Origin of the sequence: Microbacterium sp. Leaf151, from assembly GCF_001424225.1 — a bacterium.
Taxonomy (GTDB): domain Bacteria; phylum Actinomycetota; class Actinomycetes; order Actinomycetales; family Microbacteriaceae; genus Microbacterium.
Genome location: NZ_LMOR01000002.1, coordinates 56,688 through 285,257 on the forward strand (window position 1 = coordinate 56,688; position 228,570 = coordinate 285,257).

The 228,570-nt window shown below is 69.6% G+C and carries 209 protein-coding genes, 5 tRNA genes, 1 other RNA gene and 2 riboswitches (2 of these 217 running past the window's edge); of the genes, 125 read left to right on the forward strand and 90 right to left on the reverse strand.

Going from position 1 to position 228,570, the window contains the following annotated elements:
* On the forward strand, positions 1-25 hold the end of the coding sequence (locus ASF76_RS04350; RefSeq protein WP_055953594.1) for an ABC transporter ATP-binding protein. The gene continues 1,919 nt to the left of window position 1, outside the view; only the last 25 of its 1,944 coding nucleotides appear in the window; its start codon lies off the left edge, out of view; the stop codon is at positions 23-25.
* 159 nt (positions 26-184) lie between these two features.
* Here ASF76_RS04350 and ASF76_RS04355 read toward each other — a convergent pair whose 3' ends face one another.
* From ASF76_RS04355 to ASF76_RS04380, 6 genes are read right to left on the reverse strand one after another with little or no spacing between them, the layout of a single operon-like run.
* Positions 185-1,081, reverse strand: a complete 897-nt coding sequence (locus ASF76_RS04355; protein WP_055953597.1) for a glycosyltransferase family 2 protein — start codon at positions 1,079-1,081, stop codon at positions 185-187.
* Entirely contained in the window at positions 1,078-2,208 is a 1,131-nt protein-coding gene (locus ASF76_RS04360; RefSeq protein ID WP_082484863.1) for a cysteine desulfurase family protein, read from the reverse strand. The genes ASF76_RS04355 and ASF76_RS04360 overlap by 4 nt, the downstream gene beginning before the upstream one ends.
* Positions 2,205-3,062: a carboxylating nicotinate-nucleotide diphosphorylase gene (gene nadC, locus ASF76_RS04365; protein WP_055953600.1), complete on the reverse strand. Its 858-nt coding sequence runs from the start codon at positions 3,060-3,062 to the stop codon at positions 2,205-2,207. The genes ASF76_RS04360 and nadC overlap by 4 nt, the downstream gene beginning before the upstream one ends.
* Positions 3,056-4,690: an L-aspartate oxidase gene (gene nadB, locus ASF76_RS04370; RefSeq protein WP_082484864.1), complete on the reverse strand. Its 1,635-nt coding sequence runs from the start codon at positions 4,688-4,690 to the stop codon at positions 3,056-3,058. The genes nadC and nadB overlap by 7 nt, the downstream gene beginning before the upstream one ends.
* On the reverse strand, positions 4,687-6,018 hold the full coding sequence (nadA, locus tag ASF76_RS04375) for a quinolinate synthase NadA (protein ID WP_055953603.1): 1,332 nt from the start codon (positions 6,016-6,018) through the stop codon (positions 4,687-4,689). The genes nadB and nadA overlap by 4 nt, the downstream gene beginning before the upstream one ends.
* Before the next feature lie 11 nt (positions 6,019-6,029).
* The gene (locus tag ASF76_RS04380; RefSeq protein ID WP_055955282.1) at positions 6,030-6,755 is read right to left on the reverse strand and encodes an NUDIX hydrolase; all 726 of its coding nucleotides are present in this window, start codon (positions 6,753-6,755) and stop codon (positions 6,030-6,032) included.
* A 527-nt stretch (positions 6,756-7,282) separates the two neighbouring features.
* Between ASF76_RS04380 and ASF76_RS04385 the strand changes: the two genes are divergently transcribed.
* From ASF76_RS04385 to ASF76_RS04420, 8 genes are all read left to right on the forward strand, one after another.
* Positions 7,283-8,458: a MarP family serine protease gene (locus ASF76_RS04385; RefSeq protein ID WP_055953606.1), complete on the forward strand. Its 1,176-nt coding sequence runs from the start codon at positions 7,283-7,285 to the stop codon at positions 8,456-8,458.
* 236 nt (positions 8,459-8,694) lie between these two features.
* A complete protein-coding gene (locus tag ASF76_RS04390; RefSeq protein ID WP_055953609.1) occupies positions 8,695-9,033 on the forward strand; it encodes a hypothetical protein in 339 nt (112 codons plus the stop codon).
* The gene (locus tag ASF76_RS04395; RefSeq protein WP_055953612.1) at positions 9,030-10,757 is read left to right on the forward strand and encodes a hypothetical protein; all 1,728 of its coding nucleotides are present in this window, start codon (positions 9,030-9,032) and stop codon (positions 10,755-10,757) included. Before ASF76_RS04390 ends, ASF76_RS04395 begins: the two co-directional genes overlap by 4 nt.
* A gap of 14 nt (positions 10,758-10,771) precedes the next feature.
* The gene (locus tag ASF76_RS04400) at positions 10,772-11,248 is read left to right on the forward strand and encodes a hypothetical protein (protein ID WP_156459145.1); all 477 of its coding nucleotides are present in this window, start codon (positions 10,772-10,774) and stop codon (positions 11,246-11,248) included.
* Positions 11,249-11,338: 90 nt separating this feature from the next.
* A riboswitch (glycine riboswitch) is annotated at positions 11,339-11,433 on the forward strand.
* Positions 11,434-11,546, forward strand: a riboswitch (glycine riboswitch). It begins immediately after the preceding riboswitch.
* 48 nt (positions 11,547-11,594) lie between these two features.
* The gene (locus tag ASF76_RS04405; protein ID WP_055953618.1) at positions 11,595-12,782 is read left to right on the forward strand and encodes an aminomethyltransferase family protein; all 1,188 of its coding nucleotides are present in this window, start codon (positions 11,595-11,597) and stop codon (positions 12,780-12,782) included.
* The gene (gcvH, locus tag ASF76_RS04410; protein WP_055953621.1) at positions 12,779-13,153 is read left to right on the forward strand and encodes a glycine cleavage system protein GcvH; all 375 of its coding nucleotides are present in this window, start codon (positions 12,779-12,781) and stop codon (positions 13,151-13,153) included. Before ASF76_RS04405 ends, gcvH begins: the two co-directional genes overlap by 4 nt.
* A 107-nt stretch (positions 13,154-13,260) precedes the next feature.
* On the forward strand, positions 13,261-16,047 hold the full coding sequence (gcvP, locus tag ASF76_RS04415; protein ID WP_055955286.1) for an aminomethyl-transferring glycine dehydrogenase: 2,787 nt from the start codon (positions 13,261-13,263) through the stop codon (positions 16,045-16,047).
* Positions 16,048-16,195: 148 nt separating this feature from the next.
* Positions 16,196-17,929, forward strand: a complete 1,734-nt coding sequence (locus ASF76_RS04420) for an ABC transporter substrate-binding protein (protein ID WP_162240803.1) — start codon at positions 16,196-16,198, stop codon at positions 17,927-17,929.
* A 17-nt stretch (positions 17,930-17,946) separates the two neighbouring features.
* On the opposite strand, the gene ASF76_RS04425 is transcribed toward ASF76_RS04420, so the two are convergent.
* Positions 17,947-18,816 carry a CPBP family intramembrane glutamic endopeptidase gene (locus tag ASF76_RS04425; RefSeq protein ID WP_156459146.1) on the reverse strand — a complete coding sequence of 290 codons (870 nt, stop codon included), beginning with the start codon at positions 18,814-18,816 and terminating at the stop codon, positions 17,947-17,949.
* A gap of 258 nt (positions 18,817-19,074) precedes the next feature.
* On the opposite strand from ASF76_RS04425, the gene ASF76_RS04430 reads away from it, so the two are divergent.
* From ASF76_RS04430 to ASF76_RS04440, 3 genes are all read left to right on the forward strand, one after another.
* On the forward strand, positions 19,075-20,868 hold the full coding sequence (locus ASF76_RS04430; protein ID WP_055953627.1) for an ABC transporter family substrate-binding protein: 1,794 nt from the start codon (positions 19,075-19,077) through the stop codon (positions 20,866-20,868).
* 150 nt (positions 20,869-21,018) lie between these two features.
* On the forward strand, positions 21,019-22,563 hold the full coding sequence (locus ASF76_RS04435) for an ABC transporter permease (RefSeq protein WP_055953630.1): 1,545 nt from the start codon (positions 21,019-21,021) through the stop codon (positions 22,561-22,563).
* Between the two features lie 31 nt (positions 22,564-22,594).
* Positions 22,595-23,644 carry an ABC transporter permease gene (locus ASF76_RS04440; protein ID WP_055953633.1) on the forward strand — a complete coding sequence of 350 codons (1,050 nt, stop codon included), beginning with the start codon at positions 22,595-22,597 and terminating at the stop codon, positions 23,642-23,644.
* 20 nt (positions 23,645-23,664) lie between these two features.
* Here ASF76_RS04440 and ASF76_RS04445 read toward each other — a convergent pair whose 3' ends face one another.
* On the reverse strand, positions 23,665-24,267 hold the full coding sequence (locus ASF76_RS04445) for a PH domain-containing protein (protein ID WP_055953637.1): 603 nt from the start codon (positions 24,265-24,267) through the stop codon (positions 23,665-23,667).
* Positions 24,268-24,329: 62 nt separating this feature from the next.
* Between ASF76_RS04445 and ASF76_RS04450 the strand changes: the two genes are divergently transcribed.
* Both ASF76_RS04450 and typA read left to right on the forward strand, forming a co-directional pair.
* A complete protein-coding gene (locus tag ASF76_RS04450) occupies positions 24,330-26,084 on the forward strand; it encodes a dipeptide ABC transporter ATP-binding protein (protein ID WP_055953640.1) in 1,755 nt (584 codons plus the stop codon).
* Positions 26,085-26,328: 244 nt separating this feature from the next.
* Positions 26,329-28,239: a translational GTPase TypA gene (typA, locus tag ASF76_RS04455; RefSeq protein ID WP_055953643.1), complete on the forward strand. Its 1,911-nt coding sequence runs from the start codon at positions 26,329-26,331 to the stop codon at positions 28,237-28,239.
* 133 nt (positions 28,240-28,372) lie between these two features.
* Here typA and ASF76_RS04460 read toward each other — a convergent pair whose 3' ends face one another.
* Together ASF76_RS04460 and ASF76_RS04465 are read right to left on the reverse strand one after the other, a co-directional pair.
* Positions 28,373-28,741: a DUF2200 domain-containing protein gene (locus tag ASF76_RS04460; RefSeq protein WP_055953646.1), complete on the reverse strand. Its 369-nt coding sequence runs from the start codon at positions 28,739-28,741 to the stop codon at positions 28,373-28,375.
* Positions 28,742-28,893: 152 nt separating this feature from the next.
* A complete protein-coding gene (locus ASF76_RS04465; protein ID WP_055953648.1) occupies positions 28,894-29,445 on the reverse strand; it encodes a helix-turn-helix domain-containing protein in 552 nt (183 codons plus the stop codon).
* 65 nt (positions 29,446-29,510) lie between these two features.
* Between ASF76_RS04465 and ASF76_RS04470 the strand changes: the two genes are divergently transcribed.
* The 7 genes from ASF76_RS04470 to ddaH all read left to right on the forward strand — a co-directional run bounded on the left by ASF76_RS04470 (position 29,511) and on the right by ddaH (position 35,123).
* The gene (locus ASF76_RS04470; protein WP_055955293.1) at positions 29,511-30,239 is read left to right on the forward strand and encodes an AzlC family ABC transporter permease; all 729 of its coding nucleotides are present in this window, start codon (positions 29,511-29,513) and stop codon (positions 30,237-30,239) included.
* Positions 30,236-30,550 (forward strand): AzlD domain-containing protein, encoded by a 315-nt coding sequence (locus ASF76_RS04475; protein WP_055953652.1) that lies wholly within the window; start codon positions 30,236-30,238, stop codon positions 30,548-30,550. Before ASF76_RS04470 ends, ASF76_RS04475 begins: the two co-directional genes overlap by 4 nt.
* 91 nt (positions 30,551-30,641) lie before the next feature.
* Complete coding sequence (locus ASF76_RS04480; protein ID WP_055953655.1) at positions 30,642-31,040, forward strand: hypothetical protein; 399 nt, start codon at positions 30,642-30,644, stop codon at positions 31,038-31,040.
* Positions 31,041-31,092: 52 nt separating this feature from the next.
* Positions 31,093-31,413 carry a ferredoxin gene (fdxA, locus tag ASF76_RS04485; protein WP_055953658.1) on the forward strand — a complete coding sequence of 107 codons (321 nt, stop codon included), beginning with the start codon at positions 31,093-31,095 and terminating at the stop codon, positions 31,411-31,413.
* Positions 31,414-31,416: 3 nt separating this feature from the next.
* The gene (dapC, locus tag ASF76_RS04490) at positions 31,417-32,520 is read left to right on the forward strand and encodes a succinyldiaminopimelate transaminase (RefSeq protein WP_055953662.1); all 1,104 of its coding nucleotides are present in this window, start codon (positions 31,417-31,419) and stop codon (positions 32,518-32,520) included.
* Between the two features lie 273 nt (positions 32,521-32,793).
* Entirely contained in the window at positions 32,794-34,092 is a 1,299-nt protein-coding gene (locus ASF76_RS04495; protein WP_082484867.1) for a citrate synthase, read from the forward strand.
* A gap of 269 nt (positions 34,093-34,361) precedes the next feature.
* Entirely contained in the window at positions 34,362-35,123 is a 762-nt protein-coding gene (gene ddaH / locus ASF76_RS04500) for a dimethylargininase (protein ID WP_055953665.1), read from the forward strand.
* Positions 35,124-35,223: 100 nt separating this feature from the next.
* Here ddaH and dapD read toward each other — a convergent pair whose 3' ends face one another.
* Entirely contained in the window at positions 35,224-36,144 is a 921-nt protein-coding gene (gene dapD / locus ASF76_RS04505) for a 2,3,4,5-tetrahydropyridine-2,6-dicarboxylate N-succinyltransferase (RefSeq protein ID WP_055953668.1), read from the reverse strand.
* 44 nt (positions 36,145-36,188) lie between these two features.
* Here dapD and dapE point away from each other — a divergent pair, with 44 nt between their 5' ends.
* The 3 genes from dapE to ASF76_RS16625 all read left to right on the forward strand — a co-directional run bounded on the left by dapE (position 36,189) and on the right by ASF76_RS16625 (position 38,743).
* The gene (gene dapE / locus ASF76_RS04510; RefSeq protein WP_055953671.1) at positions 36,189-37,265 is read left to right on the forward strand and encodes a succinyl-diaminopimelate desuccinylase; all 1,077 of its coding nucleotides are present in this window, start codon (positions 36,189-36,191) and stop codon (positions 37,263-37,265) included.
* Positions 37,262-38,482, forward strand: coding sequence for a hypothetical protein (locus tag ASF76_RS04515; protein WP_156459147.1), 1,221 nt, complete (start codon positions 37,262-37,264; stop codon positions 38,480-38,482). The genes dapE and ASF76_RS04515 overlap by 4 nt, the downstream gene beginning before the upstream one ends.
* A 90-nt stretch (positions 38,483-38,572) precedes the next feature.
* Complete coding sequence (locus tag ASF76_RS16625) at positions 38,573-38,743, forward strand: DUF3117 domain-containing protein (RefSeq protein ID WP_074615842.1); 171 nt, start codon at positions 38,573-38,575, stop codon at positions 38,741-38,743.
* 221 nt (positions 38,744-38,964) lie between these two features.
* On the opposite strand, the gene ASF76_RS04520 is transcribed toward ASF76_RS16625, so the two are convergent.
* Entirely contained in the window at positions 38,965-39,603 is a 639-nt protein-coding gene (locus ASF76_RS04520) for an O-methyltransferase (RefSeq protein WP_055953676.1), read from the reverse strand.
* A gap of 71 nt (positions 39,604-39,674) precedes the next feature.
* On the opposite strand from ASF76_RS04520, the gene ASF76_RS04525 reads away from it, so the two are divergent.
* Positions 39,675-40,046 carry a hypothetical protein gene (locus ASF76_RS04525; protein ID WP_055953679.1) on the forward strand — a complete coding sequence of 124 codons (372 nt, stop codon included), beginning with the start codon at positions 39,675-39,677 and terminating at the stop codon, positions 40,044-40,046.
* Positions 40,047-40,078: 32 nt separating this feature from the next.
* Here the strand turns inward: ASF76_RS04525 and ASF76_RS04530 are convergent, their stop codons facing one another.
* The 3 genes from ASF76_RS04530 to ASF76_RS04540 are packed head-to-tail and all read right to left on the reverse strand — an operon-like array spanning position 40,079 to position 43,070.
* Positions 40,079-41,227: an Mrp/NBP35 family ATP-binding protein gene (locus ASF76_RS04530; protein ID WP_055953682.1), complete on the reverse strand. Its 1,149-nt coding sequence runs from the start codon at positions 41,225-41,227 to the stop codon at positions 40,079-40,081.
* Positions 41,224-41,751: a DUF1003 domain-containing protein gene (locus tag ASF76_RS04535; protein ID WP_055953686.1), complete on the reverse strand. Its 528-nt coding sequence runs from the start codon at positions 41,749-41,751 to the stop codon at positions 41,224-41,226. Before ASF76_RS04535 ends, ASF76_RS04530 begins: the two co-directional genes overlap by 4 nt.
* Complete coding sequence (locus ASF76_RS04540; RefSeq protein ID WP_055953689.1) at positions 41,751-43,070, reverse strand: magnesium transporter; 1,320 nt, start codon at positions 43,068-43,070, stop codon at positions 41,751-41,753. Before ASF76_RS04540 ends, ASF76_RS04535 begins: the two co-directional genes overlap by 1 nt.
* Before the next feature lie 71 nt (positions 43,071-43,141).
* Here ASF76_RS04540 and ASF76_RS04545 point away from each other — a divergent pair, with 71 nt between their 5' ends.
* Positions 43,142-43,957 carry a general stress protein gene (locus tag ASF76_RS04545; protein WP_235561235.1) on the forward strand — a complete coding sequence of 272 codons (816 nt, stop codon included), beginning with the start codon at positions 43,142-43,144 and terminating at the stop codon, positions 43,955-43,957.
* A complete protein-coding gene (locus ASF76_RS04550; RefSeq protein ID WP_235561236.1) occupies positions 43,954-44,625 on the forward strand; it encodes an alpha/beta hydrolase family protein in 672 nt (223 codons plus the stop codon). Before ASF76_RS04545 ends, ASF76_RS04550 begins: the two co-directional genes overlap by 4 nt.
* 9 nt (positions 44,626-44,634) lie before the next feature.
* On the opposite strand, the gene ASF76_RS04555 is transcribed toward ASF76_RS04550, so the two are convergent.
* The 6 genes from ASF76_RS04555 to ASF76_RS04580 all read right to left on the reverse strand — a co-directional run bounded on the left by ASF76_RS04555 (position 44,635) and on the right by ASF76_RS04580 (position 51,588).
* Entirely contained in the window at positions 44,635-45,081 is a 447-nt protein-coding gene (locus ASF76_RS04555) for a hypothetical protein (protein WP_055953692.1), read from the reverse strand.
* 59 nt (positions 45,082-45,140) lie between these two features.
* Positions 45,141-46,847: a hypothetical protein gene (locus ASF76_RS04560; protein WP_055953696.1), complete on the reverse strand. Its 1,707-nt coding sequence runs from the start codon at positions 46,845-46,847 to the stop codon at positions 45,141-45,143.
* Positions 46,844-47,191: a hypothetical protein gene (locus tag ASF76_RS04565; protein WP_055953699.1), complete on the reverse strand. Its 348-nt coding sequence runs from the start codon at positions 47,189-47,191 to the stop codon at positions 46,844-46,846. Before ASF76_RS04565 ends, ASF76_RS04560 begins: the two co-directional genes overlap by 4 nt.
* A gap of 96 nt (positions 47,192-47,287) precedes the next feature.
* A complete protein-coding gene (locus ASF76_RS04570; protein WP_055955304.1) occupies positions 47,288-49,069 on the reverse strand; it encodes a gamma-glutamyltransferase family protein in 1,782 nt (593 codons plus the stop codon).
* Positions 49,066-50,502: an aminopeptidase P family protein gene (locus ASF76_RS04575; RefSeq protein WP_055953701.1), complete on the reverse strand. Its 1,437-nt coding sequence runs from the start codon at positions 50,500-50,502 to the stop codon at positions 49,066-49,068. The genes ASF76_RS04570 and ASF76_RS04575 overlap by 4 nt, the downstream gene beginning before the upstream one ends.
* Before the next feature lie 54 nt (positions 50,503-50,556).
* Positions 50,557-51,588 (reverse strand): endonuclease/exonuclease/phosphatase family protein, encoded by a 1,032-nt coding sequence (locus ASF76_RS04580; protein WP_055953704.1) that lies wholly within the window; start codon positions 51,586-51,588, stop codon positions 50,557-50,559.
* A gap of 118 nt (positions 51,589-51,706) precedes the next feature.
* Between ASF76_RS04580 and ASF76_RS04585 the strand changes: the two genes are divergently transcribed.
* Positions 51,707-52,567: a PHP domain-containing protein gene (locus tag ASF76_RS04585; RefSeq protein ID WP_055953707.1), complete on the forward strand. Its 861-nt coding sequence runs from the start codon at positions 51,707-51,709 to the stop codon at positions 52,565-52,567.
* A 324-nt stretch (positions 52,568-52,891) separates the two neighbouring features.
* On the opposite strand, the gene ASF76_RS04590 is transcribed toward ASF76_RS04585, so the two are convergent.
* Positions 52,892-54,340: a DEAD/DEAH box helicase gene (locus ASF76_RS04590; RefSeq protein ID WP_055953710.1), complete on the reverse strand. Its 1,449-nt coding sequence runs from the start codon at positions 54,338-54,340 to the stop codon at positions 52,892-52,894.
* Positions 54,341-54,486: 146 nt separating this feature from the next.
* Here ASF76_RS04590 and ASF76_RS04595 point away from each other — a divergent pair, with 146 nt between their 5' ends.
* Complete coding sequence (locus tag ASF76_RS04595; RefSeq protein WP_055953713.1) at positions 54,487-55,203, forward strand: ferritin-like fold-containing protein; 717 nt, start codon at positions 54,487-54,489, stop codon at positions 55,201-55,203.
* A gap of 51 nt (positions 55,204-55,254) precedes the next feature.
* Here the strand turns inward: ASF76_RS04595 and ASF76_RS04600 are convergent, their stop codons facing one another.
* Both ASF76_RS04600 and ASF76_RS04605 read right to left on the reverse strand, forming a co-directional pair.
* Positions 55,255-55,542 carry a hypothetical protein gene (locus tag ASF76_RS04600; RefSeq protein WP_055953716.1) on the reverse strand — a complete coding sequence of 96 codons (288 nt, stop codon included), beginning with the start codon at positions 55,540-55,542 and terminating at the stop codon, positions 55,255-55,257.
* A 10-nt stretch (positions 55,543-55,552) separates the two neighbouring features.
* Positions 55,553-55,777, reverse strand: a complete 225-nt coding sequence (locus ASF76_RS04605; RefSeq protein WP_055953718.1) for a DUF3107 domain-containing protein — start codon at positions 55,775-55,777, stop codon at positions 55,553-55,555.
* A gap of 212 nt (positions 55,778-55,989) precedes the next feature.
* On the opposite strand from ASF76_RS04605, the gene ASF76_RS04610 reads away from it, so the two are divergent.
* Positions 55,990-59,136, forward strand: a complete 3,147-nt coding sequence (locus ASF76_RS04610) for an ATP-dependent helicase (RefSeq protein WP_055953720.1) — start codon at positions 55,990-55,992, stop codon at positions 59,134-59,136.
* Positions 59,133-62,420, forward strand: a complete 3,288-nt coding sequence (locus tag ASF76_RS04615; RefSeq protein ID WP_055953723.1) for an ATP-dependent DNA helicase — start codon at positions 59,133-59,135, stop codon at positions 62,418-62,420. The genes ASF76_RS04610 and ASF76_RS04615 overlap by 4 nt, the downstream gene beginning before the upstream one ends.
* A gap of 97 nt (positions 62,421-62,517) precedes the next feature.
* Here the strand turns inward: ASF76_RS04615 and ASF76_RS04620 are convergent, their stop codons facing one another.
* Entirely contained in the window at positions 62,518-63,948 is a 1,431-nt protein-coding gene (locus ASF76_RS04620; protein ID WP_055953726.1) for a phosphotransferase, read from the reverse strand.
* 108 nt (positions 63,949-64,056) lie between these two features.
* On the opposite strand from ASF76_RS04620, the gene nudC reads away from it, so the two are divergent.
* The 3 genes from nudC to ASF76_RS04635 all read left to right on the forward strand — a co-directional run bounded on the left by nudC (position 64,057) and on the right by ASF76_RS04635 (position 67,506).
* Positions 64,057-65,016 (forward strand): NAD(+) diphosphatase, encoded by a 960-nt coding sequence (gene nudC / locus ASF76_RS04625; protein ID WP_055953729.1) that lies wholly within the window; start codon positions 64,057-64,059, stop codon positions 65,014-65,016.
* Entirely contained in the window at positions 65,013-66,764 is a 1,752-nt protein-coding gene (locus ASF76_RS04630; protein ID WP_055953732.1) for an ATP-dependent helicase, read from the forward strand. The genes nudC and ASF76_RS04630 overlap by 4 nt, the downstream gene beginning before the upstream one ends.
* Before the next feature lie 205 nt (positions 66,765-66,969).
* Positions 66,970-67,506 (forward strand): hypothetical protein, encoded by a 537-nt coding sequence (locus ASF76_RS04635; RefSeq protein WP_156459148.1) that lies wholly within the window; start codon positions 66,970-66,972, stop codon positions 67,504-67,506.
* A gap of 169 nt (positions 67,507-67,675) precedes the next feature.
* Here the strand turns inward: ASF76_RS04635 and ASF76_RS04640 are convergent, their stop codons facing one another.
* Positions 67,676-69,130 (reverse strand): zinc-dependent metalloprotease, encoded by a 1,455-nt coding sequence (locus ASF76_RS04640; RefSeq protein WP_055953739.1) that lies wholly within the window; start codon positions 69,128-69,130, stop codon positions 67,676-67,678.
* Between the two features lie 128 nt (positions 69,131-69,258).
* Here ASF76_RS04640 and ASF76_RS04645 point away from each other — a divergent pair, with 128 nt between their 5' ends.
* Both ASF76_RS04645 and ASF76_RS04650 read left to right on the forward strand, forming a co-directional pair.
* On the forward strand, positions 69,259-70,386 hold the full coding sequence (locus tag ASF76_RS04645; RefSeq protein ID WP_055953742.1) for a YlbL family protein: 1,128 nt from the start codon (positions 69,259-69,261) through the stop codon (positions 70,384-70,386).
* 43 nt (positions 70,387-70,429) lie between these two features.
* The gene (locus ASF76_RS04650) at positions 70,430-73,378 is read left to right on the forward strand and encodes a UPF0182 family membrane protein (RefSeq protein WP_055953745.1); all 2,949 of its coding nucleotides are present in this window, start codon (positions 70,430-70,432) and stop codon (positions 73,376-73,378) included.
* Positions 73,379-73,725: 347 nt separating this feature from the next.
* Here ASF76_RS04650 and ASF76_RS04655 read toward each other — a convergent pair whose 3' ends face one another.
* The 7 genes from ASF76_RS04655 to idi are packed head-to-tail and all read right to left on the reverse strand — an operon-like array spanning position 73,726 to position 79,319.
* Entirely contained in the window at positions 73,726-74,616 is an 891-nt protein-coding gene (locus tag ASF76_RS04655) for a prenyltransferase (protein ID WP_200936079.1), read from the reverse strand.
* Positions 74,613-74,930, reverse strand: a complete 318-nt coding sequence (locus ASF76_RS04660) for a lycopene cyclase domain-containing protein (RefSeq protein WP_055953748.1) — start codon at positions 74,928-74,930, stop codon at positions 74,613-74,615. The genes ASF76_RS04655 and ASF76_RS04660 overlap by 4 nt, the downstream gene beginning before the upstream one ends.
* Positions 74,927-75,280 carry a lycopene cyclase domain-containing protein gene (locus tag ASF76_RS04665; RefSeq protein ID WP_055953751.1) on the reverse strand — a complete coding sequence of 118 codons (354 nt, stop codon included), beginning with the start codon at positions 75,278-75,280 and terminating at the stop codon, positions 74,927-74,929. The genes ASF76_RS04660 and ASF76_RS04665 overlap by 4 nt, the downstream gene beginning before the upstream one ends.
* A gap of 1 nt (position 75,281) precedes the next feature.
* On the reverse strand, positions 75,282-76,838 hold the full coding sequence (gene crtI, locus ASF76_RS04670; RefSeq protein WP_055953754.1) for a phytoene desaturase family protein: 1,557 nt from the start codon (positions 76,836-76,838) through the stop codon (positions 75,282-75,284).
* Positions 76,835-77,704 (reverse strand): phytoene/squalene synthase family protein, encoded by an 870-nt coding sequence (locus ASF76_RS04675; RefSeq protein ID WP_055953757.1) that lies wholly within the window; start codon positions 77,702-77,704, stop codon positions 76,835-76,837. Before ASF76_RS04675 ends, crtI begins: the two co-directional genes overlap by 4 nt.
* On the reverse strand, positions 77,701-78,771 hold the full coding sequence (locus tag ASF76_RS04680) for a polyprenyl synthetase family protein (RefSeq protein ID WP_235561237.1): 1,071 nt from the start codon (positions 78,769-78,771) through the stop codon (positions 77,701-77,703). The genes ASF76_RS04675 and ASF76_RS04680 overlap by 4 nt, the downstream gene beginning before the upstream one ends.
* Positions 78,768-79,319: an isopentenyl-diphosphate Delta-isomerase gene (gene idi, locus ASF76_RS04685; protein ID WP_055953760.1), complete on the reverse strand. Its 552-nt coding sequence runs from the start codon at positions 79,317-79,319 to the stop codon at positions 78,768-78,770. The genes ASF76_RS04680 and idi overlap by 4 nt, the downstream gene beginning before the upstream one ends.
* Before the next feature lie 63 nt (positions 79,320-79,382).
* On the opposite strand from idi, the gene ASF76_RS04690 reads away from it, so the two are divergent.
* Positions 79,383-79,862, forward strand: coding sequence for a MarR family winged helix-turn-helix transcriptional regulator (locus tag ASF76_RS04690; protein ID WP_308220489.1), 480 nt, complete (start codon positions 79,383-79,385; stop codon positions 79,860-79,862).
* 21 nt (positions 79,863-79,883) lie between these two features.
* Here the strand turns inward: ASF76_RS04690 and ASF76_RS04695 are convergent, their stop codons facing one another.
* The 8 genes from ASF76_RS04695 to ASF76_RS04730 all read right to left on the reverse strand — a co-directional run bounded on the left by ASF76_RS04695 (position 79,884) and on the right by ASF76_RS04730 (position 87,767).
* Positions 79,884-80,540 carry a formylglycine-generating enzyme family protein gene (locus tag ASF76_RS04695; RefSeq protein WP_055953763.1) on the reverse strand — a complete coding sequence of 219 codons (657 nt, stop codon included), beginning with the start codon at positions 80,538-80,540 and terminating at the stop codon, positions 79,884-79,886.
* 132 nt (positions 80,541-80,672) lie between these two features.
* Positions 80,673-80,924 (reverse strand): hypothetical protein, encoded by a 252-nt coding sequence (locus ASF76_RS04700; RefSeq protein WP_055953766.1) that lies wholly within the window; start codon positions 80,922-80,924, stop codon positions 80,673-80,675.
* Positions 80,925-81,151: 227 nt separating this feature from the next.
* Positions 81,152-82,069 carry an SMP-30/gluconolactonase/LRE family protein gene (locus tag ASF76_RS04705; RefSeq protein ID WP_055953769.1) on the reverse strand — a complete coding sequence of 306 codons (918 nt, stop codon included), beginning with the start codon at positions 82,067-82,069 and terminating at the stop codon, positions 81,152-81,154.
* Between the two features lie 49 nt (positions 82,070-82,118).
* Positions 82,119-82,607 carry a hypothetical protein gene (locus ASF76_RS04710; protein WP_055953772.1) on the reverse strand — a complete coding sequence of 163 codons (489 nt, stop codon included), beginning with the start codon at positions 82,605-82,607 and terminating at the stop codon, positions 82,119-82,121.
* A 120-nt stretch (positions 82,608-82,727) separates the two neighbouring features.
* The gene (locus tag ASF76_RS04715) at positions 82,728-83,309 is read right to left on the reverse strand and encodes a hypothetical protein (RefSeq protein ID WP_055953775.1); all 582 of its coding nucleotides are present in this window, start codon (positions 83,307-83,309) and stop codon (positions 82,728-82,730) included.
* Positions 83,310-83,518: 209 nt separating this feature from the next.
* Positions 83,519-85,027, reverse strand: a complete 1,509-nt coding sequence (locus ASF76_RS04720) for a DUF4012 domain-containing protein (RefSeq protein ID WP_235561238.1) — start codon at positions 85,025-85,027, stop codon at positions 83,519-83,521.
* A gap of 388 nt (positions 85,028-85,415) precedes the next feature.
* Positions 85,416-86,942: a polysaccharide biosynthesis tyrosine autokinase gene (locus ASF76_RS04725; protein ID WP_082484869.1), complete on the reverse strand. Its 1,527-nt coding sequence runs from the start codon at positions 86,940-86,942 to the stop codon at positions 85,416-85,418.
* A 225-nt stretch (positions 86,943-87,167) separates the two neighbouring features.
* The gene (locus ASF76_RS04730) at positions 87,168-87,767 is read right to left on the reverse strand and encodes an arsenate reductase/protein-tyrosine-phosphatase family protein (RefSeq protein ID WP_055955317.1); all 600 of its coding nucleotides are present in this window, start codon (positions 87,765-87,767) and stop codon (positions 87,168-87,170) included.
* Positions 87,768-88,263: 496 nt separating this feature from the next.
* Between ASF76_RS04730 and ASF76_RS17190 the strand changes: the two genes are divergently transcribed.
* Positions 88,264-88,671, forward strand: coding sequence for a CPBP family intramembrane glutamic endopeptidase (locus tag ASF76_RS17190; RefSeq protein WP_162240804.1), 408 nt, complete (start codon positions 88,264-88,266; stop codon positions 88,669-88,671).
* A 311-nt stretch (positions 88,672-88,982) separates the two neighbouring features.
* Here ASF76_RS17190 and ASF76_RS04740 read toward each other — a convergent pair whose 3' ends face one another.
* The 6 genes from ASF76_RS04740 to ASF76_RS04765 form a co-directional block, all read right to left on the reverse strand.
* Positions 88,983-90,332 (reverse strand): O-antigen ligase family protein, encoded by a 1,350-nt coding sequence (locus ASF76_RS04740; protein WP_162240805.1) that lies wholly within the window; start codon positions 90,330-90,332, stop codon positions 88,983-88,985.
* Between the two features lie 42 nt (positions 90,333-90,374).
* A complete protein-coding gene (locus ASF76_RS04745) occupies positions 90,375-91,484 on the reverse strand; it encodes an acyltransferase family protein (RefSeq protein ID WP_082484871.1) in 1,110 nt (369 codons plus the stop codon).
* A 163-nt stretch (positions 91,485-91,647) separates the two neighbouring features.
* Complete coding sequence (locus tag ASF76_RS04750) at positions 91,648-92,835, reverse strand: lipopolysaccharide biosynthesis protein (RefSeq protein ID WP_055953786.1); 1,188 nt, start codon at positions 92,833-92,835, stop codon at positions 91,648-91,650.
* Between the two features lie 10 nt (positions 92,836-92,845).
* Positions 92,846-93,613, reverse strand: a complete 768-nt coding sequence (locus tag ASF76_RS04755; RefSeq protein WP_162240806.1) for a glycosyltransferase — start codon at positions 93,611-93,613, stop codon at positions 92,846-92,848.
* Positions 93,614-93,989: 376 nt separating this feature from the next.
* Positions 93,990-94,820: a glycosyltransferase family 2 protein gene (locus ASF76_RS04760; protein WP_055953790.1), complete on the reverse strand. Its 831-nt coding sequence runs from the start codon at positions 94,818-94,820 to the stop codon at positions 93,990-93,992.
* Complete coding sequence (locus ASF76_RS04765) at positions 94,817-95,383, reverse strand: acetyltransferase (protein ID WP_055953793.1); 567 nt, start codon at positions 95,381-95,383, stop codon at positions 94,817-94,819. Before ASF76_RS04765 ends, ASF76_RS04760 begins: the two co-directional genes overlap by 4 nt.
* Positions 95,384-95,438: 55 nt before the next feature.
* Between ASF76_RS04765 and ASF76_RS04770 the strand changes: the two genes are divergently transcribed.
* The 5 genes from ASF76_RS04770 (at position 95,439) to ASF76_RS04790 (ending at position 99,720) form a co-directional block, all read left to right on the forward strand.
* Complete coding sequence (locus ASF76_RS04770; RefSeq protein ID WP_055953796.1) at positions 95,439-96,695, forward strand: glycosyltransferase; 1,257 nt, start codon at positions 95,439-95,441, stop codon at positions 96,693-96,695.
* A 30-nt stretch (positions 96,696-96,725) separates the two neighbouring features.
* Positions 96,726-97,775, forward strand: a complete 1,050-nt coding sequence (gene gmd / locus ASF76_RS04775; RefSeq protein ID WP_055953800.1) for a GDP-mannose 4,6-dehydratase — start codon at positions 96,726-96,728, stop codon at positions 97,773-97,775.
* Positions 97,776-97,792: 17 nt separating this feature from the next.
* A complete protein-coding gene (locus ASF76_RS04780) occupies positions 97,793-98,755 on the forward strand; it encodes a GDP-L-fucose synthase family protein (protein WP_235561253.1) in 963 nt (320 codons plus the stop codon).
* Positions 98,755-99,045, forward strand: coding sequence for a Dabb family protein (locus ASF76_RS04785; RefSeq protein ID WP_055953806.1), 291 nt, complete (start codon positions 98,755-98,757; stop codon positions 99,043-99,045). The genes ASF76_RS04780 and ASF76_RS04785 overlap by 1 nt, the downstream gene beginning before the upstream one ends.
* Before the next feature lie 462 nt (positions 99,046-99,507).
* Positions 99,508-99,720, forward strand: a complete 213-nt coding sequence (locus ASF76_RS04790; protein WP_055953809.1) for a hypothetical protein — start codon at positions 99,508-99,510, stop codon at positions 99,718-99,720.
* 107 nt (positions 99,721-99,827) lie between these two features.
* Here ASF76_RS04790 and ASF76_RS04795 read toward each other — a convergent pair.
* Positions 99,828-99,901 (reverse strand) — tRNA-Met (locus ASF76_RS04795).
* A gap of 83 nt (positions 99,902-99,984) precedes the next feature.
* On the opposite strand from ASF76_RS04795, the gene ASF76_RS04800 reads away from it, so the two are divergent.
* A complete protein-coding gene (locus tag ASF76_RS04800; protein WP_055953812.1) occupies positions 99,985-100,482 on the forward strand; it encodes a DUF6328 family protein in 498 nt (165 codons plus the stop codon).
* Entirely contained in the window at positions 100,479-101,285 is an 807-nt protein-coding gene (locus ASF76_RS04805; RefSeq protein ID WP_055953814.1) for a carbon-nitrogen hydrolase family protein, read from the forward strand. Before ASF76_RS04800 ends, ASF76_RS04805 begins: the two co-directional genes overlap by 4 nt.
* 97 nt (positions 101,286-101,382) lie before the next feature.
* On the opposite strand, the gene ASF76_RS04810 is transcribed toward ASF76_RS04805, so the two are convergent.
* Positions 101,383-101,736: a Pepco domain-containing protein gene (locus ASF76_RS04810; RefSeq protein ID WP_055953817.1), complete on the reverse strand. Its 354-nt coding sequence runs from the start codon at positions 101,734-101,736 to the stop codon at positions 101,383-101,385.
* A gap of 17 nt (positions 101,737-101,753) precedes the next feature.
* A complete protein-coding gene (locus tag ASF76_RS04815; protein WP_055953820.1) occupies positions 101,754-102,959 on the reverse strand; it encodes an aminotransferase class I/II-fold pyridoxal phosphate-dependent enzyme in 1,206 nt (401 codons plus the stop codon).
* 148 nt (positions 102,960-103,107) lie between these two features.
* Here ASF76_RS04815 and ASF76_RS04820 point away from each other — a divergent pair, with 148 nt between their 5' ends.
* The gene (locus ASF76_RS04820; RefSeq protein ID WP_055953823.1) at positions 103,108-104,652 is read left to right on the forward strand and encodes a S1C family serine protease; all 1,545 of its coding nucleotides are present in this window, start codon (positions 103,108-103,110) and stop codon (positions 104,650-104,652) included.
* Between the two features lie 198 nt (positions 104,653-104,850).
* Here the strand turns inward: ASF76_RS04820 and ASF76_RS04825 are convergent, their stop codons facing one another.
* The 3 genes from ASF76_RS04825 to ASF76_RS17425 form a co-directional block, all read right to left on the reverse strand.
* Positions 104,851-106,191, reverse strand: coding sequence for a maltokinase N-terminal cap-like domain-containing protein (locus tag ASF76_RS04825; RefSeq protein ID WP_055953826.1), 1,341 nt, complete (start codon positions 106,189-106,191; stop codon positions 104,851-104,853).
* 71 nt (positions 106,192-106,262) lie between these two features.
* Positions 106,263-107,201 carry a hypothetical protein gene (locus ASF76_RS04830; RefSeq protein ID WP_055953829.1) on the reverse strand — a complete coding sequence of 313 codons (939 nt, stop codon included), beginning with the start codon at positions 107,199-107,201 and terminating at the stop codon, positions 106,263-106,265.
* A gap of 290 nt (positions 107,202-107,491) precedes the next feature.
* On the reverse strand, positions 107,492-108,136 hold the full coding sequence (locus ASF76_RS17425) for a hypothetical protein (RefSeq protein WP_235561239.1): 645 nt from the start codon (positions 108,134-108,136) through the stop codon (positions 107,492-107,494).
* 52 nt (positions 108,137-108,188) lie between these two features.
* Here ASF76_RS17425 and ASF76_RS16630 point away from each other — a divergent pair, with 52 nt between their 5' ends.
* The 3 genes from ASF76_RS16630 to ASF76_RS04850 are packed head-to-tail and all read left to right on the forward strand — an operon-like array spanning position 108,189 to position 111,492.
* Positions 108,189-109,637 carry an ATP-binding cassette domain-containing protein gene (locus tag ASF76_RS16630; protein ID WP_235561240.1) on the forward strand — a complete coding sequence of 483 codons (1,449 nt, stop codon included), beginning with the start codon at positions 108,189-108,191 and terminating at the stop codon, positions 109,635-109,637.
* Positions 109,638-109,648: 11 nt separating this feature from the next.
* On the forward strand, positions 109,649-111,175 hold the full coding sequence (locus ASF76_RS04845; RefSeq protein ID WP_082484912.1) for a hypothetical protein: 1,527 nt from the start codon (positions 109,649-109,651) through the stop codon (positions 111,173-111,175).
* A gap of 50 nt (positions 111,176-111,225) precedes the next feature.
* Positions 111,226-111,492: a DUF3039 domain-containing protein gene (locus ASF76_RS04850; RefSeq protein WP_055953839.1), complete on the forward strand. Its 267-nt coding sequence runs from the start codon at positions 111,226-111,228 to the stop codon at positions 111,490-111,492.
* A gap of 3 nt (positions 111,493-111,495) precedes the next feature.
* Here ASF76_RS04850 and ASF76_RS04855 read toward each other — a convergent pair whose 3' ends face one another.
* Both ASF76_RS04855 and ASF76_RS04860 read right to left on the reverse strand, forming a co-directional pair.
* Entirely contained in the window at positions 111,496-111,996 is a 501-nt protein-coding gene (locus ASF76_RS04855) for a hypothetical protein (protein ID WP_156459150.1), read from the reverse strand.
* Positions 111,997-112,197: 201 nt separating this feature from the next.
* On the reverse strand, positions 112,198-113,523 hold the full coding sequence (locus tag ASF76_RS04860) for a nicotinate phosphoribosyltransferase (RefSeq protein ID WP_055953845.1): 1,326 nt from the start codon (positions 113,521-113,523) through the stop codon (positions 112,198-112,200).
* Positions 113,524-113,740: 217 nt separating this feature from the next.
* Here ASF76_RS04860 and murI point away from each other — a divergent pair, with 217 nt between their 5' ends.
* From murI to ASF76_RS04880, 4 genes are read left to right on the forward strand one after another with little or no spacing between them, the layout of a single operon-like run.
* Positions 113,741-114,559 carry a glutamate racemase gene (murI, locus tag ASF76_RS04865; protein WP_055953848.1) on the forward strand — a complete coding sequence of 273 codons (819 nt, stop codon included), beginning with the start codon at positions 113,741-113,743 and terminating at the stop codon, positions 114,557-114,559.
* A 37-nt stretch (positions 114,560-114,596) separates the two neighbouring features.
* Positions 114,597-115,322, forward strand: coding sequence for a ribonuclease PH (rph, locus tag ASF76_RS04870; protein ID WP_055953852.1), 726 nt, complete (start codon positions 114,597-114,599; stop codon positions 115,320-115,322).
* A 1-nt stretch (position 115,323) separates the two neighbouring features.
* A complete protein-coding gene (rdgB, locus tag ASF76_RS04875; protein ID WP_055953855.1) occupies positions 115,324-115,920 on the forward strand; it encodes an RdgB/HAM1 family non-canonical purine NTP pyrophosphatase in 597 nt (198 codons plus the stop codon).
* 17 nt (positions 115,921-115,937) lie between these two features.
* The gene (locus ASF76_RS04880; RefSeq protein ID WP_055953859.1) at positions 115,938-116,756 is read left to right on the forward strand and encodes a glycosyltransferase; all 819 of its coding nucleotides are present in this window, start codon (positions 115,938-115,940) and stop codon (positions 116,754-116,756) included.
* Between the two features lie 86 nt (positions 116,757-116,842).
* On the opposite strand, the gene ASF76_RS04885 is transcribed toward ASF76_RS04880, so the two are convergent.
* Positions 116,843-118,282 carry an amino acid permease gene (locus tag ASF76_RS04885; protein WP_055953862.1) on the reverse strand — a complete coding sequence of 480 codons (1,440 nt, stop codon included), beginning with the start codon at positions 118,280-118,282 and terminating at the stop codon, positions 116,843-116,845.
* Positions 118,283-118,477: 195 nt separating this feature from the next.
* Here ASF76_RS04885 and ASF76_RS04890 point away from each other — a divergent pair, with 195 nt between their 5' ends.
* Positions 118,478-119,395, forward strand: a complete 918-nt coding sequence (locus ASF76_RS04890) for a cation diffusion facilitator family transporter (RefSeq protein ID WP_055953866.1) — start codon at positions 118,478-118,480, stop codon at positions 119,393-119,395.
* Between the two features lie 56 nt (positions 119,396-119,451).
* On the opposite strand, the gene ASF76_RS04895 is transcribed toward ASF76_RS04890, so the two are convergent.
* Both ASF76_RS04895 and ASF76_RS04900 read right to left on the reverse strand, forming a co-directional pair.
* Positions 119,452-121,935: an ATP-dependent DNA ligase gene (locus ASF76_RS04895; RefSeq protein ID WP_055953869.1), complete on the reverse strand. Its 2,484-nt coding sequence runs from the start codon at positions 121,933-121,935 to the stop codon at positions 119,452-119,454.
* 133 nt (positions 121,936-122,068) lie between these two features.
* Positions 122,069-122,536 carry a deaminase gene (locus tag ASF76_RS04900; protein ID WP_055953872.1) on the reverse strand — a complete coding sequence of 156 codons (468 nt, stop codon included), beginning with the start codon at positions 122,534-122,536 and terminating at the stop codon, positions 122,069-122,071.
* A gap of 183 nt (positions 122,537-122,719) precedes the next feature.
* Here ASF76_RS04900 and ku point away from each other — a divergent pair, with 183 nt between their 5' ends.
* Positions 122,720-123,574 carry a non-homologous end joining protein Ku gene (gene ku, locus ASF76_RS04905; RefSeq protein WP_055953875.1) on the forward strand — a complete coding sequence of 285 codons (855 nt, stop codon included), beginning with the start codon at positions 122,720-122,722 and terminating at the stop codon, positions 123,572-123,574.
* A gap of 3 nt (positions 123,575-123,577) precedes the next feature.
* Here ku and ASF76_RS04910 read toward each other — a convergent pair whose 3' ends face one another.
* From ASF76_RS04910 to ASF76_RS04920, 3 genes are all read right to left on the reverse strand, one after another.
* Positions 123,578-124,342 (reverse strand): DedA family protein, encoded by a 765-nt coding sequence (locus ASF76_RS04910; RefSeq protein WP_055953878.1) that lies wholly within the window; start codon positions 124,340-124,342, stop codon positions 123,578-123,580.
* Between the two features lie 48 nt (positions 124,343-124,390).
* Positions 124,391-124,472, reverse strand: a tRNA-Leu gene (locus ASF76_RS04915).
* A gap of 51 nt (positions 124,473-124,523) precedes the next feature.
* The gene (locus ASF76_RS04920; RefSeq protein WP_055953881.1) at positions 124,524-126,134 is read right to left on the reverse strand and encodes an amidohydrolase; all 1,611 of its coding nucleotides are present in this window, start codon (positions 126,132-126,134) and stop codon (positions 124,524-124,526) included.
* A gap of 72 nt (positions 126,135-126,206) precedes the next feature.
* Between ASF76_RS04920 and ASF76_RS04925 the strand changes: the two genes are divergently transcribed.
* Entirely contained in the window at positions 126,207-127,229 is a 1,023-nt protein-coding gene (locus ASF76_RS04925) for an NADPH:quinone reductase (RefSeq protein WP_055953884.1), read from the forward strand.
* Positions 127,230-127,407: 178 nt separating this feature from the next.
* Here the strand turns inward: ASF76_RS04925 and ASF76_RS04930 are convergent, their stop codons facing one another.
* Both ASF76_RS04930 and ASF76_RS04935 read right to left on the reverse strand, forming a co-directional pair.
* Positions 127,408-128,994, reverse strand: a complete 1,587-nt coding sequence (locus ASF76_RS04930; protein WP_055953888.1) for a M28 family peptidase — start codon at positions 128,992-128,994, stop codon at positions 127,408-127,410.
* A gap of 90 nt (positions 128,995-129,084) precedes the next feature.
* Positions 129,085-130,320 carry an MFS transporter gene (locus tag ASF76_RS04935; protein WP_055955325.1) on the reverse strand — a complete coding sequence of 412 codons (1,236 nt, stop codon included), beginning with the start codon at positions 130,318-130,320 and terminating at the stop codon, positions 129,085-129,087.
* A 71-nt stretch (positions 130,321-130,391) separates the two neighbouring features.
* On the opposite strand from ASF76_RS04935, the gene prfB reads away from it, so the two are divergent.
* The 4 genes from prfB (at position 130,392) to smpB (ending at position 134,113) form a co-directional block, all read left to right on the forward strand.
* Complete coding sequence (gene prfB / locus ASF76_RS04940; protein ID WP_055953891.1) at positions 130,392-131,501, forward strand: peptide chain release factor 2; 1,110 nt, start codon at positions 130,392-130,394, stop codon at positions 131,499-131,501.
* A gap of 120 nt (positions 131,502-131,621) precedes the next feature.
* Positions 131,622-132,668 carry a cell division ATP-binding protein FtsE gene (gene ftsE / locus ASF76_RS04945; RefSeq protein WP_055953893.1) on the forward strand — a complete coding sequence of 349 codons (1,047 nt, stop codon included), beginning with the start codon at positions 131,622-131,624 and terminating at the stop codon, positions 132,666-132,668.
* Positions 132,665-133,582 (forward strand): permease-like cell division protein FtsX, encoded by a 918-nt coding sequence (gene ftsX, locus ASF76_RS04950; RefSeq protein ID WP_055953897.1) that lies wholly within the window; start codon positions 132,665-132,667, stop codon positions 133,580-133,582. The genes ftsE and ftsX overlap by 4 nt, the downstream gene beginning before the upstream one ends.
* Before the next feature lie 54 nt (positions 133,583-133,636).
* Positions 133,637-134,113: an SsrA-binding protein SmpB gene (smpB, locus tag ASF76_RS04955; protein ID WP_055953901.1), complete on the forward strand. Its 477-nt coding sequence runs from the start codon at positions 133,637-133,639 to the stop codon at positions 134,111-134,113.
* Positions 134,114-134,168: 55 nt separating this feature from the next.
* On the opposite strand, the gene ASF76_RS04960 is transcribed toward smpB, so the two are convergent.
* Positions 134,169-134,825 carry an SIMPL domain-containing protein gene (locus tag ASF76_RS04960; RefSeq protein ID WP_055953904.1) on the reverse strand — a complete coding sequence of 219 codons (657 nt, stop codon included), beginning with the start codon at positions 134,823-134,825 and terminating at the stop codon, positions 134,169-134,171.
* A 149-nt stretch (positions 134,826-134,974) separates the two neighbouring features.
* Here ASF76_RS04960 and ssrA point away from each other — a divergent pair.
* Positions 134,975-135,345, forward strand: a transfer-messenger RNA (tmRNA) gene (gene ssrA / locus ASF76_RS16635).
* A 91-nt stretch (positions 135,346-135,436) separates the two neighbouring features.
* On the opposite strand, the gene ASF76_RS04965 is transcribed toward ssrA, so the two are convergent.
* On the reverse strand, positions 135,437-135,976 hold the full coding sequence (locus ASF76_RS04965; protein WP_055953907.1) for a YaeQ family protein: 540 nt from the start codon (positions 135,974-135,976) through the stop codon (positions 135,437-135,439).
* A gap of 85 nt (positions 135,977-136,061) precedes the next feature.
* On the opposite strand from ASF76_RS04965, the gene ASF76_RS04970 reads away from it, so the two are divergent.
* Positions 136,062-136,328 (forward strand): hypothetical protein, encoded by a 267-nt coding sequence (locus ASF76_RS04970; RefSeq protein ID WP_055953910.1) that lies wholly within the window; start codon positions 136,062-136,064, stop codon positions 136,326-136,328.
* Between the two features lie 25 nt (positions 136,329-136,353).
* On the opposite strand, the gene ASF76_RS04975 is transcribed toward ASF76_RS04970, so the two are convergent.
* Positions 136,354-136,926, reverse strand: coding sequence for a hypothetical protein (locus ASF76_RS04975; RefSeq protein ID WP_055953913.1), 573 nt, complete (start codon positions 136,924-136,926; stop codon positions 136,354-136,356).
* Positions 136,923-137,729: an inositol monophosphatase family protein gene (locus ASF76_RS04980; RefSeq protein WP_055955328.1), complete on the reverse strand. Its 807-nt coding sequence runs from the start codon at positions 137,727-137,729 to the stop codon at positions 136,923-136,925. Before ASF76_RS04980 ends, ASF76_RS04975 begins: the two co-directional genes overlap by 4 nt.
* 113 nt (positions 137,730-137,842) lie before the next feature.
* Between ASF76_RS04980 and ASF76_RS04985 the strand changes: the two genes are divergently transcribed.
* Both ASF76_RS04985 and ASF76_RS04990 read left to right on the forward strand, forming a co-directional pair.
* Positions 137,843-137,915: transfer RNA gene (locus tag ASF76_RS04985), tRNA-Lys, on the forward strand.
* Between the two features lie 800 nt (positions 137,916-138,715).
* Positions 138,716-140,467 (forward strand): DUF4082 domain-containing protein, encoded by a 1,752-nt coding sequence (locus ASF76_RS04990; protein ID WP_055953916.1) that lies wholly within the window; start codon positions 138,716-138,718, stop codon positions 140,465-140,467.
* Between the two features lie 88 nt (positions 140,468-140,555).
* On the opposite strand, the gene ASF76_RS04995 is transcribed toward ASF76_RS04990, so the two are convergent.
* Genes ASF76_RS04995 through ASF76_RS05005 form a run of 3 tightly spaced genes read right to left on the reverse strand, consistent with a single transcriptional unit; the run spans position 140,556 to position 143,093 of the window.
* Positions 140,556-141,785: an MFS transporter gene (locus ASF76_RS04995; RefSeq protein ID WP_055953919.1), complete on the reverse strand. Its 1,230-nt coding sequence runs from the start codon at positions 141,783-141,785 to the stop codon at positions 140,556-140,558.
* Positions 141,782-142,243, reverse strand: a complete 462-nt coding sequence (locus ASF76_RS05000; RefSeq protein WP_055953922.1) for a MarR family winged helix-turn-helix transcriptional regulator — start codon at positions 142,241-142,243, stop codon at positions 141,782-141,784. Before ASF76_RS05000 ends, ASF76_RS04995 begins: the two co-directional genes overlap by 4 nt.
* 49 nt (positions 142,244-142,292) lie before the next feature.
* The gene (locus ASF76_RS05005; protein WP_055953925.1) at positions 142,293-143,093 is read right to left on the reverse strand and encodes an IclR family transcriptional regulator; all 801 of its coding nucleotides are present in this window, start codon (positions 143,091-143,093) and stop codon (positions 142,293-142,295) included.
* Between the two features lie 103 nt (positions 143,094-143,196).
* Here ASF76_RS05005 and ASF76_RS05010 point away from each other — a divergent pair, with 103 nt between their 5' ends.
* Genes ASF76_RS05010 through ASF76_RS05020 form a run of 3 tightly spaced genes read left to right on the forward strand, consistent with a single transcriptional unit; the run spans position 143,197 to position 145,869 of the window.
* Entirely contained in the window at positions 143,197-144,027 is an 831-nt protein-coding gene (locus ASF76_RS05010; RefSeq protein ID WP_055953928.1) for a CoA transferase subunit A, read from the forward strand.
* 1 nt (position 144,028) lies between these two features.
* A complete protein-coding gene (locus ASF76_RS05015; RefSeq protein WP_200936081.1) occupies positions 144,029-144,685 on the forward strand; it encodes a CoA transferase subunit B in 657 nt (218 codons plus the stop codon).
* The gene (locus ASF76_RS05020; RefSeq protein WP_055953931.1) at positions 144,682-145,869 is read left to right on the forward strand and encodes an acetyl-CoA C-acetyltransferase; all 1,188 of its coding nucleotides are present in this window, start codon (positions 144,682-144,684) and stop codon (positions 145,867-145,869) included. The genes ASF76_RS05015 and ASF76_RS05020 overlap by 4 nt, the downstream gene beginning before the upstream one ends.
* 71 nt (positions 145,870-145,940) lie before the next feature.
* Here ASF76_RS05020 and ASF76_RS05025 read toward each other — a convergent pair whose 3' ends face one another.
* Positions 145,941-146,195, reverse strand: coding sequence for a hypothetical protein (locus tag ASF76_RS05025; protein WP_055953934.1), 255 nt, complete (start codon positions 146,193-146,195; stop codon positions 145,941-145,943).
* Between the two features lie 201 nt (positions 146,196-146,396).
* Between ASF76_RS05025 and ASF76_RS05030 the strand changes: the two genes are divergently transcribed.
* The 9 genes from ASF76_RS05030 (at position 146,397) to serA (ending at position 156,896) form a co-directional block, all read left to right on the forward strand.
* Positions 146,397-147,860: an alpha,alpha-trehalose-phosphate synthase (UDP-forming) gene (locus tag ASF76_RS05030; RefSeq protein ID WP_055953937.1), complete on the forward strand. Its 1,464-nt coding sequence runs from the start codon at positions 146,397-146,399 to the stop codon at positions 147,858-147,860.
* Complete coding sequence (otsB, locus tag ASF76_RS05035; protein WP_055953940.1) at positions 147,857-148,636, forward strand: trehalose-phosphatase; 780 nt, start codon at positions 147,857-147,859, stop codon at positions 148,634-148,636. Before ASF76_RS05030 ends, otsB begins: the two co-directional genes overlap by 4 nt.
* A 124-nt stretch (positions 148,637-148,760) precedes the next feature.
* Positions 148,761-150,479, forward strand: coding sequence for a dihydroxy-acid dehydratase (gene ilvD, locus ASF76_RS05040; protein WP_055953943.1), 1,719 nt, complete (start codon positions 148,761-148,763; stop codon positions 150,477-150,479).
* Positions 150,480-150,523: 44 nt separating this feature from the next.
* Complete coding sequence (locus tag ASF76_RS05045; RefSeq protein WP_055953946.1) at positions 150,524-152,332, forward strand: acetolactate synthase large subunit; 1,809 nt, start codon at positions 150,524-150,526, stop codon at positions 152,330-152,332.
* A 1-nt stretch (position 152,333) separates the two neighbouring features.
* On the forward strand, positions 152,334-152,843 hold the full coding sequence (gene ilvN, locus ASF76_RS05050; RefSeq protein ID WP_055953948.1) for an acetolactate synthase small subunit: 510 nt from the start codon (positions 152,334-152,336) through the stop codon (positions 152,841-152,843).
* A 111-nt stretch (positions 152,844-152,954) separates the two neighbouring features.
* Entirely contained in the window at positions 152,955-153,980 is a 1,026-nt protein-coding gene (ilvC, locus tag ASF76_RS05055; RefSeq protein WP_055953951.1) for a ketol-acid reductoisomerase, read from the forward strand.
* A gap of 146 nt (positions 153,981-154,126) precedes the next feature.
* Positions 154,127-154,696, forward strand: coding sequence for a hypothetical protein (locus ASF76_RS05060; protein WP_055953954.1), 570 nt, complete (start codon positions 154,127-154,129; stop codon positions 154,694-154,696).
* Positions 154,693-155,031 (forward strand): hypothetical protein, encoded by a 339-nt coding sequence (locus ASF76_RS05065; RefSeq protein ID WP_055953957.1) that lies wholly within the window; start codon positions 154,693-154,695, stop codon positions 155,029-155,031. The genes ASF76_RS05060 and ASF76_RS05065 overlap by 4 nt, the downstream gene beginning before the upstream one ends.
* Before the next feature lie 260 nt (positions 155,032-155,291).
* Entirely contained in the window at positions 155,292-156,896 is a 1,605-nt protein-coding gene (gene serA / locus ASF76_RS05070; protein ID WP_055953960.1) for a phosphoglycerate dehydrogenase, read from the forward strand.
* Positions 156,897-157,203: 307 nt separating this feature from the next.
* Here serA and ASF76_RS05075 read toward each other — a convergent pair whose 3' ends face one another.
* The gene (locus ASF76_RS05075; RefSeq protein WP_055953963.1) at positions 157,204-157,746 is read right to left on the reverse strand and encodes a TetR/AcrR family transcriptional regulator; all 543 of its coding nucleotides are present in this window, start codon (positions 157,744-157,746) and stop codon (positions 157,204-157,206) included.
* A gap of 79 nt (positions 157,747-157,825) precedes the next feature.
* On the opposite strand from ASF76_RS05075, the gene ASF76_RS05080 reads away from it, so the two are divergent.
* The 5 genes from ASF76_RS05080 to ASF76_RS05100 all read left to right on the forward strand — a co-directional run bounded on the left by ASF76_RS05080 (position 157,826) and on the right by ASF76_RS05100 (position 163,985).
* A complete protein-coding gene (locus ASF76_RS05080; protein ID WP_055953966.1) occupies positions 157,826-159,364 on the forward strand; it encodes an MFS transporter in 1,539 nt (512 codons plus the stop codon).
* Positions 159,365-159,388: 24 nt separating this feature from the next.
* Positions 159,389-160,438: a 3-isopropylmalate dehydrogenase gene (locus tag ASF76_RS05085; RefSeq protein WP_055953970.1), complete on the forward strand. Its 1,050-nt coding sequence runs from the start codon at positions 159,389-159,391 to the stop codon at positions 160,436-160,438.
* Between the two features lie 55 nt (positions 160,439-160,493).
* A complete protein-coding gene (locus ASF76_RS05090; protein ID WP_055953973.1) occupies positions 160,494-161,600 on the forward strand; it encodes a branched-chain amino acid aminotransferase in 1,107 nt (368 codons plus the stop codon).
* A gap of 383 nt (positions 161,601-161,983) precedes the next feature.
* On the forward strand, positions 161,984-162,751 hold the full coding sequence (locus ASF76_RS05095; protein WP_055953976.1) for a fumarylacetoacetate hydrolase family protein: 768 nt from the start codon (positions 161,984-161,986) through the stop codon (positions 162,749-162,751).
* Positions 162,744-163,985 carry an MFS transporter gene (locus ASF76_RS05100; protein ID WP_055953979.1) on the forward strand — a complete coding sequence of 414 codons (1,242 nt, stop codon included), beginning with the start codon at positions 162,744-162,746 and terminating at the stop codon, positions 163,983-163,985. Before ASF76_RS05095 ends, ASF76_RS05100 begins: the two co-directional genes overlap by 8 nt.
* An 88-nt stretch (positions 163,986-164,073) precedes the next feature.
* Here ASF76_RS05100 and ASF76_RS05105 read toward each other — a convergent pair whose 3' ends face one another.
* A complete protein-coding gene (locus ASF76_RS05105) occupies positions 164,074-165,279 on the reverse strand; it encodes an aminotransferase class V-fold PLP-dependent enzyme (protein ID WP_082484879.1) in 1,206 nt (401 codons plus the stop codon).
* An 80-nt stretch (positions 165,280-165,359) separates the two neighbouring features.
* On the opposite strand from ASF76_RS05105, the gene ASF76_RS05110 reads away from it, so the two are divergent.
* The 4 genes from ASF76_RS05110 (at position 165,360) to ASF76_RS05125 (ending at position 169,269) form a co-directional block, all read left to right on the forward strand.
* Complete coding sequence (locus ASF76_RS05110; protein WP_055953982.1) at positions 165,360-166,316, forward strand: LysR family transcriptional regulator; 957 nt, start codon at positions 165,360-165,362, stop codon at positions 166,314-166,316.
* 10 nt (positions 166,317-166,326) lie between these two features.
* On the forward strand, positions 166,327-167,835 hold the full coding sequence (gene gltX, locus ASF76_RS05115; protein WP_055953987.1) for a glutamate--tRNA ligase: 1,509 nt from the start codon (positions 166,327-166,329) through the stop codon (positions 167,833-167,835).
* Between the two features lie 460 nt (positions 167,836-168,295).
* Positions 168,296-168,367 (forward strand) — tRNA-Gln (locus ASF76_RS05120).
* Positions 168,368-168,582: 215 nt separating this feature from the next.
* A complete protein-coding gene (locus tag ASF76_RS05125; RefSeq protein WP_055953991.1) occupies positions 168,583-169,269 on the forward strand; it encodes a hypothetical protein in 687 nt (228 codons plus the stop codon).
* A 145-nt stretch (positions 169,270-169,414) separates the two neighbouring features.
* On the opposite strand, the gene ASF76_RS05130 is transcribed toward ASF76_RS05125, so the two are convergent.
* A complete protein-coding gene (locus ASF76_RS05130; protein WP_055953994.1) occupies positions 169,415-170,758 on the reverse strand; it encodes an APC family permease in 1,344 nt (447 codons plus the stop codon).
* Positions 170,759-170,889: 131 nt separating this feature from the next.
* A complete protein-coding gene (locus tag ASF76_RS17010; RefSeq protein ID WP_156459152.1) occupies positions 170,890-172,776 on the reverse strand; it encodes a hypothetical protein in 1,887 nt (628 codons plus the stop codon).
* A gap of 351 nt (positions 172,777-173,127) precedes the next feature.
* Between ASF76_RS17010 and ASF76_RS05140 the strand changes: the two genes are divergently transcribed.
* From ASF76_RS05140 to ASF76_RS05165, 6 genes are all read left to right on the forward strand, one after another.
* Complete coding sequence (locus tag ASF76_RS05140; RefSeq protein WP_055954001.1) at positions 173,128-173,337, forward strand: hypothetical protein; 210 nt, start codon at positions 173,128-173,130, stop codon at positions 173,335-173,337.
* 78 nt (positions 173,338-173,415) lie between these two features.
* A complete protein-coding gene (locus ASF76_RS05145; protein WP_055954004.1) occupies positions 173,416-173,835 on the forward strand; it encodes a hypothetical protein in 420 nt (139 codons plus the stop codon).
* Positions 173,836-174,328: 493 nt separating this feature from the next.
* Positions 174,329-175,111, forward strand: coding sequence for a DeoR/GlpR family DNA-binding transcription regulator (locus ASF76_RS05150; RefSeq protein ID WP_055955335.1), 783 nt, complete (start codon positions 174,329-174,331; stop codon positions 175,109-175,111).
* A complete protein-coding gene (locus ASF76_RS05155; RefSeq protein ID WP_055954007.1) occupies positions 175,108-176,073 on the forward strand; it encodes a 1-phosphofructokinase family hexose kinase in 966 nt (321 codons plus the stop codon). Before ASF76_RS05150 ends, ASF76_RS05155 begins: the two co-directional genes overlap by 4 nt.
* A gap of 18 nt (positions 176,074-176,091) precedes the next feature.
* Entirely contained in the window at positions 176,092-178,137 is a 2,046-nt protein-coding gene (locus ASF76_RS05160; protein WP_055954011.1) for a PTS fructose transporter subunit IIABC, read from the forward strand.
* Positions 178,138-178,165: 28 nt separating this feature from the next.
* Entirely contained in the window at positions 178,166-178,435 is a 270-nt protein-coding gene (locus tag ASF76_RS05165; RefSeq protein WP_055954014.1) for an HPr family phosphocarrier protein, read from the forward strand.
* A 151-nt stretch (positions 178,436-178,586) separates the two neighbouring features.
* On the opposite strand, the gene ASF76_RS05170 is transcribed toward ASF76_RS05165, so the two are convergent.
* Complete coding sequence (locus ASF76_RS05170) at positions 178,587-179,225, reverse strand: MBL fold metallo-hydrolase (RefSeq protein WP_055954017.1); 639 nt, start codon at positions 179,223-179,225, stop codon at positions 178,587-178,589.
* Between the two features lie 186 nt (positions 179,226-179,411).
* On the opposite strand from ASF76_RS05170, the gene ASF76_RS05175 reads away from it, so the two are divergent.
* A tRNA-Glu gene (locus tag ASF76_RS05175) sits at positions 179,412-179,487 on the forward strand.
* Between the two features lie 212 nt (positions 179,488-179,699).
* On the opposite strand, the gene ASF76_RS05180 is transcribed toward ASF76_RS05175, so the two are convergent.
* From ASF76_RS05180 to ASF76_RS05190, 3 genes are all read right to left on the reverse strand, one after another.
* A complete protein-coding gene (locus ASF76_RS05180) occupies positions 179,700-183,512 on the reverse strand; it encodes an RICIN domain-containing protein (RefSeq protein WP_055954019.1) in 3,813 nt (1,270 codons plus the stop codon).
* Positions 183,513-183,720: 208 nt separating this feature from the next.
* Complete coding sequence (locus ASF76_RS05185) at positions 183,721-184,779, reverse strand: DUF4349 domain-containing protein (protein WP_055954023.1); 1,059 nt, start codon at positions 184,777-184,779, stop codon at positions 183,721-183,723.
* Positions 184,776-185,330, reverse strand: coding sequence for an RNA polymerase sigma factor (locus ASF76_RS05190; RefSeq protein ID WP_055954026.1), 555 nt, complete (start codon positions 185,328-185,330; stop codon positions 184,776-184,778). The genes ASF76_RS05185 and ASF76_RS05190 overlap by 4 nt, the downstream gene beginning before the upstream one ends.
* A gap of 239 nt (positions 185,331-185,569) precedes the next feature.
* Here ASF76_RS05190 and ASF76_RS05195 point away from each other — a divergent pair, with 239 nt between their 5' ends.
* On the forward strand, positions 185,570-186,634 hold the full coding sequence (locus ASF76_RS05195) for a TerC family protein (protein ID WP_055954029.1): 1,065 nt from the start codon (positions 185,570-185,572) through the stop codon (positions 186,632-186,634).
* Between the two features lie 176 nt (positions 186,635-186,810).
* Here the strand turns inward: ASF76_RS05195 and ASF76_RS05200 are convergent, their stop codons facing one another.
* Both ASF76_RS05200 and ASF76_RS05205 read right to left on the reverse strand, forming a co-directional pair.
* On the reverse strand, positions 186,811-188,124 hold the full coding sequence (locus ASF76_RS05200) for an LLM class flavin-dependent oxidoreductase (RefSeq protein ID WP_055954032.1): 1,314 nt from the start codon (positions 188,122-188,124) through the stop codon (positions 186,811-186,813).
* Positions 188,121-189,431 (reverse strand): O-acetylhomoserine aminocarboxypropyltransferase/cysteine synthase family protein, encoded by a 1,311-nt coding sequence (locus ASF76_RS05205; RefSeq protein WP_055954035.1) that lies wholly within the window; start codon positions 189,429-189,431, stop codon positions 188,121-188,123. Before ASF76_RS05205 ends, ASF76_RS05200 begins: the two co-directional genes overlap by 4 nt.
* Before the next feature lie 228 nt (positions 189,432-189,659).
* On the opposite strand from ASF76_RS05205, the gene leuC reads away from it, so the two are divergent.
* The 6 genes from leuC to ASF76_RS05235 all read left to right on the forward strand — a co-directional run bounded on the left by leuC (position 189,660) and on the right by ASF76_RS05235 (position 196,057).
* Positions 189,660-191,159, forward strand: coding sequence for a 3-isopropylmalate dehydratase large subunit (leuC, locus tag ASF76_RS05210; RefSeq protein ID WP_055954039.1), 1,500 nt, complete (start codon positions 189,660-189,662; stop codon positions 191,157-191,159).
* A gap of 1 nt (position 191,160) precedes the next feature.
* Positions 191,161-191,757, forward strand: coding sequence for a 3-isopropylmalate dehydratase small subunit (gene leuD / locus ASF76_RS05215; RefSeq protein ID WP_055954042.1), 597 nt, complete (start codon positions 191,161-191,163; stop codon positions 191,755-191,757).
* A 63-nt stretch (positions 191,758-191,820) separates the two neighbouring features.
* Entirely contained in the window at positions 191,821-193,194 is a 1,374-nt protein-coding gene (murA, locus tag ASF76_RS05220) for a UDP-N-acetylglucosamine 1-carboxyvinyltransferase (RefSeq protein ID WP_055954044.1), read from the forward strand.
* On the forward strand, positions 193,191-193,940 hold the full coding sequence (locus ASF76_RS05225) for a lysophospholipid acyltransferase family protein (protein ID WP_055954047.1): 750 nt from the start codon (positions 193,191-193,193) through the stop codon (positions 193,938-193,940). Before murA ends, ASF76_RS05225 begins: the two co-directional genes overlap by 4 nt.
* The gene (locus tag ASF76_RS05230; protein ID WP_055954050.1) at positions 193,930-195,072 is read left to right on the forward strand and encodes an NAD(P)H-dependent glycerol-3-phosphate dehydrogenase; all 1,143 of its coding nucleotides are present in this window, start codon (positions 193,930-193,932) and stop codon (positions 195,070-195,072) included. The genes ASF76_RS05225 and ASF76_RS05230 overlap by 11 nt, the downstream gene beginning before the upstream one ends.
* Positions 194,972-196,057 carry a D-alanine--D-alanine ligase family protein gene (locus tag ASF76_RS05235; protein WP_082484882.1) on the forward strand — a complete coding sequence of 362 codons (1,086 nt, stop codon included), beginning with the start codon at positions 194,972-194,974 and terminating at the stop codon, positions 196,055-196,057. Before ASF76_RS05230 ends, ASF76_RS05235 begins: the two co-directional genes overlap by 101 nt.
* Before the next feature lie 221 nt (positions 196,058-196,278).
* On the opposite strand, the gene ASF76_RS05240 is transcribed toward ASF76_RS05235, so the two are convergent.
* Entirely contained in the window at positions 196,279-196,782 is a 504-nt protein-coding gene (locus tag ASF76_RS05240) for a DUF3515 family protein (protein WP_055954057.1), read from the reverse strand.
* Between the two features lie 25 nt (positions 196,783-196,807).
* On the opposite strand from ASF76_RS05240, the gene thiL reads away from it, so the two are divergent.
* Positions 196,808-197,812, forward strand: coding sequence for a thiamine-phosphate kinase (thiL, locus tag ASF76_RS05245; RefSeq protein WP_055954061.1), 1,005 nt, complete (start codon positions 196,808-196,810; stop codon positions 197,810-197,812).
* A gap of 28 nt (positions 197,813-197,840) precedes the next feature.
* Here the strand turns inward: thiL and rsmD are convergent, their stop codons facing one another.
* Entirely contained in the window at positions 197,841-198,404 is a 564-nt protein-coding gene (gene rsmD, locus ASF76_RS05250; protein WP_055954065.1) for a 16S rRNA (guanine(966)-N(2))-methyltransferase RsmD, read from the reverse strand.
* 221 nt (positions 198,405-198,625) lie between these two features.
* Here rsmD and ASF76_RS05255 point away from each other — a divergent pair, with 221 nt between their 5' ends.
* The 6 genes from ASF76_RS05255 (at position 198,626) to mutM (ending at position 203,895) form a co-directional block, all read left to right on the forward strand.
* Positions 198,626-200,812, forward strand: a complete 2,187-nt coding sequence (locus ASF76_RS05255) for an ATP-dependent DNA helicase RecG (protein WP_055954068.1) — start codon at positions 198,626-198,628, stop codon at positions 200,810-200,812.
* A gap of 41 nt (positions 200,813-200,853) precedes the next feature.
* Entirely contained in the window at positions 200,854-201,351 is a 498-nt protein-coding gene (coaD, locus tag ASF76_RS05260; protein WP_055954072.1) for a pantetheine-phosphate adenylyltransferase, read from the forward strand.
* Positions 201,352-201,602: 251 nt separating this feature from the next.
* On the forward strand, positions 201,603-202,097 hold the full coding sequence (locus ASF76_RS05265; protein WP_055954074.1) for a YceD family protein: 495 nt from the start codon (positions 201,603-201,605) through the stop codon (positions 202,095-202,097).
* 2 nt (positions 202,098-202,099) lie between these two features.
* The gene (gene rpmF, locus ASF76_RS05270; RefSeq protein WP_019179169.1) at positions 202,100-202,309 is read left to right on the forward strand and encodes a 50S ribosomal protein L32; all 210 of its coding nucleotides are present in this window, start codon (positions 202,100-202,102) and stop codon (positions 202,307-202,309) included.
* Between the two features lie 10 nt (positions 202,310-202,319).
* The gene (gene rnc, locus ASF76_RS05275) at positions 202,320-203,012 is read left to right on the forward strand and encodes a ribonuclease III (RefSeq protein WP_055954077.1); all 693 of its coding nucleotides are present in this window, start codon (positions 202,320-202,322) and stop codon (positions 203,010-203,012) included.
* Entirely contained in the window at positions 203,005-203,895 is an 891-nt protein-coding gene (gene mutM, locus ASF76_RS05280) for a bifunctional DNA-formamidopyrimidine glycosylase/DNA-(apurinic or apyrimidinic site) lyase (protein WP_055954080.1), read from the forward strand. Before rnc ends, mutM begins: the two co-directional genes overlap by 8 nt.
* A 96-nt stretch (positions 203,896-203,991) precedes the next feature.
* On the opposite strand, the gene ASF76_RS05285 is transcribed toward mutM, so the two are convergent.
* Both ASF76_RS05285 and ASF76_RS05290 read right to left on the reverse strand, forming a co-directional pair.
* The gene (locus tag ASF76_RS05285) at positions 203,992-205,074 is read right to left on the reverse strand and encodes a GNAT family N-acetyltransferase (RefSeq protein WP_055954083.1); all 1,083 of its coding nucleotides are present in this window, start codon (positions 205,072-205,074) and stop codon (positions 203,992-203,994) included.
* Positions 205,075-205,142: 68 nt separating this feature from the next.
* Positions 205,143-205,424: a hypothetical protein gene (locus ASF76_RS05290; RefSeq protein WP_055954086.1), complete on the reverse strand. Its 282-nt coding sequence runs from the start codon at positions 205,422-205,424 to the stop codon at positions 205,143-205,145.
* Positions 205,425-205,857: 433 nt separating this feature from the next.
* On the opposite strand from ASF76_RS05290, the gene smc reads away from it, so the two are divergent.
* From smc to ASF76_RS05305, 3 genes are all read left to right on the forward strand, one after another.
* Positions 205,858-209,403 carry a chromosome segregation protein SMC gene (smc, locus tag ASF76_RS05295; RefSeq protein WP_055954089.1) on the forward strand — a complete coding sequence of 1,182 codons (3,546 nt, stop codon included), beginning with the start codon at positions 205,858-205,860 and terminating at the stop codon, positions 209,401-209,403.
* 4 nt (positions 209,404-209,407) lie between these two features.
* Positions 209,408-210,280 carry a signal recognition particle-docking protein FtsY gene (gene ftsY / locus ASF76_RS05300; RefSeq protein WP_055954091.1) on the forward strand — a complete coding sequence of 291 codons (873 nt, stop codon included), beginning with the start codon at positions 209,408-209,410 and terminating at the stop codon, positions 210,278-210,280.
* Positions 210,281-210,404: 124 nt separating this feature from the next.
* Entirely contained in the window at positions 210,405-210,905 is a 501-nt protein-coding gene (locus tag ASF76_RS05305; RefSeq protein WP_055954095.1) for a DUF2004 domain-containing protein, read from the forward strand.
* Between the two features lie 95 nt (positions 210,906-211,000).
* Here ASF76_RS05305 and lipA read toward each other — a convergent pair whose 3' ends face one another.
* Both lipA and lipB read right to left on the reverse strand, forming a co-directional pair.
* Positions 211,001-212,035 carry a lipoyl synthase gene (gene lipA / locus ASF76_RS05310; protein ID WP_200936082.1) on the reverse strand — a complete coding sequence of 345 codons (1,035 nt, stop codon included), beginning with the start codon at positions 212,033-212,035 and terminating at the stop codon, positions 211,001-211,003.
* Entirely contained in the window at positions 212,032-212,670 is a 639-nt protein-coding gene (lipB, locus tag ASF76_RS05315) for a lipoyl(octanoyl) transferase LipB (RefSeq protein WP_055954097.1), read from the reverse strand. The genes lipA and lipB overlap by 4 nt, the downstream gene beginning before the upstream one ends.
* 64 nt (positions 212,671-212,734) lie before the next feature.
* Here lipB and ASF76_RS05320 point away from each other — a divergent pair, with 64 nt between their 5' ends.
* Positions 212,735-213,283, forward strand: a complete 549-nt coding sequence (locus ASF76_RS05320; RefSeq protein ID WP_055954100.1) for a TetR/AcrR family transcriptional regulator — start codon at positions 212,735-212,737, stop codon at positions 213,281-213,283.
* Between the two features lie 205 nt (positions 213,284-213,488).
* Entirely contained in the window at positions 213,489-215,033 is a 1,545-nt protein-coding gene (gene ffh / locus ASF76_RS05325; protein WP_055954103.1) for a signal recognition particle protein, read from the forward strand.
* 22 nt (positions 215,034-215,055) lie between these two features.
* Here ffh and ASF76_RS05330 read toward each other — a convergent pair whose 3' ends face one another.
* Complete coding sequence (locus ASF76_RS05330; RefSeq protein WP_055954107.1) at positions 215,056-215,790, reverse strand: SGNH/GDSL hydrolase family protein; 735 nt, start codon at positions 215,788-215,790, stop codon at positions 215,056-215,058.
* A 48-nt stretch (positions 215,791-215,838) separates the two neighbouring features.
* Positions 215,839-217,002: a glutamate--cysteine ligase gene (locus tag ASF76_RS05335; protein ID WP_055954110.1), complete on the reverse strand. Its 1,164-nt coding sequence runs from the start codon at positions 217,000-217,002 to the stop codon at positions 215,839-215,841.
* Between the two features lie 233 nt (positions 217,003-217,235).
* Here ASF76_RS05335 and rpsP point away from each other — a divergent pair, with 233 nt between their 5' ends.
* From rpsP to trmD, 4 genes are read left to right on the forward strand one after another with little or no spacing between them, the layout of a single operon-like run.
* Positions 217,236-217,652: a 30S ribosomal protein S16 gene (gene rpsP / locus ASF76_RS05340; RefSeq protein WP_055954113.1), complete on the forward strand. Its 417-nt coding sequence runs from the start codon at positions 217,236-217,238 to the stop codon at positions 217,650-217,652.
* 5 nt (positions 217,653-217,657) lie between these two features.
* Positions 217,658-217,888 (forward strand): RNA-binding protein, encoded by a 231-nt coding sequence (locus ASF76_RS05345; RefSeq protein WP_055954116.1) that lies wholly within the window; start codon positions 217,658-217,660, stop codon positions 217,886-217,888.
* Positions 217,888-218,550: a ribosome maturation factor RimM gene (gene rimM, locus ASF76_RS05350; RefSeq protein ID WP_055954119.1), complete on the forward strand. Its 663-nt coding sequence runs from the start codon at positions 217,888-217,890 to the stop codon at positions 218,548-218,550. The genes ASF76_RS05345 and rimM overlap by 1 nt, the downstream gene beginning before the upstream one ends.
* A 1-nt stretch (position 218,551) precedes the next feature.
* Entirely contained in the window at positions 218,552-219,241 is a 690-nt protein-coding gene (trmD, locus tag ASF76_RS05355; RefSeq protein ID WP_055954122.1) for a tRNA (guanosine(37)-N1)-methyltransferase TrmD, read from the forward strand.
* 204 nt (positions 219,242-219,445) lie between these two features.
* On the opposite strand, the gene map is transcribed toward trmD, so the two are convergent.
* The gene (gene map / locus ASF76_RS05360) at positions 219,446-220,228 is read right to left on the reverse strand and encodes a type I methionyl aminopeptidase (protein ID WP_055954125.1); all 783 of its coding nucleotides are present in this window, start codon (positions 220,226-220,228) and stop codon (positions 219,446-219,448) included.
* Positions 220,229-220,343: 115 nt separating this feature from the next.
* On the opposite strand from map, the gene ASF76_RS05365 reads away from it, so the two are divergent.
* From ASF76_RS05365 to ASF76_RS05410, 10 genes are all read left to right on the forward strand, one after another.
* Positions 220,344-220,835, forward strand: coding sequence for a hypothetical protein (locus ASF76_RS05365; RefSeq protein ID WP_055954127.1), 492 nt, complete (start codon positions 220,344-220,346; stop codon positions 220,833-220,835).
* A gap of 174 nt (positions 220,836-221,009) precedes the next feature.
* Positions 221,010-221,357, forward strand: a complete 348-nt coding sequence (gene rplS / locus ASF76_RS05370) for a 50S ribosomal protein L19 (RefSeq protein ID WP_055955342.1) — start codon at positions 221,010-221,012, stop codon at positions 221,355-221,357.
* Positions 221,358-221,501: 144 nt separating this feature from the next.
* Positions 221,502-222,251 (forward strand): signal peptidase I, encoded by a 750-nt coding sequence (gene lepB, locus ASF76_RS05375; protein ID WP_055955347.1) that lies wholly within the window; start codon positions 221,502-221,504, stop codon positions 222,249-222,251.
* Positions 222,248-222,901 carry a ribonuclease HII gene (locus tag ASF76_RS05380; RefSeq protein ID WP_055954130.1) on the forward strand — a complete coding sequence of 218 codons (654 nt, stop codon included), beginning with the start codon at positions 222,248-222,250 and terminating at the stop codon, positions 222,899-222,901. Before lepB ends, ASF76_RS05380 begins: the two co-directional genes overlap by 4 nt.
* A 169-nt stretch (positions 222,902-223,070) precedes the next feature.
* A complete protein-coding gene (locus tag ASF76_RS05385; protein WP_055954133.1) occupies positions 223,071-223,391 on the forward strand; it encodes a DUF2469 family protein in 321 nt (106 codons plus the stop codon).
* Positions 223,392-223,482: 91 nt separating this feature from the next.
* The gene (locus ASF76_RS05390) at positions 223,483-223,845 is read left to right on the forward strand and encodes a YraN family protein (protein WP_055954136.1); all 363 of its coding nucleotides are present in this window, start codon (positions 223,483-223,485) and stop codon (positions 223,843-223,845) included.
* Positions 223,842-225,365, forward strand: coding sequence for a YifB family Mg chelatase-like AAA ATPase (locus ASF76_RS05395; protein ID WP_055954139.1), 1,524 nt, complete (start codon positions 223,842-223,844; stop codon positions 225,363-225,365). Before ASF76_RS05390 ends, ASF76_RS05395 begins: the two co-directional genes overlap by 4 nt.
* Positions 225,362-226,537, forward strand: a complete 1,176-nt coding sequence (dprA, locus tag ASF76_RS05400) for a DNA-processing protein DprA (RefSeq protein ID WP_055954143.1) — start codon at positions 225,362-225,364, stop codon at positions 226,535-226,537. Before ASF76_RS05395 ends, dprA begins: the two co-directional genes overlap by 4 nt.
* A 97-nt stretch (positions 226,538-226,634) precedes the next feature.
* Positions 226,635-227,600, forward strand: a complete 966-nt coding sequence (locus ASF76_RS05405) for a tyrosine recombinase XerC (RefSeq protein ID WP_055954145.1) — start codon at positions 226,635-226,637, stop codon at positions 227,598-227,600.
* Positions 227,601-227,989: 389 nt separating this feature from the next.
* Positions 227,990-228,570, forward strand: the 5' portion of a protein-coding gene (locus ASF76_RS05410; RefSeq protein ID WP_156459153.1) for a DUF3060 domain-containing protein. The gene runs 7 nt beyond the window's last position; 581 of the gene's 588 nt are visible here — the first part of the coding sequence; its start codon is at positions 227,990-227,992; its stop codon lies off the right edge, out of view.

A 228,570-nucleotide genomic window follows, 5' to 3' on the forward strand; every position in this document is an offset into this window, starting at 1 on the left:
CCGCGCCGATGAGCCGCCGGCCTAGCGCCCGACTGGCACGGGCACGAGGCTGAGTCGGGCTCGGTCGCCTCGCTTGCGCCGGCAGCATCCTGGCGCAGAGCGACGACACCGAGCCCGTGGAGGGTCTGGGCGTGCGGATGACAGTGGCTCCGATGGGCTCTCCCGCCTCGCCTGCCGGGCCGGCTCAGGCCGGCAGCGTCTCCACGAACGCCTCCAGCGCCACCCGGTACGCCGGGTCGGCGTGCGTCTCGCCGATGCGCAGCAGCGGGGGAAGGTCGAGCGTACGGATGAGCGACGCGCGTTCCCGCACCGCCGCGTCGGCCCCGGCTGCCCGGAGCAGGGCGATGCCCTCGCCGAGTGCGTCGAGGTAATCGCGCAGCACGTCGAGCTCGCCGAGGCGCTGGGTGATCGAGCCGCCGTCACGGCGCTGCCGCCACTCGACGACCACATCGGGCATCACGTCGAACGTCTCGGCGAGCGTGTACATGCGCTGCGCGAGCACCTGATCCTCGTAGTAGCGCCCCTCGGGGAAACGCAGGTCGTGCGTGCGCCAGAAGGCCGTGCGGCTGACCTTCGACCACGCGACGATGTTCCCGGATGCCGCGGGATGGGCCGCGAGGGTCGTCCCCTCCCGCGTCGGGTCGGTGGCCGCGGCGACCCACGGCTGCACGTCGCCGGCCGTGTAGCCGTGGCCCTCGGCATCCGGTCGCAGACGAACGTATGCGCCCACGACGAAGTCGCTGCCCGTGCGTTCGAGGGTGTCGGTGAGGCGCGTCAGCGCGTCGGGCCGCATCCGGTCGTCAGCGTCGAGGAATGCCGTGTACGGGGTGTCGACGAGGGTGAGTCCGGTGTTGCGTGCGGCGCCGAGGCCGCGCTGCCGGTCGTGTCGCACGAAACGGAACCGCGGGTCGGTGGCGGCGGCGTCGGCGAAGATGCGGGTCGTGTCGTCGGTGGAGGCATCGTCGACCAGGACGGCGGTCCAGTGATCGTGGCTCTGCGCGCGCAGGGAGTCGAGCGCCTCCGCGGCGTACGCGGCGACGTCGAAGCCGGGAACGATGACGGTGACGGCGCGGGAGCTCACCCGCGCGATCCTATGGCCGAAACAGCATCGGCGACCGCATCGGCCACCGCTTCCAAGGATATCGTGAGCGCGTGCGGCAGAGTGAAGCGCACGGCGGTCCGTGCGTCGTCGTGTGCAACGCCGAGCGCCGTGAGCACGTGCGAGGCCTCGTCGCTGCCGGCGGCGCACGCGGATCCGCTGGAGGAGACGATCCCGCGGCGCTCGAGCTCGAGCAGCACCGTCTCGCCGTTGGTGCCCGGGAAGACGAAACTCGCCGTACCCGGCAACCGCCGGGTGGGGTGTCCGGTCAGCCGGGCGCCGGGAACGAGGGCGAGCACCCGGGCGATGAAGGCGTCGCGGAGAGCCGACAGCCTCGCGACCTCGTCGAGACGCTCCGCCTCCGCGAGTTCGAGCGCTCGGGCGATGGCCACCGCTCCGGCGACGTCGGGAGTGCCCGAGCGGCGCCCGCGCTCCTGTCCGCCGCCGTGCAGGAGCGGTTCGAACGGCAGCCGGCCCCGGACAGCCAGGATGCCGGTGCCCTTGGGGGCCGCGATCTTGTGACCGGCCACGGTCACGGCATCCGCTCCGAGCCCGGCGAGGGGCAGCCACCCGGCGGCTTGGACGGCGTCGAGGTGCAGCGGCACGCCGCGGGCGTGGGCGACGGCCGTGAGGGCGGCGGCATCCTGGATCGTGCCGACCTCGTTGTTGGCGTAACCGATGCTGACCAACGCCGTATCATCGCGGAGCGCTGCGTCCAGGACCTCGGGCGTGAGGATGCCCGTCGCGTCGACCGGCGCGTGGGTGACCTCGACCCCGTGCAGGCGCGCGAGGTAATCGGCCGAGGCGAGCACCGATTCGTGCTCGATCGCGGTCGTGACGAGGTGTCGGCGCCCGGATCCCAGAACGAGGCCCTTGATCGCGGCGTTGTTCGACTCGGTGCCGCCGGAGGTGAACATGACATCGCCGGCGCGCATGCCGAGCACGGCGGCGACGCGGCGGCGGGCATCGTCGAGCGCGGATGCCGCGGCCCCGCCCACCTCGTGCTGGCTCGACGGGTTGCCGAAGAACCGCGTGAGGTAGGGAGCCATCGCCTCGAGCACCTCCGGGCGCACGGGGGTGGTCGCGGCGTTGTCGAGGTAGAGCGTCACGCCGTCTCGATGCGGATGTCCAGACCCAGATCCAGAGACGGAGCCGAGTGGGTGAGGGCGCCGACCGAGATGACGTCGACCCCGGTCTCGGCGATCGCGCGCACGGTTTCGAGGGTCACTCCGCCCGAGGCTTCGATCTGGGCGGCTCCGGCGATGCGGGCAACCCCCACCCGCAGGTCGTCGAGCGAGAAGTTGTCGAGCATGATCGTGCCCACGCCCGCGGCGAGCACCGCGTCGATCTGGTCGAGACGATCCACCTCCACCTCGACGTGCGTGGTGTGCGGGAGCCGGGCGATCGCGCTCTCGAGAGCCTGTGTCACCGACATCCCGTTCGCCGTCAGCACGGCGAGGTGGTTGTCTTTCGCCATCACGGCGTCCGAGAGCGAGAAGCGATGGTTGTGGCCGCCGCCGTCGCGTACCGCCTGACGCTCGATCGCACGCAGGCCCGGAGTGGTCTTGCGGGTGTCGACGATGCGGGCGCCCGTGTGCGCGACCTCGGCCACGTACCGGCTGGTCAGCGTCGCGATCCCCGACATGCGCTGCACGAAGTTCAAACCGATCCGCTCGGCGGTCAGCACCGCTCGCGCGGGACCGGTGACCACCGCGAGCGTGTCGCCCGACGAGAAGTGCTGCCCGTCGGCGGTCCGCTGCTCGACCACGACGGATGAGTCCGTGAGCGTGAAGGCCGCAGCGAACACGGCGGCGCCGGAGAAGACCCCGTCGACGCGCGCGACGAGTGCCGCCCGCGCGGTCGCATCGGCGGGGATGAGCGTGTCGCTGGTGAGGTCGCCCCAGGGTGCATCTTCTTCGAGGGCGGCCGAGACGACGCGATCGATGGCGGTACGGGTCAGCATGCGAGGACCTCCTGGGTGAAGGGAGCGGATGCCGCGTCGTCGCGCGCGGCGGCGGAGGAGCGGGCGGGGTGGGGCGTCGCGACGACCGCGCCGGTCGCACCCACGGCGCGGGCTGCCTCCCTCATCGTCGTGTCACCCGTGGCGAGGAGGACCGGGATCCCGGCATCCGGGGCATCCGACCGGTAGTGCGCCCCGACCGATCCGGTGCGCGCCCGGGCGGCGGCGACGACGTGGCGGGCGACGAGGAGCAGATTGGCGTCTTCGACCGACCGCGGAGAGGGGTCGGCGCTCCACGCGGCGAGGATGCCGGCCGCACGTTCCAGACCGGCGGCGGCGCGGACGAGGCCGGCCTCTGCCCACATCACCCGCTGCAGCTCGGTGCGCGAGAAGGGCGGGGCACCCGCGGACGGGCGCGGCTTCGGCGGCGGCCCGGCGGCTTCGGGCCCCGCTGGCGGAGGAGCCGGCCACTCGAGGCCCCGAGCCACGGCATCCCCCGCGCGTGCACCGAAAACGGCCCCCTCGAGCAGCGAATTGGATGCCAGGCGGTTCGCACCGTGCACGCCGGTGCGGGCCGTCTCGCCCACCGCGTACAGCCCTGGTACCGTCGTGCGCCCGTCGAGGTCGGTCACGATTCCGCCCATCAGGTAGTGCGCCGCGGGGGTCACCGGTATCGGATCCACGGCCCAGTCCAGACCGCGCTCGCGCACGGCGGCGTCGATCGTGGGGAAGCGCTGCGCGAGATGCTCGGCTCCCAGCGCCGTGGCATCCAGACGCACCGGACGGCCGTTCTGGGCGGCCATCGCCCGGGCGTTTGCGCGGGCGACGACATCGCGCGGCGCGAGCTCGCCGTCGGGGTGGGCGTCGAAGCAGAAGCGGCGTCCGGCATCGTCGATGAGGGTCGCGCCCTCCCCGCGCACGGCCTCGGAGACGAGGAAGGGCGCGCCCGCGGCGAGGGCGGTGGGGTGGAACTGCACGAACTCGAGGTCGGCGACCTCAGCACCCGCACGCAGGGCGGCCGCTATTCCGTCGCCGGTCGCGCCGAGAGGGTTGGTGGTGTGCGCGTAGAGCTGGCCCGCGCCGCCCGTCGCAAGGATCACCGCGTCGGCGTCGATGCGCTCGCCGCCGTCGAGCTCGACGCCGACGACGCGCCCGCCGCGCAGCACGAGGTCGCGCAACAGCGCCTGCTCGCGCACACGCAGCCCGGCGGAACGTATGGCGGCACCGAGCGCCGCCTGGATCTCCGCCCCGGTCGCGTCACCGCCGGCGTGCAGCACCCGCGGCATCGCGTGCGCCGCTTCGAGCCCGCGGGCGAAGCCGCCGTCGGGCGCGCGGTCGAAGTCGACGCCGCGTGCCACGAGTTCGGCGATGAGCGCGGGCCCCTCACCGACCAGCACGTTCACAGCGGCCGCGTCGTTCAGCCCTGCGCCGGCGGTTCGCGTGTCGGCCGCGTGCGAGGCGACGCTGTCGGCGGGGTGGGTGACGGCGGCCACGCCGCCCTGCGCCCAGCGCGTGTTGGTCTCGGACAGGTCACCCTTCGTCACGATCGTGACGCGGCATCCGTTCTCCGCCGCGTGCAACGCCGCCGTGAGGCCGGCGATGCCGCTGCCCACCACGACGACGGTGGTCATTTCACCGCACCGCTGGGCTTGGCCGCGAGCATGCGCTCGAGGGCGAGCGTGGCGGGGGCGGCGACGTCGTCCGGGACCGTGATGCGGTTGACGACGTCACCTGCGACGAGCGACTCCAGGACCCATGCGAGGTAGCCCGGGTGGATGCGGTACATCGTCGAGCAGGGGCAGACCACGGGGTCGAGGCAGAAGATCTCGTGCTGCGGGTACTGGGCCGCTAGGCGCTGCACGAGGTTGATCTCGGTACCGATCGCGAAGGTCGTGGGCTCCGTGGCGGCGGCGATCGCCTTGCGGATGAGGTCGGTGGACCCCGCTTCGTCAGCGGCATCCACGACGTCCATCGGGCACTCGGGGTGCACGATCACGCGGACTCCGGGGTGCTCGTCACGCGCCTTGTCGATCTGGTCGACGGTGAAGCGGCGGTGCACCGAGCAGAATCCGTGCCAGAGGATGACGCGGCTGCCCTGCACCTGCTCGGCGGTCGAGCCGCCGAGGGCCTTGCGCGGGTTCCACATCGGCATCTGCTCGAGCGGCACGCCCATCGCCTTGGCGGTGTTGCGGCCCAGGTGCTGGTCGGGGAAGAACAGCACGCGACGCCCGCGCGCGAACGCCCACTCGAGCACCGTGCGGGCATTGGAGGAGGTGCAGACGATGCCGCCGTGCCGGCCCACGAAGCCTTTGATGGCGGCGGAGGAGTTCATGTACGTCACCGGGATGACGGGTACGAGGCCGTCGGCATCCGGGGTGTCGAGGTCGCCGAGCACGTCTTCGAGCTGCTCCCAGCACTCCTCCACCTGATCGATGTCGGCCATGTCGGCCATCGAGCACCCGGCGGCGAGGTTCGGCAGGATGACGGCCTGCTCGGACGTCGACAGCAGGTCGGCGGTCTCTGCCATGAAGTGCACGCCGCAGAAGACGATCGCCTCGGCCTCGGGGTGCTCGAGGGCCGCATTGGCGAGCTGGAACGAGTCGCCGACGTAATCGGCGTGCCGCACCACCTCTTCGCGCTGGTAGAAGTGCCCGAGCACGACGACGCGGTCGCCGAGCGTCTGCTTCGCCGCACGGATCCGCGCATCGAGCTCGTCGTCGGACGCGTCGCGGTACCGCTGCGGCAGCTCTCCCTGGCGCGGCGCACCCGTGGGGATGACGTCGCCCATCGACGAGCCGGGGCCGTACCCGGGACGCGTGTCGAAGTCCCACGGGCCGACGGCGAGGTCGGTGGTGCACGTGGCGTCGATCGACGCGCCGGAGACGATCGCCTGGATCGCGTGATCGACGCTCGGGTCGATCGCGGGGCGGGGCTGCAGGGTGAGGGGTGTGGCGGCCATGGGCGTTCCGATCAGTGACGGGTGGAGAGCGGGCCGCGGTCGGCGAGCTCCACATCGCGGTTGTAGCGGTACAGACGGGCGGGGCGGTGGCTTCCGGTGCGGAAGCGCTCGGTGGGGATGAGGGTGTCGGACGTGTCAACCTGGCGGCGGAAGTTCGCCGGGTCGAGACGCTTGCCGAGGATCGTCTCGTTGACCTCGCGGAGGTCGGCCAGCGTGAACTCGTCGGGGAGCAGACCGTGTGCGATGCGGCTGTAGCCGACCTTGTTGCGCAGGCGCCACAGCGTGTACTCGACGATGTCGTCGTGGTCGAAGGCCAGGGGCGGCAGGTCGGTGGCGTCGAACCACTCGACGTTCTCGGGGGCGTCTCCGCCCCGCGCGTGAGCGGCGACCTGTGCGTCGACTTCGTCTGAGCGCAGCAGCGCCCAGTAGACGATCGACACGACGCGCGTGGGAGAGCGGTCGACGGCGCCGAAGGCGTAGAGCTGCTCGAGATAGCTCGGCGTGAGTCCCGTTGTCTCGGCAAGGGTTCGGGATGCCGCGACGTCGAGCCCCTCGGCCGCGTCGAGCCAGCCGCCGGGCAGCGCCCACCTGCCGGCGAAGGGGTCGCGGGTGCGGCGGACGAGGGGGAGTGAGAGCACCGGTTCGTCGTGCTCGTCGCGGCGCACGCTGAAGATCACGGTCGACACCGCGACGCGCACGTCGGCATCACGGGTCTCGGGGGCGGGGGTTCTTGTCATGGTGACCATATCTCCGCGTCCGATCTTAGTGTCATCTCGACCCGAAGGGCGAATCAGCGTTGCAGCGTGGGAGTCGGGGGTGGGGCCCTGGGCGGTCTGAGCGGGGCGGGCGGGTTGTGGGGTGGCGCGGGCGGGTGGGGCGCGACTTGCACATTGGGGCGGGTGGCGTCCGCCCCCGTACCCAGAATGTGCCCCGAACTGCAGCGGGATGGAGGGCCTGCGAGCTGGGGCGGGCGGTCGGGGCACGACATGTGCACCGGGGCGGGGGAAGTCCGCCCCACTGCACGAATCGCGCCCCGGACCTCGACGGGGCGGGGTCGGCGGGGTACGCGGGGGCTTCCCCGCGTGTGGGGCGCAATTCGCGCGTTCGGGGCGCGATCCGCCCGGCCCCAACGCGCCAAACCCGCCCCAAGCCCGAGCGTCAGCCCGACGCGGCGTCGGAGTCCGGGACTCCACCGTCCCCGGTCGCGTCGAAAGGGTTCTCTCAGACGCGCGGCCTAGCGTAGAAGTCGGATTGGGGAGGTCGGATGCCGATCATCGACATCGTTCTGATCGCCCTGCTGGTGATCGCGCTCATCACGGGCCTGGCACGGGGATTCCTCGCGACCATCGGCTTCTTCGCCGGTCTCGCCGTCGGCGCCGTGGCCGCCTACTGGGCGACGCCGTTCGTGGGGCAGTGGGTCACCTCGCCGTCGTGGCGCGGGCCGGCGATGATCCTCGCCGGCATCCTGCTCCTGCTCATCGGGTCGGGTCTCGGTACCGCCGTGGGCGGCTTCATCCGTCGAGGTGCCGATCGCATCAAGCTCCGGGTGCCCGAACGTCTCCTCGGTGGAGTGGTCAACGTCGCCGCCGCGGCGCTCGCCATTTCGTTCGCCGCCGGGTCTTTGACGCCCGTGGGGGTGCCGGTCGTGTCGGCAGCGCTCGGTTCCTCGACGGTCGTGCGAACGATCGACGACCTGACTCCGGCGCCGGTACGCGGCGCGCTCGCCGAGCTTCGCGGAACCGTCTTCGCCGAAGGCATCCCTCGCCTCGGGCAGCTCATTCAGATAGGCCCCGTTCCGAGCGCCCCCGCGGTCGCGCTCGACGATCCGGCCCTGACCCAGGCGGCACAGTCGGTCGCCCGCATCTCGGGCACCGCGTACGCGTGCGGTGTGACATCGAGCGGGTCGGGGTTCGTCGTGGCCGCTGACCGCGTGATGACGAATGCCCACGTGGTCGCCGGTGTCGACACCCCGGTCGTGGAACTGCCCGGTCGCCCCGCCCGTGAGGGACGCGTGGTCTACTTCGATCCCATCGACGACATCGCCGTGGTCGCCGTCGACGGTCTGGATGCCGCGCCCCTCCCCGTCGTCTCGACACTCGACGTCGGCTCGCCGGCCGTGGTGCAGGGATACCCCGGCGGAGGTCCGTTCACTTCGGGGAGCGCCCAGGTGCTGTCGGAGGGAACGGTTCCCGTCCCCGACATCTACGACGGTTCGTCCGCGCCGCGCGACATCTACGCCCTGGCCGCGATCGTCCGCCCCGGTAACTCCGGCGGACCGCTTCTCACCACGGGTGGTGAGGTCGGCGGCATCGTGTTCGCCCGCTCCGACACCGACGACAACGTCGGGTACGCCATGACGCCGGCCGAGCTCGAGCCGGTCATGGGGCAGATCGACGCGCTGACGGCGCCGGTGGCATCCGGGAGCTGCGCCCGGGGCTGAACGGGGCGGCCGAGTGCTCCTTATGGGTGGGCATCTGCCCGGGCTGCCCGGCGAACGGGTGTGTTCGGACGGCTGAAACAGCCGCGGGGCCGAGCGCGGCGGCCGCGCGCTCCGCGATGTCGGCGTGTTTGTGGGGCTGAGCCGCGCGGCCGGTGCGCGAACGGCGCGAGGGTTCACCCCGCGCGGCCTGTGGAGAACTTTCGAGGCCGTCGGACGCATTTCTCTAGGGTCGCCGCATGGCTGACCGATATGCGATCGACGTGAAAGGCTTCCTCGACCTGGCGGCGCGGACGGCACGGCGTCTCGACGCCCTTGCCGAGGCCGTTTTCGGCGTGACGTTCGTTGCGAACGACGTGCGGGATGCCGTGGCCCTCACGCCCGATCTTGCTCGCGCCTTTGCCAGAGCTGTCGACCCCTGGGTGGAGCGCGCGACGGCGCTGGCGGAGCACGGGGGAGCAGTTCTGTGGGCTGCCGAGCGCGCTGTCGTCGAATACTGCCGAGCGGATGCCGCGATGGCCGTCGATACCGATCGCGCCGCTGATTCGCGCGGGCACGGACGCTGGACGGTCTCGTGAATCAGCAGCGCTCGGACGTACCGTCCCTACCCGCTCGCTCCGACGAGCTGGAGCATGCCGCCATTCGGCTGCGCGATCGCGCGTCGGCGGTCACACCGACGGCCGACGAGGTCGTCGTCGAGTGGCGTGACCTGGGTGCGCTCTACGACGCTCCCGAGGCGGCGGAGCTCACGGAGAGGATGAACAGCCTCTCGACGGGCGGACGGCAGACGAGTGAGGCATTTGCGCGAGTGGGTGCGGTTCTGGGTGAACTCGCCGACGCGCTCGCGATTCTCGAATGGAGGCGTTCTCTGCTCGTCGACGACGCTGCCGCAACCGCTCTCGCGACGAAGAGCACGGCGTCAGGTCACGCCGACGTCGAGTCGGCCATCGCGCGCCTGCGGTCCGATGTCGCCGCCGTGATCGACGACGCGTGCCGCGACCTCGCCGGGATCGCCGAGCCGCCCCCGCTGCCCCTCGCGGCGACCGGAGCGGAGCCGCCGCCGATCGGTCCGCGGATCACCTGGCAGATGCGCACCGAAGCGGTCGCCGCCGAGACGATGCTCGCACCGCTGGTCGAGATCGCCCGAGGCGGAGCCGGACGGATGAAGCAGATCCTCGCCGATCATCCCGACTGGGTGGAGCGGCTGCGTCGGCGTCCCCCCGCACCGCAGACGGTGAAGGCGTGGTGGGACGCGCTGCCACCCGGGCGGCAGACCGCGCTGATCAACGGCGCTCCCGAGGTGGTGGGTGCGCTCGGTGGAGTGCCGCCACTCGCCCGCGTCGCCGCGAACCGCGTCGTGGCGCGTGATCGGATCGCGCTCGTCGACAGGGACATCGCGCATTACGAATCGCTCTTGAAGGAGGGCGCGATGGCGACCTTGCGAGCGGAGCGGCAGAGTGCGCTCGACCGCCTCACCGCCGAACGCGGCTACCTAGACCGCGTCGTGGCCGGAGACGTGCAGCTCGTGCTCTACCGACCGGAGGAGAACCGCATCGCCGAGATGATCGGGACGCCGGGTCCGGGAACGCAGCGGGTGCTGACATATGTGCCGGGGACGTTCACGTCGGTGGAGAGCTTTTATGGGGGTGAGGCTCAGGCGATGTCGGCGTGGCTGGTGGACCAGGACACGGAGATGGTCGCGTTCGTGTGGAAGGGGACCGCGTTCCCGGGCGACGACGAGGGTCCCGCTTTAGCGGAGCAGGTGTCCGGCATTCGCGAGGCGAACGAACAAGATCGAGCGGTTCCGGCGGGGGAGGCGCTGGCTCGCTTCGTGGGCGAAATGCGCATCGACTCTCACACGGCTGAAGCTCACCAGATCGCGGGTGGATACAGCTGGGGGCTTGTCCCCGTGACGAGTTCCGAGCTTGCTGGCGCCCACTACGACGCCGTCCACTCGTTCGCCGGGGCATGGGTTCCACGAGATTGGGCCGCCGACCCGAGCACGAAGTACTTTCATTGGAGCTACACCGACTTCTTATCCATGGCGCAAGACGTGGGACTCGTAGGGGAGGGGCGCAACCCTGACGCAACACCGGACTTCTCGACCCACATCTACGATCGGCCCGGCGACTACGACGTTCCGCTCGGTGGAGATCTGGCACCCTTCCTCGATCCCGGCGGGCCTTCCATTCGTGTCTCGAGTGACCCGATCGGGTCGCATCTGTTGATCGTGTCCGACCAGCAGGAGAACACTCGCCCTCGTGAAGACATTCGGAACAGCATCCGGGAGGCGCGGAGATGAGAACGCAGTGCACGTTGACCGTCCTCGCAGGATGCGCCCTTGTCCTCAGCGGGTGCGTCACGTTCGTTGAGAATGTCGATCCCGATCTCTCGCTGCCGGACGCGAAGCAGTACACACAATCAATTGAGCGGGAGATCGCCGGTGCGCTCCCGACGGAATTACTACTCGACGTGGAGCAGAAGGAAACCGGGGTATTCCTGCCGTGTTCCCGCGACGGCGGTGAGCAGTGGGCGGGCGGTCTAACGGCCCACGTGCAATCAGGAGCGGACTCCGCGCTCGTGCTCGATCCGATCGAGGAGCACTTGGCCGCCGATGAGGGTCTCGCGCTTAATCGACGCACAGATGATGAGGATTCCATCCTCGAGATCGTCGGCCACCATCATTCAGCGTGGGTTGTCCGATATGACACAGAGACGGGGGAGGTTTACGTGACCTCGTTCTCCCCGTGTATCCGCCTCCCCGAGGACATCTGGCGTGGCGACACGTATTGAGCGCACGACCTCACTCACTTCCGGACATCACCGGGGCTGTACCCCGCACCCCACTCCGATAAGCTGACCCCACAAGTCCACACCGGCCCCATGATCGATGCGGGAGAGCTCCGGCGCACACAGCCGGGCACCGAAGGAGCAAGCCTCCCCGCCAATCTCTCAGGTACGCGTACCGCGTCGATCGGGCCACTCTGGAAAGTGATCCGGGTGCACTGCGCCGGATCCGCCGACGGTGAAAGCCCGCGTCCTCGAGCGACGTCGCGGGTGAAACTCTCAGGCCCATGACAGAGGGGGAGTTCTTCAGGCGCTGACCGGCGTCTGTCCGTCATCGCGAACGGCAGAACTCATGATCAACACCCCCGCTCCACCGCGCACGTCGCCGCTACACGATCGGCACGAGGCCCTCGGCGCCTCGTTCACCGACTTCGGTGGCTGGAACATGCCCGTGCGCTACACCTCCGACCTCGCCGAGCATCACGCCGTCCGTGAAGCGGCCGGGCTATTCGACATCTCGCACATGGCCGAGTTCTGGGTGCAGGGTGGCCGAGCCGCAGAATTCCTCGACTATGTGCTCGCCGGCCGGGTCTCGACCATGAAGATCGGCAAAGCGAAGTACTCGCTCGTTCTCGCCGACGACGGCGGGATCATCGACGACGTGATCGTCTACCGCACCGGCGAGGACTACTTCCTGGTGATCGCGAATGCGGGAAACCGGGATGCCGTGGCCGCGGCGTTAGACGGCGCCCGTGCCACGTGGTCCGCGGTGCAAGCATTCATCGACGGCCCGCTCGAGGGAACCGACTACGCCGTTGTATCCGGTGGGGCTATCCCGCGGGTCGAAGACGTCACCGACCAGTTCGCCCTCGTCGCCCTCCAGGGCCCCGAGGCGCGCGGCATCCTGAGCTCCACGCCGGGGGTCGAGATCACCGGTACGGCGCTCGACGAACTCGGCTACTACGCGTGGACCGACGGGACGTTCGAGGGGGCGCCGCTCTTCGTCGCCCGAACCGGATACACCGGCGAAGACGGTTACGAGCTCCTGATCCCCGCGGCCCACGCGGGTGCCCTGTGGGACGCCGCGCTCGCCGCGGGCGCCGAGAAGGGTCTCGTGCCGTGCGGTCTCGCCGCGCGCGACACTCTTCGGCTCGAAGCGGGCATGCCGCTGTACGGACACGAGCTCTCCCGCGACATCGTTCCCGCCCAGGCCGGCCTCGGTCGGGTCGTCGCCGTCGACAAGGAGGCGTTCGTCGGAAAAGACGGCCTCTCGTCCGGACCCGTCGATGCGCCCGTGCTGGTAGGGCTCGTCTCGGAGGGCCGCCGTGCCGGTCGCGCCGGCTACGCGGTGCTGCACGGCGACGACAGCGTCGGCGAGATCACCAGCGGCGCTCTCAGCCCCACCCTCGGTCACCCGGTCGCGATGGCTTTCGTCGCGCCCGCGGCATCCGAACCCGGAACTGAACTGACCATCGACGTGCGCGGAACCCGCATCCCCGCCATCGTCACCGCCCTTCCCTTCTATCGGAGAAACGCATGACCGACCTCACCGCCCTCAGCTACACGTCCGAGCACGAGTGGATCTCCCTCGAGGGGGACATCGCGACCGTCGGCATCACCGACTTCGCCGCCGACAAGCTCGGCGACGTCGTCTTCGTCGAGCTGCCCGGCACCGACTCCGCGGTCTCCGCCGGCGACGTCTGCGGTGAGATCGAATCGACCAAGTCGGTCGGCGAGCTCTACGCACCCCTGACCGGCACCGTCGTCGAGGTGAACGACGCCGTGGTCGACGACCCCTCTCTCGTGAACGCCGAACCCTTCGCCGGGGGCTGGCTTATCAAGATCCGCGTCGAGGGCGAGCTGCCCGGCGACCTCCTCGACCGCGCCGCCTACGAGGGCCTCACCGCATGAGCACTCTCCTCCCTCCCCGGACGCATGCCGTCCCTCAGACGGTCCCTGAGCGTGTCGAAGGGTTCGTCGATCGCCACATCGGCATCGACGCCGACGCCGAGGCCCGCATGCTCGAGGTCGTCGGGTATGACAGCGTCGAGGCGCTCGTCGAGACCGCCGTCCCGGCATCCATCCACGTCCAACCTCGCGCGACCAGTTCGATCCCGCCCGCGGCCACCGAGGCCGAGGCCCTCGCGGAACTCCGCGAACTCGCGAACGCGAATCGCTCGGCGCGCCCGCTGATCGGCCTGGGCTACTACGACACCTTCACCCCGTCGGTGATCGCGCGGAACGTCCTCGAGAACCCTTCGTGGTACACCGCTTATACGCCGTATCAGCCCGAGATCTCGCAGGGACGTCTCGAGGCGCTCATCAACTTCCAGACGATGGTCACCGACCTGACGGGGCTCGCCACGGCCAACGCGTCCATGCTCGACGAATCCACCGCCGTCGTAGAGGGCATGCTCGTCGCCCGGCGCGCGTCGAAGGCCAAGACCGGCGTCTTCCTCGTCGACGTCGACGCCCTGCCGCAGACGAAGGCGCTGCTGCACCACCGCGCCGCGGCCGTCGGCATCCTCATCCACGAGACCTCGTTCGACGGCGAGCTCCCTGAGGCGTTCGGAGCCTTCGTGCAGTACCCCGGCGCCACCGGGCGCGTGTGGGACTTCTCGGCCGTCGCCGACGCCGTCCACGCCGCGGGCGGTCTCGTCGTCGCCGCCGCCGATCTGCTGGCCCTGACCCTGCTGCGCTCGCCCGGCGCTCTCGGCGCCGACGTTGCGGTGGGAACCACGCAACGCTTCGGTGTGCCGCTCGGCTTCGGCGGTCCGCACGCCGGGTACATGGCCGTGCGCGCCGGTCTCGAGCGCCAGCTCCCGGGGCGTCTCGTGGGCGTGTCCCAGGATGCCGTCGGCGCCCCCGCCTACCGCCTGTCGCTGCAGACGCGCGAGCAGCACATCCGGCGCGAGAAGGCGACCTCGAACATCTGCACGGCCCAGGTGCTGCTCGCTGTCATGGCGGCGATGTACGCGGTTTACCACGGCCCGCAGGGGCTCAAAAGCATCGCGACGCGGGTCGCGCGGAGGGCCGACGCCCTGGCATCCGCCCTCCGCTCGTACGATCTGACGCTGGCATCCGATGCGTTCTTCGACACCGTTCGCGTGCACGTCCCCGGACGCGCGCAAGACGTGGTCGACCGCGCCCGGGAGCGCGGATACCAGTTGCTGTGGGTCGACGACGCGACCGTGGGCGTGTCGGTGGATGAGACCACGACGGATGCCGACATCTCGGCCGTCCTCGATGCGTTCGGCCTCGCGACTGAGGAGCTGCCCGAGGGGATCGCCTTGCGCGGCGTCGACGACTCGCTGCACCGCGACGACGAGTACCTCACCCACCCCGTCTTCCACACGCATCGCAGCGAGACGGCGATGATGCGCTACCTCAAGTCGCTCGCCGACCGCGACTACGCGCTCGACCGCGGCATGATCCCGCTGGGCTCGTGCACGATGAAGTTGAACGCCGCCACCGAGATGGCGGCTGTGTCGTGGCCGGAGTTCTCACGCGTGCACCCCTTCGCCCCCGAGGCCGACGTGCACGGCTACCTCGAGATGATCGACCAGCTCGAACGGTGGCTCGCCGAGGTCACCGGCTACGACGCTGTGTCGCTTCAGCCCAACGCCGGCTCGCAGGGCGAGCTCGCGGGTCTGCTGGCGATCCGTGGCTATCACCTCGCGAACGGCGACACCGAGCGCGCGGTGTGCCTCATCCCCTCGTCGGCGCACGGCACCAACGCCGCTTCCGCGATCCTCGCCGGCATGAAGGTCGTCGTCGTCGCCTGCGACGAGGCCGGCAACGTCGACCTCGGCGACCTGCGCGCCAAGATCGCACAGCACGCCGCCGAGCTGTCGGCCCTGATGATCACGTACCCCTCGACGCACGGGGTGTACGAGCACGACGTGCTGGAGATCACGCAGGCCGTCCACGACGCCGGCGGTCAGGTCTACGTCGACGGGGCGAACCTCAACGCGCTTCTCGGCTTCGCCCGCTTCGGCGACCTGGGCGGAGACGTGTCGCACCTGAACCTCCACAAGACGTTCGCAATCCCGCACGGCGGCGGCGGACCCGGCGTCGGCCCGGTCGCAGCCAAGGCGCACCTCGCGCCCCACCTCCCGTCGCACCCCTTCTCGCAGCGCGCCGACCACGCCGGGGGCACGTTCGACGGCGGCCCCGTGTCGGCGGCGCCCCACGGCTCCGCAGGCATCCTCCCGATCTCGTGGGCGTACGTGCGCATGATGGGCACCGAGGGACTCCGACGGGCCACGGCCGCCGCGGTACTGTCGGCGAACTACATCGCCACCCGCCTGCGGGAGCACTACCCGGTGCTCTACGCGGGGGAGGGCGGCCTGGTCGCGCATGAGTGCATCCTCGACCTGCGTCCGCTCAAGGAACAGACCGGCGTCACCGTCGACGACGTGGCCAAGCGCCTCATCGACTACGGATTCCACGCTCCGACGATGTCGTTCCCCGTCGCCGGCACCCTCATGGTCGAGCCGACCGAGAGCGAGGACCTCGCCGAACTCGATCGGTTCGTGGATGCCATGATCGCGATCAAGCACGAGGCGCTCGCCGTCGCCGCGGGGGAGTGGCCCGCCGAGGACAACCCGCTCGTGAATGCCCCGCACACCGCCGAGACGGTCGTGGTGGGCGAGTGGGACCATCCGTACTCGCGCGAGACGGCCGTGTATCCCGTGCGTTCGCTGATCCGCGGCAAATACTGGCCGCCGGTGCGACGCATCGACCAGGCGTACGGCGACCGCAACCTGGTGTGCTCGTGCCCGCCGCCGGAGGCGTTCGCCTGACAGCGGGGTTCTCGGCGACCGTTCCCTCGGGGCGGTCGCCGAGAACCCGTGCGGCGGAGCCGAGAGGGGGAGGTCGTCCACGTCCGCCCCCACCCACCCCGGATTCGCACAGCGGGCATTTAGTAAGGTTCCCGGTGTGCATCACGGCGTGAACGAGGAACTTCGACCGACCCGACGACGCGGTGGCCCGGGACGCGTGATCGCCCTCCTCGCCGCCGTGGGGATCGTCCTCGCCGGGTGCTCGGCTCCGGAGCCCGCGCCCGAGACCGAGCAGGAAACACCGCCCACCACCCTGACGGTGGGCGTCGTCGGCTCGCTCACCAGCTTCAACGCCGCCAGCGCCGCGGGAGACACCCCCGCCAACCGGGCCGTGGCATCCCTCCTCGACGAGAAGCTCGGGTCGCTCGACGGCGACCTGCAGGTGGTCCCCAACGACGGTTTCGGCCGCATCACCCGGGTGCAGGGCGACCCGCTGAAGGTCAGCTACGAACTGTTCGACGATCGCGTCTGGTCCGACGGCACGCCCGTCAGCCTCGACGACCTCTTGTTCGGCTGGGCCGTCACCTCGCACTTCTTCGACGACGCCACCTACGACGACGCCGGTCAGATCGTCTCGGGCACGAGGTACTTCGACACCGCGATGCCCGCCGACCCGAACGCGCGGACCGCGCGGCCCAGCATCGACCGGTCAGACGACACGCTCACCCTCACGTACGACGAACCGTTCGCGGACTGGAACCGGCAGTGGCTGCTCGACCGACCGGTACACGTCGTCGCCGAACGCGCGGGTGTGAGCGTAGAGGATCTGCTCACGGCGATCCTCACCGTCCCCGAGGGCGACCCGCAGGCTCCGGCCGCACCGAACCCGGTGCTGGCGGCCGCGGCGCAGGCCTGGAATACCGGCTTCGACGTGCCCGCCGGCACCGCGGTCGACCCGGCCAGTGTCGTCTCCGCCGGTCCCTGGACGGTGACGGAGTCGACAGCCGACACGCTGACCCTCGCCCGACGCGACAGCTACCAGGGTGCGCACTTCCCCGGCCTCGAGAGTCTCAGCGTGCGCTTCTTCCCCGATCGGGCGGCGCAGCTCTCCGCGCTCGAAGCGGGGGTCGTCGACATCGCCAACGTCGGCGAGATCGACGTGGCGGAGCGCGAGACGCTCACCGATGCGGGCTACCAGGTGCAGATCGGCCCCACCACCCAGACCCTGCACCTGCGGTTCGCCGAAGAGACGGCATCCGATCTGCGTCAAGCGATGACGCTGGCCATCGACCGCTCCTCGATCGTGCGTGACGTGCTCGGTCCGATGCGTCCCGACGCGCAGCCGCTGCAGTCGTTCCTGTCGTCGTCGGCGACCGGCCAGCTGTACAACGACCTCGTCTCGGGCAACGGCGCGCCCGGTACGGGCAGTGATGCGGATGCCGCGCGCAATGCGCTCGGTGATCGCGCCGCCGTCCTGCGCGTGGCCTACGACGCGACCGACGAGCTGTCGTCGCAGGTCTTCCCGCGGCTCGTGTCGATGGGGGCGCGGGCAGGCATCGCCGTGCGTGCCGCCACGGCGGACGACACCGCGGATGCCACCCTCTCGTGGGTCGGCGAGGACGAAAGCCTCTACCGGTCGGCGCGTGATCGCATCGCCGAAGGCGTGGACGGCCCGAACACCGACGAGCTCTTCGCCGAGCTGACCGTGCACACCGATCCGGTGGACATCCTCGCCGAGGCCAAGGAGATCGACCGCTCGCTGTTCGCCGCGTTCGCCGGCGTGCCGCTGTTCGAGCGCACGGGTGCCGTCGTGTCTGCCGCCGGAGTCGGGGGAGTGGACTACACCTCCGAACCCGACGGTGTGCCGCCGGCGTTCTGGACCTGGTCCGCGCCTCCGCAGTAAACAGTGGCTGGAGGCGTTCAGGGTGTCGGAGTCGCAGGCGGGGCGAAGATCCCCGGCCACCAGGCGGCCGCGAGCGGGTAGCCGACGAAGGCAATGATGTCGATGACGGTGTGCGCCACGACCAGCGGCATGACCCGCCCCCATCGCTTGTAGCACCAGCCGAACACCAATCCCATGACGACGTTTCCGAGCGCTGACGGCCATCCCTGGTACAGGTGGTAGCTCCCTCGCAGCAGCGCGGTCGAGACGATCACTCCCGTCCACGACCAGCCCAGGCGGCGCAGCCGGTCAAAGAGGTACCCGAGGAAGATGACCTCCTCGGTGAGGCCGGCGCGGAGCGCCGCGAGCACGAGCAGCGCGATCACCCACCACGACGAGTCGAGGGGCGCGGGGACGACCGCGATGCTCTGACCGATCGCGCGGCCGATGGCGTAGACCCCGATACCGGGTACGCCGATCAGCAGGACGAGCGCGAGCCCGCGGAGCACGTCGGACCCGAACCGGCGGAAGTCGAGACCGATGCGCCGCAGGGCGTTGCCGGCCGGTTCCCACAGCAGATAGATCGCGACGGCGACGAGGGCCAGCGAGAAGAAGATGTCGAGGAACTGATAGATCGCGTCCCACAGCGGCTCGGCACTGCGCGACGGATTCAGCTGCGTCTGCTGCTGAGAGATGGGCGCGCGCGTGGCCGCCCGCACGAAAGACACCACCGAGTAGATCGCGGACTGGCCGACGCTGATCAGGAGGACGAGGACGACCTCCCACGCCAGCCGCGTGCGCGCGTAGGCGTCGGAGCGCTCGATGGGTGGGGGGAAGGGGCCGATCGTCTCTGTCGACGTCGACAGGTCAGCCGTACCGGGGCGCGTGGCCGAGGGATGCCGGGACATGGGAGACATTCAACACCGCGCGATCGGGACGCACCTATGGGATGCCGATGAGCGCCCCTGCGGGGAAAGGGCGGGCGGGCAGCGACGACCCGTGGGATTGTCAAAATGCTCGGATGAGCACGCCGGAGGTTAAAGGTCTGTAACGAAACATCTAAATGTTTTGACCATCAGGTGACATGTACCTATCGTTTCGGTATCCACGGCTCCCCCCGGCTGTCTGCTCGGTGGGGTGCTCGTCAACCTTGCACTGGAGGCAAAGTGTCTGAAAAGACCCGGCGCGCACGCGCCCTCACGGCGGGAGCAGGAGTCGCGGTCGCGGCTCTGGCACTCGCCGGATGCACCACCACAGCCACGCCCGAGGGCGAAACGAACACGGGTGGCACGATCACGATCGCCACGACGAACGCGTTCACCTCGTTCAACGGAGACACCCCCGAGGCCAACCTCGACACCAACGGCATGGTGGGCTACCTCACCGGAGTGAGCGGCGGCCTCGGACTCGGCGGCTTCCAGCGCCTCGACAAGGACTTCTCGGTCCTCGACAACACCGACTTCGGCACCTACGAGACGCTCTCCGAAGACCCGCTGACGGTGAAGTACACCATCAACGAGGGACTGACCTGGTCGGACGGCGAGCCCATCAACGCCGACGACATGCTCGTCAACTGGGCCATCAACTCGGGCTACTACAACGACGCGATCCTCGACCCGGCGACCGGTGACGTCACCAACGGCGGCACCCAGTACTTCAGCCTCGCCGGCAGCACCGCGGGCCTCGACACCACGGCGTTCCCCGAGATCGGCGACGACAACATGTCGATGACGCTGACCTACTCGACCCCTTACGTCGACTACGAGCTCGTCAACCCCATCGGCAAGCCCGCCCACGTGCTCGCCGAGAAGGCCGGCGTCTCCGAAGCCGACTTCATCGAGTTGCTCAACACGCTCCCCAAGGGCGACACCGCTGCTCCCGTCGCGCCGAACGAGACCCTCAAGGCCGCCGCGGACTTCTGGAACACCGGCTACGACGTCACCGCCATGCCGACCGATGAGAGCCTGCTCGTTGCGAGCGGTCCGTTCATCGTGACCGACTTCACGCCCGAGCAGAGCATCACGCTGGGCAAGAACCCCAACTACAAGGGCGAGATGTCGCCCTCGTACGACCAGCTGATCATCCGCTTCATCGGTGACTCGAACGCGCAGGTCACGGCTCTTCAGAACGGTGAGGTGCAGGCGATCCAGCCGCAGGCCTCGGCCGACACGCTGACGGCTCTCGAGAACGCGAACGCCACGGTCCACTCGGGCAACCAGCTCGCCTACGACCACGTCGACCTGAGCTTCGGCGGGGTCTTCGCCGACGCGAACGTGCGTGAGGCCTTCCTCAAGACGATCCCGCGCCAGCAGATCCTCGAGTCGATCGTCACGCCCGTCAACCCCGACGCCGAGGTTCTCAACTCGCAGATCTTCCTCCCCACCGAGGGCGACCAGTACACCACCGCTGTCGCGGCCAGTGGCTACGACGCCTTCACGGAGCCCGACATCGCGGGTGCCACGGCTCTGCTGAACGGTGCGACCCCGACGGTGCGCATCCTCTACAACACCAACAACCCGAACCGTGTCGACAGCTTCCGCGCCATTCAGCAGTCGGCGCAGCAGGCCGGTTTCGTGATCGAAGACGCGGGCTCGCCCGACTGGAGCTCGCTGCTGGGCAGCGGCAGCTACGACGCCTCGATCTTCGGGTGGGTCTCGCCCGGTGCCGGTAACGCCGCACTCCCGCAGATCTTCAAGACCGCCGGCGGCGGAAACTACAACAACTACAGCAACAGCGCCGTCGACACCCTCGTCGACGAGAGCCAGGTGACGGTCGACCCCACCGAGCTCGCTGACATCAAGGTGCAGATCGACACGGCGACGGCGAAGGACTTCTACGGTCTTCCGCTCTTCCAGTCGCCCGGTCTGTTCGCCGACAACGGTTCGGTGACGGGTGTCGATTACTTCGGCGGCCAGACCGGCATCGTGTGGAACGCGCAGGAGTGGACGCTGGCGGGTTGATGACCCGTTGAGTCCATGTGAGGCGCCGGAGTCGCTCGGCTCCGGCGCCTCACTTCGCGTGCGTGCAGCGCCGTTTCGCCATGCCCGCGACTATTCTGTCCAGGGCGCCTTTTCGGCGCCCGTCACCCGATCGAAAGAAGACCTCCCGCGATGGTCGGATTCATTCTCAGGCGCATCGCCGTCTCGATCCTGGTTCTCTTGGCCGCGTCGTTCATCATGTACGTGCTCGCCGCCAACTCCGGCGACCCGCTCCAGGACCTCCGCGACAGCACCGCCGCCAACCGCGATCAGCTGATCGCCGCGCGCGTCGCCGCGCTCGACCTCAGCGTCCCCGCCCCCTTGCGCTACTTCCTGTGGCTCGGCGGCGCCGCCGGCTGCCTCATCCCGTTCGCCGGGACGTGCGACCTCGGTCTCACCATCAGTAACGCGCCCGTGCTCGACATCCTTCCCACTGCGGTGGGCTCCACTCTCCAGCTCGTGACGGCGTCGTTCGTGCTGGCCATCGTGCTCGGCATCGTCGTCGGCGTCGTATCCGCCCTCCGCCAGTACAGCGGATTCGACTTCGGCATCACCCTGCTGAGCTTCTTCCTCTTCTCGCTGCCGTCGTTCCTCGTCGCCGTGCTCCTCAAGGAGTTCCTCGCCCTCGGGTTCAACAGCTTCCTCGAGTCGGCGACATCGATCCCGATCTGGGTGATCGTGCTGCTCGCCGTCGTCGCGGCGGTGATCTGGCAGGCGATGATCGGCGGCTCGGCGCGTCGACGCGCGATCGTCGCCGGCACCGCCGCCGCGGCGACCGTCGCCCTGCTGGTGTACTTCAACGTCACCGACTGGTTCCGCAACCCCGGTTTCGGCCCGGTGGGCCTGCTCCTGCTGATCGCCGGGGTGGTCGTCATCACCACCGCGCTCATCTCGGGCCTGTCGAACCGTCGTGCGCTGATCGTCGCGGCAGGCAACGGTGTGATCTCCTACATCGCCTACTACGTCCTGCAGGGACTGTTCGACATCTCCACGGTCCCCACGATCATCATCCTGATCGTCGTGGCCGTCGTGGTGGGTCTCGTCACCGGGTACCTCGTCGGTGCGCGCGACCGCGGGATGACGGCGCGCATCGGCGCGATCGTCGCCTTCTTCTCGTTCGCTCTCGTCGTGCTCGACCGCTACATGCAGTCGTGGCCGGCGTACGTCGACAACCCTCGTATCAACGGTCGCCCGATCGCCACGGTCGGTGCGGCGACTCCGGGGTTCAACGGCGACATGTGGATCAGCGGTATCGACACGTTCACGCACCTGCTGCTGCCGACGATCTCGCTGTTGCTCATCTCGTTCGCGGGTTACACCCGTTATGCCCGTGCGGGCATGCTCGAGGTGATGAACCAGGACTTCATCCGCACCGCGCGCGCGAAGGGTCTGCCCGAGCGCACCGTGGTGATGCGCCATGGTCTCCGCAACATGCTGATCCCCATCGTGACGCTGATCGCGACCGACGTCGGAGCGCTCCTCGGTGGCGCGGTCATCACCGAACAGGTCTTCGCCATCCCCGGCATGGGGCAGTTGTTCGTCGCCTCGATCCGTCGCGTCGACGTCAACCCGGTGATGGGGTACTTCATCGTCATCGCCATCACCGCCATCGTGTTCAACTTCCTGGCCGATCTCGCCTACGCGGCGCTCGACCCCCGCGTGCGAGTCGTCGCATGATCGCCGCCGTCCGATTCCCGGAGGTCTCCGCATGACCCAGATGCTCCCCGAGCCCGCGAACGTGGATGCGCCGGCTCCCGCAGACGAGCGCAACACCGTCGGCGTGAGCCAGGGACGACTCGTCCTGCGGCGTTTCCTCGCGAACAAGGTCGCCGTCGTCTCCGGCATCCTGTTCATCCTGTTGGCGATCTTCTCCGTCTCGGCGATCGGCCTCGGTCCGATCCCCGGTTGGTGGAAGTACGACTTCACGACGCTGAATCCCCAGAACAACGGTGGCGCACCGACACTGTCGGTGTTCCCGTTCGCCGTCGGAGACCACCCGTTAGGTCAGGACCGCATCGGCATCGACTACTTCGCCATGACGATGCGCGGCATCCAGAACTCGATCCTGGTCATGCTGGTCATCAGCATCGTCGGCACGACCGTCGGTACCGTGATCGGCGCCCTCGCCGGCTATTACCGCGGGTGGGTGGATGCGGTGCTCATGCGCATCACCGACGTCTTCATCGTCATCCCCATCATCGTCATCGGCGCGGTCGTCGGTCGCGCGACGGGCGGTCTGGGCGTCGTGCCGCTGGCGTTCTTCCTCGCGATGATCTCGTGGACGACGATCGCGCGCCTCGTTCGAGCCGAGTTCCTCTCGCTGCGAGAGCGCGAGTTCGTCGAAGCAGCCCGCGTGGCCGGAGCCAGCGACGCCCGCATCATCTTCAAGCACATCCTGCCCAACGCCATCGGCGTCGTGATCGTCGCGGCGACGCTGCTCGCGGCATCCGCGATCCTCCTCGAAACCGCGCTGAGCTACCTGCAGCTCGGTGTGCGTCCGCCCGACGTCTCGCTGGGTCTGATCATCTCCGACAACCAGTCGGCGTTCTCGACCCGTCCGTGGCTGTTCTGGTGGCCGGCCGTGTTCATCGTGCTGCTGGCCGTGCTCGTCAACTTCGTCGGCGACGGCCTTCGCGACGCATTCGACCCGCGCCAGAAGCGCTTCTCGCTGCGTCGCACCAAGGAGCAGGCCGGCTCGTCCGTCACGGCTCCGGCGAGCACGCAGGCCCGGGTGCATCCGGAGACACCGTCGTCATGACGACCGTCTCCGCGTGGCCCTCACGCGAGGGCGATCGCCGCGATGACGCCGGCTGCGCCGACGAGGAGCAGCACCACGTTGTCGACGCGTGCGGCGACGGCGACGGGGGTCTGTTCGGCCTTACCCGCTTCGATGCGCCCGGCGTCGCGGAGCGCGTACCAGCGGGTGCGCACCATTTCGGCCGCGCGGCCGGAATCGGTGTTCGGCAGATCGCCGGGACGTACCTGCGGCGTCAACGCGCTCTCGCTCCGGCGATGGGCCCGCGCGGCGCGCAGCGAGCCGGCCGCGCCGGGCGACGGTGCGGCGGTGACGCTGATGCGTCGGTGCGGGGTGTGCAGCTGCAGCGCGTAGCGGGTGTCGACGTGCACGAGCGCAGACCACGGCACGCGGTAGCGCAGGGTGATGTTGTCGACCTGGACTCCCTCGTCGTCGACCGACACCGAGGGCGACCACAGGATGCCGCCCACCAGGGCCGCCGCCCCCAGTGCGCCCACGATGACCAGAGCCGGGGCGTCGGTGGCGGCGGGGGTCACGAGCAGGCCGATCGCCACGACGGCGATGATCGCCCACACGATCCCGCACAGGACCCGGGTGAACGTCGAACGGAACGTCTGGCGTGGCATCCCCCGATTCTTCCATTCCCCGATCACTCCCTCCCGCTCGGCGGGAACGAGAGGACAATCTCATGAGCACGACCGAGAAGTCCGGCATCCCCGCCCTGGAGATGGCCGATGTCAGCGTCGACTTCGCCGTCGACGACGTATGGGTCCCCGCGGCGAAGCACCTGACCTACTCGATCGCGCGCGGGCAGGTCGTCGCGGTGGTGGGAGAGTCCGGCTCGGGCAAGAGCGTCAGCTCGATGGCCGTGCTCGACCTCCTCCCGCGCAACAGTCGCGTCACCGGCAGCATCAAGGTGAACGGTCGCGAGGTGACCGGGCTGTCGACCGCGCAGATGCGGCAGCTGCGCGGTCCCGAGGTCGCGGCGATCTTCCAGGAGCCCATGACGGCCCTGAACCCGGTGCTCACCGTCGGTTCGCAGATCATCGAGGCGCTCCGCGCCCACACCACCATCGCCCCGACGCAGGCCAAGGCGCGAGCGCTCGAACTGCTCGAGATGGTGGGGCTGCCCGACCCGGCGAAGGCGTTCGCGTCGTACCCGCATCAGCTGTCCGGCGGACAACGTCAGCGCGCGATGATCGCCCAGTCGATCAGCCTGGAGCCCGCCCTGCTGATCGCCGATGAGCCGACCACCGCGCTCGATGTCACGGTGCAGGCGGAGATCCTGGACCTCATCCGCGACCTCCGCGACCGTCTCGACTCCGCCGTGCTGCTCATCACGCACGACATGGGAGTGGTGGCCGACCTCGCCGACTGGATCGTCGTGATGAAGGCGGGCGACATCGTCGAGCAGGGCCCGGCGGCCCAGGTTCTCGGGTCACCGAAGGACGCCTACACCAAGGAGCTGCTGGCCTCGGTGCCGCGCCTGGGCGAGACGCTGGAGGGCGAGTCATCTGTCGACCTGGTGGAGGCCCTGGCCACGGCGGTCGCCGAAGGTCCGGCGCGCACCGAGGCCCTCGCGCTGGCCGCCGCAGCACCCGAGATCGCGCATCCCGTGCTGCAGCTCGAAAACGTCTCCATCGAATACGGCAAGAAGGGCCGGGTCGCCGCGTTCCGCGCCGTCGACGACGTCACGCTCGGGATCGCCGAGGGCGAGATCGTCGGCCTCGTGGGGGAGTCGGGCTCGGGCAAGTCGACCATCGGACGCGCCGCGATCGGCCTCCAGCCCATCGCCGACGGCCGGCTCGTCGTCGACGGCGTCGACATCTCGAGCGGATCGCGCAAGCTGGTCAAGTCGCTGCGTCGCCGCGTGGGCATCGTGTTCCAGGACCCGTCGTCGTCGCTCAATCCTCGTCTGCCGATCGGGGAGTCCATCGGCGAGCCGCTGTTCCTGGCGGGCGAGGCCAAGGGCGCAGCGCTGGATGCCCGGGTCGAGAAGCTCCTCGACGAGGTGCGCCTGCCGCGGAGCTACCGCAACCGCTACCCGCACGAGCTCTCGGGTGGCCAGAAGCAGCGCGTCGGCATCGCCCGCGCCCTGTCGTTGCAGCCGCGTCTGCTCGTGGCTGACGAACCGACCAGCGCCCTCGACGTCTCGGTGCAGGCTCGCGTGCTCGAACTGCTGAGCGAGCTGCAGAAAGAACACCGCTTCGCCTGCCTGTTCATCAGTCACGACCTGGCCGTGGTGGATGCCATGGCCGACCGCATCGTCGTGCTCAACCGCGGAAAGATCGCGGAACAGGGCACCCGCGACGAAATCCTGCGCGCGCCGAAGGAGCCGTACACGCAGCGTCTCATCGCGGCGATTCCGGTTCCCGACGTCGAGGTGCAGGCCGCCCGCCGCGAGTTGCGTCACGAGCTGTTGAAGAACACTCCGGCATCCTGATCGGTGCCGAGAAGGGGCGGCGCCCGCGCGGACGCCGCCCCTTCTCGTTCGTCGGGTCGTTCGGGCGATGCGCGGATTCGCCTCCCCGTTCGCGATCGCAGGCTCGTGTGGAGGGGGCGGGATTCCGGCCCTTCCGGGTGCCCGGGCCATTCCTGAACGTCACCTGCCGGGAGTGTCGTGGGCGCCCGGTAGACTGGGCAGGCCCGATTCCGGGCGCCACCCCGAATTTTCCTGGAGACCCTCCATGGCGCACGCCCTTCGTCCTGACCTCCGCAACGTCGCGATCGTCGCGCACGTCGACCACGGCAAGACGACCCTCGTCGACGCCATGCTCCGCCAGACCGGCTCGTTCGGTGACCACGCGCACGTCGAAGAGCGCGCGATGGACTCCAACGACCTCGAGCGCGAAAAAGGCATCACGATCCTCGCCAAGAACACGGCGATCACCTACAAGGGCGTTCACAGCGATGTTCCCGTGACGATCAACGTCATCGACACCCCGGGTCACGCCGACTTCGGTGGCGAGGTCGAGCGCGGCCTGTCGATGGTCGACGGTGTCGTGCTGCTCGTCGACGCGTCCGAGGGCCCGCTGCCCCAGACGCGCTTCGTGCTGCGCAAGGCCCTCGAGGCCAAACTCCCCGTCATCCTGCTGGTCAACAAGACCGATCGCCCCGACGCGCGTATCGCCGAGGTCGAAGAAGAGGCGCACGATCTGCTGCTGGGCCTGGCGTCCGACCTCGTCGACGACGTGCCCGACCTCGACGTCGACGCCCTGCTCGACGTGCCCGTGGTCTACGCGTCCGGCCGCGCGGGAGCTGCGTCGCTGAACCGTCCGGCCGACGGTTCGCTGCCCGACAACGACGACCTCGAGCCGCTCTTCGGCGCGATCCTCGAGCATGTCCCGGCACCGTCGTACGACGACGAAGCGCCGCTGCAGGCGTGGGTCACCAACCTCGACTCGAGCCCCTTCCTCGGCCGCCTCGCGTTGCTGCGTGTCTTCAACGGGACGCTGAAGAAGGGCCAGACGGTGGCCTGGGTGCGCGCCGACGGCACCACCAGCAATGCCCGCATCACCGAGCTGCTCAAGACCCGTGCGCTCGAGCGCTACCCGGCCGACGACGCCGGCCCCGGCGACATCGTCGCCATCGCCGGCTTCCCCGACATCACGATCGGCGAGACCATCGCCGACCCCGAAGACGTGCGTCCGCTCAAGGCCATCACGGTCGACGATCCGGCCATCTCGATGACCATCGGCACCAACACCTCGCCCCTCATGGGCAAGGTCAAGGGCCACAAGCTCACCGCGCGCATGGTCAAGGACCGCCTCGACCGCGAGCTCATCGGCAACGTCTCGCTCAAGGTCGTCGACATCGGACGCCCCGACGCGTGGGAGGTTCAGGGCCGCGGAGAGCTCGCCCTCGCCATCCTCGTCGAGAACATGCGGCGTGAGGGCTTCGAGCTCACCGTGGGCAAGCCCCAGGTGGTCACGAAGAAGGTCGACGGCAAGACCTACGAGCCGTTCGAGCACCTCACCATCGATTCCCCCGAGGAGTACCTCGGCGCGATCACGCAGCTGCTCGCCGGCCGCAAGGGTCGTATGGAGAACATGACGAACCACGGCACCGGCTGGGTGCGCATGGAATTCGTCGTCCCCTCGCGCGGTCTCATCGGCTTCCGAACCGAGTTCCTCACCACCACGCGCGGCACCGGTATCGCCAACGCGATCTCGCACGGCTACGAGCCGTGGGCCGGCCACATCTCGACCCGCCAGAACGGCTCGATCGTCGCTGACCGCATGGGTGTCGTCACCCCGTTCGCAATGATCGCCCTGCAGGAGCGTATGAGCTTCTTCGTGCAGCCCACGCAGGAGGTCTACGAAGGCATGGTCATCGGCGAGAACTCGCGCGCCGACGACATGGACGTCAACATCACCAAAGAGAAGAAGCTGACGAACATGCGTGCGGCCAGCTCCGACACCTTCGAGTCGATGACGCCCCCGCGCCTGCTGACGCTGGAAGAGAGCCTCGAGTTCGCCCGCGACGACGAATGCGTCGAGGTCACTCCCGAGGCTGTTCGTATCCGCAAGGTCGTGCTCGACGCGACCGAGCGCGGCCGCTCCGCCTCGCGTCTGAAGCGTCAGGATGCCAACGCGTAAGCGTCGCTCCCTCTGGAACGGCCCCGCTCAGCTCGCGCTGCGCGGGGCCGTTCCGTCTCCGCGTGCCGCCCACCACAGTTGAGTGTCCACGACACGCCGTGACTCGGCCGGCGACGCGGCGTGTTCTGGACACTCAACGGGTGGTGTGGGCGCAGTTCGCGTCGGCGCGGAGCACCTTCGCGAGCGGCCGTCCCTTCGCCAGTTCGTCGACGAGCTTGTCGAGCACCCGGATGCGGTACATCAGGGGATCCTCGATCTCCTCGACCCGGATGCCGCAGATGACACCCGTGACCAGGTCGGCGCGGGGATTGAGCGTCGCTTCGTCGAAGAACTCGCGGAACGTCGTGGTGCCGCCCGCGTGCCGGGCGAGCTGCTCGTCGTCGAAGCCCGTGACCCAGCGGATCACGGCATCCAACTCGTCTTTGGTACGTCCCTTGCGCTCGACCTTCGTGATGTAGAGCGGGTAGACGGCCGAGAACGCGACGCCGAAGATGCGGGACATGCCCGGCACGATAGCCCGCCTCCTCGCCCCCGTCGACCCGTTCCGCCTCCGAGCAGCGCTCAGTGTCCGAGAAACGCCGCGTGCGGACCCGTCGACGCGGAGTGTCTTGGACACTCGACAGCGGGGTCGGCGGATTGCGCGCGGATTGCGGGTCAGTGCGACTCGACCACGCACACCGCGCTCATGCCGGGTGTGAGCGCCTCGAAGACGTGCGGGGCGTCGCCCGGATACGACAGGTAGTCGCCCGGGGAGAGTTCGTACGGCTCGTCGACGGGGCCCACTCGGCCGCGGCCGGTGACCATCACGAGGTGCTCCACCGTGCCCCGGGGGTGCGGGTCCGAGAGCCGTGGTGAACCCGGTTCGGCGCTCAGCAGGTAGATGTCGCGCCGCGCGTGCGGGGGGCTGGCCGACAGCAGCACGGCGAGATAGTCGGATGCCGACGACGGCACGGCCGTGGTCGCCTCACCCGCGCGGATCAGGGTGGGGGAGCGCACCCCCTCGTCGACGAGGATCGCGAACGGCACCTCGAGAGCGGAGGCAAGAGCCCACAGCGTCTCGACGCTGGGGTTCCCACCGCCGTTCTCGAGCTGGGACACCGTCGCCTTCGCGACGCCGGCGCGTCGGGCGAGCTCCGACACGCTGAGGTCGCGCCTCTCACGCTCGCGTCGAAGGGTCGTCGCGATACGGTCGCCGAGATCCGTCATGTGTTCATTATGCTTGCCGTTCGTTCGACTTGACGAACAACCCAGCGTCGTTCACGATGATGTCCATGCGTTCGTTTCACCGAACACCCGAGGGTGTGGCATCGCGACAGGGCCTCGCCGTCGCCCTCGCGACCAGCGCCTACGGCGTCTCGTTCGGCGCGCTGTCGGTGGCATCAGGGCTCGATGTCTGGCAGACCTGCGTCCTGAGCCTGCTGATGTTCACCGGCGGGTCGCAGTTCGCCTTCGTCGGCGTCATCGCGGCCGGTGGGCTCGCCGCGGCTCCGGCGGCGATCGCGTCGTCCGCCCTGCTCGGCGTGCGCAACGCCGCCTACGCGATGCGCATGGCCCCCATCGTCGCGGGCGGGTTCTGGCGCAAGGCCGCCGCGACGCAGTTCACCATCGACGAGTCGGTCGCGGTGGGACTGTCGCAGGACACCCCGCGTGCTCGCCAAGCCGGCTTCTGGGTCACCGGCATCGCCATCTGGCTGGGGTGGAACGTGTCGACGCTCATCGGCGCGCTGCTGGGCGATGTGCTGGGCGACCCGCGCACCTACGGCCTCGACGCCGCCGCGGCGTCGGCGTTCCTCGCGCTGCTCTGGCCGCGACTGCGCGGGCGGCAACCCTGGGCCGTCGCCGCCGGTGCCGCTGTCGTCGCCGCGCTCCTCACGCCGTGGCTCATGCCCGGCATCCCCGTCATCGCCGCCGCCGGGGTGGCCGTGGCGGTGGGACTGTTCGATCCGCGTCGCCCGTCGACACCCCCCGGTGCGACGCCGGAAGAGAAGGAGATGCCATGACCCTGTGGACCGCGGTGCTCGTGGCATCCATCATCTGCGTCGCGCTGAAGGCGGTGGGGTATCTGCTGCCCGCACGGTGGCTCGACGCCCCACGTCCCGCCCGGATCGCCGACCTGCTCACCGTGGCGCTGCTGGCCGCGCTCGTGATGGTGCAGACCGTCGCTGCGGGTGCGGCGATCGTCGTGGATGCGCGACTCCCCGCCGTGGCGGTGGCTGCGCTGCTGCTGTGGGCGCGAGCGCCGTTCCTCGTCGTCGTCGCGGGTGCGGCGGTGACGGCGGCGCTTCTGCGGCTGTGGGGGTGGGCGGTATGAGCGCGCGGACAGCTGCTCGGTGGATGGACGCCGTCACCGGATGATTGCTGTTCCCAGCCTCACCATCGACGTCCGCTCCTAGACTGACGCGGTGAGCTCCACGATTCTGCGGATCGTCGGGTGGGCCGTCGCCTTCCTGATCGGCGCGTTCTACGGCTCGGCGGGAACGGTCGGCCAGGCGTTCCTCGTCGGGCCGGTCCCGGTCGGCCTGATCCTGGCGACCGTCGGAAGCGCCGCGCTGCTTGTCGCGCTTCGCACCCTCACCGGTGATCGGGTCAACGCCCTCGCGGGGGGCCTCGGGATCACCGCGGCCACCTACCTCTTCTCTCAGGTGGGTCCCGGGGGCTCCGCGATCGTCGCGGCTCCGACGGCCGGAACCGAGTGGGTTCCGCTGGTCTGGACGGTCGTGGGTCCGGCACTCATGGTGCTCGTGGCGATGTGGCCCGACTTCTCGCGGCTCCGCGCCGCTCAACGCCCCGCCGAATCCTAGGTACCCGGCCTCGCTGCGGGGCCGGGTTCCCCGGCGCGATTAGACTGAGCGGGTGACTTACGTGATCGCCCTCCCGTGTGTCGATGTCAAGGACCGCGCCTGCATCGACGAGTGCCCCGTCGACTGCATCTACGAGGGTGAACGATCGCTCTACATCCACCCCGACGAATGCGTCGACTGCGGTGCATGCGAGCCGGTCTGCCCCGTCGAGGCGATCTACTACGAAGACGACCTGCCCGAAGAGTGGTCCGACTACTACAAGGCCAACGTCGAGTTCTTCGATGACATCGGCTCGCCCGGTGGAGCCGCCAAGGTCGGCGTGATCGCGAAGGATCACCCCGTCATCTCGCAGCTGCCCCCGCAGAGCCACTGAGCCGTGGGCGTCGCCGACCTCGCCGACTACCCCTGGGACGCCGTCGCCCCCTACGCGGAGCGCGCTCGACGTCACCTCGACGGCATCGTCGACCTGTCGATCGGCTCGCCCGTCGATCCCACTCCTGCCGTCATCGCTGAGGCACTGGCCGACGCGACCGACGCGCACTCGTACCCGCAGACTGCCGGTACACCGGCGCTTCGCGAGGCGATCGCCGAGTGGTACCACCGTCGCCGCGGCGTTCCCGGTCTCGAGGCCGCGAACGTTCTCCCCACGGTCGGCTCCAAAGAGCTCGTGGCGCTGCTGCCCCTCCTGCTGAACCTCGGTCCCGGTGACGTCGTCGTGCACCCCCGCGCCGCGTACCCGACGTACGAGGTCGGTGCCCGTCTCGTGGGTGCCGAGGCCGTGGCATCCGATGACCCGGCCGAGTGGCCCGCTCACACCAAGCTCGTGTGGATCAACTCGCCCGGCAATCCCGACGGCCGGGTGCTCTCGGTCGATGAGCTTCAGGATGCCGTGACGCGGGCGCGCGCGATCGGCGCCGTCCTGGCATCAGACGAGTGCTATGCCGAGCTCGGGTGGGACGCACCGTGGGACACCGAGCGCGTGCCCAGCGTGCTCGACCCCGCCGTCGTGGGCGACGATCTGACCGATGTGCTGTCGGTGTACTCGCTCAGCAAGCAGTCCAATCTCGCCGGGTATCGCGCGGCGTTCCTCGCCGGAGACCCGGTGCTCGTGGCGCGGCTGCTGACCGGCCGGAAGCACCTCGGTCTCATGCCGCCGGCTCCCGTGCAACGGGCGATGACCGTCGCCCTCGGCGACGACGCGCACGTGGCCGCACAGCGCGAGCTGTACGCCCGCCGCCGCGCGGTGCTGAAGCCCGCGGTCGAGGCAGCCGGTTTCACGATCGATCACAGCGAGGGTGGGCTGTACCTGTGGGCGACCGAGGGGCGCGACGCGTGGGACAGCGTGGAGCGCCTGGCTGAACTCGGCATCCTGGTCGGTCCGGGACACTTCTACGGCGAGCACTACCCGAACCACGTGCGGTTCTCGCTGACGGCGACCGACGAGCGGATCGCCGCGGCGGCGGAGCGGCTCCGGGCGTAGCGGCGTCGCGTCGGCGCGTCCCGGTGATGCGGAGTCACCCGCGCGCGGCGCGACGTGCGCAGGAGGATCCCTCCATTCGATGGGGGCACCCTTTGGCGGTGTCGTCTGTACGTCAGCGTGACTACTAGGCTGTAAAAGCACTGTGCCCGGGTCACCATCCGTGCGCGTGCCGACCCGGATGACACACCCGTGGCATCCATTGGTCGACGTGACGCGGGAACCTCGGACCCCGCTATCGACCACACGGGCGACCAGAAATCGCAAGGAGGCGCGGTGAGCGACGCGGGTACGCAGCACGACAAGGCCACCCTCACGGTGGGGGGTACCACCGCCGAATTCCCGGTCCTGCGAGGTACCGATGGGGTACCGAGCATCGACATGGCGTCGCTGACCAAGCAGACCGGTCATACGGCGCTCGACTACGGCTTCGTCAACACCGCCTCGACGAAGTCCGACATCACCTACATCGACGGCGACCAGGGCATCCTGCGTTACCGCGGCTACCCGATCGAGCAGCTCGCGAAGAACAGCACCTACCTCGAGGTGGCGTGGCTGCTCATCTACGGCGAGCTCCCTTCGGCGTCCGAGCTCGCGTCGTTCGACGAGCGCATCCGCCGTCACACCCTGCTGCACGAAGACCTGAAGAGCTTGTTCTCGTCGCTCCCGCCGACCGCGCACCCCATGTCGGTGCTGTCGGCGGCGACGGCTGCTCTGTCGACGTACTACGAGTCGGAGTCCGACCCGCACAACCCCGAGCACGTCGAGCTCAACACCGTCCGCATGCTCGCCAAGCTTCCGGTGATCGCGGCATACGCGCACAAGAAGAGCATCGGGCAGGCCTTCCTTTACCCCGATAACTCGATGGGCTTCGTCGACAACTTCCTCAAACTCAATTTCGGCGTCATGAGCGAGCCGTACGAGATCAATCCCGTCATGACGAAGGCCCTCGATCTGCTGCTGATGCTGCACGAGGACCACGAGCAGAACGCCTCCACCTCAACCGTCCGCCTGGTGGGCTCGACCGGTGCCAACCAGTTCGCGTCGATCTCCGCCGGCATCCAGGCCCTTTCGGGGCCCCTGCACGGCGGCGCGAACGAGGCCGTGCTGCAGATGCTCGGCCGCATGCGCGACTCCGGCGAGAGCGTCGAGCGTTTCGTCGAGCGCGTGAAGAACAAGGAAGCGGGCGTCAAGCTCATGGGCTTCGGTCACCGCGTATACAAGAACTACGACCCGCGCGCGAAGCTCGTCAAAGAGGCCGCCGACGAGGTGCTCGAAGCCCTCGGCGTCAGCGACCCGCTCCTCGACCTCGCCAAGGAGCTCGAGCAGATCGCTCTCGAAGACGACTACTTCAAGGAGCGTCGTCTGTACCCGAACGTCGACTTCTACACCGGCGTGATCTACAAGGCGATGGGTTTCCCGACGCGGATGTTCACGGTGCTGTTCGCCATCGGTCGCCTCCCCGGCTGGCTCGCTCAGTGGCGGGAGGCCATCACCGACCCGCAGACCAAGATCGGCCGCCCGCAGCAGTTGTACACGGGTGCCGCCGAGCGCAATTACCCCGGCGTCGGCTGACACGCCGCGCCACGACGCCCCGTCCCTCCACGCGAGGGGCGGGGCGTTTCGCGTCCCTCCACCCGAGGAGCGGGGCTTGGCGTCGTGGGCGGGACCGGGGTCGCGCGTAAACACGATTCCGCACCATGAACACTCCGCCGGCGCGTTTCTGCGCAGGAATCGCGCTTATGCGAGGGGGAGGGGCGATTGCGCGCGGCTCGGAACGGTCGATCGGGTGGATGCCGAGCAGCCGGGCCGATGCCGGGGAGGCGGCGCAGTAGGGTCGGGGCATGCCGCGTTTGCTCGTTCGTCGTCCCTCGCCGCTGCTCGCCGACGGCGAGCTCACCCACCTCGATCGGGTCCCCGTCGACGCCGAGCTCGCGCTCACGCAGTGGAACGCCTACGTCGACGCCTTCCGTGGGCTCGGCTGGGACGTCGTGGAGATGGCCCCCGCCGACGACCAGCCCGACGGGGTGTTCGTGGAGGATGCCGTGGTGGTGTTCGGCGACCTCGCCGTGCTGTGCCGAGCCGGCGCCGCTTCGCGCCGCGGCGAGGCCGAGACGGTGCGCGCCGGTGTCGTGGCATCCGGAATCGAGACCGCCGAGATCGTGGCGCCCGGGACGCTCGACGGCGGAGACGTGCTCAAGGTCGGTCGCACGGTCTACGTGGGCGCTTCGTCGCGGTCGAATGCCGCGGGCATCGCGCAATTGCGCGAGATCGTCGAGCCGCGCGGCTGGGAGGTGCGAGAGATCCCCGTGACCAAGGTGCTGCACCTGAAGTCGGGTGTGACCGCGCTGCCGGACGGCACCGTGATCGGGTTCGAGTCGCTCGTCGACGACCCCGCGCTGTTCCCCGTCTTCGCGGCGGTTGCGGAGGAGCACGGGACCGCGGTGGTCGTGCTCGACGAGCGCACGGTGCTGATGTCGGCGGATGCCCCGCTGACGGCCGCGTCGCATCGCGGCCGCGGGTTCGAGGTCGTGACGGTCGCCATCAGCGAGTTCGAGAAGCTCGAGGGCTGCGTCACCTGCTTGTCGGTGCGCCTGCGCGACTGACATCGGCGCGCTGTTCGCGAAAAACGCCTCCCGCCCAAAGACACGCCGCGAGGGGGCGTTTCTTCGGGCGGAAGGCGTTCCTCGGAGGGGTTCAGCGTCGTCAGGCGTGCAGCGCCTCGTTCAGTGTCACGCCGACGCCGGCTCTCGCGGATGCCTCGACGGCGCCGGTCAGGGAATTGCGACGGAACAGGATGCCGTCGCGGCCCGACAGCTCGCCGGCCTTGAGCGTCTCGTCACCGATCTTCACCTTGGTGCCGGCGGTGACGTAGAGTCCCGCCTCCACAACGCAGTCGTCGCCGAGCGAGATACCGATGCCCGCGTTCGCGCCGAGGAGCGTCCGCGCACCGATCGAGACACGGTGGGTGCCGCCGCCAGACAGCGTGCCCATGATCGATGCGCCGCCGCCGATGTCGGTCCCGTCGCCGATGACGACGCCCTGCGACACACGGCCCTCGACCATCGAGGAACCGAGGGTGCCGGCGTTGAAGTTGACGAAGCCCTCGTGCATCACCGTCGTTCCGGGGGAGAGGTGCGCGCCCAGGCGCACGCGGGACGCGTCGGCGATGCGTACGCCCACGGGCAGGACATAGTCGGTCAGACGGGGGAACTTGTCGAGACCCTGCACCTCGATGCCGTGGCGTTTCAGCAGCGGAAGGAGGCGCGCCGCATCGTCGGGGTGCACAGGACCGGCGTTCGTCCATGCGACGTTGGGGAGGTGGCTGAAGATGCCGTCGAGGTTGATCTCGTTCGGACGCACGAGTAGGTGCGACAGCGCGTGCAGACGCAGATAGGCGTCGACGGTGGAGGCGGGCGCAGCATCCGCGTCGATGGTCAGCGCCACCGTCTCGACGACGACAGCGCGTCGTTCGTCGGGGCCGGCGGAGGCTTCGAGCGCAGCCTTCTCGGCATCCAGGTCGGGGGAGGAGCCGAGGACCGGCCGCGGGAACCAGGCGTCGAGCACCGTTCCGTCGAGGGTCCGCGTGGAGAGGCCGGCAGCGCTGATGCGTCGTTCGTTGCTCACACCCTCAGGCTACCGGCGCGGGCGCGTGTGAAATGATCGGGGGCATGCCCGTGCTCGACCTCACCGCCTCGTCCGTCGACCTGACCCGGGCGATCTGCGACATCCCCAGCGTGTCCGATGACGAGACTCCTCTCGCGGATGCCATCGAGGCCGCCGTCTCCGCCTACGACCACCTCGAGGTCATTCGCGACGGCGACACGATCGTTGCGCGCACCTCGCTCGGCCGCAGCCGACGCGTGGTCATCGCCGGGCACATCGACACGGTCCCGATCAACCGCAACCTGCCCGTCGAAGACCGGGAGATCGACGGACAGGCGTTCCTCTGGGGGCGCGGCACCGTCGACATGAAGGCCGGCGTCGCGGTGCAGCTCAAGCTCGCCGCGGAGCTCACCGACCCCGCGGTCGACATCACGTGGATGTGGTACGACCACGAAGAGGTCGACTCCACGCTCAACGGTCTCGGGCGTCTGTCGCGCAACCGCCCCGACCTGTTCGAGGGCGACTTCGCGATCCTCGGTGAGCCGAGCAACGGCGAGGTCGAGGGGGGCTGCAACGGCACGCTCCGCGCCCTCATCCGCACCGACGGCGTGCGTGCGCACAGTGCCCGTTCCTGGATCGGCGAGAACGCGATCCACAAGGCCGCCCCCATCCTCGCCCGCCTGGCCGAGTACCGGGCCCGTGAGATCGAGGTCGAGGGACTCGTCTACCGCGAAGGACTCAACGCCGTGCGCATCTCGGGCGGCGTCGCGGGCAACGTCATCCCCGACGCGTGCGAGGTCGAGGTGAATTACCGCTTCGCTCCCAGCCGGGACGCCGAGGGCGCCGCACGCGTCGTCCGCGACGTGTTCACCGGTTTCGAGGTCGACATCGTCGACATCGCCGAGGGAGCGCGCCCGGGGCTCGACGCGCCCCTGGCGAAGGAATTCGTGGATGCCGTCGGCGCCACGCCCACACCCAAGTACGGCTGGACCGACGTGGCGCGATTCTCGGCGCTCGGCATCCCGGCGGTGAACTACGGTCCCGGCGACCCGCACCTCGCGCACCACGATGAGGAACGCGTCCCCGTCGCGCAGATCGACGCGGTCGAACGCGGGCTCCGCGCCTGGCTGAGCGCGTCGTGACCGCTCCAGCCGCCATCACCACCACCGCGAACGCATGGACGCGGCTTCCCGTCGCGGCGCGGATCGCCATCGTCTACGTGATCGCACGTCTGATCACGACGGCGTTCTTCCTGTTCGCGGCGTCGTTGTCGACCGAGGGATCCCGATTCGGGATCGCCCCCTCGCTGTCGGATCTCGCCATCGGCTGGGATGCACAGTGGTACTGGACGGTAGCGGTATCGGGGTACCCGTCACAGCTGCCGCTCGCCGAAGCCGGTCACATCGCCGAGAACGCCTGGGCGTTCATGCCGCTGTACGCCTATCTCTCGGCCGGTCTCGGATTCTTCCTCGGGTCGTGGGGTACGGGCGCCGTCGTGGTCTCGCTCGTGGCGGGCTATGGGGCGTGCGTCATTCTGCACGCAATGCTGCGGGAGCGCATCGGAGGGGATGCCGCGATGTGGGCGGTCGTGCTCTTCTCGTGCGGCCCGCTCGCCGCGCTGTTCCAGGTCGGATACGCCGAGACGCTCTTCCTCTTCTTGCTGTTCCTGTCCATCCGATGCGTCCAGCGACGACGGTGGGGCTGGTTGTACCTCCTGGTGCCGGCCATGGGCTTCACCCGCCCCGGCATCCTGGCCTTCGCGCTCTTCCTCGGGCTCTATGGCATCCATCGCTTCCTCCGCCGACGCAGCGAGGCGCTGCCCGCACGTGACGTGGTGCACATCGTGTCGTTGGGCGCTCTGGCCACCCTCGTGGGGTTCTCGTGGCAGTGGCTGGCCGCTGTCGTGACCGGCGATCCGGGGGCCTACCTCGCCACCGAGCTCGCCTGGCGGCGCAACTGGTTGGGCGGTGAGAGCGGGTTCGTACCGGTCGACGGGTGGGTCAAGGCCGCGGGCTTCTGGTTCACGCAGTGGGGTCTCGGTCCCGAGATGGGCTACATCTTCCTCTTCCTGCTGGTCGTCGCCGTCGCGGCGGGCCTGCTTCTGCTGCCGCAGGTGAAGAAGCTCGGGATCGAGGTGCGCCTCTGGTCGGCGAGCTATCTCGTCTATCTCCTGCTGGTGTTCTTCCCGCAGTCCAGCGTCTTCCGGTTGCTCGTGCCGGCGTCGCCGCTCTTCGGCGCCTTTGCGGTGCCGCGATCGTTGCCATGGCGTCTCGGAATGCTCGCCCTCGCCCTGGTCGGACAGTGGTGGTGGATCTACAACATGTACGCCCTCGGGAACACGTATTGGCAGATTCCGTGACCTCGCGACGTCCGGTGACGACCTTTGACGGCGGGTTGCGCCGGTGACCGACTAAACTAGTCGGAGAGCAATCATGAGAAGGGGGCCGCGATGGCAGCCATGAAGCCGCGTACCGGTGACGGACCGATGGAGGCCGTGAAAGAGGGTCGGTTGATCATCGTGCGGGTGCCGCTCGAGGGGGGTGGACGACTCGTCGTCTCCGTGAACGATGCCGAGGCGAAAGAACTTTACGACGTCCTCGGTGGCGTCGTCACCGCCTGACGACCGTCAACGTGCGAAGGCCGGCCCCTCGGGGTCGGCCTTCCGTGTCTTCCGGGGCGAGGGGCTGCGCGGTTTCGGCGGACGATCCGTGCTCCGACTGACCCGGTCGTCGTGGGTCGTTGAGACCGCGCGTGCGCGGGAATGCCGGTGAACCGCGGGGGCTGTCGCATGGGCTCGAGACCGGTGAAGGATCCGTCGAACGCGAGGCCGCGCCCCGACGCTCAGACGTCGGTCGGGCGCGTCGTCAACTGCAGGAGGCCCTCACCGGTGGTCGACAGGGCCCCGATGACGGCCGGCGAGGTCTGCACCTCTTGGATGAGCGAGCGGTAGGCCGTCGTCACGGCGTCGCGCCGCACCGGGTCGGCCACCGCGCCGTTCGCAAGCACGCGGGGGATGAGGACCGTGCCGCCGGCGCGAACCAGTCGCAACCCATGCTCGACGTATTCGATGACACCCTCGGGATCGGCGTCGATGAACACGATGTCGTAAGACGCCTCGTTCATGCGCGGGAGGACATCGGATGCCCGACCGGTGATGAAGCGCGCACGAGCGGCGGGGACGCGCGCGTCGATGAATGCGGACCTCGCGGCCCCGAGATGCTCGGGTTCGTTGTCGATCGTCGTGAGGGTCGCGCGCGGTGAACCGTGGAGCAGCCAGAGGCCGGAGACACCGCCGCCGGTTCCGACCTCGACGATGTTGAGGGCTCGGGATGCCGCCGCGAGGACAGCCGCCTGCGCACCGACCGCCGCACTGATGGGCGCAGCACCCAGTTCGAGAGCGTGCGCCCGTGCGCGAGCGATGTGCTCGGGCTCGACCGTCGACTCCTGCACGAACCGCTCGTTCGCCTGTTGACCGCTCACATGGACCTCCTCGTTCAGGCTAGACGGCCGATCGGTGCGGGACCCCCAGGCGCGGCCGGTAATCTGGAGGCATGTTCTTCGGGCTCACGATCGAGAAGCTCATGCTGATCGGCGTGATCGCGGCGGTCCTCATCGGACCGGAGCGCCTGCCCCGCTACGCCGAGGCGCTGGCGAAGTTCACCAAACGCGCGAAAGAGACCATGCAGGGCGCGCGGTCGCGCATGCGCGATGAGATGGGCCCCGAGTTCGACGACGTCGACTGGAAGAAGCTCGATCCGCGTCAGTACGACCCGCGTCGTATCATCCGCGAGGCTCTGCTCGACGACACCCCGACCGCGACGATGCGCGCGGCGGGTGCGGCGGCTCTGGCCGCCCGGGAGAAGCCGGAGACGACACCCTTCGTCGCGGGGGAGCGTCCCCCGTTCGACGACGAGGCCACCTGAGCCGACTCTCTCCGGAAGACAGAGGGACCGGGTCAGACGCCGAGACGCAGTGGCTTGCCGGCGAGTCCACGCGGGCGCACCGCGAGGGCCGCGGCGGCGGCGTCGATCGCGCAGGCCGCGGGGTCGTCGGGGTTCGCGATGACGACCGGACGCCCGTCGTCGCCACCGGTCCGCAGGGCGGAACTCAGGGGGACGGATGCCAGCAGGGGCACGTCGTCGTACTCGCTCGAGAGGGCGCGGGCCACGGCTTCGCCGCCCCCGGCGCCGAACAGGTCGAGCAGCGTCCCGTCGGGGAGGGTCATCGCGGACATGTTCTCGATCACGCCGATGGGCCGCTGACCCGTCTGGCGCGCCACGAGGCCCGACCGGACGGCGACGTCGGCGGCGGCCGCCTGCGGGGTCGTCACGACGAGCACGTCGGCGTGGGGGAGGAGCTGGCCGACCGAGATCGCCACGTCACCCGTACCCGGAGGCATGTCGAGCAGCAACACATCGAGATCGCCGAAGAAGACGTCGGTGAGGAACTGCTGCACGGTGCGGTGCAGCATCGGACCACGCCAGGCGACCGCGCCCGCGGCGTCTTCTCCCGGGCGGCGCAGGAACATCCCTATCGAGATGACCTTCACGCCGTAGGCCACGGGCGGGAGGATGAGGTCGTCGAGCTTCGTCGGCGCCGGCGGCAGACCGTCGTCGTCGACCAGGCCGAGCAGGCCCGGGATCGAGAACCCGTGAACGTCGGCATCCACGAGTCCGACGCGTAAGCCCCGTGCTGCGAGAGCCACGGCGAGGTTGGCGGTGATCGTCGATTTGCCGACACCTCCCTTGCCGCTCGTCACCGCGATGACGCGGGTGAGCGAATCGGGGCCGAAGGGCATCTCCCGTTTGGCCCGCCCGCCCCGGAGCTTGTCGGTCAGGGCCTTGCGCTCGTCGGGCGACATCACACCGATCCGCACGTCGACGGCGTCGATGCCCGCGACCGAGGCTGCGGCATCCCGGACATCGCGCTCGATGCGATCGGCGGCCGGGCAACCGACGATCGTCAGTGCGATCGCGACGTCGGCGGTCGACCCGTGCACGTCGACGCCGCGCAGCATGTCGAGCTCGCCGAGCGGGCGGCGCAGCTCGGGGTCGGTGACCGCCGCGACGGCCGCGCGGACGCGCTCCGCGAGCTCGTCCGTCACGAGCCGGACCGCGAGTGCTCGTCGTGTTCGTCGAGACGCTCGAGGGCGGCTTTGAGCTCGGCGCGCAGGGTGTCTTTCGTGATGACCTCGTCGGTCAGGTCGCGCACGGCCATCCGCAGCGCGACGATCTCACGAGCGAGGTACTCGGTGTCGGCGAGGTTGCGTTCGGAGCGTTGGCGGTCCTGCTCGATCTGCACGCGGTCGCGGTCGTCCTGTCGGTTCTGGGCGAGCAGGATGAGAGGGGCTGCGTACGACGCCTGCAGCGAGAGCACGAGCGTCAGGGCGGTGAAGCCGATCGCCGCCGAGTCGAAGCGCAGCTCTTCGGGTGCGAAAGAGTTGAAGGCCATCCACACGACGCAGAAGAGCGTGAGCGAGAGCAGGAAGGTGGGCGTGCCCATCGCGCGGGCGACCCACTCGGTGAAGCGCCCGAAACGGTCGCGGGACGGCTGCGGGGCGCGCGGGGCGAGAACCCCTGTGCGCCCACGGGGTGCGTCGAGGGCGGGACGTCGGTTCGTGCGTGCCATCAGCGCCTCCTCGGGGTGTGCGGGACCTGGGTGGGGATGCTCCGCGTCGCGAGCTGCCTCGTGGTGGTCTTGGGTGTGGGATCGTCACCGTCGTGCGTGCGCCAGTCGTCGGGCAGCAGGTAGTCGAGCACGTCGTCGACGCTGACGCAGCCGACGAGGCGATGCGCCTGGTCGACCACGGGCAGCGACACGAGGTTGTAGCTGGCGAGCAGGCGCGCGACCTCGGCCGCGGTGGCGTCGGCGGGAACGGGCTCGAGGGTGTCGTCGATGATCGCGCCGAGTCGCTCGTGCGGCGGGTAGCGCAGCATCCGCTGGAAGTGCACCGTTCCCAGGAGCCGCCCGGTGGGCGTCTCGTACGGCGGGAGGGTGATGAACACGGATGCCGCGAGTGCGGGGTGCAGCTCGTGACGGCGGATGAGGGCGAGAGCCTCGGCCACCGTGGCATCCGCCGACAGCACGATGGGCTCGGGCGTCATGAGGCCACCGGCGGTGTCGGGCCCGTACTGCAGAAGGGCGCGCACGTCGTCGGCCTCGTCGGGCTCCATCAGCTCGAGCAGCTGTTCGGAGCGGGACTCGGGGAGCTGACCGAGGAGGTCGGCCGCGTCGTCGGGCTCCATGGCATCCAGGATGTCGGCGGCACGCTCGTCGCCTAGCTGTTCGAGGATGTGCACCTGCTCGTCTTCGGGCATCTCTTCGAGAGCGTCGGCGAGGCGGTCGTCGCTGAGCTCCTCCGCCACCTCGATCAGACGCTCCTCGGGCAGGTCGAGGAGGGTGTTGGCGAGATCGGCGGGCTTGAGCTCGGAGTAGGTTGCGACGAGCTGTTCGGCGGACTGCGCTTCGCCGGGCGTCTGGTTCTCGCGCACCTCACCCCAGGCGGCGAACGTCGTCGCCCCCTTGGCGAACGGGGAGGCGCTCGTGCGGGGGCGACGCAGGAACAGCTGGCCTACGTCCCATTCGCCGAGGCGGTTGCGCTCGATCGCGACGTCTTCGATCACCGCGCTGCCGGAGCCGTCGACGAGGCTCACGCGGCGCCCGAGCATCTCGGCCATCACACGCACTTCGCCACCGCGCTGCTGGAAGCGGCGCACGTTGATGAGGCCGGTCGTGATGACCTGACCCGACTGGATGGAGGTGACGCGCCCGATGGACACGAACACATGTCGACGGCCGGGGATCTCGACGACGAGCCCCACGACGCGCGGCGCCGCCGACGCGCGGTAGATCACCACGACGTCGCGCACCTTGCCCAGACGGTCTCCCGCCGGGTCGAACACCGTGCAGCCCGTCAAACGGGCGACGAAAACCCTCTGCGTGCTCACCGGTCCAGCGTAGTCCGCAGGTCTTGGTGAACACCTCGGGAACGGTCAGGCGCGCGTGACAGGATGGTGAAATGAGTATGTTCGCGCAGCGTCCGGGTGCCGGGCGCGACGACGTCGGCGAGAAGATCGCTTCGTTTCCGACGTACGAGCAGGCGCAGAAGACGGTCTCGTCGCTGATCGCCGGCGAAGTTCCCGCGCGCGACATCGCCATCGTCGGGTCGGGACTGCGGTCGATCGAGCGCATCACCGGCAAGCTCGGCTACGCGACCGCCGCCCGCTCAGGCGCCCTGAACGGCCTCATGCTCGGTCTGCTCTTCGCGTTCATCTTCGTCCTCGGGACCCCGACCGTGCAGATCTCCGCCTTCGTCGGCGTGCTGCTGGTCGGAATGGCGCTCGGCATGCTGCTGAGCCTGGGCACCTACTCGATCGTGCGCCGTCGTCGTGATTTCGCGTCGGTCATGCAGGTCGCCGCCGACCACTACGACGTGTGCGTCGCTGCGGGCAGTGTGCACAAGGCTCGGGGCATCGTCGGACCCACGGGAGCGCCGCGCACTGTCGTGTCACGACCCGCTCCGGATGACGCAGCGCCGCCGCGATACGGCGAGCGTGTGGCGCCGGGGACCGAGGCCCCCGCGGTCGCACCTCGGCCTCCGGTCACCGCTCCCGTCGGCGAAGCCGGGCCGCCGCAGTATGGGGAACGCGTGTCGCCGCGGGGCGATGCCCCGGCCGCTCCGCCGCGCCCGCCGGCCCCCACGGCGTCTCCCGCCTCGTCACCCGCTCCGGCCGGTGAGGAGCCGCCCCGGTACGGTGAGCGCGTGACGCCGTCGCCCCGCGGGGACGACGACGCCCAAGCCGCCGACGGCGGCTCCACGCCACCCTCCCGGTGAGCACCCAGTCCGTCCGCATCCCCGTCACTCTGTCGACGGGCGCCTCCGAGGTGTCGGGGCTGTGGGCACGGGCGCAATCGCCGGCGGCGCCGACGATCGCCCTGGCTCACGGAGCGGGCGCGGGCATGGAGCATCCGTTCCTCGCCGGGTTGGCGGACGCCCTGGTGGCGGACGGTGTGTCAGTGTTGCGCTTCGTCTTCCCCTACGTCGAGGCCGGACGCCGTATGCCCGGACCCGCGGCTCACGCCGTCGCGACGTGGGCGGGCGTGCAGGCGTGGCTCGGCGCAGCGGCCCCCGGTCGTTGGGCTGCCGTGGGCAAGTCGTACGGCGGGCGGATGGCGTCGGTCGCGTGCGCCGAGGACGTCATCGCCCCCGCAGCGCTGGTCTATCTGGGTTACCCCCTGCACCCGCCCGGCCGGCCCGACAAGCCGCGGCGTGAGCATCTGCCCGCCATCGCGGTTCCGCAGCTGTTCGTCGAGGGGGAGAACGACCCGTTCATCGATCCGAGGGCGCAGTTCGATGAGGTCGTGGCCTCGTGCCAGGATGCCCGGGTGCACTGGGTCGTCGGCGGCAACCACTCGTTCGAGGTGAAGGGCGCGCGGCGGCCCGCGTACGAGATCGGCGCGGGACTGGCGCCGGTGGTGGGGGAGTTCGTTCGCGGGGTGTGAGGGATGTTTCTACCGCCCGCGGCCACCCGGTGACTCGCGAGATCGGGTGTCATCGGGGAGGAGGCCGCAGCGAGAGATCGCAAGGAGTTCGACGGCCGGGCGGTCGCCCGCCAACGCGTCCTCGACGCTGACGGTGACGCCCAGGGGCTTGTAAAGCACGTCTACGTTCGCGAACGAAACCTCGATCTGCGTGTCGCGTACCTCCCAGTCTTCGCCCAGCAGGCCGGGCAGCGTCTCGATGAATGCGTCGATATCGAAACCTTCCGGGACATAAACGAACCAGTGCCCTGTGAAGAATGCTCCCTTGCGATTCGACAAGAGCAACGGGTCGCCGCACGAGTACGGCTCGCCCTCGGGCTGAGGTGCCACCTCCTTCGGGTCGGGGATGACTGCCACGACCCGATCAAGGGAGGAAACCACTTCTTCCCGGACGGTGTCATAGGTCGGTTCGTTCACGCCACATCCTCCGAGTCCGAGCACGGCTGCCAGTGCCAGGATGGCGCTGACTCTACGTTTCATGCCGTTGCCTCCTTCAAGATCTTCTTGACGAAACGGAGCACGTCCCCGTTCACATTCTCGTCGTTGCTCATCAGAGCGTTGTGGTGGTCCACACTGTCCTTAATCACGAGGGGCGACGCGCCGGCGAGCTTCCACGGGTCGAATCCTGGCAGTCCGGTATCGACGACCTGCACTCCTGGGAAGCTTTCGGGGGCGATGTCGAAACCCACGTACCCGAGGCGTTGGCCGGCGTAGTAGCGGTTGATGTCGTCCGGACTCTGCGCGGCGTAGTAAGCGGTTTCAGAGGAGGGGACATACGGACCCACAGCTCCGACAGAGGCCGCCATGAACCTGGAATCGACTGTCCCGCCGTAGCGCTCGGCTGCACTCCCGACCGCCCCCGCATATGAGTGCTCGTAGCTCATGGTCCATAGGTCGGGGCGCGCGGCTGAGACCCCTCGAATGAAGTTTGCGTACTCGGGCGCCCTATTCGCGGCGAAGGTGTTGAGCTGCGGTCCGTCGAGCAGAAGCGGACTGAGCTGCGGCATTGGACCGGTCATCACGGTGAACGACACCACCGAGCCCGAGCCTTCGCGCACCTGCCACTCACCGAAGCCTGTGACGTGGTTTCCGTCGTAGAAGGAGTCGGCCGTCGTATTGGTACCCGGCACGACGAACAGCGCTGATTTTGCGCTAGACGGATCCCCCGACATCTCGATGAGCGAGCCGTGGTCGGGGTCCCACGCGTACAACTGCTTCTGTGTTGCCATCACAGCTTCGAAGTACGCCACCTCCCGATCGATTGCGTCGAGGTCTGCGGAGGGCACGAAGCGTCGCGGCGCGTCACCTGAACCGGGACGACCGAGCGCGCGGTCGCGTTTCGCGCGGAGCTCGGTCAGGTGGCCTGCGGCGCGGGCACGGTTGGCCGCGACGCGATCGGCGAGGGCGACGCCGTCGAGGTTGCCGATCAGGGCGGGGACCCCCGCGACGAGCGCGGCCGCGACGCTGGGGGACAGGCTCGCCCACCATGTCGCCACGGCCTCCGGCTGGCCGCGTCGGATGATGGCTGGCCACTCCGGGTGCTCGCGCAGCAGGCGTGCCGCATCGGCACCGTCGCGGCGGGCGAGACGGTGAAGGAGGGGGAGCGCTGCTTCGTCGACGAGCGACCTCGATGGCGCAGCCAGTGCGACCTCATCAGCGGGGAGGTCGCGGGTGAGGGTCCATGAGACGTCGGGGATCGCGCGCAGTGTCGCAGCGCATGCGCGTGCTGCGGCATCCCATCCATCGATCAGGGCGGCGCAATCTCGGCGGAATTCGGCTTGTCGTTCGTCGTGCGCGATGTCGTCGAGACGCCGACCGAAGTCGTCGCTCGCCTCGGGGAGGGAGAGGCTCGAGGTTGCCGTCTGCTCGCGAAGTCGTTCGATCAGGGCGTCGCGTCGGCGGTTCGTCGCCTCGAGTTCGTCGGCGAGCGTCTCGATCGCTGCTCGCGCGCCGCGCAGGCCCGTATGGATCTCGGCGGCGGCAGGATCGAGTGGACGCAGGCTCTGCTGCAGCGCGGTCGCTTCGGGTGCCCGGTACACACTCGACAGCAGCCCCCAGGTGAACAGGATCCGATCGGCCGATGGTTTCGTGGCGGATCCCGCGGCCTCGACGGACATGGCGAGTCGACGCAGCTCGCCGGGATCGGCGGGGCAGACGGGGACGTCGTCGATCGAGGGGGTCATGGACGCGCCCGCCCGAACCGCGCCGGATCGAACGGCGCCGGGTCGGGGTCGGTGCGCGACGTCGTCGAGGCCATCTCGTCGTCTGCCTCGACGTACGCGAGGATGACCGATCGGAGGGTCGTAAGGGCTGACCGACCCCGCGACACGATTCCGCGCGACAACTCGACCCGAGCGTGCGTGACCTCGTCGAACGCCGCTCGCGCAGACGGAAGGCCGCCGAGCGCGCCGCTCAGCGCCTCGACAGCATCACGCAGTGCGCGGGAGCGATCGAGGGCGTCGTCGAGGGCGAGACGGACACGATCGGCGATGCCGATGATCTCATCGGGCTGCACGGAGAACGACATCCCCGGATGCTAATGAAGACGACCGCGCGCCCGTTTCCCGCCTGTGGATAACGGCCCGGAATTCACCATCGCGCTCGCCCGAAGACGAACGCGGGATCAGCGTCCGGCGGCGTATCCCTGCGCACCCCGCGGGTTGGCAGCGGCCCACAAGACACCGTCGACATCGCGCCCGACCGCGGTCACACGCCCGAGCGACCAGTCGCCCGTGCGGCGCACGCGGTGACCACGCGCTTCGAGGGCGGCGATCACCTCGTCGCCGAGGCGATCCTCGACCGTCGCGCCCGCCGGCATCCAGGTGCGCGGCCAGAACGAGTCGATGAGCGCGGTCGTGTTGAGCGTCGGCGCGTCAATCGCCTGCTGGCCGGAGTACCCGCCGACCAGCAGACGCAGCAGGACAGGCAGCTGCCACTGGTCCTGCTGGTCGCCGCCGGGTGAGCCCATCGCGATCACCTCCGCGCCCCGCGTCAGCACGGTGGGTGTCAGCGTGGTGCGCGGTCGTCGGCCCGGTTCGAGGGATGCCGGGTGACCCGGCGTGAGCCACGTCGCCTGCAGCCGCGTACCCAGGCAGAACCCCAGTGAGGGCACCGTCGGCGACGACTGCAGCCAACCGCCCGACGGGGTCGCCGACACGGCGTTGCCCCACCGGTCGATCACGTCGATGTGGCAGGTGTCTCCGCGCGTCTGCCCCGAACGGTCGACGGTCGGCTCGCCCGTCGACCCGTCGACCCCGACCGCGTCGGTACGAAGCGGAGGGAGACGCGGTGGTCGTCCGTCGGGCGATCCGGGGCGCAGGTCGGTCGAGGCCTCGGGACCGATGAGCGTTCGCCGCGCGGCGATGTAGTCGTCGTCGAGCAGGGCGTCGATGTCGACGGCTCCGTCCGTATCGCCGAACCACGCGTCGCGATCGGCGTACGCGAGCTTCTGGGCCTCGAGCAGAAGGTGCGCACCGTCGACCGTCGCGGGGTCGAGGTGCGTGTCGTCGGCATCACCGATGAGGCGCAGCGTCTGCAGCAGGGCGGGGCCCTGCGACCACATGCCGGCCTTGTAGACGTCCCACCCGCGGAATCGAACGGTCACGGCGGGCTCGTACCCTGCACGCCACTGGGCGAAGTCGTCGGCGTCGAGGACGCCGGGATGATCGCGGCCGTCGGCGTGCCGGTGCGGACGCCGGATGAACGCCGCCGCCTCGGGCAGCACCTCGGTCATCCACCGCGATCGCGCCGCGTCGATGCGTGCCTCGCGGTCCGGCGCGTCGAATCCGGCGGCGACGAGACCGTCGAGGACGTCCGCCCACGCCGGGTTCTTCAGGACCGTGTCGGGCGCCGGCGGCGAGCCGGTCGGCATCCACCGCTCCGCCGATGTCGGCCAGTGCGCGCGGAACAGGTCGGCGACCCGCGCGATCGTGGCCGCGGCCCCCGCGACGAGCGGATGTCCGTCACGGGCATAGCCGATGGCGTAGGCGATCGCGTCGGCGAGCTCCCACGTGCCGTGATCGCGCAGGAGCAGCAACCACGCATCGACGGCGCCGGGAACGGCGGCGGACAGGCCGCCCGCTCCGGGCACGAGGTCGAGACCGCGCGAGCGGAAGTGGTCGATGCTCGCGGCCGCGGGCGCCGGGCCCTGGCCCATCAGAACCTGGGGGCGGTCTTCTCCCGCCGGCCGGATCAGGGCGACGAGATCGCCACCCGGGCCGTTCAGATGCGGCTCGACGACGTGCAGCACGAACGCCCCGGCGACGGCGGCGTCGAACGCGTTTCCCCCGCGCTCGAGCACCGCCTGGGCGGTCGCCGTGGCCGTCCAGTGCGTAGACGCCGACATGCCGAAAGTGCCCCGCAGGGTCGGACGCGTGGTGAAGGATGCCGGTGGCGTGAACGTCATCGCGAGAGCCGGGCGATCCACTCCTCGACCTCGTCGGCGGTGCGCGGGATCGCCGCCGACAGATTGACCGGTCCGTCGGCGGTCATGACGATGTCGTCTTCGATGCGGGCGCCGATGCCGCGGTACTCCTCGGGGACGGTGAGATCGTCGATCTGGAAGTAGAGCCCCGGCTCGATCGTGAACACCATGCCCGGCGCGAGCAGACCGTCGTAGTACATGTCGCGACGCGCCTGGGCGCAGTCGTGCACGTCGATGCCGAGATGGTGGCTCGTTCCGTGCACCATGTAGCGGCGGTGCTGGCCGCCGCTGTCGGCGTCCAGAGCCTCTTCGGCGGTCACGGGGAGCAGACCCCACTCAGCCACGCGCGCGGCGATGACCTCCATCGCGGCCTCGTGCAGGCGGCGGAACGGCACCCCCACCTTCGCCGCGGCGAACGACGCGTCGGCGGCTTCACGGACCGCCTCGTAGACACGGCGCTGGACGTCGGTGAACGTGCCCGACACCGGCAGCGTCCGTGTGATGTCGGCCGTGTACAGACTGTCGACCTCGACGCCGGCGTCGACGAGGATGAGGTCGCCGGGCGTGACCGCACCGTCGTTGCGCGTCCAGTGCAGGTAGCACGCGTGCGGACCCGACGCGGCGATCGTGTCGTAGCCGACGCTGTTGCCGTCGGACCGGGCACGCTGGTGGAACACGCCCTCGACGAGACGCTCTCCGCGGGGGTGCTCGATGATGCGGGGCAGTTCGGCGACGATGTCGTCGAAGCCGCGTCCGGTCACCTCGACGGCCAGGGCCATCTCGGCCAATTCGTACTCGTCTTTGACCAGACGCAGCTCCGAGACGAACCGGGTGACCTCGTCGTCGTCGCCGACGGTGAGATCGTCGTCGCCGGGTTGGAAGTCGGAGAGGTGCGCCGTGGCGATGGCGAGGTCGGCGGCGACGCCGTCGAGCGCGGGGCGGGGACCGATCCAGAACTCGCCGACCGTGGCGTCGGAGTAGAACTCGGCGGTGGTGCGATCGGCACGCTCGCGGAAGTAGAGCACGGCTTCGTGTCCCTCGTCGCGCGGTTCGAAGACGAGCACGGCGTCGGGCTCGGCGTCACGGCCCCACCCCGTCAGGTGGGCGAAGGCGGAATGGGCGCGGAACGGATAGTCGGTGTCGTTGCTGCGCTGCTTGAGGCCCCCGGCGGGTACGACGACCCGCCGACCGGGGAACGCCTCCGACACGCGCGCGCGTCGATGTGCGGCCCACGCGGACTGCTCCCGTGGCTCGGGAAGGACGTCGGGATGCTCCGCCCAGCCGGTCGAGATGGTCTCGAGGAAGCCGCGGGGGAAGGGCGCCTTGCGATTGCTCGGAGCGTCGAGGGGCTTGGTGTCGTCAGCCTGGGGGTCGGCGGTCGGCGCGGTCGTGTCGCTGGTGGAGGGGGCATCCATCGTTCCAGTCTCGCACCGGTTCGCGACGGGCGCACGGATGCCACGGGTCTCGGTTCAGCCGGAGGTGCGCTCGAGCTGGACGACGATGGGGCGGTGGTCGCTGCCCGAACCGTCGAGCGAGCGCATGACGACGGAGCCCGACACGGTCCAGTCGGGGGTCGCCATGACGTGGTCGATGGGGGCGCCCAGCATCGCGGGGGCGTCCGTCGGCCAGGTGCCCACACCGCCGTTCCCGCTCTCGGATGCCGTGTCGTGACAACGCCCGAGCGTGCCCCCCTCGACGCCCATCCCCGTCATGTGGTCGAGGGTCGCGTTGAAGTCGCCCGCGAGGATGACGTTGTCGCTCGCGCACTGGTCGGCGAGCCACTGCAGGTCGCTGCGCCACTGCGTCATGTAGTCCCGCCGCGGAGCGACGGCGTGGGCTGCGACGATGATCGGACCGTCGCCGGAGGTCGGCATGGCGACCGCGCTCGGCACGGTCGAGGTGTTGCTGGAGCCGTCGAGAGACGATTCGATGACGGAGTAATCGCCCAGCTCGGGGCGGATCAGGACGGTGGTCGAGGTGGCATCCCATCCGGTGATGCCGTATTCGCCGTACTCCGCGTGGTGCGCCCACATGGGTTGGCCCATGTCGCGCATCATCTCCGCCACCTGGGCGCCGGTGTCGATCGTCGTCTCGGGGAGGGTCACGACGTCGGCCTGCATCCCCACCGCGAACTGGGCGATGGACTCGGCGGAGGTGGCCGACCCGGCGGTGTTCCAGGTCATGACGCGCAGGCTGGTTTCCGTTTTGGCGGGGAGGTCTTCGGATCCGAGACCGCGCTGCGCGAGCACTGCCGCGTTGACGCCGCCGGAAACGCCGAAGATCAGAGCGAGCACGAGGGCCAGCGCCCGCACCGGGCGGATGAGCGCGAACAGCAGCATGAGCAGTGTCGCGGCGATCATCACGGCAGCCAGGGGAGCGCGGAACGAGACCACCTGCGCGATCGGGAAGACACGTTCCACACCGAATGCGGAGGGCCACGTCAGCACCGCGGCGCCCGCCGCCACGACGAGCGCGACGAGGGAACCGAGCAGTCGACGCACGCACCCGACCTTAGGTCAGACGTCTGGGAGATCGACCGACGTCGGCCGGATGCCGCCTGCGTGGTGATGACGGGTGCGGCACCGTCCGGGCGGGGGAGCGGAGCGCTACGCTCGATGGGTGCCGCATGCCCCTCGATTCACCGGACCGAGCGACCTGCACCTGCACTCGTCGCACTCCGACGGCACGGAACCCCCCGCCGAGGTCATGGCGGCAGCCCACCGTTACGGCTTGCGCACCGCCGCCCTCACCGACCACGACACGACGTCGGGATGGGCGGAGGCGGCCGAGGCGGCGACATCTCTCGGGATGACGTTCGTGCCCGGTATGGAGCTGTCGTCGCGTCACCGCTGGCGCAGCGTCCACCTGCTCGCCTACCTCGTGGATCCAGACGACCCGGCGCTGCGGGCGATGACCGATCGCATCCGGTCGTCGCGCGTGGATCGTGCGCAGATCATGGCCGAGCGCATCTCGCGCGACTACGACATCGCGTGGGACGACATCGTCGAGCAGACCAGCGATGGGGCCACCGTCGGGCGCCCGCACATCGCCGATGCCTTGGTGGCTCGTGGGATCGTGGTCGATCGAACCGAGGCGTTCGCCGGCATCCTGCATCCCGCGGGCGACTACTACGTGGCGCTCTACGCCCCGGATCCCGTCGCGGCGGTGGAGCTCGTCGTCGGCGCGGGCGGTGTGCCGATCATCGCGCACCCGGCCGGGCGGGCTCTGCTGCCCGACGGTGTGCTGCAGTCGATGCTCGACGCGGGCCTCGCGGGTTTCGAGCTGGCGCATCGCGAGAACCTGCCCGAGCCGACCGCGTTGCTGGCACGGCTCGCCGCGGAGCGCGATCTCATCGTGACCGGGTCGAGCGATTATCACGGCCTCGGCAAGCCCAACGTACCGGGCGAGAACACCACCGCCGATGACATGGTCGCGCGCATCTTCGCCCTCGGCCGCGGGACGGCGCCGGTCTACCCGTAGACGGTGAACTCCCCGCGCGGGCGGCTCCTGTCCGGCATCCGTTGAGTGACGCGTTTCGCGGTTCGTGTTGCCGTCCGGCGTCGGTTGAGGAGCGCGGTTCGTGGCTCAGGGGTTGCCGTCTGGCATCCGTGAGAACGCGGTTCGCCGGGGGAAACGCGTGGACGAGGCCTTTTTCGCGGGCGGATGCCGTTCCTCGCGGGGCGCGCGTGCCGCAGGCGCGCGCGGCCGGTGCCGCAGGAACGCGGGACGCCCGCCGCACCGCCGAGGGGAACGGACACGGCGCCGACCCCCGGAGGGATCAGCGCCGTGTCGAGGTGCGGTGCGTCAGGCGACGGGGGCCGTCGGGGTGCCGGAGCTGCCACCGCTGCGGCGGCGACGGCGACGACGCGGGGCCGCATTGCCGTCGTGGTGCTCCTTGCCGGCGCCGTCGTGCGTGCCGGCGCCGTCCTCGTCGCGGGGAGCCGCCTCGCCGGCGGCCGTGGCACCCGTTGCACCTCGACGACGGCGACGACGCGGACCGCTCTCGCCCTCGGCATCCGCGGGGCCGTCGGCCTTCTTCTCGGGCCTCGGTGCGACCGCCTTCGGCGCCGTCACGAGGCGGCCCTTCGTGCCCTCGGGGATGTCGAGATCGGTGTAGAGGTGCGGGCTCGACGAGTACGTCTCGGTGGGTTCGGGCTGGCCGAACTCGAGGGCGCGGTTGATGAGCGCCCACTTGTGCAGGTCGTCCCAGTCGACGAACGTCACCGCGATACCGGTCTTGCCGGCGCGACCGGTGCGGCCGGCGCGGTGCAGGTAGGTCTTCTCGTCATCGGGGATGGTGTGGTTGATGACGTGGGTGACGTCGTTGACGTCGATACCGCGGGCGGCGACGTCGGTGGCGATGAGGACGTCTCTCTTGCCGGCCTTGAACGCGGCCATCGAACGCTCGCGTGCTTCCTGGCTCATGTCGCCATGCACGGCGGCGGCGTTGAAGCCGCGGTCGCCGAGCTCGTCGACGAGCTTCTGCGCGGCGCGCTTGGTGCGGGTGAAGATGACGGCCTTCTCGCGACCGTCGGACTGCAGGATGCGGGCGATGACCTCGTCTTTGTCGAGCGAGTGCGCGCGGTAGACGAGGTGCTTGATGTTGGCCTGGGTCAGACCCTCGTCGGGGTCGTTGGCGCGCATGTGGATCGGGTTCGACATGAACCGGCGCGCGAGGGCCACGATCGGGCCGGGCATTGTCGCCGAGAACAGCTGCGTGTGCCGCACGGGCGGGACCTTCGAGAAGATCTTCTCGATGTCGGCGAGGAAGCCGAGGTCGAGCATCTTGTCAGCCTCGTCCAGCACGACCTCGGTCGCGCTCGAGAGGTCGAGCAGGCGCTGATTGGCGAGGTCGATCAGACGACCCGGCGTGCCGACGACGATCTGCGCGCCGGCCTTGAGCTGGTCGATCTGGCCCTCGTACGCCTTGCCGCCGTAGATCGCGACGACGCTCGTGGGGCGGTTGCTGGTGAGCATGTCCATGTCTTCGTAGACCTGGACGGCGAGCTCGCGGGTGGGAACCACGATCAGGGCCTTCACGCCCGGCTCGGGGTTCGGTCCGAGGCGCTGCACCACGGGGATTCCGAAGCCGAAGGTCTTCCCGGTGCCCGTCTTGGCCTGGCCGATGATGTCCTGACCGGGGAGACCGAGGGGGATCGTCTGCTCCTGGATGGGGAAGGCATCGATGATGCCCTTGGTCGCGAGGGCGTCGACGATGTCCTGGTCGACGCCGAGCTCGGCGAATGTCGTCATGAGGTGCCTGTTCCGGCGGCGAGAGACCGCCTGGGAGTCGAATCCACGCCCTCACTCGTCCACAGGCGCAGGGTCCCGATCCGTTGTCGGGACCCGACCACTCTACCCGGCGTGTCTCCGGAGGCCCCGACGCCTAGGCTGTCTACGTGTTCGCGTGGTTACGTCGTCGTCAGCGCCCCGTGGGCCGCACGCTCCAACTGCGCTCGCGCGGTGATCTCGGCGAGGCGATGCGTGTCGACTTCGCCGAACTCGCGCCCGACGTCGAGACCTTCCTCGGACAGGCGGCCTACCTGCAGCTGGGGTTCTTCGAGACGTTGAGCGAGCTGATCGCCCTCACTCCCGAGCTCGCCGAGAAGGAATCGCTCTCGCGGGCGGCCGGTGCGGCCCTCATCAAGCACCAGGAACTCGTCGCGCTGATCCGCGACCGGGGAGCCGATCCGACGCAGCTCATGCTGCCGTTCCGCGAGTCGCTCGACGCTTTCCGCCGCAACACCCACGGCGTGCGCCCGCAAGAGACGATGCTGACCGTGCACATCACGGCGGGCCTGCTCGACGACTTCTACCTCGCGCTGTCGTCGAGCTACGGAGACACGGGGAGACGCGTCGCCCGCATCCTGCAGGCCGACGATGACAGGCAGGCGATCGTCGACATCATCGCGGCGACCATCGACAGCGATGAGGAGTGGCGTTGGCTCCTGGCCCTCTGGGGTCGACGCCTGGTCGGCGACACGCTGCTCGTCGCCCGCGCAGCCCTTCGGCACGGGCACCTCGATCGCGCCGATGAAGAGAAGGTCGAGCCCGTCTTCAGCGAACTGATGGGTGCGCACGCACGACGGATGGATGCCATGGGGCTGGCCGCCTGACGCGGCCCCTCGCGCGGGACGGATGCCATCGACCGCGCGAACTGACGCCCGTCAGACTCCGAGCCGCGCGCGGTCCGCGTGGTCTCGAGCGAGACGCGCCCGGGTGACGAGCGGGACGAGAGCGAAGGCGGTCGCGGCCGGTGCGATGACGGCGACGAGCCACAGGATGGGCGAGTCGACCCCGAGCCCCATCCACGTGGCGGCCGTCCAGACGACTCCGGCCGCCGCGGCACCTGCGAGCGGCGCCAGAAGCGCCCCCCGCAGTCGGCGGTGCGGCAGCGAGAAGTGCGCGGCGAGTCCGATCACGGCGCCGATGATCAGGCCGAGCAGGATCTGCACGGTCGTGGACTCAGGCGACGAAGCCGACGCGGCGAGACTCTTCGGTGCCGAGCTCGACGAAGGCCAGGTTGGCGGTGGGGACGAGGTAGGAGTTGCCCTTCACATCCGTGAAGGCGACGTGGCTGGCCGAGGAGTCGAGGGCCGTAGCGACGGCGGTCTTGACGGCGTCGGAGCTCTCATTGGTCTCGAAGTTGAGTTCGCGGCCGGTGTTGGTGATGCCGATGCGGATCTCCACGATGCGTCCTTTCCTCGCGGGGCCGCGGTCGGCCCTGCTCGTCCTTCGACTCTAGGGCAGGCGTGCGGGGCGACGACCCGGTGGGGGCGGCGCTTCGCGGACGGCGAACGCCCGCTCCCGGGACGGCTCCGAGCGGTAGGGCCTCGCTGGCAAAGCGCGGCGCCCCGGGCCACCAGCGGAGCGATGTCGGAGGTGCGGTTTAGCGTGGACGCATGCAGATTCCGGATGCCGTTGCCCCCGAGGCATCCCCCCTGCTCGGGGGCGGTCTCGACGTCGACCAGCAGGCGGTGGCGTCGTGGGCGGCGGAGGCCAGCGGAGCCGTGGTCGGCGCCCCGGGCTCGGGCAAGACGACGGCGCTCCTCGCCCGGGTGCGCGAGCTCGTGGCATCCGGGGTCGATCCCGACCACCTGCTCGTGCTCACTCCCACGCGGCCGGCCGCGACGGCGTTGCGCGATCCACTCGCGCTCGCGGTGGGGCGCGCGACATCGGGTGCGCTCGCGCGATCGGTCGCGTCGTTCGCGTTCCAGCTCGTGCGCGGCGCCGAGGTGCGCCGTGGCGCCGAACCACCGCAGCTGCTCACGGGCGGCGATGAAGACCAGATCATCCGCGACCTTCTCGAGGGCGACGCTCTCGACGAGATCGACGGCGTCTCGCGGTGGCCCGACTGGCTCGGCCCCGCGATCAGGGCGACCCGGGGCTTCCGCGGCGATGTTCGCGCGTTCCTCGCCGAGTGCACCGACCTCGGGGTGTCGTCGACCGACCTGGCCGACCTCGCCGTCCACCTCGACCTGCCCGTGTGGGCCTCGCTGGCGTCGTTCTCCGACGAGTACCGCGCCGTCCGCGCGTCGATGCGCGGGGCCCATCGCGACGCCGCCGACCTCGCCCGCGAGGCCGTCGCCGTGCTCGACGACGCCCGCGCGGACCGCGAGTTGCTGGGGCGCTTCGCGGCGCTGCGGTGCATCCTCGTCGACGACGCGCAGGAGCTCACCCCCGGCGGTATCGACGTGCTCGGAGCGTGCCGCGCGCTCGGCATCGGCGTGGTCGCCTTCGGCGACCCCGATGTGGCATCCGGTGCCTTCCGTGGCGCGACCCCGGAGAACTTCGCCCGGCTGGCCCGTGAGCTCGGCACGACGGTCGCCCTGGGGACGCCGCACCGCGGAACGCCCGAACAGGTCGACCTCGTGCGTCAGGTGTCGTCGCGCATCGGCGCCGCCGGCGTCGTCGCGCACCGCCGGGCACCGCAGGGCGCGCCGGTGCAGGGGTCGGTGCGAACCTACCTCCTCCGCTCGCCCGCCGAGGAAGCCGACGCGATCTCGCGGTTGCTGCGGGAACGGCACGTCCTCGGCGGTGTGCCCTGGGGCTCGTGCGCGGTGATCGCGCACGACTCGCGTCAGGTGGCCACCCTCGAGTCCGAGCTCGCCGCGCGCGAGGTTCCGGCCCGGGCCAGCGGGCCCGGCCTGGCGCTCGGGGTGCAGCGACCCGTTCGCGACCTCGTGCGCCTCGTCGAGCTGGGCATGACCGACCCCGACGAGTGGTCTCCCGAGGACATCGTCGACGCGCTCCTCGGCACGTTCGGCGGCCTCGATCCGATCGAACTGCGCCGGCTGCGCACCGCACTGCGGCACGCCGAGGTGGCAGACGGCGGCGTGCACTCGGCGACCGACCTGCTCGTCTCCGGCGTGCGGTATCCGCTCGAACTCGCCGCGGTCGACACCCGCGAGGCGCGGCGGGCCGTCCGCCTCGGCGAGACTCTCTCAGCCCTCGGGGCTCAGGCGCGATCGCGCGCGACCGCACACGAGATGCTGTGGACGGCGTGGGAACGCAGCTCCCTGGCGCGCACCTGGCGAGAGGCCTCACGGGGGCACGGACCCATCGCCGAGCAGGCTGATCGCGACCTCGACGCGGTCGTGGCCCTCTTCCAGGCGGCGAAGCGCTACACCGAACGCGAACCCGACGGCGAAGCCTCGATCTTCCTCCGCGCGGTGCTCGACAGCGACGTGGCGGAAGACCGCATCGAGCAGCCCGCCGTCGTCGACACGGTGCGCATCCTGACCCCCGCCGCTGCGGCGGGCACGGCGTTCGACACGGTGATCATCGCCGGCGTGCAAGAGGGCGTGTGGCCCAACACGCGCCTGCGCGGGGGACTGCTCGAGACCTGGCGCCTCACCGACGCGGTGCAGAACCCCGACCTCCCGGCCGCGGGCATGCTCGATCGACGGCGAGCGGCCATGCACGACGAGCTGCGCCTGTTCGTGCGCGCCCTCAGCCGCGCCGAGCGCATGCTCATCGTCACGGCGGTCGACGACGACGACACCGGACCCAGCGTGCTGTTCGAGATGCTCCCCGCGCCCGAGCCGGCGGCATCCATTCCCGAACACCCGTTGTCACTGCGCGGTCTCGTCGCGCGCCACCGACGCTCGCTCACCGCGCCCCGCGTGCCCACGGCCGATCGCGCCCATGCGGCCGGGCAACTCGCGCTGCTGGCCGCGGCCGACGTGGCCGGGGCGTCGAGCGACGAGTGGTACGGCGTCGCGTCGCCGACCTCCACCGCGCCGCTGCGCGACCTCGATCGCGAAGACGTGCGCGTCTCGCCGTCGCGTCTGCACGCCCTCGAGGAGTGCCAACTCGACTGGGTGATCGCCGACCTCGGCGGCGATCGCGGCGGGACGACCGCCGGCATCGGCACGATCATCCATGCGGCGCTCGAAACGGCGTCGTCGTCGTCCGAAGATGACCTGTGGGCGATCGTCGAGGAGCGCTGGGGAGAACTCGCGTTCGATGCCGTGTGGAGAGAACGGGCCGAACGAACGCGCGCGCGTGATCTCGTACGGCGGCTCGCCGCCTACCTGCGGCGCTTCGACGACGCCGGCGGGCGACTGGTGGGCGCGGAGCGGCACTTCGAGGTGCCGATCCCGCTCGCCGACGCCGGCGAGCACGGCGCCGTGCTCAGCGGCGACATCGACCGTGTCGAGATCACTCCGGCGGGCGAGGTCGTGATCGTGGATCTCAAGACCGGCAAGAACGAACCGCAGACCGACCAGAAGGTCGCCGACAATCCACAGCTCGCGGCGTATCAACTGGCCTTCTCGTCGGGGGCGATCGAGCAGGTGGCGGGGTTGCCGTCGGGTGGGGCGAAACTCCTCGTGCTGCGGCCGAGTGCGACGAAGAAGGACTACGCCGAGCCGACGCAGCAGCCGTTCGACGATGCCCAGCGTGACGAGTTCGTCACGCGCGTCCAGCGCGCCGTCGGCGTCATGCGGGGCACGAGTTTCGCCGCACCGTACGAGGTGCACTGCCGGGACGAGTTCTCCTACGGTCTGTGCCGCATCCACACGGTCTCGGCGGTGAGCGCCTCATGACCGGTGGTCTTTCGGCCGCGACGATTGCGGCCGCATTAGGTCTGTTCCCGCCCACCGCCGAGCAGACGGCCGTCATCGAGGCACCGCTTGCCCCGGCGCTGGTGGTGGCGGGTGCCGGCAGCGGTAAGACCGAGACGATGGCCGGCCGCGTCGTCTGGCTCGTCGCCAATGCTCACGTGCGTCGAGACGAGGTGCTCGGTCTCACGTTCACGCGAAAAGCCGCGGGTGAATTGGCCGAGCGCATCCAGAGGCGACTGCAGCGTCTGTCGGAGTTCGAGTCGCGTGGCCTGTTGCCCGCCCTTCCGGCCCTGCACGCCGCGGGCAGGCTCTCCGTTTTCGGCGACCTGGCGCAGGTCGAGGGCGCCCGCGGCGACGCGGCGCGTCGAGAGGCGCTCGACGCCCTCGCCTCCGAGGTCGGTGTCTCCGCCGTGTCGGCGTCCGACGCCGACCAGCTCCTGCACCGCCCGACGGTGTCGACCTACAACAGCTTCGCCGACTCGATCGTGCGCGAGCATGGGCTGAGGATCGGGCGGGATGCCGAGTCGGCGGTGCTGTCGGAATCCGCCGCTTGGCTGCTCATGCGACGCGTCGTGTTCACCTCCGACGACCCCCGCCTGGAGGAGCGGCAGGAGTCACCGCGCACGCTCATCGACGCGGCTTTGCGGATCGCCCGCGACGGCGTCGACAACCTGGTCGACCTCGATCGGCTCGCGGCCTTCCCCGACGAGTTCGGCCGGGTCGTCGAACGCCCCTCGACCTCCAACCGCGTCGATGTCTACAAAGAGGTAGCGGATGCCGCGACGAAGGTGTCGGCGCTCTCGCTGCTCGCCGACCTCGCCGCGGCGTACGACCGTGAGAAGGCGCGCCTCGGCGTCATGGACTTCGCCGATCAGGTCGCCGGTGCGCTCCGCATCGCCCAGGAGCATCCGGCCGTCGTCGAGGAGCTCCGTGCGCGATACCGTGTCGTGCTGCTCGATGAATACCAAGACACCTCGGTCGTTCAGACCGACCTGCTCGCGACGCTGTTCGGGGGGACGGGGGTCATGGCCGTGGGCGACCCGCACCAGGCCATCTACGCCTGGCGTGGCGCGAGTGCGGGCAACCTGGGCGGATTCCCCGCCGCCTTCGCGCCCGCGTGCGAATCCCAGCACTTCTCCCTGCTGACCAGCTGGCGCAACAGCGCGCGGGTGCTCGACGCCGCCAACGCCGTCCTCGCGCCGCTCGCCGCCCGCGCGGCTGTGGCGGTCGAAGAGCTGCGATCACGGCCGGGTGCGCCCGACGGTGTCGTCGAGACGGTGTTCGAAAACGACCTCGATGCCGAGGCCGACCGAGTCGCGTCATGGTTCGTGGGCGTACGCGCCGCGCGCGCCGCGGAGGGACGCCTCACCACGGGGGCACTGCTGTTCCGCAGCAAGAAGCACATGGTGCGCTTCGGCGACGCGCTGGGCCGTCGCGGCATCCCTCATCGCATCCTCGGGTTGGGGGGTCTGCTCACGACACCCGAGGTGGTCGACGTGGTGTCGGTGCTTCGCGTCATGAGCGACCCCGAGGCGGGGTCCGCCCTCATCCGTCTGCTGTCGGGACCGCGATGGGCGGTCGGCCTCGCCGACCTCCGCGCGCTCGCCCAGGTGGCGCGCCGCCTTGCCACGCACGACGTCGCGCTCCAACCTCTGGCGGCCGACGTGGTGAACCGCCTGCGTTCGACGCCGGGCGCCGACCGGGCTTCGCTCGTCGACGCCCTCGACTTCGTCACGCGCCAGACCGACGGTCACGGTTGGTTGGCCGACATCACGCCCGAGGGGCGCGCGCGTCTGCGCGAGGCGGGGGCCGTGTTCGCCGGGCTCCGCCGTAGTGCCGGCGCCCCGATCCCCGAGCTGATCAGGCTGATCGAGACCGAGCTGCGACTCGACATCGAGCTCGCCGCGAACGAGTCGCGCGGACCCGCGCGCATCGCGTCGGCGCAGCTGCGTGCGTTCGTCGACGAGATCCGCGGCTTCCTCGCGGCCGACGAGTCGGGGTCCGTCGCGAGCCTCCTGGCCTGGCTCGACCACGCCGAGCAGGCCGACGAGTTCGCCCCGCGCACCGAGCCCCCCGAGGCCGACGTCGTCCAATTGCTGACCATCCACGGGTCGAAAGGACTCGAGTGGGATGCCGTGGCGGTGGTGCGGCTCGTGACCGACGAGCTGCCGTCGCTGGCGCGCGACACCAAAGGCTGGTTGGGCTTCGGCATCCTGCCCTCCGAGTTCCGCGGCGACTCCGCCTGGCTACCCGTCTTCGGCTGGCGCGGCGCCGAGACGCAGCAAGATCTGAAGGCAGCGATCGAGGCGTTCGTGTCCGACAATCGCGCACGTCAGCTGGACGAGGATCGACGACTGGCGTACGTGGCGTTCACCCGCGCCCGCGATCATCTTCTGCTGTCGGGGTCGAGTTGGTCGGGCACCAAGCGCCCGCGGCGACCGAGCGTCTTCCTCGAGGAAGCCGCGGAAGCCCTGGGCATCGACCTCGCCGTCGGCGAGCTCGGCGACGATCCGTACGACGGAGAGCGTCGGCTCCTGCACTGGCCGCTGGACCCTCTCGGCGCACGCCGCACCGCCATCACGGCGGCCGTGGCGACCGCCACCGCCGCGCGCGCGAATCCTCCCGCGCGCGCCGACGACGACCTGGAGCTGCTGCTCGCGGAGCGCGCTGACCGCCTGCGGCCGACGCACGCCCCCGCCCCCACGCGCATTCCGGCGTCGAAGTTCAAGGATTTCGTCGCGGACTACGGCCGCGCCGTCGACGACCTGCGGCGGCCGATGCCCGAACGCCCGTACCGTCAGACGCGTCTCGGCACGCTCTTCCATGCCTGGGTGGAGCAGCGCTCGGGCCACGTCGGCGCGGGGATCGGGCTGGACGACGACGGTCTGTGGGATGACGACGAGATCGGGGCGTCCTCCGCCGACGCGGCGGACCTGCAGCGGCTGCGCGAGTGCTTCGAACGGTCGGAGTGGGCGAACCTCCGCCCCCTCGAGGTCGAGACGGAGATCGACTTCGTCACCACGCGACTCGACGGTCGCGAGCACGTCGTCATCTGCAAACTGGATGCCGTGTACCGCCGCGGCGACCGCTACGAGATCGTGGACTGGAAAACGGGTCGGCCGCCCACCACCGACGCCGATCGACGCGCGCGCATGCTGCAGCTCGAGCTCTACCGTGAGGCGTACCACGCCAAGCACGGCATCGACATCGACCTCATCGACGTGACGTTGTTCTACGTCGGCGACGAACTGGTGCTTCGGAGCTGAGAGACACCCGCGTGGGGTGCTTACCGGCTCAGGCGGGTTCGCCCGGGGCTCTGTCGAACGCCAGGGCGTGGCGGGGCGGCCGCGCCCGGGTGAACGCTCAGGCGGGGTCGCCCGAGACCCCCCAGCGGCGGAGAGCGGCCCGGCTCGCGCGGAGGGCGTCTTCTTCGTCGTCGACGACCGTCTCGGGAGTCGATCCCGCGTGCGACGGCTCCCGCTTCGAGGCCGCAGCCGTGCGAGCCGTGGCGTCGCCGTGGTCCGACCCTTCCGCGGCGTCCGCAGCGGCGCCGCGCGGTGCGTCGTCACCCCAACCTTCCAGGTCGACGGGAGCGGTGGCGTCGTGGTCGTTGCCGTCGGGCGCGGGCAACTGGTCTACGTGGAGGGCGCCGGTGGCGGCATCCGGATTCGCACGGTCGTCCATCGCGGCGGCGAGCGCATCTGCGGCGGCGGCGCGATCCCGCTCGACCGCGAGGTACAGCGACAGGGCCTCGGGGTCGTAGGCGTCGGTCTGCATCGACGTGTCGACGCGACCGGGCGCCGACACGGGAGGCACGCTCTCGACGAGCGCCATGGCGTCGTCGATGTCGCTCCGCGTGTCGGGCACGATGTGATCGCCGCGGACGCCGTCGGCCAGGGCGTCGAGCAGGGCGACCGCGTCGTCGACCACGTCGGCCTGTCCGGCGTCGTGACCGTGGACGAGCCACCGGGCGAATTCCAGTTCGGCATACAGGCGGGCGCGCTCACGCAGCAGGGGATCGGGTGACCGGTCGCCGGCCGCGGCGTAGCCCTCGTGCACGTCGTCGGCGGCGGCGGGGGCGGATGCCAGCCACCGCAGGTCGACCGCCGGGTCGCCGACGCTGAGGCCGGCCCAGTCGAGAACCCCCGCGACGTGCGGGATGCCGTCGGCGTCGTCGGCGAGGACGACCGACGCGCTGGTCGCGCCGCCCAGGACGACCGCGGACTCGAAACGCCATAGTTCGTCGACGTCGAGGGCACGCCGCCAGCGCAGCATGAGGTCATCACTGACGCGCCCCGTGGCGTCGGCGCGGTCGAGCAGGCGTCGGATGTCGTCGCGGACCTGCTCGGACGTGCGGACCGGGAGACCGTCGGTACGCACGATGGATGCCGGGAGGGCATGGACGGCCGCGAGCGCCCCGCCGATCGCGGGTGCGTAACCGGGCCCCTTCGGCAGCTGCGCGGGATCGATGCGGTAGCCGTCGATGCGATCGACCACGAGCACGCGCTGCGTACCGGACCCGCTCTCGCCGAGGACCTCGGGCACGGCGAACGGCAAGAGTGCCCGCACGCCGGCGGTCAGGGCGTGCAGGGCTCGCGACTCCGCGGCCAGGTCGTGGGCGCCCTCTTCGCCGGCAGGCATGCGCACGACGACCTCGCGGCCGTCGTCGGTGCGCGCGAGCGCCGAGTCGAACCGTCCGCCCGCGTTCTCGGTGAGGGCCCGAGCGCTGGTGAACACGGTGCCGGGCAGAGCCGTCGTCGCCGACGCAGCTAAAATGAGGGGCGAGCGTGCCATGCCTCCCAGGGTAGGTGGGCCTCTCGCCCCGCCGTCCACGCCACGCCCTTGAGCGGGGGAGCTCGCGCCGGAACCGCCCGCCCCGTCCACTCGTGAGAGAGGTGCCTCATGACGCGCTCCGTGTTCACGCCGTCCGCCGCAGATCCCGCTGCGGGTCCGGAAGTGCGTATCGACAGGTCGGCCGCGGAGCGGGACGACCGCGATCTGCTGCCCCGCCTCCTGAACGACACCCTCACCCGCGTGCTCGCCGTGCGTCGCGACGCCGCGCCTGTCATCGGGGGCCATCTCGCCCTGGCCGAGGTCGACCGACTTCGGGGGGCCACCCTCGAGAAGACCGCGACCACCGTGCCCGGCGTTCACGAGTGGGCGTTCCTGGGCCGTGACGGCGACGGGGGAGCGATCCTGCTCGCCGTCCTGGCCGACGACGCCCCCGACGACCTCGTCGCGGACGCCGCCTGGGCGCCGTTGCGCGCCGCCGGGGGCGATCTGCCCGCCAGCGAGGCGGAGGTGCTCACCACCGCCGTTGCCCTGGCCGGTTGGTTGCGCGACGCGCCCTTCTGCCCTGCGTGCGGCACGCTCACGCAGGTGCGCCATGCCGGGTGGTCGCGACACTGCCCGGCGTGCGGGCGAGAGCACTTTCCACGCACCGATCCGGCCGTGATCGTGCTTCTCACGTCAGCGGAATCCGACGACCGGATACTGCTCGGGGCCAACGCCGCGTGGGGCGGCCAGAGGTACTCGTGCTTCGCCGGGTTCGCCGAGGCGGGGGAATCCCTGGAAGACGCCGTCGCTCGTGAGGTGGAGGAAGAAGCCGGTGTCCGGTTGCGCGACATCGCGTACAGGGGTTCGCAAGCGTGGCCGTACCCGCGGTCGCTCATGCTCGGATTCCGCGCCCGGGTCGTCGACGACGGCGATGCCCGCCCCGACGGCGAAGAGATCGTCGAGGTGCGGTGGTTCACCCGCGACGAGATCGGTGCGGCGCTGCGCGAGGAGTCCGACGTGACGCTGCCGGGCGCGGCATCCATCGCCCGACGTCTCATCGACGACTGGTACCGGGGGATCGCATGACCGGCCCGCTCGACGACCTCGACGAGCACCAGCTCGAAGCCGCGCGTTCCCTGCGCGGGCCGGTCTGCGTGCTCGCCGGCGCGGGGACCGGCAAGACGCGCGTCATCACGCGGCGCATCGCGCACGGTGTCGACACGGGTGCGTACTCGCCCCAGCGAGTGATGGCGGTGACCTTCACCGCCAAGGCAGCGGGTGAGATGCGGGGGCGTCTGCGTGCGCTCGGGGTGTCGGGGGTATCGGCCCGGACGTTCCACGCCGCTGCTCTCGCACAGGTCAACTTCTTCTGGCCCACGCTCGCCGGCGACCAGGCCCCCTCGATCATCGACAACAAGGTGCGCATGCTCGCGCACGCGGCCGACGGCGTGGGCCTCTCGCCGGACACCGCGACGCTGCGCGACGTCGCGGCCGCGATCGAATGGCGCAAGGTCACCCTGCGCTCCATCGACCGGTACGCGGCGGACCGACCCGAGGGCGTCGGTCGTCTGGGCGTCGACCAGGTCGTCGCCCTGCAGCGCGCGTACGAGAAGCTCAAGGACGAGCGGCGCCAGATGGACTTCGAAGACGTGCTGCTGACGTGCGCCGGGATGATCGAGGCCGAGCCGCACGTCGCCGCCGCGGTGCGCGAGCAGTACCGGCACTTCACCGTGGATGAGTACCAAGACGTCTCGCCGCTGCAGAACCGCGTGCTCGAGCTGTGGCTGGGGGATCGGCGCGACCTGTGCGTCGTGGGTGACGCGAGTCAGACGGTCTACTCGTTCACGGGCGCCGATGCGAGGTACCTGCTGGACTTCGAGCGCACCCACGAGGACGCTCGCGTCGTGCGGCTCGAACGGAACTACCGCTCCACGGCCCCCGTGCTCGCCGTGGCCAACGAGCTCATGCGCGGACGAGCGGGCGCCCTCGAACTGGTCGCGGCGAGCGCTCTGGACACACCGACCCCCACCGTGCGCGCCTTCGACGACGACGAGGACGAGGCCACCGCGGTGGCGCGGTCGATCGCCGACTCCCTGATCCGCGGCGTCGACCCGCACGACATCGCGGTGCTCTACCGCGCACACGCGCAGTCGGCGGCGCTGCTCACCGCATTGTCGGGGGTCGGCGTGGCGGCATCGGTGCTGGGCGGGCGCAAGTTCTTCGACCTGCCGGAGGTGCGCCAGGCGCTCATGACGCTCCGGGCGGCATCGGTCGCCCCGATGGAGACGGGTTTCCTCGCCACGGTGCGCGACGTCTTGCGCAGCGTCGGACTCACCGACGACCCGCCGGCGGCCGGCGGCGCGCTGCGCGAGGCGTGGGAGGCGCGGGCGGCACTGCTGCGTCTCGCCGAAGACGCACCGGAGGGCACCGACCTGCGCGCGTTCACCGATGATCTGCAGGCACGTGCGCGCGACCAGCACGAGCCGACGACGCGCACGGTGACGCTCGCCACGCTGCACGCGGCGAAGGGTCTCGAGTGGGATCACGTGTACCTCGTGGGGGTGAGCGAGGGGTTGCTGCCCATCTCGTACGCGAAGACGTTCGAGGCGGTCGACGAGGAGCGGCGCCTTGCCTACGTCGGTGTCACGCGAGCGGCGCGGACGCTGTCGGTGAGCTGGGCGCGAGGTCGGGGGCGCATGGAACGGTCTCCCTCGCGCTTCCTTCGGGAGATCGGCACTGGCACTCTTCGCTCGGCCGATGCAACTCCCATGCCCGCCGGAACGAATCGGCGCGCAGGCGCAGCGACCTCGTCGTCGACGCGATCGGCCCGCTGAGCAGAAATCGGGCGGCGCGTCCCGCCTCGGCGGCGAGGGCGACGTCGACGTCGGGGCGCGGGCGGCCCAGGAGCTGGGCGGCGATCGAGGGCCATTGTGCGTCGTCACGGCGCCGGGCCGCGTCGAGGCAGGCGAGACACGCGGTGCGCCCGGGGACCACCACGGGACCGACGGCGGCGCTGCCGCCGTCGAGCGTGAGCGGGATGTGCGTGACGTCTGCGCTGAGCAGCGCGGCCGCGCGTCGCGGGTCGACGCGGTGGGCGGCCAGAAGCACCACGTGCGTGCCGGTCGGAACGCGGTGTCCGGCCGATCCGGCCCAGGGGATCACGCTCCCACGCGGTGGGAGGGCAGCGAGGACGGCTCGAACGACACGCGCCGGCAGATCGTCGGCGACCTGCACGGCGATCGGCGTTCCTCGCCGGGACGAGGCGATCGCGGGCGCCACCGCGTCGAGGAGCGCGTCGCCGTCGCCGTCGGCCGCGCCGTGCACGCGCGCGAGACCTCGCACTTCCGCCCGCGTCGTGCCGGCCACGAGAGCCGCGACCACGACGTCGACCCATCGACCGGCGAACGGGGTGTGAGCGAGCGCGGGCGCACCGAACTGCACACGGCCGTCATCGCGCCAGAGGGGGAGAGCGGAGGGATCGAGTCGGATCATGGCTCGATCCTGACCCGCCCATCGACCCCGGATGCCGCTGTCCCCACCCGCGGTGACGTTCCGGCGCGTGGGGAGGAGCCGTGAACAGCCACCGCGGTGCGGCCGTCGCCGGGACAGCGGCCGTCGCCGGGACAGCGGCCACCGCCTGATCCTCGCCGTGCGCCGGCGAGGAGGGACCGAGCCCAGCGAACGTACGAACGCGCCCGGGGGAGACCATGGATCTCCTCGCCGGGCGCGTTCGAGAGCGAGAGACCTACACCGGCCGCTGGTCGCCCGGCGCCGGGTCGTCGTCGGGCCGATCGTCGTCCGACGTCGGAGCGGTCCCCGTGTCTGCGGCATCCTCGCCGGCGTCGTCGGTCCGGCCGCCCTCGGCCTCTTCGGCCAGCAGCTGCGCGAGTGCGTCGTCCATCGCATCCGAGGGAGCCGCCTCGCCGCGGGAGGCAGCCGTGAGGCGCGCGATGAGGGCGGCGGGGTCGTCGATGTCGTCGGCGGTGGGCATGAGGTCGGGGTAGTCCCACAGCGCGTCACGTCCCTCGACGCCGACCGCGTCTGTCACCTGACGCCACATCACAGCGGCTTCGCGCATGCGGCGCGGACGCAGTTCGAGACCGACGAGCGAGCCGAGCGCCTGCTCGGCGGGGCCGCCGACCGCGCGACGCCGGCGAACGGCCTCGGCGATGCGCGCGGCCGAGGGAAGGCGGGAGGTCGCGTCTTCGGTGACGACGTCGACCCATCCCTCGATCGTGGCGAGCAGGTTCTCGAGGCGCGTGAGGGCAGCGGTCTGCTCCTCGGAGCGTTCGGGCAGCAGCGCTCCGCTCTCGAGCGCACCGCGCAACTCTTCCGGCTGCGACGGATCGAAGCGCGAGGCGAGTTCTTCGAGGGCGTCGGTGTCGACGCGGATCCCGTGCGCGAAATCGCGCACCTGGGAGATCACGTGCAGCCGCAGCCAGCGCGCGTGACGGAACAGGCGGGCGTGCGCCAACTCGCGCGTCGCGAGGTACAGCGCCAGCTGGTCGTCGGGGATCTCGAGATCACGGCCGAAGTCTGCGAAGTTCTGCGGCAGGATGGCCGCCTCGCCGTCGGGCATGACCGGGATGCCGACATCGCCGCCGCCGACGACCTCGGTCGAGAGCCGGCCGACGACGTGACCGAGCTGCGTCGCGAAGAGCGACCCGCCCACGGTGCGCATGAGGCGCCCCGCTCCGGCGATCATCTCCTGCATGTCGTCGGGTGCCTGCTGGCCGAGAGCCGCGGTCAGGGCGTCGGCGATGCTCGTGGCGACGGGCTCGGCGAGCTCCTGCCAGACCGGGAGCGTCGCGGCGACCCAGGCGCCACGGGTGACGGCGCGGGGCGGGAGCGGCAGGTCGGCGATGGTCGTCGCCTCGCCCAGCCAGAGGCCCGCGAGCGTGAAGGCCTGGTCGAGGTCGGTGCGCTGACCCGTGGTCACGCCCAATCCGTCCTGGTTGGCGATGTGCAGGGCCTGGCGCTCCGCCAGGCTCCAGTCGACGCCCTCCTGCGTGCCCGCGAAAGCGCCCTGCAGCTGGTTCATGACCTGCTGCAGCATGGCGGGGTCGATCTGCATGCCCGATAGGCGGGAGAGCTGCTCGGGGTCGATCCCGCTGGTGTCGCCCGACATCAGGCGGCGCATCAGCTCCTGGAACTCCTCCTCGGGGCTCCGGTCGTCGGGCCCGCGGTTCTCGTCTGCCATTTCGGCCGCCTTTCAGCCAGGTCTGGGGGAACGAGTCCTACGCTAGTCGCACGCTTCCCCGCATCTGCCGGCCCGGCCTCGCGCCGCTTACGCCGCACGCGAACGACCCGGCAAAGGACCCCCCCACCGTGACCCTGTTCGATGAGAACGTCGCCGTCGTGCCGGCGCCCCGCGAGCGGTGGAGTCGTCGCTCCGTCGTCGGTGTGTGGGCGCTCACCATCGCCTCGCTCGTTCTGCTCACCCTGACGTTCCTGCCCTCGGCATACGTCATCCAGCAGCCCGGCCCCGTCTTCGACACGTTGGGCACCTCGCAGAACGCCGACGGACAGGACGTCCCGCTCATCTCGGTCCCGGACGAAGACGACACCACCTCCACCGGGCAGCTCGATCTGCTGACGGTGCAGGTGAGCGGAAATCGCGAGCGCACCCCCTCGTGGCTCGAGCTCGCCGGGGCGTGGTTCGACCGCTCCCGCGCCGTCGTGCCCATCGATCGCATCTTCCCCGCGGGCCAGAGCACCGAGCAGCGCAACACCGAGAACGCCGCCCTCATGACCGACTCGCAGAACGAAGCCAGCGCGGCTGCCCTCCGCGAGCTGGGGTACGACGTTCCGGCGGAGATCACCGTTGCGAGCACCGACGACGACGGAGCGTCGGCGGGTCGACTGCAACTGAACGACGTGATCGACTCGGTCGACGGCACGGCCGTCACGAGCGTCGAGGGGATCCGTTCCAAGGTCCAGGATGCCGCGGGCGGCCCGGTCACCGTGGGCTTCGAGCGCGATGGCATCCCGGGTTCCGCGCAGATCACCCCCCGCGAGACGACGGTGGACGGGCAGACGCAGTACCTCCTGGGCGTCGTTCTCGGCATCTCGTTCGATCTCCCCGTCGACGTCACCATCCAGCTGAACGACGTGGGCGGCCCCAGTGCGGGGATGATGTTCGCGCTCGGGATCATCGACAAGATGTCGCCGGGCGACCTCACCGGTGGCGTGCACTACGCCGGCACCGGGACGATCGACGCCGACGGCAACGTCGGACCGATCGGCGGCATCCGACAGAAGCTCTACGGGGCTCTGGATGCCGGCGCGACGATGTTCCTGGCTCCCGAGGCGAACTGCAATGAGGTCGTGGGTCACGTGCCCGACGGTCTGCGCGTGTTCTCGACATCGACTCTGGAGCAATCTCTGACGGTGCTGGAGACGGTGCGCGAGGGAGGCGACCTCGACGCCCTTCCCACGTGTGGCTCGGGATCGTAGCATTCACGGCTTACCCCGAGAAGGCCACGCCTAGGATGAAGGGGTGACCACGACCTCAGTGCCGAACCAGGCCACGCCCCCGAATCGCTCCCGACGGATCGTCTCCATCACTCTGGCGGTGATCGCCGCGCTCGTCGTGGCATTCTTCGTCTTCGCCAACCTGTATTCCGACTGGCTGTGGTTCGCACAGCTGGGCTTCACGGGCGTGCTTACCACGCAGTGGATCGGTCGCAGCGTGATGTTCGTCGTCGGCTTCCTGGCCATGGCGGTGCCGGTGTGGGGCGTCATTCAACTCGCATACCGCCTGCGCCCGGTGTACGCGCGCCTCAACTCGCAGCTCGATCGCTACCAGGAGGTCGTGGAGCCGCTCCGCCGCCTCGCCATGTGGGGCATCCCCATCTTCTTCGGCTTCTTCGCCGGCTTCGCCGCGTCCGCCCAGTGGGAGACCACGTGGCTGTGGATCAACGGCGTGACGACCTCCGTCACCGACCCGCAGTTCGGCCTCGACACCGGCTTCTATCTCTTCGCGATGCCGTTCTACGCCGCGGCCCTCGGGTTCGCCTCGGCCGTGGTGCTCGTGTGCCTTCTGCTGACGGCCGTCGTGTCGTACCTCTACGGTTCGGTGCGTGTGGGTCAGCGCGAGCTGCGCATCTCCAAGGCCGCCCGTATCCAGCTCGCCATCCTCGCCGGTCTCTACCTGCTCCTGCAGGGTGCGAGCCTGTGGCTCGACCGTTTCCGCACACTGGTGGAGCCGTCGGAGCGCATCACGGGTCCCGGCTACGTGGGAGCGAACGCGGTCATCCCCGGTCAGACGATCCTCGCGATCGCCGCCGTCATCGTCGCCCTGGCGTTCTTCGTCACCGCGTTCCTCGGCCGCTGGCGCTACCCCCTCATCGGTACGGCCCTCCTGGTCGTCTCGGCCGTCGTCGTGGGCGCGGCCATCCCGTGGGCGGTCACCACCTTCCAGGTGCGCCCCAACGAGCTCACCCTCGAGAGCCAGTACTACCAGCGCAACCTCGACGGAACGAAGGCCGCCTACGGCATCGACAACGTCGAGAAAGAGAACTTCCAGGCCACGACCGAGGCCGAGGCCGGTCAGTTGCGCGACGACGCGGAGTCCACCGCGCAGCTGCGCATCATGGATCCCGCGATCATCGGCCCGACCGTGCGCCAGCTCGAGCAGTACCGCGCGTACTACCAGTTCACGAACCCGCTCGACGTCGACCGCTACACGATCAACGGCGAGACGCAGGACACCGTCGTCTCGCTGCGCGAGCTGAACATCGGCCAGCTCGGCGACGCCGCCTCGTGGCAGAACACCACCCTCGTCTACACGCACGGCTACGGCATGGTGGCGGCCGCCGGTAACGAGCGCACCGCCGACGGCGACCCGGTGTTCCTCGAGCAGGCCATCCCCGGCACGGGCTTCCTCACCGATCTGCAGTACCAGCCGCGCGTCTACTTCGGCGAGCAGTCGCCGACGTACTCGATCGTCGGTGCGCCCGAAGGCACGGACCCGATCGAGCTCGACTATCCGCTGGGCGCGGACGGCGGCACCGAGACCCGCACCACGTTCGACGGCGACGGCGGACCGAGCGTGGGCAACGTCTTCAACCGCCTCATCTACGCGCTGAAGTTCCAGTCGGAGCAGATCCTCTTCTCGGACAGCGTCAACGATGCATCCCAGATCCTCTACGACCGCGACCCCAAGACGCGCGTCCAGAAGGCCGCGCCGTATTTGACGCTCGACAGCGACCCGTACCCCACGGTGGTCGACGGTCGTATCAAGTGGGTCATCGACGGCTACACCACCAGTGCGAACTACCCGTACTCGACCGGCGTCTCGCTCTCCCGCGCCATCGCCGACTCGAACAACCCGGCTCCGACCTACGCACTGGATGACATCAACTACATCCGTAACTCGGTCAAGGCCACGGTCGACGCGTACGACGGCTCGGTCGATCTGTACGCGTGGGACGACGAGGACCCGCTGCTGAAGGCGTGGCAGAACATCTACCCGACCTCACTCCAGCCCTGGAGCGCCATGTCGGCGGATCTCATGAGCCACGTGCGCTACCCGACCGACCTAATGAAGGTGCAGCGCTCCATGCTCGGCGTCTACCACGTCGACGACGCGGTGTCGTTCTACCGTCAGGACAACCGCTGGACCACCCCGAACGACCCGCAGGACCCGGCGACCTTCCAGCCGCCGTACTACCTGACGATGAAGATGCCCAGCCAGGACGACCCGTCGTACTCGATGTTCACGAGCTTCATCCCGGCATCCCAGGGTGGACAGGCACGAAACGTGCTGACGGGTTATCTCGCGGTGGATTCCAACGCCGGAGACCAGGCGGGGTCCAAACGTGACGACTACGGACGTCTGAGGATGCTCGTGATCGATGCGGCCACCACGGTGCCCGGACCCGGTCAGGTGCAGAACACCTTCGACTCCGATACCGCCGTCTCGTCGCAGATCAACATCCTGCAGCAGGGGCAGTCGGAGGTGCTGAACGGCAACCTGCTGACCCTCCCGGTCGGCGGTGGTCTGCTCTACGTGCAGCCGGTGTTCGTGCAGTCGTCCGGTGACACGCAGCTGCCGCAGCTGCGGCGCGTGCTGGTGGCGTTCGGTAATGAGATCGCGTTCGAGAACACGCTGAGCGAGGCCCTCGACACCCTGTTCGGCGGTGACTCCGGCGCCAACACGGGCGACGAGGCCGTCACCCCGGTCGACCAGGGCCAGGGCGGAGACACCGGTGGTACCGGCGGCGGCACCACCGTCCCGGCCGGCGACTACGCTGCGGCGCTGCAAGAGGCCGGCGACGCGCTCACCGCCCGACAGGCGGCGCTGACAAGCGGCGATCTGGCCGCGTTCGCCACGCAGGATGCCCGCCTCACGGCAGCGGTCCAGCGTCTGCTCGCCCTCGAGGCGGAGGGACAGGGTGGCGCAACCACTCCGACCCCGACCCCCGAGGCCACGCCCGCGGGCTGACGACCCTCACCACGACGCCGGCGCTCCGCATCCGCGGGGCGCCGGCGTCGTCGTACGGCCGTCGAGCCCTACCCCGGCGGACGACCCGTCGAGTGTCCAGGACACGCCGGTCGCCGCGCTCCTCAACGGCGAGTCTTGGACACTCAACAGATGTGATGGCGCACCCGCGGTCGTCCCGTCCGCGACCTCACGGCGTACCCACGCACCCGTTGAGTGTCCACGACACTCCGCGTTCCGCCCGCGGGTGCGGCGAGTCTTGGACACTCAACACCGTGTGAGCGCCAGACGGGCGGTCCGGGCGTCCGGGACACCCGCTACGCCCGCCCCGCTCCAGGCGCGGTGGCGCGCTATGCGCTGAGGAACCACCACCAGATCAGCAGCATCGTCGTGCCGAATCCGGCGATCTGGTTCAGCCAGAGGAAACGGTTCCACCCTGCGGTGGCGCGGTCGCTCTCGGCATCCGTCACGTTCCGGTAGGGCCAGCAGACCACCAGGTACGGGACCACCAGCACTGCCGTCAACGGCCCCGGCCAGGCGGTGAAGAGCATCGCCACGCCGGCCAACGCGTAGGCGGTGAGGGCGAAGCGCACGGTCCACCGCGCCCCTCGGGCGGTCGCGATCGACGAGATGTCGGCGGCGCGGTCGGCCTCGACGTCCTGCACGGCTCCGAAGGCGTGCGACGCGATGCCCCACAGCGCGAAGGCCACGAAAACGAACACCAGCTGCGGCGTCCAGACGGCCCCCGCGAGCACGAAGCCGTACACGGCGGGGGAGAAGAAGTGGATGCTGCTGGTCATCGAGTCGAGGAACGGTCGTTCCTTCAACCGCAGCGGGGGAGCGGAATAGAACACGACGAAGAACAGGCTGAGCGCGAGCACAAGCCACGACAGCGGCGAACCGATGATGACCAGGTACACCACGAACGGCAGGCACGACAGGGCCGCGGCCCATAGCGTGATCGGGTGCATCCGCTTGGCGAGCACCGCGCCGTGTGTGCCGCCCTTACGGGGGTTGCGCAGGTCGGACTCGTAGTCGAACACATCGTTCACGCCGTACATCGCGAGGTTGTACGGCACGAGGAAGAAGATGATGCCGACGATCAGCGGTGCATCGATCTGTCGGGTCGTGAGCAGGTACGCGGCGGCGAACGGGAAGGCCGTGTTGATCCAGCTCACCGGACGAGATGACACGAACAGCTCGCGCACGATGCGAACAGGTGTCAGCGCGGGCAGAGTCATGCGGCATCCTTCGACGACGTGTGGGGGGAGAGCAGCGTGAACACCGCCGGGACGAGGAAGGCGGCGCACAACGGATACGCGAAGTCCTCGATCGGTGCGAGTCCGACGCGCAGGCCGCTGAGGTGCTCGGTGGGGTAGGTGAAGAGGTCGACCGCGATCATGAGGTTGTCGAACACCAGGGTGAGCGCGACCAGCACCAGGGCGAGAAGACCCGAGGATGCCATGCGCTCGCGGAACCGCGGGCGCCCCCGCGTCGCGAGGGTCACCAGCACCGTGGCGATCACGAAGGGCAGGACGATCAGCGGATAGGTCACGCGCGCCCCCGGATGCCGGCGCGAGCCCGCGCCCGCGCCCGCGCCCGCGCCCGACGCTCGAAGACCGCGTACATGACGACCGACAGATAGCTCAGGAACAGCAGGAAGAAGACCTCTTCGAGCGGCAGGTGGGGAGCGAGCTCGACCCCCACGAAGAGCGGACTCTCGCCCTTCACGAACACCCCCGTCACGATTCCCACGGCGTCCCACACGAGGAAGAACGCCGTCGCGATGAGCACCGTCAGGGTCGTGCGCAGCGGGGCTACGCGCAGCGCCAGCGAGAACTTCACGTCGATCGCGATCATGCCCGCCAGCGAGAACAGGATCGCGCCCAGGTAGATCCCGGGCACCTCAGACCGCCGCGCGGACGGGCTCTGCGAGGGGGCCGGCGGAAGTGTCGCCCGTCAGGCGCTTGACGACGAGCTCGGCCGAGATGAGGCACATCGGCAGGCCGATGCCCGGGAGCACAGACGTTCCCGCGTAGAACAGGTGCTTCACCTTGCGCGAGCGGTTCTTTGGGCGGAAGATCGCGCTCTGGGTCAGCGTGTGCGCGAGTCCGAGCGAGTTGCCGTGCCAGGCGTGCAGGTCGTTCGCGAAGTCCTCGGGTGCGATCGTCTTGCGCACGACGATGCGCTCGGCGAGATCCGGGATGCCGGTCCACTCGGCGATCTGGGCGATGACTCGATCAGCGGCCTTCTCGATGCGCTCATCGCCGGCGCCCGAGACGCCGCCGCGCCCGCTGTCGGGGTCGGCGGGCACGGGGACCAGGACGAAGAGGTTCTCGTGGCCCTCGGGCGCCACCGAGTCGTCGCTCGCGCTCGGACGGCAGATGTAGATCGACGCAGGGTCGGGGATCATCTTGTTCTCCCCGAAGATCGCGTCGAAGTTGGTGTGCCAGTCGTCCGTGAACAGCAGGGTGTGGTGGGTGAGCTGGGGCAGCTCGCCCTTGACGCCGAGCAGCAGCAGAAGGGCACCGGGGCTCGGAACCTTGTCCTTCCACCACTTCTCGGGGTACTGGCGGTCCTTCTGCTCGAGCAGGTCGTTCTCGGTGTGGTGCAGGTCCGCGCCCGAGACCACGGCATCCGCCGAGATGACGCGTCCGTCGGCCAGACGCACGCCGCGCGCGACACCCGATTCGGTGATGATGGCATCCACCGGGGTCGAGGTCTCGATGCGTACGCCGCGCTCGCGCGCGAGCTTCTCGATCGCGGCGATGATCTCGGTCATGCCGCCCTTGGGGTAGAGCACGCCGTCACCCAGGTCGAGGTGGCTCATGAGGTGGTACAGGCTCGGCACCTCGAAGGGGGACCCGCCGAGGAATACCGCCGGGTAGGCGAGGATCTGCTGCAGGCGGGTGTTCTTGAAGTCGGTGGTCACGCGGTTCCACAGCGTCCGCGTGAGCAGCGGGATGAGCGTGGGTAGGCGCTTCACGAGCGCCGGGTCGCGCAGTCCCTTCGTCGACGAGTACGGGTCGTACAGGAACTTCGACGTCGAGAGCTCGTACGCGTCCTTCGCGGAGTCGAGGTAGGCGTCGATGTTGTCGCCCGAGCCCGGCTCGTGCTCCTCGAACAGCGCGCGCACGGCCTCTCGCCCCGAGACGATGTCGATCGGCTCGCCCTTTCCGGGAGGGCCGTAGACCCGGTAGGCCGGGTCGAGGCGCACCAGGTCGAGCTGCTCCGCGGCACTCGTGCCGAGCAGCCGGAAGAAGTGGTCGAACACCTCGGGCATGAGGTACCAGCTGGGGCCGGTGTCGAAGCGGAATCCGTCGCTCTCCCACGAGCCGGCGCGACCGCCCAGGGCGTCGCGGGCCTCGAAGAGCTGGACGTCGTGGCCGCGGTCGGCGAGGAGGGCTGCTGTGCCGAGTCCGGCGATTCCGCCTCCGATGACGACGATGCGCTGGGCGCTCATGAGCGGGAACCTTTCGGAGGACGCCCGAGGAGGGCGCGGGCGGCGAGGGTGGCTTTGACACCGTCGGGGACGCGGACGCGGGGAGCGCCGGCGGGGGAGGAGCGAAGGCGGCGCGACAGCTCGGCGAACAGGTCGTGCGCGGTGGTGACGGCGGCGCGGCAATCGGGCGGCAGGTGCGGGATGACGGATGCCGCGGCGGCGAGGTCGGCGTCGATCCGGTCGAGTACTGCGGTGCGCCGCTCGTCGTCGGCCGCGCCGTCGAGGTAGTCGCGGCCGAGGCGGTCGGCGTCATCGGCGAGATCGCGCAGGAAGTTGACGTCCTGGAACGCTGCGCCCAGGCGCCGGGCTCCGTCGACGAGGTCGGCCGCGGGACGGGCGGGGGCCGACATCCCGGCGTTGAGGAACACCTGCAGGCACATCAGCCCGACGACCTCCGCCGAGCCGTAGACGTACTCGTCGTGCGAGAGGTCGTCGTGGGTCGCGGTGTCGATATCGGTGCGCATCGAGGCGAAGAACGGGGCGATCAGGTCTGCGCCGATGCCGCACTCGCGCGCGGTACGGGCGAACGCGTGCACGACGAGGTTGGCGCTGAAGCCGGAGGCGATGGCATCCATCACCTCGGTCTCGAGTCCGTCGAGTACCGCGCGCTCGCGCTCGGGGGTGAGGCCGGCATCGTGGGCGGGACCGTCCACGATCTCGTCGGCGACGCGCACCAGTGCGTAGACGTTGCGCACGTGCGGGCGCGGGCGGGCACCCAGCAGACGTGTGGCGACGCCGAACGACGTGGAGTACCGGTTTATCACCGCGGCCGCAGCGTCGTCGGCCGTCTGCGAATAGAGTTCGAGTCCCGTGTGGGCGGTGCTCACGGAACGCGCTCCGCCACGGTGTCGACGAGGTCGAGCAGCATGGCCTTGCACGCCGAGGGCAGCATTGCTCCTTCGACGATCATCGTGGCTTCTTCGAGCGTCTCGTAGACCATGCGCTCGAGGGCCTTCCGCGCTCCTGAGGCCGACAGCGCGGCCTGCGCGGCGCGGATGGCCACGGGACCGGTGTGGGCCTGTGCGAGCGCGAGGCTCACCTCGGGCCAGTCCTCGGTCTCGCGGGCGAGGGAGATCAGGTGCGTCTTCTTCGCTTCGCGCAGGTCGCAGCCCTCGTCCTTGCCGGAGACGGCGGGGGTGCCGAAGGCGCCGATGAGGTCGTCGATGAGTTGGTAGGCGAGTCCCAGGCGTTCGCCGAAGCGTTCGAGGGCGTGGAGGGAAGCCTCGCTTGCGCCGGCCATCACGGCGCCGGCCTGCAGGGGCGCCGAGAACGAGTAGACGGCGGTCTTGTCGCGCGTGGCCGCCAGGACGGTCATCGCATCGACGTCGCCCGCGGAGACGGCGTTCTCGACGTCGGCGAGCTCGCCCGCGGCCGAGACGATCACGGCATCCTCCACGAGACGAAGGAGTTCGGCGCGCATGGCCGCCGGCACGTCGGCCAGGGCGACGAGTCGCCCCGCCTCGTGCAGAAGCATGTCACCGGCGAGGATTCCCGCGGCGTTTCCGAGCAGCGCGGCACCGGCTTCGTCGGCGCCTCTCTCGAGGCCGCGTTGGCGGAATTCGCCCCCGATGTTCGGGATGCCGCGGCGCTCGAGGTCGTGGTCGATCACGTCGTCGTGCACGACGAAGGCCGTGTGGAGAAGTTCGAAGGCCGCGGCGACCTGCCAGAGTGCCGAGAGCGCGACGGCGTCACCGTCGAGGGTGTCGTAGGCGGCGGCGACCAGCAGGGGACGGAAGCGCTTGCCCCCGGTGGCGGCGCGGCGGATGGCGGATGCCAGGGCACGCGCGCCGTCGCCCAGCGGCCCGACGCGGTACTCCAGGCGTTCGAGGGCCGTCTCGATCGCGTCTTCGATCTCTTGCCGCGCAGTGGGGGCAGAGGGGACGGCGACGATCACGATGCTCTCCTCACGGCGGGTAGGGCGTCGAACAACGCAAGCTGCTCGGCCTGCATGACCAACCAGGGGCTGAACGCCCAGGGCGTGGCGGCGAGCGAAGCGGCGAGGTCGAGGGGGTCCACCCAGCGGTACTCGGCGACCTCGTCGGGGTGGGGCTGCGGGTCCTCATCGGTGCGGGCAACGTAGACGGGGCAGATCTCGTGCTCGACGATGCCGCTCGCGTCGACGGCGCGGTAGCGGAAATGCGGGAGGGCGAGTTCGAGATCGCGCACACGGAGCCCGACCTCGAATCCGGCACGGCGATGGACGGCCGCGATCATGGGTTCGCCCGGGGCGGGGTGTCCGCAGAACGAGTTGGTCCACACGCCCGGCCAGGTCTTCTTGTGCAGCGCGCGCCGGGTGACCAGCACCTGGCCGTCGCCGTTGACGACGTGACACGAGAACGCGAGGTGCAACGGGGTGTCGGTATCGTGCACACTCGCCTTGGGCGCCGTGCCGATCTCGCCTCCGAAATCGTCCAGGAGGACGACATACTCGGTCTCGCTCATCGTGCCTCCTGTTTGCTAGTTTAGCTAGCGATGTGAGCCTGACTATACCCAGGCGGAAAGGGGGTGTCCACCGTGACCAGCCCCGTGTCGACCTCTGCTAGCCGACCCCGTGTCGTCGAGTCGCTGCGCGCCATCCAGACGCTGAGCGACGCCCTCGATCGCATGCACAGCGGCATGAAGGGCGACATGGACATGAACGCCAGCGACCTCGCGACGCTGCGAATGCTGACCATCCGCGAGCATCGAGGGCAGATGGTCAGTCCGCACGACGTGGCCGCTCATCTGCGCATCTCGACAGCCTCCACCACCAAGCTCATCGACCGTCTGGTGGCGTCGGGCCACCTCGAGCGTCGCCCGCACCCCTCCGACGGTCGTGCGCGCGTCGTCGTGCTCACCGACAAGTCGCGACGGGAGTTCTTCCAGCACTTCGGCGTTCGTCTCGGCGCCATGCGCGAGATCGCCGACCGCTTCGACGACACCCAGCTGGCCACCGTCACGCGCTTCATGGACGAACTCACCGAGGCCATCGCGACCGACGACTGACGGGGCGCCGTGCGCGACCCCCTACCGTCGCGGCGCCGGCCCTCGCGCCACGCGCACGCCGACGTCGTCGAACCCCTCCCGCGGCCGCCCTCCCCGACGCGCCGTCGCCCGCACCAGCGCCGGGGCATCCGACCAGCCGCCGCCCCGGAACGCGCGGGCGTCGCCGTCGCCCTCGGGGTCGTAGGCGTCCATGCACCATTCCCAGACGTTGCCGAGCGTGTCGAACAGGCCGTGGAGGTTGGGCAGGCGCGCGCCGACCTCCGACGGGTGACCCACCCCGTCGGCAGCAGTCCACGCCACGTCGCGCACCGGCCCGTAGGCCGCCGAGACCGACCCCGCGCGGCACGCGTACTCCCACTCGTCGTCGGTGGGCAGGCGGAAGCCGTCGGCCTCGGCATCCCCGTCGACGACCTCGCCGTCGAAGGAGTACACCGGGTCGAGCCCCTCCCACTCGCTCAGCGCGTTGCAAAGGCGGATGGCGCGCAGCCAACTCAGGTCGACGGCGGGGCGCCTGGGGTGGCGGGAAGGGATGCCGAGCAGTTCGGCCACCTGCTCCTCGGTGACGGGATAGACGCCGATCTCGAACGCCTCGACGACGATCTCCCGACGCTCAGCCCCGCGCAGGTCTCCCCGCAGCACGCGGCCGGCGGGGATCGTCGCCATTTCGACGTCTGTCAACGTTGCTCACCACTCACCGGTCAGAGAGTTTCGACGGAGGCGTGGGGCCCCTGCGAAGACTCGATGACTAAGGGTGACGCATGTTTCCAGCGGAAATGCCCAGGGTGACATCCGCGGCTTTTCGTGCAGTCGTCAGGAACGGACGAGATCCGCCGTGGCACGCACGCCCACGCCTTCGGTCGGCCGCGGCGCGAAGACGGGCGAGGACAGGTCCCCGGTGTCGAGGTCGGCGTACTCGTGGGCCGCAGAGCAGTACGACCTCTGCCCGCGCCATACGGCGCGGCTGGGTCGGAGGGTTGCTCCACAGGTCTCGCAGCAGACGACGGGACTACCGAACACGAAAGTGTTCACGGCGTCCCGCACGCGCATCAGCACGTTGTTCATGTAGCTCTCCTCGTTACCCGGCCCGACGCCCCGCGATGTCCGTGACGGAGCGGGCCCACGACCGACGCTACGGGTCACGCACAGGGGGGATGAGCGGCTTGGGGATTTCCTCGGGGGATCTTGCGGTACGGCCGCTCTCCTTCAGAAAACCCTGCGCCGGCGTCGAACAACGGTCCCGTCGGCGCAGGGGATCCTTCCGGCGGTCGACGTCGACCCCCTCCAGCGCCCTATGCCAGCTGGACCATCCACAAATCGCTGTCGCCGGTGACGAACAGGCGCTTCTCGTCGGAGTCGAAGGTGCAGTTGCTCACGACGTGCGGGGTGGGTATAACGCCCAGGCGTCGTCCCGTCTCGTCAACGATGACGACCCCCGCCTCGCTCGAGATCCAGAGCCAGTCGCGGCTGTCGACGACGAAGCCGTCCGGGATTCCGGCATCCACTGTCGCGAAGGTGCGCGGGGTGCCGAGCGTCACGCCGTCCCAGCTGCAGGCGACGACGCGGGGGAGTCCCGCCGCGTTGGACTCGGCGACGTAGAGCGTGCGCTCATCGCGGCTGAAGGCCAGACCGTTGGGTTGGTCGAGATCGATCATGCGCTGCAGGCTCTCGCCCTCGCGCCAGCGGTAGACGCTCTGGTGCGGGAGGGCGGGGTCGGCGGGATACCCTTCGCGCGGGTCCGAGATGCCGTAGGTGGGGTCGGTGAACCAGATCGCCCCGTCGGATGCCACCACGAGGTCGTTGGGCGAGTTGAGCGGCTCGCCCTCGAAGGCGTCGACGAGCAGCACGGTGCCGGTCGCGTCTGTACGGCTGATTCCGCGGCGACCGTGCTCGGCCTGGACGAGGCGGCCCTCGGCATCCATGGTGTTGCCGTTGGCGAAATTCGAGCGGTCGCGCACCGTGACGATGCTGCCGTCTTCGCGCCAGGCGAGCGTGCGACGGCCGATCACATCGCTGAAGACGAGGGAACGCTCCTCCGGCCACCACACGGGGCCTTCGGCCCATGTGGCGTCGGCGTAGAGCGACAACAGGCGCGATGACGGCGGCAGGACGGCCGCGAGACGCTCGTCCCAGACGCGGGGCGGGGCGATCTCGACCTGCTCGGGGGACCGCGGGTGCTGCAGGATCTGACCGTCGAGGGGGAGGGGCATCCGCCCAGTCAATCCGGTCGGCATGGGAGCGGAGAGCGGGTTGACGTGTTCAGCCGAACGGGTGCGGTGTCGGGGCGCCGGGGGAAGAGGTGAACTGCACGAGCATCTGCCAGCAGGGTTCGTCGCCCACGGTGCCCGAGAGATGCCCGCGGTCGCCGTCGATCTCCGCGGTGTCGACGTCCTGTCCGAAATGGATGTCTCCGGGACCCATCTCGACCCGCGCGCCATCTTGCGTCGCGAGGAACCAGCGCCCGCGCAGCGGAATGACCCACTGAGGATGAGGAGATGGATGCCAGTCCCCGACCCAGCCGACGGGGAGCACCGCGAAGAGCACCGCGGCCACCTCGCCCGGGAAAGGACGCATCCACTGCGGGTCGGCCCCGCCTCCGACGCTCTGCAGTCCGAAGCCGCGCATGATCGATTCGTCGAGTCGGCTCCTCCCGTCGAGCCCGGTCCACATGTGCACGAATGGCAGCGTCGGCGGAGTATCGGCGTCGCGGCCGTCGTCGTCGAGAGGTGCGGTGGTGGTCGTGTCCATGTGACGAGTCAATCTGCGAAACGGCCCACGGACGGAGGGTTGACGGACGGGCCGCCCGGAACAACGCCGAAGGGCGTCGCCGACTTCCGTCGGCGACGCCCTCGAGGAACGCGTGAGGCGTCAGGCCTTGCTGCGGCGGTTGCGGCGTGCCGTCGCGGCGACCGCGACAGTCGCGCCGGCGAGGACGAGGGCGCCACCGCCGACCCAGAAGCCGAGGAGCGAGTTCGCGTCCATACCCGTCACAGCCAGCGAGCCGCTTCCGCCGGTGCTACCGCCGGCGTTCGTCGTGCCGCCGACGCTCGTGCCGCCACCGACGACGCCGGTCGACGTGGTGGGGCTGCCGTCAGCCGCGGTGCCCGCGGCGGTCAGGAGGTATGTGCCGACCTGAGGCTCCGGGAGCGTGATGACAGCGGTCGCAGAGCCCGACGCATCCGCGAACTTCGTGACGGAGGCCGACGTTACAGCGAGACCCGCGGTCGCGATGTTCGAGCTGGTCACCCCGACGCCGGTGAGGGTGAACGACACGGGGCTTCCCGGCAGGTAGCCGGCGAAGCCCTGGGGCCCATCCTCGGTGATCTCGCGAGACTGGGTCCCGGGGGCGGTGGGGACGTAAGTCTGCGCCTGTACGGCAACCGGCGCTGCGAGAAGCAGCGCGCCAGCGAGCGCGGCCGTAGCGCCGACCTTTGCAAAATTGAGCTTCATGAATGCCTGCTTTCGAATCCGGGGTACCGGAGAGAGGTGGTCCGCGCTCGTGCTATCCGGCAACGACGTAAGGGGAGGACAACGGTGAAGCGGGTCTTTATAAGACATTCTGAGTATTGCCTAGGTACATTCCCGATGCAAACTGGGAGTGGTTTCCGGCACGTTAAATGTCACTGTACGGAACATTCTTGGGACGCCTCGCGTCCGCCCTACCCCAGAGTCGCGCTGGGCGAGGAGATGCATCTCGCCTGGACGGCGGTCGGGAGCGACGCGTCCGCGGTCGGTGTGATGAGAGCCTCAGCCTCCGACGCCCCGGAATCCGATTCGACGGTGATCACGACCGTGTCTGTCGCTTGCGGACCGAGTGTCGAACCGAAGGTCAGCACGTCTCGTCCGTCGAACGATCCCTCCGTCGGACCTGTGCCGCTCGTGGTTGTCGCCGAGGCCAGCCTCCACCCCTCCGGAAGGAAGATGTTGCTGACCACGGTCGCGGCGCCGGGCGCGGTCCCAAAAGCCCCATTTCCCGTGACGTATTTCGGCAGGCTGGTTGCGGCGTCTGTGGGTGCCGTGTTCGTCAAGGTCATCGTGACGGTGAGCTGACGGTCCTGGGCACTGCACGGGCCCCACGTGAGTGTCACGATCGGTCGAACGTAGAAGCTCATCTTGGACCCCGTCCCGTCGTTGAGATACACGCCGAAACGAGCGGTGTCTGAGTCCGTGGTCGGAATGGCGCCGGCGAGGGTTGTGCCATCGATGAGAGCTCGTTGCATCGGATCTGCCGACCACAGGAGGATGCGACGTTCTTCGGTCGCGCGCGCAAGGGCAGTCACCAGACCGGTCGCGGAGCCCCGTCCGTCCAGGAGAGCGGAGAAGACAGCGCCGGTTGCGCCGGCGAAGAAGGCATCTTGTGCAGCAGGCTCGGGGTAGCGCTGGTACACATCGTTCAGCAGAACGGACACGGCGCTGGCGGATGTCAGAGACTCCCCGTCCGGGAGAGCGACCGGTCCCGTGGCCTGCAGTAGGTAGGACAGGGTCACCGGGTCGATTGCGACGACCCCGTCGACGTCGACTCCCGTCTGCTCGCGATACATCTCCTTCGCTAGCGGGCCGTCCACGGAGAAGTCGGGGATCTCCGTCAGGTTATGGAAGAACCGAGCAGGACGGGATCCATAGATCTCCCGCACGTCATCTGGCAGTTGCGCGGCGGGCGCCCTGATCCCGCGTGACAGCTCTGTGGCGGACCGCGTGTCGATGAGCGATATCACGCCCCCGTCGGTCCGCATGAGAATCGCGGTGCCGGTGATGCCACCGAGAGAACGCCACTCGGCGTTGTTCTGGACGAGGACGAGGTACGAGCGCGGACCGTCGTCGCCCAGCATGGCGGGGAAGAGCTTCGTGGCCCGTGCGAGCGCGTCGATGGCGGCGGACGACCGGGTGAACAACGCGTCGGCTCGATCGACTGCTGAGCCGACCGAGCCGATGAGGGGGGTACGGTCGAGGCCCTGAATGGCGGATGCTGCGCGACCCGATGCGTCAGCCGCACGTTGTGCCGTCGGCTCGAGCTCGACAAAAGGCGCCGTATCGAACCGGCCGCCGCTCGGCCGCAGATCGTCGAGGGAAATATCCTGCGCGACCGCCGCCAGAGGCAGTAGCGCACCGGTGAGGAGCTGATCTGACGAGGCGGCGATGGTGCGGAAGGCGGACAGTTGTGGGCCCAACCACGGTGTCCGTTCGGCCAGGGACCAGATCCCGTCAGACGTGAGTTCGTGGGCGCCTCGAGCCTCGGTCGCGATGTTCTCGAGGGCAGGCCCCGCGAGGGACGGGTCCGCCGCGAACGCCGCTGATACGTCGGAAACCGATGCTTCTACACGAGTCAGATGGTCATATGCCAGCGCGCCTCGCACCCCGACCCACACGATGATGAAGCAGGCGACGACGGACAAGGCCGCCAGAACCCAGGCGGCAAGTCTTCCTGCATGGTGCAGCCGCGGCGGAAGGATTCGGGAGCTCAACCGGCGAGCGTCCGTTCTGCGATCCGCCAGCGTGCGGACTTGCGTCCCTTCGCGTCGCAACGCTCTAAAGACGACAGGGCCGATCCGTGGCGACTCACGCGTCTCGTGTGACTTCTCGTGCGGTTCGACGAGGCCCCGGATCGGCTGAACCTCTGGATGCTTCGCTCTCGCCGGTCACATCTGTCGAGCCGGTCCGGAATCGCAGTGAGGCCAGCGTCTTCGGTTCCCGATCGACCGGTCCTCCTCCTTCGCCGTAGCCATAGACCGAGCCGTACCCGTACCCATACCCGTAGGCGGAGTAGTAAGAGTCCGGTCCTCTGGTGGGGACCATCGACATGACGAAGCCGGCTAGGTTCGCATCCACGGCGTTCAGTGCTTCGGTCGCACCCGTGAGCTGATGTTTGGTTGTTCGACCAGCGGCTACCACCATCAGCGCACCGCTCGTGAGTCGCGAGAGGATGGCCGCGTCTGTGACCGGCAAAAGGGGAGGACCGTCGCAAAGGACGACGTCGAAGTCGTTCTCGAGAGCGCCGAGAAGCACACCCATCTGGGTGGAACCGAGCAACTCACTCGGGTTCGGCGGAATCTTGCCGGCGGGGAGGACGTACAAACTCCGCCCGCCCCAGGGCAACATGACGTCGCGAACGTCCGCGCGACCGATCAGAACGTCGGTGAGACCCGCACCGCCCTCGATGCCCAGGTACTCGGCCACCTTCGGCTTGCGCAGGTCCGTGTCGAGCAGCGCGACTCGTTTTCCTGCGTCAGCAAGAGCGATCGCGAGATTGATGGTCGTCGTGGACTTGCCTTCGCTGGGGATCGAGCTGGTGATGACGAAGCTCGATCGGCCGCCCATGTCGAGGAACTGCAGGTTCGTGCGAAGTGCTCTGAACGACTCCGCGCGGGGACTCGACGGGTCAGCATGAACAATCAGCGGCCGCTCTTTTGCCTTGGCGTCGTACGCGATCGCGCCGATGGCCGGAGCGCCCGTGATGAGTTCGGCGTCCCGCGGGGTTCGGATCCGGTTGTCCAAACTCGTCCGGAGAACGGCGACGAGGATGGCCAATCCAGCTCCTACGAACAACCCCAGAGCCACATTGAGAAGTGTGTTGGGGCTCGAAGGCGCCAACGCGGGTTCGGCCTGGCTGACGAGACTCAGCCGCACCGGGCTCGATCCGTCACTTGCTTCGGGCTCCAGCCGGGGCACGGCGGCGGACAGGCTCGTGGCGATGGCGTTCGCGATGTCGGCAGCGCTTTCCGCGTTCCGATCAGAAACCGTCACGGTGATGAGAGTGGAGTTCGGCGATGCTGTTGCCTTCACCTCGCTCGCGAGTGCCTTGGCCGTGACGTCCAGATCGAGGCTGTCTACAACGGGCTGCAGCACAATGGGCGTGGACACGAGTCCGACGTAGGTGTTGATGCGCGCCTGCGTGAAGCTCGAGCCTTGCTGAAGTTCTGCGACGGTGTTGCCCGATTGCGTGGACACGAAAACGGTGCTCGACGATTCGTAGATGGGAACGCGGGTGAGCGTGTATCCGACCATGACTGCGGCGCCCAGCAATGTCAGCACAATCATGACGAGCCAGTTTTTACGCAGGATACGGATGTAGTCGCTGAGCTCCATGGTGCCTTTCAAGAACGCGCCGCCAGCCTGTTCGGCCCGGCCGCAGGAATGAGCCCCAGTCTTCCACAGGAATCGTCACGTTCAGGATCGGTGCGCTACAACCATGTGTCGATTGGGCGTCGATTTAGGTGTTTACGGGATTAACGGCTCTTGCCGAACCAACCGGGTGAACCGATCTCCAGTCGCATCCGTCGTTCTCATTCAGGATGATGCTGAGACAGCGGATCATCCCTCGCGTGTCGGTCCCAGAGCAACGAGGCGGACTACGCGTTCCACCGCTATCAACGCCGGCTCCAGTTGACGGGCGGCTTGCTCGTAGACACCGCGGGATCGCCGGTACGGATCCACGACGTCGTCGTCATTCGGCCGCATGGGAGGCAGCACCAGACCTCGTCGAGCGTTCACAGCGGCGAGCGCCCCCGCGAGGCGGGAATGGGGGTCGCCGGCGGTGTTCGAGGCGGCCTCCAAGAGTTCCGCATCCGACATCTCCTCGGTGAGGCGCGCGAACTCCCGCGCCGTGAAACAGCGACGCATCTGCGCCGGGGCGAGCTCGACCACCTCGCGGCGGTGTTCACGGGCCATCGCCACGGTGAGATCGACGGCCTCCAGGTCAGTCGCCTTCAGACGCCGGGCGCGATGTTGCGCGAGTTCGTCGGCGACGGCCCCCATGCCCACCCCCGTCTCTACAGCTTCATGGGTGGCCTGCATGCCTTCACGCGGCCGCGTGCCCGCGCTGTCGACCCTCACACCGAGGGTCGACAATCGAGTCCGCAGCACCTGCGCGGCGACCGGTGATCGGCAGATATTGCCTGTGCAGACGGTCATGATTCTCAGCACGGCGGCCTTCGGTTCGGCGACGGGAATGTCGCGGTCGGTTTTATCGACGGTAGCTTAATGACGTGCTGACGAGTCTTTTCGACGATCCACCCGGGCGTTTCACCGAACCCGACCAACCATGTCAGTCGACCGCCACGTGAGCCGCGACGGCATGACGGTGCAGAGCTCGGCGGCGAGGCGAGAGCGGTCGAGCCGTGCCCGCTCGGATTGGCGGCTGGGTGGGCGGGGTGTGCATCGTTGGGATGGTGTCGTCATTGCCACCGCCTTGATCAGCTGCGGTGTGGCTGTCATCGCCTCAGGTTGGGTCGGCCGATCGCCCATGCCATGGGCCCCCGCGTTATCCGTGATCGTCCTCTGGGGGGGACTTGGCCTCCCCGCCGTCCTGGCGTTTTCGAGGGGAGTGCCAGCACGCCTCCTTACGTTTCACGCGCGCGACCTGTTGTGGGCGTTCTGCCTGGGTCTCGCATTGCGCATTCTCCAGGGCATGCTCAGCAACGCGAACTCTTCGCCGTTCCCCTCGTTCTCCGGTGGAGCGGATACCCGCGACGAGCTAGTGGGACTGTCTTTTCGAGTGGCGAGCGGACTCGTCTCGCCCCTGTTCGAGGAGTTCTTCTTCCGAGGCGTCCTTTTGGTGGCCACGTACCAGATGCTGCGAAGACCTCTCGGCTTCGTCGGCGCAGGCGTCGCCGCGACGGTGGCGTCCGTGGCGTTATTCGTATGCCTGCATCTCTTCTTCGAGGGGTTGAGCGGTGCGGAAGTCACCCAACTCGTCTTCGTCGGTTTCGGCTGCGCCGTGTATACACTCGCGACCGGACGCCTGTGGGGTGCGGTGTTGATCCATCTGACCTACAACGCGTCCTTCTTCGGCCTCATGGCACTCGGAACAGTCTGAGGTCACCGAGACCCCGAGGTGAGGGCGCGATCGGACATCCCCCCAAGAAAGCTCGCGCCACGGCGAGTGGACCCGGTGAACATCCACCGCAGCGGTTTGACCCGTGGTTCGTCGATCGAGAATGAGTCTGACGAGGCCGTGGCAGAGAAGCTCGATCCATGAGCCTTTCGGACAAACATGATCTCTGATTCGCAGGCTCGGGTGCAGAAGTTGTCAAGCGACTGGGTCGCTGACGAGGGCGTCGCGTCGAGCATTCCCGTGTGCGTGGACGCGTTGCGGATGTGCGTCGGACCTCTCCATAGCCACCAGACCTACACAGATCGGTACTGACGACGAGCGTCCGCGCCGCGGCGCTCGAAGATGCGGCGGTGGGCCTTCCCCGGCGCGTCGGGCGGTTGGGTTCCTCTGCTGGTCGTCACTGCGAAAGCGGCCGCGATACCAGCGACAGGAAAATAGAGGAACGGGTCAATCAGTTGGTTTGAAACCCATCCTCCGAGCAGCCAGACAGAGACGCTAACAGCGAGATAGACGGTCAAGCCGCTCTCGAAGCCGCGCACCCTCCAGGCGTCCCGGATGCTCATCACCCAGTAGCTGACGACGGCGAGGAACAACAGTAGGCCGCCCGCCGCGAGGAGCTGCAGATAGATGTTGTGCGCGAGAAGCACGTATTCGATGCCGAGCCCGTGTAACGGCGAGTGTTGCAAGTCGAGTAACGCCTGGGCGGCAAGATCGGAACGTCCCTCATCGCTCTGCGCGGCGTTGGCGCTCGAGAAGCGGAAGAGTTCGGAAGTCTGCTGGAGTATCGACGGGTCTAGCACGAGCACGTACACGACGATCGCTGCAACGAGGCCGATGAGCCACGGTATGACTCGGCGGCTTCGCGTGGCGAACATGAGCACCAACAGGATGCCGACAATGACGCCAGCCTGTGCCGCCCGCGACCCGGAGAAAACGGCACCGGCTGATGTGACGGCCAGGAGCAGCAATCCCAGCCAGCGTCGGCCGCCCATGATCCATAGCGCGGCGGGGGCCGCGACAGCGCAGCTGATGCCGAGGCTGTTGGGGTGGAAGCTGAGGCCCGCACCGCGGCTCAGTCCGTTCTGGAAGCCCAGCAGGGTGACGGAGACGTTCGTGATCCCTGCGAAATCGAGGATAGCGACCAGGGCGCTCACCGCGGCACCAATTACCCACGCCGTGATTACCCGCGGCACCCAGGCTGGGCGACGACGGGCGGCCAGGGCGAGCACGGCGGGCAGGACGGTCATGGCGAGCACCCACTGGCCGGCGCGCACCCAGGGGTTGATCGTGGTGACGTCGAGAGCAGTGACGTACTCGAACCGACCGAGGAGGTAGGAAGCGTCCACCGGGATTACCGCGTGCACGCCGACGACGATTGCGACGGCGAGCGCGGGCAGCCAGACCCACAGCGGGCTGCGTCCCGGTGCACGAGTCGCCAGTGTGTCCAAGCTGATGAGTAGCGCGGCCAGAGCCAGGAACAGCACGCCGGGGCGGTTGTTGGCGATGTTCAGCGCGTTCCAGGGCGAGGTGAGCGCAGCGACCACGAGGAGTGCGCCCCCGATGTCCGTCAGCGTCCACTTGCCGGGCGAGATGCGCGGGGCATGCTTCGCGCGGACGGTGAGCGTGTGCGACCCGGCGATCATGACTGGGAACCTATCTATCTGCGACATTGGATGCGTCGAAAGTCAACTGCGAGGTGCGCGGGGGAGCAGCTTGTCCGTCCCCTTGTCGGCCAGCCACGCCGCTCCGATCGTTCCCGCGATCGCGGGAACGATCCACCAAGACTCGTTGGCTGAGGTCTGCACGAGAATCGGGTAGTGCACGACGTAGAGCCCGTACGAGATGCCAGCTACCGCCGCCGCCGCGCCGGCAACTCGGACACTCATCCGAGCGAGGAGTGAGCGGATAGGCGTGAAAAGCAGTGCGAAAAGGACCAGCACGACTGCGCAGTGTCGGAAGATCAGGAATGGAAAGTAGCCGAGTCCCGCGAAGCCATAGGCGAAGACTCCGACCGCTGCCGCGGCGCAGAGCACCGTCAGGCCCACGAACTCGGGAAGCGCGTTACGCACGCGGATACCGCCACCCAGATACAGGTGCGCGACCATTGCTCCGGCCCACCACATCAGGAAGTACGCGATCACAAGGGACAGGTGGTTGGGTGCCATCAGGTACGTCGCATAGGCGACGACCGAAACGATCGGCACGGCCCAACGCGTTGCAACCTCAGACCGTCGCCAGGCAATCATGACTATGGGGAAGACCATGTAGAAGAAGATCTCGTAAGACAGGGACCAAAGCGGATCGTTGCCGAGGTAAGGGTCCGTGACGACCCCCGGCTTGAGGAAGCCGATATCCTGCACGGCCAGGAGCGTACCCAACAGAGACTCGACTGAGAACGATTGACTAATCAGTCCGGTAGCCCACAACGCTGTGGAGATGGCCATCGCGACCAGCATGGGCGGGTAGATTCGCCGAACGCGCCGGAGGTAGTACCCCATTGGTCGAGCCGAGCGGTCCTTCTCGTTCGCGAAGATCACGAAACCGCTCAGCAGGAAGAAGACCAGCACGGCCTCCTGGCCGAAGGAGAAAATTGCGCCCGCGGGGCCCGGGATCTGGACGGTGTGATGAACCACCACGTATAGCGCAGCCATTGCGCGCGCGACGTCGAGGCCTGCCCGCACGCTCGGCGAAAGCGTTCGTGGCGCTATGGTTTCCTGCTCCGATCCCGTCGTTCTCTGAGCAGATCTTGAGGGTGGTGTCGTGTCTCTTTTGTAGGTCCCGTTCAACTCGTTCATGGGGCCACAGCCGTCGATATCTGGTTGGACGCTCCCGCGATGGCCGGGGCGGAGTCGTGCTTACGTTCGTCCGTGAGACGTATGCCCGCCGGTTCTGGGAGCATCAACTCCGCCAATTCGGCCAGTGCGACTCGTGAGGGAGCCGTGGGGGAGCGTCCGTGCATTATCGGGGGTTCCTTCGCAGCCAGTACAGACGAATGAGATAGGTCGACCACCGCACGAAGGTAGCGAGACAGAAGCCGATGGTGCCGCCTGTCACCCCACCCATGCTGGCCCCCGCTGCAACCGACGAGAGGAGGACAGCTGCGAGGGCCAGACTGCTCCACACCACGAAGCCTTCATCGTCGAGTCCTTGAAGTGCGTTGGTCATAGGAGTTGCGACGCCGAGGAAGAGGATGGCGTAAAGCGACCACCCCAGCGCGGCACCGGTATCCCCGTAAGAGTCTCCGAGAAGCCACTGAACGATCTGCGATCCGAACACGGCTACGGGGGCGCACAGCAACGCGAGAGCGGCCGTCGCCCCGATCAGTCGGATGGCTATCCGTCGCGCGTAGCTGCCCGATTGTCGTGCTGCGTGCGGCAGCATGATGGATCCGATCGCCCCGGGGATGATGAGCACGGGCTGGGCCAGGCGCGTCACCGCCGCATACCGCGCCGCTGTGTCGCTCCCGGTCAATGCCGTGACGACGGCGGCGTCGAGGAGCCTGCTCTGGCCCGCCAGGAATGGCCACATGTACCGCGAACTGCGTCGGATCACCTGTCGGAGCGGCGTAGGAGACCGTTCCTCGGAGAGGCGGGTACGGACGTAACGGGTTCCGACGAACTGCGCGAATGCGCCGCCGACCGCGTACGAGAGGCAATACGCCAAGGTTGCGTCCCAGCCGCAGACGACCGCGACCACCACTCCGATCAGATTGATGCCGCGTCGCCCTACGATCGAGATGGTGGGCACGGATTTATTGCCGTCTGCGATCGCGACACCGAGAAGCGTGTCCGCATTCTTCTCGAGGAAGAACCCCACGCTGAGAAGTATCAGCGCGAGAACGAGGCCCCCGGGCGCAGCCAATGCAGCGCATAGCGCGAACAAAACCCCGAAGAGCAGAGTCGACCAGAGGTTCACGCGTAGGGCCGCGCGCACAAGGCTGTCTTCGCCCCTGGCGCGCGCTTTCGAGACGAAACCGGCGAGCCCGAGGTCAGCGAATGCGCATACGAACACCGCGATTCCGCTGACCACGGAAACCGCCGCGAACTCAGCCGTGCTCGAGTTGCGCGCCAGGAAGATCAGCGCCAGCGCCTGTGCTGCACCCGAAATTCCCCGTGTGGCGACGAGTCCCGCGATTTGAGCCTTCATGTGGTCAGTCTCAGGAGCGATCGCCGACGATCGACACCCACCGCTGCGCAACGGCAGACCATGAGAACAGCTCGCGAGCCTCAGCGCTGATCTGTGAACGAGCGCCGACGGGGTGGTCGCCGACGGCACGCTCGACTGCGGTGGCGAAACTCCTGGGGTCGGTCGAGTCGAGCTTCGATGCGCTCTCTTCGCTCAGCATGGTGGCAGCTGCGACTTTCGACGATGCGACGACAAAAAGCCCGTGCATCGCGGCCTCCGCCACACCGATACCGAAGTTCTCGTCTTCGCTGGGCAGGAGGAAGATGTCGCTCTCGGCAAGGAGTCGCTCCTTGGCCTCTCCCTTGACGAGTCCCACCATCTGCACCGCATCCGTCAATCCGAGAGATTGGATGACCTCCTTGATCGAGCGTTCCGTCTCGGAGTCGCCCGCACCGGCGACGGTGAGACTCACGCGCAAACCCGAGTCGAGCAGGTGCCGGACCGCCTGAACGGCGACGTCGACACGCTTCTTCGCGGCGAGGCGCGACATGGTCAACAGGCGGATCGGGTCCGCCAGCGCTCGATCTTCAGGAGGTGACGAGACGAGTGCGGTACCCACCCCTGCGTACTCCACTCTTCGCCCGATGCCGTCGGCGATAAGTTCGCCTTTCTCCACCTCCGAGCCCGTGACGAACGCAGCGAGCCGGTCGTTCATCCACCATCCGGCAGCCAGATGGAATAGGGCCTTCTTGCCCTTCTTGCGTCCTCTCTCGTACCTGGTGAGCGCTCCATGCGGCATGAGGAAGACTCTTGTGCGGCACATCAGGCCAGCTGCGGTGAAGAGAGGAACCCACCACAAGTAGTACCCGTGTAGCACGAGCGCGTCCGCTCGCCGAACCTCCCGAAGGGCGCCGCCGAGTCCCACTTCGCGAGCACCTGGTCGTCCACGCGGTCGCAATCGTCGCGGAGGAGTCGGTGGGAGGTGGCCCCCTTGGTCCGAGAATGTGCGTGAAACGGAGTCTTTCTCGTCTCCCGCGATCCACACGAGGGCTGCTTCCACGCGCGGCTGCGCGTTCAGGGCCAGGTTGAGTTCGAAGGCGTTGCGCGCAGGTCCACCATCGGTGTGGTCGAGTGTGTTGACGATCTGTACGAGGCGGAGCCCCGATCCGCGGGGATCAGGCGACACGCAGCAGTTCCCGCCTCTTGACGCCGATCTGCCAGTAGTAGGTGGAGAGTGCGACGGCGTAGTCGAAGCCCGCCCGACCGTCAAGGAACCCCGCTCGCGCCACGAATGCGTACATGAAGAACAGGAAAGGCTTCATCGGAACGGAGTCGAAGATTCGGCCCTTCACCGTGCGTTTGCTGGCGATGTCCTTCTTCAGCTCGCGGTTCATCTCGAGATGAGCCTCCCAGTCGGAGTACCGGTTGTGTCGGGCGAACCAGCTGCTGACCGGGTCCCGATCGTCGTGCACGATACGAGCGCGCAGCTTCCCGATGGGCGCCGAGGTGGACGGCTGATAGTGCCCCTCGACCTCTCGAATCCCGGGCGCGTCGAGGTCAGCGACCTCTGGGAACCGAGCACGCTTCGTGTTCAAGAGCGAGCGCTTCGTGACCACATGGCCATGAGTCAAGAGCCGCCCGCCGAATCGATACAGCAGGTGGATGTCAAAGGCCCCCTCTGGGGCGGCGGCGAGCTTTCCTTCCAGGGCTCGAAGTTCATCCTTGAGCGCCTGAGTGGGGTACTCATCCGCATCCAGCAGAAGCACCCAATCGTTCTTCGCCCCCGCATGGTCGAGAGACCACTGCTTCTTCTTCGGATAGGCGCCGTCCCACGTGAAGTTAACGACTCGGGCGCCCAGGCTGTGAGCAATCTCGACGGTCCGGTCTGTGCTGTTCGAGTCGACGACGATGAGGTCTTCGAAGTCACTGAGTTCGCGGAGGGTGTTGGCAAGACCCTCCTCCTCGTTCTTGGTCAGGACGATCACGGAAATATCGCTCATCTTCATCTCGCAGTCTCGAATCGCTCGCCGACGTACTTCAACGGGTTTCCGCCCCAGACCTCGCCTGGTCCGATGTGCTCACCGGCCACGAGCGACATGGGTCGCAGCAGGGCGGAGCGGCCGATCCGGCTGCCACCCAGCACGACGCAGCGGCTCGTGATCCACGCGCCGTCTTCGATTCGGATCGGTCGCACGAGGAGCGCCATGTCGCGTCGGTGCGCATGGCTGCCAGTCGAGAGGAACGTCTCTTGCGAGATGACGACATCGCCTCCGACGAAGACGTGGTCCTGATTGTGGAACCACACGCCCTCGCCGATCCACGAGCGGGGACCGACGTGCAGCTTCCAGGGGAACTTGACACGTGTGCGCGGGCGGAAGATGACGTCGTCACCGATCTCGGCGCCGAACGCTCGTAGCACGATAATGCGCAATGTCGAACTGATCTGCCAGGCGTTGGTGACGAAAAGCAGCTCGCAGATGGCCCAAAGATACACCTTCCAGGTCGGCTGGTCCCACGCAGCACGTTCCCCAGGGGCTTTCGAAAGATCGATCACCGGGCTGCTGTTCATGCCGCCCCTTTCTTGGTCGGTGCAATGCTTTTGTCTAGCCGTATGATGGGCCATTGTGGGCCAATCTTCGCAAACTCTCGTCTTCGGATTGAACTACCCCCCGGAGACTACGGGAATCTCCCCGTACACCGGTGCAATGGCTGCCGGGCTCGCGCGGCGCGGGCGCCAAGTTCGTGCCGTCGTCGCGCACCCTCATTATCCGGAGTGGAAGATCGCGCCGGGTTACGGGCAGTGGTCGAAGCGCGAAAGAATGGACGGCGTCATCGTCGACCGCGTCCTGCATTTCGTGCCCCGCCGGCCCACGTTGGTGCCCCGCGCGCTCGCGGAGGTGAGCTTCGGACTGCGCCAGGCGTTCGTTCGATGGGGTCAGCCGTCGGCCATCGTCGCGGCGTCTCCGGCTCTTCTGTCGTCGGCCATCGTCCGCCTGCGCGCACTCGCGACCCATCGCGAGACGCCCTTCGTGGTGTGGGTCCAGGATCTGTACGGTCTGGGCGTCGTCGAGACGGGACAGGGCGGAGGGCTCGCCGCGCGTGCCCTTCGAGCCCTGGAAGCCTGGCTGCTGCGCTCGGCGTCGACCGTCGTCGTGATCCACGACCGCTTCGCCGACCGCGTCCATCACGACTTCGGGATCCCGCGCGAGCGCATCGTCGTCGTCCGCAACTGGACTCACCTCCCGCCGATGCCGCCCGTCGACGTGGCCGATGTGCGCCGGGCGCACGGGTGGTCCGATGACGATGTCGTCGTCGTCCACACCGGCAACATGGGGGTCAAGCAGGGGCTACAGCACGTCGTCGACGCGGGCCGATTGGCTCACGAAAGGGGCGAGCGGGTACGTTTCGTGTTGGTGGGTAATGGCGCCCAACGCGATGAGCTCCAGCAGCGTATCGACGAGCACCCCACGACGACGCAGATCCTGCCGCCGTTGGACGACAAGGCATTCGCCGAGACGCTCCAATCGGCCGACATCCTGCTCGTCAATGAGCTCCCGGGCGTGGCAGAAATGGCCGTCCCCAGCAAACTTACGTCGTATTTTGCCTCAGGCCGGCCCGTGCTCGCGGCGACCGACGCGACGGGCATCACCGCTCAAGAAGTGACCGCGGCAGGCGCGGGCCTGGTCGTTGCGGCGGGAAGCCCGGAGGCGATTCTCGACGGAGCGAAGCTCCTCGCATCCGACCGTGACGAATGCCGTCGATTCGGTGCGAGCGGAAAACGTTACAAAGAGACGGTTCTCGAGGAAACAAATGCGATCGACCGGTTCTGTAGTCTTCTCGACAATCTGACCGCCCCTGTAGGCGCTGAGCGCGTTCATTGATCTGACCCCCAAGAGATCGGCACTAGTACTTTGACGAAGCGTGCATTCATCACCGGCATCACCGGCCAGGACGGTTCCTACCTGGCGGAACTCCTGCTGTCGAAGGGCTACGAGGTGCATGGTCTGATCCGTCGTGCGTCGACCTTCAACACCAGTCGCATCGACCACCTGTACGTCGACCCGCACGACCCGGAAGCCAAGCTGTTCCTGCACTACGGTGACCTGTCCGACGGTGCGCGCATGGTCACCTTGCTGAGCCAGATCGACCCCGACGAGGTATACAACCTCGCCGCCCAGTCCCACGTGCGCGTCTCCTTCGACGAACCGGAGCACACCGCCGACACGACGGGCACGGGGACCATTCGCCTGTTGGAGGCGGTGCGCCTCGCCGGCATCCAGACAAAGTTCTACCAGGCGTCCACATCGGAGCTCTACGGCGCGACGCCGCCCCCGCAGAACGAAGAGACCCCGTTCTACCCGCGTTCCCCGTACGCGGCAGCGAAGCTGTACAGCTACTGGATCACAAAGAACTACCGCGAGGCGTACGACATGTTCGCCGTCAACGGCATCCTGTTCAATCACGAGTCGCCCCGACGCGGCGAGACGTTCGTGACACGCAAGATCACTCGAGCGGTCGCGCGTATCAAGGCGGGGGAGGAGAACCACCTCTACCTCGGCAACCTCGACTCGATCCGCGACTGGGGCTACGCCGCCGAGTACGTCGAGGGCATGTGGCGGATGCTGCAGGCGGACACCCCCGAGGACTTCGTTCTCGCCACGGGCGTCGGCTTCACCATCAAGGACTTCCTCGAGGTGGCGTTCGGTCATGTCGGGCTCGACTGGGCCGAATACGTGCGTTTCGACGAGCGTTATCTGCGCCCGACCGAGGTCGACGCCCTCATCGGCGACCCGAGCAAGGCGGCCGACAAGCTCGGCTGGGTGCCCTCCGTGCACGGTGACGAACTGGCCCGGCTCATGGTCGACGCCGACACCGTCGCGCTCGAGCAGGGGGCGAAATGGATCGACACGGTCTCGCTGCCCAGCTGGAGCAACCGCGAACTCGTGGGAGTTCGCGCGTGACGACAGCCGTCGACGGGGTGACCTACACGCCGGGCGAGCTCGACCGAGACGCGACGTTCTACGTCGCCGGTCACCGCGGTCTGGTGGGATCGGCCATCGTGCGCCGACTCCGGCGCGGGGGGTTCGAGAACGTCGTGGGCAAGACATCGGCGGAGCTCGACCTGAAGGACCGCGAAGCGGTCTTCGCCTACATGGCCGAGATCAAGCCGCGCTACGTCGTCCTCGCGGCGGCGAAGGTCGGGGGGATCCTGGCCAATTCGACGTACCCCGTCGATTTCCTCAGCGACAACATGCGCATTCAGGTGAACGTTCTCGACGCCGCCCTGGCGAACGACGTCGAGCGCGTCCTGTTTCTCGGTTCGTCGTGCATCTATCCCAAGTTCGCGGATCAACCCATTCGTGAAGAATCCCTGCTGACCGGCCACCTCGAGCCGACGAACGACGCCTACGCGATCGCCAAGATCGCCGGCATCCTGCACACTCAGGCGGTGCGGCGACAGTACGGACTGCCGTGGATCAGCGCGATGCCGACGAACCTCTACGGCCCGAACGACAATTTCTCACCGCAGGGTTCTCACGTGCTCCCGGCTCTGATCCGTCGGTACGACGAGGCCGCGACGTCGGGCGCGGATACCGTCACGAACTGGGGGACGGGTACTCCCCGACGCGAGTTCCTCCACGCGGATGACATGGCCGATGCCTGTCTGCATCTCATGGAGCACTATGACGGGCCCGGTCAGGTCAACGTCGGTACGGGATCTGACGTCACCATCAGCGAGATCGCCGCGACCATCGCCCGGGTGACGGGTTTCACGGGGGAGACCCGCTGGGACACATCCAAGCCGGACGGCACGCCGCAGAAACTGCTCGACGTCTCCACCCTCCGCGACGCGGGCTGGACCGCCGGCATCTCGCTGGAGGAAGGGATGGAGCGGACGGTCGCCTGGTATCGCGACAACGCCAGCGCCCTCCGCGTCTGATGTTCCGGCACGTCGTGCTGTTCCGCGTCCGTGACGGTGTGGGCACGGATGACGTCGATGCCGCCGCGAAGACGCTGCGCGAGCTCGGCAGGCACGTCGGCGTCGTCTCATGGGCCGTCGAGCTGTCTCTCGACGGTCGCAAGGGCACGATCCTTGCTCAGGACGCCACCTTCGCCGACGCCAAGGCGTTCGGTGAGTGGCGTTCGTCGGACGCGCACCGCGAAGCAGCCGCTCACATGGCGCAGATCTCGGACTGGTGGATCGCCGACTGGGAGCAGCCGACGACCTGAGTCACGGCTGGTCAGCGTGTTCGTGCGCCGCCGAGCAATACGGTCGGTGGCTGCGCCATACGGCGTGCTGCGGACGCACGGAGTCCCCGCATGTCTCGCACGTGACCTTCGTCGCGCCGAACAGGAACTCACTCATCAAAATCCTCGCCTGCGTGAGTGGTGCAAACATTGCTCAACTCTTTCCCCGTCCCCCTTCACCGACTCGCCCTGAGAAAGCGCAATGCGAATCGGCCTCGCTGATCATACGTGTCCCCCTAATGGGGGACAAGTTTCGGAGTTCTCCATCGGAGGGGATTGACGGACGCGTGGAGAGATATTCGTCATATTTCCCGCGACACCCGTCAAGGGTTGCGTCGCCAATGCGAAATGGTCATACGATCGACGCAGTCGACGCCGTAGTCCGGCGCGACCCTGTCGCACCCCCTGGACAGGTTTTTCAGAGCAACTCGAAGGCGAGGAGCAATGCAGCACCCTTACGCGCACCATGTTGCAGACCGACCGACGTGGGCGACCCCGCTCGCCACGGTCGTCCTGTGGACCGCGGTCATCGCATTTGCGGTGGCGGGTCTAGCCATCATCACCATGCACGGCGACACGGGAGTCTTCCTCCTCGTCGCCGCTCTCATCGTGGCTGCCCCCGCAGCCGCGGCCAGCCGCTACCGCAGTTACCACTGACGACGGCTTCGTCCGGCTCCGCGCGGAGACCTCATGCCGCGGAGCCGGACGTCCGAGAAACCAAAGGCAGAAGGCCCCGGATCTCGCGATCCGGGGCCTTCTTCTTGTTGCGGGGACAGGATTTGAACCTGCGACCTCTGGGTTATGAGCCCAGCGAGCTACCGAGCTGCTCCACCCCGCGGCACAAGAGAAAACATTACGCCGAGATGAACGGCATGGCAAATCGGGACGCACAGCCCGGGAGTGTCGCGAGAGAATGACCCGGTGAGCAACACTTTCGATGATCTGGCCGACGGACGCCCCGAAAGCCCCGCGCAGCGCGCTGATCGCAACTGGAACGACATCCTGCAAGAACTGCGGGTGCTGCAGACCGGTACGCAGATTCTCACGGGCTTCCTGTTGGCGTTGGCGTTCCAGGCCGCGTTCGCTGATCTCGTCCCGGCGCAGCGGACGTTCTACCTGGCGCTGGTGTGTCTCGCGGCGCTCAGCGCCGTCGTGGCGCTCGCACCCGTGGCTCTGCACCGCGCGGTCTTCCACCTGCAGGTGAAGCCCGCGCTCGTCCGATTCGGGCATGACGCCCTCCGGGGAGCGCTGGCGCTCGTGTCGATTCTTCTCGTCGGCGTGGTGGTGTTCGTGTTCGACGTGGTGGTCGGCTTCGCCGCCGCCGTGACGGCGGGAGTCGTGCTCGGGGCGGTGATCCTCCTACTCTGGGTGGTGGTGCCGGTGTTCATCCGGCGCGGGGGGAGAGAGGGCGCGCCATGAGTCAGGACACCGTCGGCGTCGCCGTGGCGCAATTCGCGCCCGTGGCGTCGCGCGCCGTCAACCTCGACCACATCACCGCCGCCGCCCGCACGGGAGCGGAGCGTGGCGCGCGCGTGGTGGTGTTCCCCGAGTACTCCAGCTACTTCGTCGACCCGTTCGACGACACCCTCGCTGCGAACGCAGAAGACATCGACGGCCCGTTCGTCGCCGCCCTCACCGTGCTGGCGGGCGAGCTCGACACGGTGATCGTCGCGGGTCTGCTCGAGAAGGCCGACGACGGTCGACGGGTGCGCAACGCGGTCGTCGCCGTGGGCGGAGACGGCGTCCGTGCGATCTACCGCAAGCTGCACCTCTACGACGCCTTCGGGCAGCGCGAGTCCGACTGGGTGGAGCCGGGCGAGATCGCCCCTCCCGAGACCTTCGAGGTCGCCGGACTGCGCTTCGGTCTGATGACCTGCTACGACCTGCGCTTCCCCGAGGTCGCGCGCACGCTCGCCGACGCGGGCGTCGACGTGGCACTCGTGCCGGCAGAGTGGGTGCGGGGGCCCCTCAAGGAGCATCACTGGCGCACGTTGCTGCACGCGCGCGCGATCGAGAACACCTTCTTCGTCGCCGCGGCCGATCATCCGCCGCCACTCGGGGTGGGGCACTCGATGATCGTCGACCCGCAGGGGGTGACCGTCGCTCAGGTGGGCACATCGACCGACCTCGCCGTCGCGCACATCGATCCGGATGCCATCGAGCGGGTTCGCCGGGTCAACCCGGCGCTCCAGCTCCGTCGTTATCGCGTGACCCCTCGCTGAGTCTGGAGGCGTCACGCCCTGAGGGGCCCTGACCGGCGTCGTGCGCGTCCGAGCTGCGCCGAGGCGAGAGTGCCGGCGTCTCGCGTGCCGCGGGCGCTCAGTCCTTCGCGGGGGGCCGCACGTCGACACCTCGCCGCGTCAGCGTGATCTTCACCGACGCCTCCGCCCCCGCTTCGGCGATGAACAGCAGCTGGCCCTTCGCGCTCAGGGTCAGCCCCACCTCGATCTCGGCGACGCCCCACCCCGACTCGGCGTCATCGATCCCGTCACCGATCTCGACGAGCTTCTGCACGGTGTCGCGCCAGTTCTCCCGCAATGCCTCGACGCTCGCATCGACCACTCGGCCGCCGCGGTCGCGGAGGCCCGGAGCCCGGCCCGTGCCCTGCTCGTCAGTCTCTCCCGACGCCGCGGGCGAAGGCACGTAGATCTGAACGGTCCATTCGTCGGTCATTCTCGGCTCCTCCGGCCTCACGACACCGTCATCCCGGCGAGGCGCTCGGCCGCATCGGCGAGCACCTCGACCCTCTTGCACGCCGCGAACCGCACCAGCGTGGCGTAGCGGTCCCGGTGGGCGGGAGAGACGAAGGCGGTGAGCGGGATGCCGACCACTCCGGCGCGGGCGGGCAGCTCGCGGCAGAACGCGTCGGCGTCGGTGGCGCCGAGCGGGGCGGCATCCACCACCGTGAAGTACGACCCGCCGGGGGTCGACACCTCGAACCCGGCGGCGCGCAGACCGGTGCCGAGCAGCTGGGCCTTCTCGGCCATCTCGGAGGCGACCGATGCGAAGAACGCGTCGGGCAGACGCAGACCGACGGCGATCGCGGGCTGGAAGGGCGAGCCCCCCACGTACGTGAGGAACTGCTTGACGGCGAGGACGGCGGTCACGAGCTGGGCGGGGCCGGTGACCCAGCCGGTCTTCCATCCGGTGAGCGAGAAGGTCTTGCCCGCCGACGAGATCGAGAGCGTCCGCTCGGCGGCTCCCGGAAGCGTGGCGATCGGCACGTGCGGCCCGTCGAAGACGAGATGCTCGTACACCTCGTCGGTGACGATGACCGCGTCGTGCAGATGCGCGAGCCGCACGACCTCGTCGAGCACCTCGCGCGAGAACACCGTGCCGGTGGGATTGTGCGGGTCGTTCACGAGGATCACCCGCGTGCGATCGGTGACCGCGGATGCCAACTGGTCGAGGTCGGGCTGGAAGTCGGGCCACCGCAGCGGCACCGGCACCAGCTTCGCGCCCGACAGCGCCACGCACGCCGCGTACGAGTCGTAGTAGGGCTCGAAGACGACGACCTCGTCGTCGGGGGAGTCGATCAGGGCCAGCAGGGTCGCCGCGAGCGCCTCGGTCGCCCCGACCGTGACCAGCACCTCACGCTGCGGGTCGAGTTCGAGACCGTAGAACCGTCGCTGGTGCTCGGCGATGGCCGACAGCAGATCGGGGAAGCCTCGTCCGGGGGCGTACTGGTTGACGCCGCGGGCGATGGCATCCCGTGCCGCCTCCAGAACCGGTGCGGGCCCGTCCTCGTCGGGAAAGCCCTGACCGAGGTTGAGGGCGCCGGTGGCCGCGGCGAGCGCGCTCATCTCGGCGAAGATCGTGGGGACCGAGGAGCCGTCGGGGGCGAGCAGGCCCGCGCCGCGGGCCGTGCGCTGCCAGGCGCCGGGAAGCTGGTGCATGGATCCAGCATGCCGCACGCGCGCCGGGGGCAAGGGGGAATGCTTCGCGGTGCGTTGCTGCTAGACCCATAGAGGCGGCTCACTTCTGTCATAGGTGACCCACAGCATCCGTGGTCATCGTAGAAGCGCCTGGAAGAAGGAGCATCCCATGAGCGACACCACGGACAACCGTCCCGAGGGTAACGACCACAGCCACACCAGCGAGCCTTCGCCTCAGCACGAGACGCCCGCCCCCGCCGCGCACACCCCGCCGGCCGCGACCTCGCGTCCCGACGTGCCGCCGGTGCCCACGCGCTCGCCGGCCGCCGCTGCCGCCGCGTGGCCCCCGCCCACCGCCGGGACCGCGACCCCCCAGCCCGGTGCATCCGCCCACGGCGCCTACGCTTCGGCTCCCTCCGGGGCGCCGAGCCCCACGGGCCACGGGTTCGGCCCCGCCGCCACGAACGCGCACCCCACTCTGGCGTTGCCCGAGACGGCATCCACCCCCGCCCGCAAGAAGAGCTCGGCACCCCGCATCGCCGCGCTCCTGGTGGCAGCGGCCCTCGTCGGAGGTGGCGCGGGCCTGGGCGGTACGTACGCCGGACTCAGCCTCTGGGGCGGCGAGAACGCTTCGAGCGTCGCCGGTCCCACGGCCATCACCGTCAATGACCCGCAGGACGTCAACGCCACCGCGGCGGTCGCCTCGAAGGTCGTCCCGAGCGTGGTCACCATCAGCGCCACCGGCTCGCAGGCCGGCGGCACCGGATCGGGCGTCGTCCTCAGCGCCGACGGATACGTGCTCACCAACACCCACGTGGTCACCCTCGACGGACAGACGGGCGACGCACGGATCTCGGTCACCACGTCGGACGGCAAGGTGTACGCCGCGACCGTCGTCGGCACCGACCCCACCTACGACCTCGCCGTCATCAAGCTGCAGAACGTGTCGGATCTCACGCCCATCGAGTTCGGCGACTCCTCCAAGCTGAACGTCGGCGACGCCACCGTCGCCGTCGGGGCTCCGCTGGATCTCCCCAACACCGTGACCACCGGGATCGTGAGCGCGTTGAACCGGTCGATCCAGGTCGCCTCCTCGGCCGCACCCAGCGACGGCTCCGACGAGCAGCAGACCGAGCCCGGGGAGGAGAGCCCGTTCCGCTTCGACTTCGGTCAGGGTCAGCAGTCGCAGTCGGCGAGCCAGACCATCAAGATCGCCGTCATCCAGACCGACGCGGCCATCAACCCCGGTAACTCCGGCGGCGCGCTCGTCGACGACGAGGGCAAGCTGATCGGCATCAACGTCGCGATCGCCAGCGCCGGCGGCTCGTCGTCGGGTGGGCAGTCGGGCAACATCGGGGTCGGCTTCTCGATCCCGGCCGACATCGCCAAGCGCATCTCGTCGGAGATCATCGAGAACGGGTCCGCCACGCACGGTCTGCTGGGCGCGTCGGTTCAGGATGCCGCCTCCCAGCAGGGGGCGACCACCACCGGCGCTCTCGTGGCCGAGGCCGTCAGCGGCGGTGCAGCGCAAGCCGCGGGCCTGACCCAGGGCGACGTCATCACCGAGTTCAACGGCATCCCGGTCACGAACTCCATCGACCTCACCGCCCAGGTGCGCGCGCTCGCCGCGGGCGCCGAGGCCCAGGTGACCTACCTCCGAGGCGGCCAGGAGCGGACCGCCGAGGTGACACTCGGTTCGATGCCGACCAGCTGACCCTCGCCTTCACGGGCACGACGCCACCCCGCGACGCGTTTCGCGGGGTGGCGTCGTTGTGTCACGGCGGAGCGCGGCACCGACCACGGTTCCTTCGACGAGCTCAGGAACCTCCACCGCGACCGGGGCGATCGAGCCCGGTGACGACGGAGGTCCCTGAGCCTGTCGAAGGGACCGGAGCCGGCGGGTACGACTCCCTCAGTCGAGCGGCGCGAGACGGCCGATCGCGGCCAGCGGAATGCCGATCCAGTCGGGACGATTGCGGGTCTCGTAGATCGCCTCGTAGACGGCCTTGTCGAGTTCGAACGCGGCGAGGAGCGGATCGTCGTCGGTGCGCACGGCGCCTGCGGTATCGGCATAGCCGGCGAGGAAGGCCTGCTGCGCGTCGATGACCCACGCGCGCACCGCGTCACCGTCGTCGTCGGCCACCGCACCCGAGACGTAGTCGAACGAGCGCAGCATTCCGGCGACGTCGCGCACGGCCACGTCGGGCAGCAGCCGCTCCTCGATCGGCCGCAGGGGCTCGCCTTCGAAGTCGAGCAGGACCCATCCGTTCGAGGGGGTGTGGAGCACCTGTCCGAGGTGCAGATCCCCGTGCACGCGCTGAAGGGACGGCCACGGCGCACGCGCGGCGGCGGCGTACACCGCACGGATGCGATCGGCGTAGGGGGCCAGCGCCGGCACCTCGGCGAGGGCGATGGCGAGTCGTCGGTCCCACGCGCCGACCACGGCCGCGCGATCGGCGTCGTCGGGTTCGCGGGTGGGGAACTGTGCGGCGAGGGCGACGTGCATGCCCGCGACGCTGGTGCCGAGGGCATGAGCGCGCTCGGCGAAGTCCTCGCCGGCCGCGGCGGCATCCAGTGCGACGCGCCAGGCATCCTCGACGCCGTCGAAGAACTCCTGCGCGAAGGCGAGCGAACCGCTCACCGGTACGCCCTCGGGCGTCATCCACGATCCGCGGACCTCGCCGATGGCCGCCGGAACGAACGCGGCACCGCCAGCTGCCAGAGCGGACTGCAGTTCGACATCGGGGTTGATGCCGGGGTTCACCTGGCGGAAGAGCTTGCAGATGACGGGCACGCCGGCGGTTCCCTCGTCGGGGCGGAAGATCAGCGACGTGTTCGACTGCTCGCCGCTCAAGACCTTCGCGGTCGCGCGCGCTGCCGGCGTCTTGCCGTCCGACATCGCGAGGGCGAATCCGATGAAGCCGTCGCCGGGCGCGCCGACCTCGCCGCCGGCGGTCACCCACGAGTAGAGCTGGTCGGTGAATCCGGCGTCGGTCGTGGCATCCGTCCACACCTGTCCCTCTCCGGACGCGCCGATGAGGCTGCCAGGCGGAACCGATCCCTCCGCGCGGACCGCGACGGGGACCTGGTAGACGATGGCCGGGTGCACGGCCTCATCGCGCACGAGCAGCAGCCGGACGTCGTCATCGAGAGGCCAGTCGGCCACGATGGTGAGCCGCGGGTCGCGGCCTTTCGTGCCGTACCAGCGCTGACGCGGCATCCAGACAGCGAGGAGATCGAGAAGGTCGCCCATGCCGTGAGGCTAACGCGCCACGGGGCCCGTCGCGCAGGACTTGCGCGCGGGGCGGTCTCGATGAGAAGGGGTCAGTCCGTCTCGACGGTGTCGACGGTCTCGGCGTCGGCGTCGCGCTGACGACGGTGGGGGAGCGCCTTGCGCGCCACCGAGCCGGTGCGTCGCCCCGCCGATCCGACGGCGTCGGCGATGACGGAGCCCGCGCGGCGGACGCCGCCCACGGCGCTGCGCTCGAAAGGCTCGCTGCCTTCGCGCGGCTCGAGATCCGCGGGCAGCGCGAGCGGGGGACTCCCGAAAGCGCGACGTGCGTTGACCAGCACCCGCCGGCCGAGGATGTGGTTGCCGGTGCCGCCGACCACGGCGCCGACGCCGAAGGGCAGGGCCTTGCCGAGCCAAGACGCCCCGCCACGGGTGGCGAACTGCCGCACGAACGAGGTCTTCAGCCGGTCGACGAGGGGGCCGACGGCCGCGCGCGGAAGGGTCTTCGTGATGAGTTCGCCCCAGTACCCCGATCGGGTGGTGCCGCGGCCGGCCGCCTGCGCGGCGAGCTGCGAGACGAGGTCGACGCCCTCCTTGCCGAGCATCAGCGCGAGCACGAGGGCCCGCCCTCGGTCGGGGTCTTCGACGGCGACGCCGTGGACCTCCGCGACCGACTGCGCGTAAAGGGCGGTCGCCTCGAGGAATGCGACGGTCTCGACGCCGCTGAGGGCAAGGGTGACGCCGGTGCCGATGCCCGGCACGACGGCGGTGGCCCCGACAGCGGCGCCGCCCGTGGTCACCGCGGCGAGGTAGCGGCGCTCGAGGATCCTCAGGATCTGCTCGACGGTGGCATCCGGATGCCGGAGGCGGATGCTGCGCAGGTGCGCGAGCACGACGGGTCGCTGCACCGACAGCACGCGGTCGAGCATGCGGATCGTGCGGGGATGCTCCTCCGATCCCGCGGGTGGGAGTCCGCCCGTCCACGGGGCGTCCTGCGGGAGGGAGTGGATGCGGTGCACCTTCTCAGCCATGACCTCATCCTCTCCCGGCCGGCTCGACGTGCGCCGTGACTTGACGGCGGAGCGCGGATCCGTCGGGCGAACGCCTCGGCCCATCGCCGCCAACTCGCGCGCGGTCTCGCCGCGCCGGAGGCCGCGCGGCCGCGGGGCACCGACGCATGTGGAACCGGCGTCGGCAAGAGGAAGGGCGGTGTCGGAGGGGATTGGTAGTTTGGTGCGATGACAGCGTCGCTGCCGGAACCCCGAGACTCGTCCCCCTCTGACACCGAGGGCGTCGCGGCGAGCGTCGAACCCGCGGCCCGTCAGACCCCGTCGACCCCGCGCGCACCGCGGACCACGCCTGCGAAGCGTCCGCCGGCTCGCACCCAGGGCGACGGGGCGTCCGAAACCGACGCGTCGACCGGTGCTGCGGCGGCGAAACCGGCCTCCAAGCCGCGCGCACCCCGCGCCCCGCGCACGGCGGCGGCACGCGCCTCGGCGACGACGGCTCCGCGTACTCCCGCGGCGAAGAAACCGGCGACCGCGCGGACCGCCGCGAAGAAGCCGGCTTCGCCGCGCGCCTCCGCCGCCTCGACCACGACGGCGTCGCCGATCCCCGCACCTCCGAGCACCGCGTCTGCCTCCGCCGCCGAAGAGGCGACGGTTGACGCGGCCGTCGTCCCCGCGGCGGCGTCGGTGGATGCCGCTGACGCGCGTGTCGCGGAGGACCAGCCCTCGTCCGCGGATGCCGTGGGCGCACCGGCAGACCTCGACCAGCCCGCGACCTCGGAGGCTGCGGACACTCCTGAGACGACCGGGGCGGCGGCTGTCACGCCGGTGACTCCGGGGGCGCCCGCTCCGGCGTTCGATTCGCCGGCCGCGGACGAGACCGATCCGACGAGCCCGGCACCGTCCGATCCGGACCTCGTCGCGCCCCAGGCCGCGTCCCCCGTCGCGTTCGATGACATCGTCATCCCTCCGCGACCGCCGCTTCCCGGCGCTCTCGCGGCGGAGGCGCCTGTGGCGGACGGGATCGACGAGCACGTCGCCCTCGACCCGACGCCGGCAGATGTCGCCGTCGAGGAGCCGGTGATCTCCGGTCCGCCCGCCGCGGAGTCGTCCGCTGACGGCTCGTCGACCACAGCCGACGAGCCCGCCGCCGAAGATGACCTCGAGCCCGCCGCATCCGATGTCGAGGTGATCGTCGCGACCCCGCTCGACTCGCGCGACGACGCCGACGGTACACGGGCGACATCCCAGGTCCCCGACGCCGGGGACAGCGCCGGCGCCAGGTCTGTCGCACCGGATGACGTCCCGGGTGCGCGCACGTTCGACGACACGCAGATCGATGATCCGCAGGATCCCACTCCGTCCGACGTTCGCTTCGACGACGAGGTCCCAGCCGGCGAGACCTTCGACACCCCGGTGCCCGACACCGCGGACACGCCTACTGAGACGCCCGTCGACACGGCCACCGAGGCATCCACCGAGGCGGCCGCCGACACCGCGATCCCCGCTGACACGGACGCCGAGGCGTCGCCCGACGCGGTCGTCGGAGGCGCGGTCACCGCGGACACGTCCACCGGCACAGACGTCTCCGCCCACTCCGCCACCGACGAAGAGGCGTCCGCTGATTCGGGCACCGTCATAGCCACATCCACCGACACAGCGGCATCCACCGATCCGGCCGGCGACGCCGGCGACGCCGCCGTCCCCGCGCTCACGCTCCGCCACATCACCAAGACGTTCGGCGAGCTCCGCGCCGTCGACGCGATCGACCTGACCGTACCCGCGGGCTCCTTCTACGGTCTGGTCGGCCCCAACGGCGCCGGCAAGACCACGACCCTGTCGATCATCGCGGGGCTGCTCCGCGCCGACGGGGGCGACGTGACGATCAACGGCGTCGATGCCAAGAAGCGGGCGCGCGAAGCGAAGAAGATGATCGGCGTACTGCCCGATCGCCTGCGCACCTTCGACCGTCTGACGGGTCGCCAATTGCTGTCGTACTACGGTGCGCTGCGGGGGCTCCCCAGCGGACTCGTCGAAAGCCGCATGGCCGACCTCGCCCGCGCGTTCGACCTCGTCGACGCGCTCGCGCGGCCTGTCTCCGACTACTCGGCGGGCATGACGAAGAAGGTCATGCTCGCGGGTGCGATGATTCATTCTCCGCGTCTGCTCGTGCTCGATGAGCCCTTCGAGGCCGTCGATCCGGTGTCCAGCGGCGTCATCCTCGACATCCTCCGCACCTACGTCGACCACGGCGGCACGGTGATCCTGTCTAGCCACGGCATGGAGCTCGTCGAGCGGGTGTGTTCCCGCGTCGCGGTCATCGTGTCGGGCCAGGTGCTCGCCGAGGGCACCGTCGACGAGGTGCGCGGCGAGGGGACGCTCGAGCAGCGTTTCCGCGAACTGTCGGGCGGACTGGGCGACGTGGAGGGCCTCGAGTGGTTGCACACGTTCTCCGCCTGAGACTGGCGATGATGCTGGGCGCCCTGCGGGGCGACCGGCGCGACGTGATCCGGCGGGCGATCGGCGTCGTCGTTCTTATCGCGGCCACCGTCTTCGCGGCCATGAGCGCCGCCGGTCTCGCGGATGCCGACCGCCTCACGACAGCGGTCGTCACCGTCCTGGCCGGTTCCGCGGTGACCCTCGGGTTCGCGGTCGGTCCGCCCGTCACGGCCTCGATCGACCCCCTCGATCCGCGGCGGTTCGCGGTCGTGGGCCCCGAGCCGCGTCCGCTCGCCGGGGCGCTGCTGCTCGCGGGCTTCTTCAGCGTGCCCGTCCTCGTAACGCTCGTCCTCGGCGTCAGCGTCGCCGTGGCGTGGGGCGCGCACGGTGCCTCGGTGGTGGCGGGCGTGGCATCCGTCGTTCTGGGGCTCACGACGTGCGTGCTGTTCGCCCGCGTCAGCATGGCGCTCGGGGCGCTCGTGCAGCGGCCCCGGCAATCCCGCGAACTGATGAGCGTCTACCTCATCGCGGTGCTCGTCGTCGTCGTGCCGATCGGGGTGTTCCTCGGATCGCTCGAGTGGCGCGGCGCGGTGCCGTCGCAGCTGGCGTCGGCGGCCGAGATCCTGTCGTGGACGCCCGTCGGGGCCGCATGGGCCGTCGGCCTCGCACCGACGACCGGAGCGGCCGTCGGCAGCCTCGTCGTCGCGCTCGCGACCGTGGCGCTGCTCACCCTGGCGTGGTTCGCCCTGGTCGAGGTTCTGCTCACCACGACGCGTCGTCCGGCCGCAGTGCGCGAGCGCGGCGGACTCGGGTGGTTCGCGCTCCTGCCGGGCACCCCGGGGGGAGCCGTCGCCGCCCGGAGCCTGTCGTACTGGCTGCGCGACCGGCGATACATCGTCAACGTCGTGATCGTGCCGATCGCGGCCGTGGTCTCCACGGTGCCGCTGCTCGTCGCGGGGGTGCCGTTCGAGTTGGCGGTGCTGCTGCCGGTGCCGATCATGGCGCTGTTCTTCGGCTGGCTGCCCCACAACGATCTCGCGTACGACTCCACGGCCCTGTGGATGCACATCGCCAGCGGCGTGCGCGGCATCCCCGATCGCGTGGGGCGCCTCGTGCCCATCCTGCTCATCGGCATCCCGATCCTCGCCGTCAGCCTGCCGCTCGCGATCGTCGCGCACGGTCGCTGGGCGATCTTCCCGGCCATGGTCGGCGTGTGCGCGGCCCTGTTCCTCGGCGGTCTGGGTTTGTCGAGCCTTTCGTCGGTGATGGCCCCCTATGCGGTATCGCGGCCGGGTGACAGCCCCTTCCAGCAGCCGCAGCGCACCGGCTCCGGCGGGGTCGTCGCACAGGGACTCGTCATGCTCGGGGCGGTGCTCACCGCGCTGCCCGCAGGCTGGCTGACATGGCAGGCCATCAACGGCACCGCCATCGACGCGATGTTGGCGCTCTGGGTCGGTGTGGGCGCCGGTGCGGTCGTGCTGATCCTCGGAATCGTGGGGGGCGCCGTGGTCTACGAGCGCCGCGCCACCCGCCTCATGGAGTTCGCCGAAGCGACCTGAGTCGAACCCGTCCGACCGCCGAGCGTGGTCCGCGGCTACACTGGCTCTCCATGAGCACGCCTCTCGACAGTCCTGACAGCGGGGGTCTCGCGACCCTGGATCGAGAGCTCGAAGAGCTCATCCGCGAAGAGAACATCGAGCCCGGCGACCATGAGCGCTTCTCGCATTACGTGAAGAAGGACAAGATCCTCGAGTCGGCCATCACGGGCAAACCGGTGCGCGCGCTCTGCGGCAAGAAGTGGACCCCGGGTCGCGATCCCGAGAAGTTCCCGGTGTGCCCGCAGTGCAAAGAGATCTACGAGTCGCTCGTCAAGTGAGCGTCAGCTGATCTCCACCGAGGTCGTCGCCGCCGCCGACCCGTCGGAGCCGAACAGCACGAGCGTGAAGCGATAGGTGCCGCTGGGCAGGGGGTGGCTGCCATCGGCCGGGTAGGTGCGCGTGTCCTGCACGTATCCACCGATCGGGATGCTGAGCACCCCCGTCATCGTCGACGGCCCGAGCGGACCCTCCACGGAGACGACGTACGGGATGACCGCCACTCCGGGGTCGCGCACGGGCCACCACACGATGTTCTGGTCGTACCGCGCGCGGACGTAGACCGCGATGGGCCCCCGGTTGCTGTTCGTCGCGGCGTCGTACTCGTGCAGGTCCTGCGCCGCGAAGTCCGAGCTCGGGCGGATCTTGGCGACCGGGACGCTGCCTCCCGACGCGGCGAGGGCGGGGGTCGCAGTCGCTGCGACGATCGCGGGCACCGTCCAGGCTGCTGCAGCGATGGCGCCGCGGCGTGTCGGCTGAGGGACTTCGCCTGCGGGGTGCGGCATGAGGGTCCTTTCCCGCGATGCCGTCGCGGGATCGCACAACCATTCACGCTAACCGGGCGGCCGAACCGGCAGAGCCCGATGCGGGCTCCGATCACCCGACGTCTCACCTCAGCGACCCGCGGCGCGTCGACCCGTCCGTCCACGGTGCGCCGAACCCCGCACCGGTCCCGATCGGGTCCTTCGCCGGCCCTCGGCGGCTGGTCAGCCCGCCTCGCGGTACTCCGTCGGCAGAGCGGGCTCCGACTTGCTGAGCGCCAGCGCCCGCACGGGTAGCTCCTCGCGCACGCGGGCATGGTGTCGGCGTGCGGCCTCGACGCCTTCCGGGCCGAGGGCTGCGGTATCGGCCTCACCGTCGCGCATGAGCGTCGTCTGCAGGGGACGGGCGTCTGGATGCTCGGCCGCGGTGGACAGTTCTTCGAAGCCGTCGCTGACCATGATGAGTTCGGCGGTCGCGGTGCCCCCGTCGAGGGTGCGGAACGCGGCCTTGCGGCCCCCGTGCGAGGCCTTCTGCGTCGATGCCTTGGCGACACCCACCCATGACCCGTCGGTCGCTTCGCGCGCGACGAGCTTGAAAACCAGACCGGCGGTGGCAACGCCCGATCCGGTCGCGACCGAGGTTCCGACGCCGTAGGAGTCGACGGGGGAGGCCGCAAGGGCGGCGAGAGCGTATTCGTCGAGGTCGCTCGTGACGGTGATGCGCGTGCCCGTGGCGCCGAGTTCGTCCAGTAGCGCCCGCACCTCGCCCGCGACGATCGGCAGGTCGCCCGAGTCGATGCGCACGCCGCCCAGCTGCGTGCCGGCCACGCGCACGGCCGTGCGCACGCCGTCCGCGATGTCGTAGGTGTCGACGAGCAGCGTGGTACCGCTGCCGAGCGCGTCGACCTGCGAACGGAACGCGTCTTCTTCGCTGTCGTGCAGCAGGGTCCACGCGTGGGCGGCGGTTCCCATCGTCGGAACGCCCCACTGCCGCCCCGCCTCGAGGTTGCTGGTGGCTGAGAAGCCCACGATGTACGCGGCACGGGCGGCGGCGACGGCCGCCTCCTCGCTTGCGCGACGCGAGCCCATCTCGGCGAGCGGTCGGTCGCCGGCGGCGACGCTCATGCGCGCGGCAGCGGTGGCCACGGCGGAGTCGTAGTTCAGGATGCTGAGCGCGAGCGTCTCCAGCAGTACGGCCTCCGCGAAGGTCCCCTCGACGGTCAGCAGCGGCGAGCCGGGGAAGTACACCTCGCCCTCGCGGTAGCCGGTCACCGATCCGGTGAAGCGGTAGTCGGCGAGGAAGTCGAGGGTCGTGGCATCCACCACCCTCGCATCCCGCAGGTAGCGCAGCTCATCGTCGCCGAAGCGGAAGTCGCGGATGGCCCCGAGCAGCCGGCCGGTGCCCGCGACGACACCGAAGCGGCGCCCGCCGGAGAGCCGGCGCCCGAACACCTCGAACACGCAGCGGCGTGAGGCCGTACCGTCGCGGAGGGCCGCGTCCAGCATCGTGAGTTCATAGCGGTCGGTGAGCAGAGCAGTGCTGCGCGTCATCGCGCCAGCCTATTCCGGCGCCCCCGCCGTTGCCGCGCCCGCCGCGCATGCACGCGCCCGGGTCGCCCTCGCCGGTGCACGACTTCGACGTTTCCGCACGTCTCCGCCGGATGTCCGCGTGAACCGTCGCTCCCGCAGGAGTCGTACGGGGGACAGCCCGGCGCGGTGCACCCGCACGACCTGCTCGACTCCTGCCCGCCCGGTAGGCTGGCATCCTATGGACGACGCGCCGATCGGGATCTTCGACTCGGGTGTCGGCGGTCTCACCGTCGCCCGGGCCGTGTCGGCGCAGCTGCCGCGCGAGTCGATCCTCTACATCGGCGACACCGCCCGATCGCCCTACGGCCCGAAGCCGATCGCCGATGTCCGCCGGTACGCCCTCGAGGTGCTCGACACCCTCGTCGAGCAGGGCGTGAAGATGCTGGTGATCGCCTGCAACACCGCCTCGGCGGCGATGCTCCGCGACGCGCGGGAGCGCTACGACGTCCCCGTGGTCGAGGTCATCGGCCCCGCTGTGCGCACCGCCATGTCGACCACCCGAAACGGCCGGATCGGCGTCATCGGCACGGTCGGAACCATCGGCTCCCGCGCCTACCAGGACATGCTCGAGGTCAACGAGCGCCTGACGGTGTTCGCCGAGGCCTGCCCGCGCTTCGTCGAGTTCGTCGAGGCGGGCGTCACCGACTCGCCCGAGGTACTCGCCACCGCCGAGCAGTACCTCGCGCCGCTGAGGCACGCCGGCGTCGACACCCTCGTGCTCGGTTGCACGCACTACCCGTTCCTCGAGGGGGCGATCAGCTACGTGATGGGCCCTGACGTCAGCCTCGTCTCCAGCGACAGCGAGACCGCGAAAGACGTCTTCCGCCAGCTCGTCTCGCGAGACCTCCTGGCGAGTCCGGATGCCACTCCCCGCCACCGCTACGAAGCCACCGGCTCGTCGGCCGACGACTTCCTGCGCCTGGCGCACCGCCTCATGGGCCGCGAGGTGCGCGAGGTGCAGCTCGTGCAGACCGGCGCCATCGACCTGCCGCGCTGAGGCGTGGCGTCCCCGTTCCCGTTCCTCTGGAGGATCCATGACCCGCAAAGACGGCCGCACCGCCGATCAGCTCCGCCCCGTGACCATCGAGCGCGGGTGGTCGGCGCACGCCGAGGGCTCGGCGCTCATCACGTTCGGCGGCACGAAGGTGTTGTGCACCGCGTCGTTCACCAATGGCGTGCCGCGGTGGCTGAGCGGCAAGGGCAAGGGCTGGGTCACCGCCGAGTACGCGATGCTGCCGCGCGCGACGAACAGCCGCAACGACCGCGAGAGCATCAAGGGCAAGGTCGGTGGGCGCACGCACGAGATCTCGCGCCTGATCGGGCGTGCGCTGCGCGCCGTCGTCGACACGAAGGCGTTGGGTGAGAACACCATCGTGATCGACTGCGACGTGCTGCAGGCCGACGGCGGCACGCGCACCGCGGCCATCACCGGTGCCTACGTCGCCCTCGCGGATGCCATCGCCTGGGGACGCGAGAAGAAGTTCATCGGCCAGCGCTCCGAGGTGCTGCGCGACTCGGTCGCCGCGGTGTCTGTGGGCATCGTCGACGGCGAGCCGCTGCTCGACTTGGCCTACGTCGAAGACGTTCGGGCTGGAACCGACATGAACGTCGTCGTGACCGGCCGCGGCCTGTTCGTCGAGGTGCAGGGCACCGCCGAGGGCGCACCGTTCGACAAAGCGGAGCTCGACCGTCTGCTCGAACTGGGCGTGAACGGGTGCGCCGAGCTGCGCGGCATCCAGACCGCGGCGCTCGAGGGCTGAGATGGCACGCGTCGTCCTCGCCACGCACAACCCGCACAAGGTCGAGGAGTTCCAGGCGATCGTGGCCGAGGTGCGCCCCGACCTCGAGGTCGTCGGCTACGACGGACCCGAGCCGGTCGAAGACGGCGTGACCTTCGCCGAGAACGCCCTGATCAAGGCGCGCGCGGCCGCGGCCCACACGGGGCTGCCCGCCCTCGCCGACGACTCCGGCGTCGCTGTCGACGTGCTGGGCGGTTCGCCCGGTGTGTTCTCGGCGTACTGGGCGGGGCACAAGAAAGACGCCACAGCCAACCTCGAGCTGCTGCTCGACCAGCTGTCCGATGTCGCCGACCCTCACCGCACGGCCCAGTTCGTGTCGGTGATCGCGCTGGTGGATCCGCGCGGCGCCGAGGAGACGGTCGAGGGCCGGTGGCCCGGTCGCCTGGCGATGAAACCCGCCGGACCGGGTGGTTTCGGGTATGACCCGATCTTCGTGCCCGACGGTCAGCCCGCGGGCGTGGAGCGCACTGTCGGCGAGTGGACGGCGGCCGAGAAGAACGCGCACTCGCACCGCGCCCGGGCATTCGTTCAGCTGGCGCCCCTTCTCGCGTCACTCTGAGCGTGTAGACCGGATCGATGACCGTGCTGCCTTCGGTGTCGATCGTCGTCCCCGCCTTCAACGAGGAGACGGTGATCACCCAGTGCCTCGAGGCCATCGTTCGTCAGACGGTTGCCCCCGTCGAGGTCCTCGTCGTCGACAATCGGTCGACCGACGCCACCCGAACGGTCGTCGAGCGGTTCATCGCGGGGCATCCGGACGCCGGCATCCGGCTGCTCCGTCAGGATGACAGGCAGGGACTCGTCCCGACCCGAAACCTCGGAATGGATGCCGCGATCGGCGATGTGCTCGGCCGGATCGACGCCGACACGGCCCTGAAACCCGACTGGGTGGCCCAGGTGTCACAGGTGTTCGCGTCGGGCGAGGTCGACGCGGCCTCGGGTCCGGTGGAGTACTACGACCTCCCGTTGCGTGCGATCGGCCAGCAGGTCGACGATGCCTTCCGCCGCCTCCAGGTGCGGCTCGCGGGCGACTTCGTCTTCCTCTTCGGCAGCAACATGGCCCTGCGCGCGGATGCCTGGCGAGACGTCCGCGAATTCCTCTGCGACGACGAAGACGACGTCATGCACGAGGATCTCGACATCGCCGTCCACCTCGCGCTGGGCGGCCGACGCATCGTCTACTCCTCCCAGATGGTCGCGGCGATCGGTGCACGGCGCCTCGACGACCGTCCGCGCGACTTCCGTCGTTACATCGACCGCTTCGAGAACACTTACTCGGCGCACGACATCGGCGACGTACGCCTGCGCGCACCGATGGCGGTGTTCCTGAGCGTCTATCCGGCACTGCACATGCACCGGCGGGTGCAAGCGCAGCTTCGGGCTCTGCGCAGCTGAGGCGGCTCCGAGCGCCCTGCGGTGCGGGAGTCGTGAGTCGCCGCCGCTTTCGTCGGGAGCGCTCGCGGGCTCATGATCGCAAGACGTCAGGGCGTGGCGGCACGGCCGGTCTCATCGTCCGCCCCGGGCTGCTCGTCCATCACGCCCGGTCGCAGCCGAAGCAGCAGGACGAAGTACGCGCCGCCCACGACGACGAGCCCGAGGACGATGAGTACGGGAACCAGGGCATCGCCGGGGGTGACGAGGGCGAGCAGGGCGAAGGCGATCCACACCAGCGCCGCGACGGCGACGGGGACCTCGGCGCGCCCGAGACTGAAGCCGCCCGCGCGGCGCTCGAGCCGACGGCGTACGACCAGGTAGAGCACGACGACGCCCGCGTAGATGAGGGCGGGGAGGATGGTGCTCCCGATGATGAGCTGCAGGAGCGCCTCTCCGGGCAGGACGAGCATCAGCACGCACCCGATGGCGACGATGAGCAGGGTGGCGAACACCGGCGTGCGGGTGCGCGCGTCGACGCGACCGATGAGGCGCGAGGCGGGGAAGCGGCCGTCGCGGGCCATGGCGAAGGCCTGTCGGGCGGCGGCGGCCAGCACCACGGTTCCGGCACCGAACAGCGAGAAGGCGATGCCCGCGAGCAGGATCAGCTCCCAGACGGGTCCGAGCTGCCCGCGGATGATCGCGGCGACGGGGGAAGGGTCGCTCGTGACGGCGGCAAGGTCTTGGATCGACACCGTCAGCGTGAGCAGGAACGCGAATCCGGCGACCGCCGCCGCGACGACGGATCCGACGATCGCGCGGGGAACCGCTCGATAGGGATCTTTCGCCTCTTCGGCGAGGTTGGCCGCGGAATCGAACCCGACGAGGGTGGTGAGCCCCATCAGCATGCCCGCCATCAGCCCGCCGCCCAGGGCGAAGTACTGCGGGTCTGCCTCGGCGACACCGCGCGAGACGAGGTTCTGCGGCTGCACGGTACCGGTGGCGAGGGCGACGACGAGGAGCACGACGACGAGGACCGCGACGATCGCCAGCTCGACGGCGACCGCGGCCGACGTCACCATGCCGAGCAGTCGCGTGGAGACGATGACGAGGATCGCCTGCACGGCCAGGATGACGAGTGTCAGCCAGCGTGCGACGTCCTCGTCGGCGTCCATTCCCAGCAGCGGCATGACCGCTTGACCGGCGAGCGCGTTGGCGATGGCGACGACCGCGATGGCGAGGAACCAGAACGACAACCAGCCGAAGAACCACCCCACGCGGGGTGAGGCGAGCCGAGAGGCCCATTGGTACGACGACCCGCTGAGGGCGATGCGCGCTGCGAACTGCGCGACGACGAGCGCGACCAGCGTTTGGCCGGCACCGACGACGACCCAGAGCCACACACCCACGGGTCCCGAGGTCTGCAGCATCTCGCCGTAGGTTGCGAACACGCCGACCACGACCGAGATGAAGGCGAACGAGATCGCGAAGACCTGGAACCCGCCCAGGGAGCGCGTCAGCGGCGGGCGCGTGGCGGTGGTCTCATCCATCGGAATCCCTCGTTCGGGCCGTCGGCAGCCCTTCCCCGAAGGTGGCAGGCGCGGTCCGTCCTCACAAGGTCCTCTAGCGGTCGTGTCCGCAAACGGACGCCCCCGAGTCAGCGATCCCCGTGAGTGACAGCGGTTCTCATTCCCGACTGCCGCGGAAACACGCGCGGTGTCGGGGGTCGGACCTAGCCTGGACGCATGCACGATCACGCGCCCGCCGGCGGCGTCCGCGATGCCGGTAACACGCGACTGCTCGCGACCGCCCTCGCCCTGACCGCGACGGTGATGGTCGTGCAGATCGTCGGTGCGATCCTGTCGGGTTCCCTCGCGCTCCTCGCCGACGCCGCGCACATGTTCACCGACGCGGCGGCTCTCGTGGTCGCCCTCGTCGCCACCTCGATCGCCGCACGCCCCGCCGACGACCGCCGGACCTACGGTTACCAGCGCGCCGAGGTGCTCGGGGCCCTGGTCAACGGCGTCATCCTGATCGTGCTGTGCGCGTGGGTGGGAGTCGAGGCGGTGCAGCGGCTGTTCGCACCGGCCGAGGCGGAGGTGCAGGGCGGGCTCATGCTCGTGGTCGCCGCCGTCGGCATGGTCGCGAACGCCGTGTCGATGTGGCTCCTCGGCCGTGCGCAGAAGCGCAGCATCAACGTGCGCGGCGCGTACCTCGAGGTGCTGGGCGACCTCATCGGGTCGGTGGCGGTCATCGTCGCCGCGATCGTCATCCTGACGACCGGGTTCGTGCAGGCGGATGCCATCGCCTCGCTGTTCATCGCGGTGCTCATCGTGCCGCGGGCCATCGGGCTGCTCCGCGAGGTCGTGGTCGTCCTGACCGAATCGGCGCCCGTCGGGGTGCACGTGGCCGAGATCCGCGACCACCTGCGCGGAGCCGACGGCGTGGTCGACGTGCACGACGTTCACGTGTGGCAGCTCACACGCGGAGCGCCCGTGTTCAGCGCCCACGTCATCGTCGAGGACGCCGCGCTGAGCGACGGTCGTTCGGCGGCGATCCTCGCGTCGTTGCAGACGTGTCTGGCCGACCACTTCGACGTGGAGCACTCGACCTTCCAGCTCGAACCCGCCGGCCACGTCGAGCACGACTCGCGGCACGCCTAGCCCCGGCGTCGATCGCCGCGCCCGGTGGCTCCGATAGCACTGCGGACCGGAAGGGATCAGCCCTCCCGCACCACCTCGCCCGGAGCTTTGTCGGGTCGCAGCCCTCGCCAGCGAGCCTGACGAAGGATGCCGCCGGGGGTGAACTCCGCGAACTCCACCTCGGCCACGAGGTCGGGCCGCACCCACAGCGCGTCTCGGGCGTCGGCTGCGGGCACCCCGACGAATGGGTCGGTGTCGGTGCGCCGGGGCTCGAGCAGGGCGGTGAGTCGTGCGAGGGTCTGCTCGCCGAAGCCCGAGCCCACGCGACCGGCGTACTGCAGGCCGTCGGGTGACGGCACCCCGACCAGCAGCGACCCGATGGTGCCCGCGCGGTTGCCCTTGCCGGGGCGGATGCCGCCGATCACGACCTCCTGCGTGCGCGAGTGCTTGACCTTCAACCACTGCTCCGAGCGCGTTGCACGCCGGTACGCCGATGCGGGGTCTTTGACGACGACGCCCTCGAGACCGAACCGGCCGCTGGTGGCGACCGCGGCATCCACGTCGTCGAAGACGGGCGGTACCACCACCGGGGCGCCGGCCTGCGCGGCAAGGGTCTCGAGCAGAGAACGCCGCTCGGACAGGGGAAGGGATGCCACGTCGCGCCCATCGATCGACAACACGTCGAAGAGGTAGAGCTGCACCGGCGTGCGCTTCGCCTCGTGGGAGATCTCGCGCGGTTGGGCGAGGTTCATGCGCTTCTGCAGCAGGGGGAAGCTGGGGCGCCCCTGAGAGTCGAGCGCGACGATCTCGCCGTCGACGACCGCACGTCGCGGCCCGAGACCCAGGTCGACGCCGGTCAGTTCGGGATAGGTCTGGGTCAGGTCGTTGCCGTTGCGGGAGCGCAGCCGCAGGCGCTCCCCGTCCCAGATGCCCAACCCCCGGATGCCGTCCCACTTCATCTCCACCCACGGAGCGCCCCATCTCGAGGCCGCGGCGCGGGCGAGACCCGCGGTCGCGGCTGTGGCGAGCATGGGCCGCAGGTCGGCCACGGTGGGCGCGGTGTCAGGCGCTCTTGTCGCGGACTCGTCCGAAGCCCGTATCGGGGTCGATGCGTCGTCGGGTGCCGCGTGGCGTGGGCGACCGGCCGTGGTGCCGTGATCCAGAGCCACCACCGGCGCCCCGTCGCCCTGTGGTCGGCCCGCGGCATCCGTCTTCATGCGATGCAGCAGCCACTGCGACTTCTCGCCCCGCCCCTCGGTGCGGATCAGGGCGAGTCGCACCCGTCCGAGCGGGCCGTCGTCGCGCCCGGTGAGCGTGGCGATCACCTCGTCGTCACGCCACTTCTCGAGCTCGTATGTGCCGGTGTCCCACACCGTCATGACACCCGCGCCGTACTCGCCGCGGGGGATCTCGCCGGCGAAGTCGAGATACTTCATGGGGTGATCCTCGGTCATCACGGCGAGACTGTTCTTCGCCGTGGTCGGCGGTATGCCGCGGGGGACCGCCCAGCTCACCAGCACGCCGTCGTGTTCAAGCCGCAGATCCCAGTGCAGGCGGCTCGCGTGGTGTTCCTGGACGACGAACCGGGGGAGCCCTTCGGGGGCGGGGTCGCCGTGCGGCGCGTCGGGGACGGGCTCGGGCGTCTTGCCCGCGGTGCGCTTCGAGAGGTACGCGCGCAGCGGGCCCGCGTCGCGCTCGAGGGGCGCCAGCGGATCTCCGGTGCGATCGAGGACCTCGCTGAAGAGCAGATGGCTCAGCCCGGGATCTTCGAGCTCCTCCCAGGTGCGGGGCGCGGCGACGGTCGGGTGCGAGCGTCCCCGCAGGGAGTAGGGCGCGATCGTCGTCTTGGACCCGTTGTTCTGGCTCCAGTCGATGAAGACCTTGCCGGGTCGAGCGGCCTTCGACATCTGGCTGACCACCAAGTCGGGATGGTCGGATTCGATCGCCCGGGCGAGTTCCTTCGCGATCGCGCTGGCCGCGTCGCTCGATTGGCGACCGTCGAGGTGGGCGTACAGGTGGATCCCCTTGCTGCCGCTCGTGACCGGCAAGGGGTCGAGCCCGATGTCCCGCAGGATCGCGCGGGCCCACCGGGCGACCTCGGCGCACTCGGCGAGACCGACGCCGGGACCGGGATCGAGGTCGAGCACGAGACGGTCGGGGTTCTGACGCTCGCCGTCGGGCGAGAACCGCCACTGCGGCACGTGCAGCTCGAGGCTCGCGACCTGCGCGAGGTAGACGAGTGTCGGCAGGTCGTCCACGAGCGGATAGTCCTTGGCGCCGGACGAGTGATCGATGGGGAACCGACGCACCCACGCGGGCGCTCCGGGTTCGAGGGCCTTCGCGAAGAACGGCTCGCCCGGGTCGGAGTCGGTGCCGACCCCGTCAGGCCAGCGCTTTCGGGTGACCGGGCGTTCGGCGACGTGGGGGAGCAGGCGCGGCGCGATGCGCGAGTAGTAGTCGATGACCTCGCCCTTGGTGGTCCCCGTCTCGGGGTAGAGCACCTTGTCGAGATTCGACAGGCGCAATCGGCGCCCGCCGATCCGCACCGTCTGCTCCACCATCGCCCCAGCGTAGGGCGGGAACGGCTCCGGATGCCGAGGGGGTTGCGGGACCGAGGCTCCCGCCGAGGGTCCGAGCCGCATCGGGCCGCCCGGAGGAGGTCGCCGGGCGCGCGACGTCACCCGGCGTACCGGATCAGCGTCGAGCGACCCGGAGATGCAATCGTTCGAGTTCGGCGGCGAAGGCTTCGAAGGGACCGCGCGAGGTGAGACCCGGTGCGACGTCGTTGATGGCGAGGGCCCGGATCGGTGCGGGGGCCGCGCCCCACGAGGCGCGCCACCGCGTCAGCTGGGCGGTCGACCCCGCGAACACGATGGGGCCGAGGCCCGCCCACGCGTGAGCTGCGGCGCACATGGCGCAGTGCTCGCCCGAGGTGTAGACCGTCATCGCCGCACGCTCGGCCGCGGGATGGTGTGCGACAGCCCACCGCACGAGGGCGATCTCCGGATGTGCGGTCGGATCACCCTGACCGACTCGGTTGCGCTCTTCCCGGAGGATCCGCCCGTCGCCGTCGACGAGGAGCGAGCCGAAGGCGTCGTCCCCGGCGTTCACCGCCTCCGTCGCCAGTTCCACGCATCGCTTCAGCGCGTCGATGTCGTCCATGGGTTCCTCTCGTCGGGGGTCGTGCCACGTCGGGCGGGTCTGCCGCTTACGGGTGCAGTGTCCATCTTGTCGTCGCGATGCCCGCCTCCCGGCGGCTTGACGACCGAGCCTGTGCAGGGACCGGGACCCTCCCGTGACGCAAGGGTCTCGGCATCCCCCTTCGTTTCGGTGTTCACTGGACCCATGCGATCGATCTGGAAGGGTGCCCTGACGTTCGGCCTCGTCAACGTGCCCGTGAAGGTGTATTCGGCCACCGAGGATCACGACGTCTCCCTGCACCAGGTGCACAACAAGGACGGCGGGCGCATCCGCTACCAGCGCATCTGCGAGGTCGACGGCGAGGTCGTGCCCTACGGCGACATCGACCGCGCCTACGACGACGGCGAGCAGACGGTCGTCTTGACCAAGGACGACCTCGCGTCACTGCCCAGCGAGCGCAGCCGTGAGATCGAGGTCGTCGAGTTCGTCCCCAGCGAGCAGGTCGATCTGCTCACCCTCGACAAGGCGTACTACCTCGAGCCCGACTCGTCGTCGCCCAAGGCGTACGTGCTCCTGCGCAAGACGCTCGAGCAGACGGACCGCACCGCGATCGTGCGCTTCTCGCTGCGGCAGAAGACGCGGCTCGCCGCCCTCCGGGTGCGCGGAGACGTGCTTGTTCTGCAGACGTTGTTGTGGGCCGACGAAGTGCGCGAGGCGGCGTTCCCGGCGCTCGATGAGAGCGTGCGGATCTCGGCCAAAGAACTGGAGATGTCGGCATCCCTCGTGGACAGCTTCTCGAAGGACTTCGATCCCGAGGAGTTCACCGACGCGTATCAGGCGGAGCTGCGCACCCTCATCGACGCCAAGCTCGAACAGGGCGACGCGATCGACACGGATGCCACCTTCGGAAAGCAGGAGGAAGACGACGGCGGTGAAGTCATCGACCTGATGGAGGCGCTCCGCGCGAGCGTCGAGCGCAGCCGGGCGGCACGGGCAGGGGACAACGACAAGGCCGCCGACAAGAAGCCGGCGGCCAAGAAGAAGACGAAGGCGTCCTGAGCCTCAGCGCGCCGGGCGGTCGCCGTCTTCGAACGACTTCGGGTCGAGCGTCAGCGCCTCGGCCTCGTCGTGGGTGACGGTGTCGTGTCCGGCTGCCGCATCGCGCTTGGCGGCGGCTCGCTCGCGGAAGTAGTGGAAGACGACGAAACCGACGGTGCCGACCACCACCGTCAGGAGGATGACGTCGATGTACTCCGCGACGAACTCGCCGACGCCGGGGATCAGGCTGAGCAGATAGCCCGCGACGGTGAGGCCGAAGCCCCAGAGAAGGGCCCCGATCAGGTTATAGAGCGTGTACTTCCACTTGTTCATGTGGCCGACACCCGCGGCGATCGGCGCGAACGTGCGCACGATCGGCACGAAGCGGGCGAGGATCACGGTGAGTCCGCCGAAGCGGATGAAGAACGCGTTCGTGCGCTCGACGTTCTTGCGGCTGAACAGACCCGACTCTTTGCGCTCGAAGATCGCGGGCCCCGCCTTGTGGCCGATGAGGTAGCCGACTTCGCCACCGAGGAAGGCCGCGAGGCCGATCAGCAGTCCGGTGATCCAGACGTTGACTCCGAAGACCCCGTGAGGCGGGTGCGTGACCGGGTTCGACAGGATGCCCGCCATGATGAGCAACGTGTCGCCGGGCAGCAGGAAACCGATCAGCAGACCGGTCTCGGCGAAGACGATCAGACACACGATGACGAGGGCCCAGGGGCCGGCGGCGTCGATGATCGTCGCGGGGTCGAGCCACGGGAGCAGTGCGGCGGTGGTGTGGATCACATCGGTCCCGTCGGGTCGGAGAGGTGGTGCGGGTGAAGCGGCCAATCGTGCGGAAGGGGGGACTTGAACCCCCACGCCCGAAGGCACAGGAACCTAAATCCTGCGTGTCTGCCGATTTCACCACTCCCGCGAGTGCGTTCAGTCTAAACGGGACGCGCCCGCGCTCGATGTGAACGAGCCGTCAAAGCGCGAGCACCTCACCCGCCACCACGGTCGCGTTCGTCCGAGTCTCGTGGATGTCGACGGACGGGCCGGTGAACGGATCGCGGTCGGCGATCGCGAGGTCGGCCGCGGCACCCGGAGCGAGGGTGCCCGCACCGATGCCGAGAAGGTCTGCCGAGCCGCGCGTGTACGCGTCGAGCGCCGCCTCGAGCGGGAAGGCGTGCGCGGCGCCGAGGGGCTCGGCATCCGCTTCTCCCGGGGGGCGACGGGTGACGGCCACGTGGATGCCGAGCCACGGGTCGAAGGTGGAGACGGGCCAGTCCGACCCCATCGCGAGCGCGGCGCCGGCATCGCGGAGGGCCGCGAACGGATAGAGATCGTCGGCGCGGTCGGCGCCGAGCAGGGGCAGGGTGACCTGACGAACGAGGGCGTTGGCGCACGCCCAGTACGGCTGGCAGTTGGCGGTGACCCCCAGCTCGGCGAAGCGGGGGACGTCGTCGGGGGCGATGAGCTCGAGGTGGGCGATGTGGTTGCGCACGCGGGCGCGGTGATCGGCCGGTACGGCGGCGAATCCGTCGAGCGCGTCGTGGACCGCCGCGTCGCCCAGGGCGTGCACGTGGACGGCGACACCGGCGGCGTTCAGCGCGGGTACCAGCTGCTGCACGAGCTCGGGCGCGAAGTACGACAGGCCATGCGACCCGTCGGGATAGGGGTGGCAGAGGTGCGCGGTCCGCGTCTCCACGATGCCGTCCAGCATGAGCTTCGCCGTGCGCGTGGGAAACCCGGCCGCCGTGTTCGCGCGGGCGCGCTCGAGGCAGGCGGCGACGAAGGCGTCGATGGTGTCCGATGTGAGGTTTCGCGGCACCCAGATGGCACCCGTCGCCCGCCCGACCAGCGACCCGTCACGCAGGAGCGAGAGGTACGCGTGCGAGAAGTCGGGGTAACCGGCGTACTCTCCCAGCGCAGCTTCCTGCCAGCCGGTGATGCCGGCGGCCAGTGCCGACCGCGACACCGTGAGAAGGGCCCGCGCGATGTCAGCAGTCTCGTGCGGGGGGATGTGGGGAGAGACCAGCTGCATGGCCCCCTCGCGCAACGCGCCGCTCGGTGTGCCGTCGGCCGCACGCTCGATCCGCCCGTCGGATGGATCGGGGGTGGCGCGGTCGATACCCGCGGCGGCGAGGGCCGCCGAGTTCGCCCACCCGCCGTGATGGTCGGCGTCGAGCAGGAAGGCAGGACGATCCGGAACCAGTGCGTCGAGGTGGGCGGCAGTGGGGCCGCTGGGAGGGAAGAGCGTGGGGTCCCATCCTCCGCCCACGACCCAGGCGGCGCCGGTTCCGACCGCGAAGGTGCGGATGCGCTGGTCGATCTCATCGAGCGTGTTGGCGCCCGCGAGATCGCAGCGGAGGGCGTCGACCGCCCCGCCCCCGAGGTGGAGGTGCGCATCGACGAACCCCGGGGTCACAAGCCCGCCGCGCGCGTCGAGCTCGTCGTCGACCCTCCCCAGGGCGTCGCGCACGTCGCGGTGCGAACCGACGGCGACGATTCTGCCGTCGCGTATTCCCAGGGCGTCGGCGTCGAGAACGGTTCCGGCGGAGAAGAGGACGCCGTCGGCGACGAGGAGGCTGCTCACGATTTCAGTGTGGCGGGAGCCTTCGCGACACGCCGAAGGAATGCCTGCGCAGCGCCGGGCGCTTTCTTCCGTATGCAGGCGATCACGTACTCCCAGACCGGTGACTCCTCCGTCCTCTCGCTCGTCGAGCGTCCTCTGCTCGACCCGGGCCCCGGCGAGGTGCGCGTGCGCATCGCCGTGTCCGGGGTGAACCCGACCGACTGGAAGGCCCGACAGGGCGGTCGCCCGTTCTCGTGGGATGAGGTCACACCCAATCAGGACGGCGCGGGGATCGTGGATGCCGTCGGCGACGGCGTCGACATCCCGTCGACGGGTCAGCGGGTGTGGGTCTACCTTGCCCAGCACGAGCGTCCCACCGGCACGGCCGCCGAGTATGCCGTGATCCCGGCCGCCCGTGCGGTCCCGCTCGCCGACGACGCCTCGTTCGCCCTCGGGGCGAGCCTCGGCGTCCCGGCCATGACGGCCCACCGCGCCCTGACCGGGCACGAGCACGGGCCGTCCCGACTCGCGCCGGGAGCCTTGAACGGACGCACGGTCCTCGTGCAGGGCGGCGCCGGCGCCGTCGGCCACGCGGCGATCCAGCTCGCCGCATGGGCCGGCGCGACGGTGATCGCGACCGTCAGCAGCGATGAGAAGGAGGCGCTCGCGCGCGCTGCCGGCGCCCACCACGTGCTGCAGTACCCGAGCGACGCGCTCGCCGACGGCATCCGCGAGCTCGCACCGAACGGCGTCGAGCACATCGTCGAGGTCGCCATCGCCGACAACGCCGCCCTCGATGTCGAGGTGATCGCCAACCACGGCTCGATCGGCTACTACGCCGACAACGGCGGTGACTCGTTCAGCGCCGCGGTGCGGGCCAGCTTCGCCAAGAACGTCCGCTGGCAGGGCCTGCTGCTGTACACCGTGGGCGAAGACGCGCTCGCCGCCGCCGCAGAAGACGTGTCGGCAGCCGTCGCCGACGGAGCGCTACCGGTCGGAGACGACGCCGGGCTGCCCCTGACGTGGTTCCCTCTCGCCGACACCGCCGCCGCGCACGACGCCGTCGCGAACGGCGCGACGGGGAAAGTGCTCATCCGCGTGAGCGACGCGGAGTAACCGCCACACACGAAACCGCCGGGGCCGCGCGTCATGCGCGACCCCGGCGGTTTCGTCCGTCAGGGGGAGAGGAAACGTTGCTCAGTCCCCGTGGCGAGCCGCCCAGGCGGCAACGGTCCGGGGCGACACACGCCGTGAAGACGAGTGTCACCCCGCGCCGATGGGGCTGTGTCGAGCGTCAGAACTCGTTCGACGCGTGCGGCACTGACATCCCGCCTCCGCCGACGAAGGTGCCGGCGGGCGGAGCGGGCTTCGGGAGCGGGATCGGCAGCTTCTTGCCCGTGACACCGTTGACCGACTCGGTCGAGTACGCGTACGTCAGGAGCGCGGTGGCGAGCGCTCCCGTGTTCACGTACAGCGACTTCTTCGAGAGGTTCGCGAGTGTGTCACCCACCTGGTGGTAGTTGGGGTCGAACGCGGCACCCGCCGTGCCACCCCAGAGTGCAGCCTGTTGAGGGGTTTTGATCTCTTCGGCACCCGTGAACAGGCCACCCGAGGGGATTCCGTTGTTGATGAACGCTTCGTAGTCGCTGCGACCGTTGAACTCCGAATCGTCATACGGGAGCCGCAGGGCCGTGAAGTAGCTCGCGAACAGGGACTCGATCGCTTCGGATCCCTCCGGCACTTCGACAGGCGCCTCGAAGGATGACTCGTCGGCGTCGTAGACGGTGTAGACGAAGTTCGGCGACGCGATCATGTCGAAGTTCAGGTAGAGGGCGATCTTCTCGATCTGGTCGGGGGCGAGCCCATCGACGTACGAGGTGCTGCCGACCAGGCCGGCTTCCTCGGCTCCCCACCACGCGAACCGCAGGGTGTTCTGCGGGGTGACGTTGCCGAGCGCCTGGGCCGCGGACAACAGGGCAGCCGAGCCGCTGCCGTTGTCGTTGATGCCCGCGCCTTCGGCGACGCTGTCGAGGTGCGCACCCGCCATGACGACGTTGTCCGCATTCTTTCCGGGCAGCTCCGCGATGACGTTGACCTGGGGCTTGTTCACCGGAGGATCGATGGACAGCGTCGCAGTGGTGCCGACGGAAAGAGCTTCGCCGTCGGCGAAGCTCGTCGTCACCACGGGGATCGTCAGCGGAGCCTCATCGGGCGTGCCGAGGAGCGTGCCGCTGAAGAGCGGCTCGCGGTCGGGCGTGTTGCCCTGATTGAAGATGATGACGCCGCCGGCTCCGGCGGCCTCGGCGTTGACCGCCTTCTGCCGGAAGGAGCACGTGCCCCTCTGGACCAGAGCGATGGCGCCCTCGGGGAAGGTCGCGAAGTCCTCCGGTTCGCACCCGCTCGTCACGGGGTCGCGCGGCAGGTCGAGAACGGTGTCCACGGCGACGACGTCACCCGTGACCGACCCGTAGCCGGTGCCCGTGGCTTCGAGAGCCACGTAGTCCGCCTCGGCCGGCGAGATCTGCTTCAGGACGGGAGGCGGAGAGACGAAGAAGTCGAACTCGTCGTACGACACCTTCCAGCCTGCCTTTTCGAGGACTCCCGCGACGTAGGCCACGCTGGCGTCGTAGCCGCTCGTGGTCGCCGCGCGATTGCCGTCGTTCTCATCGGCGATCTTCTGGAGCGCTTTCAAGTGCGTCGCCGGATCGACCGACGCGATACACGCCTGCATCTTCGTCAGTGAAGGTGCGGAGAGCGTGCCGCAGGCACTGGGGATCGCGGCCGTTGCGGCGCCTGCCGGCGCCACCGCGAACGCGGCTATGAGGGCGGCGGCGCCGAGGGCGGCGATGCCTGTGCGAAGTGGAGCTCGGGATTGGGACATGGGGGGAATCTCCATCCTGTGAACTTGCTTTGCACGGAGGCTAGCCGATGGTGACGCGCACGTCGCCCCTTTCCGTGCTATCCGGCCGGCTCATCGCGTGCGCGGCACATACCGCGGCACCCACCGGACGAATCCGATGATGCCCAGCACCGCGATCGCGCCCATCGCCCCGACCCCGACCGAGAGCGACGCCACCGCCGTGAGCGCCGACACGAGCAGCGGGGCCAGCGCCCCGCCGCCGTCCGTGAGCGTCCGCCACGATCCGAGGAAGGCGGCCGGCTCGCTGGGAGGGGCGATGTCTGCGCCGAGAGTGAGCAGGATGCCGCTCGAGAGGCCGTTGCCCACACCGAGCACGGCGGCGAACATCGCGTACCACATGGGCGCGGAGCCCAGATCGTGGGTGAACGAGAGCGCGATGAACCCGGCGCCCATGAGGATCATCGCCGGAAGAGCCGCCCACAGCCGCCCGAAGCGGTCCATCACCTGACCGCTGGCGTAGAAAAGGGCGAAGTCGATGGCACCCGACACCCCCACCACCACCGCGATGGTGCCGGCATCCAGCCCCAGCGAGACACCCCACAGCGGGAGCACCACCTGGCGGGCCGACCGCACCGCCGAGAGGGAGGCGGCCGCGAGGCCGAGTCGCGCCAACACCCCGCGGAAGCGCCACATCGTGCGGAAGACGCCCGCTCGTTCGACCGTGGGGATCGCGCCGGTCACGGGCTCGCCGGTGTCCTCGGCCGCCCCGGTCGCGGCGGGTAGCCGAGGCGTCGAGCCCGCGCCGACGGGCACGGCCCGCTCGGGGTCGGGACCGAAGAACACCAGCAGGATCGTCGCGACCTGGCACACGGCGAAGAAGACCACGGATGCCGTCTCGTCACCGAAGATGCCCAACAGCGCCGCCGAGATGAACGGACCGACGAACATGCCCGCCCGGAAGGTGCCGCCCAGCAGCGACAGCGCCCGGGCGCGGAAGTGCAGCGGCACGCGCGTCGTCATGAACGAATGGCGGGCCAGCGCGAACGCCGCCGCGCAGAAGCCGATCAGGAACACCGCCGCCGCGAACACCGCCAGCGACGAGGCGAAGACGATCCCGACGAGACCGGCCAGCACGACGATGCCGGCGACGCCCATCGTCACGCGCTCGCCGAATCGGGCCACGGCCCACCCGGCGGGGATGTTGCCGCACAGCTGGCCGACGACGAGGGCGGCGGCGACCAGGGCCGCGAGAGCGACGTCGGCGCCGAGCCGGTCGGCGATCACGGGGATGAGGGGGATGACGGCGCCCTCGCCGATGGCGAAGAGCAGGGTGGGTCCGTAGATCATCGGCGCGAAGCGCACCAGCACGTTCCGGGGAGAGTCGCCTGTCACCGTGTCCACGATAGGCTGGATGCCAAATGCTCGAACTCGATTTGACCGCCGACATCCAGGCGCTGCGCTCGACCTTCGCCGATATCCAGGCCGTGGTCGACGTCGACGCACTCACCGCAGACATCGCACGTCTCAGCGAAGAGGCCGGTGCCCCGAACCTCTGGGACGACGTCGACAACGCTCAGAAGGTCACCAGCCGGCTGAGCCACCGCCAGGCGGAGCTCAAGCGCGTGTCCGAGATCGAGCAGCGGCTCGACGACCTCGAGGTGCTCGTCGGGCTCGCGATCGAGATGGACGACGAAGAGTCGGCCGACGAAGCCCGTCGCGAACTCTCCTCCCTCAAAGACGTGATCGGTCAGCTCGAGGTGCAGACCCTCCTCGACGGCGAGTACGACCCGCGCTCCGCCGTCGTCACGATCCGCTCCGGCGCCGGCGGCGACGACGCCACCGACTTCGCCGAGATGCTGCTGCGTATGTATCTGCGCTGGTGCGAGCGTCACAAGTACCCCGTGAAGGTGATGGACACCTCGTTCGCCGAGGGCGCGGGCATCAAGTCTGCGACCTTCGAGGTCGACGTGCCCTACGCCTACGGCACGCTCTCCGTCGAGGCGGGCACTCACCGCCTCGCGCGGATCAGCCCGTTCGGCGGTGCCGACAAGCGTCAGACCAGCTTCGCGGCGGTCGAGGTCATCCCGGTCATGGAAGAAGCCGTCGAGGTCGATGTGCCCGAGGGTGACATCCGCGTCGACGTGTTCCGGTCGTCGGGACCGGGCGGGCAGTCGGTGAACACGACCGACTCGGCCGTGCGCATCACGCACCTTCCCACGGGTCTCGTCGTGTCGATGCAGAACGAGAAGTCGCAGATCCAGAACCGTGCCGCCGCCATGCGCGTGCTGCAGACGCGCCTGCTCCTGCTCAAGCGCGAAGAAGAGGCCGCCAAGAAGAAGGAGCTCGCAGGTACCATCACCGCGAGCTGGGGCGACCAGATGCGCTCCTACTTCCTCTACGGCCAGCAGCTCGTGAAAGACCTGCGCACCGGATACGAGGTCGGCAACCCCGCGGTCGTCTTCGACGGCGACCTCGATGGGCTCATCGCCGCCGGCATCCGCTGGCGCAAGCGAAAAGAAGACGACTGACACTCACGTGACGACAGACCCTGTGGATGCCAGACGACCGGCATCCACAGGGTTCTCTCGTTTCTCGACACGGCGCGTCCTGACGGCGTGCCTCGGACCCGCGCTTAGGCTCATCGAGCCATGATCCGGTTCGAAAACGTCACCAAGCGGTATCGCGGCACCGCGAAGCCCGCCCTCAGCGCCGTCGACTTCGAAGTGCAGCGCGGGGAGTTCGTCTTCCTCGTGGGCGCATCGGGGTCCGGCAAGTCGTCGTGCCTGCAGCTCATCCTGCGCGCCGAGACGCCCAGCGAGGGGCGCGTGGTCGTGCTCGGTCGCGACCTGCGCACCCTGTCCAATCGCAAGGTGCCCTACTTCCGCCGTGAGATCGGCTCGGTCTTCCAGGACTTCCGGCTTCTGCCGAACAAGACCGTGTTCCAGAACGTCGCGTTCACGCTGCAGGTGACCGGGTCGTCGCGTGGATTCATCCAGCAGGCCGTCCCAGAGGTCCTCGCGCTCGTCGGCCTCGACGGCAAAGAGAAGCGCCTGCCGCACGAGCTGTCGGGTGGTGAGCAGCAGCGTGTCGCCATCGCGCGCGCCCTGGTCAACCGTCCCCAGGTGCTGCTCGCCGATGAGCCCACCGGAAACCTCGACCCCGGCACGTCCACCGACATCATGCGCCTGCTCGCCCGCATCAACGCCGGCGGGACGACCGTCGTCATGGCCACGCACGAGGCCGGCTTCGTCGACCAGATGCAGCGGCGCGTGATCGAGCTCAGTGGTGGCGAGATGGTGCGCGACGAGCGCGGCGGCGGGTACGGCGACACCGCCAGCATCCCGCGCCTGACTCCCGAGGTCGAGAAGGGAGCAGCGGCTGTCGCCGCCCTCTCGGCGGTGCTCGAGGTGCAGCGCGAGGTCACCGGTCGCACGGGTCCCCTGCAGCCGATCCCGACGACGGATGCCGCGCCCGCACCGCGGGCCGAGCGGACTGCAGATGCCGCCCCGGACGTCGCGGCGGCGCCGGCATCGGACGCCCCCGCCGACGAGCCCACCCGGCAGCCGCGTGAGCCGGGGACCAACACGGGGTTCATCCCGGTCACGACGCCCCAGGTCGACGAGCTCGGACTCGCCGACCGCCTCGGCCTCGGTAAGAAGACAGACCGCAGCGACGAAGTGGGGCCCACGTCATGAGGTTCGGGCTCATCCTGTCGGAGGCCTTCACGGGCCTGCGACGTAACGCGTCGATGGTCATCTCGGTCATCCTCGTGACCTTCGTCTCGCTCACCTTCGTCGGCGCGGCAATGCTCATGCAGATGCAGATCGGCAAGATGCAGTCGTATTGGGCCGACCGTGCCCAGGTAGCGGTGTTCATGTGCGCGTCTTCGTCGAACGTGAACACCTGCGCCGCGGGAGAGCCCGCGACGCAGCAGCAGATCGACGAGGTCAGGGCGACGCTCGAGGGGCCGGCGCTCGCGCCGCTCATCCGCGACTACACGTTCCAGACGAGCGACGAGGTGTTCGCCGACGCCCAGCAGCAGCTGCCCGAGGACATCCTCGGTGTCGTCACGGCCGACCAGTTCAACGCGACCTTCAGCATCAATCTGGTGGACCAGCGTCAGTCGGACGTGATCACCGAGGCGTTCAGCGGCCAGACGGGTGTCGAAGACGTCCAGGATCAGCTGCAGTACCTCGAGCCGTTGTTCCAGGCGCTGACGGTCGCGACCTACGTCGCCGTCGGCATCGCCGGGCTCATGCTGATCGCCGCGGTGCTGCTGATAGCCACCACCATCCGCCTGTCGGCGTTCGCGCGTCGACGCGAGCTGGGCATCATGCGGCTCGTGGGGGCGTCCAACCGCTTCATCCAGACACCGTTCGTCGTCGAGGGCGTGCTCGCCGCACTGGTCGGCTCGGCACTCGCGAGCGTCGCGGTCTGGGCGATCGTCGGCGTCGGAGTCGACCAGTACCTGCGAGACCGCATCGGCTTCATCACGTCGTGGGTCGACGTGGGCGACGTCGCGATCGTCATCCCGGTCATCGTCGTCGTGGGCGTCATCCTGGCCGCCCTCAGTGCCAGCTTCGCGATCCGGCGGTGGCTGCGCACCTGAGCGTGGGGTAATCTGTAAGGCTCTGTGTGCCCATGATCATGAGGAGGTGGCACCATGCCTCGTGAGCAGGGTGAAAAGCTCATCGCGTCCAACAAGAAGGCGCGTCACGACTACGCCATCGAGAAGACCTACGAAGCCGGTCTCATCCTGACCGGCACCGAGGTCAAATCGCTGCGGCAGGGCCGGGCGAACCTGACCGACGGCTACGCGTACATCGACGGTGGGCAGGCCTTCCTGGACGCGGTCCACATCCCCGAGTACTCGCAGGGGCACTGGACGAACCACTCCGCCAAGCGCACCCGCAAACTGCTGCTGCACAAAGAAGAGATCATCAAGCTCTCGCACGCCGTGTCGGCGGGCGGATACACGCTCGTCCCGCTGCGGCTCTACTTCCTCGACGGACGGGCCAAGGTCGAGATCGCCGTGGCGAAGGGCAAGCGCGAGTTCGAGAAGCGTCAGACGATCCGTGAGCGCGAAGACAAGCGCGAGGCGGAGCGCGCGATGCGGACGAAGAACCGCCTGGGCGACTGACAGTCCCCGCTACGGGCCCCGTCAGTGCCTCGGGGTCGCGGTCGCTCCGGGCGGGTCACTCCGCGCGGAAGCGCCCCTCCACCGTCGACGTGACGACGATCTCGGGCGGCTGCAGACTGAACGACGGGCCGGCGTCGGCACTGGCGGCCATCATCCGGGCGCCCATCGGCGTCGGTGACTCGGGGCGACCTCCGAGCAATCCGACATCCGCGATCTCGACCGCCGCGACCGATGCGAGGCCCAGGGCGTCGGCGTAGGCCGTGGCGCGTTCGACGGCCACATGGACAGCTTCGGCTGCGACTTCGCGCTCCACGCGTGCGCGCGTGTCGGGGGAGAGGCGCCACTCGACGGCCGTGACCTGCACGTCGTCGGACTCGGCGACATCGCCCAGCCACCACGACAGCGCACCGGCGTCGGTGAAGGTCGCCGACAGCTCGACGCTGGCGTGGTGCACGAGGGGCAGCTGTGCCCCCTCGTTGTTCCACGGGCGGTCCGACCACACCGAGACCCGCGCGCTCGACCACTCCGACACCTCGCCGGAGCGGAGGTGGGCGACCAGGCCGTCTTGAACGGTCGATGCCCGCTCCTGCGCCCGCTCGACGACGGGACCGCGCGTGGGGCCGTCGGTGGAGACGGTGACGCGCACCGCCGCTTCTTCGGCGCGGACGCGCGAGTTGCTCTCGCCCCGGACGGTGATGACGACGTCGCTCATGCGGTGAGCCTACGCGACGGGCGCCGTGTATCCCGGAGGTGGGAATCCCGGCGCCCCGCGAACCGTTGTAGAGTGGGATGCTCGGGTGTTTCGGCAACCGAGGTGGCAACTCAATAGCGTGACAACGGCCGCTCCTTCACGGAGTTCCCGGGGCTGATCGGTTTCGACAGCGCCTGCGAACCCGCGAGAAAGCGGGCCGAGGATGTGGGGTTATCTCGTAAACGCTCCCTGCAAAACAATAAGTGCCAATGCTAAGCGCACTGACTTCGCCCTCGCTGCGTAAGCGAGCCCGATAGTCCGTCAGACCGTGTGTGACCCCGCCACGGAATCTGGCGTCATTTAGGGGTCTTGCTGTGTGACGGCGTCTGGACGTCACGCGGGACTTTTCCCAGGCTGGGCTCGTCGACTTAGGTGTCTGTGACAAAGGTCGGAGCCGAGCAGAACGTCTGCACAGACTGCGCCCGGAGAAAACGCGGAGACCCAGCGTTGGACGGGGGTTCGATTCCCCCCAGCTCCACGAGCCGTTGTCACGAAGAGTTGCACGAAGAAGCCCCCGCTCGCGCCCGTTTCGGCGGGGTCGGGGGCTTCTTGCGTGTCGGCGATCCGTGCGCTCAGCCCGCGCTGCGGGTGTGGATGTCGCTCTCGCCCGAGACGTCGTTGAGTTCGAGGTACACGCGACCCTCGGTGCGGGTCAGGGTGGCGGTGCTGCGGCGCTCGAGACCCTCGGCCACACGCTCGATGAAGCCGGGGTCGAAGCTGTGCAGCAGCACTTCGTCGGCACGGTGGATGCGCTTGCCCGCCCAGGCCGCCGAGACCTTGTCGGGGTCGCGGTGGGTGTAGACGGCGACGCGCTCGGCCTTCATGCTGCCGGTGTGCAGCCGCGCGGCATCCGGTGCTCCCACCTCGATCCACGCCACGAGCGCTCCGGTGAGGTCCTTGACCATGACGGCCGGCTCGTCGGTGGCGGCGACGCCCTCGCTGAAGCCGATGCCCTCCTCGTACTCGAGGCAGTAGGCAAGGACGCGGGTGAGCATGTAGGGCGCCGTCTCGGACGGATGCCGGGCGACCCGCAGCTGCAGCTCGTCGTACACGCCGCGATCGACGTCGGAGAGCTGCACCGTGAAGGTGTGAATGGTCGAGCCGATAGCCACGACGACCGAGCCTACGCGAGCGGGGATGCCCCGCAGCGCCGGTGCGCGGCTTGTCGGGCCCCCTGGCGGCGTCTAGCGTCGGAGGATGCCTGACCCTCGCGCGCTCCGCATCGACGTCGGCCCTTTCCACCTGGCTCCCACGCCCGACGCGTCCACCTGGACCGCCGTGCCGCGCGGCGACGCTGCGGGTTCCGCATCCGGGATCTCAGCGGGGTGGGGGGAGTGGGTCGCCTTCGCCGCCCAGGTGCTGCGTGCCGACGAACTGTGGCGCTCCGTCGAGGCTCGCGGCGACGCGTGGGATGAGGGTTTCGCTGCGGCACGGGATGCCAAGGCGGTCAACCCGTACCGCTGAGGTCGAGCGGCGGGCACGCTGCCGATCAGCGCGGGGTGTCGACGAGGATGAGGCTCTGTCGTGTGTCGGCGAGCTTGACGAAGCCGTCGCCGAACAGGTACGTCAGTCCGTAGCCGTCGACGCCGCGACCACCGAGCCACTCCGGGTTCTCGGTGACGTAGGTGCCGTCGTCGCCGACCTCGACCTTCCAGCCGGAGGCGACGAGCTCCTTCTGGGCCGTGGCGGCGGTGGCCTCGTCGATCGGCGCCCACCCGAAGATCTGGACGCGGTCGGACGCGATCTTCTGATCGCCCCACTTGCACTGGATGCCGTCTTCGAGCGCGATCGCTCCGATACGGAATGGCTCTTGCTGCGTGACCCACCCGAGGCTCGTGAAGTCGTCGGCGGTTGCCTGCGGAATGATGTTCTCGCACGTGGGGTCGGGCGTCTCGGACGCGGGTGTGGCGGTCGTCTCGGGAGCCTCGATGGGGGGACCGGAAGCGGACTCGGCGACGCTGGGCACGGCCTCTGGGGCGGGGCCCGTGCAGGCGCTGAGCAGGACGGCGGCGAGGAGCCCCCCTGTCGTCGCCCACGCAGCGCGCCGACGCGGGCCGGTCACCGGGGCCCCTCGCCGTGCAGCAGGGCGAAGAAGTCGTCGTGCAGGACGCCGTTGGTCGCGAACGACGACCCCGCGTCGAGACGGTCAGAGCCGTCGAACGCGGTGAATCGGCCGCCGGCCTCCCGCACGATCGGTGCGATCGCGGCGATGTCGTACTCCTTCACGTCGAACTCGGCGACGAGTTCCAGCCGGCCCTCTGCGAGCCACATGTAGGGCAGCGCGTCGCCGTAGGCACGGTCGCGCCAGACCGCGCGCGCCAGTCGCTCGAGCGCGGGCACCAGCTCGACACCGTCCCACTGCTGGATGCTCTGGAAGCTGATGCTCGAGGCGCCGATCTCACCCACACCCGACACCCGGATGCCGCGGGTTTCACCCGACGCCGTCGTCGTCCAGGCGCCGTGTCCGACCGCGGCCCACCAGCGACGCCCGATGGCGGGCTGGCTCACGACGCCGACCCGGGGAACGCCGTCGACGGAGAGGGCGATCAGCGTCGCCCACACAGGGATCCCGCGCATGTAGTTGTGCGTGCCGTCGATGGGGTCGATGACCCACCGGCGGGCGGTGTCTCCGGAAGCGCCGTACTCCTCACCCAGAACGGCGTCGTCGGGCCTCTCAGCGTCGAGGATCTCGCGAATCGCGCGCTCGGTTGCGAGGTCGGCCTCGGTCACGTGCGTGCGGTCGGGTTTGGTGTCGATGCGGAGGTCGGCCGCGTCGAAGCTGCGCATCGATACGGCGTCGGCGGCGTCGGCCAGGCGCAGGGCGAGGGCGAGGTCGTCGGTGAGGGTCGGAGGCGTCGCTTCGATCGGGGACACGGCTCAAGGATATCGGTCGACGGGCGGCCGATTTGGTGTGCCCGCGTCACGCCTGGTAACGTAATCCCTCGGTTCGGAACGCGAGTTTCGGTCCGAAACGGAACGCACCTCTAGCTCAATCGGCAGAGCAACTGACTCTTAATCAGTGGGTTCTGGGTTCAAGTCCCAGGGGGTGCACAAGCCACGAAGCCCGGTTTCTCATCGCAAGATGAGATGCCGGGCTTCCGCCTTTCCCGGGGGCACGGCTGGTCTCCCGGCGCAGGTGCGACCACCGTCGTCGCCGTCAGAAGACCCGGTCCTGACGCGCGAGGGCGTCGTACGGGTGCGCAGTGGGCCCGACTATCTCGCGGTCGCGCCCGTGATCCGTAGTGGCCCCACTACTGGTTCCGGCGTGCAGTGGCCGCTTCCTGGTATCCACGGTTCGCGCAGCGGAGAGACGACGTCATTTGTCGAAGGGGTGAAATTCGCAGACCGCACGAGTGAATTGCTCCGGAAACGGACGTGGCAGAACGGCCTCGCGGTGGTTCCTGTCGCATGGCTCGCCAGGCGGTCTATTCTCTTCGCACGTTCCGCGGAAGTCGCCGAGAGATCGTCGGATGACGCTATTGCACTCGCTTTCACGCCCCAAGGGCCGAGTTACCGCTATCTTCCGGCACCCGACGATGCGGTGTCAAGAGCGCGTTCCGCGTCCTGGTGCGGTTTGCACGGCTGTCGAGGCGCGGCATCCGCCCGAGGCATCCAGGTACTGTTCGCAGGACGGTCCGGTCGTTCCCGCGATCTTCACCGTGGGTACGGTCGCGCGACACGTTCGGCAGCTCGAATGAGGGGGCTCCGCGCGGTCCATTCTTAATCCACCCGTAATGGTACGGGTATGAGGTCGGATTTGCTGCGCCGCAGCGGTCCTGACATTTGCACCCGCCGCGGGGCGTAAAGAAATAATGCGCACCCTGAGCTCGAGCCGAAAGCACAATGCGCCCATGGAACTCAACGCCGCCTCCGGTGTTCCGTCCCGTTCGTCCGCCCGCCACCGACGCACCCTGATCGTCACCACCGTCGCCGTCGCCGCCGCCCTGGTCACCGGAAGTGCGACGCCCAGCGTCGCCGCGGTGACCGGGCCGGTGGGACTCCTCCCCGACAGTGCGCGACCGCAGGTCAACGCGATGCCCGTCCCCGGTCCGCTCGAGGTCGGCTTCACCTTCTCGCCCGCGGAGTCGGGCGCCCTATCGGCCGTCCGCTTCTACCAGAACGCCTCTAACTCGGGTGTCGTCAGTGCGTCGGTCTGGTCGGCCGCCGGCGTCCTTCTGGCCCGGGCCCCGGTCGATCCTGTGGCCGCGGTCGGTTGGCGAACCGTCCCGATCGAGCTCGATCTCGACGCGGATGTCTCGTACACCGTCAGCGTGCTCGACAACAACGGCCGTATCCCCGCCATCGAGAACTTCTTCGCCGAGGCGAAGACGACCAACGGCATCGTCACTCCCGCGAAGGCCGGGGTCTACAAGGCCTCCGCCGGGTTCCCCACCATCGGACAGGCCTCCAGCGGTCTCATCGACATCGCCTTCACCCCCGAACCCGACCTCGAGTCCGGACCCGAGTCGCCGGTCGAGCCGACCGAGCCGGAACCGACCGAGCCCGCACCGACACCGACACCGACTCCGGTCGAGCCGACGCCGCCCGCGCCCGACCCCGCCGGACCCGTCAGCACCGTCGACCCCGACGGCTCCCACTGGCCCGAGAACACCCCCCGTGTCGGGGAGGCGCGCGTGGTGCAGGTGAAGCCCACGTGGGCCGCGATCTCCGCGGCGATCAACGCGGAGGCCAAGACCGCGGACGACGTGGTCGTCTGTGTCTCGCCGGGCACCATCACGGGCGGCAACGGCGCGGGATCCAGCTCCAAGGGCGTCATCCAGGACGTCGGCAATGCCGACCGTGCTTCGCGCATCCTCGTCACGCCGTGCGACGGTGTCGGCTCGGTCAAGACCGCCGGAGACAAGGGCGTCGCGTTCGTCGGCATCCGCGGCGTGTCCATCGTCGGCATCGACTTCGGCGCGACCTCGGTGATGCTGCGCAACGTGGAGGCTTTCGGCTTCGGGTACACGACCGTGCGCACCCTGCTCATCACCGCGAATGGCGTTCAGGGGGTTCGAGACACGGATGTCGTTGAGGTGGTGGCCGGTACCGAGGCCGCGGAGGGCGCCGGATACGACCGAATGGAGGTGAAGTCCGCCGGCGGATACGACATCGACGGGCTCACCCTCTCGGGGCTGTACGCCGCGCCGCACTACAAGGCGCGCGGCTCCAGCGCCCACACGGACACCATTCAATTCGTCACCACCTCGGGTGATGGGACCATCACCGACGTCGTGATCGAGGATTCAGCGGTGTTCCAGTCGACGAATCAGGGCATCATCGCCGGCAACAACAGCGGCGGCGAATCCCGCAACACCCTGGTGGTCGGCGGCAAGACGGGGCAGCTGCGCTATCCGGTCTACGAGGGGGGTCAGCCCGTGATCGGCGCGAACTCGCTCCACGGCACGTGGTCGGGCCTGGCCATGGAGACCACCTCCGTCGCCGGCAGCGTCTCGCCCTACTACTCGTTCTCCGCCGTCGAGGCATCCGAGAGCACGAAGGGGGACCGCGGATTCAGCAAGCTCGAGCCGATGACGCTCGACGACCTCGACGAGATCGCGCCCGTGCCGACAGCCGAACGCCTGGCGGCCATCTGGGGCTGACGCTTGCACGGCGAGGCGCCGGATGCCGCGCCCGATCGGTTTCCGATCGAGTGTGGACATCCGGCGCCTCACCACCGGCTCCGCAGCGTCACGCCGCGTCGCCCACCAGCACCGCGGCGCCCTCGTCGGCGGCATCCGGGTGCGCACCGTCGATGTGGGCGAGCAGCGGGCGTCCGAACAGGATGCACAGGCTGGCGATCACGACCGACGCGGCCGCCATGATGTACGGAACTCCCGCGTTGAAGGCGTGCCACAGCAGGGCGGCGAGCGGCGGAGCGACGGCGCCGCCGAGGAAACGCACGGCGGAGTACGCCGACGACGCCACCGAACGCGGCAGGTCGGTCGCCTCCATCACCGCCTCGGTGAGCGCGGTGTTCACCACCCCGAGGACGAGTCCGCCGACCACGATGCAGGTGACCAGGGCGGCGGCCGACGAGACGACGAACGCGGCGGCGACGAGATCGAGGGCGAGAAGCGGTAGCGCGATGAGCAGCACCGTCGTCAGCCGCAGACGCCGCAGCAGCAGCGGTGCGACCCACACGCTGGTGATCGCCAGTCCCAGACCCCACCCGAAGAACGTCAGGCCGATGCCCATCGCGCCGAAGCCGAGGGGGAAGGGCGAGAACGCCAGCAGCGTGAAGAAGCCGATGTTGTAGAACAATGCGGTCGCGGCGAGGATCGCCAGCGCGGGTCGACCCAGAGCACGGAACGGTGCGCTGAACGCCAGAGGCGTGCGCTCGGGAGTGGGTCCGCGCAGCAGCAGCATCACGGCCACGAACGCGACGGCCATCAGGGCGACCACGCCGAAGAACGGTCCGCGCCAGCTGACTTCGCCCAGGATGCCGCCCAGCAGCGGCCCCACGGCGATGCCGAGGCCGAGGGCGGCTTCGTACAGGATGATCGCCGCAGAACTGCCCCCTGACGCCGCCCCCACGATGGTGGCGAGAGCGGTCGAGATGAACAGCGCGTTGCCGAGTCCCCACCCGGCGCGGAAACCGATGATCGCGTCCACACTGCCGCTCAGGGCGCAGAGGAGCGCGAACACCACGATGAGGGCCAAGCCCACCAGGAGCGTCGCCTTCGCTCCGATCCGGCTCGAGATCCAGCTCGTCACGAGCATCGCAAGACCGGTGACGACGAGGTAGCTCGTGAACAGCAGCTCTGTTTCGACAGGACTTGCCTGCAACGACTCGGCGATGGCCGGAAGGATGGGGTCGACGAGCCCGATGCCCATGAACGCCACGACGCACGCGAATGCGACGGCCCACACTTGCGCGGGCTGCTGCCAGATGCGGGGTGCTGCGGTGTCGGCGGTCACCGGACGACCTCTTCCAGTTCGTGGGTGGGAGGCGCGACGGGCACGAGACCCACGCGCAGGGAGAGGGCCGAGGCGGCGACGCCGACGGCATCCCATTCCGTCCCCGACAAATCGGCGACGTGGGGCGCGAGCGCCGCGCGGAACTGCTCGAACCAGCCGGCGAGTGCCGCCAGGCCGGCGTCGGTCGCGCGGATCACGCTGACGCGCGAATCGCTCGGGTGCGCGGCACGCTCGACGAGCCCCGCGGCATCCATCTGATGTACCAGCCGCGTCATACCCGGCTGGGTCACCCGGCTCAGGGTTGCCAGATCGCCGAGCCGTTGGGGCCCGTGGTCGCGTAAGAGCGTGAGCGTGCGCCACTGCGCCGCCGGAGCGTCGTTCTGGGTGTCGATGGCCGCGATGCGCGTGAGGGCGTGCACCGCGAGCAAGAGTGTCTGCAGGTCGTCGTCGCGGGTCATGGAGAAAGCATACCGCAGGTATATACCTAGGGTATCTAAATGGAGGACGTCACGATCGCGCGGCGATCCGCGTCGACAGCTGATGCGCGTGCGCCAACAGGACGCGACCCAGCTCGGCGAGGCGCTCACCGCCGAACCGGAACTCGACGCCGGTCAAACTCAGCGCCCACTGCGGATCACCCGACCGTGTGAAGACCGCCGCTCCCAGACCCCAGCTGCCCTCGACGATCAGCCCCGGATTGACGGCGTAGCCGCGGGCCTTCGTATCGGCGATGCGCGCGCGCAGGCGCGCGGGGGAGTGCGACGCTCCCCACCGCTCCGCCAGCTCCGGATGCCGCTCCAGATAGGCGTCCACATCCTGGGGCGGGAGGAAGGCGAGGATCGCCAGTCCGGCCGACGCGACGCCCAGCGGGAAGCGCACCCCCTCCGACAGGACGAACGAGCGGATGGGAAAGCTCCCGTCTTCGCGCACCAGGCAGACGGTCTCATCGCCGCGCCGCACCGAGAGGAACGCACTCTCCTCCGTCCGTACCGCGAGCGAGCGCACGATGTCGCGCGCAGTGGCGGTGACATCGAATCGGGATGCCGCCACACTCCCCATGAGATACAGCTCCGGCCCCGGTAACCACCGTCCGGAGGCGTCGTCGCGATCGACCAGTCCCTCCGCGCGCAGCGCGGTGAGGAGGCGGTGCACCGTCGGGCGGGTCAGGGCGGCGTCGTGCGCGAGGTCGCCGACGCTCGTGCCGGTGTCGCCCGCGGCGGTCACCAGGCGCAGCAGGTGCGCCGCACGGGCGATGACCTGCGCGCCGGGGACGCCGGCTCGTGGGGCCGATCCAGATGGGGTGTCCACGATGTGGACGCTACGCGCTGCGGCATCCACATCGCAAGATGTCGCTGTGTGCGCCCGCGCCCACCGTCGCAGCATGGGATCACCGCTGTTCGAAGGAGTACGCGTGATCGACAAGACCTGGGCATCGGCGGCCGACGCCGTCGCCGACATCCCCGACGGAGCCTCGCTCGCCGTCGGAGGATTCGGCCTCTCCGGCAATCCCATCGCTCTCATCGAGGCGCTGCTCGCGCAGGGGACGCGCGATCTCTCCGTCGTGTCGAACAACTGCGGGGTGGACGACTGGGGGCTCGGCATCCTGCTCGGGGCCGGCCGCATCCGCAAGATGACCTCGTCGTACGTCGGCGAGAACAAGGAGTTCGAGCGGCAGTTCCTGACGGGCGAACTCGAACTCGAGCTCACCCCGCAGGGCACGCTGGCCGAGAAGCTGCGCGCCGGCGGCGCGGGCATCGCCGCGTTCTACACCCAGACGGGCGTCGGCACGCAGGTCGCCGAGGGCGGGCTGCCTCGCCGCTACGACGGCACCGGCGGCATCGCTGTGGCATCGCCCGCGAAGGACGTGCGGAGCTTCGACGTGCGCGGCGAGCCCCGTGAGTTCGTCCTGGAAGAGGCGATCACCACAGACTTCGCCCTCGTTCACGCCTGGAAGGGCGACCGCCACGGCAACCTCGTCTTCCGCAAGGCCGCGCGCAGCTTCAATCCGCTCGCGGCGATGGCCGGACGCACCTGCATCGTGCAGGTCGAGCACCTCGTCGAGCCGGGCGAGGTCGATCCGGATGCCGTGCACCTGCCGGGAGTCTTCGTGCACCGCATCGTCGAGGTCGGCGACGTCGAGAAGCGCATCGAGAAGCGCACGATCCGCGAGGGTGCCGCTGAGCCGGGACCGGTCCCTTCGACAGGCTCAGGGACCACTGCCGCGATCGTCAAGGAGATCTGAGATGACTTTGTCCCGCACGGAGATGGCCGCCCGCGCCGCCCGCGAGCTCGCCGACGGCGCCTACGTCAACCTCGGCATCGGCCTGCCGACCCTGGTCCCCAACCATGTGCCCGACGGGGTGACCGTCGTGCTGCAGTCCGAGAACGGCATCCTCGGCGTGGGTCCGTACCCGACTGACGACGCGGTGGACGCCGATCTGATCAACGCCGGCAAAGAGACGGTGACGACCCTCCCGGGGGCCGCCTTCTTCGATTCGGCGTTGAGCTTCGGCATGATCCGCGGCGGCAAGATCGATGCCGCGATCCTCGGGGCGATGCAGGTGTCGGCATCCGGAGACCTGGCCAACTGGATGATCCCGGGGAAGATGGTCAAGGGCCCCGGCGGCGCGATGGACCTCGTGCACGGCGCCGCCCGGGTGATCGTGCTGATGGAGCACGTCGCCAAGGACGGCTCGCCCAAGATCGTCGACCGGTGCTCCCTGCCGCTCACCGGACGGGGCGTCGTCGATCGCATCATCACCGACCTCGCCGTCATCGACGTGACGCAGGATGGACTCGTGCTCGTCGAGCTCGCCCCGGGCGTCGGCGTCGACGAGGTGCGGGATGCCACCGAGCCCCCGCTGACCGTGAGACTCACTGAGGAGATCGAGACCGCATGAGCGCTGAGAACGACATCGTCATCGTCGCCGCCGCACGCACCCCGCAGGGTCGGCTCAAGGGGCAACTCGCTCCGCTCACCGCCGTGCAACTGGGCGCCGCCGCGATCCGCGGAGCCATCGAGCGCGGCGGCATCCCGGCTGACGCCGTCGACGCCGTCCTCGTGGGTCAGGTGCTGCAGGCCGGCGCTGGGCAGAATGCCGCACGGCAGGCCGCGATCGAGGCCGGAATCGGGTGGGATGTGCATTCCGCGACCGTCAACAAGGTGTGCCTCTCGGGTCTCACGGCGATCATCGACGCGGCCCGCATGCTGCGCGTGGGCGACGCCACCGTCGTCGTCGCGGCCGGTATGGAATCCATGACCCGCGCCCCGCACCTGCTCATGAACTCGCGCGAGGGCTACGCCTACGGCTCCGTCGAGGTGATCGACCACATGGCCTTCGACGGCCTGACCGACGCGTACGACCGCGAGAGCATGGGCGCCTCGACCGAGCGCGCGAACGCCCGTTACGAGGTCACCCGCGAAGCCCAGGATGCCGTCGCCGCGCGCTCGCACCAGCGCGCCGCCGCGGCGCAGGCCGACGGGGTGTTCGACGCCGAGATCGTGCCGGTGTCGATCCCGCAACGCAAAGGCGAACCCGTCGTCGTCACCGCCGACGAGGGCATCCGCCCTGACACCACGGTCGCAACGCTCGCGAAGCTCCGCCCCGCCTTCGCCGAGGGCGGCTCGATCACGGCCGGAAACGCCTCGCAGATCTCTGACGGCGCTTCTGCCGTGGTCGTCACGACCCGCGCGACCGCCGAGGAGCGCGGCTGGGACGTGCTCGCCACGCTCGGAGCCTCGGGCCAGGTCGCCGGACCCGACAACTCCCTCCACGCCCAGCCCGCACGCGCGATCGAGAAGGCGCTCGCGAAGCAGGGCATCGCGGCATCCGACCTCGATCTCGTCGAGATCAACGAGGCGTTCGGGGCCGTGGTCGCGCGGTCGCAGGCCGAGCTCGGACTCTCCGATGACGTGGTCAACCCGCACGGCGGCGGCATCGCGCTCGGTCACCCCATCGGCGCCTCCGGCAACCGGCTGGTCGTGCACGCGGTGCATGAGCTGATCCGTCGGGGCGGTGGCACGGCAGCCGTGGCCCTGTGCGGCGGCGGCGGTCAGGGCGACGCACTCATCCTCACCCGGTGACACCCACCCGCTGATCGACGAACGGATGCCGCGACCCTCAGGCCGCGGCATCCGGAACGTTCGAGGGGTGCTCAGCGCGTGAGGCGCTTCTTCAGCAGCTTGCCCTGCTTCTTCTGGACGGGGGAGTCACCCGCGATCATTCGGCCCCGGCGGGCGCGACGCGTGTCGACGACGGCGCCGACGGCGAGAGCGAGGGTGATGCCCCAGCTCAGCCACGCCAGAGCGGTCCGCCAGGTGAACGGCTCGTCGTTCTTGAGTCCGCGCAGGAGCGTGACGCCGCCGGTGATGGCGCTGAGGAGACCGGTTCCGAAGATGTACTGCCGCATGCGCCCAACTTACCGACCCGTGGTTCATCGCCGCCGCCGCCTTGACACCCGCGCGCGCCCCGTTCGGTGAACAACGGGGGCGACGGAATGCGGCGCGTCGGAACGTTTCCGGCGCCCACGACCGGTTCTCACGCCGGCGTCCAGCCCCCGAACCGGGATCCGGCCCGCTGTTAGCCTGAGGTCGATCCCCGAGGAGGACCTGTGACCCAGGCCGATTTCGTCGTCGTCGCGAACCGATTGCCCGTCGACCGCACCCCCGATGGAGAGGGGTGGCGGCGCTCGCCCGGCGGACTCGTGACCGCCCTCGAACCCGTCATGCGCAGTGCCGACGGTGCGTGGGTGGGGTGGGCAGGTCAAGCCGATGTCGACGTCGAGCCGTTCGAGTTCGACGACATGCACCTCGTTCCCGTCACGCTCGCCGCCTCCGACGTGCAGCTGTACTACGAAGGCTTCTCGAACGACACGATCTGGCCGCTCTATCACGACGTGATCTCGCCGCCCACCTACAAGCGCGCGTGGTGGGACGCCTACGTCAAGGTCAACAAGCGCTTCGCCGACGCAGCGGCAGCGGTCGCGGCCGAGGGCGGCACCGTCTGGGTGCAGGACTACCAGCTGCAGCTCGTGCCGAAGCTGCTGCGGGAGTTGCGCCCCGACATCACGATCGGGTACTTCCACCACATCCCGTTCCCGGCCTACGGGCTCTACTCCCAGCTGCCGTGGCGCAAGCAGGTGCTCGAGGGTCTGCTGGGCGCCGACGTCATCGGCTTCCAGCGCGTCGCCGACGCGGGCAACTTCGCCCGGGCCGTACGTCGTCAGTTGCGCTACGAGACCAAGGCCAGCGGCATCCTGGTGCCCGACGCCGAAGGCGGCACGCGCGTCGCCCTGGCGAAGGCGTTCCCCATCTCGATCGACGCGGAGTCGTACGTCGAGTTGGCCCAGCGGCCCGACATCCAGCAGCGCGCCAGGGAGATCCGCGAGGGACTCGGCAATCCTCGCAAGATCCTGCTCGGCGTCGACCGACTCGACTACACCAAGGGCATCCGTCACCGCCTCAAGGCGTGGGGCGAGGTGCTCGAAGACGGCCGGGCCACGGTCGAGGACGCCACCCTCGTGCAGGTCGCGAGCCCCAGTCGCGAGCGCGTCGACGCGTACATGCAGCTGCGCGACGAGATCGAGATGACCGTCGGGCGTATCAACGGCGACTACGACACCACCACGCACACAGCGATCCGCTACCTGCATCAGTCGTACCCGCGCGAAGAGATGGTGGCACTGTTCCTCGCCGCCGACGTCATGCTCGTCACGGCCCTGCGCGACGGCATGAACCTCGTCGCCAAGGAGTACGTCGCCAGCCGCATCGACAACCGCGGCGTGCTCGTGCTGAGCGAATTCGCCGGGGCCGCCGACGAGATGGGCAGCGCACTGCTCATCAACCCGCACGACATCGACGGATTGAAGGATGCCGTCATCCGCGCGGTCGACATGCCCGCGGCCGAGCAGGGCCGACGGATGCGCACCCTGCGCCGTCGCGTCCGCGAGCATGACGTCGAGGATTGGTCGCGCGGCTTCCTCGAGGCGCTGTCGGCGTTCCACGGCCGCTCGTCCCGTGCAGCGGACGCCGAGGTCGAGGCCGGTACTGACGACGATCAGGCGGATGCCGAATGACCGCCGCCGACGCGACGGTCGAGGCCGTCGCCACCACCCACACCCTGCTCATCGCGCTGGACTTCGACGGCACGCTGTCGCCGCTGGTCGACGAGCCGATGTCGGCGCGCATGACCCCGGCGGCGCGCGCGATCGTCGATGAGCTCGCGGCACTGCCGCGGACGGTCGTCGCGCTGGTCTCGGGCCGTTCGCTGGCCCACCTTCGTGAGATCTCCGAGCACGCCGACGACTCGCCGGTCTGGCTCGCGGGTTCGCACGGCGCGCAGTTCTGGGTGCCCGGCAACGGCGTCGAAGAGACCCCCGACGACACCGACGACCTCGCGCTGCGCGACCGTCTGCAGCGGGAAGCCACGGCCGGCACCGATGAGATGGACGGTGTGTGGATCGAGCCGAAGGAGTACGGCCTCGGCGTGCATACGCGCACGGCGGATGCCGCGACCGCCCGTGCCGCGCGAGACCTCGTCGACGCACTGGTCGGAGCGCAAGCCCCCACCTGGCGACGTCGCACGGGGCACGACATCCTCGAGTTCGCGTTCCGCCACGAGGGCAAGGACTCCGCGGTCGCGCGCCTCCGCGAGCGCGTCGGGGCGTCTGCCGTGCTGTTCGCCGGCGACGACGTCACCGATGAAGACGCCTTGCGCTCGCTGGGACCTCAGGACCTCGGCGTCCGGGTCGGCGGGGGAGAGACCACGGCCAGCCTGCGCGTCGACGACATCGCCGCGTTCGTCGCCGTACTGGAGGACGTGGCGCGCCTGCGCCGAGCGCACGGCGCGTGACCGGCGTGTGCGCCGGGCGGCGCCCGCGTCCAGGGGTCTTGGGCGCTCCTGCACACGGCGATTAATCCGCCGTTCATCCCTTGTGGCGCATCGGGGGGACGCGCGCGCGCAATAGACTTCGAGGATGCCCGCTCCGCAGAATCCGAACACCGGCGAGTTCGACATCAAGCCCCGCAGTCGCGTCATCACCGATGGCATCGAAGCCACGACCTCGCGCGGCATGCTCCGCGGGGTCGGCATGGGCGACGACGACTGGGACAAGCCCCAGATCGGCATCGCGTCGAGCTGGAACGAGATCACGCCCTGCAACCTCAGCCTCGACCGCCTCGCGCAGGGCGCGAAAGAGGGGGTGCACTCCGGCGGTGGATACCCGCTGCAGTTCGGCACGATCTCCGTCTCCGACGGCATCTCGATGGGTCACGAGGGCATGCACTTCTCCCTCGTCTCGCGTGAGGTCATCGCCGACAGCGTCGAGACCGTCATGATGGCCGAGCGCCTCGACGGGTCCGTGCTGCTCGCGGGTTGCGACAAGTCGATCCCCGGCATGCTCATGGCATCCGCTCGTCTCGATCTCTCCAGCGTCTTCCTCTACGCCGGCTCGATCGCTCCGGGCTGGGTCAAGCTCTCCGACGGTACCGAGAAGGAGATCACGATCATCGACTCCTTCGAGGGCGTCGGTGCGTGCCTGGCGGGTCGCATGAGTGAGGCCGACCTCAAGCGCATCGAGTGCTCCTTCGCCCCGGGCGAGGGTGCCTGCGGTGGCATGTACACGGCCAACACCATGGCGTCGGTGGCCGAGGCGCTCGGACTCAGCCTCCCCGGCTCCGCCGCCCCGCCGTCGGCGGACCGTCGTCGCGACTACTTCGCCCACCGCTCGGGCGAGGCCGTCGTCAACCTGCTGCGCCAGGGCATCACCACCCGCGACATCCTCACGAAAGAGGCGTTTGAGAACGCCATCGCCCTCGCCATGGCGCTCGGCGGCTCGACGAACGTCGTGCTGCACCTGCTCGCCATCGCGCGCGAGGCCGAGGTCGAGCTGTCGCTGCACGACTTCAACCGCATCGGCGACAAGACGCCGCACGTCGCCGACATGAAGCCGTTCGGCAAGTACGTCATGAACGATGTCGACCGCCAGGGCGGCATCCCGGTCATCATGAAGGCCATGCTCGACGAGGGACTCCTGCACGGTGACGCGCTGACCGTCACGGGCAAGACGCTTGCCGAGAACCTCGCCGATCTGAACCCCGATCCCATCGACGGCACGGTCATCCACACCTTCGACAACCCGATCCACGCGACGGGCGGCATCACGATCCTGCACGGCTCGATGGCCCCCGAGGGTGCGGTCGTGAAGTCGGCGGGCTTCGACGGGAACGTCTTCGAGGGCCCTGCCCGCGTGTTCGAGCGCGAGCGCGCGGCCATGGACGCCCTCGAGGCGGGTCAGATCCAGGCCGGCGACGTCGTCGTCATCCGCTACGAGGGTCCCAAGGGCGGACCGGGCATGCGCGAGATGCTCGCCATCACGGCGGCCATCAAGGGCGCGGGGCTCGGAAAAGATGTACTACTCTTGACGGACGGTCGATTCTCAGGCGGCACAACCGGCCTCTGCATCGGCCACATAGCTCCCGAAGCGGTGGACGCAGGTCCTATTGCCTTCGTGCGCGATGGTGATCTGATACGGGTCGATATCGCCGCTCGCACTCTCGACTTGATCGTCGAGACAGACGAGCTGAGTTCCCGCCGCGAAGGCTGGGAACCGCTTCCGCCGCGCTATACCCGTGGCGTTCTGGCCAAGTACTCCAAGCTCGTGCACTCCGCTGCGGAGGGCGCGGTCACGGGCTGACGGCCGTCCCCCTTCTCACCTTCTCTGGTTCTCGAGGTACTCCCATGTCCATCGATTCCCCCACCGCGGCCATTCCCCGGCCGCCCTCCCGCACCGCACCGGCGCCGATGATGACGGGCGCACAGGCGGTCGTCCGCTCGCTCGATCTGCTGGGTGTGACCGATGTGTTCGGTCTGCCGGGCGGCGCGATCATGCCCGTCTACGACCCGCTCATGGACGACGAGCACGTCCGCCACATCCTCGTGCGCCACGAGCAGGGTGCCGGTCACGCGGCTGAGGGATACGCCGCGGCGTCCGGACGCGTCGGCGTGGCCATCGCCACGTCCGGTCCCGGCGCGACCAACCTCGTCACCGCGATCGCCGACGCCTACATGGACTCGGTGCCCCTGGTGTGCATCACCGGCCAGGTGTTCTCCACCCTCATGGGTACCGATGCCTTCCAGGAAGCAGACATCGTCGGCATCACGATGCCCATCACCAAGCACTCGTTCCTGGTGAAGTCGGCCGACGAGATCCCCGGCGCCATCGCCGCCGCGTTCGAGATCGCCTCGACCGGCCGCCCCGGTCCCGTGCTCGTCGACATCACCAAGGACGCGCAGCAGGCCGAGGCGCCCTTCGTGTGGCCGCCCAAGATCGACCTGCCCGGTTACCGACCGGTGACCAAGGCGCACGGCAAGCAGATCCAGGCGGCGGCCCACCTGCTGACCACCGCGAAGAAGCCCGTCCTCTACGTCGGTGGCGGCGCGATCCGCTCGAACGCGTCGGCCGAGCTCAAGGTGCTCGCCGAGGCGACCGGCGCCCCCGTGGTCACCACGCTGATGGCGCGGGGAGCCTTCCCCGACTCCCACGAGCAGCACCTCGGCATGCCGGGCATGCACGGCACCGTGCCCGCGGTGCTCGCCCTGCAAGAGAGTGACCTCATCGTCTCGCTCGGCGCCCGCTTCGACGACCGCGTCACCGGCAAGGCGGCGCTGTTCGCCCCGAACGCGCAGGTGGTGCACGTCGACATCGACCCCGCCGAGATCTCCAAGATCCGCACCGCAGACGTGCCGATCGTGGGCGACCTGCGCGAGGTTCTCATCGACCTCGAAGCCGCTTTCCGTGCGGCCGACGCCGAGAACGCCCACGACTACACCGAGTGGTGGACCTACCTCAACGGCCTCCGCGAAGAGTTCCCCCTCGGCTACACGCCCACCACCGACGGTCTCCTCTCACCGCAGTACGTCATCCAGCGCATCGGCGAGATGACCGGACCCGAGGGCGTCTACGCCTCGGGAGTGGGTCAGCACCAGATGTGGGCGGCGCAGTTCATCAAGTACGAGCGTCCCAACGCGTGGCTGAACTCCGGCGGCGCCGGCACCATGGGTTACGCGGTACCCGCCGCCATGGGCGCCAAGGTGGCCCAGCCCGAGCGCGCCGTGTGGGCGATCGACGGCGACGGCTGCTTCCAGATGACCAACCAGGAGCTCGCGACCTGCGTCATCAACGACATCCCGATCAAGGTCGCGATCATCAACAACTCCTCGCTCGGCATGGTGCGCCAGTGGCAGACGCTGTTCTTCGACGGCCGCCACTCCAACACCGATCTGAACACGGGCCACGGAACGCGCCGCATCCCCGACTTCGTCAAGCTGGCGGAGGCCTACGGGTGCCTGGGCATCCGCGTCGAGAAGGAAGACGAGATCGACGCCGCCATCCAGCTCGCGCTCGACACCAACGACCGCCCGGTCGTGATCGATTTCGTCGTGAGCGCCGACGCGATGGTGTGGCCGATGGTGCCCCAGGGCGTCAGCAACAGCTACGTCCAGTACGCGCGCGATCACTCGCCCACCTTCAACGAGCAGGAGGACTGAGATGTCTCGTCACGTTCTGAGCCTCCTGGTCGAAGACAAACCCGGCCTGCTCACCCGCGTCGCGGGGCTCTTCGCTCGGCGCGGCTTCAACATCGAGTCGCTCGCGGTCGGCGTCACCGAGGTGCCCGGACTCTCGCGCATCACCGTCGTCGTCGACGTCGAGGGCCTGCCGCTCGAGCAGGTGACCAAGCAGCTGAACAAGCTCATCAACGTCATCAAGATCGTCGAGCTCGACCCCGCGGCATCCGTGCAGCGCGAGCACGTGCTCGTGAAGGTGCGCGCCGACAACGCCACACGCTCGAACGTGGTCGAGGTGGTCAACCTGTTCCGTGCCTCGGTCGTCGACTACGCCCCCGACGCCATGGTCATCGAGATCACGGGCGACTCGGGCAAGGTCGGGGCGTTTCTCAAGGCCATCGAGCCGTTCGGTGTGAAGGAGCTCGCGCAGTCGGGCCTGCTCGCCGTCGGCCGTGGTGGCAAGAGCATCACCGAACGCGTCCTGCGCGGCTGATCCTCCACCGCCCTCGAGCCTTTCGAGCGGCCCACATCTTCCACCTCACACGTTCCACAACCCCGGTCCCTTCGACTTGCTCTGGGACCTGACTCAAGGAGAAACATCCTCATGGCAGAGATCTTCTACGACGACGACGCCGACCTCTCGATCATCCAGGGCAAGAAGGTCGCGATCGTCGGCTACGGATCGCAGGGTCACGCCCACGCGCAGAACCTGCGCGACTCCGGCGTCGAGGTCGTCATCGCGCTCAAGGACGGCTCCAAGTCGGCCGCCAAGGCGCAGGAAGACGGCTTCGAGGTCAAGAACGTCGCCGACGCGGCCGAGTGGGCCGACCTCATCATGGTGCTCGCGCCCGACCAGCACCAGCGTTCGATCTTCGCAGACTCGATCAAAGACAAGCTGACCGAGGGCAAGACGCTCGCCTTCGCGCACGGCTTCAACATCCGCTTCGGCTACATCGACGCGCCCGAGGGTGTCGACGTCATCCTCATCGCGCCCAAGGCCCCCGGTCACACCGTGCGTCGCGAGTACGTCGCCGGCCGCGGCATCCCCGACATCATCGCCGTCGAGCGCGACGCCTCGGGCTCGGCCTGGGACACCGCCCTGTCGTACGCGAAGGCCATCGGCGGCACCCGTGCCGGTGTCATCAAGACGACCTTCACCGAAGAGACCGAGACCGACCTGTTCGGCGAGCAGGCCGTTCTCTGCGGCGGCATGAGCCACCTCGTGCAGTACGGCTTCGAGACTCTCGTCGAGGCGGGCTACCAGCCGCAGATCGCCTACTTCGAGGTTCTGCACGAGCTCAAGCTCATCGTCGACCTCATGTGGGAGGGCGGCATCGCCAAGCAGCGCTGGTCGATCTCCGACACCGCCGAGTACGGCGACTACGTCTCCGGCCCCCGCGTCATCTCGCCCGAGGTCAAGACGAGCATGCAGGCCGTGCTCGCCGACATCCAGTCGGGCGCGTTCGCAAAGCGCTTCATCGACGACCAGGACAACGGTGCCACCGAGTTCCTCGAGCTCCGCGAGAAGGAGCAGGGTCACCCCATCGAGGCGACCGGCAAGGAGCTTCGCGGCCTCTTTGCCTGGAAGCAGCAGGACAGCGACTACGTCGAAGGCTCGGCCGCGCGCTGAGTTCCTCACCCTTGAACGCCCCGCGGCTCCGGCCGCGGGGCGTTCCTCGTCTCGGGTCCGAGCCACCGGTCGGATGTGGTGCGGCGCGCACGGTGCGCGCGGCGGGGCGCGCGCCGACGGCGGGAGAGCGCCGCTAGCGTGGACGCGTGAGCACTCCGCGCGATGACGATGCCCTCTCGTGGGGCGGTGACGACGACCCGACGCTCGATGTCGGCGAGAAGGCCATGCCCGATCGCGCCGCTCCCGCGGCGTCCGAGCCTGTCCCGGCTTCCGAGCCCGCAGCGGAGGCGCGTGGACCGGAGCCCCTGCAGCCGGCGCCCGAGCCCCTGCAGGCCCGTTCATCGTCCACGGCGCCGGCCGCCCGGCATCCGGAAGCCGACGACGTCGAGTCCGAAGACGACGAACAGGATGCCGTTCACTCGAGGCCGCTGGGCAACGCCGGCCTGATCGGCATCGGCATGGTCGCCGCCACCTTCCTGCTATTCGCCGTCGGATGGCTCGTCGCCGGCCTGCGGCTGCAGGGGCTGGGACTGCCCATCCCGTCCGTCACGCTGATCGCCCTGACGATCGGCGCTGCCCTCGCCCCCCTCGTGTGGTTCGTCGCGGTGCTCGCTCTGACCCGGTCGTGGCGCACCTGGCAGCGTTTCCTGCTGCTGATCCTCGGGATCGTGCTGCTCGTTCCCTGGCCCTTCCTCTCGTTGGGAGCCTTCGCATGAGCGAGACCGTGCGCACCCGCCATCTGCCCACCTGGCTGGTCGTGACGATCGCCGGAGTGTTCGGCCTGTTCTACGCCTACGTCGTGTGGAGTTCGGTCGCGCTGTTGATCCAGCAGGTGAACGGACCGCTCGGGCTCAACGGACTGGGATGGTTCGTCTACATCCTGCCCATCGCGTTCCCCCTCCTCGCATTCGGCGCGGCCTTCGCGATCGGGGCTCGCCGCCGGGCGGGGGAGTTCGCGATCGCGCTGCTCGCCGGGTTGACGGTGTCGGCGGCGTTCTGGCTGGCAATCGTCGGCTATGGAACGACGTCGTACGGCCTGTACGGGGGCTGACGCGTCGATTCGGCGGTCCCCGGACATGGATCGCTGACGGGTCGATCGCCGCTGGCGGACGGAAGTCGGCGGGGTACCGTCACACGTTGTGGACCGCGGTGGCGGGGTCCCGGCATCCATCGTCCGCCGTCACACGGTCGGGCGCGTCCTCGCCTCCGCGCTAGGCTGGCAGACGGCCCGTACGGGTCGCGCGCCCGGCTCGCGCCGGTGGTGCGCGGCGGTGCGCGTCAGTCCCCAGCACCGTTTCGAAGGACGCATCCGTGACGAAGCCCGTCGTGCTCATCGCCGAAGAACTCTCTCCCGCCACGATCGACGCGCTCGGCCCCGACTTCGACGTGCGCAACGTCGACGGGACCGACCGCCCCGCGCTGCTCTCGGCCCTTGCCGACGCGCACGCGGTGCTGGTGCGCTCGGCCACCCAGATCGACGCCGAGGCCCTCGCCGCGGCGCCGTCGCTGAAGGTGGTCGCCCGCGCCGGTGTCGGTCTCGACAACGTCGACATCAAGTCGGCCACCGCTGCCGGTGTGATGGTCGTCAACGCTCCGACGTCGAACATCATCTCCGCCGCCGAGCTCACTGTCGGGCACGTGCTGAGCCTCGCGCGCCGCATCCCCGCCGCACACGCCTCGCTCGCGCAGGGCCTGTGGAAGCGCAGCTCTTTCACCGGCACCGAGCTGTTCGAGAAGACGATCGGCATCATCGGTCTCGGCCGGATCGGCGCCCTCATCGCCGCCCGTCTGCAGGGTTTCGACATGCGCGTCATCGCGTACGACCCCTACGTCACCGCCGCTCGCGCGCAGCAGCTCGGCGTGCAGCTCGTCTCGCTCGACGAGCTCCTCGAGCAGAGCGACTTCGTCACGATCCACATGCCGAAGACGCCCGAGACCACGGGCATGATCGGCGCCGAACAGCTGCGCCGCATGAAGAAGACGGCCTACGTGATCAACGTCGCCCGCGGCGGACTCATCGACGAGAACGCGCTCTTCGAGGCGCTCACCACGGGCGAGATCGCCGGGGCGGGTCTCGACGTGTTCTCCACCGAGCCGCCCGCCCAGGATGGCCCGGCGCGCCGTCTGCTCGACCTGCCGAACGTCGTGGTCACTCCGCACCTCGGTGCCAGCACCGAAGAGGCGCAGGAGAAGGCCGGCGTCTCGGTCGCTCGCTCGGTCAAGCTCGCGCTCGAGGGCGACCTCGTTCCGGATGCCGTGAACGTCGCCGGCGGCGCGATCGACCCGTTCGTGCGCCCCGGTATCGCGCTGGTCGAGATGCTCGGCCAGTTCTTCAGCGGCCTCGCCGACAGTGCGCTCACGAGCCTCGACATCGAGGTGCGCGGCGAGCTCGCCCAGTACGACGTCAGCGTCTATCGTCTCGCGGCACTGAAGGGCTACTTCAGCCGGATCGTCAGCGAGAGCGTGTCTTACGTCAACGCTCCGCTGTTCGCCGAGCAGCGCGGCGTCGAGGCGCGCCTGGTCGTCGAGGCTGAGAGCCCGCTGTACCGCAACATCACGATCCTGCGCGGCACCCTGGCCGACGGCTCGACCCTCACCGTCGCCGGCACGCTCGCGGGGACACGCATGGTGCCCAAGGTCGTCTCGATCAACGGGTACGACATCGAGGTGCCCATCGAGAAGCACCACCTCGTGATGCGCTACGCCGACCGCCCCGGCATCGTCGCCATCTACGGCCAGAAGCTGGGCGAGGCGGGCATCAACATCGCAGGTCTCCAGGTGGCGGCTCCGGATGCCACGGGCCGTGCGCTCTCCGTGCTCACGGTGGACTCTCCGGTGCCCGACGACATCCTCGGCGCCATGCGCGAGGCCGTCGGCGCCGACCTGTTCCGACAGATCGACATCGTCGAGGACTGACGACCGGGAGGTCGTGGGGGAGGGGGTCGCTGCGGCGGCCCCCTCTTTCGTCTTCTCGAGCGCCTGACGCTTCGGGGGTGGTGCGAGGCTTCGCATCGTGGGTCCGTCCTCCCGTGAGCGGAGGAGATTCCGAGAGCGGAGGATGCCGGCGGCGTGGGGTGTCCTCCCGTCGCCGGGTCTCCTCCCGTCCCGGGCTCTCGCGCACGATTCGGTGCATCCGGGGCGCGACGCCGCGGGTGGACGCACGGGGGCCGTTCCGGCGATCGGCAGCGCGGGCCCCGTCGTGGCCACGATGGCCCTGCGCGCGTCAGGTGGTCGCGGCGACGACCCGGGCGATGAGCGCGTCGAGCTCCGTGCCCTCGAGCTGGGGCCCGGCGACGGCATTCAGGTCGAGGACCGCGTTGAAATAGAGCCCGTCGCTGACGAGGAGCACCATCTGCAGCGCCGTCTCATCGCGCGTGTGGGAGCGGAGGCTCTCCTCCCACAGCTCCCGCACGCGGCGAAGCGATGCCGAGGCGGCGTCACTGCCGTTCTGCGCCAGACGTGACACGGCGAGGATCGTCACATCGAGCGGAGAACCAGTGTTCTGCGACGACCGGAGGTGCGCAGCGACGACGCCCTCGTCGGACTTCTCTATCTCGTCGACGTCTTCCTGAGCCAGGCGTTCGAGGCGCTCCACGAGTGCGGCCTCGAGGGCGCTCTTCGAGTTGAAGTGATACAGCAGCCCGCCCTTGGACACGCCCGCGGTGCGCGCCGTGGCATCCATCGTCGCGGCGCGCTCACCCTCGTCTACGAGGATGCGGGAGAACGCATCGAGGACGGCGTCGCGGGCGAGTGGGGGGCGGCTCATGGCTTCTCGATCGTAGTGGTGGACATCCTGGGAACTCTGATACTATACCGGCTGGACGGTTAAGAAACGGATCGGAAGAATGCTCATCTCGTCGTTGCCCACCCAAGAGATCACCGTGACCCGCGCCGGGTGGCGCGGATGGTTCGCGCTGGCGGTGCTCATGCTGCCCGTGCTGCTCGTCTCGGTCGACAACACGGTGCTGAGCTTCGCGCTACCCGAGATCGCCCTTGACCTGCAGCCCTCGAGCATCGAGCAGTTGTGGATCATCGACGTCTACCCGCTCGTCCTCGCGGGTCTGCTCGTGACGATGGGCACGCTCGGCGACCGCTTCGGTCGCAAGCGCATGCTGCTCATCGGCGCCACGGGTTTCGCCGCCGTGTCGGCACTGTCGGCGTTCGCGCCCACCGCAGCACTGCTCATCGCGGGTCGCGCCCTGATGGGTGTGTTCGGCGCGATGCTCATGCCGTCGACGCTGTCGCTGCTGCGCAGCATCTTCCGCGACCGCGACCAGCGTCGCTTCGCCATCGCGATCTGGGCGTCGGGCTTCTCGGCGGGCGCGGCGCTCGGGCCCATCGTCGGCGGCTTCCTGCTCGAGCACTTCTCGTGGGGGTCGGTGTTCCTGATGGCGGTGCCCGTCCTCGTGCCGCTGCTCGTGCTCGCGCCGTTCTTCGTGCCGGAGAGCCGCGACCCGGCTCCCGGCCGGTTCGACGCGGTGAGCGTGGTGCTGTCTCTGGCGACGATGGTGCCCATCGTCTACGGCATCAAGAAGCTCGCGGTCGACGGTCCACTGTCGCTCGCTCCCGTCCTCTTCGTCGTGGGTGTCGTCTTCGGCTGGCTGTTCGTGCGCCGACAGAAGCGCGCCGTCTCGCCCATGCTCGACATGTCGCTGTTCCGCCGCGGCACGTTCTCGGGTGCCATCCTGGTCAACCTGCTGAGCGTCGTCGGGCTGGTCGGCTTCCTCTATTTCGTCGCACAGCACCTCCAGCTGGTCGTCGGGCTCTCCCCGATGACCGCCGGTTTCGCCCTCGTGCCGGGCCTCGCATTGATGATCGTGTCAGGGCTCGCGGTGGTGCCCGTCGCCAAGCGCTTCGCGCCGCGCGTCGTGGTGCCGGTGGCTCTGGCGTTCTCGGTGGTGGCTTATGTGATGGTCGCGCTCTCGACCGCGGACCTCGTGCAGCTGATCGTCGCCTTCGCGCTGCTGGGCATCGGCATCGGGGCGGCCGAGACCGTGTCCAACGAGCTCATCCTCTCCAGCGCCCCCTCGGCCAAGGCGGGCGCCGCCAGCGCCGTCTCCGAAACGGCGTACGAGGTGGGCGCGGTGCTCGGCACAGCCGTGCTCGGCGGCATCCTCGCCGCCTTCTACCGCACGCAGCTCGTGCTGCCCGAGGGGCTCTCGGCTGCCGCGGCCGACGCGTCGCGCGAAACGCTCGCCGGGGCGGTGGCCGTGTCGAACACGCTCGACGACGCCGCGCTGGCAGAGTCGCTGCGCGCAGCGGCGGCGCACGCCTTCGACTCCGGAGTGGTGGTGACCGCCCTCATCGGCGCCGCGCTGATCGTCGTGGCCGGAGTGATCGCTGCCGCTACCCTGGGAGGAACCCGCAGCGCGTCCACGAAGTGACGTGCCCGAGCTCTGAGGAGAGCGATGTCGCGTGTCGTGAAATTGGCCGTCATCCCCGGTGACGGCATCGGTCCCGAGGTCGTCTCCGAGGCTGTGAAGGTCCTCGACGCGGTCACCGCCGCGTCGGAGGTCACCTTCGAGAAGACGCCGTTCTTCCTCGGGGCCGGTCGCTACCTCGAAACCGGTGACACCCTCACCGATGACGACCTCGCCGCGATCGCCTCCCACGACGCCATCCTGCTCGGCGCTGTCGGGGGAGTGCCCGGTGACCCCCGCCTGGCCCACGCCAACATCGAGCGCGGACTGCTGCTCAAGCTCCGCTTCGAACTCGACCACTACGTCAACCTGCGCCCGTCCAAGCTCTACCCCGGTGCAGCGGGACCCCTCGCCGACCCGGGCGACATCGACTTCCTGGTCGTGCGCGAGGGCACCGAAGGCCCCTACGTCGGCAACGGCGGCGCGATCCGCCGGGGCACCCCCCACGAGATCGCCAACGAGACCTCCGTCAACACCGCCTACGGCGTCGAGCGCGTCGTCCGCTATGCCTTCGCCCTCGCAGAGCGACGCCGGCACAAGCTCACGCTCGTGCACAAGACGAACGTGCTCGTGCATGCCGGCGGCATGTGGAAGCGGATCGTGGATGCCGTGGCATCCGAGTTCCCCGGGGTCGACGTAGACTACCTGCACGTCGACGCGGCAACCATCTTCCTGGTCACGAACCCGGGCCGATTCGACGTGATCGTCACCGACAACCTTTTCGGCGACATCCTGACCGACCTGGCCGGAGCCGTCACCGGAGGCATCGGCCTCGCCGCATCGGGCAACATCAACCCCGACGGCGCGTTCCCCTCGATGTTCGAGCCCGTCCACGGATCGGCGCCCGACATCGCGGGTACTCAGAAGGCCGACCCCACGGCCGCGATCCTCTCCGTCGCCCTCCTGCTCGATCATCTCGGGCTCACCGACGAGGCCGCCCGCGTCACCCGCGCGGTCGAGGATGACATCGCGAGCCGTGCCGGCGCCCGAACCACCGCGCAGGTCGGTGACGCCATCGCCGAACGCGTCCAGGCGTAACCTGGACCGATCGGCCCGCATCACCCCCGTGCATCGAACAGTTTTGGATCCCCAGATGACCACCATCGACACCGACCCCGACACCGGACTCGACCCGCTCGAGTTCGCCGTCACCCGCAATCTCGCAGCCAAGAGCAATGCCGACCGCGACGCCATCCTCGCCGCCCCCGGCTTCGGGCAGAGCTTCACCGACCACATGGTCGACATCTGCTGGTCGGTCCGCGGCGGATGGCACCGCCCGCGCGTCTCGCCCTACGGCCCCATCTCCCTCGACCCGGCTGCGGCCGTCCTGCACTACGGGCAGGAGATCTTCGAGGGCATCAAGGCCTACCGTCACGCCGACGGGTCTGTGCACACGTTCCGCCCCGACCAGAACGGTCGTCGCCTGCAGCGGTCGGCCCGCCGTCTGGCTCTGCCCGAGCTGCCCGTTCCGTACTTCCTGCAGGCGCTGCGCGAACTCATCGCCGTCGACGGTGCGTGGGTTCCCTCCGGCGAAGACCAGAGCCTGTACCTGCGGCCCTTCATGTTCGCGAAGGAGGCCTTCCTCGGTGTGCGCCCCGCGCACAAGGTGGCCTTCTACGTGATCGCCAGTCCCGCGGGCGCCTACTTCAAGGGCGGCGTGAAGCCCGTCTCGATCTGGCTCAGCGAGGACTACTCGCGCGCCGGCAAGGGCGGCACGGGTGCGGCCAAGACCGGGGGCAACTACGCCGCCAGCCTGCTGCCGCAGTCCGAGGCGTACGAGAACGAGTGCGACCAGGTCGTGTTCCTCGACCAGGACCGCAACGTCGAAGAGCTCGGCGGCATGAACGTCGTGTTCGTCTACAAAGACGGCACCATCGTCACCCCGCAGTCCGACTCGATCCTCGAGGGCATCACCCGCGACTCGCTCCTTCAGCTCGCCCGTGACCGCGGACACCGCGTCGAGGGACGCAACGTCTCGCTGAAGGAATGGCGCGAGGGCGTGGCATCCGGAGACATCGTCGAGGTGTTCGCCTGTGGAACCGCCGCCGTCGTCACCCCCATCGGCACGCTCAAGGGTCGCGACTTCATCGACGAGCAGCCCACCGGCACCCTCGCCCTCGAACTGCGCGAAGAGCTGACGAACATCCAGTACGGCCGCGCAGAAGACAAGCACGGCTGGTTGTACAGACTCGACGCCTGACGCGTCGCACACGGAGGGACTCCCGGATGCCGGGGGTCCCTCCGTCGTTCGCGCTGAATCCTGAGTGGATTCGCGGAAAGACCGAAGCCTGTGTCCCCGGGCCCCCGCGGCATAAACGCGATTCGTGTCGATAAACACGCTGACGCCCCGTTTATCGACAGAGATCGTGTTTATGCGTGCTCCCGGGGCCAGCGCACGCGGCGACCTTCCCGGGGAGGGGCGTCGGGGCGCGGCAGCACCGCGGTGCCGGGGCGCAGCAGTGCCGGGGCGCAGGCGCGCAGCAGCGCCGGGGCACAGGGGCCAGCAGCACCGCGGCGCAGCCCGCATCTCGGCAGGCTGTGGAACGCCCCGGCGATGTCGGACCTCGCGGATAGGCTGAACCGGTGAAGATCGCACGATTCAGCCACCAGGATGCAATTCGCTACGGGATCGTCGACGACGGCGAACTCGTCGTGCTCGCCGGCGACCCGATGTTCGCCGGGTTCGACACCACGGGGGAGCGGGTGCCTCTCACCGAGGTGGCTCTGCTCGCCCCGGTCATCCCGCGTTCCAAGGTCGTGTGCATCGGCAAGAACTACCGCGATCACGCCGCCGAGATGGGGAGCGAGGCCCCCGCCGAACCGCTGATGTTCCTCAAGCCCAACACGTCGGTCATCGGCCCGGGTGACGCGATCGTGCGCCCCACGGCACTGAGTTCCCACACCGACTACGAGGGCGAGCTGGCCGTCGTCATCGGCCGCGTCGCCAAGAACGTCCCCGCTGAGCGCGCGAGCGACTACATCCTCGGGTACACCGTCGCCAACGACGTCACGGCGCGCGATCTGCAGCGCAGCGACGGTCAGTGGTCGCGCGCCAAGGGTTTCGACACGTTCTGCCCGGTCGGACCGGTCATCGAGACCGACCTCGATCTCGACGCGGCCGTCATCACAACGCGGGTCAACGGCGAGGTGCGCCAGAACGGCCCCGTGTCCGACATGATCCACGGCATCCCCGCCCTCATCGCCTACGCGTCGGCGGTGTTCACGCTGCTGCCCGGAGACCTGATCCTCACGGGCACTCCCGCGGGCATCGGGTCATTCGACGCGGGTGACACGATCGAGGTCGAGATCGAGGGCATCGGGATCCTGCGCAACACCGCGCGCGATGCCTGACCTCGCGGCGCCCGCGGCGGTCGATGTCGTCGCCGCGCAACGACGCACGGTGCGCGTGCTGGCGGCTGGGCAGGTGCTCAGCGGCGTCGCATTCGGCTCGACGCTGTCGTTGGGGGCCCTGCTGGCCGCCGACCTGTCGGGCGAAGAGTCGCTCTCGGGGTTCGCCACCGCTTCGGTGACCCTCGGTGCAGCCCTGACGGCGATCCCGCTGGCGCGCCTGGCCGCGCGGCGTGGGCGACGGATCGCGCTGACGACCGGCAACGTCGCCGCCCTGAGCGGTATCGCCCTCGTGATCCTGGCCGCTTCGACGCGCGCGTTCCCGCTCCTGCTCGTGGGCATTGCGCTGATCGGCGCGGGCAACGCCGCCACCCTGCAGTCGCGCTTCGCCGCAACCGACCTCTCGACGACGGCCCGGCGCGGCCGCGACCTCGCAACGGTGGTCTGGGCGACCACGGTCGGTGGAGTCGTGGGTCCGCTGCTCCTGGCGCCGGGAGAACTCCTCGGTGCCAGCATCGGCATGCCCCGGCTCACGGGCGCCTACCTCTTCTCGCTCCTCGCCCAGGCATGCGCGTTCGCACTGTACGTTCTGGTCCTGCGCCCCGACCCGCTGCTGCTCGCGCAACGGCTCGACCGCGAGAGGGCGCCGACAGCCCGGGCCTCGCCCGAGATCGATCGACCTCGCATCGCCCGCTTCGCGATGCTCGCGGTCGCAGCGTCCCACGTCACGATGGCGGCCGTGATGGCGATGACCCCGGTGCATCTCGCCCACATCGTGGCACCGGATGCCGTGACCGTCGCCGTGGGAGTCACGATCTCGCTGCACGTGTTCGGGATGTACGGGCTGTCTCCGGTGTTCGGCATCCTCGCTGATCGCGTCGGTCGCATCCCCGTGATCCTGCTGGGCCAGGTGCTTCTGGCGGTGGCCCTCACGGTCGCGTCGACCGCCGCGGACTCGCAGACCGGCGTCCTCATCGCGCTACTGCTTCTCGGCCTCGGCTGGAGCGCGGCGACCGTCGCCGGTTCGGCCCTGCTCACCGAAGCGACGCCGCTCGCTGCTCGCCCTCGGCGTCAGGGACACAGCGACACGCTGATGACCGGGTCCGCCGCCGTCGGGTCGGTGCTCGCAGGGCTCATCCTGGGCCTCAACGGGTACGGCGGTCTCGCGCTCTGGGCGTTCGTGCCGATCGCTGTCGTGTGCGCGGGCGCGGTCTTCGTGCGCTCGCGTCCAGCGTGACAAACGCGTCCGTTGCCAGACTCGCGGCTGGGGTGAGATACGCATCCGGCGTGAGACGCGCGCCTGATCCGGGGATTCTTCCGACGGGTCAGATCGAGTAGCTCAACGCGCCGACGCGGTGCGCGGAGTCCGGCGCGACGGTGCCCTCGGCTCCGCTCAGGTGGAGCACGCCGACAACGTCGCCCGCTCCCTCCGCAGCATGCGCTCGACCCGCGCCGAGCACGCCACTCGCACCGCGCGCTCCGACAGCACCACCCGCGCCCAACGCCTCGAGCGCCCTATTCACGTCGGCGTCGTCGTTGAACACGTGGAACGCGACCCGCGCCCGACCCGCTCGGCCCGACGCCGTGATGCCGTGTGCCGTCAGTCGCGCCAGTGCCTCACCCGTGGCATCCGGCCACGTGACGATCGCGGACGGACGCGTCGGGTGGGCGAGGCCCAGTCCCGCACGGAAACGCGCCGCGAGGCCCGTCGCGTGGGCATGCAGTTCGGTGATGTCGGCGTCGGCGAACATCTCGAGCGCGGGGGCGGCGCCGACGAAGGCCTGCCACGCGGGCGAGACGTCGAAGCGACGGGCATCGGAGGCGAGCGGCCCCCCGGTGCCGTAGCACGACGACCATGGATCGTCGCCCGAGTACCACCCCGCCTGTACGGGACGCAGGGTCGCGGCGAAGGACGGGGTCACGGTCAGGAAGCCCACGCCGCGAGGGCAGCACAGCCACTTGTACGCGTGGCAGACGGTCGCATCGAACAGCGTCGCGTCGACCGGCAGCCAGCCCGCGGCCTGGGTCAGGTCGCAGAGCGTGCGGGCGCCTGCGCGGGTCGCCGCGGCGGCGATGCCGGCGGCGTCCGCCACCTCGCCCGTCGCCGACTGCACGAGCGAGAACGCCACGAGCGAGGTGTCGCTCGTCACGGCGTCGGCGAGGTGGGCGAGTGGCGCCGTGCGCAGGCGGATGCCGCGCCCGGCGTGCACGAACGGTGCGACCAGCGACGAGAAGTCACCCTCGGGGCACAGAACCTCAGCGCCTTCGGGCAGGGAGGCGGCGATGAGCGACACCATCACCGAGGTCTGCGATGCGATGGCCACGTCACCGACGGGGGAGTGGACCAGACGTGCGTAGGCCGAGCGGGCGTCTTCGACGGCGCGCGACGCTGCGGCGATATCGGGGCGACCGGATGCCGCGGCGTCCAGATCTGCGCGGACGGCGCGCACGGTCCCGCGCGCGGGGATGCCGAGCGTGCACGCGGCGAGGTAGTCGCGGCCGCCGGTGAAGTGCGATGCGAGGGTGCTCATGGATCCAGGTTCGCGCGAGCGAGCTCATTGCACCAGGACAGGTGTTGCATGAGAATCATCGTCTCTGCTTATGTATCGGGGTGACGGATGCCGACGACGACCTCGACGCCCACTCCCTGCGAGTCGTGAAGGCGATCTCCGACGCGGGGTCGATCACGGCCGCGGCTCGTCTGCTCGGCTACAGCCAGCCCGCCGTGAGCCAACAGCTGCGCCGCCTGGAACGCCGCGCGGGCATGCCCATCGTCGAGCGCGTCGGCCGGGGCGTGCGCCTGACCGAAGCCGGCCGGGTTCTCGCGCGGCACGCCGCGGCGGTGACGACGGCATTGGATGCCGCGGCGGGCGACCTCGCCGAACTCCGGGGACTCCGCGCGGGACGTGTGCGCATCGCTGCCTTCCCCTCGGCGTCGTCGACGGTCGTGCCGCGCGTGATCGCGGCAATGACGGCGCGCCGGCCCGGCGTGTCGATCAGCTTCGTCGAGGCCGAGCCCCCCGAGGCCATCGTCGCCGTGCGCGAGGACCGCGCCGACATCGCCCTCACCTACAGCTACCCCGGAGACCGCCGCGAGCTCGACCTCGCGGCCACGGGACTCGCCATTCGCACGGTCGGCGGCGATGACACGGTGCTCGTGCTCCCCGTCGACCACCCGGCCGCCGAAGGCCCGATCGACCTGTCGCGCCTGGCGGGGGAGAGGTGGATCGCCGGATGCCCGCAGTGCCGCGGCCACCTGCTCGAGGCGTGCGCGCGCGCCGGGTTCGTACCCGACATCGCGTTCGAGACCGACAACTACATCGCGGTCGAGAACCTCGTCGCGCAGGGCGTGGGCGTGGCCATCCTGCCGCGCATGGCCGTGGCATCCATGCCCCTGCTGTCGGGCATCGCCGTGCCCCGCCTGCCGGATGCCGAGGCTCGGACCCTGCACGTCGTCACCGCCCGCGGGGCCGAGAACGTGCCGGCGGTGGGAGTGGCCCTCGACGCCGTGACCGACGTGCTCGCCGACTATCCCCACCCCTCGGGGCGCGCAGCGCGCCGCCGGTAGGATCAAGGGGATGTCTGCCACGCCCGATCCCCGCACCACGACCGCCTCCGGCGCCGACGTTCGCGTCCGCTTCTGCCCGTCTCCGACGGGCCTGCCGCACGTAGGTCTCATCCGCACCGTCCTGTTCAACTGGGCCTACGCCCGGCACAACGGCGGCAAACTCGTCTTCCGTATCGAAGACACCGACGCCGCTCGCGACAGTGAAGAGAGCTATCAGCAGCTGCTCGACGCGCTGCGGTGGATGAAAATCGACTGGGACGAGGGCGTCGAGGTCGGCGGCCCCCACGCGCCCTACCGCCAGTCGCAGCGCCACGAGCTGTACCGCGAGGTGCTCGACGAGCTCGTCGCTGCGGGAGCGGTGTACGAGAGCTACTCGACCGCCGAAGAGATCGACGCCCGCAACGAGGCGAACGGACGCGCGAAGCAGCTCGGCTACGACAACCACGACCGCGAGCTGACCGACGAGCAGAAGGCCGCCTTCCGCGCCGAGGGCCGGCAGCCCGCATGGCGCCTGCGCGTTCCCGACCACGACCTGAGCTACGACGACCTGATTCGCGGCGAGGTCACCTTCCCGGCCGGCTCCTTCCCCGACTTCGTGCTCGTGCGCGCCGGCGGAGTGCCCCTCTACCCGTTCGTGAACCCGGTCGATGACGCGCTCATGGGCATCACCCACGTCATCCGCGGCGAAGACCTCATGCCCTCCACGGCCCGGCAGCTCGCGTTGTACTCGGCCCTGGTGGATGCCGGGGTGACGACCTTCATCCCGCGCTTCGGTCACATGCCGCTGGTGCTGGGCGAGACGGGGAACAAGAAACTTTCCAAGCGCGACCCGCAGGCCGACCTCTTCCTGCAGCGCGAGAAGGGCTTCATTCACGAGGGGCTGCTGAACTACCTCTCGCTCCTCGGCTGGTCGCTCGCGAGCGACCGCGACGTGTTCTCGCTCGACGAGATGATCGCCGCGTTCGACATCTCCGACGTCAACCCCAACCCCGCCCGCTTCGACCAGAAGAAGGCCGAGGCGATCAACGGCGACCACATCCGCCTGCTGGATGCCGACGACTTCGCCGCCCGGATCGTCCCCTACCTCTCGGGCGCCGGGTTCATCGCCGAAGAGCCGTCGGCCGAGCACCGTGCGATCATCGCCCAGGCGGCCCCCCTCGTGCAGGAGCGCGTGCAGTTGCTGGGCGAGGTGCCGGGCATGCTCGGATTCCTTTTCGTCTCCGACGTGGAGTACGCCGACGACGCGATGAAGGGGCTCCCGGCGAACGCGGCCGAGGTGCTCACGGCATCCGTCCGCGCCCTGGAAGGTGTTGACGACTTCACCGCCGACGGTGTGCAGGAAGCCCTGTCGACGGCTCTCGTCGACGAGATGGGTCTCAAGCCCCGCGTCGCCTACGGCCCGCCCCGCGTCGCGCTGACCGGTCGCCGGGTGTCGCCGCCGCTGTTCGAGTCGATGGAGCTGCTCGGCAAGGACGAGACGCTGCGACGACTCAACGCACTGGTGGCCCACCTGGGCTGAGCCGGGTCCTCGCAGAATCCCGACCGGAGGCTGCGAGGATCGCGGTGTTTGAGCGGGCCGTGCGTGGGCGGAGCGGACGCGACGGCGCTCGGTCAGGCGCGTGCGACGCTGGGTCGGCGGCGTGCGACGCTGGGTCGGGCGCACGCGACGCTCGGTCGGGCGCGTGCGAGGCTGGGTCGGGCGCTTACGAGCTGGGTCGGGCGCACACGAGCTGGGTCGTGCGCACACGAGGCTGGGTCGTGCGCACACGACGCTCGGCGGGGCGCATGCGACTATCGGCCGGGCGCACGCGATCCTCGCAGCAGCGCGCGACCCTCGCAGACCCTGCCGAGCAAGCTGCGGGTATCGCGCGTCCCAGCGAGATCCGGCTTGGCGTGACGCGCACGGACGGGCCCCGATTTTGCTCACCCCGGCATCTCACGTAAGCTTGTCCCTCGGCACGAGTTCCGGCTCAGCGCCTTGGGGTATGGTGTAATTGGCAACACGGCGGTTTCTGGTTCCGTTGTTCTTGGTTCGAGTCCAGGTACCCCAGCAAGTCTCAGTAGCTGTACGCGCACGAGAATCTCTCCCTCCTTCGGAAATCGTCCGGGGGAGGTTCTGATTTTTGGCGGCTCTCGCCGGCGAGCGACCGCCACTGGCGAGGTCTCCTTCGGGGCCTTCTTCTGCGCGCCCACGGCTCTTCCTTCAGGACGGCGGCCCCGTTCCGCCCGGGTGGCGGCGCGCGCCGCGTCGTGTTAGGCAGGACGCATGACGTCCACCGCCCCGTCGCCCCCGCGCGAGTCGCCGAGCGCGCGAGCGAGGCGCAAGAACCGCCTGCTGACCGCGATCACGCTGGGGATCGCCGCAATCGTCTGCGCGGTGGTGGGCCTGGGTGCGTACGCCATGACGAACTCGTGGTGGACGGAGGAGACACCCGTCGCGTCGGCCGACCAACAGCTCCCCGACGGCCAGTCGCGGTTCGACCAGGCGGGCCAGGACTTCTTCAATCGACAGGGTCTGGTGACCATCGATCTGGGCGCGCCGGCCCCGGCCGCCGCTCTCGGCCTCCCCGGGGACGGCTCCACGACCGTCGAGACGCTCGTTCCCCTTCCCGTCGAGGTGCGGGGTAGCGATGGCGACCTCCGCTTCAGCGGAGTGATGCGATTTTCCCTCGACACGACGGACGGTGTGCTCGCCCGGGTCGCCGTCGTGTCGGCATCCTCGGGCTCATGGACGGGCATCTCCGCTGATCTCCGCGGGCGCGCGGGGGAATGGGGATGGTCGGATGCCGATATCGCGACCCTCGAAGACCAGGTCGGCGCAGCGGCGCGGAGAGAGGGCGTCGCGACGACGATGAGCCTCCCCACGGTGACCTCCGCCGGCGTCGACATCGGCGGCGAAGTGACGGTGACGGCGGCGGGTGCGCTCGAGCTGGTCTACGTCCTCTCCCGCTGACCGGGGCGCCCCGACGGCATCCCGGCCCGTCCGGTTCGGTGGTGTGCGGATCGCGGCCCACTGTAACGCGGGACTCCGCGCAGTGGGCCGACCCCCGCGGCATCCCGTTGACGCCCTTCTGAATCGATTTCGTGCGGCATCCCGCTCAATGCGACGCGGCGCGGCGCTCGGCACGCCAACGCCCCGCCCGCGCAACCAGGAACAGCACCGATCCGACCGCGATGTAACCGAGCGCGCCGAGCCAGACGATGCCCGTCTGCTGCGTGAGCAGCACGATGCTCGCGATGATCGCCAGCACGGGGACGACGCGGGGGACGCGGAAGTGCTCGTGCGCCACCTCGTCTTTCTTCAGCACCAGCACGCTGACGTTCGCCGCGAGGAACACCAGGAGCAGCAGCAGAACCGTCGTCTCGGCCAGGGTGGCGACGTCGCCGACGAACGAGAGGGCGATCGTCGCGGCGCCCACCACCACGATCGAGACCCACGGCGTGCGGCGCCGCGGCAACACGCGCGAGAAGGCGTGGGGGAGCAGGCCCGACTCGGCGAGTCCGAATCCGACGCGGCTGGCCATGACCATGAACAGCAGTGCGCCGTTGGCGATCGCGACGAGCGCGATCGTGCCGAACAACCACGCCGGGATCGCGACACCGCTGGCGGCGACCACGTCGAGCAACGGTCCGGTGGACTCGGCCAATTGTGCGGGCGGCAGGACGATCACGGCGCCGAGGGCGATGAGCAGGTACACCACCGCCGCGGTGGCGATCGCCCCGAACAGGGCGCGCGGGTACGTGCGCGACGGGTTCTTGACCTCCTCTGCCATGTTCGCCGCCGCTTCGAACCCGAGGAACGAGAAGAACGCGATGACCGAGGCGGCGAAGGCGCCCTGCAGCGGGGGCACGTCGGGCGCGAACTCGAAGATGCGCGCCGGTTCGCCCCCTCCGCTGCCGAAGACCATCGCGGCTACCACGATGACGATGACGAGACCGGTGACCTCGATCACGGATGCCACCAGGTTCGCCCCGAGCGACTCGCGAACACCGCGCAGGTTGATGAGCGTGAGGATTGTGATGAACGCGATCGCGGTGGGGATGGGCGGGATGTCCACCAGCGCAGCGAGATAGTCGCCGGCGAAGGCGTTCGCCAGCGACGCCGCCGTCGTGATGCCGGAGGCCATCATGAGGAAGCCGACCAGGAACGAGACGTACGGGATGCCGAAGGCCCGCTCGGCGTATCGGGCGGCACCACCGGCGTGGGGGTACTTCGTGATGAGCTCGGCATACGTGCCGGCCGTCAGCAGCGCCACGACGAGCGCGATGAGCAGCGGGAGCCAGATCACCCCGCCGACGTCGGTCGCCATCGAACCGACGAGCGTGTAGATGCCGGCGCCGAGCGTGTCGCCGACGATGAAGGCGAAGAGCAGCGGTCCCGTGACGACGCGCTTGAGCTTGCCGGAGTCGGCCGGGGAAGACGCGGTGGTTTCCGTGGACATCCGTCAAGTTCACCCGCACCGGGGGTGGCGGCGCAAGCCCGGACGTTCCGGCCGGCGTCCGCGCGCCCTGTGGGGTAGTACCACGCCCGTCGCCCCCGCGTCATCCGCGGAGGCGACGGACGCGCGGCCGATCACCCGATGGCGGCGGTGGCGGTGCTGGTCTGAGGCAGGGTGGTGTAGCCCGCCTTGGTACCGGTGACCCGGACGGTGATGCGCTTGCCCTTATCTGCAGAGGTGAGCTTGCACATGCTGGCGGTGGCGCCGGAGATCGCCACGCCGTTCCGCAGCCACTGGTGGCTGAGGGTCACCGGCGCGGGCGCCCACGTGCCGGCTTTCGCGGTCAGCGTGGACCCCACCTTCGTCGTTCCCGTGATGGTGGGCTTGGCCCCGGTCAGGGTGCCGTTCGCGACCACGGCCGACGTGCTGGTCGATGCCTTCGAGGTGTAACCGCTCTTCGTGCCCGTCACTGCGACCGACAGTCGGGTTCCGACATCGGCGGCGACGGGGGTGTAGCTCGCCGACGTGGCGCCCGAGATCGACGCACCGCCGCGAAGCCACTGATAGGTGAACGTCACGGGGGACGGTCCCCATGCACCCGGCGCGACGGTCACCGTCTTGCCGACGGCCGGCGCCCCGCTGAGCGTCGGGGTGGCCGAGGTGAGCACGCCCTTGGCGACGACGGCCGTCGGTGCGCTGGTCTTGCGTGCCCCGGAGTAGCCGGGCTTGCTCGCGGTGACCGCGACGGTGATCTGCGCCCCCGCATCGGCGGGGCTGACCGTGTAGGTCGATGACTTCGCCCCGGAGATGTAGGTGCCGCCGCCTCGCATCCACTGGTAGGTGAGGGTGGTGCCCTCGTCCCAGGTTCCCGGGTTCGCCGTGAGCGTGGAGCCCACCTGGGCGGTGCCGGTGATCTTCGGGGTCGGCATGAGGGTGAGGAGGGGGAGTTGGTAGGTGCTGAGTTTCATCACGTAGTCGCCGACGCTGAAGTTCCAGCCGCCGACCTGGATGAAGTAGGTCTTGCCGGGTTCGACGGCGAAGTCGACGAACGCCTTCGACTCGTCGTACGGGCCAGGTCCAAAGCTGTCGTTGCTCTCCTGTTGCCCCGAGCAGGATAGGCGTGATGTGGGAGTTGTGCCGTCTGTTGCCCATACGACGGCATCCGCGGCGTGATAGCTGTCGCGGAGGTCGACTCGGACTCCGGTCGTACTGGTCGCGACGTATTTGTACCAACGCGTCCCCAACATCGTGGCGAAACCGCCGTCGCACCGCCCGGTATACGGGGTGTACCAGTTGTTGTCCACCTTCGAGATCGACCCGGCTACCGTGCTCGGCGCCGATACGGAAGTGGCGGTCGAGGGGGAGAGGTTCGAGATCGGTGCACTTCCGCGGATCCACAGCGACGCCGTTCCCGGCGAGGTCTCGGACGAGATGTCGTCGGTCACCTGGAAGAGGTAGGTGACTCCGGCCTGCGCCTGGAGGTGGTTCTCGTCTCGGAAGCCACCTTCTGTGCAGCTGATGCGGGTGAGATCACTCATCCCTGCGGCGGCATAGGCGATGACCATGCTGTACGCCGAGCCGACCTCGCCACCAAACGACAGGGTCTGAGTGACCGGCGAGGTGAAGGGATACCAGATAGAACGATCGCCGTGCGTGAAGTACTCAGTCGAGTCAGGATCCGTTGTCCGGCATGTCGCCGGCTCACCCGCCTCCAGGGTGGCGCCGACATACGGCTGCCCGCTGGTTTGGAACGGCAGCGACGACACCTTCGTCGCATTCGCGAGCATGTCGTTGGCGGGCGCCGCGGCAGCCGAAAACAGACGATTCGGTGAGACCGGTGCCGAACGCTCTGCCGGCGACTGTTCCCGCTCCTCCGGTGTGTGCCAGCGTCCGGCCGTGGTGGATGAGTCCTGATCGACGGGGTTCGCCGCGGCGTTCGCGGCGGTCCCCCCGACCAGTCCGATCGCCACGACGAGCGATAGAGCACAGGCCAGCGATTTTCTGGCGCGATGAATGGACACGATGATTCACCCCCTGTAGACCGCGCTCGCACGCGGGTCGTCGTCAGTGCCCGGCCCGCGCGACACCACCCCAAGCCCCCATGGAGCAGCGACACACGACTGTCTACGACCACCGGAACCGGCGCCGCAACAGAATGATCAGGCGCGGCGCTCCCCGATCCCCCAGGACTGCGCTCATCGAAGCACGGCCGCCGGGGCGGGGCAACTGATCCCGGCCCCGCGGGGAAGGGCGGGCGTCGTGCGCCGCGGGCCCCCGCGCGCAGTGACCGAGCCCTCAGCAGCGCGGCGTACCGCGGTCACCGATCGAACCCCGGCCCGTCCGAGAACACCCACCGGGGCGACAATGGACGCATGGGACTCTTCGTACAGCGACCAGAGGAACCGAGCGAGTGGGCGGGCCTACCGGGGGAGCCTGCGCGCCCGCGCACGAAAGCCGAGCTGCTGCCCGATGACGATCGTCCGATTGCGTCGCCGACCGGTCTGCTCGGGATCGGCAACGACTCCACGACCTCGATCGCGATCCCGTTGGGCCATTCCGTTGAGGCGGCCGACGGCGACTGAGCACGGGGGAGCGGACGACACGGCTCCACCTCCGCGCGGTGGCAATGCGGCGGGATAGCATCCCGGAAGGAGGTCCTCGTGAAGCGCATCAGCATCGTCGTCCTGGCTGCGGCCCTGCCGTTGCTGATCGCCGGCTGCACCCCGACGGCATCCGGGGGCCCATCGACCGCGGATCCGGCGGCGTCGACCGCTCCGTCGCCCTCCGGGATGGATCAGATGCTGCCGCCGACCACCGTCGCGCCGGACGACCTCGAGGGCACAGACGTCCGTGTCATCCGGGGCACCTCACTCGTGCTCGCCGTGCCCGAGGGCAGCGAAGCGGAGTGGAGAGGGACGACCGCAGACGTCGCCGTCGCGGAGTTCTCCGCCGGCGGACCGTCGGAGGGTGCCGTCTTCCGGCCCGGATTCATCGTGCGTGAGGTGGGCACCACCGCGGCCACCGTCACGGGTCCCGACGGCGCCACGGTCTCGTTCACGATCACGGTTTCCGAGTACTGACCGCCGGCGCGGCGTGCGCGGCGTGCTGACCACTGACGCGGCGTGTCGACCGCCGACGTGGCGTGGCGTGCTGACCGCTGACGCGGCGTGCCGACCGCCGACATGGCGCCCTGAACCCTGACGTCGCGTGCACCTTAGGAGGGCGGCGCCGTCGGTCGGAACGGCGTCTCGCCGCGAGGGTGAAGTTTCTTCGCCGCGCTCGCCATGCCGGGACTGCTCACCTACCCGTCCAGCGCGCCCGGGGGACGGCTCGCCTACCCGCCCTGCGCCCGGGGGATGGCTCGCACCTATCCGACCAGCGCGCCAGGGACGGCTCGCCTACCTGCCCAGCGCCCGGGGATGGTCGGCGATCCCCCTATTCGGTGCAGGGGTCGCCCTCCCGCGCCGCGCGGAGCGGAGAGGTCGTCCTCGACCACCGCCGGCCGATCTTCGCGCGACTGTTGCTCTGTGTGGTTTCGTGTTGTATCGTGTGGGAATCTTCGAAGGGGATCCCGTGTACGCAATGGAGCGCCAGCAGCTCATCGAGCGCGAACTGCGAGACGTCGGACGCGTCAGCGTCGTCGACCTCGCCCGCCGCTTCGACGTCACGACCGAGACCGTCCGACGCGATCTCGACCGCCTCGAGGGCACCGGCTCGCTGCGCCGCGTGCACGGCGGTGCGGTCAGCACCGATCGGGCGAGCACCGCCGAGTCGACGCTCACCGAGCGTCGCGACCGTCAGGGCGATGCCAAGCGCGCGATCGCCGCCGAAGCCGCGAGCCTGCTCGGCGCGTCATTCCGCGGCTCGATCTTTTTCGACGGCGGCACCACCCCCGCCGCCGTGGCGGCGATGCTGCCCGAGACGCTCGGAACGGGCGGCGGCGTCGAGGTCGTCACGCACTCCCTCGAAGCGGCGCATCTGCTCGCGGGCGAGGAGCAGCTTTCGCTCACCACGATCGGCGGCCGCGTGCGCGGCGTCACCGCGGCCGCGGTCGGTGCGCACACCGTCGGTGCCATCGCGCAGCTGCGCCCCGACATCGCCTTCGTGGGCACCAACGGACTCAGCGCCGGCTTCGGCCTGAGCACCCCCGACCCCGAGGAGGCGGCCGTCAAAGCCGCCATCATCCAGTCGGCTCGTCGCGTCGTCCTCGTGGCCGACGCGGCCAAATTCGGAGAGGAACTGCTCGTGCGCTTCGCCCGACTCGACGAGATCGACGTTCTCGTCACCGATGCGGCCCCGCCCGCAGCCCTGGCGGAAGCCCTCGCCGACGCCGACGTCGAGGTGCGTGTCGCATGATCGTCACCGTCACCGCCAACCCATCGGCCGACCGCGCCGTCGTGCTCTCGGACGCCCTCGCCCCCGGCGAAGTGCAGCGCGCCCTGTCGTCCCGTGAAGACGCGGGCGGCAAGGGTGTCAACGTCGCCCGTGTCGTGTCCGCCGCGGGCGCTCCCGCACGTGCCGTCGTGCCCGTGAACGCGCACGATCCGTACCGGATGCTGCTGGAAGACACCGGCATCGCCCTGCAGACCGTCGAGGTCGCCGGCCGTGCACGCGCCAACCTCACCATCACCGATCCGTCGGGCGAGACCACCAAGCTGAACCTGCCGGGCGCCGAACTCACGGCCGCCGAGGCCGAGGCGCTCGTCGCCGGAGTCGTCGCCGCGGCCGAGGGAGCCACCTGGCTCGTGCTGGCCGGCTCCCTGCCGCCGGGCGTTCCTGCGACGTTCTACGCCGATCTGGTCGGTGCCGTCCGCGCACGCTGGGGGGCGGCAGCTCCCCGTATAGCGGTCGACGCGTCGGGTGCCGCTCTCGCCGCCGTCGTCGAGACCGCTCGCCCCGACCTGATCAAGCCCAACCACGAAGAACTCGCCGAACTCGTGGGCGAAGACGCGGCGTCCGACGCCGACGTCCTCGCGGAAGCCGCTCGGCGCGCCCGGGCCCTGGTGCCCGGCCGCGTGGCATCCGCTCTCGTCACCCTCGGAGCCGACGGCGCCCTGCTGTTCACGGCTGACGGCGACTGGCGCGGACGCGCCCCCAAGATCCAGGTCGCCAGCACTGTCGGCGCGGGTGACAGCTCGCTCGCCGGCTACCTGCTGGCCGACCTCGAGGGGGCCACGGCCCCCGACCGCCTCGCGCGCAGCATCGCCTACGGCGCCGCGGCCGCGACCCTGCCGGGGACCCAGGCCCCGACACCCGACGACTTGCCCACCGCATCCATCGTCGTCACCGACTTCGCCACCCCCATCGCTACATCCTGACCACGGAGGTCATCGACAATGTCCGACATCATCACGCCGGAGCTCGTCACACTCGACGTGCCCCTGGGTACCGACAAGCAGTCGGTGATCCGCGCCCTCGCCGAGCGCGTCGTCGCGCAGGGCCGCGCGACGAGCGCTCAAGAACTGTTCGACGACGCATGGGCCCGAGAGCAGAAGGATGAGACCGGCCTGCCCGGCGGCATCGGCATCCCGCACGCGCGCAGCGCCTCGGTCACCGAGCCCACGCTCGCCTTCGCACGCCTGACCCCGGGCGTGGACTTCGGCGCTCCGGACGGTCCCGCCGACATCGTGTTCCTCATCGCCGCCCCCTCGGGTGCCGACGAGGCCCACCTGTCGGTGCTGTCGCAGCTCGCCCGCAGCCTCATGAAGAACGACTTCATGTCGGGCCTTCGTGCCGCGCAGGCGCCCGCAGACGCGGTGCGCATCATCACGGATGCCATCACGCCGGCGCCCGAGCCCGCTGCTGCTGCCCCCGCCGCCGCCGCCGTGCCCGCCGCCACCCGCGCCGACGCCCGCACCGCCACCAAGACGAAGAAGATCGTCGCCGTCACCGCCTGCGCCACCGGCATCGCCCACACCTTCATGGCCGCCGACGCGCTCACAGCGGCCGGCGCCGAAGCCGACGGCGTCGAGCTGATCGTCGAGCCGCAGGGCTCCAGCGGCTACAAGGCCCTGCCGCAGAGCGTCATCGACGAGGCCGACGCCGTGATCTTCGCGGTCGACGTCGACGTGCGCGAACCTCAGCGCTTCGCCGGCAAGCCGGTCGTCCGCTCCGGCGTCAAGCGCGGTATCGAGCAGCCGAAGCAGCTCATCGCCGAGGCTCTCGCCGCCAGCGAGAACCCGAACGCCGCCCGAGTTCCCGGCAGCGGCGCCGCGGCATCCGCCTCCGACGTGCCGGTCGCCCAGCAGTCGGTCGGCCGCCGCATCCAGCGCTGGCTTCTGACCGGTGTCAGCTACATGATCCCGTTCGTCGCCGGTGGCGGTCTGCTCATCGCCCTCGGGTTCCTGCTCGCTGGCTATCGGGTGACCGACGACGCGGCCAACGTCATCATCCAGAACTCCCTCTGGGATCTGCCGGAGGGCGGACTGGGCCAGTACCTCGGCTCGGTCGCGTTCATGATCGGCGCGACGTCGATGGGCTTCCTCGTCGCCGTCCTCGCGGGCTTCATCGCCTACGCGATCGCCGATCGCCCCGGCATCGCGCCCGGTTTCGTCGCCGGTGCCGTGGCCGTGCTCATGAACGCCGGCTTCATCGGCGGCATCATCGGAGGGCTCCTCGCCGGCTTCATCGCCTGGTGGCTCGGCCGCTTCAACGCGCCTCGCTGGCTCCGCGGCCTCATGCCGGTGGTCATCGTTCCCTTCCTCGGCTCGATCTTCGCCTCGGGTCTGATGATCCTTTTCCTCGGTCGCCCGATCGCCTCGCTCATGGCCGCGCTCACCGAGGGCCTGACCGGACTCGCCGCCAGCGGCGCCGGCGCCATCGTGCTCGGTGTGATCCTCGGTCTCATGATGTGCTTCGACCTCGGTGGCCCCGTCAACAAGGTCGCCTACGTCTTCGCTACGACCGGCCTCGCCGCCGCGACCCAGACGAACACCACTCCGTACCTGATCATGGCCGCGGTCATGGCCGCCGGAATGGTGCCCCCGCTCGCGATGGCGCTCGCCTCTACGGTCCTCTCGCGCGGACGGTTCACCCCGGTCGAGCGCGAGAACGGTGCGGCCGCCTGGCTGCTGGGTGCCTCGTTCATCTCCGAGGGCGCGATTCCCTTCGCCGCGGCCGACCCGCTGCGCGTCATCCCTGCCTCGATGGTGGGCGGCGCGATCACCGGTGGGTTGAGCATGCTGATCGGCGTGCAGTCCTACGCACCTCACGGCGGCATCTTCGTGCTGTTCGCCATCAACCCGGTGTGGGGTTTCCCGCTCGCGATCATTGTGGGTACGGTCGTGACGGCGCTCATCGTCGTCGCCCTCAAGGGCATCGGTCGCACTCCGAAGGATGCCTCCGTCGCCGAGACCGCTCCCGCGGCCACGGTCGCCGCATAAGACCCCCGTCGAATCGAGAGGATTCACCATGGCAGAACGTCAGGCCACCATCGCCAGCAGCTCGGGACTCCACGCCCGCCCCGCGAAACTCTTCGTGCAGGCCGTGCAGGAGAAGAAGATCCCCGTCACGATCTCGGCCGACGGCGGTGCCGACCTCAACGCCGGCAGCATTCTGTCGCTCATGGGTCTCGGCGCCGGCCACGGTACCGTCGTGACGCTCAAGGCCGAGGGTGAGGGTGCCGAGCAGGCGCTCGACGAGCTCGTCGCCCTTCTCGAGACCGACCTCGACGCGCAGTAAGCACTCCGCATCAGAACACCGGATGCCACGGGCCCCCAGGGCTCGTGGCATCCGGTGTTTCCGCGTTCGGGGCCTGGCAGGGGTGTCTGCGCGGGAGCACCAGGAACTCGCGGTGGGAGCGGGAACGGAGCTTCCGCCGAGGACGTGCCGATCAGACGTCTACGGTGTCGCCGGGCTTGAGGTCGACGAACGAGCCGCCGTTCTGTTCTACGGCCCACGTCAGGCGCGCGTCGCCCATCTGCTTTCCCGCGACGGACAGCGTCATGTCGTGGGTGGCGAAGACGCGCTCCGGCTTGACCGTGAGGACGTAGTCGATCGCGTCGCCGATCTTCAGCCACGGGGCGCCGACCGGGGCGGCCAGCAGCGTCACCTTTACGTGCTTGGGGACGGTGTACGAGTCACCGGGGTAGTAGAACGCGTCATTCACGAGCACGCCGACGTTGTCGACCACCGGGATCGACTCGTGGATCACGGCGTGCTCGCCGCCCGAGAACTCGAGGTGGAACGGCCCGAGGTCGAGCCGGTCACCGGGGTGCACGGCGGTCACCTCGAACCCCGCGGCGGCGTGGGCGACCCCCTCGGGCCCGTAGATCGGGACTCCGGGGTGCGCCTTGAGCAGGCGGGTGAGGTGCTCGGGCGTCCAGTGATCGGGATGCTCATGTGTGAGGACGATTCCGACCAGACCGACGAGGTCCTCGATCGGCGAGGTGAAGCTGCCGGGATCGATGACGAGCGAGTGGCCGGATTCGACGAGGACGAGGGCGGCGTGTTCGTGCTTCGTGAGGCGCATGATCCGAGTCAACTCTTCCTGCGGGGAGCGCGGCAACCGCTGGCGCTGCGGGTGAACAGCGTCTATCGCCTCTTCCGTCGGCACCCGGTTCGCGGTACCGTGCTGAGACACGCCCGAGATTTCGACGGTTCCACCTCGATTTTGCGTGCGCGCCAATCGTGATGCATACTTGAACGGTTGTGACGCGGCCCCATCGTATAGCGGCCTAGTACGCTGCCCTCTCACGGCGGTAACGCGGGTTCGAATCCCGCTGGGGTCACCAACGACAAGAGGCTCCGACCGAATGGTCGGGGCCTTTTTGTCGTTAGGGTGCCGTAGCTGGATGAGGAGCCGCGTGAGCGAGTTGGGCGCCACCCCCGGAGTCTCCGCGCGCCGCGAAGCGGCGTGTGGAGGGGGCGGAAGGAAGAATCCCGCTGGGGCCACTAAGACCAAGGGGGCACCGACCATATGGTCGGTGCCCCCTTAGTCTGTGGGTCAGTTCGCGCAGGTGGTGGCAGGGAAGGGGACCGCCGCGTTGAGCGGAGTGCGCCCGTCCGCGGTCGCCGAGACCGTCACGGTGCCCGCGGGAATGGATGCCTTCCGGGTCGTGAAGGACGCCGAGCTGGATTTCGTCGGCTGGATGCCCACACCGCTCTTGGAGCCGTACGCGGTCGTCCATCCCACCGTGGCCGTCGCGGTGTCCGCGTTCTTGGAGACCACGTAGAGGGTGACCTTGCCCGCGACGCAGCGCGGCGTCACGGTCGTCTGCACGTTCACCGGCGCCAGCGCATCGACGAAGGTCACCGTGTAGGTGCGGCTTGCTCGAGCGTTCGCGGCGGTCACCACGATCGTCGCGACGGGCGATGCGGACGTCGGCGGGGTGATGGCCGCCGTGGCATCCCGGTCGGTGGGGATGGCGACGACGCTCGGCAATCCGCTGGCGGGTTTTGCGACGCGGTAGTCCGCCGTGTCGGGCGAGAAACCGTCGATCGGGGTGCCCCCCAGCCGCAGTGCGGCGAGTGTTGCCGTGTCGGCGGAATCCGCGATCTTACCGAGGATCTCCACCTCGCCCACCTTGGTGAAGTACCCGCCCGCGGAGTATGTCAGCGCCAGGCGCACACCGGTCGTCCGGGGGAGGCTCGACAGATCGAGCGTCGTGGGTACTCCGGGTGTGGTCTGGATCTGAGTGGTCGAGACCCCGGAGTTCGTCCACTTCCCGTCCGTGCTGAGGTACTGCACCGCGATGCCGGCCACCGGTGACTCCGCGGCACCGTTCGAGCCCGTGCCGACGAAGAAGTCGAGCGAGTTCAGCGTGTACGGACGGTCGAAGGTGTAGCTCAACCACGGGTCGCGATCTGCGCCGGCCTCGGGCTTCCAGTTCGACCAGACCGTTCCGCGGTCGCCGTCACGAGTGTTCTCGGCGGTGTACTGCGCCTTCTCCGTGAAGGACGCGTCGACTCGGGTGGCAGGCAGTCGCGCGATGTTCGCGTCGGTCGCTGTGACGACGATGACGTTCAGCGTTGCGGGGATGGTCGTCGAGCCGGACAGGGTCTTCGCGGCACCCGTCACCGTGACGACGCCGGTCCGCGTGAGAGCGTTCGGGTCGACGGAAGACCAGTCCCAGGTGACCGCCGTCGGGTGAACGGTCGCCGAGGCTCCGATGCGCGCATCGACGACGGAGGGCGCCTGCGCGACGAGACGCTGAAGGGAGCTGCCCACCGGCACGGTCATCGAGGCGGGGTCGGTGATCGTGAACTCGCCGACCTCGACGGTCGACGTGACGTCGAAAGCGGTGCCGTACGCGTCGGTCGCGGACCCCGTGACGACGACGGTTCCCGGCGTGTTCCACACGGAGGCGTCGGGCAGTCGCCACGACACCGGCGCGGGCTGACCACTTCCCCACCGGTAGGCGGGAATCGCGGTGGCGGGCAGGGTGGGTGCGCGTCCGACCGGCGTCGCGGAGGTCAGAGCGGTGGCGGAGGAGACTGCCAGGTCGCGCAGGGTCCATGCCTGATTGGTCCCGTTGTTGGAATCCCAGAGAGCGAGGGCGGTGCCGTCGGTCGTGGCTCCGCCCGGCACCTCGAGGGCCTGCACCCCCGCCTTGTTGACCAAGGAGAAGTGCGTGCCGTCGGTGGTGTTCAGGATCCAGATCGCGGAGGGGTCGCTTTTCGCCCGCGCGACCGAGAGCTCCGCGGTCGTGCGGACACCCGAGGAGTCGCCGACGAGAACTGCCCCGTCGCTGCTGCTGAGCACGTAGGCGCGGTCCGTCGGTCGAGTGGATGCCGCGGCCACGGCCGTGAAGGTCCATTTCTGTGCCGACGCGGCTGCTGTCGAATCGATCGCGATCGCCGAGCCGGCGGCGCGCGCGGCGATCGGCTTGCCCGAGCCCTGCCCGACGAGCTGGTAGGTGTGCCCGTCGATGGCGGACGCAGCGTCGGCCGAGACACCGGACACGCCGGTCACGACGAAGGTCGTGACCGAGCGGGCGGGGACCTCGAGCGTCGCGCTGCGGGTGCCCGCGTCGACGGCGACATCTTGTGCACTGTCGTGCACCAGCGTGTTCGCGGTGGTCGAACCGTCGGACGGAGCCTGAGTGGTCACGAACTTCTGCACGGTCGCGCCGCGGGCGATGTCGCCGAAGCCGCGGAGATCGAGCTTCACCGTGGTGCTCGCCGAGTCGCTGTTGGTGTAGACCACCCGCAGGCTCTTGTCGGTGGGTCGAATCGCTGCCGTGGCTTTGAGGGAGTCGGTGGCGATGACCGAGTCGCCGGCCTGGATGAAGTGCGTGTAGTTCTTCAACATGTTGAACTTCGAGTTCGTGGCGAGCTCGCAGGCGGGGACGTCGGCGCGCACGTGGCCGTTGGCGTCGACGCCGCCGTAGAGACGGTCGACGCGACGTTCCGAAGCGAACACCGTCGACCCGTCGGCGCGCGTGAAGGTCTGGCAATCGAAGTCGATGAAGATCGAGCCCCAGTTCAGGTTCTCGCCTCCCGTCGACGGCGGCTGTTCCATGTTGTAGTAGTCCTCGACGGGCTGCCACAGAACCCACGAGTTCGGCTCGTAGTGGGCCATCTGATAGTTCATGCGATCGGCGAAGTTGATCGCGTTGGTGAAGTCGTAGGGGTCGTATCCGGTGCCGGAGTAGTCGCCTTCGAACTCGCTCTGCATCAGTGGCTTGTCGAAGCTCTTGGCGATGTCGCGGATCCAGGCGGCGCGGCTCTGGTCGCCGTATCCGTGGGTGTTGATCTGACCGAGCGCGTCGCGCCAGATGTCGACGTTCTGCTTGTACCCATTACCGCCGTTGTCGGAGCCGAGGTAGTCGGAGGAGAACGTCTGCGAGCTGGAGGCATCCATGGCCGAGACGCGGTTCTTGCCCTCGCGGGTGGTCAACCCCTGAGCGTCGAGCGCTTCGCGCAGATCGCGGATGAGCCGCGCTTGCTGGTCGGGCTTGACCGACATGCCCTCCTGACGCGCCTTCGGGCTGTCGGTGGTTCCGTCGGTCGCCCAACAGTTGGGGCAGTCGTTCGGCTCATTCAGTGGTTCGACCGTGTCGGGGGTGATGCCGTACTCGTCGGAGAGGTATTTGGTCACGCGGGCGATGTATTTCGCGAACTTCTCGGTCGCGTTCGTGGTCGACCCGGTCTCGGTGCCGTCTCCCGCGAGCTGGTCGTCGGAGCTCCCTCGCCAGTGGCCCGAGACGTACCCGGAATTGGTGAGGAAGTACGGTGCAGAGTTCGAGAAGAACTCCCAGTTCTTCACCTGCTGATCGGCTTGAAGCTTCGACAGCCACCACCGCTGCGACGCGTCGGCGGTGAAGTCGTAGTTGGCATCGTTGTCGGGGTCCCACTGGTCGAGGAGCTCACCGCGCGCGTCGTACGACGTGGGTGATCCGCCGTAAAGGCCAGCCTCCCCCGTGGGGTCTTGAGCCCACCACCCCTCGACGGCGGCCCCCGGCCGGAGGTAGTCGGTGGTGTCCGACGCGTTGCCCCCGCCGATGTTGTAGCGGACCGTCTGCAGGTCCAGTCCAGCGTCGCTGAAGAGCAGGTTGTAGAAGTCGTCTGCCAGCTTTCTGGCATCCGGATCGTCCGACAGCGCGTAGCGCCCCGCCGCGTTGGCGAACCACGCGAGGCTCGTGCCCCACCCGGTGAAAGGGGTGTGTTCGTACCAGGGATTCGGGGTGATGACCGTCGTCGATGTGGTCTGGGCGGCGGCGGCGGTCGGCACGGCCGCGGCGACGGGTTGCACCGACGTGCTCGTCAGAACCGCCACCGTTACCGCGCTCACCGCGAGAGGGAGAAGTTTTCGCATCGGGGGTCTCCTCATCGAGACTGCTCAAGTCGGCCGATGTTGACGTGAACATCGGATTGTTGTGTCTACGATAACCGATCGTCAGCGGCATTTCGCGTTGTATGCGCGAAGAGACCCGATGTTTGATCGGGCGCGCCGCCCTGAGCCTCATGCGCCGTCAGCGCTGTCCGCTGCCCTGTCGGCGCGAACGCACCATTCCGAGCCGAGGTCAGCGTCCGCGCGCCGCGCGCCGCCGCCGCACCGCACGCCGTACGCCCCACACCACAGCCCACGCGAGCCCGGCCACCACGATCCACGGCAGCAAGAACCCCACGCCGATGACGACCCCGTTCAGCGTCGCGACGAGACCGTTCCAGCCAGCGCCGAGGCCGTCGCCGAAGCCGGCGGGGTCGGCGGTGACGGATGCCGAGCGCTCGGTCAGCTGCACACTCAGCGACGACAGGGCCACCTGCGACTCGATCGACTGCAGCACCTGCCGGTCGCTGTCGAGCTGAGCCTGCCGTTCGGCCAGCGCCGACTCGGCGGTGATGAGGTCGGCGACCGATGCCGCCTGACCCATGAGCTCCGTCAGACGCGCGACGGATGCCTCACCGGCGGCGACCCGCGCACGCAGGTCGACGGTCTGCTCGGTCACGTCCGAGCGGTTCACGCTGGTCGCCGTCACGTCTCCGATGTCGCGAAGGCCGTCCATGACAGAGGTCAGCGACTCGGCAGGGACGCGCACGGTGATCCAGCCGGAGGATGCCGTGGCAGGCGTCGCCGCGGAACCGTCGATCGGGATCCCGACCATGCCGCCACCGAGCTGCGACGACTCGACGTAACCGCCGACCGCGGCCGCGGCCGAGGTGACCGCATCGATCGCCGCGGGCACGTCGTCGACCTCGACCGTGCTGGAGCCGGTGGCGACGATGTCGCGCGTTGCTGCGTCGCGCGACGCAGATGCTTCGGGCAGCGCGCTGGAACCGGCAGCATCCTGCCCCGGGACGGCTTCGACGCTGCCCTGGTCGGACTGCCCCGCGAAGTCCGGCGCGCTCTCCGCCCCGCTCGCACCGATCACGGTCGACCCGCCGGCTCCCTGCGTCGACGTCAACGCCGGACCGACCACGGCCGCGACCACGACGACCGCAGCGGCGGCACCGACACCCGTCCAGACGTTGCGGCGACGGCGTCGCACGCGGTGGCGCTCATCGGCGATCCGTCCGAGAACGGCGAACTCCATGGCATCCACTCGCTCGGCGGACAGTGAGGGCAGTGCGGGGGTGGTCATGGCGTCTCCGTCTCCATCGCGCTGGCACGCACCCGGGAACGGATGCGGGAGAGGCGGTTTCGCACCGCACCGTGCGACACGCCCAGCGACGCCGCCGCGGCCTCGTAGCCGTAGCCCTCGGCGGCGCACAGCCGGAAGATCTCGCGATCCAGCTCGCTCAACCGCTCCACGGCGGCGAGGATGGCCGCCACCGTCTGTGCCTCGACGACCTGCGCCTCGACGTCGACGGCGGCGGGGATCTGCTCGTCGAGCTGCGTGTGCGAGCCGTGCCGGCGCCGGGCGCGCAGACGGTTCTGCGCCTGGAACCGGCACACCGTCGCCAGCCACGGCAGCAGCGACGCGCCCTCGAGGCGCAGGGAGGGGATCTTCTTCCAGGCGACCACGAAGGTGTCCTGCACGATGTCTTCCGCATCGGTGGCATCGCCGACGAGTCCGAACGCCACCCAGTACACCGGGCGCACGTACGCGCGGTACAGCTCGCGGAACGCTCCCTCGGAGCCGCCGGCCGCGCGCGCGACCAGCGCCCTGTCGTCGATCACGTCGTCGGTCATGGCATCCGTTCCACTCCTCGGGCGGGCTGTCGTGAGCACTCTCTCACTGAGAAGTGTCTCGCCGCGGCGGATCGTCTCACGCCGGTTCCATCGGCGCTGTCGACGGTCGACTGCAACGGCGGCGCGCAGCGGGAGGGCACGGGCGCGACGTCCGCAACGGGCGAAGTAGTTACATAAGCCGACGGACCGCCCCGTCGGGTCGATAAACTCGAGCGTTTCCCCCGACGAAAGGCCCTGCGATGGAGCTGCAGCTCGACCCGCTCTTCCAGACGATCACCCTGGTGGTGCTCGTACTGATCCTGGTCGCGGACCTGCTGATCATCCTGAAGCGCCCGCACATCCCCTCGCCGAAGGAATCCACCCTGTGGGTGGTGTTCTACGTCACCCTCGCTCTCATCTTCGCGGGCGTGATGTGGATCGTCGCCGGGGGAGAGGTGGCGGGGCAGTTCGTCGCCGGCTGGCTGACGGAGTACAGCCTGTCGATCGACAATCTGTTCGTCTTCGTGCTGATCATGGGGCAGTTCGCGGTGCCCCGCCGGTATCAGCAGGAGGTGCTGATGGTGGGCATCATCATCGCGCTGGTGCTGCGCGGCGCGTTCATCCTGGTCGGCGCGACGATCATCGAGAACTTCAGCCCGATCTTCTACCTGTTCGGTCTGTTCCTGATCTACACCGCGATCCGGCAGGCGTTCCCCGGCGGCGATCACGACGACGACACGCAGAAAGAGAACCTCATCGTGCGGACGCTGCGTCGCGTCCTGCCGATGAGCGACGCGTACGACGGCAAGAAGGTCATCACGCGTATCAACGGCAAGAAGCTGTTCACGCCGATGATCATCGTCTTCGTCGCGATCGGCGTCACCGACCTGTTGTTCGCGATCGACTCCATCCCCGCGATCTTCGGCATCACCCAGAGCCCGTTCATCGTCTTCACCGCGAACCTCTTCGCCCTGATGGGTCTGCGTCAGCTGTACTTCCTGCTCGGCGACCTGCTCGACCGCCTGAAGTACCTGCACTACGGCATCGCCTTCATCCTGGCCTTCATCGGCGTGAAGCTGATCCTGCACGCGATGCACGTCAACGAACTGCCGTTCCTCAACGGCGGCGAGTCGATCGAGTGGGCGCCGGAGATCTCGACGTGGGTCTCGCTCGCCGTGATCATCCTGTCGATGGCTGTCGCGACGGTCGCCAGCCTGATCGCCGCCCGTCGCGAGCCCGCGGCCGTCGGCGCACAGGATGCCGCGGCCGAGGTCGCCGACGAGAAGGGCACCCCCTCGACGGTGGAGCACCCCGACCGCGACTGACGAGCGGTGCCCCAGGAGGGCGAGGTACGGAAGGACCCTGAGCCCGTCGAAGGTCCGGGGCCCTGCGGTCCCGGGCGGCTTCGACAGGCTCAGCCAGCCGGGTCACTGTCGGTCTCAGAGCCCGTCCGCGGTGCGCACCGCGCCGCGTGGGACGTCGAAACCACGGCATCCGGAACCTAGAACGCGCGCAAATTCGCCTGCAGGCCGCCGTCGACGTACTCCTCGCGGAGGATCCCGCGCCGCCGCAGGATCGGCACCAGATCGTCGAGCACGCGGTGAACGGTGACCGGGTGGAGGTCGCCCCACAGCAGCACGCCGTCGTTGCCCCACGTGCCGAGTTCTTCGATGCGGTCCGCGAATTCGTCGGCCGTGCCCACGAACCCGGTGCCGTCGTTCAGGCGCCCGAGGCGCGCGTGCGCGGCGAGGATGGCCCGCAGCGGCGCGTCGGGTTCGTGCTTCCCGACGAGGCGCTTGATGCTGCCCTCCGACACGTGTTCACCGAAGATCGACCGGTCGAGGGGCCTGTCGAGGTCGAGTCCCGTGAGGTCGGTCTCGAGATCGCTCGACTGCTTTCGGGCGATGGCGACCAGTGCCTCCTCCGAGGGATCGGCGGATGCCGCGACCAGGCGGTCGGCCTCCTCCGGCGACGACACGATCACCGGCTGGATCGCGAAGAGGATCTTGATGTCGGAGGGGGTGCGCCCGGCGGCGACGGCGGCGTCGTGGATGCGCGCCCGGTAACCGCGGATGCTGGCCTCGTCGAGCGGGGCCAGCGCCAGCTGCACGTCGGAGTTGTGCCCGGCGAACGACAGTCCGCGGCCCGACCCGCCCGGAGAAACGACGGCCGGCTCGCCGTCGGTGAACGGCACGGCGTTCAGCGGGCCATCGAAGCCGTAGTACTCGCCGCGGTGGCGGGTGGCATCCAATCTCGTTCCGTCGGCGTAGACGCCGGATTCCTCGTCGGCGACGAGGGCGCCCTCGCCCCAGCTGCGCCAGAGATCCCGGATGCCGCCGAGCCACTCCTCGGCCCGGTCGTACGCCGCGTCATGTCCGAGCTGCGGCGCGGACGAGAAGTGTCGCGCGCTGCCCGTGTCGGTCACGACGTTCAGGCCGAGGCGGTGCCCGCTGAGGTGCTGCAGCGTCGCGAATTGACGGGCGGCCGTGTACGGCAGATACGCCGCGGGGTTCACCGTGGGAACGACGCCGAGGTGCCGGGTCGCCGCGAACAGGTACGGCGCGAGCAGGAGCGGGTCGTGCTTCGGGCCGCCGAACGCGTGGCGCACGCGCAGGTCGATGGTCTCGGCGCTGCCGAGCGAGGGGGCGTCCTCGATGATCAGCAGGTCGAAACCGGCCTGCTCGAGCGTGCGGGCGGAGTCCTGGTACAGACCCGGCTCGGTCCAACGATGGTTCCACCGCAGGTACGGGTGGCCCCATCCGTGCGGTCCGAAGCCGCGCGCGAGGAACCAGCCGAAGTGCTGGAGGCGGGTCACAGCACGACCGTCTCGCGCTCGAGGGCGGGCACACCCACCAGCGCCTGATCCAGATCGGCGAGGATGTCGTCGATGTCCTCGATGCCGATCGACAGGCGGATCGTGCCGGGGAAGACGCCCGCGCGCTCGCGCTCCTCGACGGTGCGCGCCGAGTGCGAGGTGCTCTGCGGGTGCAGCACGAGCGAGCGCACGTCGCCGAGATGGGTCATGTGCGTGATGAGCTTCACCGACTGCACGACGTGCCGCGCGGCTTCCAGACCGCCGCTCAGGGTCACCGTGAAGACCGAGCCGCTCCCGCGCGTGAGGTAATGCCGCCCCAGCTCGTGGTGGGGGTGCGACTCGAGGCCGACGTAATCGACGCGCTCCACCTCGGGGCGCCCCTCGAGCCACCGCGCCACGGTCAGCGCATTCTGCGATTGGCGCTCCACCCGCAGGCTCAGCGTCTCGATGCCTTGACCGATGAGGAAGGCGTTCAGCGGCGAGGGCGCGGGACCGAAGCGCGGGGCGACACTCTCGCGGATGTAGGCGCCTCGGGCGCGGGCCCCGTGCTTCTCGGCGTAGCTGGCGCCGCCCAGGCGATCGGTCTGCACGAGGTGGGTGAAGCGGTGACCGGATGCCGCGGCGTCGAAGCGGCCGTCGTCGACGATGACACCGCCCAGCACCGCCCCCTGGCCCGCGAGGAATTTGCTCGCCGAGTGCACGACGACGGCGGCGCCGTGCTCGATCGGCCGCAGCAGGTACGGCGTCGTGAAGGTGCTGTCGACCACGAGAGGGATGCCGTGCTCCCGACCGATCGCCGAGATCGCCGCAACGTCGAGCACGTCGTTGCGGGCGTTGGAGAGCGTCTCGGCGAAGAACGCCCTCGTGCGCGGGGTGATGGCATCCCGCCAGGCGTCGAGGTCGGACGTGTCGACGAAGGTCGTCTCGATGCCCAGTCGCACGAGGTTGTCGAGGAGCAGTCCGCGCGTTCCCTCGTAGATGTGCTCCGAGACGACGACGTGATCGCCGGCACCGGCCAGGGCCAGCAGCGCCACGGTCACCGCGGCCTGGCCGCTGGAGACGAGCACGGCCTGATCGCCGCCCTCGATCGAGGCGAGACGCTCCTCGACCGCGTGCACGGTGGGGTTGCCGGTGCGGGTGTAACCGAAGCCGGTGCCCGCGCCGAAGTGCGCGGCCGACTCGTCGAGGTCGCGGAACGTGAACCCGGCGGTCAGGTAGATCGGCATCGCCCGCGGGGTGGCGGGAGCGGTGGCGGAGCCGGCGTGCACCTGTCGTGTCGAGAATCCGGTTTCGGCGTCTGCGGCCATGGGGCACGCTCCTTCCTACGGGTCGGCCCAGGCTCGCACGCGAGTGCGCGCAACGTCCAAACATGCGGCGTCGTGTTACGCGGGAGCTGCCGACCGGCCCGGTGGTATCGTGACGAGGTGCGGATCGCCGGCCTCCTCCTTAGCGGCCGCGACGAGACCTTGTTCTAGGCCTTTCTCGTCGCGGAGTTCGTCGCGGGCCTCACACCCCTCCCGAGGAGAAACGCAAACATGAGCACCATTCCCGAGAACCCTCGCACCCTGGCCGAGAAGGTCTGGGACGACCACCTCGTCGTCAAGGGCGAGAACGGTCAGCCCGACCTCATCTACATCGACCTGCACCTCGTGCACGAGGTCACGAGCCCCCAGGCGTTCGATGGTCTGCGCGCCGAGGGGCGCCCCGTGCGCCGGCTCGATCTGACGATCGCGACCGAAGACCACAACACCCCCACGCTCGACATCGACAAGCCGATCGCCGACCTCACCAGCCGCACGCAGATCGAGACGCTGCGCCGCAACGCCGCCGAGTTCGACGTGCGCATCCACTCGCTCGGCGACAAAGAGCAGGGCATCGTCCACGTCGTGGGTCCCCAGCTCGGGCTCACTATGCCGGGCATCACCGTCGTCTGCGGCGACTCGCACACCTCCACGCACGGCGCGTTCGGCGCCATGGCGTTCGGGATCGGCACGAGCGAGGTCGAACACGTGCTCGCCACGCAGACCCTGCCGTTGAAGCCCTTCAAGACGATGGCCATCACGGTGGAGGGCGACCTCAAGCCCGGCGTCACCGCGAAGGACATCATCCTCGCGATCATCGCCAAGATCGGCGCGAACGGCGGCCAGGGCTACGTGCTCGAGTTCCGCGGCAGCGCGATCCGCTCCCTCTCGATGGAGGGGCGCATGACGATGTGCAACATGTCGATCGAGGCGGGCGCCCGCGCGGGCATGATCGCCCCCGACGACACGACCTTCGCCTACGTCAAAGACAAGCCGCACGCCCCGCAGGGCCAGGACTGGGACGACGCCGTCGCCTACTGGCGCACCCTGCCGAGCGACGAGGGCGCCGTCTACGACGCCGAGGTCTTCCTCGACGCAGCCGACCTGGAGCCGTTCGTCACCTGGGGGACGAACCCCGGCCAGGGCGTCTCGCTGTCGGACGTCGTGCCCACCCCGGCCGACTTCGCCGACCCCAACGAGCGTGCCGCCGCTGAGCGGGCGCTGGAGTACATGGACCTCGCCGCCGGCACCCCGATGAAAGACATCCCGGTGGATGCCGTGTTCATGGGCTCGTGCACCAACAGCCGCATCGAAGACCTCCGTGCGTTCGCCTCCGTCATCCAGGGCCGCACCAAGGCCGAGAACGTGCGCGTCATGGTCGTGCCGGGCTCGGCCCGTGTGCGCCTCGAGGCCGAGGCCGAGGGACTCGACAAGGTGTTCGTCGACTTCGGTGCGGAGTGGCGCTTCGCCGGGTGCTCGATGTGCCTGGGGATGAACCCCGACCAGCTCGCACCGGGGGAGCGCTGTGCCTCCACCTCGAACCGCAACTTCGAAGGACGGCAGGGCAAGGGCGGACGCACGCACCTGGTGTCGCCGCTGGTCGCGGCGGCCACGGCTGTCCGCGGCACCCTGTCGAGCCCCGCCGACCTCGACCCGATCTCGAGCGACGGCACCCTGATCACCGGCGGTGCCGCCCGCGCCGACGAGACCGTTTCGACCGGGGCGGAGGCCTGACATGGAGAAGTTCAGCACCCACACCGGTGTCGCCGCCCCGCTGAAGCGCTCGGCCGTCGACACCGACCAGATCATCCCGGCGGTCTTCCTCAAGCGCGTCACCAAGACCGGCTTCGACGACGCCCTCTTCGCCAACTGGCGCCAGGACCCCGACTTCATCCTCAACCAGGACGCCTACCGCTCGGCATCCGTCCTCGTCGCCGGTCCCGACTTCGGCACCGGCTCCAGCCGAGAGCACGCCGTCTGGGCGCTGCGCGATTACGGCTTCCAGGTGGTGCTGAGCCCGAAGTTCGCTGACATCTTCCGCGGCAACTCCGGCAAGCAGGGCCTCGTCACCGGCGTGATCAGCGAAGACGACCTCGAACGCATCTGGGCGGTGATCGAGGCGCAGCCCGGCATCGAGATGACCGTCGATCTGCAGGCCAAGACGGCGACCGTCGGCGATCTCCAGGTCTCGTTCGACATCGACGATTACACTAGGTGGCGGCTTCTCGAAGGGCTCGACGACATCGGGCTCACGCTGCGTGACGAAGACAAGATCACGCAGTTCGAGGCGCGCCGCGAGGCATGGCGGCCGCGGACCCTCCCGGTCCGCTGAGCCCGATCGACCCGATCGGGTCGACTCGCCGCCCCTCGTCAACGAAGTGAGGTCCACCCCCCTATGAGCACACTCGTCACCGATTCCGGAGACCGCATTCCCGGGCAGCCGGACTGGGAGGAGGCCGAGACCCTCACGATCCGCGGCGGTCGCCCGCTGCGCGGCACCGTCGAGGTCAAGGGGGCGAAGAACCTCGTCACGAAGGCGATGGTGGCGGCGCTGCTCGGCGACACCACGAGCACGCTGCGCGACGTCCCCATGATCAGCGACGTCAAGGTCGTGCGTTCGCTCCTCGAGGTGCACGGCGTGACCGTGACCGAGGGCGACGAAGAGGGCACACTCCACCTCGACCCCTCCGGCGCGGTCGCCGCGCACTTCGAGGAGATCGACGCGCACGCGGGTGCCTCGCGCATCCCCATCCTTTTCTGCGGGCCGTTGCTGCACCTGCTCGGCGAGGCGCTCATCCCCGACCTCGGTGGATGCCGCATCGGCGACCGACCGATCAACTTCCACATGGACGCGCTGCGCGCCTTCGGTGCGGTCGTCGACAAGAGCTACGAGGGCATCCGCATCACGGCCCCGAACGGGCTGCACGGTGCGAACATCACGCTGCCGTACCCGAGCGTCGGCGCGACGGAGCAGGTGCTGCTGACGGCCGTGCGCGCGAAGGGCGTGACGGAGCTCCGCAACGCCGCCATCGAGCCCGAGATCATGGATCTCATCGCGGTGCTGCAGAAGATGGGCGCGATCATCTCGTACGAGCCCAACCGCGTCATCTTCATCGAGGGCGTCGAGCGTCTCGACGGCTACGACCACCGCGCGATCTTCGACCGCAACGAGGCCGCCTCGTGGGCGTGCGCTGCCCTTGCCACCGACGGTGAGATCTTCGCCAAGGGCGCCCGCCAGCAGGACATGCTGACCTTCCTCAACGTCTTCCGCAAGGCCGGCGGGTGGTTCGACGTCCGCGAAGACGGGATCCTGTTCCGTCGCGGTGACGCGCTCAAGCCCGTGATGGTCGAGACCGACGTGCACCCCGGCTTCATGACCGACTGGCAGCAGCCGCTCATCGTCGCCCTCACCCAGGCGTCGGGCACCTCCGTCGTGCACGAGACGGTGTACGAGAACCGCCTCGGTTTCACCGAGGCCCTGAACAAGATGGGCGCCGACATCGTCGTGCACCCGAAGGGACTCCACAGCGCCGACCGTCGCGTTCCTCGCCGCGACCTCGAGCAGGCCGCCGTCATCAACGGACCCACGCCCCTGCACGCGGCCGACGTCGAGGTGCCCGACCTCCGCGGCGGGTACAGCTACGTCATCGCGGCCCTCGCCGCGCAGGGCGAGTCGACGGTGCGCAACATCGGCATCATCCGCCGCGGTTACGAGAAGTTCCTCGAGAAGCTCACCGCCCTCGACGCCGATTTCGACGTCGCGGGATGAGGTCGGCGACCGCGACCCCCGAGACGAGTCGCCCGAGCGTCTTCTGGCCGCTCGCGGCGATCATCGTGCCCGCGGTGGGGCTCTTCGCCCGGATCGAGATCCGCGGCGCCGAGAACCTGCCCCGCGAGGGGGCCTATGTGCTGGCGCCGAACCACAATTCCGAGTTCGACCCGCTCGTCGTGGCCGTCGCCGTGTGGCGACTCGGCCGCGCCCCCCGGTTCATGGCGAAAGAGAGCCTCTTCCGTGTCCCCGTGCTGGGTGCGGCGCTGAAGGCCACCGGCATGGTTCCCGTTCCGCGCGCGTCGTCGGGGGCCAACCAGTCGATGAAGGCCGCCGAGCAGATCGCGCGCGACGGTCGGGGAGTCATCGTCTACGCCGAGGGCACGCTGACCCGGGACCCCGACCTGTGGCCGATGCGCGGCAAGACCGGCGCTGTACGCCTCGCCCTGGCGGGCGGTCTCCCGCTCATCCCGATGGCGCAGTGGGGCGTGCAGCAGATCCTGCCGCGCTACGGGAAGCTGAAGTTCCCCCGGCGCTCCCACGTGATCGTGGAGTTCGGACCCGCGCTCGACTTGGCCGAGCACGCGGCGACGCCGACACAGCCTTCGACGCTGGTCAAGGCGACCGACACGATGATGAACCGTGTCGCCGACATGCTCGGCGGCATCCGGGGTCTTCCCGCACCGACCGAACGCTGGGACCCGTCGAAGCACGGGCAGAACGAGACGGGGCGCCTTGAGCCGTAAGAACGTCGTTCCCGCGGCGGGACCCAAGGTCGCCGTCATCGGCGCCGGCAGCTGGGGCACGACGTTCGGCAAGATCCTCGCCGACGGCGGAGCCTCAGTCGTCATGTGGGCACGCCGCCCGGAGCTGGCCGCCGAGATCACCGAGTCCAAGCGCAACAGCCGGTACCTCGCGGGCATCAATCTGCCGCGGACCATGACGGCCACCACCGACCTCGCCGAAGCGCTGCGCGGCGCCGAGCAGATCTACCTGTCTGTGCCGAGCCAGTCGCTGCGCGAGAACCTCGCCGCGATCAAGCCGTTCGTCGAACACACCGACGTGCCGATCGTCTCGCTCATGAAGGGCGTCGAGAAGTCGACGGGCCTGCGCATGAGCCAGGTCATCGAGCAGGTTCTGCAGTGCGACCCGGCGCGGATCGCGGTGGCATCCGGCCCCAACCTCGCCCTCGAGATCGCGCGCGAGCAGCCCACGGCGGCCGTCATCAGCTCGCTGAGCCCCGAGACCGCCGAAGCGGTGGCCCGGCGCGCGCGCAACCGGTACTTCCGCTCGTTCGTCAACACCGACGTGATCGGTACCGAATTCGGCGGAGTGCTGAAGAACCTCATCGCCGTCGCGATCGGAATCGTCGACGGCGTCGGCTACGGCGAGAACACCAAAGCCTCGATCATCACGCGCGGGCTCGTCGAGATGACGGATTTCGCCGTGGCGCAGGGTGCGAAGCCCGAGACGCTGCAGGGTCTCGCCGGTCTCGGCGACCTCATCGCCACGTGCCAGTCGCCGCTCAGTCGTAACAACACCGCCGGGCGACTGCTCGGCCAGGGGTACGGCTACAAAGAAGTCGTGGCCCAGATGCAGCAGACAGCCGAGGGCTTGGCATCCGTGGCCCCCGTGCTCCAGCTCGCGAAGCAGGTCGGCGTCGACATGCCCATCGTGCAGCAGGTGAAGATGGTGCTCGACGGCACCATGGACCCGCGCGACATCGCGCCGCACCTGACGACAGACGACGACCAGCCGCAGGGCGAGAGGACGCAGAATGACCAAACCGGTGGTGGTAGTGCTCTTCGGCGGGCGCTCCAGCGAGCATTCGATCAGTTCCGCCACGGCGGGCGGGGTGCTGCGGGCGATCGACCGTGACCGCTTCCGGGTGATCCCGGTCGGCATCACGCGCGAGGGCGCCTTCGTGCTCGAAGACGACGATCCCGACAAGTTCGCCCTGCGCCCCGAGGCTCTGCCCGAGGTGGTCGACAACGGCTCCCGCGTGCGACTTCCCGACTCGACGCTGACGCGCGAGTGGACGGTGACGGATGCCGAGGGCACGCGGTCGCTCGGAGACGTCGACGTCGTGCTGCCGATCCTCCACGGCCGCTTCGGGGAAGACGGAACGGTGCAGGGCCTGCTCGAGCTGCTCGGCATCCCGTACGCCGGCGGCGGCGTGCTCATGTCGGCGATCGGCATGAGCAAGAACGTCACGAAGCAGGTGCTCCGCTCCGCGAACGTGCCGGTGGTGCCGTGGGTCGCGGTGACCCGCGCCGACCTCGCGCGCGACCGCGCGCTGTGGGAGCGCCGCATGCGCGCCCTCGACCTGCCGGTGTTCGTCAAGCCCAATGAGGCGGGTTCGAGCGTGGGCGTGACGAAGGTATCGCGGTGGGAAGACCTGGACGCCGCTCTCGACACGGCCTTCGCCGAAGACCGCCTCGCACTCGTCGAGCAGGCGATCGTCGGGCGCGAGCTCGAGTGCGGTGTGCTGCCCGGGCGCGACGGGGGACCGGTTCGCGTGAGCGTCGCCGGCGAGATCGTCGTGACGGGGCGGGAGTTCTACGACTTCGAGGCGAAGTATCTGGACGCTCCGGGAGTCGACCTCGTGTGCCCAGCCGAGCTCGCCGAGGGCGAACTCGCCGAGATGCAGCGCATTGCCGCGACGGCGTTCGAGGCGATCGGCGGGCAGGGCCTCGCGCGTGTCGACTTCTTCTACACCGGAACCGAGTTCTACGTGAACGAGGTCAACACCATGCCGGGGTTCACGCCGATCTCGATGTTCCCCACGTGCTGGATCGCCTCGGGGCTCTCGTACCCCGACCTCATCAGCGACCTGCTCGACGCCGCGCTCGAGAAGGCCTGAGGCCCGTCGCCCCGTCGCAGTTACGTGCGGTGCACAATGACGGGTGAAGTGGGCGACACGCCGTGGACGGATGCCGGGTGGCGGCGTGTCGACGGGCAGCCCCGCCGTTGTGCTCGTGGCATCCGCTCGAAGACGGGGCCCGTGGCATCCGCCCCATGACGGGGACCGCGGCACCCGCTCCACGACGGCCCGCGGCATTCGCTCGGCGGCTACGGCTACGGCTACGGCGTCGGCGCAGGCGAGGCCGCCACGTCGGATGCCGCGGTGCAGACCGAACCCGTCGGCTGCAGGTACTCGCGGATGAGGGGCCCGAGCGCCTGGGCGACGTCGCCGCTGCTCGCGGTGCCCTGGTTCAGGAACACCTGGATCGCGGGCTCGCGACCGTATGTCGTCAGGGTGAAGAGCTTGTCGGCGGCCTGCGACTCGTCGACGAGCCAGTCCACGCCGTCGAACGAGCGGCACGGCAGTGTCGACGGCGCCGGGGGTTCGAGACCGCAGGTCATCAGAATGGATGCCGGATCGCCCCAGGCACCCGTCGCCTGCGCGTCGGTCCAGCGGCGTTCCTGGCCCGAGATGCTCTCCGGCAGACGCGAGATCACCGAGGCGCACGCGGGGTCGTTGGCGAGCTTCGCGGGTTCCATCGCCACCGTGGTGCTGCACGCCGCGAGCCCTGGAACCAGGGCGAGGACGGCGAGGAGTGCGAGGGAGCGGGAGGAGCGGGGCACCCGTCCAGGCTAATAGCGTGGGGGAGTGACCGACGCCGAGCCCGACCGTGAAACAACCGTGGGGGAGCTGTCCGAGGGGCAGATCCTACGGGGCATCCTCGACCGCCTTCCGCCCTCCAGCGCCCCGGTCGGCCCGGGTGACGACGCCGCTGTGCTGGCCGTTCCCGACGGTCGGGTCGTCGCCAGCACCGACACGCTGGTGCACGGCCCCGACTTCCGACTGGCGTGGTCGTCGCCGTTCGACCTCGGTTTCAAGGCGGCGGCGGTCAACCTCGCCGACGTCGCCGCGATGGGGGCCCGGCCGATCGCCCTGCTCGTGGCGTTGGCCATGCCCGATACGACGCCCCTCGCGTTCGTGCGCGGATTCGCGGACGGCCTCGCGGCTGCCTGCGCGGAGCTGGCACCCGACTGCGCCGTCGAGGGTGGCGACCTCACCGTCTCGGACACGCTGACGATCGCCGTCACCGCCCTCGGCAGTCTCGACGGTCGCGCCCCCGTGCGCCGGTCGGGTGCCCGGGTCGGCGACGGCGTCTACGTCATCGGGGAGCTCGGCGAGGCGGCCCGGGGCCTCGACGTGCTGTTCGAGAGGTTCGTGGATACCGACGGCGCCCCCGTCGCCCTCACGGACGAGGCGCGTGCCGCCCTCGACCCCGCCGACGCGAAGGCGCTGTCGAGCCAGCTCGCCCCGCGCCCGCCGCTGGACGAGGCGTTGAGGGCGGCGGCATCCGGAGCCACCGCGATGATGGACGTCTCGGACGGCCTCGCACTGGACGCGACACGCCTCGCTGACGCGTCGGGCGTGACCATCGCCATCGACTCGAGCGCCCTCGGCGATGACCCCGCGCGGGCGCTCGGCGGGGGAGAGGACCACGGCTTCTTGGTGACCTTCCCCCCGGATGCCGAGACCCTCGGTCGACGCATCGGGAGCGTGCAGCAGCGCGGAGCGGCGGCGATCGAGGTGGACGGCGCGGCGTGGACGGGCCGCGCCGGGTGGGACCCTTACCGGGACTGGGACGCCGGTCGGGGCTGACTCGGGTGCCGCCGGGGGTCGGCGCCGCTCACAGGCGAGGTCGTCCCCACCACATCGTGGTGTCGCCGTAGTTGCGATCGCGCTCGGGCACCAGACCGGCAAGAGCCCAGTCGGGCGCCGCGGACCGCTTCGCGCGCTCGACGATGACGACGGCATCCGGGCTCAGGTGGGGCGCGAGGGCGACGAGGGCCTTCGCGAGGTCGTGGTCGGCGATGTCGTAGGGCGGATCGAGGAACACCAGGTCCCACTCGTCGGCGGATGCCGCCAGATAGGTGGTGACGTTCGCGCGGTGAACCCGCGCCGGGGCGGCGACGCCCGCGGCGCGCACCCGCTCGGCGTTCTTGCGGATCAGTGCGGCGGCCGGGGCCGACAGCTCGACGAGGTCGGCGGAGGCGGCACCGCGGCTGAGGCTCTCCAATCCCAGCGCTCCGGAGCCCGCGAAGAGGTCGGCGACCCGGGCGTCGTCGAGGACGCCCGCCGACTCGAGTGCTCCGAACAGCGACTCGCGCACTCGGTCGCTCGTCGGGCGGGTGCCCTTCGGCGGGACGTCGAGAACGGTGCCGCCCGCTCGGCCGGAGATGATGCGCGTCACCGGTCCAGCCTAGGGTCGCGGATGCTGTCGGTCCTGGCAGCGGGGCATTCGGTGCGGCCGTCGGGCCCATCCGCGAGACTGCATCTCGCCGACAAGTCGGTTGCAGGTTGCAGTCGCTTCGTCAGCGTCATTCAGTCTCACGGTGGGAGGACGTGCCACAGCCGGCTCGCGCCGCGCGAGGTCGGGCGGCGATGTCGGGCGCCCTGCCTAGACTCGTCAGCATGCCCGGTCTCTCGCTCGCCTCCCGGCTCGACGGCGCCGTGGGCGGCAAGACGGCGTCGGCGTTCGACCGCGCATTCGGCATGAAGACCGTGGGTGAGCTGCTCGAGCACTACCCGCGCCGCTACGCCCGGCGCGGCGAGCTCACCCCGATCGCCTCGCTGCCGCTAGGCGAACCCGTCACGATCGTCGCCGAGGTCGTCAGCGCCTCGGAGCGTCGCATGCAGAACCGACGCGGCTCGCTCCTCGAGGTCGTGATCAGCGACGGCGACGGGCGCATGTCGCTGACGTTCTTCAACCAGCCCTGGCGACTGAAAGACCTCACTCCCGGACGGCGGGGCATCTTCTCGGGCAAGGTCGGCGAGTACCGGCGGCAGACCCAGCTGACGAACCCCGACTACGAGCTGTTCGACGACATCGCCGAAGCCCGCGCCGAGGCCGAGGTGACGGCGAAGAGGCCCATCCCCATCTATCCCGCCACCAGCTCCGTTCCCAGCACGCTCGTACAGAAGACGATCGCCGTCGTCCTCGACGCACTCGGCGACGTCGACGACCCGCTCCCCGACGACCTCCGTACCCGGCGGGGACTCCTCCCCGCTCGTGCGGCGCTCGAGAGCATCCACCGACCCGAGAACGACGACGACATCCCTCCGGCGGTGGCGACCCTGCGCATGCACGAAGCCTTCGTGCTCCAGACGGCACTGTTGCAGCAGCGTCAGTTCGTCCGTGCGCTCTCGGCGACGAAGCGACCCGCAGCGCCGGGCGGTCTGCTCGAGCGATTCGACGCGATCCTTCCCTTCGACCTGACTCCCGACCAGCAGAACGTCGGAGCGCAACTGGCCGCCGACCTCACGGGCGACTGGCCCATGAACCGTCTCGTGCAGGGCGAGGTGGGTTCCGGTAAGACGCTCGTCGCTCTGCGGGCGATGATGCAGGTGGCCGAGTCGGGAGGGCAGTCCGCCCTGATCGCCCCCACCGAGGTGCTCGCCGGTCAGCACCTCCGCTCGATCGCGCGCATGCTCGGTCCCGAACTCGCGCCGGAGCTCATGCCGACGCTGCTGACGGGGCAGATGCCCGCGGCCGAGCGACGCCGGGCGGCATTGCGTGTGGCGTCGGGGCAGGCGCGGATCGTCGTCGGCACGCACGCGCTCCTGAGCGCCACAACGACCTTCGCCGACCTCGGGTTCGTCGTCGTCGACGAGCAGCACCGCTTCGGCGTCGACCAGCGCGAGGCGCTGCGTTCCAAGGGCGACTCTCCGCACACGCTCGTGCTCACGGCGACGCCCATTCCGCGCACGGTCGCCATGACGGTGTTCGGCGACCTCGACGTCTCCACGATCCGCACGATGCCGGCCGGGCGCGCCGGCATCCAATCGTTCGTCGCGCCGCTGGCCGAGAAGCCGAGCTGGTTCGCGCGGGTGTGGGACCGCGTGGCGGAAGAGGTCGCGCAGGGCCGCCAAGCGTTCGTCGTGTGCGCGGCCATCGACGCCGAACAGCTCGCGACCGACGACAAGACCGACGAACCCGCCGACGCGCCCGACGGGGCAGCCCCCGCGGCGGGGGAGAGCAGCCGGACGCGGTGGGGCGTCGTGCAGGTCGAGGCGCTGATCTCGCGGCTTCCGGGCTTCGCCGGCATCCGCGTGCAGATCCTGCACGGCAAGATGCCGTCCGATGAGAAGGACGCCGTCATGCAGGCGTTCGCCCGCGGCGACATCGACGTGCTCGTGGCGACGACCGTGATCGAGGTCGGGGTCGACGTGCCGAACGCCTCGACGATGGTCATCCTCGAGGCCGACCGCTTCGGCGTCTCGCAGCTGCACCAGTTGCGCGGCCGCGTCGGTCGTGGCGGGGTCCCGGGCCTCTGCTTGCTCGTGACCGAGGCCGCCCCCGGCACGTCGTCCCGTTCGCGGGTCGAAGCCGTGGCATCCACCCTCGACGGCTTCGCCCTCGCCGAGGTCGACCTCGAACTCCGCGGCGAGGGCGATGTCCTCGGCGGAGCGCAATCGGGCGCCCGATCGTCGCTGCGTCTGCTGCGGGTGGTGACCGACGCCGACCTCATCACCGAGGCGCGCGCCGAGGGGGAGCGCCTCCTCGCCGACGACCCCGCGCTGGTGCGGCATCCCGGACTCGCCGCCGCCCTCGAACGCCGCGTGGGCGTCGAAGAGCGTGCCGCGCTGGCGAAGTCCTGAACGCCGGGCTCTCCGTCGCGTCGCGTCGATAGGCTGACGGCATGGATCCCCGGATCGCCGTCGTCCCCGGCTCGTTCGACCCGCCCACGCTCGGTCACCTCGACGTTATCCGTCGTGCCGCCGGCCTCTTCGACCAGCTGCACGTGCTCGTCGTGCACAACCCCGGCAAAGAGGCGATGCTGCCCATCGCCGAGCGCCAACGTCTGCTCGAGCAGTCGATCTCGGAGGCGGGTGTCGAAGGAGACGTGATCATCGCGGCGTGGAGCGTGGGCCTCCTCGTCGACTACGCCACCGATGTGGGGGCGAAAGTGCTGGTGAAGGGCATCCGTTCGCAGGTCGACGTCGCGTACGAGACCCCGATGGCGATCGTCAACCGCGACCTCGCACACGTCGAGACGGTGTTCCTGCTGCCCGATCCCTCCCACGCCCTCGTGTCGAGTTCGCTCGTGCGACAGGTGGCCGGCCTCGGTGGAGACGTGTCGCCCTACGTCCCGCCCGCCGTCGCGCGCTACCTCGACACCGGCGCCCGCGGCATCTGACCCCCCCCCGCCCGCGGGTGCGAGGTGGTCCGCCTTCCACGCGTAAACGCGATCTCTGCGCAGAAACACGCGCTCGTCGTGTTTCTGCGCGCAAAAAGCGTTTATGCGTGTTCGCTCGTGCGACGCCGCACCGCTGCTCGTGCCGCCGGCCCTCGCCCAGGGGCGCGCGGGTAGCATGGACGACCGTGAGAACCCGTCGACCCGGCCCCTTCCAACTCCCCGTCCGCGACATCGAGCACCATCCCGGTGAGATGCGCGAGCACAGCCTCGACCTCCCCACCCCCGAGAAATGGGGGGAGGGCCTGCTGTCGATCCCCGAGGGCGAGATCCTCGAACTCGAGGTGCGGCTGGAGTCGGTGCACGAGGGGATTCTCGTCTCGGGCACCGTCGACACCACCGCCACGGGCGTGTGCGGACGCTGCCTCATCGACATCGACGAGCCTGTCGAAGTCGAGTTCCAGGAACTTTTCGCGTATCCTGGGCACGAAGCGAGTGACTTCGACGTTCAAGACGACCACGTGGATCTTGAAAATCTGGTCCGGGATGCCATTGTCCTGTCGCTTCCGTTCCAGCCGGTGTGTCAGCCGGACTGCCCCGGGCTCGACCCGAACACGGGCGAGAGGCTGACGAAAAACACCGGCGACACGGAGCAGACGCCTGTCGACAACCGATGGGCTGCGCTCCAGCAGTACACCCCAGACGACGGCGATGCGCTCCGCGCCGCCCCCAAGACAGAGAAGAGCTAGTCATGGCAGGTAACCCCCCGAAGCGGAAGGTCTCCCGCTCCAACACCCGCTCGCGTCGCGCGCAGTGGAAGGCCGAGGCCCCCACGCTGGTCAAGACCATCGAGAACGGCAAGGTCGTCTACAGCCGCCCTCACCAGGCGAAGGTCGTCACCGACTCGCAGGGCACCGAGCTCTTCCTCGAGTACAAGGGCCGCAAGGTCGCCGACGTCTGATCGGCGATTCATGACGCGTAACAACGTCGAGCGCGCTGCGCTCACTGAGAAGCTCGGGGTCGACATCGACCCCGAGCTTCTTTCTCTTGCCCTGACGCACCGCTCGTACGCCTACGAGAACGGCGGCATCCCGCACAACGAGCGCCTGGAGTTCCTCGGCGACTCGGTGCTCGGGCAGGCCGTCACGGTGCGTCTATTCACACGGCATCCGGAGCTCGAAGAGGGGGGCCTCGCCAAGCGTCGCGCCAGCGTCGTGTCGACCGTCGCCCTCGCCGAGGTGGCCCGCAGAATCGGGCTCGGGGCATTCGTGCGCCTCGGCCGCGGTGAGATCCTCACCGGCGGGCGCGACAAGGACTCGATTCTCGCCGACACGATGGAGGCGCTCATCGGAGCGACCTTCCTGTCGGCGGGTCCTGAGGCGGCGACAGCCATGGTGCTGCGAATGGTCGAGCCGCTGCTCGCCGACCCCGAACGCTACGGCGCCGCGATGGACCCCAAGACGAGCCTGCAGGAAATCGCCGCCCGGTTGGGGCTGCTCGCACCGGTGTACACGGTGGATGCCACCGGCCCCGATCACGACCGTCGTTTCACGGCCACGGTCACCGTCGGCGAGCTCGCCACGACGGGAAGCGGATCGAGCAAGAAGCAGGCCGAGATGGCCGCCGCCCTCACGGCGTGGCGCGAGCTCGACACCCGTGCCTGAGCTCCCCGAGGTCGAGGTCGTGCGCGCCGGCCTCGAGCCCGCCGTCGCCGGGGCGCTGATCACGTCCGTCGACGTGCGCGACGAGCGCGCGTTGACGCGGCACACCGGGGGAGCGGCCCACTTCGAGGCTGAACTGACGGGCCGGCGGATCGCCGCCGCCGTCCGTCGGGGCAAGTTCCTGTGGATGCCGGTGGCCGGCGACGAAGCGATCGTCACGCACCTGGGGATGAGCGGGCAGATGCTCCTGCGCGTCCCCGGCGCTCCGGAAGAACGTCACGAGCGCATCCGCATCGAACTCGAGCATCCCGTGCACGGACCGCTGTCGGTCGTCTTCGCCGACCAGCGCACCTTCGGCTCGCTCGCGCTCGACGAGCTCGTGGACACGCCCGACGGCGCCGCGGGCGGACGCGGGTCCGACCTGGCGCGTGTGCCGTCGCAGGTGGCGCACATCGGTCGCGATCCGCTCGATCTGGCTTTCGACGCGGCACGATTCCGCGCGAGGCTGGGCCGCACGGCGTCAGGGATCAAACGCGTGCTCCTGGACCAGACGGTCGCCAGCGGTATCGGCAACATCTACGCCGACGAATCGTTGTGGGCGTCGCGTATCCACCCCGAGACGCCGGGCTCCGATCTGCCCACTCGATCGGTGAACCGCTTGCTCGGCGAGGTGCGGGCGGTGCTCGAGAAGGCGTTGGCCGAGGGGGGCACGAGCTTCGATGCGCAGTACGTGAACGTCAACGGCCAGGCCGGATACTTCGCCCACTCGCTCAACGCCTATGGGCGCACGGGTCAGCCGTGCCCCCGGTGCGGGCGCCCGATCGTGCGCGTGTCGTTCATGAACCGCTCGAGCCATTTCTGCCCGTACTGCCAGAAGCGGCGCTGATCCCCGGCCCGCGCCCGGGACCGACCGCACGAGTCGCCCGAATGCGGCGTCGGGGACGGTCCCGGGCGACGTGGCCTGACGACTCGCGCCGTGGGGTCAGGAGAGGTTCTTCTGCCACACGCCCTCGTACGAGATCGGGGTGAAGCCCACCCGCTCGTTAATCGAGAGCATCGGGCGGTTCTCCTCCGCGTTGTAGGTGATCACGCGCGGCGAGTCGGGGGCGACGTCGCGCCACGCGAGGAGGCCGGCGCACTTGACCAGCAGGCCCAGGCGGTGTCCGCGATGGGAGGCCACCACGAGGGTGTCCTCCTGCCCCGTCACCGCCGTGCGGTCCTTGCCGATGACGAGCTCGTTGAACGCGGCGAGCTCTCCCGAGTCCACGTGCTGCGCCGCGGTCACCAGCATGTGGCGACCCGCGTCGAGGTACGTGGCCTCGTGGCGACGGAGCCGAGCAGCATCCCACACCTCTTCGTCGACGTCCAGGTCGGCGGACGGCGCGTCCGTCGCCATGCGCGACTTCATCCAGGCGAAGGAGTCGACGAACTCGTCGGGCGTGGGCAGCGTCCACTGCACCACGCGATACCCGGCCGCCGCGGCCTCGGCCTCGGCGAGGAGGGCGCCGAGGCGTGGGCGTGCGTCGGCGAGATCGAGCGTGCTCACGCGCACGATCTGCTCGAGCGTGCAGCCGGATGCCAGCAGGAACCGCGCCGAGTGATCCTTCGGCACGGCGCCGAACCCCGTGGGTGCCGCCAACTGCGGTCCCTCGGCGGCAGGGTGCGCCGCCCACGACTGCAGGACCGTGCGTCCGTGGGCGCGGGCGAGGGGCTCGATCATGGCGAAGGCGGCGCGACCGATGCCCTGACCCCACGCGGACCGGCGTAGTTCGATGAGGTACGACCCGGTGCGGGCGCCGTCCTCCTGCGGGAGGTCGAGGCCCGCGCGACCGACGACCTCGCCGTGGAACACGGCGATCCACGAGAACCGCTTCACCTCCGGCCGGGGCTGGAACAGGGGGAGCAGTTCATCGGCGGGCATCGACTCGTCGTCGTGTCCGGAGATCTCCTCGTAGACGAGGTTGCGCAGGCGCACCATCTCGCGGAAGTCGGCGGCATCGTCGTCGTCGATGGATGCCGGGATGTGAAGGGGCCGCAGCTCAAGGCCGGCGGGAAGGGAGTACATGTGGGTGCTTTCGGTTCGGAAGAGATGTCGTGGGGTGGGGCCGGCCGGGTGCGGTCGGCCCCACGGGATCACTGCGGCGGCCGGATGAGGGCGGCCGTGCGGTGCCAGGCGCGTTCACGCGCGGCGCGTTCGGCGTCGGCTGCGCGGCGACGGTGCGCCTGGTCGGCACGGTGCGCGAGCGTTCGGCTGCGAGCGGCGTGACGCGTGAGCAGCCACAGGCCGAGGCGCAGCGACAGCCGGTCGAGCAGGCCGAGCGGCTGGTCGGTGGCGGTGTCGATCGTGATCGTGGACGGGGTGGGAGGGAGCGCGGCCGAGGCATGCTGCGGCGCGCGCGCGAACAGGGCGTTCATGCGGAGGCTCCGTGGAGGCGAAAGCGAGTGAGGGACGCGACGAGCGCGTAGCAGGATCGTGGAGATCCGGGCGAGCAGCGGTGTGCTCGCGGGAAGCGGAGACGCGGGGCGTCTCTACGCGACGGGGTCAGCCCTGGAGATGGGGCATGCCGACGGCGGTGGTCACTCCAATGGCGGGTGCGGACAGCACGGGGGCGGCGATGAAGCCGGTGGCGGTGAAGCCGGTCGTGATGCGAATCATGGTGTGACCTCCTTTCGACGTCGGTTGCGACCCCCGACGCTAGCGGAGGTCGTCACCGAAGGTCAAGCGATTTCCCAGAATCGGTCGACGTCCGGGCGCGTCGTGAAGGTGAGCGCGGCCCGCCGCCGCGGTTTTCCGCGGATCCTCGACTAGCGTGAGGCGAGGATTCGACCGGGCGGGAAGGCGGGTGACATGCATCTGAAAAGCGTGACGCTCAAAGGCTTCAAGTCCTTCGCCCAGTCGACGACCTTCGCGCTCGAACCCGGTGTGACCTGCATCGTCGGGCCGAACGGATCGGGCAAATCCAACGTCGTCGACGCTCTCGCGTGGGTGATGGGGGAACAAGGCGCCAAGACCCTGCGCGGCGGAAAGATGGAGGACGTCATCTTCGCCGGTACCTCGACCCGCGGCCCGCTCGGGCGCGCCGAGGTTCAGCTCACGATCGACAACGGCGACGGTGCGCTGCCGATCGACTACAGCGAGGTCACCATCAGCCGGACGCTGTTCCGCACCGGCGCCAGCGAGTACGCCATAAACGGTCAGACGTGCCGCTTGCTCGACGTGCAGGAGCTGCTGAGCGACTCGGGCCTCGGTCGCGAGATGCACGTCATCATCGGTCAGGGCCGGCTCGACACGGTGCTGCAGGCGACCGCCGAGGACCGCCGCGGCTTCATCGAAGAGGCCGCCGGCATCCTGAAGCACCGGCGCCGCAAAGAGAAGACCGTACGCAAGCTCGAGGCGATGGAGACCAATCTCACCCGCCTCAGCGATCTCGCCGGCGAGTTGCGCCGACAGTTGAAGCCCCTCGGAAAGCAGGCGGAGATCGCGCGGGAAGCCGCGACCATCGCCGCCGTCGTCCGGGATGCGAAGGCGCGACTCTACGCCGACGACCTCGTGCGGCTGCGCACGCAGCTGGCCGATGCCGCCCGCGCCGAGAGCGAGCGGCACACCGAGCGCCTCGGTCTACAGGAACAGGCCGATGGTCTGCGCCGGCGCGTCGAGCGGCTCGAGAACGATCAGCGCTCGGAGGCCGTCGACCGCGCGCGCAGCGTCTCGTTCGGTCTCGAACAGGTGCAGGAGCGCCTGCGCGGCCTGTACTCCCTGGCCGGTCAGCGCCTCACCCTTTTGACCGACGACGGCTCCGATACCCCAGGCTTCGCCCCGACCGTGTCGCAGAGCACCATCGACGACGTCCGGGCCGAGATCGACGACATCGCCGCGGGTCTCGGCGATGCGCAGGATGCCGCGGCCGAGGCCGCCCGCGCCGTCACGCGCGCACGCGCCGACCTCGATGCCCTCGATGTCGACATCGCCGCGCAGAGCGCCCTCGTTTCCGAGCACGACCTGAAGATCCAGGCGCTCCGCGGCACGGCGGATGCCGCGAACTCCGCCCTCGCGGCGGTCCGGGCCGGTGTCGACAGGCAGCAGCGGGCGCTCGATGCGGCCCTCACCCGTCGGGCCGATGCCGAACGGGCCCGCGCCGAACTCGACCCCGACGTGGTGCCGGAGGCATCCACCGACGAGCACGCCGCGGCCTACGACCGGGCTCAGCGCGATGCGAACGACGTCGAGTCGAAGGTCGCCGGACTGCGCGAACGCCTCCACGCCGCCGAGCGCGAGCGCGACGCCCTCAGCGCGCAGACGACCGCGCTCGGCCGTGCCCTCGACCTGCGCAACGCGGCAGCCGACCTGCTCGCCGTCGGCGGACGGGGCGTGCGCGGCCTCGTGGGCGACGATGTCAAGGTCACCGCGGGATACGAGGCGGCCATCGCCGCGGCCCTGGGATCGCTGGCCGAGGGACTGCTCGTGGACGATGCCGCGGCGGCCTTCTCCGCCGCGCGTGACGCGCGCGAGGGTGACCTCGGCGTCGTCGAGATCGTCATCGCCGGCGCTGCGGCACCCGACGGATCCCCGGCGGACGCGGCGACGGGGATGGCGGGGGCCGTTCCCGCGACCGAGGTTGTCATCGCGTCGCCGGGGGTGCTCGGCATCCTGACGCGGACGGTGATCGTCGACGACCTCGCCACCGTCCGCGAGGTGCAGGCGTCGCTGCCGTCCGAGGTCACCGTCGTCACCCGAGCCGGGGAGGTCGCGACGGCCCGGACGCTCCGGGCCGGGTCGGGGTCGGGACGGTCGCGGCTGGAGCTCGCCGCCGAGCGCGATGCGGCAGCCGTACGGCTCGATGAGATCGTCGTCATCGCCGATTCCCTGCGCGAGGCCCTCACCGACGAGCAGCGCGCGCTCACCGACGCCCGACACCGCACCAAAGAGTCGCTGTCGACTCTGCGCGCCCACGACGCCGCGCTGGCGGCCCACGCCGAGAGGGTCAACCGCGTCACGGTGCGGCACGAGGCGGCGGTCGCCGAATGCGATCGCCTCGCCGCGGGTCTCGCTCAGACGGAGACCGCGGTGGCCGAGGCCGAAGACGTCGCTCGTCGTGCCGACGACGCGCTCGAGCGCGCACTCGAGGCGCCGCGCCCTCTGCTCGACGCCTCGGCGCGCGAGGGCATGGCCGCCGAGGTCGACGCCGCGCGCGAGACGGAGATGCGAGCGCGTCTGGACATCGAGGCGCTGAAGGAGCGCGTGCGGGCGGGGGAGGCCCGCATCGTCCAGCTCGAGCAGCAGCGCGAGCGCGAACGTGCGGCCGCGGCGGAGGCCGCCCGTCGCGCGGTGCTCCGGCGCGCCCAACGCGAGGTCGCCGCGGAGGTCGCGAGTCACCTTCCCGCGCTTCTCGACTCGGTCGACCGTTCCGTCAGCCAGGCGCGGGTCGAGCTCGCGGCAGCGGAGTCGGCGCGCACCGCGATCACCGAAGAACTGGCACGCGCCCGCGCCGATGAAGCGGCCGTGCGGGAGCGTCTTGCGCGCCTCACCGAGAGCGTGCACGGCCTCGAACTGCAGATGCACGAGAAGAAGCTCCACGTCACGAGCCTGCTGGAGCGCGTTCAGTCCGAGCTGGCGCTCGATGAAGACGTGCTCGTCGCAGAGTACGGCCCCGATCAGCTCGTTCCCGTCGAACGGGACGGTGACGGCGACCCGTTCGATCGCGCGGCTCAGAAGCGTCGGCTCCAGGATGCCGAGCGCAAGCTGTCGCAGCTGGGCCGGGTCAACCCGCTCGCGCTGGAGGAGTTCGCGGCCCTCGAGCAGCGGCACGCCTTCCTCACCGAACAACTCGCCGATCTGCAGCAGACCCGCGCAGATCTGCAGACGATCATCGCCGACCTCGACGAACGGATGCAGACCATCTTCGTCGCCGCGTTCGAGGACACCCGCGTCGCGTTCACCGAGATCTTCCCCATCCTCTTCCCGGGGGGCTCGGGCAGCATCTCGCTCACCGACCCCGACTCGCCGTTGACCACCGGCATCGAGGTCGCCGTGCGCCCCGTGGGGAAGAAGATCGAGCGACTGTCGCTCCTGTCCGGCGGCGAGCGGTCGCTCGCGGCGGTGGCGTTCCTGACCTCGATCTTCACCGCGCGGCCGAGCCCGTTCTACATCCTCGACGAGGTCGAAGCGGCCCTCGACGACGCGAACCTCGGGCGTCTTCTCGGCGTGTTCGAGAAGCTGCGCGCGAGCAGTCAGCTCATCGTCATCACCCACCAGAAGCGCACGATGGAGATCGCCGACGCGCTGTACGGCGTCTCGATGCGCCAGGACGGCGTGTCAGCCGTGGTCGGGCAGCGCGTGGGCGATCGTGCGGCCGTCCGCGCCGCCGCCCCGGACGAGGCCGCGCCCGTAAGCTGAAGCAATGGCTGAGAACTCCTGGTCGCTGGGCCGCGCGCTGCGCGGGTTATTCGTCAAGCCCACGATCGACGAGACGACGTGGGACGACCTCGAGACGGCGCTGCTCACCGCCGACTTCGGCCCCGACGTCACCGAGCGCCTGATCGACGAGTTGCGCGAGAAGGTGGAGCGCTTCCGCACCACCGATCCGCGCGACCTGCAGCGGATGCTCCGTGAGACGCTCGAGGAGCATTTCGCCAAGTTCGACACGACGCTCCGTCTTACTGAGCGTCCCGCGGTCGTGCTGGTCGTCGGCGTCAACGGCGTGGGCAAGACGACCACGATCGGCAAGTTCGCCAAGTTCCTCCAGCGTTACGGCCGCACGGTCGTCGTCGGCGCGGCCGACACCTTCCGCGCCGCGGCGGTCGACCAGCTCGCGACGTGGGCCGAGCGCGGGGGAGCGACCATCGTGCGCCCGCAGCACGAGGGTCAGGATCCGGCATCCGTCGCCTTCCAGACCGTCGCCCACGCCAAGGAGACCGCGACCGAGATCGTGCTGATCGACACCGCCGGGCGCCTGCACACCAAGGGCGGCCTGATGGACGAGCTCGGCAAGATCAAGCGCGTGATCGAGAAGCAGGCGCCGATCAGCGAGGTGCTCCTCGTGCTCGATGCGACGACGGGACAGAACGGTCTGATGCAGGCGCAGGCCTTCCTCGACAGTGCGGGGGTCACGGGTCTCGTGCTCACCAAGCTCGACGGGTCGGCCAAGGGCGGGTTCGTGCTCGCCGTGCAGGAGCTCACCGGTATCCCGGTCAAGCTCCTCGGGCAGGGCGAGGGCATCGGCGATTTGACGGGCTTCACCCCGCACGTGTTCGCGGCCTCGCTCGTCGACTGAGCAGGGTCACGCGCCACGCGGGGTGCTCGCGCAGGCGGCCCCTCGCGGATCCGTGCCCATACCGCACGGCGAGCTGCGGGCGGGTCGTCTTCCCGAAGCCCGGACGGACTGCTTACATGGAGGCATGGCCATCGAGCACGACTTCTTCGGACTCCTCGAATCCGGCCCCGACGGGTCGATCTTCTGGAGTGAGAACGTGGAGTTCGGTGACCAGAGCGTCACCGTCGACCTGACGGCTCCCGATCAGGACGACGTGTCCGTCGAGGCCCTCGACGTCGCGGCATCCATGGTCTCCTCGCTCGAGTCGATCGATCTCGCCGCTCGCAACGCCATGGTCGATGAGCTGGACTCCCGCACCAGTGAGGTGACCGAGTACGTCCTGCAGCAGCAGGCGACCCTCGGCGAAGAGCTCGACGACCTCCTCTCCGATGTGAGCGGCGACACGCACATCGACGTCATCAAGGCGCTGCAGCTGATGAGCATGACGATTCTCGCCGACGAGCACGGTGGCGCCGACCCGTTCGCGGTCCTCGAGTACGCCCTCGATCCGGATGCCACCGACGACGTGCTGCTGGTCAACCTCGCCTCCGACGGTCGCGTGCAGTCGGTCACCAGCGCCGATTGAACGCGCAGACCCCGCGCGTCACACCGCGCTCGGATCCGCGCTCCGTCAGCGGCGGGTGAGCGACCCGTCGCCGAGGATCGGCCCTCTCGCCGCCCTCACACCGCCTGGGCGAAACCGGCGTCGGCGTCCACGATGTCCTTCGCGAGGTGCGCGAGGTGGGGCGGGATCTGCTGCCCCTTCGACACCATCGACTGCGCCCACAGGCGCCCCGCGCGGTACGACGAGCGCACGAGGGGACCGGCGAGCACGCCGAGGAACCCGATGCGCTCGGCCTCTTCTTTGAACTCGACGAACTCCGCGGGCTTCACCCAGCGCTGCACGGGGAGGTGACGGGGAGTGGGACGCAGATACTGCGTGATCGTGATGATGTCGGTGCCCGCGGCGCGCAGGTCTTCGAGGGCCTGAACGACCTCTTCGGGTTCCTCGCCCATGCCGAGGATGAGATTCGACTTGGTGATGAGGCCGGCGTCGCGGGCGGCGCTCAGCACGCCGAGGGAGCGCTCGTAGCGGAAGGCCGGACGGATGCGCTTGAAGATGCGAGGAACCGTCTCGACGTTGTGCGCGAACACCTCGGGACGCGACGAGAAGACCTCTTCCAGCAGCGCCGGGTTGCCCGAGAAGTCGGTCGCGAGGATCTCGACGCCCGTGCCGGGGTTCTCGGCGTGGATGCGCCGCACCGTCTCGGCGTGGAGCCACGCCCCCTCGTCGGGCAGGTCGTCGCGCGCGACGCCGGTGACGGTCGCGTATCGCAGCTGCATCCGGGTCACGCTCTCGGCGACACGACGCGGCTCGTCGGTGTCGTAGTCGGCGGGTTTGCCGGTGTCGATCTGGCAGAAGTCGCAGCGGCGCGTGCACTGGGAGCCGCCGATGAGGAAGGTCGCCTCGCGGTCCTCCCAGCACTCGAAGATGTTCGGGCAGCCCGCCTCCTGGCAGACCGTGTGCAGATCCTCGGTCTTCACCAGGTTCTGCAGGGCGGTGTACTCGGGGCCCATCTTGGCCTTGGTCTTGATCCACTCGGGCTTGCGCTCGATGGGGGTCTCGGCGTTGCGCACCTCGAGGCGCAGCAGCTTCCGCCCGTTGGGGGCGGTGGATGCCGCGGCTCCCGTGTTGCCGGTTCCGCGGGCGCTCACGCGGCCACCGCCGCGTACTCGGCGCGGAACACCCGCTCGATGGAGGGAACGAGGTCGGCGGGGGAGACGTCGGCACCGACCACCTCGCTGACGGTCGTGACCCCGGCATCCGAGATCCCGCAGGGGACGATGTGCCGGAAGCCGGCGAGCGAGTTGTCGCAGTTGACCGCGAAGCCGTGCATGGTCACTCCCTTCTCGACGCGGACGCCGATGGCCGCGACCTTGTCGACACCGAGCGGTCGCTTCACCCAGACGCCGCTGCGTCCCTCGACCCGGAAGCCGTCGACGCCGTGCACGCGCAGCGCGTCGATCAGCAGAGCCTCGAGCCGGCGCACGTGAGCGACGACGTCGATCGGTTCGGGTAGCCGCACGATCGGGTAGCCGACCAGCTGCCCGGGTCCGTGCCACGTGATCTTGCCGCCGCGGTCGACGTCGATGACGGGGGTGCCGTCGTCGGGTCGCTCGTGCGCTTCGGTGCGCTTGCCGGCGGTGTAGACGGCCTCGTGCTCGAGGAGCAGCAGCGTGTCGGGCCGCTCGTCGGCGACGACGTCGGCGTGAACGCGCCGCTGGTGGGCCCACCCGTCGAGGTAGGGCACATAAAGCGGAGCGAGGCCCGCGTGGTGGATGTCGATCATCGACCGCCTCCGATGTTGGATTGCGTCCAACAATACACGCAGGGGACCCGTCTAATCTGAATCGGTGACCCCCGAACCGCGCAGCGGACGTCCGCGCTCCTCCTCGAGAGAGGTGCTGTCCGAGGCGGCGTGCGAGCTGTTCCTCGAACAGGGCTACGACGCCACCAGCGTCTCCGACATCACGCGCCGCGCGGGGGTGAGCCGCTCGAGCTTCTTCAACTACTTCGCGGCCAAGAGCGACGTGCTGTGGTCGGGCTTCGACGAGCAGGTCGCCGCAGGCGTGGCGCTCCTCCACGATGGCGCTGACATCGTCGCTGCCCTGGCGATGATCGGCCGCGGACTGACGCCCGACGCCCTCGCCCTGGCGATCACCAATGCCGATGCCATGGGCATCGCCGCCGAGCTCGACCGTGATCGCGCCGTGCGGCAGTTCCGTCTGCAGCAGCACGTCGTGGCCCGCTTCGGGCGAGACGGGATGCCGCGACTGCTCGCCGAGGTCCGCGCGGGCGCGCTCGCGGCCGCTGTGCTGGCGGCGGTCTGGTCGTGGGCGGACCGCACCGCGACGGGGCGACCCCTCGACGAGGTGCTCGCCGAGGCACTCGCCCTCGTCTGACGCGCCGCGCTCGCCCCTCCGGCGTCGTGCGCGTGCCTCTCCGCACGGTGCCGGGTTGCGTTTACGTGGCGTCAATCATTCGCGTGAGGTCAGTGGCATCCGGGGCCGTCGGGCTGAGGTCGTGCGGATCGCGGAGGTCGTGCGGTGCGGCACGGCCGGAAGGACGGCAGCGGTCATCGCGGAGCCCGCGTAAACTCGTCACATCATGGCGACTTTCGGCACCCTCTCCGACCGGCTCACAGAGACCTTCCGCAACCTCCGGAAGAAGGGCCAGCTCACTCCCGCCGACGTCGACGGGACGGTGCGTGAGATCCGCCGAGCCCTCCTCGACGCCGACGTGGCGCTGCCCGTCGTCAAGGAGTTCACTGCCGCAATCCGCGAGCGAGCCCTCGGCGACGAGGTCAACCGCGCCCTGAACCCGGCGCAGCAGGTCGTGCAGATCGTCAATGACGAGCTCATCGGCATCCTGGGCGGTCAGCAGCGACGCCTGCAGTTCGCCAAGAACCCGCCCACGGTCATCATGCTCGCGGGTCTCCAGGGCTCCGGAAAGACGACCTTCGCGGGGAAGCTCGCGAAGATGCTCGAGAAAGACGGGCACACCCCGCTGCTGGTCGCCTGCGACCTCCAGCGCCCCAACGCCGTGAACCAGCTGCAGGTCGTCGCCGAGCGCGCGGGAGCGGCGATCTACGCCCCCGAGCCCGGCAACGGTGTGGGCGACCCGGTCAAGGTCGCGCGCGACGGCGTCGCCCACGCCACGCGCCAACAGCACGACATCGTCATCATCGACACCGCCGGCCGCCTCGGCGTGGACGCCGAGCTGATGAAGCAGGCCTCCGACATCCGCAAGGCGACGCAGCCCGACGAGGTGCTGTTCGTCATCGACGCGATGATCGGTCAAGACGCGGTGAACACCGCGAAGGCCTTCCAGGACGGCGTCGATTTCACCGGCGTCGTGCTGTCGAAGCTCGACGGTGACGCCCGCGGTGGTGCGGCCCTCTCGGTCGCCTCGGTCACCGGCCGCCCGATCATCTTCGCCTCGACGGGTGAGGGCCTCGACGATGTCGAGCCGTTCTACCCCGACCGCATGGCATCCCGCATCCTCGACCTCGGTGACATCCTCACCCTGATCGAGCAGGCGCAGTCGGCGTTCGACGAGGCCGAGGCGATGGCGGTCGCCGAGAAGCTGGCGACCGAGACGTTCACGCTCGAAGACTTCCTGCAGCAGATGCAGCAGATGAAGAAGATGGGCTCCATGAAGAAGATGCTCGGGATGCTCCCGGGCATGGGAAACATGAAGCAGCAGCTCGAAGACTTCGACGAGCGCGAAATCGATCGCACCGAGGCGATCATCCGCTCGATGACCCTCGTCGAGCGACGCAACCCCAAGATCCTCAACGGCTCCCGTCGCCTGCGCATCGCGCGCGGCTCGGGCATGACCGTCACCGACGTCAACCAGCTCGTGCAGCGCTTCGACCAGGCCGCCAAGATGATGAAGACCGTCGCCCGCGGCGGTGTGCCCAACATCCCCGGTATGGGTCCGGTCGGCGGCAAGCCCGGCGCGTCGTCGAAGCGCGGCAAGCAGCAGAAGGCGAAGGGCTCGCGCTCCGGCAATCCCGCCAAGCGCGCGGCCGAGAACGCCGGCATCGCTGCGGCAGCACCCGCGACGGGTTCCGGCTTCGGCCTGGGCGGTCAGGCGGTTCCGAGCGAGGCCGACCTCGCCGAACTGCAGAAGATGCTCGGCAAGGGCTGACCGGCCTCCGCCGCATCCGATCTCAGGGCAGCACCGCGGCGCCCTGCAGGGCGGACGACACCGCCGCTTCGATCGCCCGCTGCCCGCCGGCGGTCGGGTGCACGTCGTCGCTCTGCAACCACTCGGGATGTCCGACGAGCGGCTGACCGATGTCGATGTACGTGCCGCCGACCGCCTCGACGGCGTCGCGCAGCGCGTCGGAGGTGACCGCGGTGTCGTCGGGTACCTCGGGATCGTCGTTCCAGATGGTGCTGAGGGCGACGATGAGCGCGTCCGGCGCGGCCTCGTGCAGGCGCTCGACGGTGTCGGCGGTCTCGAAGCGGATCTCGTCGGGGTCCTGCCAGAAATCGTTGCTGGACGACTGCACGATCACCAGGTCGGGCTGCAGGGCGGCCACCGCGGGCACGAGCCCGGCGTACGGCGTTCCGCAATCGCCCTCCACCACGAAGCCCATTCCGGGGCAGGCGAGGTTGACGAGTGAGAGGTGGGTCCGCTGGGCGAGCAGCCGCGGCCATGCGTCCCGCGCCGGGAGCCCGAAGCCCGACATCACCGAGTCGCCGAGAGTGACCACCCGCTCAGAGGGGGTTGCACTCGTCGACGGTGCGGGGGAGGGGGATGCCGCGAGCTGCGCCGGCAGGAGTCGCGGGGTGGCGGAGTCGGCGGTCACGGGCACGGCCGCGCACCCGGCGACCAGGGCCACGACCACGGCTGCGAGGGCCGTCAGCGAGACAGCCGGAGCGCTGCGTCCCGAGATCATGCCGCGATCCTACGAGCGGTCGCCTATGAGCCAGCGTCGAAAGACGACTCAGACACGCAGGGCTGCCAGGTGCTCGCGCAGCGTCGGGCCGCCGCGGAATTCGCGGATCAGGTGCTGGACGACCTCCCGCAGGTCGCCGTCGGCGGCCTCGGCCACCGCGATCTGACGCGCCGAGCTACCGCCGGTGGCGAGGATGGTCTCGAGGCTCGCGAACTCCCTCGCGCACTTCAGCTCCAGCGCGATGTCGGCGAGTTCTTCCATCGTCTCGCGCAGGTGCTCCACGACCGGGCGCTGCGTTCCCGCGCGGTCGACGATCACCCGGGCATCGAGGCCGTACCGGGCGGCGCGCCACTTGTTCTCGCGGGCGTACCAGGGCGGGATGCCGGGCAGCTCACGCCCCTCGTCGAGGAGACGTGAGAAGTGCTCGACGAGTGTCTGTGCGAGAGCGGCGACGGCCGCGAGCTCGGGCAGGGTCGACATGCCGTCGCACGCGCGGATCTCCACCGTGCCCCACTTCGGCGCCGGACGGATGTCCCAGCGCACCTCGCTGGCATCCGCCATCACCCCTGTGCGCACCATGTCGTCGAGATAGTCCTCGAACTCGCCCCAGCTGCCGAGCTGCCAGGGCAGGCCCGCGGTGGGGAGCTGCTGGAACACGAGTGCGCGGTTCGACGCGTAGCCGGTGCGTTCGCCGGCCCAGAAGGGGCTGGAGGCCGACAGCGCCTGCAGGTGGGGGAGGTACACGTTCAGGGCGTTGACGATCGGCATCACCTTCTCGACGTCGTCGACGCCGATGTGCACGTGGATGCCCCAGATCATCATGTTCCGCCCCCACCACTGGGTGCGCTCGATGAGGGTGTGGTAGCGCGTCTTGTCGGTGACCTGCTGGTCGAACCACTGCGCGAACGGGTGGCTGCCGGCGCACAGGATCTCGACTCCGCGCGGCTCGGTCTGCTCGCGCAGGGCGCCGATGGCATCCGCGATGTCGTCGACCGCCTCGGCGACCGTGTGCCCGACGCCGCTGGTGACCTCGACCGTGTTCGTCAGCAGTTCGCCGGTGACGGTGAAGCGTTCGAGCGCGGTCTTGTCCTCGAGATGCTCGAGGATCTCAGGAGCGCGGGGGACGAGATCGCCCGTCTCGCGATCGGCGAGCATGAGCTCCCACTCCAGACCCACGGACGAACGCGTCGATGCAGCGAACGGCAGCCTCATGCGGCCCAGTCTGACACGGTGCCCTCGCAGGGAGACGCTCCGCTACTCTGCGCGACGTTCCGTGTCGTTTCGCTTCACCTGTCACGGTGAGGCGAAAGGATCTGGCAGAATAGAGGGTCGGACCCACCACTCGACCCTCTATCCAGTGGCGGTCCCCCCTTTTGAGCTTCCGCCGGGTGTGCACCCCACGCTCCAGGCGTTCGGTTCGTTCATTTTCATCATCAGGAGTCATCGTGGCTGTCAAGATCCGTCTCAAGCGCCTCGGAAAGATCCGCGCGCCCTACTACCGCATCGTCGTCGCCGACTCGCGCACCAAGCGCGATGGTCGTGTCATCGAGGAGATCGGCAAGTACCACCCGACCGAGGAGCCCTCGTTCATCGAGGTCGACTCGGAGCGGGCGCAGTACTGGCTGTCGGTGGGCGCGCAGCCCACCGAGCAGGTCGCCGCCATCCTCAAGCTCACGGGCGACTGGGGCAAGTTCAAGGGCGACGCGAACGCCGTCTCCACCGTCAAGGTGCGCGAGCCCAAGGCCGCGTTCGAGGTCGACGCCTCGAAGAAGTCGGTCGTGAAGCCCAAGGCCGAGAAGAAGGCCGCCGAGGCCCCCGCCGAGGCGCCCGCTGAGGACGCCGCCGAGACCTCGGCCGAGTAATCCTCGTGCTGTCTGCCGCGCTCGAACACGTCGTCAAGGGGATCGTCGATCACCCGGATGACGTGACCATCCGTTCCAGCACCTCTCCTCGCGGAGACGTGCTGGAGGTTCGCGTGCACCCCGATGACCGGGGTCGCGTGATCGGGCGCGGCGGACGCACCGCCAAGGCGCTGCGCACGCTCATCACCGCTCTGGCCGATGGTCGTCGCGTGCGCGTCGACGTCGCCGACGACTGATGGCGACCGGCGACGTGGCGGGCGCGCAGCCCGCCAACACCCAGCTCCGCGTCGGACGACTCGTCAAGGCCCACGGCCTGAAGGGCGCGTTCAAGCTCGAGTTGTACACCGACGACCCCGACGGGCGCTTCGTCGCGGGCAGCTCCTTCACCCTGCAGGTTCCCGAGTCCTCGCCGTGGCATGGCCGCGAGCTGACGGTCCGCGAGTTCCGCTGGATGAACTCCCACCCGGTCGTCTTCTTCGAAGGCGTCGATGACCGTTCGTCGGCCGAGGCCCTCGTGAAGGCGATCCTGTGGATCGACCAAGACACCGAGGCCGCCCCGACCGAGGAAGACGCCTGGTACGACCACCAGTTGGTCGGTCTCGACGTCGTCCGCGACGGTGCCGTCATCGGCCGGGTCGCGCGGGTCGATCACTTCCCCGCGCAAGACCTTCTGATCGTCCGCCCCTCCGGTGAAGACCGCGAGGTGCTCGTGCCCTTCGTGAGCGCCATCGTGCCCGAGGTCGACATCGCCGGTGGCCGTGTCGTCGTGACCCCGCCCGCGGGGCTCTTCGAAGATCTCCCGGCCGAGGCCGACGACGAGCCCGAGCCGGCCGACGTCGATTCGGCTGCGTCCGATCCCGCCGCGTCCGAGGCGGACTCCGACACCCGCGAGGACTGACGTGCGCATCGACGTCGTGTCGATCTTCCCCACGATCTTCGACGCCCTCGAGGTGTCGCTCTTGGGCAAGGCTCGGCAGAGCGGTCTGCTCGACGTGCATGTGCACGACTTGCGCGCGTTCACCCACGACCGCCACCGCACCGTCGACGACACGCCCTATGGCGGTGGTGCCGGCATGGTGATGAAGCCCGAACCCTGGGGTGAGGCCCTCGATGCCGTGACGCGTGACGCGGTCGCGCGCCCGGTCATCGTCTTCCCCTCGCCCGCCGGTGAGCGCTTCACGCAGGCCACCGCCCGTGAGCTCTCGGTCGCGCCGCACCTCGTCTTCGGCTGCGGGCGGTACGAGGGCATCGACGAGCGCGTGTTCGACTACGCCGCGGAGCTCGGCGACGTGCGTCTGCTCAGCCTGGGCGACTACGTGCTCAACGGGGGAGAGGTCGCCGTCATGGCGATGGTCGAGGCGATCGGTCGCCTCATCCCCGGCGTCGTCGGAAATCCCGAGAGCCTGGTCGAAGAATCACACGAGGACGGCCTCCTCGAGTACCCCTCGTTCACGAAGCCCGCCCTCTGGCGGGAGCGCGAGGTGCCGCCCGTGCTCTTGAGCGGGAACCACGGTGCGGTGGCTGCGTGGCGACGCGAGCAGCAGCTCGTGCGCACGCGCGAGCGTCGGCCCGACCTGCTGCCCGACTGATCGCTGGGCGCGACCACAGCGCTGCGGCATCCGGGATGGCCGGCACCGTCGGGCGTACGCCGATCTCGCAGAGCGGCGGTCTCCTCGCAGCTCCTGACGCGTAATCTGCGAGAAGCGTGCGCTTCTCCGAGCGTCCGCGGCGCAGGGCGAGCCGGACGTGACGGATGCCGCGACCTCGAGGCCGCGGCATCCGGTCTCTCGAGGTCAGTCGACGCCGAGGAACGAGCGGTCGGTCAGCACGATGGGCCCCTCGGGCGTGATCGCGACGGTGTGCTCGGAGTGCGAGCCCCGCGATCCGTCGGCGCTGCGCAGCGTCCAGCCGTCGGGGTCGGTGATCAGTTCGTCGGTCGTGTGCAGGAACCATGGCTCGAGCGCAACGACCAGGCCCGCCCGCAGCGGATAGCCGCGTCCCGCTTTGCCGTCGTTGGCGACGTGCGGGTCGCCGTGCATGGTGCGCCCGACGCCGTGTCCGCCGAAGTCGGTGTTGATCGAGAGGCCCTCGGCGTGCGCGACGGCGGCGATGGCGGCGGAGATGTCGCCGATCTTGTGTCCGACGGTCGCGGCGTCGATGGCCGCGGCGAGAGCGCGCTGGGTGGTGTCGATGAGCGCGAGGTCTTCGTCGCGGGCGGTGCCGACCACGAACGAGACCGCGGAATCGGTGACCCAGCCGTCGACCGAGGCCGCGAAGTCGAGCGAGACGAGGTCGCCGTCGCGCAGCACGTAGTCGTGGGGGAGGCCGTGCAGGACCGCGTCGTTGATCGAGGTGCACAGCACCTTGCCGAACGGGCTCGCGCCGAACGACGGGTGGTAGTCGATGTAGCAGGACTCGGCGCCGGCCTTCCGGATCATGTCGTGTGCGCGACGGTCGAGGTGCAGCAGGTTGGTGCCCACCTTGGTCTCGTCGCGGAGCGTCGCCAGCACCTCCGCGACGAAGCGCCCCGCGGGTCGCATCGCATCGATCTCGGCCGGCGTACGCAGTTCGATCATGGGTGAATCCTCTCGTGGAACCTCTATTCTCCCCGATCAAGGCCGGTTGCCGTGGTGCCGTCGCACCATTGCATTCTCAAAGGCCCCGCACATCGGCGCGCTCTAGCATCGCCTCATGGTGCTGCGCCGACTGTTCCTCCGCTGGTTGTTCCCCGCCGCCTTCGTCCTGCCGCTCTGGCTCTTCGTCGGGTGGATCGTGTTCTCGGGCGGTAGCGGGTGGGCGCTGCTGTGGTTGTTCGTGGCCGTGCCGGCGGTGTTCGTCTCCCAGCTGCTGCTGTCGCTGGTGATCCGCGCTCGCGCGAGCGTCCGCGAGACACGTGCGGTGTCGTGGCGCGATCTCGCCGGACTCGGCGTCTGGCACCTCGTGATCATCGCGCTCGGCATGTTCGACTCGCGGGTGTTCTTCCCGCTGCTCGTGCTGTCGATCGTCGGAGCCCTGCTGCTCTTCTGGTCATCTCTCGCGCAGCTGTGGAACGAAGCGCGCGGCGTGGTGACGGTGCTGCACACGACCGACGGCACGGCCTACATCCCGCCGACGACGGACCGCATGCAGCCGCCCGTGGCCGGCGAGGTCATCGTCGTTCCCGAGAACCGTCGCTCCGACTGACCCCTGGAGGGTCGACCGTTTTGGCAGGGCGGCTCCCGCGTGGCACAATGGACGATTGTGCCCTGACCGGCTCTGCCTCAGGGGAGTCATGTCGCATCCGCGGCCTCGGGCACGTCCCATCCTTTTCCCTTTTATCGTGCGATCGACCTGTGGCGGTCGCAGGAAGTGACGATCATGCAGATCCTCGACTCCGTCGACGCGGCCTCGCTCCGCTCCGACATCCCCACCTTCGGCCCCGGTGACACCGTCAAGGTGCACGTGAACATCGTCGAAGGTAGCCGCTCGCGTATTCAGGTCTTCCAGGGCGTCGTCATCGGCCGCTCGGGCGACGGCGTGCGCGAGACCTTCTGCGTCCGCAAGGTCAGCTTCCAGGTCGGCGTCGAGCGCACCTTCCCGGTCCACAGCCCCGTGATCGACCACATCGAGGTCGTCACCCGCGGTGACGTGCGTCGCGCGAAGCTCTACTACCTCCGCAGCCTCCGCGGCAAGAAGGCCAAGATCAAGGAGAAGCGCGACCGCTGAGTCGGCTCTCTCGAACGCCCCGTGGGATTCACCCACGGGGCGTTCGGCGTTTTCGCGGGCGACACGGTCAACGCGCGGCATCCGGGTGTGCGACCCTGGTCTGTGCGGTTCGGTCGGCGTGCGACCAACCCGGTGAAGGAACACATGAGCGACCAGACCGCCTCGACCCCGGATGCCACGGAAACCGCCGCTCCCGAGCGGCGTCGCCGCGGGTGGGGGGCCTTCTTCCGCGACCTGATCGTCATCATCGCCATCGCCCTGCTGGTGTCGTTCCTCGTCAAGACATTCGTGGTGCGGTCGTTCTACATCCCGTCGGCGTCGATGGAGAACACGCTGCTGATCAAGGACCGCATCCTCGTCGACGAACTGACCCCGCGGTTCGGGGAGTACTCCCGTGGAGACATCGTCGTGTTCCGCGATCCCGGCGGGTGGCTTCCCTCCCAGCCCACCGAGGAGCGGTCTCCGGTCGTCGAGGGAGCGGACTGGGTGCTCTCGCTGTTCGGCCTCTCGGCCCCCGACAGTGACGACCATCTGATCAAACGCGTGATCGGCACCGAGGGCGACCACGTGGTGTGCTGCAACGCCCTCGGGCAGACGACCGTCAACGGCGTCCCCATCGACGAGAGCTACGTGCGCCTCGCCCCGGGTGCGACGTCGCCCGAGCCGGTGCCCTACGACGTCACCGTGCCCGAGGGGTCGCTCTGGGTGCTCGGCGACAACCGCAACAGTTCGCGCGACTCGCGCTTCAACCAGGACCAGCCGAACAAGGGCTTCGTGCCCGTCGACAACGTCGTGGGCCGGGCGTTCCTCATCACCTGGCCGTTCACACGGTTCGGCCTGATCGACTTCCACCACGATGTGTTCGCGGGCGTTCCCGCGCCGCCCGAGCAGTGATCGAACCGACCCTCACCTTCGAGCGTCGCGTGCTGAAGCAGCACGCGATCGTCATCGCGTGCGACGAGGTCGGTCGCGGAGCCCTCGCCGGGCCCGTGGCGGTCGGGGCGGCCGTCATCGACCCCGCCCGCTCTCGCAAACGCGTGCCGGTGGGCCTGCGCGATTCGAAGCTCGTGCCCGAGGCGCGCCGACCCGAGGTGGCGGCGCGGGCCGCCGCTTTCGTGCAGCACAGTGCGGTGGGGTGGGCGAGTTCGGTCGAGATCGACGAGATCGGCATCATCCGGGCGCTCGGCCTCGCCGCCGTCCGGGCCATCGCCGACCTGCGTGCGCACGGCGTGGTGCCCGAAGAGGCGCTGGTGATCCTCGACGGCAACCACGACTACATCACCCCGGCCGGCGAGTCCGGCCTGAACGTCAAGCCCGTCATCAAGGCCGACCGCGACTGCGCGAGTGCGGCCGCGGCATCCGTCATCGCCAAGGTCGCACGCGACGCGCTGATGACGGGTTTGCACGACGACCTGCCCGCCTACGGCTGGGCGCGCAACAAGGGCTACGCCAGCCTCGACCATCGCGATGCGATCACGACGCACGGCATGAGCGTGCACCACCGCCACTCGTGGGCGATCGCGGCGGCGCCGACGCTGTTCTGACTGCGTGACCGGGCGGTGCGTCGACCGGCTCTGCAGTCGGCGGCACGGGTCGTCCGACCATCGTGTGTCTTTCTGCGCGCGCTTCGGCTGGTCGGGCATCTGGCGGACGCGCCCGGGCGTGCATCGTCGTGCCGCTCGGACCACGGTGCGCGCCTAGGATGGGAAGACCATGGATGACGACGTCTTCGAGGATTACGACCGCGAACTCGAGCTGGCCCTGTACCGCGAGTACCGCGATGTCGTGCGCCAGTTCACCTACGTGATCGAGACCGAGCGTCGGTTCTATCTCGCGAACGACGTCAACGTCGTGCGCCGCGACACCGAGCACGATTTCTACTTCGAGATCTCAATGACCGACGTGTGGGTCTGGGACATCTACCGCGCCGACCGTTTCGTGAAGTCGGTGCGAGTGCTCACGTTCAAGGACGTGAACGTCGAAGAGCTCTCGCGACACGATTTCCAGCTGCCCGACGAGCTGTCGCTCGACTGAGGTTCCTCCCCAGGGCGCATCTCGCTCAGCTCTCCACGGATGAGCTGAATCGGCCCGCGAGCCGGGGGACCCGGATGCCACGCTCTCGGGCATGGCAGCGAAAGACGACCTCGGCCGAGCCGGGGAAGACCGCGCCGTCTCCTACCTGACAGGTGACGGCTACCGCATCATCGCGCGCAATTGGCGGTGCACCCAGGGCGAGATCGACATCGTCGCGGAACGCGACGGGACGCTCGTCGTGGTGGAGGTGAAGACCAGGCGCAGCGAAGACTTCGGGCATCCGTTCGAGGCGATCGATAAGCGCAAGGCGACGCGCCTCTGGCGACTGGCGATGGCGTGGCTCGCGGCGCATCCGGATCTCGCGCGGGGGCGGCGGCTCCGCGTCGATGCGATCGGGCTGACCGGTGGCGACCCGGCCACGGCCCGCCTGGAGCACCTCGAGGACGCCCTGTGACCGTCGCGCGAACGTGGGCGGTGGCCCTCTCTGGCCTGCGCGGCGATCTCGTCGAGGTGGAGGCCGATGTCTCATCGCAGACGCCCGAGTTCTCCATCATCGGCCTGCCCGACAAGGCGCTCGGCGAAGCGGGGCGGCGCGTGCGCAACGCCTGCACCAATCGAGGTCTCGATCTGCCCAAGCGGCGGATCACGGTGAACCTCTCGCCGGCGAGCCTGCCGAAACGCGGATCCGGCTTCGACGTGGCCATCGCCGTGGCCGCTCTGGCGACGTCTGTGGAGATGGATGCCGCACGCGTCGCGACGACGGTCCACATCGGCGAGCTGGGTCTCGACGGACGGCTGCGTCCGGTTCCCGGCGTCCTGCCCTCTGTCATGGCGGCGCAGCGAGCCGGGCACGGCCGGGTCGTCGTCCCGACCGCCAACGCCGCCGAAGCCCGGCTCGTGGAGGGCATGGAGGTGTTCGCGGCCTCGTGTCTGGCCGAGGTCGTGCGCTGGCACGGCGGCCGCAGCGATGCGGCCGAGCTCGTCGCCGTGGAGGCGCCGAGGGATGCGGCCTCCGACGAGACCCTGCTCGACCTCGCCGACGTCGTCGGACAGCCCGAGGCTGTCGACGCACTCATCGTCGCGGCCGCTGGTGGCCACCACATCCTGATGAGCGGGCCGCCGGGCGCGGGCAAGACGATGCTCGCGCGTCGGCTCCCCGGCATCCTGCCGCCCCTCGATGACGATGCGGCGCTGTCGGTCGCCTCGGTCCGTTCACTCGCGGCCGACACCGTGACGCGGCTCTCACGCACGCCTCCCTTCGAGAGCCCGCACCACGGGGCGACGGCAGCAGCGCTCATCGGCGGCGGATCCGGTGTCGTCCGCCCCGGCGCGATAGCCCGCGCCAGCGACGGCGTGCTGTTCCTCGACGAGGGCGGCGAGTTCCCCGCCTCCGTGCTCGATGCACTGCGGCAGCCGCTCGAGAGCGGCACGATCCAGGTGCACCGGTCAGGTGTCGCGGCGACGTATCCCGCGCGGTTCCAGCTGGTGATCGCGACCAATCCGTGTCCCTGCGGCCAGTACGGCGTTCCCGGGGGAGCGTGCGAGTGCCCGCCGCAGGCGATCCGCCGGTACTCGCGTCGCCTGTCGGGTCCGCTCCTCGATCGCATCGACATCGACCTGCGACTGCAACGCGTGACGTCGGCCCGCCAAGAGGGTGACGCGCGAGTCGTCAGTTCCGCCGACGCGCGGAACCGGGTCGCCGAGGCGAGGGTGCGCGCCGCGCGGCGATGGTCGTCGACGGCTTGGCGCCGCAACGCCGATGTACCCGGCACGTGGCTGAGGGGGCCGGCAGCCCCGCCGCCGGAGGTGCTCCGGCCCCTCGACGTGGCACTGCGTCGCGGGGCGCTGACGCTCCGCGGCTACGACCGTCTGCTGCGGGTCGCGTGGACCGTCGCCGACCTCGCCGGTCACGACCGGCTGCGGCTCGATGACGTCGGGCGAGCGTTGTATCTCCGTCAGGGGGCGGGCGCGTGATCCCGATCGACGCGGCGACGGCGACGGTAGCGGTGCGGGGGCTTCGCGGTGACGATCAGACTCGCGCCCAAGATGCGTACGCGCGGGCGGTGTGGAGCGTGCTCGTCGAACCGGGTGACGGTGTGGCCGGGGCGCTCGTCGCCGAGCACGGAGCGATCGAGGCGCTGCGCCGAATCGACGATTCGGAGGATCCCGAGGTGCGCCGGGCGCGAGCTCGCTGGGCGCCGCGCGGGCAGCCGGGCGCCGTCGAAGCGGCGCTCGATGCGGCCCGGCGGTGCAGGGCATCGCTCGTGGTGCCCGGTGATGCCGCGTGGCCCACGCGTCTCGACGACCTCGGCGCGCACGCGCCGCTCGCGCTCTGGCGGCGGGGCGCGGTGACGGATGCCGAACGCCCCGCCGTCGCCCTGGTGGGCGCCCGCGCGTCTACGGCCTATGGCGAGGGTGTTGCAGTCGACCTGGCGGCAGATCTCGCCGCGGCGGGTGTCGCGGTCGTGTCCGGCGCCGCCTACGGCATCGACGGTGCCTGCCATCGAGCAGCCCTGTCTGCGGGTGGGGCGACGGTCGCCTTCCTCGCCGGAGGCGTCGATCGTCCCTACCCTCGCGGTCACGAGGCCCTTCTCTCTCAGATCGCCGCCACGGGGGCCGTGTGGAGCGAGACGCCATGCGGTGCCGCGCCGACGAAATGGCGCTTCCTCACGCGGAACAGGCTCATCGCGGCGATGGCCGACGCGGTCGTCGTGGTCGAAGCAGGATGGCGCAGTGGCTCGCTGAACACCGCCGCTCACGCCGCAACGCTCGGGCGCCCGCTCGGCGCGGTTCCGGGACCGGTGACAAGCGCCGCGTCGGCGGGGTGTCACCGCATCCTCCGCGAGTACGACGGCGTGTGCGTGACCTCGGCAGCCGACGTGCTGGAGATGCTCGGTGCCGGTGGGCCGCCGCCGCCGGCGGCAGCGGGGCAGGCACGAACCGACGCCACCACTCGTCTGCTCGACGCGCTGTCGTCGCGCACGGGACGCTCGCCCGACGAGGTCGCGCGCCGCAGCGGACTCGCGCCCGACGAAGCGGCCATCCTGCTGGGCTTCGCCGAGCTGGAAGGTCGGGTGCTCCGCGAGGACGACGGCACGTGGCGCACGATCGCGCGAGACGCGGCGGGCGGACGACGAACAGGCTAGGGGGTGCGGCGTCGCAGGCGGCGTGGGGACCGCTTCGTCTCGTGGGGTTTCGGCGCGTGGCGGACGCATTCGAGCGGCGTCGGGGCAGTCTGGACGAATGCGCACGTCTGAGGTCGTCGAGGGCTATCTCGCCCACGTCGCCGACGTGCGGCGCCTGTCGCCCGCAACGGTCCGCGCCTACCGGGCTGATCTCGCCGACCTCGTCCGAGCGATAGGCGACCGTGACATCTCCCACGTCGAGGTCGACGATCTGCGCGAGTGGCAGTGGCAGGCGACGAAAGCCGGGCAGGCGAAAGCGACGGCCGCCCGACGGACCTCGACCGTGCGGGGGATGTTCGGATGGGCCGCAGAGCAGGGGCTGGTAGAGGTCGACCCGTCGCAGCGGATGGTCTCGCCCAAGCGTGGTCGCACCCTGCCGACGGTGGCGACCGCCGCCGCTCTCGACGACGTACTCTCCGACGCCGCCGCGGCCGCGGAGAGCGGGGACGCGAACACCCTGCGCGACCACGCGATCCTCGAGGCGCTCTACGGCTCGGGTGCGCGGGTATCGGAGATCTGCGGGCTCGACCTCGACGACATCGATCACGAACGACGGACCCTTCGGTTGCGAGGAAAGGGCGACAAAGAGAGGGTGGTGCCGTTCGGTCTTCCAGCTGAGCGCGCCCTGCAGGCTTACCTCGTCCGAGGTCGTCCCGTGCTCGTGGCGCGCCGCCAGGCGGCCCTGCACGAGGGCCGTGGAGATGAGGCCGCGTCCGCACCGCGCCGGCTCGCGGCGACGGGTGATGCGCGCGCCGTGTTCCTGGGGGCGAGGGGGGCACGACTGGGTCCCCGGGCTGTTCACTCGCTCGTGTCACGGACGGTCGCTCCGCGTGTCGGCACCGACGTCCTCGGACCCCACGCCCTCCGTCATTCGGCGGCGACGCACCTGCTCGACGGGGGAGCCGACCTGCGCGCGGTCCAGGAGATCCTCGGGCACGCGAGCCTGGGCACCACGCAGATCTACACGCACGTGTCGGCTGAACGCCTGCGCGAGGCCTACCGGCTGGCGCACCCGCGCGCCTGAGGCAGAGCCGTCCTCACCTCCTGCGCGGACAGCGCACCCGCGCGCCTGGGGCAGAGCCCGTCCTCACCTCCCGCGCGGACAGCGCACCCGCGCGCCTGAGGCAGAGCCGTCCTCACCTCCTGCGCGGACAGCGCACCCGCGCGCCTGGGGCAGAGCCCGTCCTCACCTCCTGCGCGGGTAGCGCACCCGCGCGCCTGGGGCAGAGCCGTCCCCACGTTACGCGCGGCCGGCGCACCCGCCTGGCCCACCCCGGGCCGACGCCGTCCGGACTGTCTCGCCCCACGACCTCCGCGACCGAATCGACCCCGCATGGGCACACCCCATCCTGCCCACCCGTCGGGGGAGACGTCCCCCTGGTGAGCGCCTTCTTCCGGGCCTACCGTGAGGTCATGAACCGCCGTCTGCTCCCTTTCTTCGGCGTGGCGGCCCTCACCACCCTCCTGGCGGGGTGCATCTACGTCAGCGCCCCGCGACCGGCCGAATCGCGCCTGCCCCCGAGCCCCGACGGACAAGTCGCTCAGACCACGGCTCCATCGTCGACGGCGACCCCCCTCGCTCCCACGCCCGCGGCATCCTCACCGCCCGACGCCGACGCGCTCGACTGCGGCGACGGCAGTCGCACCGTATCGGGCGCCGAACAGTCGTTCCGCGTCACGGGTACCTGTACCGAGCTGACGGTCGCCGGCTCCGCGCTCAGGGTCGACGCGTCCGCGGCCACCGTGGGAACGCTCCGCATCTCGGGTGATCGCATCCGTGTGCAGGTCGCCGGCGCCGACGAGGTGATCGTCCAGGGAGACGACGGCGCGGTGATCTCGGCGGCCGGCATCGGACGCATCGAGATCGAGGGCGACCGCACGACCACCGAGGCGGCATCGGGTATCCCCTCGGTCACGGTTCGTGGGCACGACAACGTCGTCCGCTCCGGAGGTGGAGTCGGGTCGGCGGTCGTGTCGGGCAGCGGCAACAAGAT

What these genes read in the sequence shown, in the direction of transcription:
- nadC (WP_055953600.1), bottom strand. Translation starts at nt 3,062, where the DNA reads ATGCTGACCCGTACCGCCATCGATCGCGTCGTCTCGGCCGCCCTCGAA.
- nadB (WP_082484864.1), bottom strand. Translation starts at nt 4,690, where the DNA reads ATGACCACCGTCGTCGTGGTGGGCAGCGGCATCGCCGGCCTCACGGCG.
- nadA (WP_055953603.1), bottom strand. Translation starts at nt 6,018, where the DNA reads ATGGCCGCCACACCCCTCACCCTGCAGCCCCGCCCCGCGATCGACCCG.
- ASF76_RS04380 (WP_055955282.1), bottom strand. Translation starts at nt 6,755, where the DNA reads ATGACAAGAACCCCCGCCCCCGAGACCCGTGATGCCGACGTGCGCGTC.
- ASF76_RS04385 (WP_055953606.1), top strand. Translation starts at nt 7,283, where the DNA reads ATGCCGATCATCGACATCGTTCTGATCGCCCTGCTGGTGATCGCGCTC.
- ASF76_RS04390 (WP_055953609.1), top strand. Translation starts at nt 8,695, where the DNA reads ATGGCTGACCGATATGCGATCGACGTGAAAGGCTTCCTCGACCTGGCG.
- ASF76_RS04405 (WP_055953618.1), top strand. Translation starts at nt 11,595, where the DNA reads ATGATCAACACCCCCGCTCCACCGCGCACGTCGCCGCTACACGATCGG.
- gcvH (WP_055953621.1), top strand. Translation starts at nt 12,779, where the DNA reads ATGACCGACCTCACCGCCCTCAGCTACACGTCCGAGCACGAGTGGATC.
- gcvP (WP_055955286.1), top strand. Translation starts at nt 13,261, where the DNA reads ATGCTCGAGGTCGTCGGGTATGACAGCGTCGAGGCGCTCGTCGAGACC.
- ASF76_RS04425 (WP_156459146.1), bottom strand. Translation starts at nt 18,816, where the DNA reads ATGTCCCGGCATCCCTCGGCCACGCGCCCCGGTACGGCTGACCTGTCG.
- ASF76_RS04435 (WP_055953630.1), top strand. Translation starts at nt 21,019, where the DNA reads ATGGTCGGATTCATTCTCAGGCGCATCGCCGTCTCGATCCTGGTTCTC.
- ASF76_RS04440 (WP_055953633.1), top strand. Translation starts at nt 22,595, where the DNA reads ATGACCCAGATGCTCCCCGAGCCCGCGAACGTGGATGCGCCGGCTCCC.
- ASF76_RS04445 (WP_055953637.1), bottom strand. Translation starts at nt 24,267, where the DNA reads ATGCCACGCCAGACGTTCCGTTCGACGTTCACCCGGGTCCTGTGCGGG.
- ASF76_RS04450 (WP_055953640.1), top strand. Translation starts at nt 24,330, where the DNA reads ATGAGCACGACCGAGAAGTCCGGCATCCCCGCCCTGGAGATGGCCGAT.
- typA (WP_055953643.1), top strand. Translation starts at nt 26,329, where the DNA reads ATGGCGCACGCCCTTCGTCCTGACCTCCGCAACGTCGCGATCGTCGCG.
- ASF76_RS04460 (WP_055953646.1), bottom strand. Translation starts at nt 28,741, where the DNA reads ATGTCCCGCATCTTCGGCGTCGCGTTCTCGGCCGTCTACCCGCTCTAC.
- ASF76_RS04465 (WP_055953648.1), bottom strand. Translation starts at nt 29,445, where the DNA reads ATGACGGATCTCGGCGACCGTATCGCGACGACCCTTCGACGCGAGCGT.
- ASF76_RS04470 (WP_055955293.1), top strand. Translation starts at nt 29,511, where the DNA reads ATGCGTTCGTTTCACCGAACACCCGAGGGTGTGGCATCGCGACAGGGC.
- ASF76_RS04475 (WP_055953652.1), top strand. Translation starts at nt 30,236, where the DNA reads ATGACCCTGTGGACCGCGGTGCTCGTGGCATCCATCATCTGCGTCGCG.
- ddaH (WP_055953665.1), top strand. Translation starts at nt 34,362, where the DNA reads ATGCCGCGTTTGCTCGTTCGTCGTCCCTCGCCGCTGCTCGCCGACGGC.
- dapE (WP_055953671.1), top strand. Translation starts at nt 36,189, where the DNA reads ATGCCCGTGCTCGACCTCACCGCCTCGTCCGTCGACCTGACCCGGGCG.
- ASF76_RS16625 (WP_074615842.1), top strand. Translation starts at nt 38,573, where the DNA reads ATGGCAGCCATGAAGCCGCGTACCGGTGACGGACCGATGGAGGCCGTG.
- ASF76_RS04525 (WP_055953679.1), top strand. Translation starts at nt 39,675, where the DNA reads ATGTTCTTCGGGCTCACGATCGAGAAGCTCATGCTGATCGGCGTGATC.
- ASF76_RS04535 (WP_055953686.1), bottom strand. Translation starts at nt 41,751, where the DNA reads ATGGCACGCACGAACCGACGTCCCGCCCTCGACGCACCCCGTGGGCGC.
- ASF76_RS04545 (WP_235561235.1), top strand. Translation starts at nt 43,142, where the DNA reads ATGAGTATGTTCGCGCAGCGTCCGGGTGCCGGGCGCGACGACGTCGGC.
- ASF76_RS04560 (WP_055953696.1), bottom strand. Translation starts at nt 46,847, where the DNA reads ATGACCCCCTCGATCGACGACGTCCCCGTCTGCCCCGCCGATCCCGGC.
- ASF76_RS04565 (WP_055953699.1), bottom strand. Translation starts at nt 47,191, where the DNA reads ATGTCGTTCTCCGTGCAGCCCGATGAGATCATCGGCATCGCCGATCGT.
- ASF76_RS04570 (WP_055955304.1), bottom strand. Translation starts at nt 49,069, where the DNA reads ATGACGTTCACGCCACCGGCATCCTTCACCACGCGTCCGACCCTGCGG.
- ASF76_RS04575 (WP_055953701.1), bottom strand. Translation starts at nt 50,502, where the DNA reads ATGGATGCCCCCTCCACCAGCGACACGACCGCGCCGACCGCCGACCCC.
- ASF76_RS04590 (WP_055953710.1), bottom strand. Translation starts at nt 54,340, where the DNA reads ATGACGACATTCGCCGAGCTCGGCGTCGACCAGGACATCGTCGACGCC.
- ASF76_RS04610 (WP_055953720.1), top strand. Translation starts at nt 55,990, where the DNA reads ATGCAGATTCCGGATGCCGTTGCCCCCGAGGCATCCCCCCTGCTCGGG.
- ASF76_RS04615 (WP_055953723.1), top strand. Translation starts at nt 59,133, where the DNA reads ATGACCGGTGGTCTTTCGGCCGCGACGATTGCGGCCGCATTAGGTCTG.
- ASF76_RS04620 (WP_055953726.1), bottom strand. Translation starts at nt 63,948, where the DNA reads ATGGCACGCTCGCCCCTCATTTTAGCTGCGTCGGCGACGACGGCTCTG.
- nudC (WP_055953729.1), top strand. Translation starts at nt 64,057, where the DNA reads ATGACGCGCTCCGTGTTCACGCCGTCCGCCGCAGATCCCGCTGCGGGT.
- ASF76_RS04630 (WP_055953732.1), top strand. Translation starts at nt 65,013, where the DNA reads ATGACCGGCCCGCTCGACGACCTCGACGAGCACCAGCTCGAAGCCGCG.
- ASF76_RS04640 (WP_055953739.1), bottom strand. Translation starts at nt 69,130, where the DNA reads ATGGCAGACGAGAACCGCGGGCCCGACGACCGGAGCCCCGAGGAGGAG.
- ASF76_RS04655 (WP_200936079.1), bottom strand. Translation starts at nt 74,616, where the DNA reads ATGACTCTGCCCGCGCTGACACCTGTTCGCATCGTGCGCGAGCTGTTC.
- crtI (WP_055953754.1), bottom strand. Translation starts at nt 76,838, where the DNA reads ATGAGCGCCCAGCGCATCGTCGTCATCGGAGGCGGAATCGCCGGACTC.
- idi (WP_055953760.1), bottom strand. Translation starts at nt 79,319, where the DNA reads ATGAGCGAGACCGAGTATGTCGTCCTCCTGGACGATTTCGGAGGCGAG.
- ASF76_RS04700 (WP_055953766.1), bottom strand. Translation starts at nt 80,924, where the DNA reads ATGAACAACGTGCTGATGCGCGTGCGGGACGCCGTGAACACTTTCGTG.
- ASF76_RS04705 (WP_055953769.1), bottom strand. Translation starts at nt 82,069, where the DNA reads ATGCCCCTCCCCCTCGACGGTCAGATCCTGCAGCACCCGCGGTCCCCC.
- ASF76_RS04710 (WP_055953772.1), bottom strand. Translation starts at nt 82,607, where the DNA reads ATGGACACGACCACCACCGCACCTCTCGACGACGACGGCCGCGACGCC.
- ASF76_RS04715 (WP_055953775.1), bottom strand. Translation starts at nt 83,309, where the DNA reads ATGAAGCTCAATTTTGCAAAGGTCGGCGCTACGGCCGCGCTCGCTGGC.
- ASF76_RS04725 (WP_082484869.1), bottom strand. Translation starts at nt 86,942, where the DNA reads ATGGAGCTCAGCGACTACATCCGTATCCTGCGTAAAAACTGGCTCGTC.
- ASF76_RS04730 (WP_055955317.1), bottom strand. Translation starts at nt 87,767, where the DNA reads ATGACCGTCTGCACAGGCAATATCTGCCGATCACCGGTCGCCGCGCAG.
- ASF76_RS17190 (WP_162240804.1), top strand. Translation starts at nt 88,264, where the DNA reads ATGCTCAGCAACGCGAACTCTTCGCCGTTCCCCTCGTTCTCCGGTGGA.
- ASF76_RS04740 (WP_162240805.1), bottom strand. Translation starts at nt 90,332, where the DNA reads ATGATCGCCGGGTCGCACACGCTCACCGTCCGCGCGAAGCATGCCCCG.
- ASF76_RS04745 (WP_082484871.1), bottom strand. Translation starts at nt 91,484, where the DNA reads ATGAACGAGTTGAACGGGACCTACAAAAGAGACACGACACCACCCTCA.
- ASF76_RS04750 (WP_055953786.1), bottom strand. Translation starts at nt 92,835, where the DNA reads ATGAAGGCTCAAATCGCGGGACTCGTCGCCACACGGGGAATTTCGGGT.
- ASF76_RS04755 (WP_162240806.1), bottom strand. Translation starts at nt 93,613, where the DNA reads ATGCCGCATGGAGCGCTCACCAGGTACGAGAGAGGACGCAAGAAGGGC.
- ASF76_RS04760 (WP_055953790.1), bottom strand. Translation starts at nt 94,820, where the DNA reads ATGAAGATGAGCGATATTTCCGTGATCGTCCTGACCAAGAACGAGGAG.
- ASF76_RS04765 (WP_055953793.1), bottom strand. Translation starts at nt 95,383, where the DNA reads ATGAACAGCAGCCCGGTGATCGATCTTTCGAAAGCCCCTGGGGAACGT.
- ASF76_RS04785 (WP_055953806.1), top strand. Translation starts at nt 98,755, where the DNA reads ATGTTCCGGCACGTCGTGCTGTTCCGCGTCCGTGACGGTGTGGGCACG.
- ASF76_RS04790 (WP_055953809.1), top strand. Translation starts at nt 99,508, where the DNA reads ATGCAGCACCCTTACGCGCACCATGTTGCAGACCGACCGACGTGGGCG.
- ASF76_RS04805 (WP_055953814.1), top strand. Translation starts at nt 100,479, where the DNA reads ATGAGTCAGGACACCGTCGGCGTCGCCGTGGCGCAATTCGCGCCCGTG.
- ASF76_RS04810 (WP_055953817.1), bottom strand. Translation starts at nt 101,736, where the DNA reads ATGACCGACGAATGGACCGTTCAGATCTACGTGCCTTCGCCCGCGGCG.
- ASF76_RS04815 (WP_055953820.1), bottom strand. Translation starts at nt 102,959, where the DNA reads ATGCACCAGCTTCCCGGCGCCTGGCAGCGCACGGCCCGCGGCGCGGGC.
- ASF76_RS04820 (WP_055953823.1), top strand. Translation starts at nt 103,108, where the DNA reads ATGAGCGACACCACGGACAACCGTCCCGAGGGTAACGACCACAGCCAC.
- ASF76_RS04825 (WP_055953826.1), bottom strand. Translation starts at nt 106,191, where the DNA reads ATGGGCGACCTTCTCGATCTCCTCGCTGTCTGGATGCCGCGTCAGCGC.
- ASF76_RS04830 (WP_055953829.1), bottom strand. Translation starts at nt 107,201, where the DNA reads ATGGCTGAGAAGGTGCACCGCATCCACTCCCTCCCGCAGGACGCCCCG.
- ASF76_RS17425 (WP_235561239.1), bottom strand. Translation starts at nt 108,136, where the DNA reads ATGTCATCGAACGCGACGGGGGACGCGGCCTGGGGCGCGACGAGGTCC.
- ASF76_RS04845 (WP_082484912.1), top strand. Translation starts at nt 109,649, where the DNA reads ATGCTGGGCGCCCTGCGGGGCGACCGGCGCGACGTGATCCGGCGGGCG.
- ASF76_RS04850 (WP_055953839.1), top strand. Translation starts at nt 111,226, where the DNA reads ATGAGCACGCCTCTCGACAGTCCTGACAGCGGGGGTCTCGCGACCCTG.
- ASF76_RS04855 (WP_156459150.1), bottom strand. Translation starts at nt 111,996, where the DNA reads ATGCCGCACCCCGCAGGCGAAGTCCCTCAGCCGACACGCCGCGGCGCC.
- ASF76_RS04860 (WP_055953845.1), bottom strand. Translation starts at nt 113,523, where the DNA reads ATGACGCGCAGCACTGCTCTGCTCACCGACCGCTATGAACTCACGATG.
- murI (WP_055953848.1), top strand. Translation starts at nt 113,741, where the DNA reads ATGGACGACGCGCCGATCGGGATCTTCGACTCGGGTGTCGGCGGTCTC.
- rph (WP_055953852.1), top strand. Translation starts at nt 114,597, where the DNA reads ATGACCCGCAAAGACGGCCGCACCGCCGATCAGCTCCGCCCCGTGACC.
- rdgB (WP_055953855.1), top strand. Translation starts at nt 115,324, where the DNA reads ATGGCACGCGTCGTCCTCGCCACGCACAACCCGCACAAGGTCGAGGAG.
- ASF76_RS04880 (WP_055953859.1), top strand. Translation starts at nt 115,938, where the DNA reads ATGACCGTGCTGCCTTCGGTGTCGATCGTCGTCCCCGCCTTCAACGAG.
- ASF76_RS04885 (WP_055953862.1), bottom strand. Translation starts at nt 118,282, where the DNA reads ATGGATGAGACCACCGCCACGCGCCCGCCGCTGACGCGCTCCCTGGGC.
- ASF76_RS04890 (WP_055953866.1), top strand. Translation starts at nt 118,478, where the DNA reads ATGCACGATCACGCGCCCGCCGGCGGCGTCCGCGATGCCGGTAACACG.
- ASF76_RS04895 (WP_055953869.1), bottom strand. Translation starts at nt 121,935, where the DNA reads ATGGTGGAGCAGACGGTGCGGATCGGCGGGCGCCGATTGCGCCTGTCG.
- ASF76_RS04900 (WP_055953872.1), bottom strand. Translation starts at nt 122,536, where the DNA reads ATGGACGACATCGACGCGCTGAAGCGATGCGTGGAACTGGCGACGGAG.
- ku (WP_055953875.1), top strand. Translation starts at nt 122,720, where the DNA reads ATGCGATCGATCTGGAAGGGTGCCCTGACGTTCGGCCTCGTCAACGTG.
- ASF76_RS04925 (WP_055953884.1), top strand. Translation starts at nt 126,207, where the DNA reads ATGCAGGCGATCACGTACTCCCAGACCGGTGACTCCTCCGTCCTCTCG.
- ASF76_RS04930 (WP_055953888.1), bottom strand. Translation starts at nt 128,994, where the DNA reads ATGTCCCAATCCCGAGCTCCACTTCGCACAGGCATCGCCGCCCTCGGC.
- ASF76_RS04935 (WP_055955325.1), bottom strand. Translation starts at nt 130,320, where the DNA reads ATGATCTACGGACCCACCCTGCTCTTCGCCATCGGCGAGGGCGCCGTC.
- prfB (WP_055953891.1), top strand. Translation starts at nt 130,392, where the DNA reads ATGCTCGAACTCGATTTGACCGCCGACATCCAGGCGCTGCGCTCGACC.
- ftsE (WP_055953893.1), top strand. Translation starts at nt 131,622, where the DNA reads ATGATCCGGTTCGAAAACGTCACCAAGCGGTATCGCGGCACCGCGAAG.
- ftsX (WP_055953897.1), top strand. Translation starts at nt 132,665, where the DNA reads ATGAGGTTCGGGCTCATCCTGTCGGAGGCCTTCACGGGCCTGCGACGT.
- smpB (WP_055953901.1), top strand. Translation starts at nt 133,637, where the DNA reads ATGCCTCGTGAGCAGGGTGAAAAGCTCATCGCGTCCAACAAGAAGGCG.
- ASF76_RS04960 (WP_055953904.1), bottom strand. Translation starts at nt 134,825, where the DNA reads ATGAGCGACGTCGTCATCACCGTCCGGGGCGAGAGCAACTCGCGCGTC.
- ASF76_RS04970 (WP_055953910.1), top strand. Translation starts at nt 136,062, where the DNA reads ATGCCTGACCCTCGCGCGCTCCGCATCGACGTCGGCCCTTTCCACCTG.
- ASF76_RS04990 (WP_055953916.1), top strand. Translation starts at nt 138,716, where the DNA reads ATGGAACTCAACGCCGCCTCCGGTGTTCCGTCCCGTTCGTCCGCCCGC.
- ASF76_RS05000 (WP_055953922.1), bottom strand. Translation starts at nt 142,243, where the DNA reads ATGACCCGCGACGACGACCTGCAGACACTCTTGCTCGCGGTGCACGCC.
- ASF76_RS05015 (WP_200936081.1), top strand. Translation starts at nt 144,029, where the DNA reads ATGACTTTGTCCCGCACGGAGATGGCCGCCCGCGCCGCCCGCGAGCTC.
- ASF76_RS05020 (WP_055953931.1), top strand. Translation starts at nt 144,682, where the DNA reads ATGAGCGCTGAGAACGACATCGTCATCGTCGCCGCCGCACGCACCCCG.
- ASF76_RS05025 (WP_055953934.1), bottom strand. Translation starts at nt 146,195, where the DNA reads ATGCGGCAGTACATCTTCGGAACCGGTCTCCTCAGCGCCATCACCGGC.
- otsB (WP_055953940.1), top strand. Translation starts at nt 147,857, where the DNA reads ATGACCGCCGCCGACGCGACGGTCGAGGCCGTCGCCACCACCCACACC.
- ilvD (WP_055953943.1), top strand. Translation starts at nt 148,761, where the DNA reads ATGCCCGCTCCGCAGAATCCGAACACCGGCGAGTTCGACATCAAGCCC.
- ASF76_RS05045 (WP_055953946.1), top strand. Translation starts at nt 150,524, where the DNA reads ATGTCCATCGATTCCCCCACCGCGGCCATTCCCCGGCCGCCCTCCCGC.
- ilvN (WP_055953948.1), top strand. Translation starts at nt 152,334, where the DNA reads ATGTCTCGTCACGTTCTGAGCCTCCTGGTCGAAGACAAACCCGGCCTG.
- ilvC (WP_055953951.1), top strand. Translation starts at nt 152,955, where the DNA reads ATGGCAGAGATCTTCTACGACGACGACGCCGACCTCTCGATCATCCAG.
- ASF76_RS05065 (WP_055953957.1), top strand. Translation starts at nt 154,693, where the DNA reads ATGAGCGAGACCGTGCGCACCCGCCATCTGCCCACCTGGCTGGTCGTG.
- ASF76_RS05075 (WP_055953963.1), bottom strand. Translation starts at nt 157,746, where the DNA reads ATGAGCCGCCCCCCACTCGCCCGCGACGCCGTCCTCGATGCGTTCTCC.
- ASF76_RS05080 (WP_055953966.1), top strand. Translation starts at nt 157,826, where the DNA reads ATGCTCATCTCGTCGTTGCCCACCCAAGAGATCACCGTGACCCGCGCC.
- ASF76_RS05085 (WP_055953970.1), top strand. Translation starts at nt 159,389, where the DNA reads ATGTCGCGTGTCGTGAAATTGGCCGTCATCCCCGGTGACGGCATCGGT.
- ASF76_RS05090 (WP_055953973.1), top strand. Translation starts at nt 160,494, where the DNA reads ATGACCACCATCGACACCGACCCCGACACCGGACTCGACCCGCTCGAG.
- ASF76_RS05100 (WP_055953979.1), top strand. Translation starts at nt 162,744, where the DNA reads ATGCCTGACCTCGCGGCGCCCGCGGCGGTCGATGTCGTCGCCGCGCAA.
- ASF76_RS05105 (WP_082484879.1), bottom strand. Translation starts at nt 165,279, where the DNA reads ATGAGCACCCTCGCATCGCACTTCACCGGCGGCCGCGACTACCTCGCC.
- gltX (WP_055953987.1), top strand. Translation starts at nt 166,327, where the DNA reads ATGTCTGCCACGCCCGATCCCCGCACCACGACCGCCTCCGGCGCCGAC.
- ASF76_RS05125 (WP_055953991.1), top strand. Translation starts at nt 168,583, where the DNA reads ATGACGTCCACCGCCCCGTCGCCCCCGCGCGAGTCGCCGAGCGCGCGA.
- ASF76_RS05130 (WP_055953994.1), bottom strand. Translation starts at nt 170,758, where the DNA reads ATGTCCACGGAAACCACCGCGTCTTCCCCGGCCGACTCCGGCAAGCTC.
- ASF76_RS05140 (WP_055954001.1), top strand. Translation starts at nt 173,128, where the DNA reads ATGGGACTCTTCGTACAGCGACCAGAGGAACCGAGCGAGTGGGCGGGC.
- ASF76_RS05155 (WP_055954007.1), top strand. Translation starts at nt 175,108, where the DNA reads ATGATCGTCACCGTCACCGCCAACCCATCGGCCGACCGCGCCGTCGTG.
- ASF76_RS05160 (WP_055954011.1), top strand. Translation starts at nt 176,092, where the DNA reads ATGTCCGACATCATCACGCCGGAGCTCGTCACACTCGACGTGCCCCTG.
- ASF76_RS05165 (WP_055954014.1), top strand. Translation starts at nt 178,166, where the DNA reads ATGGCAGAACGTCAGGCCACCATCGCCAGCAGCTCGGGACTCCACGCC.
- ASF76_RS05170 (WP_055954017.1), bottom strand. Translation starts at nt 179,225, where the DNA reads ATGCGCCTCACGAAGCACGAACACGCCGCCCTCGTCCTCGTCGAATCC.
- ASF76_RS05180 (WP_055954019.1), bottom strand. Translation starts at nt 183,512, where the DNA reads ATGCGAAAACTTCTCCCTCTCGCGGTGAGCGCGGTAACGGTGGCGGTT.
- ASF76_RS05185 (WP_055954023.1), bottom strand. Translation starts at nt 184,779, where the DNA reads ATGACCACCCCCGCACTGCCCTCACTGTCCGCCGAGCGAGTGGATGCC.
- ASF76_RS05190 (WP_055954026.1), bottom strand. Translation starts at nt 185,330, where the DNA reads ATGACCGACGACGTGATCGACGACAGGGCGCTGGTCGCGCGCGCGGCC.
- ASF76_RS05195 (WP_055954029.1), top strand. Translation starts at nt 185,570, where the DNA reads ATGGAGCTGCAGCTCGACCCGCTCTTCCAGACGATCACCCTGGTGGTG.
- ASF76_RS05205 (WP_055954035.1), bottom strand. Translation starts at nt 189,431, where the DNA reads ATGGCCGCAGACGCCGAAACCGGATTCTCGACACGACAGGTGCACGCC.
- leuC (WP_055954039.1), top strand. Translation starts at nt 189,660, where the DNA reads ATGAGCACCATTCCCGAGAACCCTCGCACCCTGGCCGAGAAGGTCTGG.
- leuD (WP_055954042.1), top strand. Translation starts at nt 191,161, where the DNA reads ATGGAGAAGTTCAGCACCCACACCGGTGTCGCCGCCCCGCTGAAGCGC.
- murA (WP_055954044.1), top strand. Translation starts at nt 191,821, where the DNA reads ATGAGCACACTCGTCACCGATTCCGGAGACCGCATTCCCGGGCAGCCG.
- ASF76_RS05225 (WP_055954047.1), top strand. Translation starts at nt 193,191, where the DNA reads ATGAGGTCGGCGACCGCGACCCCCGAGACGAGTCGCCCGAGCGTCTTC.
- ASF76_RS05235 (WP_082484882.1), top strand. Translation starts at nt 194,972, where the DNA reads ATGACCAAACCGGTGGTGGTAGTGCTCTTCGGCGGGCGCTCCAGCGAG.
- ASF76_RS05255 (WP_055954068.1), top strand. Translation starts at nt 198,626, where the DNA reads ATGCCCGGTCTCTCGCTCGCCTCCCGGCTCGACGGCGCCGTGGGCGGC.
- coaD (WP_055954072.1), top strand. Translation starts at nt 200,854, where the DNA reads ATGGATCCCCGGATCGCCGTCGTCCCCGGCTCGTTCGACCCGCCCACG.
- ASF76_RS05265 (WP_055954074.1), top strand. Translation starts at nt 201,603, where the DNA reads ATGCGCGAGCACAGCCTCGACCTCCCCACCCCCGAGAAATGGGGGGAG.
- rpmF (WP_019179169.1), top strand. Translation starts at nt 202,100, where the DNA reads ATGGCAGGTAACCCCCCGAAGCGGAAGGTCTCCCGCTCCAACACCCGC.
- rnc (WP_055954077.1), top strand. Translation starts at nt 202,320, where the DNA reads ATGACGCGTAACAACGTCGAGCGCGCTGCGCTCACTGAGAAGCTCGGG.
- ASF76_RS05285 (WP_055954083.1), bottom strand. Translation starts at nt 205,074, where the DNA reads ATGTACTCCCTTCCCGCCGGCCTTGAGCTGCGGCCCCTTCACATCCCG.
- ASF76_RS05290 (WP_055954086.1), bottom strand. Translation starts at nt 205,424, where the DNA reads ATGAACGCCCTGTTCGCGCGCGCGCCGCAGCATGCCTCGGCCGCGCTC.
- smc (WP_055954089.1), top strand. Translation starts at nt 205,858, where the DNA reads ATGCATCTGAAAAGCGTGACGCTCAAAGGCTTCAAGTCCTTCGCCCAG.
- ftsY (WP_055954091.1), top strand. Translation starts at nt 209,408, where the DNA reads ATGGCTGAGAACTCCTGGTCGCTGGGCCGCGCGCTGCGCGGGTTATTC.
- ASF76_RS05305 (WP_055954095.1), top strand. Translation starts at nt 210,405, where the DNA reads ATGGCCATCGAGCACGACTTCTTCGGACTCCTCGAATCCGGCCCCGAC.
- lipB (WP_055954097.1), bottom strand. Translation starts at nt 212,670, where the DNA reads ATGATCGACATCCACCACGCGGGCCTCGCTCCGCTTTATGTGCCCTAC.
- ffh (WP_055954103.1), top strand. Translation starts at nt 213,489, where the DNA reads ATGGCGACTTTCGGCACCCTCTCCGACCGGCTCACAGAGACCTTCCGC.
- ASF76_RS05330 (WP_055954107.1), bottom strand. Translation starts at nt 215,790, where the DNA reads ATGATCTCGGGACGCAGCGCTCCGGCTGTCTCGCTGACGGCCCTCGCA.
- ASF76_RS05335 (WP_055954110.1), bottom strand. Translation starts at nt 217,002, where the DNA reads ATGAGGCTGCCGTTCGCTGCATCGACGCGTTCGTCCGTGGGTCTGGAG.
- rimM (WP_055954119.1), top strand. Translation starts at nt 217,888, where the DNA reads ATGGCGACCGGCGACGTGGCGGGCGCGCAGCCCGCCAACACCCAGCTC.
- map (WP_055954125.1), bottom strand. Translation starts at nt 220,228, where the DNA reads ATGATCGAACTGCGTACGCCGGCCGAGATCGATGCGATGCGACCCGCG.
- ASF76_RS05365 (WP_055954127.1), top strand. Translation starts at nt 220,344, where the DNA reads ATGGTGCTGCGCCGACTGTTCCTCCGCTGGTTGTTCCCCGCCGCCTTC.
- rplS (WP_055955342.1), top strand. Translation starts at nt 221,010, where the DNA reads ATGCAGATCCTCGACTCCGTCGACGCGGCCTCGCTCCGCTCCGACATC.
- lepB (WP_055955347.1), top strand. Translation starts at nt 221,502, where the DNA reads ATGAGCGACCAGACCGCCTCGACCCCGGATGCCACGGAAACCGCCGCT.
- ASF76_RS05385 (WP_055954133.1), top strand. Translation starts at nt 223,071, where the DNA reads ATGGATGACGACGTCTTCGAGGATTACGACCGCGAACTCGAGCTGGCC.
- ASF76_RS05390 (WP_055954136.1), top strand. Translation starts at nt 223,483, where the DNA reads ATGGCAGCGAAAGACGACCTCGGCCGAGCCGGGGAAGACCGCGCCGTC.
- ASF76_RS05405 (WP_055954145.1), top strand. Translation starts at nt 226,635, where the DNA reads ATGCGCACGTCTGAGGTCGTCGAGGGCTATCTCGCCCACGTCGCCGAC.